We start from the raw sequence: 230686 nt of genomic DNA, 5'->3' as shown, positions 1-230686 counted from the left end.
GCTGCACTGTCCGTGCCCGCCGAGGTCGTCGCCGAGGTCCGCACGGGACTCGTCCCCGAGGTCGACACCGTCCTCATCCAGTCCGATCTCACCGCCGTGGCGACCGGCCCGATCGACCCCCGCGTCCACCACATCCTCCGCCGCTTCGCCGTCGTCGAAGCCCGCGGCCAGGGCACCGTCTACCGCATCGACGGGGACACGATCGAGGCGAGCATGCAGTCCGGCGTCGACGCCGCCGAAGCGCTGCGCGAACTCGCCGCCATCAGCGCCGAACCGCTGCCCTCGACGCTCGATTTCCTCATCTCGAACACTGCGGCGAAGCTGCGCCGGGTCCGGGTCGCCGGGGCTCGCGCCGTCCTCGTCGTCGACGACCCGGTCGACCTCGACGTCATCCTCTCCGACCCGCTCATGGCCCCCGCCGGCCTCGACCGTCTCGCCCCGACGGTGGCGATCAGCCAGCTCGGCCCCGAGCGCACGATGCACCTTCTCGAGGCCGGGGATCATCACGCGCTCCTCCACTCCCCCGCCGGTCCCGTGCGCCGCCGGTCGGTGATCACGCAGACCGAACCCGAGGTGACGACGCGGACACGGGCCCGGGTCACCGACGACCGCCTCGGCGATTACATCCGCATCCTGCGCTCTCCCGCGGGCGCGACCGCGGAGCAGAAACCGACGGACGAACCGCTCGGTCACCTCGATCGGCTGCGGGAGGCCGCACAGGCCCGGACGCTCGTGACGATCCGGCTCGCCGACTCCCACGGTCAGGAGCGCATCGTGCAGATGCAGCCGACGACGGTCAACGGCGGACGCGTCCGCGGCACGGTGACGACGACCGGCGCCGAGGCCTCCCTGTCGATCGCGCGCATCGTCAGCGTCGAACCGGCGCCGGAGCCGACATGAGCACTCACCGGCGGGCGGGGGCACCGGTGGGAACAATCGCGCCGCCCGGCGCGTTGACCTCGTCGTTGTCACCTCGGCGAAGGAATTCATGAACGGACCTCTCATCGTCCAGTCCGATCGGACTGTGCTCCTCGAATCGGGGCACCCCCTGGCCACCGAGGCGGCGGTGGCGATCGCCCCGTTCGCGCAGCTGGCCCGGACCCCGGAGTACATCCACACGTACACGATCACCCCGCTGGGCCTGTGGAACGCGCGCGCGAGCGGCCACGACGCCGAATCGGTCGTCGACGTCCTCCTCGAGTTCGCGAAGTACCCGGTCCCGCACGAACTGCTCGTCGACATCGTCGACATCATGGACCGGTTCGGGGTGCTCACCCTCATCGACCATCCCATCCACGGTCTGACACTGACGTCGACGGAGACCGCACTCCTCGACCGGCTCACCGGTCAACCCGACCTCGTCGGCAAGTTCGGCAGGCGGCTCGATGAGGAGTCCGTCCTCGTCCACCCCTCGGAACGGGGCGAGCTCAAGCACGCCCTCCTCCAGCTCGGGCATCCGGTCTCCGACCACGCCGGCTACGTCGACGGCGAAGCCCACGACATCGAGCTCAGCGATGACGCCCACGGCGGGGCCTGGCATCTGCGCGACTACCAGCGGGAGGCCATCGACCAGTCGCTGTCCGGGGAGTCCGGGGTCGTCGTCCTCCCCTGCGGGGCCGGGAAGACGGTCGTCGGGGTCGCGACGATGTCGCGGGTGCAGACGACGACGCTCATCCTCGTGACGAACTCCGTGTCGGCGAAGCAGTGGAAGGACGAGATCCTCGCGCGCACGACGCTGACTGAGGACGAGATCGGCGAGTATTCGGGATCGGTCAAGGAGATCCGCCCGATCACGATCGCGACCTACCAGGTGCTCACGACGAGGCGGAAGGGCTCCTACCTCCACCTCGAACTCCTCGACGCCAAGGACTGGGGGCTCGTCATCTACGACGAGGTGCACCTGCTGCCGGCACCGATCTTCCGGCTCACCGCGAGCCTCCAGGCCCGGCGCCGACTCGGGCTGACCGCCACGCTCGTGCGCGAGGACGGCCGGGAGGACGAGGTGTTCTCCCTCATCGGACCCAAGCAGTACGAGGTGCCGTGGAAGGAGCTCGAACGCCTCGGCTTCATCGCCACCGCCGCGTGCCATGAGGTCCGCGTCCGGCTCGACGGGGGCACCCGCACCGCGTATGCCCGCGCCGACGGCGAGGACCGCTACCGTCTGGCCGCGACCTCGGATGCCAAGCTGCCGATCGTCAAGACCCTCGTCGCCGACCATCCGGAGGCGCAGATCCTCGTCATCGGCCAGTACCTCGACCAGCTCGAGGAGATCGGCGAGGCCCTCGGTGCCCCCGTGCTCACCGGGCAGACCCCGGAGTCACAGCGGCAGGAGCTCTTCCGCGACTTCCGGTCGGGGGCGATTCGGGTCCTCGTCGTGTCCAAGGTCGCGAACTTCTCCGTCGACCTGCCCGCCGCCTCGGTGGCCATCCAGGTCTCCGGCGCCTTCGGGTCGCGGCAGGAGGAGGCGCAGCGCCTCGGCCGGATCCTGCGCCCCAAGAAGGATTCGGGTTCGGCGACGTTCTACACCGTCGTCGCCGCCGACACCGTCGACGAGCACTTCGCCGCCCAGCGCCGCCGCTTCCTCACCGAGCAGGGCTACAGCTACGACATCGAGGTGCGGTAGGCGCGGGCCGCGAGGCTCACCCTCGGGCGCGAGACACGCGTCCCTCGTCCCAGACGGGCTCGTTCGACTCGTAGATCTCCCCGTCGGCGCCGAAGACGAGGAACCGATCGAAATCACGGGCGAACCAGCGATCGTGGGTGACCGCGAGCACCGTGCCGTCGAAGGCGGTGAGCGCATCCTGGAGCGCCTCGGCGGAGACGAGGTCGAGGTTGTCCGTCGGCTCGTCGAGGAGGAGCAGTGTCGCGCCGGCGAGTTCGAGCAGGAGGATCTGGAACCGCGCCTGCTGCCCGCCCGAGAGCGAGTCGAAGGTCTGCTCCGCGGCCCCGGCGAGTTCGTAGCGGGCCAGCGCCCGTGACGCGGGTTCGCGCGGCAGCCCGCTGCGGTGCTCGTCGCCCCGATGGAGGATGCCGAGCAGGGTCCGTCCGACGAGGTCGGGCCGCCCGTGGGTCTGCGCGAACCAGCCGGGCCGCACCCGGGCCCCCAGCCGCACCCGACCCTCATGGGCGACAGCGGGGATGTCGATGTCGCTGACCGGCCGATGCTCGGGTTCGGGATCGGTGCCGCCGGCGGCGAGCAGGCGCAGGAAGTGCGACTTCCCCGACCCGTTCGACCCGAGCACCGCCACCCGATCGCCGTAGTGGACCTCGAGGTCGAAGGGCAGCATGAGGTCGGTGAGCTCGAGTGCGTCGGCGACGATCGCGATCTTCCCCGTCCGACCCCCGCCGAGGCGGATCCCGAGGTTCTGCTCCCTGGGCATCGCCTCGGGCGGGCCGGCGGTTTCGAACCGCTCGAGTCGGGTCTGCGCCGCCCGGTACCGTGAGGTCATATCCGAGTTGTACGCGGCCTTCTGCTTGTACATCTGGACAAGAGCCTTGAGCTTCGCATGCTCCTCATCCCACCGTTTGCGCAGCTCCTCGAGCCGGTCGAACCGGGCGACCCGCGCCGCGTGATACGAGGTGAACCCGCCCGGATGCACCCAGGCGGTGTTGCCGGCGGCGGAGAGCTCGAGCGTGATGATCTCCGTCGCGGCCTGCGCGAGCAGCTCCCGATCGTGGGAGACGAAGAGGACGCTCTTGTCCGTCTCCCGCAGCTGCGCCTCCAGCCACCGCTTGCCCGGCACGTCGAGGAAGTTGTCCGGTTCGTCGAGGATGAGCACGTCGTCATGTCCGCGCAGCAGCGCCTCGAGGACGAGCTTCTTCTGCTCCCCGCCCGAGAGCGTCGCGATCGCCCGGTCCCGACACCGGTCGAAGGGGATCCCCAGCGCCGAGGTGATGCAGGTGTCCCAGAGGACCTCCGCGTCGTAGCCTCCCGCATCCGCCCATTCGCTCAGGGCGTTCGCGTAGGCCATCTGGACCTCGGTCGCCTCTCCGTCGGGGCCGAGCAGCCGCTCCTCGGCCCGCCGGACGACGGCGGCGGCCCGCTGGATCCGCTGGGGTGCGAGCTCTTCGAGCGCCTCGGCGACGGTGTCGGCGGTGATGAACTGGCGCATCAGACCGACGCTGCCGGTGTGGGACACCGACCCGGACTCCGGGGACAGCTCACCGGTGAGGATGCGCAGCAGCGTCGTCTTCCCCGCCCCGTTGGCGCCGATGAGCGCCGCCTTCGCCCCGTCGCCGACCCGGAACGACACCCCCGACAGCAGCGGTCTGCCGTCGGCGAGGGTGTACGCAACGTCGTTGATGTCGATATGGCCCATGGCCTCACGCTATCAGCGCCGCACCCAGGCGCCCTCCGCCCCCAGCAACCCTGCGGGCAACCGGGACGCACGCGCCTCGCCCGCTCACACCTCGGCGAGGGCTCCGGAGCGGGCGACGACCTCACGGGTGGCGATGCGCCGGGCCAGCCGGGCCTCGCCCCATTTGATGAAGACGACGCCGCCGAGGATGAAGACGCCGCCGAAGAGCTGGATCGGCGCGGGCAGCTCGGCGAGCAGGAGCCACGCGACGATGACGGAGAAGGGCACTTCGATGAGGTTGACGAACGAGCCGACGGTCGCGCCGATGTAGCGCAGGCCGAGGATGCCGGTGATGTAGGCGCCGGCGGTGAAGAGGATGATGAGCGCCATCGGCAGCACCCACGAGACCTGGAGGCCCCCGAAGTCGACGTCCGTCGTCGCCGCACCCCACGGCATGACGCCGAGGAGGACGATGAGACCCATGGTCAGCGCGCCGACGCCCATGCCGAGTCCGGTCAGTGCCACCGGCGGCACATTGATCGTGTCCTTCGCCGAGACGAGGAAGTAGGAGGCGAGGCAGACGGCGGCGGCGAGCGCCATGACGACACCGAGGACGCTGATCGAGGCCCCGCGCAGGTTGAGGACGAGGAGGAGACCGACCATCGAGACGAGGACCCCGATGAACGTCACGGTCGCCGGACGGGTCCGGGTCCGACCCCAGATCCAGAACACGATGAGCATCGGCGCCGTCATCTCGAGGAGCAGGGCGACGGCGACGGTGAGGTGTTCGACGGCGACGAAGTAGAAGCCCTGCACGCCGGCCATCGACACGAGCCCGTAGGTGAGGACCGTCTTCCAGTGCGTGCGCACCTCACTCCAGCGTCCGCGGAGCGCGATGAGGCTGGGGATGAGCAGGAGGAGCGCTGAGCCGATGAGGCGGATGAGCACGACCGCGCCCGGCGTCCACCCGACGGCGTACATCGTCTTCGCGATCGGCCCGGAGACGGCGAAGAAGAAGGCGGAGGCCAGGGTGAGGAGGAACCCCAGGACGACGGTGCGGGTCATTCTCAGCCTCCTGATATCGGGTGCGGTCGACGCGGTCGGATGAGCGCGCCGAGTTGGTGGTGGACGTGTCCATCGCCAGTATTTCCCACCGCCATGAAATGAGTCAAGTGCATTTTGCTCCTTACGCGATGTGGCACAATGGCAGGCATCATGACTTTCGCGTATGACATCCGCTCGAACCTCACGATGCTCGTCGACCTCCTCAACACCGCGGGCGGCATCGCCGCGGACGGGGATCAGCTGACGACGACCGCGGGCCTCCGCGACTTCGCCGCCGGACACGACTTCTCCGGGCCGCTCACGGCGACGAAGGCCGACGTCGAGGAGACGCGCCGCCTGCGCGAGCGCTTCGCCGCCGCCTTCGAGGCGGGCCTCGACTCCGTGCCCGCGGCCGTCGGCACAAACGCGGCCGGCGACACCGATCCGGACGGAGATTCGGCGGCCGACGCCCTCGAGCGGCGCATCGTCGAGGAGGTCAATCTCACCCTGCGCGAGACCGACGCGCTGCCGCAGCTCGTGCGCCACGGCGACTGGGACTGGCACCTCCACGCCGTGGGCGCGACGGCGAGCCTCGCCGACCGCGTCGCCGCCGATGTCGCCCTCGTGCTCATCGACCTCATCCGCTCCGGCGACCTCGACCGCCTGGGCCGATGCGCGGCCGAGGACTGCCGGGCCTACCTCGCCGACTTCAGCCGCAACCGCTCGAAGCGCTTCTGCGACACCGGCAACTGCGCCAACCGCACCCACGTCGCCGCCTTCCGCGCCCGCCAGAGCGACGCCGGCGACCACGCCTCCTGAACCCGACCTGCTCGCAGGCTGAAAAATCCCGCAATTCACCACTCCGATCCTGAGAGCCGAAGCCCCTCAGGGGACTCGAATGGACTTTTCTGGGAATTTTCCGTGACGGAGGTCACAATCGCATTCAGGCAACGTTCACCTGGCTCCCAGACTCGCTCTTCACACTGAAGTCATGACTACACAGAACGACACCGACATCGAAGCCACTCTGCTCGTTGTCGACGATGAGCCCAACATCCGCGAACTCCTCTCCACGAGCCTGCGCTTCGCCGGCTTCGACGTCGTGTCGGCAGCCAACGGCGCCGAGGCCCTGCGCCTCGCCGAGCAGACCACCCCCGACCTCCTCGTCCTCGACGTGATGCTGCCGGACATGGACGGCTTCACCGTCACCCGGCGCCTCCGCCAGATCGGGATGAACGCCCCCGTCGTCTTCCTCACCGCCCGCGATGACACCTCTGACAAGATCACGGGGCTGACCGTCGGCGGCGATGACTACGTGACGAAGCCGTTCAGCCTCGAAGAGGTCGTCGCCCGCATCCGCGCCGTCCTCCGCCGCACCCGCAGCCTCGAGGACGAGGAGAACGCCGTCATCGTGGCAGGCGATCTCGAACTCGACGACGACACCCACGAGGTGCGCCGCTCGGGGATCCTCATCGACCTCTCCCCCACCGAGTTCAAGCTGCTGCGCTACCTCATGCTCAACGCCAACCGCGTGCTCTCGAAGTCGCAGATCCTCGACCATGTCTGGGAATACGACTTCGGCGGCGACACGGGAATCGTCGAGTCCTACATCTCCTACCTGCGACGCAAGATCGACGTCACCCCGGAAACGGACGCCGCCGGTCACACCGTGGAGATGGAGTGGACGCCGATGATCCAGACGAAGCGCGGCGTCGGCTACATGCTGCGCACACCGGAATCCAAGTAGTCGCCCAAGCACGGGCGCTAGATTACTCACGTGGCAACAAAACACACCCGTCCCTCCCGACCCGGTTTCTGGGAGGAGTGGTCTCTGACCACCAAGCTCCTGGGGATCATGATGCTGCTCATGCTGCTCGTTCTCTCGGGGACGAGCGCGTGGGTGCTCGAGAACCTGCGCGACAGTCTCATCGAGCGCACCGACGAGCGGCTCATCAGCGCGTCCGAAACGCTCGCGAAGCAGGCCTACCAGGATGTCTTCGCCCCGGCGCAGCTGCAGTCGACCGAATCCGGCGGCGACGGCAGTGCGACGACGATCGACTCGAACTCGTGGAACGAGCTCAAGAGCCTCCTGCCCGGCGGCTTCTACGTCCAGTTCTACTCGACCGACGGCAAGGCGATCAGCGATCCCGTGGCGCCCGAGCCGAAGAATCAGCCGGTGCTGCCGCCGATCACCGAATCCGATGTCTATGCGCAGGGCGGCCGGCCGTTCACGGTGTCCGGCACGAAGTCGCAGTGGCGGGCACGGGCGATGAAGGTGCAGAACACCGACGTGCTCGTGGCGATCGCGGTCCCCTTCGACCGCGAGATCGACAACATCAACGAGCGCGCCCGCAACACGATGATCGGCATCGGCCTCCTCGCTCTGGCGATGGTCGCCGGAGTCGGCTACTGGGCGATCAACAACACCTTCCGCCCGCTGCGCGACATCGAGAAGACGGCCTCGCGGATCGCCGGCGGCGACCTCAGCCAGCGCGTGCCGACGTTCCCCCGCAACACGGAGCTCGGGAGGCTCTCGGCGGCGCTCAACACGATGCTCGGTCGCATCGAGGACTCCTTCGACGGTCAGACGCGGTCGGAGAAGCGGATCCGACAGTTCGTCTCCGACGCCTCGCACGAGCTGCGCACCCCGCTCGTGACGATCCGCGGCTACGCCGAGCTCTACCGTCAGGGAGCGATCACCAAGCCCGATGACATCGCGCAGGCGATGGAGCGGATGGAGTCGGAGGCCAAGCGCATGGGCGTCCTCGTCGACGACCTCGTCGTCCTCGCCCGGCTCGACGAGCAGCGCCCGACGGAGATCGGCCCGATCGACCTCTTCAAGGTCGTCCGCGACGCCGCCGCCGACGCCGCCGCGCAGGCCCCTGACCGGGAGATCAGCTTCGTCGGCCTCGACGGGGACGATGCCTCCCCGGTGCCGCTCATCCGCGGCTCGGAGTCGAAGATCCGCCAGGTCATCGTCAACCTCGCCGGCAACGCCGTCCGCCACACCCCGGAGGACGCGGCGATCGAGTTCGCCGTCGGCGTCGTCGGACTCCCCGAGGACCCCACGGCCGAGGCCGGCACCACCGGCTCGGACGACAGCGGAAAGGCAGGGGCGAAGGAGAAGTCCCGGGAGCGCGGCTTCGTCACCGGCGGAGTCCGCATCTTCCGTCGCGGCGACGCGAGCGGAGCGGAGCCTGCCGACGCGCAGGAGCCGGCGGGAATCGTCCCCAACGTCACGGCGGCGGGCACGGTCGCCGTCGACGAGTCGCTGCGCGGCTTCCCGAACGGACGCGTCCGCTTCGAGGTCCGCGACCACGGCGAGGGCATCGACCCCGAGCTCGTCCCCCGCATCTTCGAACGGTTCTACCGGCTCGACGTCTCACGCACCCGCGACACCGGCGGATCCGGCCTCGGACTCTCGATCGTCAAGGCGATCGTCGAGAACCACCACGGAGTCATCTCCGTGCAGCAGACACCCGGGGGCGGCGCGACCTTCCGCGTCGACCTGCCCATCCCAGATAACGAAGACAGTGCTCCAGACGCGCGAAAGGACGAGCGATGAGCAGCAACGACGGCAACACTCCCCGCAACCGGGGACGCCACGGAGACGACGACTACCGGACGTTCCCCACCGACGGTTCCCGTGCGTCATCGGACGTTCCGCGCACCTTCCCGACCTCCGATCAGGGGGCCTCGCCGAGGCGGGACGGCGCAACCGCGTCCGACCCGTCCCAGCCGGGTTCAGGTCAGGGGCAGCCCGATCCCTCCACGCGCAGCTTCCCCGCCGCGCCTGGCCAGGGACAGCCCGGGACCGGTCGCGGCGAGGACACGACTCGGGTGCAGCCGACTTATGCGCAGACGCCTGGGGACAACTCGCGAGGAGTGACCGGAGCACCGCAGGGCAATGCGAGCGGCGGCCACCTCTCGGGCCCCGGCCAGCAGTCGGGCTCGGGCCAGCAGCCTGGCTCGGGCCAGCAGTCAGGCCAGCAGTCAGGCTCGGGCCAGTCCGGCTACGGATCCTCGGGATACGGGTCGTCGAACCAGCCGAGCGCCTCGAGTCCCTTCAGCCCCGCAGGCCAGCAGGGCGCGGGCGGCGCCTCGGCGTCCGGACAGTCCGGTGCCGACCGGTACGGGCAGAATCCGACGCCCGGCTCGGGCCAGCACGGGGCGGGCTCGGGTCAGCACGGTGCGGGATCCGGACAGTCGGGTCAGCACGGTGCGGGGTCCGGACAGCCAGGCCAGTACGGTGCGGGGTCCGGACAACCGGGCCAGTACGGTGCAGGGACCGGGCAGCAGGGAACGACCGGTTCGACCGCGACCTTCGGCGCGGCGGCGGGTGCCGGCGCGGCAGCCGGTGCCGCTGCCGGTTCGAGTTCGGCGACGACCGGTCCCGCAGGGTCCCAGCAGGCCTCACCGTATGGCGGTTACGGCTCGAACGCCTACGGTTCCGGGAGCTACGGATCCGCCGCCTACGGGTCGAACCCGTCAGGCCCCGGTGGACCCGGCGATCAGGGTCCGTACGGCGGTGGAGCACCGCCTCGGCGCCAGAAGCGCGGACCGGGCTGGGGGGCGACGATCGCGATCGCCCTCATCGCCGCGCTCATCGGCGGAGGCGCAGCGTTCGGCGGCAGCTACGCGGTCAACGCCCTCCAGGACGACGCCCCGCGCAAGGTCGCCGAGCAGACCATCGAGACCCCCGACTGGACTCAGGTCGCGAAGCAGGCCTCCGAGGCCGTCGTCTCGATCCAGGCCGGTGTCGGCGGACGTCCCGTCGCGCTCGGCTCGGGATCGCTCTATGACGACCAGGGCCATGTCATCACGAACAACCACGTGGTGGCGCCGTCGGACACCGCAGGCGGAGAGCTCACGGTGACGATGAAGAGCGGCGCGGCGATGAAAGCGAGCATCGTCGGGCGCGACCCCTCGACCGACATCGCGATCATCAAGCTCGATCAGGTTCCGCAGAACGTCACGCCGCTGCCGGTGGGCGATTCGAAGGCACTCCAGGTCGGCGATCCCGTGATGGCGCTGGGCAACCCGCTCGGACTCGCCGACTCGGTGACCACCGGCATCGTCTCCGCCCTCGACCGGCCGGTGACCACGGAGAACATCGGTGACGACGCCTCGGCCCAGCAGCGGGAGCTGACCATCACGAACGCCATCCAGACGGATGCGGCCATCAACCCGGGCAACTCGGGCGGCCCGCTCGTCGACGGCAACGGCAACTTCATCGGCGTCAACTCCGCCGCCGCCTCACTCGGCTCCGGCGAGGAGGGACAGCAGTCGGGGTCGATCGGCATCGGCTTCGCGATCCCCGCCTCGCAGGCGGTGTCGATCGCCGATCAGCTCATCGCGACCGGCCAGGCTCTGCACCCGTTCCTCGGCGTCACCCTCACCGACGGGCAGATCAACAGCGGCGGAGTGACCCGCGCCAGCGCGAAGGTGCAGACCGTCGAGGCAGGATCGCCGGCCGCAGCGGCCGGGTTCCAGGACGGTGACGACGTCATCGCCGTGGGCGGCACGAAGGTCAACAGCGCAGTGTCGCTGCAGGCCCTCGTCCGCGCTCAGCCGGTCAACACTCCCGTCGACTTCACGATCGTCCGCGGCGGCCAGGAGCAGAACCTCCAGGTGTCCCTCGAACTGAAGTGAGGCTCGAGCGCCGAGGCCGCCTCGGCGCTGCGCGTCTGCGACACGGCGTCTCCCCACTCGGGGAGGCGCCGTTCGCGTGGCGACACTTCCGCGCACCAGCTCGCCAGGTGCGACATCCCCTCGCTGGCTTCTCCCCCGGGCCCGTGTGGCTCTGCTTGGTCGCCTGCGGGTGTGACTCGCGTTCGTGCGGCGGTGGAGGACGCACACACTCGTGTGCGAGACGACTGTGGACGCTCAGCACGTATCCACAGGGATGTTCCACGCCCTTGCGACCGTGACCGCCCGATGAGGATCGTGGTCACCGCACTGACCCGGTGCGCTCGCGCAGCACGGCGGAATCCACGATTCGCCGACCATCAGAGGAGAGATCATGAGTTTCGAAGTCGACGCCGAACGCGTCTCGTCCGCGGCCACGGCGACCGCCGCATCGTCCCAGGCACTCATCGCCGAGTCGAACACGATGCTGCGGAACCTGCTCACCCTGCAGGAGTGCTGGAAGGGCAGCGCCGCCCAGAACTTCCAGGCGGTGATCAACCAGTGGGAGGGGGCTCAGAAGCAGCTGTTCGAATCGCTCACCTCGATCCACGGTGCGCTCGGCACCGCAGCCACCCAGTACTCCGAGGTCGAGGCGGCGAACTCGCGTCTCTTCGCGCCGTGACCGATCCACGAGCGAGCACTCCGGCTGCACCTCCTCGCGCCGTGAGCGATCCAAGAGCGAGCACTGCGGCCGCGTCTCCTCGCACCGTGACCGGTTCAGAACCGAGCGCCGTGATCGGGTCCTCAAGGACACCCGGAGCGCAGGCCGGACTGAGGGGCGGGCCGACAGAGTCCGACCACAAGTCCGCCGTCACGCATCAGGGGGTGAATCCGCGCTGTCCGCACGTGCGCGACACGCTGAGTCATCTGTAGTTCTCCCTCGCCGACATCTGGGAAACTATCAGCCTTTTTGAGTAGGCTGAAGGGGATAGTTCACGGCGATCGAGGCCGGGACACTCCGCACCCGGAGGTTTCCGACCGCACTCGTCGGACCAGGACCAGAGCAGGAGTCGACAACGGTGAGCATCTTCCAACGAATCGCGACGATCTTCGGAGCGAAGGCGAACAAGGCCCTCGACAAGGCCGAGAACCCCAATGAAACCCTCGACTACTCGTACCAGAAGCAGCTCGAACTGCTGCAGAAGGTGCGCCGCGGCGTCGCGGACGTCGCCACCAGCCGCAAGCGCCTCGAACTGCAGATCAATCAGCTCGAGCAGCAGCAGAACAAGCTCTCCGGGCAGGCCCAGAAGGCCATGGAGATCGGCCGTGAGGACCTCGCCCGTGAGGCTCTGACCCGCAAGTCCGGTCTCTCGCAGCAGATCACCGACCTGCAGACCCAGCACGAGGGCCTCCAGGGCGAGGAGCAGAAGCTCACGCTGGCCTCGCAGCGGCTGCAGGCGAAGGTCGATGCCTTCCGCACGCGCAAGGAGACCATCAAGGCCACCTACAACGCCGCTGAAGCGCAGTCGAAGATCGGAGAGGCGTTCTCGGGCATCTCCGAAGAGCTCGGCGACGTCGGACTCGCCGTCCAGCGCGCCGAGGACAAGACCGCGGCCCTGCAGGCACGGGCCGGCGCTGTCGACGAACTCATCGCCTCCGGCGCCCTCGAGGACGTCACCGGCTCGTCGAAGGACGACATCAGCGCCCAGCTCGATGCCCTCTCCAGCGAGAACGACGTCGAGATGGAGCTCGCCCGGATGCGCGAATCGCTGCCCGCCGGCCAGGAGAAGAACAACCAGAAATCGCTCGAAGGCGAGGGTCAGTGATGATCATCCGCATCATGGGCGAGGGCCAGTACGACGTCGCGAACGTCGACCAGGAGCTTCTGCAGAAGTACGACAACCAGGTCGAACACGCCGTCGAATCCGGTGACGAGGAGGAGGCGAAGTCCGCGCTCAACGCGCTCCACGACTACGTCATCAGCCACGGCACGCCCGTCTCCGATGACTACCTCGGATCGAGCGATGTCGTCGTGCCCTTCGTCGACGCGACCCTGACGGAGATCGCCGAGCTGCTCACCGGCGAAGGGTTCATCCCCGACCCCGCGTGAGCCGGACCGGCCTCCGGCCCCGCAGCACGATCCCGATGAACGCCGGTGCACCGGTTCGACGATGACACCTCCGGCCCATTGCCTGCTCACCAGGCAGTGGGCCGGACCTGCAACACCAGAGAGGAATGAGGATGTCCAACCGTTTCGTCAAGGACAGCGGGCTCACGATGCGCATGGGGTGGACGATCTTCCTCAACGGCCTCATCTACGTCGTCCTCATCCTCGCCATCTGGTGGATGCTCGGCGGCAGCACGACCGGAGTCATCATCGCGGTGGTCGTCAGCATCGGGGCGTTCTTCTTCCAGTGGTACTTCTCCGACTCCATCGCGATGAAGGCGATGGGGGCACGGGAGGTCACCCCCGAGGAGGCCCCCGAACTCCACACGATGGTCGACCGCCTCACACAGCTCTCCGATTCGACGAAGCCGCGGGTGGCCGTGTCGAACTCGGCGACGCCGAACGCCTTCGCCACCGGGCGCTCCCCGAAGCGGTCCGTGGTCTGCGTGACCCGCGGTCTGCTCGAGAACCTCGATCGCGAAGAGGTCGAGGTCGTCCTCGCCCATGAGCTCTCCCACGTCGCCCACCGTGACGTCACCGTCATGACGGTGGCGGGAGTGACCGGCGTCGTCGCCGCCCTGATGATGCGCGCCGGCTACTACATGACCCTCGGCGGGCGCCGCGACAACAACGGCGGCATCCCGATCCAGCTCCTCTTCATCCTCGTCGGAGCCGTGGTCTACGGACTCTCGTTCCTCCTCATCCGCAGCCTCTCCCGCTACCGCGAGCTCGCCGCCGATCGCGCGGCCGCGCTCCTCACCGGCCGCCCGTCGGTGCTCGCCTCGGCGCTGACGAAGCTGAGCGGAGACATGAACAAGATCCCGGAGAAGGACCTCCGCGCCACCGCCTCGGCGAACCATCTCGCGCTCATCCCCGCCGCCCACGGCGGCTCGGGCTTCGGGGAGCTCTTCTCCACCCATCCCTCGCTCGACAAGCGGCTCGCTCAGCTCGCGAAGATCTCCGCGCAGCTGTCGAAGCCGGAGTGAGCCGACGCCCCGGCTGACGGGCACCACGGCAGCACTGCGACCGACCGCCTGACCGGCGACGAATCCACCACTGACCGACCACCACCGATGAGGAGTTTCATGGGCTTCTTCGACGCCATCCTGGGACGCTCCAAACCCAAACGCGCCAACCTCGACGACCTCTTCGCGCTTCCACCGGCCGCGCTCACCCTGCAGGCGGCGACAGGATTCGTCCCGACCGGTGTCGGTGCCGTCGTCTTCCGCCAGGTCGAGGGCGCGGCGTTCGACTCCGCCGAGCAGGAGAGCGTCGCCCTCATCGGCTCGGACCCGGCCGCGAGTGTGCGGCAGACGAACGACGGCTTCGGCTACACGTGGCAGGTCGTCTCCGACGCGGATGGCGACGCCGTCAACCTCGTGACGAACCTCCACGCCGTCAACTCCGCCCTCGTCAATCAGGGCTTCGACACGATGCTTCTGTGCTCGACCGTCTATTTCGCGCACCCGGACGGGCGCCGCCTTGCCCTCGTCTACCAGTACAAGCGCGGAACGTTCTACCCCTTCGCCCCGACCGGCCCCCGGCAGCGGGACAATGCGCTCGAGATCCAGGTCCGCGGCATCCTCTCCGGCGAGCTGCCGTTCGAGGACGACATGTCCCGCTGGTCCCCGCTCTGGGATGCGCCGGGCATGGACGAGACCCCCCGCGCCCTCGACAGCTGACACCTCGTCCGGCGCGGTGCGACAGCCGACCGCGTCGCTGCGCTCACGCCTCGATGATCTCGCCGTTGCGGGGCAGGCGGCCGCGGAAGTGCAGCGGCACCGCGTCGGCGCGTTCGGGGTCGAGGCGATCCATCGCCTGGATGTGGAGGTGGGGTTCGGTGCTGTTGCCCGAGTTGCCCGTCTCCGCCACCGCCTCACCGAGGCGGACGGACTGCCCGAGGGCCACCTCGGTGCTGTGCTTTCGCAGGTGGCAGAGGACGACGACGATCCCGCCGACGTCGATGGCGATGTGATTGCCGGCGAGCGCAGACCACCCGCGGCGCAGGCGGCGAGGTTGGGCGGCCAGATAGCTCAGCGACGGCAGTCCACGGTGTGCAGGATGGTCGGGGTGACCGTCGGCGACGACCGTGCCGTTCGCGGGCGAGAGCAGCGTGCGGCCGAAGCCGGGAAAGCGCTGCGGCGGTTCCGGGGCCAGCAGTGAGGTGAGGGTGAACCGCGCGGTCCTCCCCGTGTCATCGACGGGTACGAAATCGATCGCCTGCCCAGTCGCGAACACTGTGGTTCCGTGACTGGGCAGACGATCGGCTGGACTGTTCTGGACAAGCCAGCGGCCGCGGAACGGGAAGTCGAGATCGAGTCCCTCTCCCGTGGCCCGGTTCATCATCGGCGACCGCTGCCTGGCGGCTCTGCCTACGCTTCGCCGGCGCTTTCGGATTCGACCTCGAAGGCCTCACCGAGGGCTTCGACGCGGTCGCCGGGACGGATCGTCGCCCCGCGGCGGGTCTCGACCTCGCCGTTGACCCGGACGTCACCGGCAGCGATGAGGTCCTTGGCCATGGCGCCGTGTTCAGCGACGCCGTGGAGCTTGAGGAGCTGACCGAGCCTGATCGTCTCGTCGCGGATGGTCACGACGTCCATCAGAAGTCGAAGCCTCCGAAGTCGAAGCCGCCGCCGTCGCCACCGCCGTCGAAGAAGCCTCCGCCGTCTCCGCCGCCCATGTCGCCTCCGGCGTCACCGCCGCCGTCGGCGCCCATGCCGTCCTGGTAGCCGTCGGCGTACGAGCCGTCCCAGCCGCCGCCCATGCCGCCGAAGAGCATGGCGCCCATGAGGACGCCGGGGAGAAGACCGGATCCGGCGTAGGAGTTGAAGTAGCCGCGGTTGTATTCGGCGTAGGCCGGTCCCGCTTCCCAGTAGGCCCGGCGGGTCTGACCGTCACCGGTGACGACCTTGCGCACGGCGGGTTCGGCGCCCACGGCGACGCGCTCGGCGTCGGCGGCGCACACGGGAACAGGCCGGAGCTGACCGCCGGCGGGAGCCCAGTCGATGTCCTCGACCGAGGGACCGTGCTGCGGATTGAAGAAGCACGGCGGGCGGCGCACCGGAAGCGGCTTGCCCTCGACACGGGCGCGCACGCACTTCGCGGCGTAGCGGCCGTCCTCGAGCGCCTCGGTGACGTGGCGGATGTCGGTGGGCTCGTCGACCTTCTCGAGCGTCTCCTTCGCGACGTCGTAGGAGTCGAGGGCCTGCTTGTAGTCCTGCTGGCCACCGGTGTCGAGCTCGACTCCGGACGTGATGATGTCGAGTTCGGCGACTTCCTCACCGAACTCGGTGACGTCCTCTTCCGCTGCCTTCTTCACGAGTTCGAGTTCCGCTGCGTGAAGCTCTTGCTTGCGCTTCTTCTCCTTGCGGTAGCCGACGAAGAAGATGGTGCCGAGAACGATGAGTATGAGCAGGAATACTGTTCCCACGATCAATGCCTCCCAGATGGACGGATCACTGTCCAGTATGCCCGACGAAACTGGCAAGCGACTGAGCCAACCCCGCATGCCGCCTCCGCTTGTCCGGCCTGCACCCCTGGGTGCTCGCAGGGTGTTAGCGGGCCTGCGCAGACAGGGTCAGCGCGATGCCCCCGCAGCGTCGTCAGCCGAAGAGGCCGAGGCCCTTGGCGAGCGTCGCCGCTCCCCCGCCGAAGGCGAGAACGATCATCGCGATCCGCGCCGCCGTCGGTGCGACCTTCTGTGCGAGCAGATCCCCGCCGAGGAGGCCGGCGACGAGGACGATGCCGATCCCGATCCAGATGGCCGGGTCGAGCTGCGGCCACACCCCGCCGTCGACGATGACCTTCGCGATGATCGCCGAGGCGGTGCCGACGACGAGGAACGGCTGCAGGGTCGCCGCGAACGGCCGGTGCTCCCACCGGGTGAGCACCGCATACGCGCTCACCGCGGGTCCGCCGGCCCCGGCCGCTGCCGACATCGTGCCGGAGACGAAGCCGGCCGAGAACTGCGTGCCGAAGTTCGCCGGCATCGTCGTCCCGACCCGACCGATGAGCAGGGAGACGGCGAGCGAGGCGATGATGAGGGCGCCGATGAGCACCTGGAGCGACGCCGTCGGCAGCGCCGTCGTCAGCAGCGCCCCGGGGACCGTGCCGACGACCGTGCCGACCGCGAGCTTCCAGAACACCGGCCATTCGACCTCGCGCCATGTCCGCGCGAAGACGGTGGCGGCCGCGACGATGCCGCAGAGGTTGACGAGGAGGACCCCGGAGACGGGATCGAGGAGGAGGACGAGGAACGGCCCGGAGACCAGGCCGAAGCCCATTCCGGTGATGCGCTGTGCGAGTGCCCCGATGAAGACCGCTGCGAGGATGAGCACGACCACAGGTTCCACCTGAGCAAGTGTAGTGGTTTCGCCCCCGCTCAGCGGGGGCGCCCGCACCGTGAGTCGCCCCGTCGGGAGACGAGTCTCCGCGACCGGACAGCCGCTGTCGCGGACGAGATTCTCTCGCCGCATTCGCCGCGACGTCCCAGGTTTGCGGCCGTGGGAGCGGGGTTACAGTAGACAGATGGAAAGTCGTCCACTCTGGTCCCGCTTCAGCGCCGACCCGCGCGATTACGGGCAGGTCAGAGCCTCCGATGCCGATCGAGCCGTGGTCACCGACGTGCTCTCCGAGGCGTATGCGCTCGGTCAGATCGATGCCGGGGAGTTCGATGAGCGCACCGAGGCGGCGGCGCGGGTGAAGACCCTCGGAGAGATCCCGTCGCTCATCGACGATCTCGTCATCGCCGAGGCCGAACCCGTCGATCCCGACCACCTCGACGAGGCGAGCCGGGCTCGCGCGCTGGCTCAGCTCAGCGATGATCGGATTCCGATCACGCCCGAGCAGATCCAGGAAGCCGCGGAGAAGTTCTACCGCGACCGCGTCAAACGCGCCCTCATCGGTCTCATGGCCGGTCCTGCCGGTTTCATGCTGCTCATCTGGGGAGCGACGAGTCTGTTCGCCGGCAGCCTCATCTTCTTCTGGCCGATCTTCATCCTCGGCCCGATGTTCTTCGGCGCGGTCGCGCAGATGACCGGCAAAGAGGAGATCATCCGCAAACGCAAACAGGAGCTGACGAAGCGCGCCCGGGCCCACCTCGGCGATGAGGAGGCGAAGCGCCAGCTCGAGGAGCAGCCGCGACAGGACGACGACTACGAGGAGAACTTCGGCCACGGCCTCCAGCCTCCCCACCCGCTCGCCCCGCCCTACGCCCCCGGGCAGGAGCCGTCGACCGACGAACTGCGACGGCGGAGGGAAGAGCGGCGACGCCGGCGCGGCAACCCCTGGGACTGAGCGCGCGAGGCCGAGTGCAGGTCAGCCAAGTGCAGGAATGAGAAGAGCCGTGCCACCACCCCTGCGGGTGATGGCACGGCTCTCTCAGTGCCTGGCGGGCGTGGGTCAGAAGCCCATGCCGCCCATGCCCTCCATGCCGGCAGCGGCTGCGTCAGCACCCGGTGCGGCCTTTTCGGGCTTGTCGGCGACGACCGACTCGGTGGTGAGGAACAGACCGGCGATCGACGCTGCGTTCTGCAGAGCCGAGCGGGTCACCTTGACCGGGTCGTTGATGCCGGCCGCGAGCAGGTCCTCGTACTCACCGGTGGCGGCGTTGAGGCCCCAGCCCGGTTCGAGGTTCGCGACCTTGTCGGCGACGACTCCGGCTTCGAGTCCGGCGTTCGTGGCGATCTGCTTGAGCGGCGCCTCGATGCCGACCTTGACTATGTTCGCACCCGTCGCCTCGTCGCCGGTGAGCGAGAGGTCGTCGAACGCCTGCTTGCCGGCCTGGATGAGAGCGACGCCGCCACCGGCGACGATTCCCTCTTCCACGGCGGCCTTCGCATTGCGCACGGCGTCTTCGATGCGGTGCTTGGTCTCCTTGAGCTCGACCTCGGTCGCGGCTCCGGCCTTGATGACGGCAACACCGCCGGCCAGCTTGGCCAGGCGCTCCTGCAGCTTCTCACGGTCGTAGTCGGAGTCCGAGTTCTCGATCTCCGCACGGATCTGGGCCACGCGGCCGGCGATCTCGTCGGCGTCACCGGCGCCTTCGATGATGGTCGTCTCGTCCTTGGTGACGACGACCTTGCGTGCGGTGCCGAGCAGGTCGAGGGTGACGTTGTCGAGCTTGAGCCCGACTTCCTCAGAGACGACCTGGCCACCGGTGAGGATGGCGATGTCGGCGAGCTGCGCCTTGCGACGGTCACCGAAGCCCGGAGCCTTGACGGCGACGGACTTGAAGGTGCCGCGGATCTTGTTGAGCACGAGCACGGCCAGGGCTTCGCCCTCGACGTCCTCGGCGATGATCAGCAGCGGCTTGTTGGTCTGCTGCACCTTCTCGAGGACGGGCAGCAGGTCCTTGACGTTGGAGATCTTCGAGTTGACGATGAGGATGTAGGGATCCTCGAGGACAGCTTCCTGACGGTCGGTGTCGGTGACGAAGTAACCGGAGATGTAGCCCTTGTCGAAGCGCATGCCCTCGGTCAGTTCGAGTTCGAGTCCGAAGGTGTTGGACTCCTCGACGGTGACGACGCCTTCCTTGCCGACCTTGTCGATCGCCTCGGCGATGAGCTCACCGATCGCGGGATCACCGGCGGAGATGCCGGCGGTCGCAGCGATCTGCTGCTTCGTCTCGATCTCGATGGCGTTGTCGAGCAGGACATCGGTGACGGCCGCGACGGCCTTCTCGATGCCGCGCTTGAGGCTGAGCGGGTCAGCACCGGCTGCCACGTTGCGCAGACCCTCGCGGACGAGTGCCTGAGCGAGAACGGTGGCGGTGGTGGTGCCGTCGCCGGCGACGTCGTCGGTCTTCTTGGCGACTTCCTTGACGAGCTCAGCGCCGATCTTCTCGTAGGGATCCTCGAGTTCGATCTCCTTGGCAATGGACACGCCATCGTTGGTGATGGTGGGTGCGCCCCACTGCTTTTCGAGCACGACGTTGCGACCGCGGGGTCCAAGAGTCACCTTGACCGCGTCCGCAAGCTGGTTGAGACCAGCTTCGAGTCCCCGACGAGCTTCTTCGTCGAATGCAATCATCTTTGCCATAGTGGCCTAGATCCTCCCTGATGGAGTGGACTGGAATCGCAGAGCAGTCGTCAGCGCCCGCGACGGCAGAGAGTGTGTCCGCATGTTCCATTCCACACAGGGACCACGCTCTCGAGACGACTGATGAAATCCCGTGGTTTTCACCAGTACTAGATTTAGCACTCTCAGGGGGAGAGTGCAAACGAAATCCTGCCGACGCCCGTGATTCCGGGCGTTTCGTCAGGCGCGTTTCCGGGCATCGCCGAGGTGTTCGGCTCAGCGCGAACGCCCGACACCGGGCCCTTGAGAGCGGGCGCGGCCGACCGGACATCAACGGCCGACAACGCCGTCCCCGGCGCCCCGCCCGCGACGCAGAAGACGCCGAGTCGCGTGCGACTCGGCGTCTTCTCGTTGCCGACCGTTCGGCGGTCGACGGCGTTCAAACCACGTCGGAGCGAATGATCCGCAGCAGCTCGGGGGTCGACGATCAGCGCAGACCGCCGACCCGATGCTGCGACAGCCTCAGGCTCCCGACTCGGATGTGATCAGAGACGATCAGAGGAGGGTGACGGATTCCGCCTGGGGACCCTTCTGTCCTTCTCCGACCTCGAACTCAACCTGCTGGCCCTCTTCGAGCGAGCGGTAGCCGTCCATCTGGATCGCGCTCCAGTGAACGAACACGTCCTGGCCATCGCCTTCGAGCGTGATGAATCCGTAGCCCTTTTCGGCGTTGAACCACTTGACGGTGCCTTGTGCCATTGCTTCTCCATAAAATGCAGTGTCATTTGAAATTCGCCCGACCCCACAGCTCAGTGGCGAAGAGCGAACGCTAGTAAACCTCAACAGACCCCGCGATTTCTCTCATTGACCTCTGGAGATTGATCTCGGTGAAGCACGATCAGAACACAAGGTGCAGTGCTTGCCTAGCTGGTAAAACTCTACCCCAGCGTGGTGCGCGTCTCAGGTTCGCTCAACACTGTTATCAATTCGTTACATTTGAATTCCAGCGGCGTTCACCCTGGTCAGTCGCGCAGTGCTCAGCCCTCGCCGAGGCTGCCGTCCGTCGAATCGCCACCGGTCGTTCCAGCGCCGTCGGCGGCCGTCGATCCGCCGCCCTGGGCTCCCGACTCCTCGGTGCCGGCGGATTCGCCGCCGCTCGAAGCGGGTCCGCGCTGGGCGATGTCCGAGCAGATGAGCACCGTGAGGTCGGCGGTGAAGTCGTTCGACTGCTCGGTGGCCTCGATGCCGAGGGCATCGGCGACGAGCTGGGCCTGCGCCTCATCGGCGTCGTCGCGGTAATAGACGACCGAGTCGCTGCGGGCCGTCGAGTAGTTGCCGACCTGACCGACGGTCCAGCCCTCCTCCTCGACGACCGAGGAGAAGTCCCGCGCGACGCCGGAGACCCCGGAGCCGTTGAGGACGTCGACGGTGAGCGAGGAGTCGGCGACGCTGACTTCGCTCTCCGAGGGCGTCGGGGTCGCCGGCGCCGAGGTCTCCGGCGCGGGCTCGGCGACGTTCGACTCGGGATTGCGCATCGACGAGGTGATGATGTTGATGGCCGCGACGACGAGTAGCACGGCCACGAGGGCGAGCACGATGACGAGCACGATCGCGCCGACGTTCGACGAAGCGGCCGCCTCCTGGCGATGAGCTCCGCTGCGGCGGCCCGGTTCGATGTCGTCGTAGTCGTCAGCCATGTGTCACCTCGAGACGCGAGCCTGAGCGCGTTCGCTCTGGCGCGTGGTGCGGATGCGTCGCAGGCGCTTGACGAGCATGGGGTCGCTTGCGAGGGCCGCAGGATTGTCGAGCAGGGAGTTGAGGATCTGGAAGTAGCTCGTGGCGGACATGTCGAAGCGCTCGCGGATCGCGTGGTCCTTCGCTCCCCCGTACTTCCACCAGCGCCGCTCGAACTCCAAAACGGACACCTCGAGCTCACTCAGTTCAGAGGCGCCATCGTTCTGCGGCATAGGGGGTCTGCTCCTTCACGAGTTTTCTTTGAGCTTATGCTATCGGGAGAATGACACGGCTGTCATTCTCGGCACGCCCGCCTCCGCGCCGCAGCGGGCCGGCCGCACCGCCCGGTCACCACCGTGAGCACCGCGCGACCAGCGCTCATGCGCGATCACGGGGCAGTCTGCCCTGTCCGTCGCCCGCCCCCGACGAGCGCCGAGGCGGGCGCTCAAGGGTCATGGACATCACATCGGTCGGTCGCCTCGGCGAGGGAATCCTGCGCCCGCATTCACCGGCACACGGACTCGACCGCGCGGCCACGCCCGGACGCGACAGAGGGCAGGGGATCAATCCCCCTGCCCTCTGTGGGTCACCGGCGCAGCCGAGCCGCAGCAGCCGAGCCAGCACGCGGCTGAGCCGGGCGCTCAGCGGATCCGGATGTTGACCTGCTTGATCTGCGTGAAGCCCTCGAGCATGCCCTCAAGCGAGGCCTCACGACCGAAGCCCGAGTTCTTCATGCCGCCGTAGGACTGTCCGGCCAGCTGCCCGCCGCCCTGGTTGACCTGGATCCAGCCGGACTCGATCCGGTCGGCCATCGTCAGCGCCGAATCGAGGTCCTTCGTGAAGACGTAGGCGGCGAGGCCGTACTCGTTCGTGTTGGCCATCGAGATGACCTCGTCGACGGTCTTCCACGGGATGACGGAGAGGACGGGACCGAAGATCTCCTCCTGGCTCGTCTGCCAGTCGTTCTGCGCCTTCGAGAAGATCACCGGCGCATGGTAGAAGCCGGGCTCGCCGACGTTGAGCTCGCCGTGGCCGTCGTAGGCGACCTCGACGCCGTCCATGCCCTTGCCGATCTCGATGTAGTTCTCGACCTGGTCGTACTGCTTCTGGTTGATGATCGCGCCGATGTCCGTCTCCTCGTCGCGCGGGTCGCCGACCTTCATCTTCGCCACCGCGGCGACGAGCTTCTCGAGGAACGAATCGTAGATGTCCTCGTGGAGGAAGAGGCGCGAGCCCATCGTGCACGACTGGCCCTGCCGGGCGAAGCGCGTCGAGAGGAGGACCTGCTCGACCGTGTCCTCGTCATCGGAGTCGGGGAAGATGATGTTCGGGCTCTTGCCGCCGAGCTCCATCGACGAATGCGCGAGGCGATGACCGGCGACCTCGGCGACGTGGCGGCCGACGTTCGTCGACCCGGTGAAGGAGAGCTTGTCGACGTCGGGGTGGACGTTGAGGGCCTCGCCGATGACCGAGCCCTTGCCGGTGACGACGTTGAGGACGCCGGGCGGGAGGATGTCGGCGATGAGCTCGGCCATCTTGAGGATGGTCAGCGGGGCGTCCTCGGCGGACTTGAGGACGATCGTGTTGCCGGCGGCGAGCGCGGCCGGGGTCTTGAACGCCGCGATCATCAGCGGCGAGTTCCACGGCAGGATGCCGGCGACGACGCCGAGGGGCACGCGCTTCGTGTACTGGAACTGCTTGTCACCGGCCGGCAGGGTCGTGCCCTTGACCTCCCCGGCGACGCCGCCCATGTAGCGGAAGAGGTCGGCGAGGATGACGGTCTCGGGGCGCGCCTGGGTGCGGATCGCGTTGCCGGTGTCGAGTGCGGTGAGCTCGGCGAGCTCCTCCGACCCGGCCTCGAGCGCGTCGGCGCACTTGATGAGCAGCTTCTGCCGCTCCTTGAACGGCAGGCCCGCCCAGCCGGGGAACGCGGCGCGTGCGGCCTTGACGGCGCGGTCGGCGTCGGCCTCCTTGCCCTCGGGCACCGTGGCGATGACGACGTTGCGGTCGATGGGGGTGATGACGTCGTGCGTGCCTCCGTCGAGGGCGTCGACCCATTCTCCGCCGATGAGCATCTTCCAGGCCTTGGCCTCGGGGAATTCCGACATACTTCGCTGTCCTCTCGCCAGTCAGGGGTTCTTCGATGAACTCGCTGTCTCGAGCATAGCTCTGACGCCGCCGGAGCTGAACGGCTGGGGTCTGCGCGATCGCGCACAGCCGATCTGCGCGCGGTGCACAGCAGGTCTGCGCGGTGGGATTCCCGGCGCCGAGGCGGTCCTCGCTAGACTCGCGGACATGACCTCGACAGCGCAGCTGAGCACGATCATGTCCCCCGACTGGGCCGAGGCCCTCGCCGACTCCGAGGCCGGGATCCACGCGATGGGCGACTTCCTCCGCGCCGAGATCGCCGCCGGCCGATCGTACCTGCCCGCCGGTGACGCGGTGTTCCGGGCATTCGCCGAACCGCTGTCCGAGGTCACGGTCCTCATCGTCGGGCAGGACCCCTACCCGACTCCCGGCCATCCCATCGGGCTCTCCTTCTCCGTCGACCCCGAGGTCAGGCCCCTGCCGCGGTCCCTGACGAACATCTACAAGGAGCTCGCGGACGACCTCGGCGTGCCCCCGGCCGCCCACGGAGACCTGCGCGCCTGGTCGCGGCAGGGCGTCATGCTCCTCAACCGCGTCCTCACCGTCAGCCCCGGTCAGCCGGCCTCCCACCGCGGCAAGGGCTGGGAGGCGATCACCGAGCACGCGATCCGGGCGCTGGTCGCTCGCGACCAGCCGCTCGTGGCGATCCTCTGGGGTCGCGACGCCCGGAACCTCGCTCCCCTGCTCACCTCGGGCACCGCCGAGGTCGCGATCATCGAATCCGCGCACCCCTCACCGCTGTCGGCCTCGCGCGGGTTCTTCGGATCCCGGCCGTTCTCCCGGACGAGCGACCTGCTCGCGCAGAAGGGCCTCGACCCCATCGATTGGCGACTGCCCGCACAGGCGTGACGCGCGGCCGGCGTGACACGAAGTCCGCCGGGCATTGCCCGCGCAGGGGCAGACCCGCTCAGCCCTGCGCCGGGCCGGTGTCCGTACCGGTCGGCGTGTCCCCGGCGCGCACCGAATCGGCGACCTTCTCCGCCTTGCGGCCCTTGAGCGGCCGGGCGAGGTAGCTGCCGAGGACGGCGCCGACGGCAAGCGCGGCGTTGGCGAGGATCGCGGTGAACAGCGCTGAGAGACCGACGGCGAACGAGGTCGTCTCCGTCTCCGCGACGATGCGGTAGACCGCGGTGAAGATCGAGAGCCCCTGGAGGAGGGTGTAGATCGCGGGAATCGTCAGCACGATCGCCGGCGCCCCGAGCCGCAGTGCGAGCGGCCGGGCGAGGAACCCGGCGACGGTCGCCGACAGGAGACTCGCGAGCACGTTGTCGAGGCCGAGCAGCGTCAGCGAGGTCATCGTGATGAACGAGGCGAGGCCGACGAAGGCGGCGGGCAGGATGAACCGGCGGGAGGCCTGCATGCCCACGGCACCGGCCATCGCGACGATCGCGGCGGCGCCGAGGGAGACGATGACGGCGACGACGTGGACCCCGGAGCGGGGCACGAGGATCTCGATCGGCTGCATGCCCAGCGCCTGCCCGCACACGACCCCGAACGCCAGTCCCGACACGATGCCGGCGAAGGAGATGAACACCCCGACCAGGCGCCCGGCGGCGGTGAGCGGGAAGTTCGTCAGGGCGTCCTGGACGGCGGAGTAGAGGGCCTGGGTGGGCAGGAGGAGGACGATCGCGGCGGCGACGAGGTACTGCGGGGAGTCGATGAGTCCGAAGTTCCCCGCCGCCATCGCCACAAGGGTGCCGATCGCCGCCTGCAGCGCGGTGATGAAGAACGACGGCAGGCTCGTGCGGCCGATGAGCTTGCCGAGTTCGAAGATGAAGACGGCCATCGCGATGCCGAGGACGATCGCGATCGCACCCCCGCCGAGGAGGAGGACGAGGCTGCCGACCATCATCCCCCAGGCCCCGGTGACGAACCATTCCTTGAACGGCCGCCGCTGGGAGCGGATCGCGTCGAGGCGGCTGCGGGCCTCCATGAAGCCGATGCGGCCGTCGACGAGGTCGGAGACGAGCTTGTGGACGGAGGCGAGCTTCGCGTAGTGCGTCGACTCGCCGCGGTTGACCCGCATCACCGTCATCAGGCGCCCGTCGGAGGTCGAATAGTGGACGACGAGGGTGTTCGAGGTGAGGTCGATCTCCGCGGTCGCGAGTCCGCACGCCGTGCAGGCGGCGATGACGGAGACCTCGATGTCGTTCGTGCCGGCGCCGGCGCGCATCATGATCGCGGCGATGTCGGCGGCGAGGTCGAGGATCATCCGCGCCTCGTCCTCGCTCGGTTCGCTCGCCTGCACGGGCGCCTGGTACGGGGTGCCCTTGAGGGCGGTGATGATCGGCACCGGCTGGGTGTTGACCGAGGTGCCGGTGACGAGCCGGCCGACGGTGCGCCGGGCCACCCGCTGGGCGACCCGCTGGGAGGCGCCGAGGGTCGTGTCGGTGCGCGGCTTTCCGGGTTTCGGTCCGCGCGGCTTGGGTGCACCGGTGCTCTGGAGTTCGGCCAGACGCTGTGCGCGGGTGCGTTCGAGGAGTTCGCGCAGCGCCGTCGACCCGGTTTGGGTCTGCTCCCGGTTCCTCACCGGTCCCGTCGCCTGCTCCTGGTCGCGGACCACCTCGGCGCCCTGCCCCCGGTCGAGGGGGATGTCCGCGGTCGTCGCGTCCTCGGCCTCGGCGGCGGCCGCGGCGGATTCGACGATGACCTCGTAGGCGGTGACCTCGGTGGCCGTCGTCGTCGCCTCGACGGACACCTCGGCGGTCGTGGCCTCGTTCGCGTCGACCGGAGTCGCCTCGTCGGCTCCGTTCCCGGTGCGGTCAGGGGGCCTCTGCGTCACGGCTCGCTGATGAGAGTCGGGCCGAAGGGGTCGGCGACCTCGGCGGTGCCGGTGTCGGCGTCGAATGCGTAGACCCGGCGACCGTCGACGAAGACCTGCTCGGCCCGCGAATCGAGGTCGAGGGGATCACCGGACCACAGGACGAGGTCGGCGTCCCGGCCGGGAGCCAGCGAGCCGAGGCGGTCGTCGAGGCCGAAGATCGCGGCCGGGTTGATCGTCAGCGCCTCGAGGGCGACGACGGGGTCGAGGCCCTCCTTGACGGCGAGCGAGGCCTCGTGGATGAGGAAGTTGATGGGGATGACCGGATGGTCGGTCGTCAGCGCGATGCGCACCCCCGCCTCGGCGAGCGCCGCCGCGGTGGCAAGCGTCCGGTCGCGCAGCTCGACCTTCGACCGGCTCGTCATCAGGGGTCCGAGGATGACGTCGATGCCCTTCTCGGCGATGTAGTCGGCGATCTTGTGGCCCTCGGTGCCGTGGTTGATGACGAGCCGGTACCCGAATTCCTCGGACAGTCGGATCGCGGTGGCGATGTCGTCGGCGCGGTGGCAGTGCTGGTCCCAGGCGAGGGTGCCGTCGAGGACCGCGGCGAGGGTCTCGCTGACGAGGTCGCGTTCGAACGGGGTGCCCTCGGCTTCGGCATGGGCGCGTTTGGCCTGGTAGTTCTGCGCGTCGACGAAGGCGTCGCGGATGATCTTCGCGGTGCCCATCCGCGTCGACGGGGTGACCTTCTTGTCTCCGTAGACCCGCTTCGGGTTCTCCCCGAGCGCGGACTTCACCGAGAGGTCCTCGGTCACGAGCATCTCGTCGACGATCCGTCCCCAGGTCTTGACGAAGGCGGTGCGCCCGCCGATCGGGTTGCCCGATCCGGGTTTGATGAGCGCCGAGGTGACCCCTCCGCGCAGCGCGTCCTTGAAGCCGAGGTCGGCGGGGTCGATGCCGTCGAGCGCCCGCAGCCCGGCGCCGTTGGGGTCGGTCATCTCGTTCGTGTCGTCACCGGACCAGCCCTCGCCGTCCTCATGCACGCCGAGGTGGCCGTGGGCTTCGATGAAGCCCGGCAGCACCCAGCGGCCGGCGGCCTCGATGACCTCAGCACCCTCGGGGACCTCGACATCGGCGCCGACGGCGGTGATGACGCCGTCGGAGAGGACGATCGTGCCGGTCTCGATCGGTTCGGCCCGGGTGCCGTCGGCGTTCGCGATCGGCAGGATGCGGGCACCGGTGATGGCGACATCGTGGCGAGGGGGAACGGGGACCGAACGATACATCGTGCTCCTTCGACGGCGGTGGTTCGCGACGGGACGAGTCTACGCCACGAGGGGGTCCGCACACCGCCTGGACCATGCCGTCGATCGGAGTGCGCGGCGACCTCTGCGCGGGCGTGGGCCGCCGGCACAGACGACGTGCCGAGGCGGCACAGTCACCGTGTCGTCACCGCTCAGACTCCGCGGCTACTCACGGGTACACCTGGCCTGATCATGGGTATAGGTTGGACGCAGCGGATCAATGAGTCAAGGAGAGGGCGATGCTCGAGACCATCACTTCCTACGTCGCGATCGGCGACTCCTTCAGCGAGGGCCTCATGGACCCCGACCCCGACGGCACCCCCGATCGCTTCCGCGGCTGGACGGACCGCCTCGCCGAGCTCCTCGTCGACTCGCCGGCTGCCGGGCCCGAGCTCCTCTACGCGAACTTCGCGATCCGCGGCCGCCTGCTCCAGGGCGTCATCGACGAGCAGGTGCCGAAGGTCCTCGACCTCAAACCGGACCTCGTGAGCTTCTGCGCCGGCGGCAACGACTGCCTGCGCCCGCGCACCGACATCGACGGTCTCGCCAACCAGTTCGAGCGCGCCGTCATCGCGATGCGCGAGGAGGGCATCGAGGTCGTCATGGCCAACGGCTTCGACACCGAGACGATGTCGCCCCTGCTGCGGGCGGTCCGCCCCCGCGTCGGCGTCTACAACGCGCACCTGTGGACGATCGCGCAGCGCCACGGCTGCCACATGGTCGACGTGTGGGGGCTGCGTCCCCTCTACGCCGAGGACATGTGGGCCGAGGACAAGATCCACCTCTCCCCGACCGGTCACGACCTCGTCGCCCGGCAGGCGCTCGCGACGCTCGAGTCGGGGCATTCGCTGCCGACGACGGGGTTCGGGATGCCGCCGCGGACGCCGCGGACGACCCGCGAGGTCGTCGTCGAGGAGTCGAAGTGGGCGCGCGAGCACCTCGCCCCGTGGGTGGGCAGGCGCTTGCGCGGGGAGTCCTCCGGTGACAAGCTCTCCCCCAAGGTTCCCGATCTCTCGCCCGTCAAGCGCATCGTCGTCGATGAGGAGCACGTCGAGGGCAGGGACGTCGAGGTCGAACGCATCATCAGCGATGACGCAGTGAGTGAGGGCAGGAATGACTGAATCGACGAATCCGGGGTCGCCGGCACACCGCCCCACCGAGGATGAGCGCAGCGACGCCCTCGATGCCCTCGGCCAGACCCTCGGCACCGCACCGAACGTGGTCCGCCACGCCTATGGGGACGATGCCGACCAGTTCGTCGAGGTCCACGGGGACCCGGCGACCGCCTCGGCGGTGGTGATCTTCGTCCACGGCGGGTACTTCCGGCCATCTATCGACTTCGTCCACGCGCGACCGCTCGCCCAGGACCTGGCCGGTCGCGGTCTGCTCTGCGTGCTCGTCGAGTACGGGCGCATCGGCGGGCAGCCGCGCTGCCTCACCGATGTCACCGCCGCGATTCGGTTCGCCCAGGACGCGTTCGCGGCGTGGGGCGTGCCCGCTGCGGCGCGCGAGCGGCCCGTCGTCGCCGGTCATTCGGCAGGCGGCTGCCTCGTGCTCAGCTGGGCGAGCCACCTCGGCGAGGACGGCGCGGAGTTCCGTCTGCGTCCGCTCGCGCCGATCTCGGATCTGCTCCGGGAGGTCAACGACGGGCTCGCCGACGGCGCGGTGCTCGACTACATGGGGGCGCCTCCCCAGGAGGATCTCGCGGCCTACCTGTGGCAGGATCCGCGCTCCCGGGCGGTGCTCATTCCGGCCCGCGCCAATGCGCACATCATCCACGGTGACGCCGACGGGATCGTCGCTGTGTCGTTCTCCGAGAACTATCCGGCGCCGCTGACGATCCTGCCCGGCGCCGATCACATGGACCTCGTCGACCCCGAGTCGTCGTACTTCCCGCAGGTGATCGAGCTCCTCCTCGCCGACCGCTGAGCAGCCGCCGTCCGGACGCTGAACACGGTAGGGCTGTCCTCCGCGGCGCAGGGGTACCGAGCGCCCGGACAGTGGCTCAGTGCTTCGGAGCCGTCTGCGTGCCCGGGCCGTTCTCGATGCCGGTGCGGATGTCGAAGAGCTCGGGGAAGAACGTGAGGTCGAGGGCTTTCTGGAGGAAGCCGACGCCGCTCGAGCCCCCGGTGCCGCGCTTCATGCCGATGATGCGCAGCACCGTGCGCATGTGGCGGTAGCGCCAGAACTGGAAGTTCTCCTCGAGATCGACGAGTTCCTCGCAGCTCTCGTATTCGAGCCAGTACTCCTCCGGGTTCTCGTAGATGATGCGGAAGGTCTCGAGCAGCTCCTCGTCGAAGGTGTGCGCGACCGACACGTCCCGGTCGAGGACCCGCTGCGGGACCGGGAGTCCGCGGCGGGCGAGGAAGCGGAGGAACTCGTCGTAGACGCTCGGCTCCTCGAGGTACTGCCGCAGCACGGCCTGGGCCTCGGGCTCTGCGTCGAAAACCTTGAGCATGCCCTTGTTCTTGTTGCCGAGGAGGAACTCCACGGCGCGATACTGCCAGGACTGGAAGCCCGAGGACTGGCCGAGCTCGTCGCGGAAGCCGACGTACTCGCTCGGCGTCAGGGTCGCGAGCACCGACCACTGCTCGGTGAGCGTCTTCTGGATGTGCTTGACCCGGGCGATGCGCTTGAGCGCGAGCTGCAGCTGGTCGGCGGCGATGAGCCGCCGGGCATCGAGGAGTTCGTGGATGACGAGCTTGAACCACAGCTCGGTCGTCTGGTGCTGGATGATGAAGAGCAGTTCGTCGTGGTGCTCGGGGCTGCTCACCGGATGCTGAGCGCTGAGCAGATCGTCGAGGTCGAGGTACGACCCGTACGTCATCTGCTCCCGCAGGTCGGTGTGGATCTCGTCCTCGAGCGCGCGCTCGTTCTTCTCAGCCGTCGACGTGTCGTGTGTCATCCCACCAGCATGTCATGGGCGGGCGCCGGGCCTGCATCGGGTGGGTGCCCGGTCACTTCCCGCCGGGCGGGCGGCGTTCGGGTTCGGCGACGTCGCGGACGTGGTCGACGAGGTCCTTCCACTCCCCCGTCAGCTCCTTCTCCCCGAAGCGGGCAGAGCCGAAGCGGCTCTCGATGAGGTAGACGTACCGGTCGGCCGAGGAGGGCCCGGGGGCGGCCTGTGCGCCGGCGGCACTGCTCCCGGCGCCTGCACTGCTCTGGGCACCCTCACTGCCCCCGCTTCCCGAATCACAGCCGTCGTCCCGGTGCGGCCAGGGCAGGTCGGCGACCCGTTCGCCGAGCTGCTCCGGCTGCGCCGTGGCGTCGATGTTGAGATCCCAGACGAGGAGGAAGCCGCCGATCCCGCCGCTGCGTTCGACGAGGACGTGGCCGAAGCCGCGCTTGTCGGCACCACCGCCCTGTGCTGAGCCACCGCCCGGAGCCGAACCACCGTCGCCCGCTGCCCCGCCGGCAGCCGACTCGGCGTTCACCAGCTGCTCCCGCGGTTGCCCCGCTGGGAGGCTCCGGTGTCGACGCCGACGGTCGTCCAGCCCTCGATGACGGCGTCGTGGACGTCGGAGCCCTCACCGAACTGCTCGGCCGCCTCGGCGACGGTGAGCGCTGCGAACTCGGCGAAATCCGTCTTCGTCGTGATGGCGGGACCGGTGAGCACGGCGTACCAGACGGGACCGACGGTCTCCCACGCCGGCCCGCCGAGGCTCGTCGCCGCGACCGCAAACGCGCGGTTGGGGATCCCGGCGTTGAGGTGGACGCCGCCGTTGTCGGACTCGGTGGTGACGAAGTCGTCCATGTGCGCCGGCTGCGGGTCCTTGCCGAGGACGCCGTCGTCGTAGGCGGTGCCGGGTTCGAGCATCGAGCGCAGGGCCTTGCCGGTGACCGCCTCGGTGAAGATGCCCGCCCCGATGAGCCACGTCGCATCCTCCGCGGACTGACCGGCCGCGTGCTGCTCCGTCAGCGCACCGAAGACGTCGGAGATGTGCTCGTTGAGGGCGCCGGGCTGGTCGAAGTACTCGAGGTCGGCGGTGTTCGTGATGACGCCGTGGCTGAGTTCGTGGCCGATGATCGACAGGGACCCGGTGAAGCTCGTGAACACTTCGCCGTCACCGTCGCCGAAGACGAGGAGGCGGCCGTCCCAGAAGGCGTTGTCGTAGTCCTGACCGTAGTGGACGCTCGCGATGAGCGGCATCCCGTTGTCATCGAGGGAGTCCCGGCCGAAGGCCTCGGAGAAGAGGGCGTAGGAATCGCCGAGGCCGTCGTAGGCTTCGTTGACCGCCTCGTCGGCGACGGGGGCGTCCCCTTCGGCGCGGGCGAGGACACCGGGGAGGTCCTCTTTGTTCTGAGCGTCGTGGACCTGGCGGTTCGGTCCTGCTCCGGCGGCCTGCTGGTCGGCGCTGACGGTCCGCGCGGTGGCACCGTCGCCGGATGTGCGCAGCCCTTGTGCGCGGAGCTCACGGACCCGCTGGTCCTGGGCGAGGAAGGAGCGGGCGGCGACGGCGGCCTTGGGGAACTTCGTCGCGCCGTTCTCGGCGATGGCGTTGAGGAGGTAGGGCGGGACGACGGTGGACAGCGATGGCAGATCAGTGCGTGTCATGTGACCAGGCTCTCACTTCCGTCCGAGATTTCAATGGGAGTTGCCTCCACTGCGCAGCAACAGGGGTTGCCTCGGTCGGACTGGCTGGACCGCACCGCCGCGGCGGACCTGGCCACCACTCGACCTCCTCGGCGGGGGTGAGGACACCGGATCTACACTGACGACGTGCTCAAACCCATCCTCTGGCCGGTCCTCATCCCCTCGCTGCTCTTCGCGGTCGGGCTGGGGTCGATCCTCCCGGTCCTCGTGCTCGGGGCCCTGTCGCTGGGGGCGACGGCGGCGTTCGCGGCGGCGGTCGTCGGGGTCATGGGGGCCGTCTCGCTGCTCGCCACGGTGCCGGCGGGGCTGCTCATCGACCGCCTCGGCGATTTCCGTGCGATGGTCGTCGCCACGCTCACCGCGATCGTCGTCCTCGGGGCCATCGTCGCCGCGTTCGTCTGGGAGTCGCCGGCCTCGCTCATCGTCTACACCGTCGCGCTCATGCTCTTCGCCCCGGTCTCCGATGTGTGGAATCTGGCCCGGCAGGCCGTCGTCGCCGAGGTGATGCCCGCCGCCGATCTCGCGAAGGCGATGACGGCGCTCGGCGGGAGCATGCGGGTGGGCAACCTCCTCGGACCGATCATCGGCGCCGGCCTCATGCTCGTCTTCCCGCTGTGGTCGGTGTTCGTCTTCGCCGGGGTCGCGGGGCTCGCCGCGATCGGGGTGATGGCGCTGCCGAGCGCGCGCATCCCCGACTACCCGGGCACGCGGGTCGGCGGCAGCACTGGGAAGGCGCAGGCACACCCCGCCGAGGCGGTGGCTCAGGAGGCCAACTCCACCGAGGCGGTGGCCCCGACCTCCGACGACCTCGCAGTCGGCGTCCCCTCCGCCCCGCCTCGGCGGGCACGGCTCGATGTGCGCTGGGGCGCGGTAATCCTCGTCGGGATCTCGATCATGACGCTGACGATCGCCCGGTCTGCTCAGCCGGTCGTCATCCAGCTGTGGGGAGTGACGATCGGACTGCACGAGTCGGAGATCTCGCTGCTCATCGCGTTCGGCGCCGGGCTCGAACTCGTCTTCATGTTCCTCGGCGCCTACATCAAGGACCGCCTGGGCCGGGTCGCCACGCTCGTCGCCTGCCTGACGATCTTCGGTGCCGGGTTCATCGTCATGGTCTGCGCGCCGAGCCTCATCGGCATGATCGTGTCCGTGGGCATCATGGCCGTCGGCAACGGCCTCGGAGCGGGGGTGAACATGACGATCGGGGCGGACCTTTCCCCCGCCGTCGGGCGCGCACGGTTCCTCGGCATCTGGGCGATCTTCTCCAACGGCGGCAAGCTCGCCGGGCCGACGCTCATCTCGCTCGTCATCGCGATCGCGTCCCTGCGCTTCGGGGTCCTCTTCACCGGTGTCTTCGCGATCGCCGGCGCGCTCTGGGTGCTCGTGTGGGCCAGGCGGATCGGGCTGCCCGGTCGCGCCGCCGGCCGGGAGCGTCGAGCGAGCCGGGACGACCGCCGCACCGCGCGCTCGTCGACGGGCGGGTGAGGGCGCGATCGCGCGAACACTGAAGGGCGGAATGCGCTCAGGGGCGGCACCCGATTCCCCGAGTGCCGCCCCTGATGAATGAGCCCCCTGTCAGACTCGAACTGACGACCTTCGCTTTATAGGGCAGAATGTCCCTCATGGTTCTCTTTGGTTTGCATTGGCTCTCCTCTGACCTGCAAATATGCATGCTTTCAGGACTTGCGGGGAAGCCCCCCCTGGTGGCCCTGCGGTGACGAATCGAGCGCGATTCCGTGTCGTAACCGTGCCGCAACCTTGCTCAGGCCAACGTCCCTCTGCGAAGACTGGCGACCCAAGGAGTTCTACCGATCGATATACCGGCGAAGCTCCTCCGGTGAGTATCGATACATGCCTCCTACAGCTATGGCAGGGAGATCTCCCCGCCCACGAAGTCGGTAGACATGCTGTACCGAACAATTCAGTATTTCTGCCACCTGTTTCGCAGTGAGCAAACGTTCGAGATTAATCAACTTGGCGTCCCTTCATTGCCCGAAATCCGACCTTCTTCATGTCGGTCGAGCCACTCGTTGACCGCAGACTGCCTTGTACCTCGCGTTCGCGGACGCCATGAGTTTCCAGCTTGAATCCACTTGGGGACACGATCACCGCCATCTCCGCGGTCAAGGGCACGATTCGCCTGAAGCTTAGATTTCGAGCAACCAATCCGCTCGGCCACCTCGTCATCGGAAAGTAGCCTCCTCACTTGCTTGCTCACCCGTCTTTCCTTAACACTGATTACGCGGCGCCAGGCGACAATCCGAGCTTCGAGTTCTTCAACGCTCGGCCCTCCCGGGGTGTAGGCGCGTTCCGCGGCTTCGCGGGGTGTGCCTTCCTGAAGGCGGCGGAACCCCTCTGCCAGGGCACGACCGGCGTGCTGGATTGCTTCGTCGTAGGTGGTCAATTGGATCCTCCTGGTTCTTCTTCTATGCGGACCCTGCAACCTTGGACCACGGCACGGACATGAACCTTCTAGCTGTCACTAATTCAGCATGGCCTTGATACGTCTCAACAGCGTCACACATCCAAGCGTGCGTTGGTCGATGTTGCAGGCGCAATCACCTGACGGAGGCAATCTCCCCGAACGTCGTCGAACATCTCATTTTGGCCACAGTTTGGACCCCGGCCCACATTCTCCGACCAAGGAGAGATTTCTGCTGCTTAGTATCGGCTCACCCAACTCCGACGCTCGGTCGCACTGTCGCTTCCGGGGAGGACCTATAAGAACGGGAAATGCAGTGAAACCATTCAAGACAGTCCTGGCCATCAGCGCTTCTTTGCTCCTAGTCGCTGGCACGACTTCACCAGTCGCGGCAGAAGAAGATGAGGACGCGCAAATTAGTACGTCCTCCATGCAGCAATACGAAGCTTGGGCCGAAAGAGTCGAGACCAGCGCATTGAACATGCCGGAAGAAGAACTCCTAAGACAAGCGAACGATTCTCGTGACTACGTCGAGACGACTGTGACGATCGGCGGTCAAGTCGCAGCCAGAAGCGCAGAGTCAGCCGAAGAGCAAAATGCTCGTTATGTTAAGTGCACTGCAAGAGTTGACAACCCGCATTATTCTTCGGGCGCTGGCGGAGCCATTTACAAGACTCGTTACAAGTGCGAGTCAAAGGGAGTGAACACCAAAGTCAGTTTGCGTGTCAAGGGGCTTTTAAGCTTGTATCCCGCCGCCAGCTCGAGCTCGAGGCCAGGAAAAGCTCAGAGCAGAGCATACAGTGATGCACGGATTACCGTCACGGCTAACACTGGACAGTTTTCCACACCATACTACACTCCAGTTGTTGGCTCAAATGGCGGACGGGGCACGGGATTTTGGAATGCCACTAGCACCTGGATCATCACAAGTCATGCCTCTTTGTCGGGAAAGCGAACAGCTTCCCAATCGAAGAGCATCTGGAGGAAGATCTGATTCCTGGAAAATTGGTTCGGCAGTCAATATGACTCCGCTTAGCTGAGGCGAGTATTGATGAAAAATCACGGCTTTCAATTGATCGACGAGCGCGATGTACGGCGCGAGGGAGAGGTTGATGCTTTTCGAGTGGCGTTCTGGCACGGCCAACATGATGACTCGCAAGACCTCACCTCCGTCGCTGTTTTTGAATCCTCCGAGGCCACGCTTGATGAAACGTTGAGCTGGGCCAAGCGAGATCAGATTCCACCTCCGCGCCTCATCGAAATCTTTGCAATGGTCTGTTCGGGCACGAAAAAGGATAGTGTGCTAATCGCGAGGTATGATTCACGGCCCCCACTTGATCCAGGTGAAACTCGTGACCTCGAGTGGGTCGAAGGTGCTGCTTATCTGCATTCATGAACCTCCTCAAGTCCCGCTACTTGATGCGACTTGACCAATTAGCGGGACTTGAGCCGGGGTGGGCGCGCAGGGCAGGGCTCGGATCGTTGAATTCTCGCCGTTGGCACCCCCATGAACCACTACGTACCACGGCGTATATGTGGGCAACTGTGGGCGAATTGTGGGCACGAGAACCTCACTCGTTGTCCCGCAGCAGTTTCGCCCGCCAGTACGGGTCGCCCTGATACCTGCTCTTGTCGAGGGTGCATCCGCGGAGGGTGACGATGTCGGCAGTCGAAGGTTACGAAAGCCCTCAAGTACGACGAAGCGGCCTCCACCGTGGTGACGGTGGGGGCCGCTTCGTGCGTCGGGGTCCGGCGTCGAGTGTTGCGCGCATAGCGGCGTCCTTGGACTCGAGAAGAGGGAATTCATACTTTTGTGCGATGTGCACGCCTGGAATCTCTGCGAGAGTCTTCTTGCATCTAGAGTCAAGTGCAGAAAGTTGACCCCATGAAATTTGGACCTCACCGTCTTAGACTAGTAGTCGCTTCGTTGATCGCAGTTGTTCTCACCGCAGCACTCACAGGTGCTCCCGCCAGTGCTGCCGAGCCTGACACTGTCGACCGTGATGCCATATCGGAGCTGAGTGCGGCATTGCAGACCTTGAAGGACGAGGGCGTCGAGGTCGACGGTGATATCTCCGAGGATGCTCTGATTGAGGACTACTATGGTTCAGACTCGCTCGGTCCGATCGTCCTGCAACCATACGCGAAGCCCAACGGGTGCTCGACGCCGAAGCAATTGAAGAAGGCAGCGGCGAAATGGAACAAAATATTCAAACCAGCGTGTGATAACCACGATCTGTGCTACGGGAAGAACTCGAAGACCAACAGGAACGTCTGCGACGCGAGATTCCGCGAGAATATGAAAAGCATATGCAACAAGAGGAAAAAGGAAGTATTCGTTTGCAAGACAGTTGCAGTGGTTTACTTCGAGGCTGTGCGAATCGGCGGTAAGAAGCACTACAAAGGAAAGGGCAACCCCTGGTGATCCCGAAGAGAAAAATCCTGAAAATTGCATATTTGTCATTGCTTAGCGTAGCGACACTGATGCTAGTGGGCAGCGTTGCCATGACGGTGTGGGCGAACACCGCTGAGGACGGGTGGATAACAGTCACTGCCTTTACGCTGCTGAGCTGGCTGGTGAGCGCGCCGTTCATCCTCGGCTCGGTGATCTGGACGGCACTTCTCCTCAGTGGTAGAGGCAAGTCGAAATCCGAGCCCCGCATCCGCAGCTGATGAGTGCGACATGACGAGCGAGCCGACCAATACCGGCTGGGATCACAATGCGCCAGTCGTGAGACGACCTAACGTGTGCACCAGCGGAGAGACGCTCCATAGTTCGCCGAGGGCGATAGTACGACGACCCCTACGGGATCAAACGTGAATGACGAATCGGCCCCCACCGCTTCACGTGGTGGAGGCCGATTCGTCTATGTGTCAGGCGAGCTCGAGAAGCTCGCTGCGGTTCCCACTGTTGACATACGGCAATCGATTCTCCTGCTTGCCCGCCTCTTCGAGGGCTTTCGCGATCTCACGGCGGGCCTTCTGCTCACCCTCTTCAGCTGTCTCGGCCTCGACCGCGACTTCGATCTCCATGTCGCCGGCGGCGAGGTCGACAGATACCGCGGGGTCCATGATGATCTTGTCGCGAGCTTCGAGGAACAGCAACTCCTCCATCACCGCGTCGAACTGTTCGCGCAGAAAGTCACGGGCGTCACCATCGACATGCAACGTCATGCCAATTCCGATGAGTTTCATCTCTGCTCCTGGGGGTGCATGCACTCCTGGCGGTTCAGCCACCTCAGTGCTTGGTTTGAGTAGTTCCGGTTGCTCGGGGTGAGGTGAATCTGCCTCATATGGTCCCCACAGGGGCACTTCACCGTGTAGTACTTAGGCGGGTCCTCAATCGTCCACCCAGCTTCATGGAACTGTTGTAGAACGCTTTCGAGTTCAGGCTTCTGGTGCCTCTTCCAGTACCCCACCTGGCCCCCTGCAACGTCTACGAGTTGTCATTATTGCACAAGTTTATGTAGGTTCAACCAGCTTCAGCTACGACGAAACGCCCCGCCGCTCGGTGTGAGCGACGGGGCTGAGTTGTGTCAGTGGCGGGGTTCGTAACCCTCAGCAGGCGGGGTAGCGTCGGGCTCGGTGAGTCCGAGGTCGTCGGATTCGTCGAGGTCTTCATTACCGTCATCCTCGAGGGGCGCAACCTCGTCCGAGTCGGCACCGGACCAGTTGCCGGGGATCTGATCGGCAGGGGCGGCTCCGGTCGATCCGACCGCCTGGACGGCCACAGCAGCGCCGGTGGGCTTCCACAGGCCGTAGTACATACCGACGGCGATGAGGAACGACGTCAGACCCGTCATGAGCCCCTGCCCGAGGTCGTAGACCTGCCCGGCAGTGTTGGCCGCCAGTGCCTCGGTTCCCAGAGAAGTGACGAGAGCGATCACCGCAAGCAGGACCGCCCGGACCCCACCAGAGGTGGAGAGCTTCGTGACGAGGCCGACGAGGAGGGGGAACACGGTGGAGACGCAGAGCTGGATGATCTGCCAGATGTCGAGGTTGAATTCCATGATGAGTCCTCTCAGTCCCGTGCGCCCTGCACCGAGACGTTGCTGATGGTGAGATCGCGCGGTGCACCCTTGATGAATGCGCGCAGGCGCGGGCTCCTGCCCTTCCAGTCCTTGAACAGCTGCCAGGGCGGTGCGGTGACCGTGGCGGTGGTGGTGCCGGGAGTTCCGATGAATGTCAAGCTCCGGGTTTCTTAGAGGCTCCTCTTCTTGGTTTCCTAAGCAGCCACGGGTTCTGCCGCGAACTGGTTGACCCATTCCGAATGGACCTCGTACGGCGGACGGTAATCGATCGCTGAATGCAACCGCTCCTGGTTGTACCAGGCCACCCACGCAGACGTCTCCGCGAGCACCTCGATCAACCCTGACCAGACCCGTCTGTCGATCAGCTCAGCCTTGTACACCGAGTTCAGAGCCTCAGCCATCGCATTGTCATTCGAATCTCCGCGCGATCCCACCGACGCAACGAACTCGGATTCCGCGAGAGCCTCGCCATAGCGAATCGACCGAAATTGAACGCCGCGGCCACTGTGGTGGACCAGCCCCGACACATCTTCACCAGCCCGGAATTTCGCCGCTAGCGCCATCGTCAAAGCGTCCCTGGCCAGCGACTCCCGCAGATGGTTCGTCACCTGCCAGCCCACGATCTCCCTGGTGAACACATCAAGGATGAACATCGCGTACACCCACCCAGCCTGCGTCGGCACGTACGTGATATCGGCGACCCAGACGCAGTTCGGGCCCGGTGCTGTGAACTCACGATCAACAAGGTCGTCCGGGCAGTCCTCAGCCCTGGCCGAGGCCGTTTTCGGACGCTTCCGTCTCCGCCGGATCCCGTCGATGCCCAACTGGCGCATCAACCGCTCCACCGTGCAACGGGCCATCGACCCGAACCGGTCGGCGTAGTCGCGGTTGACCGCGCGCCACAACTTCCGCACCCCGTAGCAGGAGTAGTTCGCTTCATAGACGTCCCTGATGACGACCCTGAGTGCAGCATCCCGCAGAGCACGAGCGGAAGGGCGGCGCTTCTTGTACGCGTAATACGAACTCACAGCAATCCGTGCAGCAGTCCCGGACAGGGCGCGCACGATTGTGGTTCGACTCCGAACTCGTATTTGTTCTCGTCGATGAAGGCGACGATCACTTGGATGGGCGGTCGAGCTCCGCCGCGAAGAAAGCCGACGCTCGGCGCAGAATCTCATTGGCCCGTTTCGCCTCAGCCAGCTCAGCCCGTAGCCGGCGGTTCTCCGTTTCCAGGTCGACTGACTCAGTCGGTGTGGCTTCGCCGGATTCCTTGTGCTTGCGAACCCAGACTCGCAGGGTCTCTTTGCTTAACCCGAGTTCTTTCGCGACACGGGTGATTGCCCCGTTCGCAGTGTCCGGATCGGCCTGGGCATGGATGACGAGCTCGACGGCACGCGCCTTGAGTTCGTCGGTGTACTTCACTGGCAAGAGAGAATCTCCTTCTTCCAATCTCCCAGCCTCTATTATCCCCGGGGCATGACACTCAGCTGGGCTGCGAAAGTCTCCCGCACCCAGCAATGGTTGCACAGCGACGTTCCTCCACCCGTTCGCGAAACTCTGCCATGGGATCCCTCCTGGCATCAGCTCGTCAGCATGGATCCGCGCGAAAACTTCCACGGCGAGCTCACCGACGCTGACACAGCTGAGACGATCATCGACTCCTGCCAACGTCCAGCCTCGCAACCTCTCACCGGCCCCGGTGCAATGATCACCGGTTCGCCCCCCCGAGACCGACGAACAGTCTCGCCTGTGGGAAACCACCATGCTTGCTCTCACCGATCAGGTCGCCGCTCGCCGTGCCGTTCTCGCAGCTGATCCGCCGGATTGGTTCGTCCACCTCACCCAACGCCTCGCGTCACACCCTCGTCGCGACGATGTCGTGGACGCCGTCATCGTCTGGCGCGGGGTCTCCGATCAGACCGATGCAGCCACCGCCTTCGGCAAGGAACCCAACTATCGCGACTACCTCAGACCCTATTGGGACCGACTGCAGAGTCTCGTCGACGAGCCTGCACCACTCGAAATCGCCGACGATGACAACACCGCGGCCGGCTTGACCCCCGACCCGATCGACTGGGAGAGCGTGGCTGCCGAACCCGCCTTCGACGCGCTCGACGACTGTCGTTCCGGCCCAGCACAGCCGGTGCCATCCTCAACCACCCCACCCTCGTCAGAAACCCACAGTCCAAACCCCAACGGTCCGTCCTGAATCCGTCACGAAATCACGCTCGCACCGTCACACAATTCGAATCCTGAGGAGTCCACCATGAAGCTCGCGATCGCAGATCCGCCCTATCTCGGAAGCGCGAACTGCTGGTAAATCGGGGTAAGGCCGAACCAGACGGCCCCCTCAAGAGCAGTGGGACGGTCAGCGTCGCCACCGTCATCGTGTGGCGCGGCGTTTCCTCTCCAACCGGTGGAGCCACTGCACAGCGCAAGGAACACCCTGCCGGTGATCACCTTAGGCCCTACCGGGATCGACAACACAAAGTCCTCGGCAACTCCGGGCTGCATGAACACTCCACAAAGAACAGAGATCCGACCGAATTGTCCAAACACGCTTCAACAAACCTTCGCGAGCACCATTCGAAGTCCCGAGAGGCTCAGTTCAGTTTCGGACATAGAAGTGGGGTCTTCGCGCACGCAAAGACCCCACTTCCTGATCGTAGCGAACTACTCAGGCTCCCTTACCACTCCAGCGGTTCGTAACACCCGAAACTACACGATAGTAGGTTGAAGCTATTGATCGACAGTTTGACTTCAGAGCTCTTCCAGAACTAGTACTTTGGTAAAATGCGTTCGAACAATTTTGATACATACGATCACGAAATACCCGATCGGCAGTTCTTCTTTTGCTTCGTTTGGTGCCTACGGTCCCCCCTTGTTTAAGAATTTTCGCGATGCCCATGTCGTGCCTCGCGCAAGGTCCACGGAAGTCGACCGTTCTTGACGTCCTTCCCGCATACACAACCGGACGGTCTGGTGACCAAGAACAGTAATCGTGCAATCGAGGCGGCTGACATCTCTTGTATCTCGGTCGATCGTAGAAACTGCACCAAACATAAGTACTCGGGATACCGACCTTTGAGGGCCGGCTAGCAGAAAGATAGGGACTCACACCGGTGCGCGCTGCCACCTCTCCGCTGTCACCCTCGTCGAAAGCATCTTTCAGCTCTTCTTCTTCAGCATTCAGCTCCGTCTCGGTCAATATTCCCGCATCCGACTTAGTCATCTCGATCACAGATTGACTGATCTCGCCAGACGTGATTCCTCCAGCTACACCCGCCTCGACAGCATAAACCGTAAAAGTGAGATCCTGACTAATATAACCACTAGGGATGAACTCCGCTTTCACCACAATCGACGTTCCGCTTATACGACCCGTCGCGACCATCTCTACGCCATCATCCGCGAATGCTGACGCGGTAAAGGAGAATTCTTTCCCATCGCAAGAGTACTTCGTTGCACCATTTTGTCCTGAGCAACCCGCCGGAAGAGTGAAGTTCACAGTTCTGTTTTTGAACCTGTCAGCATTCCCGGGGCTGGCGACGACCGCATCGAATAGAGTAAAGTCTTGCTCGATCGGATCACCGTCACCTCCTGTTTCTGGGGGTTCATCGCTCTGGCTAGTAATCAACATTGGTTGTCCGACGAGGGGCGTATTCGCTTCAACTGAAGTAGCCACTCCAGCGCTTCCGACTAAGACCAATCCTGCAACTATAGAGCATCGCTTCAAGAGCCATTGACGCATGGATCTACCCTTCTAATCTCCATTGGTTAGGCCTGCAGAGGTTGCAAAACTGTTATTAGGACGTTGCCCTCGATGACTGCCTTCGATCACCAACAAGAGTCACCACAGCAATGACGATCGTTATCACACTCGCGAGTCCTAATAGCGGCAAAAGTGCAGTTAGCGCAATGACGCTAACTAAGGGGGCACCACTCGCGTTCGCAATCACCAACAAGAAAGCCGCCGCGAGAATCGCGAGGACGAATATCGTCAGCTCGAAGATACGCAATTCAATCCTGTTTCGCCTCGCGTTGGAAGTTGAAGCGACGACCAGCGTAGCCGCCACCATCAAGCACATGGCTGCGAGTGTTTCATTCACCGCCACGTTACCCTCATCCGCATTGGCGTAGGCGTGCAGCACATGGGCCGCCCACACGCAGGCCACCGAGCTCACTGCCGCACATACTCGAAACACTTGCAACTCCTCATTCCAGCAAGATCACCAACGGTTTTTCGCACCAGTGATGCCCGCCCAACCTCAGTGTTGAGCACTCTCTGACTATAAGAACTTTATGTGAATTCAATGAGCGTTCTCGTCGGAACAATGTCACGATCCGATAACAGTTCGGAGGGACGGGGCTAGTCTTCTACCTGTTCCAGCAGGAGTGATTTCACTACGTTCGCTGAGAGTCCTGTCACTTCGCACACTTCCGTCTTCGCCATGCGGGTAGCGAGAAGTTTTCGGATTACCTGCCGGTAAAGGTGATCAACCTCTTCCTGGTCTTTCCGCACCTTCTCTTCAAGCTCTCGAGCTCGAGTGAGCACATCAGCCATATGACGTGGAAGCTGAAAATTTACTGTAGCAGTGAAATCTTGAGATGCCCTTCCAGTCCAAACTGAAGCAAGCTTCTCCGCAGCTCTCCCGACGGAGGTAGCCCTGGCGCTCTGTCCAATCGGGATCAACTTCAGCTCAGGAGATACTGGCGAAGCAATGCTCAGATCTGGCAGAGAAAAGCTCCACCACTTGCCCTCTCGGAAAGCGACTACTCGTAGTTCCTCCACCATCAGCCGCCTGCTCTCGGATCCAGCCCCGCAACCTTCGAAGCCTGAACTATCACAGCGGAACTTACTTCGCCGTAGCCGGACGGCAAAGTAAGTCTATTACCGTCCATATCTTCCCATAATTGGAACCCGTCCTCCTGACTCCGGACATTTCGCCACCCTCGGCACAAGAGTTCCTCACGAACTTTTTCAACCAACTTCGGTTTCATAGGAACATGCTATTCGTTCTGCAACGCCACTCGTGCGCTTCGGAGTGTCTTTTCAAACCATAGACTCCCCGCGGGTGAGACAGTTCATGAAAAACGACTATGTGAGACACCACCATAACCACCAGTCCAACTGATTGAATCCCCCGATTCGAATCACCTGCACAGTCTCTACAAGTTGTGCCTTTCCAAGACTCTCGCTCACCCGTGCCCCTCCGCTCGGTCATACTGGTCGCATGCGACTCATCGGCTATACCCGCGTCTCAACGAAGCAGCAGGATTCCACTCTCCAGGTCTCAGCGCTCGAAGACTGTGGCGTTGAGCGACGCGACATCTTTTCCGATGTCATCACCGGGTCTCGGCCAGCCGTGAAGCGTCCCCAGATGAGGAATCTCCTCGCCTACGCTCAACCGGGCGACATTGTCGTCGTGTGGCGACTCGATCGGCTTGGCCGTTCTCTGCCGGACCTCCTCAAGACCGTCGACGTCCTCACACACCGCGACGTCGGCCTCCGGTCTGTCGTCGACGGCATCGATTCCTCCACTCCCACCGGGCGCCTTATGATCGGGCTGCTCGGGACGCTGGCGGATTATGAGCGTGAACTCATCGCCGAACGGGTGCAAGCCGGTGTCGATGTCGCTCGCGCGCGCGGCACCCGGTTCGGTCGTCCTCCAACCGATCCGGACGTGATTCGGCGCAAGCTCGACATCGTCAATGCCGAACGGGCGAAGGGTCGCACCGCGGCGGAGGCGGCAAAACTCGTTGGCTGGTCTCGAGCAACGCTCTACCGGCATCAGAAAGGGTGACGGAACACCACGCGCTCTCGTCACCCTCTCATCGTCGTCGTTGATCAGCCGACGAGATCCTTTGGATCTCCGCAGTTCGGGCAGACCATTCGTCCACCATCATCGTCGACGTACGCGAGCTGTGCTGCGCACCGGGAACATCGCTTCAGCTCTTCGAATGGGACTGCTGAGGGTTTGGTTGACTCCGGGGTTTATGCCGCCAGGGCGACGGCCTCGTGGTGAACCAGTTCGTATTCAACTGGGGTCAGTTTACCCAAATGCCTCTGCCGACGCTTCCTGTGATAGGTCCTCTCGACCCAGTGCACGATCGCCTTCCGCAACCTCGCTCGCGTGTCCCAGCGACCACGGTCGAGGACGTTCTTCTGCAACACGGCGAAGAACGATTCCATCGCCGCATTGTCGCCAGCAGCTCCGACCCTACCCATCGACCCGACGAGCCCATAATGCCGTACAGCGTGCTGGAATTTTCGGGAACGAAATTGCGACCCGCGGTCGCTGTGAACGAGGCAACCGGCCACGGTTCCAGGCCCGCCGCGACGGGCCACAGCATCCTCGATCGCCGCGACCGCCAGGCGCGATTTCATCCGCGAAGCGATGGCGTATCCGACGATTCTGTTGCTGAACACGTCCTTGACCGCGCACATGTAGAGCTTGCCCTCATCCGTGTGGTGCTCCGTAATGTCGGTGAGCCACACTTCGTTGATCCGGCTTGAGGTGAAGTCGCGTTTGACGAGGTCATCACAGACCGGCGGGCCGGGCTTCTTGCCGTGTTTTCGGGCTCGTTTGATCGTGTGGGAGAACAGTTGCTGCTGAGAGCACAATCGCCACACACGTCGCTCAGACGCCCCGTAGCCGGCAGCATGGAGTTCATCGGCGATGAACCGGTGTCCGAACTCCGGATCGTCCGTATGGACGTCGTAGGCGGCATTGAGCAGGTGTGTCTCGTCCCAGTCCCGGTCCGAGACCGGACGTGCACACCATTGGTAGAACCCTTGCTTCGTAAAGCCGAGCACCCTGCAGGTCACTGCCACCGGGATACCGGTGGCAGCAAGGTCACGGTACCTGCGGGTACATCATTGTGGGTGGTGACCACCGAGCTTCAAGTTCGCTTGCGAGAGATACGCTGCGGCCTCGCGGAGGATCTTGTTCTCCCGCTCAAGCTCGCGGATGCGCTTGAGCGCTGCTGCCTGGGCGCGGGACTCGTCAGGGTCATGCGCGGGCTCAAGGCCGTGCTCACGCAGACGTGCATCACGCACCCAGGCCTGCAGGGCTGATTTCGAGATGCCGAGGTCGGCGCAGACCTGCTTCTGGGTCATCCCGTCGTTGATGAGGTCGAGTGCTGACTACTTGAACTCATCGGTGTAGATCTTTGGCATGACCTCTCACCTTCCTGGAATTTATCCAGTCGTGAAGTCAACCAAACCCTCAGCAGTCCCTGGCGACAAACGTGTACCGCACTTCCGACCTGCAGCACGCGAGTTCACAGCTGGGTCATTCGGAGATCGGTGTAACGAGCAAGCACTACGTTGAACGCGACAATCGCGGGCCGGCTGAAGTCGTCGCAGTCATGGATGAATTCGTGGCGAGCGCCGAAATTGACGATGAAAGCGTGTCGTAAACGTGTCTTTAAAAGCGAACCCGGCCGGATGTAATATCATCCGGCCTGGTGAGAGAGCCCCCTGTCAGACTCGAACTGACGACCTTCGCTTTACAAGAGCGGTGCTCTACCAACTGAGCTAAGGAGGCGGCTGCGCCTCCACGATAGTAGTGCATGCGGGCCATGGGCGACAAAGCCGTCGGACCGCCAGGCGCATTTGTGGTCGAAACACCGAGCAGATTCTGCCGAATCGCCGCATCACGCTCGGCTCTCTGATCACAAACGGGTGACCACACGCCGCTGAGCTTCCAAGGAGCGACCGATCACAGGTCGGCGAGACCGCAGACGAACGGCCGGCCGCACCGGGGCGAGTGCCCGGGTGCGACCGGCCGTGCGGTCTGGGTTGTTCCGGAGGCCGAGACTCCGCGGAGGTACAGCCCCCGCGGACTACCGGGTCAGTTCTGGACTTCGCCGGTGGCCTGGAGGATCTCGACGGCGAGCGCCTGGGCGTCACCGGTCTGCTGGGTCGGCTGGCCGTTGATGAGCACGGTCGGGGTCGCGTCGACGCCCGAGTCGAGGGTCTCCTGCGTGGTGTTGGCGACGTACTTCGCGAAGGTCTGATCCGTCACGCAGCTCGCGATCGTCTGCTCCGGGTCGGCCTGGAGCGGAGCGTTCGTGTCGACGCCGGCATCGGTGGCGACCTGGAGGAGCTCTTCGTCGGTGCGGCCGCTCGTGCCCTCCTGGGGCTGCTGGGCGAACATCGCGGCGAAGAAGTCCGCGGTCTTCTCCGGCTGGGCGTCGACGACGCAGGCGGCGATGTTCGCCGAGCGGGTCGAGTACTCGTTGCCGTTGGAGAAGCGGTCGAGGATCGCGATCGGCTTATACTCGAGCACGATCGAGCCCTCGTTGACGAGGTTCATGAGCATTTCCGTGTTCGTGTCCTCGAACGCCTTGCACGCCGGGCACTGGAAGTCGATGTACGCGGTCACGGTGGCCGCGTTCTCCTTGACGCCGGAGTCGGCGGCGGTCGGCAGGCTCGACTCCTCGCCCTCGGGCATGTTCATCGGCTGGACGACGGTGTTGTCCCTGGCGACGTTGACGCCGCCGGCGACGTAGTTCGAGGGGGAGACGGCCGGCTGCGCCTGCTGCACGATGAGCAGCGTGACGATGACCGCCACGGCGACGACGACCACGCCGATCCCCGAGTAGAGGATCGTCTTGGCGGTCTTCTCCTTCTTCGCCTGAGCTGCTGCGATCTGGCGGGCGTTCTCGCGTGCCTTGTTCCGCCTCTGCTCAGCGGAGTTGTCTTTCGCCATGGTTCCTCACGTTGTCGATCGTCCGACTGGGGCCGGTCCCTGTCGGCGCGCGCCGACTGCAGGACCCGTCGAGCGGTCCATTCCCTCGACGCCCCCACTGTACCGAAACCGTCTGTGGCGCGGCTCCCAGTGAAATTCAAGGTTCAACCACTTCATCCGCCGAGGCGGCAAGCCCCCATGACAGGGCACGCTGGCAGCCGGGCCGGCGGGCATCGCGCGGGAGCGTCGTCGCGTCCGCGATGCGTGCACCCCGGTCATCCCACGCTCACACAGGGCCGGGCAGGTAGGTGAAGGGGCTTTCCGGCAGCGGCCACCAGTTCATCGCCGCCCCCGAGGTGATGACCATGATCGCGAGCACGATGAGCACAGCGATGACCCCGAGAGCGATGAGCCGACCGAGACCGCTGCGGGTGGCCCCGCTGACGAGGAGGCGCGACCCGTAGCGCAGGCTCGCCGCGCCCGGCCCGATCCACAGCACGAGCGCCCCGGCCGCGGCCGCCGCCCACACCGACCACTGCTCGGACAGCTCGCCGGGGACGATGCCGGCGACGTCGAGGCGGGTGAGGACGAGCATGGCGATGCCGGCGACCGCCGGCAGCAGGAACGTCGCGACGGAGGTGAGCACGGAGGCCAGCAGGGCTCCCGGCGCCGAGGCGACCGACCGCAGCGTGCCCCCGCCGTCCTCGCCGCGTTCGTACCGGTACTTCTGGACCTTGTGGTCCAGCCGCGTCGCGGTGCGGGCGAGCACCGACCACGCGAAGGCGAAGGCCGTGATGACGAGCGGGCTGAGCGGGGTGATGGCAACAGCGAAGACGACGAGGGCGAAGACGACCCAGCCGCCGGTGCGCACCGACCGATACGTCATCGGCGCCCACGGCGGATTGTCCGGTCCGCCGGACACGTCGCCGGAAGGTCCACCCGCAGGGCCGGGGCCGCCGTGACCCGCGCCCGGTCCCTGCCGGCTGCCGATGTCAGTACCGGCCATCTGCGAGCCGGGGCCGACCTGGATCGCCCCGTTGGGATTGTGGATCGGCCCGGCGGTCGCCTGGCGCATCGCCCCACCTTGACCGGGGTGCTGTCCGAGAGGCTGTCGCATCTGCGGCTGTCCCTGCGGGGAGGACAGCGGTCCGCGCATCTGCCCCGGCATCTGACCGGGATGCCCTGGGTTGACCTGGCCCTGGTTGGGCTGGCCCTGGTTGGGCTGGCCCTGCCTGAGCAGTCCTTGACCGGGCTGCCCCTGGTTGAACTGCCCCTGACTGAACTGTCCGTGATTGAGCTGCCCTTGACCGGGGGCGCGTCCCTGTCCCGCAAACGGCTGGCCACCCTGACCGGCGCCCTGGGCGAAGGCGGCGGGGTCGGCGATCCGCGTCGGCGGATTGCCGGCACCACCGGAGCCCATCCCGCCGGCAGCCGCCCCGAGCGCAGCCCCACCGACAGCCGCCGCACCGCCAGCAGCCGCAGCCCCGCCGGGGTACCCGCCGCGCAGCGACCCGCGTCCCTCAGCGGTGTCCTCGACGGCCGGCATGACGGCGGTGCGCTGCACGGAGCCCTGACCGGATCCCGAACCGAGCTGCGGGGGCCGGCCCGACTCGATGTCGACGAGCGCGTCGAGGATCATCTGACCGCTCGGGCGCCGCTCCGGCTTCGGATCGAGGCACGCCTTGAGCAGGGGGATGAAGTTGCGGGGGGTGTCGTCGAGATCGAACTTGCCCATCGCGACGCGACCGAGCACCGCCTCGAGGGGGCCGGCACCGTACGGGTTGCGCCCGGTCGCCGCGAACGCCATCGTCGCAGCCCACCCCCACCAGTCGGTCTTCTCGCTCGAGGCCTTGCCGTCGGCGATCTCCGGGGACAGGTAGCCGGGGGTGCCCATGACGAGCCCGGTGGCCGTCACCCGCACCTCGTCCGCGACCTGGGCGATGCCGAAGTCGATGACCATCGGCTCGCCGTCCATGATCATGACGTTCGCGGGTTTGAGGTCGCGGTGGATGACACCGGAGTCGTGGACGGCGCCGAGGGCGTCGAGCAGGGCATGGCCGAAGTGGACGAGCTCGTCCTCGGCGAAGGGACCGTTCTCCCGGACATCGTCGGACAGGGTCTGACCGTCGACGAATTCGGTGATGATGAACGGCTGCGCGGAGTCGAGTTCGGCGTCGAGCACCTCGGCGATGCGGGGGTGGCGGATCCGCCGCAGCGTGCGCACCTCCCGGGCCAGCCGTTTGCGCGCGGTCTCGTCGCCGGCGATGTGCGGGTGGAGGACTTTGACGGCCACAGGATTGTTGCCGCCGTCGACACCGAGGTAGACGACACCCATGCCGCCCGAGCCGAGCTCCTCGATGAGGCGGTAGCCTCCCAGATCCTGAACCATCACGGTCACAAGGGTAGTCGAGCGAGTAGAGTTCGTTCCAAGCAACGACACATGAGGAGGCGCAGATGAGCACCGTCGACGCCACTGAAAACGCGACTGCGGACACGTACGGCGACAGCGATTTCGTCGTCGTGGCCAACAGGCTTCCCGTCGACCGCGACGCCAGCGACCCGGACCGGGAATGGCGCACTTCACCAGGAGGTTTGGTCACAGCGGTGGCCCCGGTGATGAAGGCGCAGGAGGGGGCGTGGATCGGCTGGACCGGTGTGCCCGACGTCGAGTTCGAGCCCTTCGACATCGACGGCATGCACCTCATCCCCGTGACGCTGACAAATGAGGATGTCCTCAGGTACTACGAAGGGTTTTCCAACGCCACCCTGTGGCCCCTCTACCACGACGTCATCGCCCCGCCGGAGTACCACCGGACGTGGTGGGATGCGTATGTGCGGGTCAATGAGCGCTTCGCGGCCAAGGTCGCCGAGGTGGCGGCGAAGTCCGCGACCGTGTGGGTCCACGACTACCAGCTCCAGCTCGTCCCACAGCTCGTGCGCCGGATGCGCCCGGACCTCGAGATCGGCTTCTTCAACCACATCCCGTTCCCGCCGTTCGAGCTCTTCGCGCAGCTGCCGTGGCGCGACGAGATCCTCCGCGGCCTCCTCGGCGCCGACCTCATCGGCTTCCAGCGGCCCGCGGATGCGGCGAACTTCCGGCGCGCGGTGCGCGGTCGCCTCGGCTTCCAGACGAAGGGGTCGACGGTCACCGTCCCCGCCGGTGACGAACTGCCCGCGCATCTCGTCCGCGCCGAGGCGTTCCCCATCTCGATCGACACCCCCTACCTCGAGGAGCTCGCCCGGAATCCGGCGATCATCGAGCGCGCCGCCCAGATCCGCGAGGAGGTCGGCAACCCGAAGGTCATCATGCTCGGCGTCGACCGGATGGACTACACGAAGGGCATCCGGCACCGCCTCAAGGCGTACGGAGAGCTCCTCGCCGAAGGCCGGCTCAACGTCGAGGACGTCGTCCTCATCCAGATCGCCACGCCCTCGCGGGAGCGCCTCGAGCAGTACAAGCTCATCCGCCATGACGTCGAACTCGCCGTCGGCCGGATCAACGGCGAACAGGCCGACATCGGCACGATCGCCGTCCACTACCTCCACCACTCCTATCCGCGCGATGAGATGACGGCGTTCTTCATCGCCGCCGACGTCATGCTCGTCACCGCCCTGCGCGACGGCATGAACCTCGTGGCCAAGGAGTACGTCGCGTGCCGCCTCGACGACGACGGCGCGCTCGTCCTCTCGGAGTTCGCCGGTGCCGCCGAGCAGCTCGCCGGCGCCGTCCTCGTCAACCCGCATGACATCGGCAACCTCAAGGCCGGCATCATGGAGGCCGTCACCATGGACCCGAAGGCCCGGGCCCGGCGGATGCGGCAGATGCGCAAGAAGGTCAAGACCGACACCGTGACCGCCTGGTCGAAGCGCTTCCTCGGCGAGCTCGAAGCCATCCGCGCCAACCCCGAGGCCGTCGTCCCGGACCGTCCGGCGACCGCGGGGCGTCCTGCCGCCCAGCCGCCGGCCCCCGAGGCGGTGCCCGTGACTCCCGTGGCAGCGGCTCCCGCGTCGACCCCGACGGCATCGACGTCGTCGGCCACGGCATCGACGGCCCGACCCGCCGCACCGGCGTCGAGCGCCGAGCAGCCGCCGCCCGCCCCTGAATCCCGTTCCGCGACTTAGGAGACCCCGTGACCTCGGACTCGACCTCGATGCCGCCTGCCGTTTCCGATCCACTCGTGCCCCCGCTCGTCGATCCCGGCGAGATCGATCTGCGCCCCCTCGCCGAGGCGGACGTCCTCCTCGTCGCCCTCGACTTCGACGGGGTGCTCGCTCCCCTGCAGGACGATCCGTCCCGCAGCCGGGTGGTGCCCGCCTCGGCGGAGGCGATCGCCGAGCTCGCCGGGCTGCCGCGCACCCAGCTCGCCCTCGTCTCCGGTCGTGACGTCGAGACGCTGCGCCGGCTCGCCTCTCCCCCGCCGGAGACGATGGTCGTCGGCTCCCACGGGGCGGAGATCGACCTCGGCGACGGCAGTGACGATGCAGGCGCGACTCCGACGGAGGCTCCCAGCACCGAGGTGAGCATCGACAACGCCGAGGACGGCGATGACGAGGCGGCAGCCGAGCAGCGGGCCGCGGAGGCGAGCGCCCTGACCAACGACGAGACCGCTCTGCTCGCCGCGATCGATGACCACCTCACCGAGCTCGCCCGGGTCAGCGACCGCGACGGCTTCGACCTGCGCATCGAGTACAAGCCGTACTCGCGGACCGTCCACACCCGGGGCATGGCGCCGGGACTGGCGAAGGAGCTGCGCACCCACGTCGTCGCCGTCCAGTCCGAGCACGGGGGCATCCGCGTCATCGAAGGCCACGACATCACCGAACTCGCCGTGAGTCAGGCGACGAAGGGCACCGGCATCCGCGCCCTCGTCGGCGCCGTCGACCCGACCGCCGCGCTCTACCTCGGCGATGACATCACCGACGAGGACGCCTTCGCGGAACTGGCCGACATGGACGACGAGCTCACCGGGGTGGGCATCAAGGTCGGGGAGGCGCCGACGCAGGCCGAGTTCCGCGTCGCCGATCCCGACGCCGTCGCCGCGCTGCTCACCCGGCTCGCCGAGCAGCGGCGCGGGTTCACCGCCGCTGCGGGGGAACCGCACTCGCCCGCAGGACGAGATCAGGGGTGACGGAGTAGTCGACCCGCGCCGCGTTGCCGGGATTCGCGATCATCGCGAGCACCTCGTCGAGAGCGGATGCCGCGACCGTCTCCCAGTCGTAGCTGACCTGGGACAGGGGCGGGGCGATGACATCGGCGTCGGGCATGTCGCCGACCGTGAGCAGTGAGAGGTCCCGGGGCACATCGAGTCGGGCCCGCGCAGCCGCCTCGAGGATGCCGAACGACAGGGACGGGGCACACGCGATGACGGCGGTGCAGCCGATGTCGAGGAGCTCCTCGGCGGCCGCGACTCCGGCCATCGGCCCGCCTGCGGCTTCGACGACGGGGGCCTGATCGCGGGTCGCCGGGATGTGAAGGACCGCGGCCATCGACTTCCGGAATCCCGCGATGCGCGCGGCCGCCGCCGTGTCCCGGAGCACCGCGAGCCCGATCCGCCGATGCCCGAGGTGGACGAGATGCTGGACGGCGGTGGCGATGCCGTCGGTGGCGTCGAGGATGATCCGTGAGAGACCGTCGCCGTGCCGGGCGTTCGAGACGCGGATGAGCGGCAGTCCCCGCCCGGAGAGCCGGGCCGCGAGCGCTCCGGCAGCACCCCCGCCGAGGACGATCGCCCCCGCGATCTGCGGGCCCGCCGTCCGCGTGGAACCGAGCGCGGACGCCCCGGCGGCCGCTGGCCCGGCGTCATCGCGGGGTGGTCCGAGGAGGGACTCGGTGAGCTGGTCGAGGCGGTCGGCCTCGGCTTCGACGTGGACGACGGCGATGCCCTGGGCGAACATCCGGTTGGTGAGGATCTCGAAGAGATGCGTGTACGGGTCGACGTTGCCGGCCGGGGCGGCAGGGCGCACGAGCGCGATGAGGGGCACCGCGGCGGACTCCGCCGCCGGGACCTCGACGCCGAGGACCGCGAGCGCCTGCCGGACCGCGGCCAGGGACGGCCCGGAGACGGCCTGCGGGTCGCGCAGGGCCCGGGAGACCGTGGCCTTCGAGACTCCGGCGAGGTCGGCGATGTCGGCGAGGCGGACCTGCCGGGACTGACCGGCGCTCACTGCCGGGCCGCCGCGGTCGAGCCCCTGGCCAGGAGGCGGGGACGGAAGACGGGCGGCACCGACGGCAGCGGCGCATCGGTGAGCTTGAGCGTGCTCAGGGTGGCGTCGATGAGGGCGGTGGAGAGACCGTCGACGTCGATGCCGAGCACGGTCGCCGGTGGGCCGGTGAACTTCATCGTCGGGGAGTCCCCGAAGCCGACGAGCGACATGTCGCGGGGCACCTGGAGGTGCCGGTTGCGCAGCCCGTAGAGCGCCCCGTGGAGTTGGAGGGCCGATTGGACGATGACGGCCGTGCACGTGGCGTCCTTGAGTTCGAGGACCGCCCGCGACCCGCCGGAGAACGACTTCGGCACCGGGGCGATCCAGTCCTCGAGCGGCAGACCGAAGGAGCGTGCGGGGTGTTCGGCGAGGAACCGCTTGATCAGCTGCGCGGCGAGCTCGCCGGTGTCGTTGCAGATCAGTCCGATGCGGCGGTGGCCGATCGCCCGCAGATGCTCGAACGCCGTCGTCATTCCCCCGCCGAGGTCGAGGCGGGCGGCGATGATGTCGCCGCTGGCGTTCTCCCCGCCGCCGGCCGACTGCTCGTCGACGCGGATGCAGGGGATCGTCGTCTCCAGGGAGGTCAGCGTCGGGGTGACGAGGGCGACGGCACCGGCCGCGATCGCGAGGTCGAGCGGGGCTGACTCCGTCTCCACCGGCGGGCGGGTGATGAGCAGGCCGCGGTCCTGCAGGGCGGTGGCGACCCGGGTGCACACCTGCGTCTGCCAGTACTCGGGGTTGCCGGGGGCGCCGACGGCCACGAGCCGCCGCGGCGCATCGGGCAGCAGCGTCGAGCGGGTATAGCCGAGGGCGTCCATCGCCTCGAGGACGGCGGTGCGCGTCGTCGCTGCGACGGTGCCGCGGCGCCCGATGACCCGCGAGACCGTCGCCAGCGACACTCCCGCCCGGGCGGCGACCTCCTCCAGTGTGACCCTCATACCGCGAGTGTACGGTCAGTGGCCGGCCCACCGGGAACTGCGCCGGGGCCGCCCTGCCGACCACCATGGGCGTCGTGCCCGGAACCGTGCAGAGAACCGCGCCCCGCACGCAGGGACACAGTCGTGGGTACCCGGGCACCACCTCGGCGCGGGGGCCTTCCCGGAGCGCACGCCGGTCCGCCTGATTCCCGACAAGGCACCTGGCCGCGTTCAGCCCGCCCTCAGGCGGACGGGCGGGGCCTGTCACAGTGCTGAGAATCACTCTACGCCGTGTCGAATTTCCTATCTCCCCCCTGCGCGCACCGCATAGGATGGTGGGTGTTGGGCAACTCCGCCGGGGAACCGGCGATCATCTGCTCACGATCGATGGAGAAGGAGTTGGCATGTCAACAGTGTCGTTGAACGGTCTCAGCCACGTGTATGAGAACACCGTGTCGCCCTCGGTCCATCCGTTCAATCTCTTCATCGACGACGGCGAGTTCCTCGTCCTCTACGGCCCGTCCGGGTCGGGCAAGTCGACGATCCTGCGGATGCTCCACGGACTCGAGGCACCGAAGTCGGGCACGATCCTCATCGACGGCGTCGACGTCACGCATGCGGCGGTCAACGACCGCGATGTCACGCTGGCGCTCGAGTCCTACGCTCTCTACCCGCACATGAGCGTGCGCGACAACCTCGGGTTCGCCCTCCGCGTCGACGGCCTGCCCGCCGAGGAGATCGCCGCCCGCGTCGAATCCGTGGCCGCGACGATCGGGCTGCACGACCTCCTCGACGCCGTTCCCGGTGATCTCTCCCCGCTCCAGCGGCAGACGATCGCCCTGGCCCGCGCGGTCGTGCGCCAGCCGAAGGTCCTCATCATGGACGAACCCGTCGTCAACCTCGTGCCCGAGCACCAGGCCGACACGATCCGCCTCATCAAGGACCTCCAGCAGGACTTCGGGCTGACGACGCTCTATGCGACGTCGAACCTCGAGGACGCGAAGGTCCTCGGCGACCGCATCGCCTTCCTCGACCGCGGTCGGCTCATCGGCGTGGAGAAGCCCGAAGTCGCCGAGGCGCTCGTCGCCTCGGCCGCCGACCCGGAGGTCTGAGCCGTGCCCGGTTCCCCGGGCGCATCGGCCACTCCCCCGACCGAGACCGGCCCGCTCATCCACACCATCGACCCCGCCGACCAGGCGGCGCTCGCAGACCTGCCCTGGGAGCTCCCGCTCGAGGACTGGCCGGCCGACATCATCGGCGGGATCCCCCGTGGCATCTCCCGGCACATCGTCCGGTTCATCGAGAACGGCGCCGAGGTGCTCGCGATCAAGGAGACCGAGGACCGGCAGGCGCTGCGGGAGTTCGACATCCTCGGCGTGCTCGAGAACCTCGACGTGCCCAGCGTCGAACCGCGGGCCTACATCACCGGCCGCCGCACCCCCGACGGCGAACCGCTGCCCGGGGCGCTCGTCACCTCGCACCTCGACTTCTCCCTGCCGTACCGGGCGCTGTTCTCCCGGTCACTGGCTGAGGACACGGCCGGTCGCCTCGTCGACGCCCTCGCCGTGCTGCTCGCCCGGCTCCACCTCGTCGGGTTCTACTGGGGCGATGTCTCCCTGTCGAACACGCTCTTCCGGCGGGACGCCGACGCCTACGCCGCGTACGTCGTCGATGCCGAGACCGGGGAGCTCCACGACCGCCTCTCCGACGGGCAGCGGGAGATGGATCTGCGGATCGCGCGGACGAATATCGCCGGGGACTTCCTCGACCTCCAGGCCGCCGGGCTCATCGAGGCCTCGGTCGATCCGCTCGCCGCCGGCGACCGCCTCTATGAGGCGTACAACGGCCTGTGGGCCGAGCTCACCCGGGTCGAGGAGTTCTCCGTCAACGAACGGTGGCGCATCGACGAGCGGATCCGCCGGCTCAACGACCTCGGCTTCGACCTCGGCGAGCTCACGGTGACGACGGACCTCGACGGGGTCAGCCTCCTCGTCGAACCGAAGGTCGTCGAACCCAACCACCATTCCCGGCGCCTGCTGCGGTTGACGGGGATCGGGGCGAACGAGAACCAGGCGCGGGCGATGCTCAACGACCTCGACTCGTACCGGACGGCTCCCGGGTTCACCGGGGGTGCGCACGGCTCGGGTGAGCACCATGCGGAGTTGAGCGAGGAGGAGGCCGCGCGGATCTGGCTCGACGAGGTCTACAAGCCGCTCTTCGGGGCGATCCCGGAGAGCCTGATGAACAAGCTCGAAGCAGGCCAGATCTTCTACGAGTTCGCCGAGCGCCGGCGGGTCATGGCCCACGCCCGACAGCGCGACATCCCGCTGCGGGAGGCGATCGCGTACTTCATCATGGACGATCTCGCGAAGCTGCCCGACGAATCCCGGTACGTCCAGCCCCCACCGCGGTGAGGTGCCCCGCGGACGCGGCGGCGGTGACGCGGACGGCAGGGCGAACCTCGGTGAGGTGAACTAGGGTGAGCGCAACGGCACCCGCGGGCAGGCACCTCGCGGGCGCGCACCACCGCACCCTGACCGGCGACGATGCCGGACGGAAAGGACCTCCGATGACCCCGGATCCCACCATGCCGACGAACGCGGCCAATCCGTCGATCCCCTCGCTGTTCGACCTCAGCGGGCGCACCGCCGTCGTCGTCGGTGCCGGGTCCGGGCTCGGGCAGGCGAGCGCGCTCGGCCTCGCCGATGCCGGCGCCCACGTCATCGCCGCCGACCTCAATGCCGACGGCGCCGCCGAGACCGTCCGCCTCATCACCGAGCGCACCGGCACGGGCCGGCACGACGGTGCGGGCCGACACGACGACACGGCCGGCGGGGCCGGTTCGGGCGGCGGGCGACACGGGCTCGGCGCGCACGCGGCTGACACACAGGGCGGGGCCGGCGATGCCCGTTCGGACGGCGCCCGCGGGGAGGACCGGGGCAGCGCCGAGGCCGCCGTCGTCGACATCACCGACCCGGCATCCGTCGACGCGCTCGTCGCCGCCCACCCTGATGCCGAGGTCCTCGTCATCACCCCCGGGGCGAACGTCCGCAAACGCCTGACGGCGACGACCGACGACGAGTTCGATCGGGTCATCGACATCAACCTCAAGGGCACCTACCGGCTGATGCGCGGGTTCGGCGCGCAGATGGCGCAGCGCGGGCGCGGGTCGATCGTCACCTACGCGTCGTTCAGAGCGCTCACCGTCGAACCGGGCCAGGGCCTCTACGCGGCGGCGAAGGCCGGGGTCGTCCAGCTGACGAAGACGCTCGCGAGCGAACTCGGCCCCGATGGCGTGCGGGTCAACGCGATCCTCCCCGGCCCGTTCGACACTCCCCTGACGCAGCAGATCAAAGCCGACGAGACGTGGTGGGAGGCCTACGCGGACAAGACGGCGCTGGGCCGGTGGGGCCGCCTCCACGAGATCGCCGGACCGGTTCTCTTCCTCGCCTCCGACGCGTCCTCGTACGTGACCGGCACCTCCCAGCTCGTCGACGGCGGCTGGATGGCCCACGACGGACGGTTCACCCCCGACGTGTGAGCCCATCCCTCCGGAACCGCCCGTCCACCACCACTGCCCCGCCAGTCCCTCGCCGGACGGCCGTCCGGTACGACGCTCCCTGCACGATCACCCCAGGACGACCCCCTGCGTCACTCTCCACGGACCACACCCTGCCTGACCGGATCGGTCCGACCGCCTCGGCGAATGTGATCTGAACCTCATCGAACCCGTCCACTGCGGGCGTCGTCCCAGGTGTGAGGCGGTTCACCCCGATCACGATCAAACCTCGGTGTCAGCGGCCTGTGAACGACATGTGACAATGGCTCAATGAGTTCTCCGCAGCACACGCCTGCCCCACCGTCGGGGCAGGGCACAGGAATCGTCCGCCAATTGGGACGACGCAAGTCGATCACGAGCATGATCAAGGACACCGAGGATGCGAACTCGAAGGAGCTGCGGCGCACCTTCGGTGTCTTCCAGCTGACGATGATCAGCGTCGGCGCGACGCTCGGCACCGGCATCCTCGTCATCCTCGGCGAGGCCGTGCCGATCGCCGGGCCCGGGGTGTGGATCGCGTTCATCCTCGCCGGTGTCACGGCACTGCTCTCGGCCGTCAGCTACGCGGAGATGGCGGGCATGGTGCCCGTCTCGGGGTCGAGCTACTCGTACACGTACGCGACTCTCGGCGAGGGCGTGGCCTGGGTCTGCGGGTGGTGCCTCGTCCTCGAGTACGCCGTGTCCGTCGCCGCGGTCGCCGTCGGTGCGGCCGACTACGTCAACGAGACGCTGCGGATCTTCGGACTCGAGCTGCCCCCGGCACTCGCCTCGGGGCCCGAGCAGCCCGGTGGGGTCATCAATCTCTCCGCCCTCATCGTCGTGGCACTCGCCACGATCCTGCTCATGCGCGGGGCGAAGGAGTCCGGCATCGTCAACACGATCATCGTGTTCGTCAAGATCGGCATCCTCGTCTTCTTCTCGATCGTCGCGTTCACCGCGTTCCAGGCCGGGAACTTCGAACCGCTGCTGCCGATGGGCGCGGCCGGAGTCACGGCGGCGGCCTCGGTCGTCTTCTTCTCCTACATCGGCTTCGACGCCGCCTCGACCGCCGGTGAGGAGGCGAAGAACCCGAAGCGGGATCTGCCGCGGGCGATCATCCTCTCGATGGTCATCGTCACGACGATGTACGTCCTCGTCGCCGTCACCGCGATCGGCGCCAGGGAGTGGGAGTGGTTCGAGACCTCGACGGCTCCGCTCGTCCAGATCGTCCATGAGATCACGCAGTCGAACTTCGCGGTCTTCCTCTTCGCCGCCTCCTCGGTGCTCGCGATCTTCTCCGTCGTCATCACCGTCCTCTACGGACAGTCGCGCATCCTGCTGACGATGTCGCGCGACGGCATGGTCCCGCGCCTCTTCGGCGTCGTCTCCCCGCGCACCGGCACTCCGCTCGTCGGCACGCTCGTCACCGGCACCCTCGTCGCGATCACCGCGGCGCTCATCCCGCTCGGCGAGCTCGCGAACGCGACGAGCATCGGCACGCTCTTCGCGTTCTGCCTCGTCAACGTCGCCGTCATCTACCTGCGCGTGACGAAGCCGCAGCTCGAGCGGACCTTCAAGGCACCGCTGGGGTACACGATCCCCGTGCTCGGCGCACTCGCCTGTGCGTTCCTCATGCTCAACCTCGGCGGCGTGACCTGGGCGGTCTTCGGCATCTGGATGCTCGTCGGGGCGCTCATCTACTTCGGCTACAGCCGCCGCCACTCCCGGGTCGGCGCGATGAGCGAGCAGGACTACCGCACGAGCCTCGACGCCTGAGGGACGCTCTCACCCTTGCGGCGGTCACCCGAAGGGCGCATCTGCTCGGCGCCCAGAGGGCCGGCAGCGCCCGGGCGGTGGCTGAAAACGCTCACGCCCGACGGGCGCGGGCGACCTCGTAGAGACTCACGGCTGCGGCGATGCCGGCGTTGAGCGATTCGGTCGTCGCGGCGATCGGGATCGAGACGATCTGGTCGCACTTGTCGGCGATGAGGCGTGAGAGGCCCTTGCCCTCGGAGCCGACGACGATGCACAGCGGGTCGTTGCTGAAGGTGAGCTCGGGCAGGTCGACGTCGCCGTCCATGTCGAGGCCGACGACGAAGACGCCCTGCTTCTTCAGCTCGTCGATCGCGCGGGCGAGGTTGACGACCTGCGCGACCTTGATCCGCGAGGCGGCCCCGGCGGAAGTCTTCCAGGCCGCCGCCGTCATCGATGCCGCGCGGCGTTCGGGGATGATGACCCCGTGCCCGCCGAAGGCCGCGACGGAGCGGACGATCGCGCCGAGGTTGCGCGGATCCGTGATGCCGTCGAGGGCGACGATGAGCGGAGCCTCGCCCCGGTCGGCGGCGAACTCGAGGAGGTCGCGGGGATCGGCGTAGTCATACGGCGGGATCTGCAGGGCGATGCCCTGGTGGATCGCGTCGTCGGTGAGCCGGTCGAGGTCGGAGCGGCTGGCCTCGAGCATCGAGATGCCGCGGGCCGAGGCGAGCTTGATCGCCTCTTTGACCCGGTCGTCGGAGTCGATGCGGCTGGCCACGTAGAGCGCGGTCGCCGGCACCTCCTCACGGAGTGCTTCGACGACGGAGTTGCGCCCGGCGACCATGTTCGGCCCGAGCTCCTTCTTCTTCCGCTTCGCCTGCGCCGAGGCGTTGGCGGCCCGCTTCGCCTGCGCGGCCTTGTGCGCCTTGTGGTAGACGCGGTCCTCGGCCTTGGGCGTGGGCCCCTTGCCCTGCAGGCTGCGGCGGTGCTTGCCGCCGGATCCCTTGGGCGGGCCCTTCTTCTTCGACCCGCCGGAGCGTGGGTTGGAAGCCATGTCAGTCCTCTTGGTTCGTCGGTGCTGGGTGCGGTGCCCGGGCCTGCCCGGGCGCGTCCGCGGTCTCAGCTGTTCTTGAGATGGTAACGGTAACCGTCGGTCGTGTCCTCGATCGCGACACCGGCGGCGGCGAGCTGATCGCGGATCGCATCGGCCTGCGCATAGTCCTTCTCCGCCTTCGCCGCGATCCGCTTGCTCGCGAGGTCGCCGACGAGCGCATCGAGGGCGGCGGCGGCCGGGGCGCTGCCGTCGGCACTGCCCCACACCTCGGCGCTGGGGTTGACGCCGAGGATGTCGAGCATGAGCTCCACCTCGGCGACGATCCGGGCCAGCTCCGGCTTGTCGGAACCGGCGTCGAGGAGCTTCGCCCCCTCGGTGACGCGGGCGAAGACGACGGACAGCGCGCGGGGCACGCCGAGGTCGTCGTCGAGGGCGGCGGCGAACTCGACGGGGACGTCGATGATGCGGTCGCGGTAGGCGGCTGCGACGTTCGGCAGCGGCGGTGTCTTATCCCCGAGCGCCTGCCGGGCCCGGTCGAGGAAGTTCGAGAGTCGCTCGAGTGAGGCGGTCTGGCGCTCCATCGCCTCGGGCGAGTACTCGAGCACGGAGCGGTAGCTCGCGCTCGTGAGGAAGTAGCGCACCGCGAGCGGGCTGAAGCGGGCGAAGAGGTCGGAGGCGAAGACGGAGTTGCCGAGCGACTTCGACATCTTGTCCCCGCCGACGTTGAGCAGGCCCGAGTGCATCCAGATGTTGGCGAACTCGTCACCGGCGGCGCGGGACTGGGCGAGTTCGTTCTCATGGTGCGGGAAGCGCAGGTCGAGGCCGCCGCCGTGGATGTCGAAGTGCGACCCGAGGTACTTCGTCGACATCGCCGAGCATTCGATGTGCCAGCCCGGGCGGCCGCGTCCCCACGGGGACGGCCATGAGGCGGTCTCCGGTTCGCCGGGCTTGTGCGCCTTCCACAGCGCGAAGTCCCGGGGATCCTTCTTCCCGCGCATGTCCGAGTCCTCGGCCGGCTCCATGTCCGCCAGCTGCTGGTTCGTCAGCTCCCCGTAGTCGGGCCACGAGGTCGTCGAGAAGTAGACGTCCCCGCTGTCGTCGAGCGCGGGGTAGGCGTGCCCGGCCTCGATGAGGCGGCTGATGAGCTCGTGCATCTCCGTGATGTGGCCGGTGGCCCGGGGCTCGTAGCTCGGCGGGAGGACGTCGAGGGCGTCGTAGGCAGCGGTGAAGGCGCGCTCGTAGAGGTAGGCGTGGGCGAACCAGGGCCGTCCTTCTTCGACGGACTTCGAGAGGATCTTGTCGTCGATGTCCGTGACATTGCGGATGAGGGTGACGTCGTAGCCGCGGTAGAGCAGCCAGCGTCGGAGCACGTCGAAGACCGAGGCAGACCGCAGATGCCCGATGTGGGGTTCGCCCTGCACCGTGGCACCACACGCGTAGATCCCGACGTGGCCGTCGATGACGGGCCGGAGATCTTCGGTCGTGCGGGTGGCGGTGTTGTACAAGGCGATAGTCACCCGCCCAAGTCTACCGGGGATGGATCACTCCCGAACCGAGACCATTCGGTGCTGAATTGTGACCCGCGACACGTGATGCGCACCACCACTCACAAGCAATTCCCAGTAAAATGGAAGTCGATCATCCGCAAGCAGGAGGCATCGTCGCCTCCCGGCGGTGAACTACGAAAGGTCATCATGTCTACCACCACACCCCAGAGGGAGGTCTTCGCCACCCGCGGCGCGTTCATCTTCGCGGCCATCGGCTCGGCAGTCGGCCTCGGCAACATCTGGCGCTTCCCGTATGTCACGTATGAGAACGGCGGCGGCGCCTTCATCATCCCCTACCTCGTCGCACTGCTGACAGCGGGCATCCCGCTGCTCTTCTTCGACTACGCGATGGGCCACCGCTCCCGCGGCTCGGCGCCGCTGGCGTTCCGCATGGCGACGAAGGTCGCCGAGCCGATCGGCTGGTTCCAGACCGGCGTGGCCGTCGTCATCGGCATCTACTATGCCGCGATCATCGGCTGGGCCGGGGCGTACATGTTCTTCTCGCTCAACCAGGCGTGGGGCGATGACGCGGAGACCTACTTCTTCGGCAGCTTCCTCCAGATGGGCGATCCGGGCGTCTCCTTCGAGTTCGTGCCGATGATCCTCATCCTCGTCATCGTCGTCTGGGTGATCACCCTCGGTGTGCTCCTCGGCGGCGTGCAGGCAGGCATCGCCCGCTTCTCGAAGATCTTCATCCCGCTGCTCATCATCCTCTTCCTCGCGCTCGTCATCCGCGCGCTGTTCCTGCCCGGCGCGGCCGAGGGCCTCAACGCGCTGTTCACCCCGGACTTCTCCGCACTGTCGGATCCCACGGTGTGGATCGCGGCCTACGGGCAGATCTTCTTCTCGCTGTCGATCGCGTTCGGCATCATGATCACGTACGCGTCGTACCTCAAGCGGAAGACGAACCTCACCGGCTCCGGCCTCGTCGTCGCGTTCTCGAACTCGGGCTTCGAGATCCTCGCCGGCATCGGCGTCTTCGCCGCCCTCGGCTTCATGGCCGCAGCGTCGGGTTCGCAGGTCTCGGACGTCGCGACCAGCGGCATCGGGCTGGCGTTCGTCGCCTTCCCGACCCTGATCTCCGAGATGCCCGGCGGCGGACTCTTCGGCTTCGCGTTCTTCGCATGCCTCGTCTTCGCCGGCCTCACCTCGCTCATCTCGATCGTCCAGGTGCCGATCCAGGCGCTGCGCGAGAAGTTCGGGATCGGCAACAAGGCCTCGATCCTCCTCGTCGGCGGCGCCATGGCGATCATCTCGATCCTGCTCATGTCGACCGTCACCGCCCTCTACGTGCTCGACACGATGGATGCCTTCGCCAACAACATCGGCATCGTCGGCGCAGCCGTCGTCGGACTCATCGTCGTCGGCTGGTTCGCCCGCAAGCTGCCCGTGCTGCGCGATCACCTCAATGCGATCTCGAGCTTCAAGGTGGGCTGGTTCTGGATGATCATCCTCGGCGGTGTCACCGCTCTGGTGCTCGCGTACATGCTCATCTCCCAGATCATCACCTACGCCACCGAGGGCTACGAGGAATACCCGGCGCTCGTCATCGGCGTCTTCGGCTGGGGCATGATCGCGCTGCTCATCGTCATCGCGGTCGTCCTCTCGCTCATCAAGTGGCCGAGGAAGACGATCGAGGAGGCGGACGCGGCGATCGCCGATTCCGTCGCCGAGGAGCAGAAGGGCCACCACACCGGTCGGCATGCCGCCGATGAGACCACACGAGGAGGGAACTGATGGAACCGTCAGCCGTCATCATGATGATCATCGCGATGGTCACGGTCTGGGGCGGGCTCGCCGCAGCGATCGTGCACCTGCGCAGGCATCCGGACACCGACGTCGACTGATCACCCACTCACGCATGTGATCCGCGCCAGCGGGGCGTCTCCCATCCTCGGGAGGCGCCCCGCTTCGCATGCGCGCACACGTCACCCCACCTCGGCGACAGGCACCTGCGCACGCCGATCCCACGGAGGTCGCGCTGTCGTCACACGATGCGGACGCGGTGGTCGGAGGCTGCGTCGCGTGGTTAGGGTGGGCAGCGTACGAACCCCCATCGGCGCGCAGCCGTCGCGGTCGCGCACCGATCACCCCTAGGAGGCGCAATGCCACAGACTGTCAAGGGCGTCATCGCACGCAGCAAGGGCGCACCGGTCGAGCTCACCGACATCGTCATTCCCGATCCCGGCCCCGGTGAGGTCGTCGTCGACGTCCAGTCGTGCGGGGTCTGCCACACGGACCTCCACTACCGCGAGGGCGGGATCAGCGATGACTTCCCGTTCCTCCTCGGACACGAGTCGGCCGGGGTCGTCTCGGAGATCGGCGAGGGGGTGACGAACGTCGAGGTCGGCGATTTCGTCATCCTCAACTGGCGCGCCGTGTGCGGCGAGTGCCGCGCGTGCAAGCGCGGGGAGCCGTGGTACTGCTTCAACACGCACAACGCCGAGCAGAAGATGACGCTCACCGACGGCACCGAACTCACCCCGGCCCTGGGGATCGGGTCGTTCGCGGAGAAGACGCTCGTCGCCGCCGGCCAGTGCACGAAGGTCGATGAGTCGGATCCGGCGGTCGTCGGTCTGCTCGGGTGCGGAGTCATGGCCGGCATCGGTGCGGCGATCAACACCGGCGGCGTCACGCGCGGCAAGTCGGTCGCGGTCATCGGCTGCGGCGGAGTCGGCTGCGCGGCGATCGCCGGGTCCTTCCTCGCCGGGGCGGGCACGATCATCGCCCTCGACATCGATGACCGGAAGCTCGAGTGGGCGAAGGAGCTCGGCGCCACGGAGACCGTGAACACGAAGGGGATGAGCGAGGACGAGGTCGTCGCCGCGATCCAGGAGCGGACGAACGGCTTCGGCGCCGACGTCGTCATCGACGCGGTCGGTCGGCCGCAGACGTGGCGGCAGGCGTTCTACGGACGCGATCTCGCCGGCACCGTCGTCCTCGTCGGTGTGCCGACCCCGGAGATGGAGCTCACCGTGCCGCTGCTCGACGTGTTCGGTCGCGGCGGCAGTCTCAAGTCGTCGTGGTACGGCGACTGCCTGCCCGAGCGCGACTTCCCGATGCTCGTCGACCTCTATGAGCAGAAGCGACTGCCGCTCGAGAAGTTCGTCACCGAGCGGATCGGCATCGGCGACGTCGAGGCGGCGTTCGCGAAGATGGAAGAGGGAACCGTGCTGCGATCGGTGGTGGAGGTCTGATGGCTGGGATCGATCATGTCGTAACGTCCGGGACGTTCTCGCTCGACGGCGGGACCTGGGATGTCGACAACAACGTCTGGATCGTCGGGGATCAGTCGGAGGTCATCGTCATCGACCCCGCCCATGATGTCGATGCCATCGCCGAGGCGGTCGGACCGAGAGAGGTCAAGGCCATCCTCCTCACGCACGGTCATGACGACCATGTCGGCGTTGTCCGTGACTTCGCGAGCCGGGTGGGGAATCCGACGATCTACCTCAACCCGGATGACTACGTGCTCTGGGACATGACCTATGAGGGCTACCGTCCCGAGGGGCAGATCTCCGACGGCGACACGTGGCGGGTCGGCGGGGTGACGATCAGGGCGCTGCACACGCCGGGTCACTCCCCCGGGTCGACGAGCTTCTTCATCGAGACCGGGCTGCCGGTTCCCGCATCGGCGGGGGCGGGGTCCGCGGTCGGGCCGGTGCTCTTCTCCGGGGACACGCTCTTCAACGGTGGTCCCGGAGCGACGGGGCGGTCGCATTCGAGCTTCGAGACGATCATCGAGTCGATCAGGGACCGGCTCTTCGCTCTGCCCGATCCGACGATCGTCCTCACCGGCCACGGCGAGTCGACGTCGATCGAGGCGGAGAAGCCGAGCCTCGAGGAGTGGATCAAGCGAGGGAGCTGAGTTTCCTCCAGCGGAGTGCCCGACGACGCAGTGCCCGAAGACTCCGCCCGGCTGCCGAAGCGCCGCGACGCCGCTGAAACGGTGTCGCGGCGCTTCGGCATTCAGCCCGCGTCAGACCTGCGCGATGCACGGCAGTCCCGTCGCACACGCGGCAGTCCCGCCGCGCACACCCCTATACACCGCGCGGTGCGTCGACCACACTGGTCTCATGGCCAAGACGAGCAGAATCATCAGCGTCTCCGTCCCCGTCAGCGACCTCGACGAGGCAACCCGCTTCTACACCGACGTCCTCGGATGCTCGGTGACCTACGACGGTGAGCCGATGCCCGGCAATCGGATCGTCGAGGTGGCTCCGCCCGGGTCGGACATCGCGATCGTCCTCATCCCGCAGGGCAGTCAGATCCCCGTCGCCATCCGCCTCGAGACACCCGACGCCGAGGAGGCGCACGAGCGCATCTCGGCAGCCGGCGTGACGATCCACAACGACGAGGTGTTGCGGTGGCCGGGCGTCCCGCCGATGTTCTCGTTCACCGACCCCGACGGCAACGGCCTCGTCTACCTCCAGGACGACTGACCTCCACCAGACGTCCGGGACGACTGAGTCCCGCCTGACGTCCGGGACGACTGAGCCCCGCACACAGTCCACGACGACCGAGCCCAACACCCCTTACACCACAACGACGGATCACCGTGGCACACCCCACCCCGTGAGACGGGCATCACCCTGCGCCCGTTAGACTGCTCTGGTGCCTGATTCACATTCGCAGTCGCCGGTGACCGCCGACTCCGCCTACACCAGCCCTCAGCCCACCCCCGACGGCTCCGGCCTCAAGGCCGGAATGCGGCCCCGCCACCTCGTCATGATGAGCCTCGGCTCGGCGATCGGCGCCGGCCTCTTCGTCGGCTCCGGGGCGGGAGTCCAGGCCGCCGGGCCCGCGGTCCTCGTGTCCTACGTCGTCGCCGGCCTCATCGTCATCTTCGTCATGCGGGCGCTCGGCGAGCTCGTCGCCGCCGACCCGAACCCCGGCGCCTTCTCCCACTACGCCGGCAAGGCCATGGGCCCGGCCGCCGCGTTCGCCGTCGGTGCCCTGTGGTGGGTTCAGCTGTGCCTCGTCGTCGCCGCCGAGGCGACCGCCGCCGCACAGATCGTCGCCGGCTACCTCCCGTCGGTTCCGCAGTGGGTGCTCGCGCTCATCATCATGGTCGTCTTCACCGCGATCAACCTCACGACCTCCGGCAGCTTCGGCGAGTTCGAGTTCTGGTTCTCCCTCATCAAGGTCGCCTTCGTCGCGCTCTTCGTCGTCCTCGGTATCGCCCACCTCCTCGGCTGGACCCCGGCGGCTCCCCCGACCGAGATCTTCGCCGACGGCTTCATGCCCACCGGCATCCCCGGTGTCGCCGCCGGACTCCTCGTCGTCGCGTTCGCCTTCGGCGGCATCGAGATCGTCGCCGTCGCCGCCGCCGAGACCTCCGACCCCAGCCGCTCGGTGTCGAAGGCGATCAAGACGATCGTCTGGCGCATCCTCTTCCTCTACATCGGCTCGGTGGCGATCATCGTCCTCGTCCTCGACTGGACCGATCCCCGCCTCGCCGACTCGCCGTTCGTCGCCGTCCTCGACACCGCGGGCCTGCCGTTCATCGCCTCCCTCCTCGCCGCCGTCATCGTCATCGCGCTGCTGTCGTCGATGAACGCGAACATCTACGGTGCCTCCCGGATGTCGTTCTCGATGGCCCGCCGCTCGATGCTGCCGTCCGGCCTCGGCCGCACGAACCGGCGCGGCGTTCCCGTCGCCGCGGTCCTCGCGACGTCCGTCTTCGGCTTCATCGCCGTCGCCCTCAACTACTTCTGGGCCGCCGAGGTGCTCGGCATCCTCCTCCAGATCGTCGGCTCGACGCTCATCGTCACGTGGGTCGCCACCCTCGTCTCGCAGCTCATCCTCCGCCGCCGCGCCGAGGCCGCCGGCACCCCGCTGCCGCTGAAGATGTGGCTGTTCCCCTGGCTGACGTACGCGGCACTGGCCGGCATCGCCGTCATCATCATCCTCGGCCTCACCGTCGAATCTGTCCGCACCCAGATCATCGGCACGCTCATCTTCACCGCCGCCCTCTACCTCATCGGCATCGCCGTGACCCGCCGCAAGCGGGCGAAGGGCATCGTCGCCGAGGTATGACCGTCAGAGGGGCATCAGTCGGTCCTCGTCGCCGAGGTGGTCCTCGAGTCGGCCCCGCACCGCGCAGTCAGCGCGGTGCGGGGCCGTTCTTTGTGTTTCCATCATGGAAACATTGATGTAGAGTTTCCTCTATGGAAACACAACAGACCTCAGACCACGACCGAGAAGAGGCGCGCCGAGCACTCCTCGCTGCGCGCCGGGAGGAAAGGAAGACCTCCTCCGGACACATCCCCAAGTGGCTGCTCGTGTACGGCGCAGCCTTGAACTTCGGCTTCGCCTGGACCAACCTCGCGGTACCACCCGGTTCAGCGATCGCTCTCGGCGCGGTCATCGCGCTCACCGCTGCCATGGTCGTCCAGGTCGTTCTTCTCGTGAGGTATGTGTGGTGTCCGAAGGGGTATCGATTCGTCAGAATCCAGTGGAAGGTCCTCCTCACACTTGCCTGCATTGCGATGCTGCTTGTCGGCGGGACGTCCGTGGTGGCGTCACTGTTCGGCAATGACAGAGACACCGTGTCCGGTGTCTGGTCGATCATCGCTGGCCTTCTCTGCCTCCTCCCGGTCCTCCTCGACGCGGCCGAGAAGCACTGGCCGAAGCGCAAAGGACACCGCAGTGCCTGACGCCGAATTCAATCCGCTCATCCACGCCCCGATCCGCTTGCGCATCTGCGCAATGCTGTCGCAGGCGAAGGGCATCGAATTCGGGGAGATCCAGTCTCGCCTCGACATCTCCAAATCGGCGCTGAGCAAGCACCTGTCACAGCTCATCGACGCAGGCTACGTCGACGAGACGAGCATCGTCCGGCTCGGCCGCTCGCGGCAGTGGCTGTCGCTGACACCGGCGGGTCTCTCCGCCTACAGATCCCACCTCGCCGCGCTGCGCAGCATCATCGACGCCGACGACTGATGACGTCCCCCGACTCGCCCGGACTGACGCTTCAGTCCCTACCCGGCGGGCGCTGAGTTCTCAGCGCCCGCCAATGCGCTCCCGCAGTTCATCGGCCAGCGCGCTCAATGCCTCGTGTTCGCGGGCCGCGCTGATCCACCCGTCGAGCATCGCGAGCGTCTGGCCCTCGTGTCTGGCGAAATGGCGACCGGCATACTCACGCATCGGGATCGGCGAGATCCGGTCGGCAGCCTCGAGCACCATGCGGGCGACCGCCGGCACGACCGGCACCGGCATTCCGGTGACGGCACGGACCGCCTCGGCGGCGGCAGCGCTCGGCAACCGCAGATGATCGAGCAGCCGATCCCACTTCCCTCCCCCGGCACTCAGCTGCGCCACGTACGGAATGAAGAGCGCCGGTGAGGCGATGAGGACGTCGAGCGGCACGGTGATGACGACCGGACCGAGCTCACGCGCCAGTGCGCGGAGCGGTTGCTTCGGACCGGCGGCGAGGAAGACCGGTGCCCCGAACGGCGACCAGAACCGCACCTCATGACCGTGCTCGATTCCGGACCCGGCATCGAGCCGTTCGGAGAGGAACGCCGGGGAGAAGACGACGACCTCGGCGCCGGGAAAGAGCCCCTTCGCGATGTCGACGTCCCCGTCGACTTGGCTCGTGATGGCCAGCCACCGCGGGGCGACGGCCCTGATCGCCGAGGCGACCGCCGCGTCGAGATCGCCCGGTCGAGTGGTGAGGACGACGAGATCCCACGTCGTCGGCACGCGACGGCGCGTGCGCTTCCCGTGCTGGGCAGCGGCGCGGGCCCGCGCCACCGAGACGCCGGTCCCGAGGGAACCCGACGCGCCCGTGTCATCGTCGGCCGCAGCGATCCGGAATCCGCTGGCGTCGTCGATGCCGGCCCAATCGGTGACCGTCACCCGCCTCGTCGCGGCGACCTCGGTGACACTCCAGCCGGGTTCCCCGGTGTCCGATTCGCTCAATGCCTCCAGCCACCGCACCCGCCGCGGATAGGCAGCCCGCGGTCGCTCGAGCGGGGTTCGGGTGACGACGACCGTCTCGTGCCGGTGACCGAGCAGCGCAGCGCCCGCGAGGCCGACCGCGCCCGCACCTTGGAAGAGGATTCTCATGGCCGGTACACCAGCGCATTCGCGATCGCGGCCACGCCCTCACCGCGACCCGTGAGACCGAGCGCATCCGTCGTCGTCCCCGACACGGACACCTCGGCGCCGACCGCCTGGCTCAGCGCCTGCTGCGCTTCGCTGCGCCGTTTGCCGATCTTCGGGCGGTTCCCGATGACCTGGACGGCGATGTTGCCGATCTCGAACCCGGCTGCGCGGACGAGTCGGGCCGCCTCGGCGAGGAGGCTCACCCCGGACGCTCCGGCGAACTCCGGGCGATCGACGCCGAAGTGCGCACCGAGGTCGCCGATGCCGGCAGCGGAGAAGAGCGCATCACAGCACGCGTGCGCGGCGACGTCGGAGTCCGAATGGCCGTCGAGGCCACGCTCCCCCGGCCACAGGAGGCCGGCGACCCAGAGTTCGCGGTCAGGGTCGTCGGCGAACGCATGGACATCGACACCGATTCCGGTCCGGGGAATGGTCATCGCATGGCTCCTAAACGGTGAGGCAGTCATCTGCGCGGTGAGGCAGTCGTCGACTTCCAGGATAGGTGCCGGCCAGCGCGCACGCCTGAGCTCTCACACCGAGGCGGGATGCGCCCGGCCGCGCTCGCGGGCGATGTGCTCGGCGAGGACGAGGTCGAGCGGGTACGTGATCTTCAGCGATTCCTCGTCCCCGGGCACCGCGACGACATCGACGCCGAGGCGCTCGACGAGTCCCGCGTCGTCCGTCGCCTCGCGGGCGCCGGCACCGAGTGTCCGGACTTCCTCACGGTAGCTCGCATGAGCGCGGCGCAGAGTCTCGGCGGTGAAGCCCTGCGGGGTCTGGACCCGCCGCAGACTGCCCCGGTCGAGGTCGCCGCGGAGGACTTCGACATCGGCGGCGTGCTCCCGAGGTGGATCCGGCTGCTCCCGAGGTGGATCCGGCTCGAGATCGGCGTCATCGTCGAGCGGGATCCGCCTCGGGGACTCCTCGGCCCGGCGGACGGTGTCGATCATGGGCAGGACGGGCACGACCGCCTCGGCGCCGGACGACACAGCATCGGTCACCCGGTCGAACACCGCCGGCGGGGTGAGCGCGCGGGCGGCGTCGTGGACGAGGACGATGTCCGGGTCACCGGCTGCCGTGAGGGCCGCCTCGACGGACTCGACACGGTCGGCACCACCGGGGACGACGATGATCTCGACTTGCCCCGGGCGGACGCGGCTCTCGTGGGCACCCGCACCGCTGCCGCCACTCACGTCAGCCTCGGCACCACCACCGACCCGACCAGACCCGCCACCCCCCGCGAACCGTCGGCGCACTTCGGCGACCTCCGCCTCGGCGAGGGACACAAACACCTCGGGAGCCGCGACCACGATCGTGGTGGCGACTCCCGAGGTGATGATGGCGTCGAGACTATGCGCGAGCAGAGTGCGACCGTCCACCTGGACGAAGGCCTTCGGCTCGGTGTGCCCCAAGCGCGTGCCCGACCCTGCGGCCGGGACGATGACGCAGGTGCTCAGGACGCGAGCACTTCGTCGAGGAGCGCTTCGGCTTCGGACTCCTCTTTCTTCTCCGCGAGTGCGAGCTCGGAGACGAGGATCTGGCGAGCCTTCGACAGCATGCGCTTCTCACCGGTCGACAGTCCGCGGTCCTGTTCACGGCGCCAGAGGTCACGGACGACCTCGGCGACCTTGATCACGTCACCGGACTGCAGCTTCTCAAGATTCGCCTTGTACCGGCGAGACCAGTTGGTGGGTTCCTCGACGAATTCCGCCCGCAGGACGTTGAAGACCTTCTCCACACCCTCTTCGCCGACGACGTCACGGACGCCGACGAGATCGCAGTTCTCCGCGGGGACCTCGATGACGAGGTCACCATGGGCGACCTGGAGCTTGAGATACAGTTTCTCCTCACCTTTGATGGTTCGTTGCCTGATTTCTTGGATTGTCGCTGCACCGTGATGTGGATAGACAACAGTGTCGCCGACCTGGAAACTCATATTCTCTTCAAACCCCTTTCGCGGAATCCCAGTTTACCATGAGGCGCGCCACAGAAATCGTCCAGGATGGGGTTTCCTCATGCTAGGCTCGGCCTTTTTGGCCGCAGTCGTCAGGATCTCGCCGAGGCGGCCCAGGCCTCCCAGCGGACGCGCAGAGAACAACGGTCAGGTTGTCGTCTTCGTCACCGTCGGCCACGTCGTCAGCCGGGCAACTCGTGTTGGCGTCAGCGCCTCGGGAAGTTCACAGACAAGGTTCTACAGCTGGTCAAAAACCGGGTAGTATACAGACGGATCTTGTATTGCCACTTCAAGGAGCACAATGAAACGGCACAACCGCGCAGCTCTCGCACTTGCCGCCCTCGCGCTCGTCATCCCCGTCAGCGGATGCGCGAGCCTGATCTCCCCCCAGCAGACGGCTGAGTACCGCTACAACGGCGGCGACGGCGCGTGGGGAACGGTCGGCGACGTCGAGGTGCGCGGCCTCCTGCTCATCATGGACGAGAGCGGCGAGGGCCCGGCCCAGCTGTTCTTCACGCTCATCAACAAGGGCACCGAGGCGGCCAACGTCACGGTCGCGGTCTCCGGAGACTCCTTCTCCGAGTCGGTTCCCGCCGGCGAGACCTTCATCCAGGATCCCGAGAGCCCCCAGTCGACCGACAGCGAGCAGCTCATCGTCGACCCCATCGACGCAAAGCCCGGTGACCTCGTCGACGTCACCGTCTCCACGGGCGGCCAGGAGCAGACCATCGAGACCCAGGTCCTCTCCAACGTCCTCCCCTACTACGAGGAGTACCTCCCGTCGGAGTCGCCGTCGGCGGTGCCGACCGACGACGCCACCGAGGAGACCTCGACCGAGGGCACCGGCACCGAGACCTCGACCCCGACCGAAGGTGCTGCGAGCACCGAGGGCACGACGTCGACCGAGGGCACGACCGCGACCGAAGGCACCGCAGCCGCCAACGGCTGACGCCACGTGCCGGGCCGCACCGGCCTCCCGGCACGCCCGAATCTCCCGGCGCGCACCATCTGCGCCACAGCACGAAGGAGCCGCTCACTTCGAGTGAGCGGCTCCTTCTGTACCTGTATGGGTCTGTATCTGTATGGGTCTGGTCTGTGCTCTTCTGGGCCCGTTATGCCTCGAACTTGTACCCGAGGCCGCGGACGGTGGTGAGGAGCTGCGGCTCGGACGGGTTCTGCTCGACCTTCGCGCGCAGGCGCTTGACGTGGACGTCGAGGGTCTTCGTGTCCCCGACGTAGTCCTCGCCCCAGATCCGGTCGATGAGCTGACCGCGGGTCATCACGCGCCCGGAGTTGCGGACGAGGATCTCGAGGAGCTCGAACTCCTTGAGCGGCATCGACAGCTCCTCCCCGCGGACGGAGACGACGTGGCGCTCGACATCGATCCGGACCCCGCCGGCCTCGAGGATCGAATCGTCGAAGCTCTCTGCTTCGACGTTGCGTCGCAGCACCGCGCGGACGCGGGCGAGGAGCTCACGCGAGGAGTACGGCTTCGTCACGTAGTCATCGGCGCCGAGTTCGAGCCCCACGACCTTGTCGATCTCCGAGTCCTTGGCCGTGAGCATGATGATCGGCACGTTCGACTTCGCCCGCAGCTCGCGGCACACTTCGGTGCCCGAGGCACCGGGCAGCATGAGGTCGAGGAGGACGAGATCAGCGCCGTTCCGGTCGAACTCCGCGAGGGCCTTGAGGCCGTCATCGGCAACGGTCACCTCGTACCCCTCCTTGCCGAGCAGGTACGACAGCGGATCCGAGAACGAATCCTCGTCCTCAACAAGCAGAATTCGAGTCACGTCGTGAGCTTCCTTTGTTCGCTTCCAGTGGGCAAAACCTGGGCGGTCCCATTCTCCTCCGGGCCCTCACCGTTGTCACCGTCGCCCGCCGAGGCGGTCCCCGGGTCCCCATCGACCCTATCGTCGCCGGGCTGTCCGTCGGCGGCCCGTTCTTCAGCGGACTGTTCGTCACCGGTCCGTTCGTCAGCAGGCTGTTCGTCGGCGTTCTGCTCGCTTCCGGCTCGCGCCGAGTCGCCCTCGGCCCGCACCGCGTCGCCCCCGGCCTGCGCCGAATGCTCGAGCAGCACCCCTTCAGGCGCCGTCGAGGTCGCCTCGGCAACGGTCTGCGTACCGGCCAACGGCAGGACGATCGTGAACGTCGACCCCTTGCCGAGCTGGCTCCACACCCTGACCTCACCGCCGTGGGTGGCGACGATGTGCTTGACGATGCTCAGCCCGAGGCCCGTGCCGCCGGTGATCCGCGAACGGGCGGGATCGACGCGGTAGAAGCGCTCGAAGACCCTCTCCGTGTCCTGCCGGGACAGTCCGATGCCCTGGTCGGTGACGGAGATCTCGACGCGTTCGTCGACGAGTTCGACGCCGACGCCCACGCGGGTGCCGTCAGGTGAGTAGTTGATCGCGTTGTCGATGAGGTTCCGGACCGCGTTGACGAGGAGCTCGTAGTTGCCCTCGACGAGGAGGCTCGAGGGCGGGGCGATCTCGATGTGGATCCGCTTCGCCTCGGCGCGGGTGTGCGCGCGGTCGGCGGCGTCGTCGATGACCTCGGCGGCCGAGATCTTCTCCGTCGTCGACGGGGCGGCATGGTCCTGGACGCGGGAGAGGTCGATGATCTCCTGGACGAGCTGGGTGAGGCGCTTCGATTCGCGCTGCATGCGCCCGCCGAAGCGCTCGACCGCCGCCGGATCGTCGGAGAAGTCGGTGACCGCCTCGGCGAGGAGGGCCATCGCCCCGATCGGGGTCTTGAGCTCGTGGGAGACGTTGGCGACGAAGTCCCGGCGGACGGCATCGACGCGCTTCGACTCGGTCTGGTCGTCGCAGAGGACGAGGATGAACGCGGTGCCCAGGGGCGCGATCCGCGCGTGGAGGTAGCGCAGGACGGCGTCGGAGGCCTCCCGCTTCTGTTCGAGGTCGATCTCTTCGATGAGCCCCCGCGCACGCACCCGCTCGACGACCTCGAGCATCTCCGGCGACGTCAGGGAATGCCCTCTGACCAGGCCGAACGTATAGGCGGCCGGGGAGGCTTTGACGACGTCGTCGCCGGCGTCGAGGACGATCGCCGCCGACTGGAGGACGGCGAGCACCTCGGCGATGCCCTCGGGCAGATCGTCTTCGGAATGCAGGTCGGCAGCATCGCGGGAGCGTTCGCTGAAACGGAACGCCAAAATGCCCGCTATGCCGAGTCCCAGGCCGACGATGCCGGTCAGGACCGCTACAATCAAGAGATCCACGTGAACAAGCTTAGGCGCAGTCTGCTTGCCGGTCGCACCGGATTCACCCGCTGACAGGGCTTTTGGCGAGGAATTCACCGAACCGCCAGTTGCCGTTCACGCGGCGATGGAAAGCTGAAGTCAGTGTGCCTGCAGGGACAAGCCGCACTGTCGAGCAGTCCGAGCACGGCCGATCCCGAGATCTGCGCCACGCACTCTCACCTCGCACGAGACAAAGGAAGCATCCTCAATGCGCGAAGTCTTCAGGAATGAGCTCGATGAGCTGGCCACCCAGCTCGTCGACATGTCCACCAAGGTCCTCGACTCGATCCGCCTGGCGAATCAGGCCCTGCGGAGCAACGACCTCGAGCTCGCCGAACGCGTCATCGAAGCCGACGCGAAGATCGATGCCATGCAGCACACCCTCGACCAGCAGGCCGCCGAGATCCTCGCCCTCCAGGGACCCGTCGCCTCCGATCTGCGTGCCGTCATCGGCGCGCTGCGGATGAGCGCCTCGCTCGAGCGCATGGGCGACCTCGCGCGTCACATCGCCCAGCAGGTGCGCATCCGCTACCCCGAATCCGCGATCCCCAAGCACTTCGAGCCGACGTTCCTGCGGATGGGCGATTCGGCGGAGAAGATCGCCGAGGCGACCGAGAACCTCCTCAACAACCCCGGCCTGTCGATGGTCCCGACGATCAACGCGATCGACGAGGAGCTCGACGAGCTCCACCTCTCCGTGTTCGCGCAGCTCGCCGACGCCCCCGCCGAGGATCTCGCCCCGCGCCACATCGCCGACGTCACGCTGCTCTCGCGCTACTACGAGCGCTTCGGCGACCACGCCGTGTCGGTCTCGCAGAAGGTCGAGTACCTGCTCACCGGCAACTGGGAGCCCTACCTGTCCCGGAAGTGAGCGCTCTGCCGGACAGATGACGACGACGATCGCCGAGGTGGTTGACCCACCTCGGCGATCGTCGTTTCCGTGTCTGCTCGATACATCCCTGCTCGGCACATCAGGGTCCCCCGCTCACCCCCGCGACGGCGTCCGCGGGCGTCTCACGGGCGACGACGTCACGTCGACGCCGGCGGGGCACGCCCCTGATCCCCCGGGCGATCGTCCGGTGCACCCCCGTCGTCACCGCGACACCGAGGATGAGGAGGGCCCCGCCGATGAGTTCGGGCACGGTCGGCCGGTCGCCGAGGACGAGCCACGCCGCCCCGACCCCGACGGGCGGGACGAGGAGCGTGAACGGGGCGACCTGCGAGGCGGGGAAGCGGGCGAGCAGAGAGTTCCAGATGACGTACCCGATGAGCGAGGCGACGCCGGCGGTGTAGACGACCGAGGCGAGGACACCCCACGTCGGGTGCGCGAGTGAGCGGACCACCTCGGCGGGGCCGTCGATGAGCAGGGAGAGCCCGAGCATCGGCAGCGGCACGACGAGACCCGACCACACGGTCATCTGCAGACCGCTGATGCCCGGCTTCACCCCACGGGCGATGACGTTGCCGATCGCCCAGGACAGTGCCGCACCGAGGCAGACGACGAAGGCCACGACGGGGATCGACGCCTGGAGGCTCAGGCCGATGACGGCGAGGCCGGCGACCCCGATGAGGATGCCGATGATCTGGCGGCGGTTGGGGATCTCCCGCAGCGCGAGCGCGGCGACGAGGACGGTGAAGGCGGCCTGGATCTGGAGGATGATCGAGGACAGTCCGACCGGGAGGCCGAGGAAGAGCGAGGTGTAGAGGAGCCCGAACTGCCCGGCGGACATGAAGACGCCGATGAGGAGGATGCGCCCGAAGCTGCCGCGCGGGAAGCGCACGAAGAGGATCGCGGGGATGACGACGACGGTGAACCGCGCCGCGACGAGGAGCAGGGGCGGCCAGTCCCGGAGTCCGAAGTCGATGAAGATGAAGTTGACGCCCCAGAGGACGACGACGAGGAGGGCGAGGAGGTAATGGACGGGGCGCATGACTTCAGGATCTCAGCGCTCAGCTATAAAATCCATTGAAAGTCACTCCGGTCATTCATTACGATATTTTGATGATCGATATCGTCGCCCTGCGCACCCTCGTCGCCCTCGACGGGCTCGGGTCCGTCACCGCCACGGCCGACTCCCTCGGCTACACACCGGCCGCGGTCAGCCACCAGCTGCAGAAGCTCTCCCGCTACCTCGGCGCCCCGGTCACCGAGCGCACGGGACGCGGCATCTCGCTCACGCCCATGGGGCGCGAGCTCAGCAGCCGCGGGGCGCAGATCCTCCACGACCTCGAGGGCATCGAGTCCGAGGCCCGGGCCCGCTCGGGTGACCCGCGCGGCCGGATCACCGTCGGCGGGTTCTCCACCGGCATCCGCGGCCTGCTCGTCCCCGCTCTGCCCCGGCTCGCCGAGGCCGCGCCCGAACTCACGGTGACGAATGTCGAATCCGACCCCGACGAGCTCATCGAGATGGTCTCGGCGGGGCGGATCGACGCGGCCCTGATCTTCGACTGGAACAGCTCCGCCCTCCGCCTGCCCTCGACCCTGACCTCAGAGATCATCGCCGTCGACCGCGCCGACATCGTCATGCCGCGTGACCATCATCTGGCCTCGCGCGCCGAGGTGACGCGTGCCGATCTCGTCGGTGAGGTCTTCGTCTCCGCCCCGCGCGGGGCGGTGTGCCATCGCTGGCTCGTCGCGCTCTTCGAGGATCTCGGCAGCGAGCCGCGGGTCGAGTACTGGGCCGTCGAGTACGACACCCAGGTCGAGTTCAGCCGGTCGGTCGGCGCGCTCGCGCTCGTTCCCCGGCTCGGTCGCCCGCACCTGCCCTCCGATGTCACAGCGGTGCCGCTCGACGACCCTTCGATCGCCCGGTCGATCCACACCGTGTGGCGGCGGTCGATGACGAACTCCCCGGCGATCGCCGTCCTGCGCAGGCAGATGCAGGCGATCGCCGGGGAGTTCGCGGAACGCTGAGGCTCCGGCTCAGCCGGGCTCGGGGTCAGGTCGGCCGGGCTCCCAGCTCAGGCTCGGATCGGCTTCCGGCTCAGCGGCCCTGGTTCGCGACCTTGCCGATCGCTTCCTCGGCCGCGGCGGGATCGAGGTAGGTGCCGCCCGGGGTGACCGGCGTGAAGTCGTCGGTGAGCTCGTAGTGGAGCGGGATGCCGGTGGGGATGTTGAGTCCCGTGATGTCCGCGTCGGAGATGCCGTCGAGGTGCTTGACGAGGGCCCGCAGCGAGTTGCCGTGGGCGACGACGAGGACGGTGCGGTTCTCGGAGAGCTCGGGGACGAGGACGTCGTACCAGTACGGCAGGAGACGGTCGATGACGTCGGCGAGGCATTCGGTGCGCGGCACCGAGTCGCCGAGGTTGGCGTAGCGCGGGTCGCCGACCTGCGAGAACTCAGAGGCGTCGGAGAGCGCCGGCGGCGGGGTGTCGAAGGAGCGACGCCAGGTCATGAACTGCTCGTCGCCGAACTCCTCGCGGATCTCCTTCTTGTCCTTGCCCTGCAGCGCACCGTAGTGGCGTTCGTTGAGCCGCCAGCTGCGATGGGTGTCGAGCCACGAGAGGTCGGCGGACTCGAGGGCGAGGTTCGCGGTGAGGATGGCCCGCTTGAGGCGGGAGGTGTGGACGACGTCGGGGATGAGATCGGCTTCGCGCAGGAGCTCTCCGGCGCGCTTGCCCTCGGCCCGGCCCTTGTCCGTGAGGGTGACATCGACCCAACCGGTGAACAGGTTCTTCTGGTTCCATTCGCTCTCGCCGTGGCGCAGCAGGATGAGGTTATGCGTCATGGCCCCTATTTTCGCACGGGCGGCGACCCCCACTCGACGGTTCCATGATGTGGTAGTTCGTCTTGCCTGACGGGACGACGGGGCTAGTATTCGGCTATGTCCGATTCAGCACAGCACCCGAGTCCCGCCGCGGCGCAGACGGCCCGAACCGACCGCAGTTCGATCATCGCCGTCACCGCCCTGCCTGTCCTCGTCATCCTCGCCGGCGTCCTCGGCTTCCTCAGTCCGGACACGTTCACCCCGCTCGCGCCGACGATCACGTGGAGCCTCGGCGTCGTCATGTTCTTCATGGGGCTGACGCTGACGCTGCCCGACTTCGCGCGGATCGCGAAGCGTCCGTGGATCGCCCTCCTCGGGGTCGTCACGCAGTACGTCGCGATGCCGCTGCTCGGACTCCTCGTCGTCACCGTCTACGATCTGCCGCCGGAGATCGCCGTCGGCGTCATCCTCGTCGGCTGCGCGCCGGGCGGCACGGCTTCGAACGTCGTGACGTATCTGGCGAAGGGCGATGTCGCGCTGTCGGTGTCGGTGACGACGCTGTCGACGCTCATCGCTCCCGTCCTCACCCCGCTGCTCACCCTCTGGCTCGCAGGATCGTACATGGACGTGCCGTTCTGGTCGATGTTCGTCTCGATCTGCCAGACGGTGCTCGTGCCGGTCATCGTCGGTGTGCTCGTCCGCCTCGTCGCCTCCCGGTTCGTCGACCGGATCGCCCCGGCGCTGCCATGGCTCGCCTCGGTGGCGATCGCCTACATCGTCGCCATCGTCGTCGCCGGTTCGGCCGGGTCGATCGCCACGGCGGGCATCCTCGTGCTGCTCGCGGTCATCACGCACAATGTGCTCGGGCTCGCTGTGGGCTACGGCGTGGCCGCCGCGTGCCGTCTCGACACGCCGACCCGCCGGGCGCTCTCGTTCGAGGTCGGTCTGCAGAACTCCGGGCTCGCCTCGACGCTCGCGACGACGTACTTCTCTCCGCTCGCGGCGCTGCCGGGTGCCGTCTTCAGCGTGTGGCACAACGTCTCCGGTGCCGTTCTCGCCTCGATCTTCGCACGTCTGCCCTACGGCAAGCCCCCGTCGGATGCGTCACACACCGCGCCCACGCGGCAGGACGCGTGAGGGCTCACATCCACTTGACGCCGTCGACCTCGAATTCGCGGATGCGATGGGCGATCATCTCGGCGAGGAGGTCAGCGGGGATCTCCTCGTCATAGGGCAGCTTGATCGAGCCCTTGCCCGTGTCGAAGCCGGAAAGCCGATCCGCGAAGGCCTCCTTCGTGCTCGGAGTGAAGACGAAATTCGCATGGTGCGTGTACCCGGCGAAGACGAAGAGGATCGAGTCGAGGAAGTACGCGGGGTTGCCCCATTTGATGCCCTCGCCGGCGGTCGGGGCGTGCTCCCGGCTGAGATCGCGCAGCTGCGTGAGAAAGTCGCGCTGGGACTCCGAGTCGAAGGTCGCGATGTATTCGTCGACGGTGCCCGGCTTGCTGAGATCGACGCGTTTGATCATCGCCGCTCCCCGTCGTCAGTTTCGCCGTCGTCTGGCGCGGTCGCGTCCGAGGGCTCAGCCGCCTCGGTGCGCTCAGCGGCCTCAGACTGCCCGGAACCGAGGGTCCCCGCCTGCTCGGATCCGAGCGTCCCCGCCTGCTCCGATCCGGGCGACTCCGGGCGCTCCGGCCCGATCGTGCCGAGGAACTCATTGTCGGGACCGGCGAGCACATGCTCGAACGCGGCGAGGTTCCGGGTCGACTCCCCGCGGCTGACCCGCCACGCCCACTCCTTCTTCATCCCCGTGAGGAACCCGATGAGGAGAAGTTCGTTGAACGATTCGTCGGCGACGGTGAGGAACTCCCCCAGCAGTCCGTCGAGGTCATCGAGCAGCCGAAGAGCGGGAACCGTGGCTCTGAGGTAGACGTCGCCGAGGTGGTCGACCCCGAACGCGGTCGCCGCGAGTTTCATGTTCTTCCGCAGCAGCCAGCGGTTGAACTCCGCGGCGTTCTCATCCGGGTGGCGGATGACGAACGCGGCGAGCTCGGCGGTCCTGGCCGAGATGACGATCGAGACCGTCGTCTTGAGCTTCCGCTCGCCGGGCAGCACGACCGCGATCGACGAGTCGTCGACGCTGTCGACCTCAACCTCGTTCGCTGACGCCCACTCGGTGATGCCGGACATGATCGCACTCGTCGGCGTCTCGCTCGTCGCCGCCGGGGTCCCCGGGTGTGCGGACTCGGGCCCTGTCATCAGCGCGATCCCCCGCACAGGCCGGGAGCGGCGAGGTCCCGCGAGGCCGGTTCGGCCGCCTCGGCGAGGGCGTCGAGCACCGTCGCCACCGTCGTGTGCCAGTCGAACCGCTGCGAACGGGCCACCGCGTGCTCGCCGAGTTCGGCGCGCAGCTGCGCGTCGCCGAGCAGCCGCTCGAGGGTGAGCGCCCAATGGCGCGGATTGTGGTCGGCGATGAGGAGACCGGAGAAGCCGTTCTCGACGACCTCCGGCAGACCGCCCACCGCCGAGGCGATCGCGGGCAGTCCCGAGGCCGCGGCCTCGGCTGCAACGAGCCCGAAGGATTCGCTGCGGGACGGGACGAGGAGGACATCGGCGGCACGGTAGTAGGTGACGAGATCGGCCGCCGGCACCGGCTGCCTGACCTCGATGCGCGGGTCGACGGCGACCGCCGCCGAGAGCGCGGCGTGGAAGTCCGCGGTGTGGAGATCAGAGGTTCGGGGATCCGCGGTCCGAAGGCCCGTCGTCCGGCGTTCGGGTGCCGCGGCCTCAGCGCCGAGGTGGTCGGAGGAATCGGCCGGTTCGGTCCACCCCGAGGCGGCGCCGAGGAGGATCCCGCGGGTGGACGCCGCCAGCGCGGGGTTGTTCTCCTGCAGGCAGGCGAGGGCATCGACGACGACGTCGGTGCCCTTGATGAACTGCATCCGCCCGACGTAGAGGACGAGATGCTCGTCGGCGGCGATGCCGAGCTCCCGCCGCGCCGCAGCCCGGGACCCGGGTGAGAAGAGATCATGGTCGACGCCCGGGCGGGCGACGATGACGGAGTCCGGAGCCGCGCCGAGCTCCCCGATGAGGTCGCGGCGTTCGGCCGGGGTGTTGGCGACGAGGAGGTCGACGCGGTGGGCGATGCGCTCCTCGGCCCGCAGGCGTCGGGGCGATTCGTCCTCGGTCTCCGAGTCCCGGTTCTTCACGGCGCCGATCGTGTGCATGCTCGCGATGAGCTGCGGGCGGGTCCGGGTGGCATCGTTGCCCGTGACGAGCGCCTGTGCCCGCAGGGCCGCCTCGGCGGAGATCCAGTAGTGCGCCCACACGAGGTCAGCGGCGGCGTACGCGGGATGCGCGGCGAGCATGCGGGCGAGGTCGTCGATCCGACCGGCGAGCGCTTCCTTCGTCGTGGCGTCCGTGCGCAGGAAGTGGAGGCGGATGTTCTCGGACAGCGTCACGGTCTCGGCGTCGGCCTGTTCGGTTCCGTTCCCGTTCGGGTCGGCGGTGAAGACGTCGACCACGTGCCCCATGGCGGCAAGTGCCCTGACCGTATGGTCGACGTAGACGTTCATCCCGCCCGCGTCGCCCTGCCCAGGCTGCGCCGCGGGTGAGGTGTGGAGGGAGAGGACGGAGATGTGCACGGTCGCCAGTCTAGCCAAAGAACTCGCTGAGGATTCGGCGGACCTCATGGCGGCCGCGCCACAGGATCGATCCGGCGGGCAGGACCTCGAGGCGTGAACCGGGGACGGCGGCGGCGATCTCCTCGGCGATGAAGACGGGGTGAGCGGGGTCGTCCTCATGGGTGAGGACGAGCACCTCGCCCGCGAACTCGCGCAGCCGGGTGAGTCCGGCATCGAACTCGGCGGGGTCGCCGACGCCGGCGGCGGCGATCTCGAGGGCGAGACCGAGCCCGTCGGACATGTCGGTGTGGACGAGGTTCTCCGCCTTCGCCCGCGTCCACGCGCGGGCCGGGACGAGGTCGGCCACCTCGGCGGGTTCGCGGGTGAGCATGAGCTCGGTGATGCCGTCGACGTCACCGGCGGCGACGAGATCGCGCAGGGACTCGAGGTACGCGGTGTGGGCGTGAGCCACCTCGGCGGGGAAGCCGGCGAACGATGCGGGCAGGACGAGCGCGACCTTCTCCAGCCCGGCGACGGCCGGGTGCCCGGTGCTCAGCAGCCGGAGGAGACCTCCGGCGGACATCGAGACGCCGAGGGCGCGCGTCGCGGAGGTCGCGGTGAGAGCGTCGGCGAGCGCCTCGGCGATGAGGGCGTAGTCCCACCCGGGCCCGGGCGAGGGTCGGCCGCCGTGGCCGAAGAGGTGGAGGAAGTGCTTCGTTCCCGTGATGCCGGTGCCGAACGGGCGGGTGTCGCGGATCGCGCCGGCGAATCCGTGGCTGAAGAGGGTGTGAGGCTCGCCGGTGCCGAACGTCGAGATGTACCCGGTCTCGGGACCGGGGAGGTTGGCGTCGCTCATGCGCGGGTCAGGCGTTCCGGTTCCGCGGGTCGACGGCCTTGATCTTCGGGCGCACGTCGGTGAGGTAGACGATCGCGCCGACGAGGGCGAGGAGGTTGAGGAAGATGATGCTCTGGCCCAGCGGCGGCAGGGCGATGAGGGCGAGCGCGAGGCCGACCCCGAGGAGGATCACCCAGAACTTCTTGCTCTGCTTGTCCACGGCCCGGTAATTCTCATCCTTGTACCGGAGCGCATCGACGAACGCCCACAGCTGGACGCCGAACGCAGCGACCGTGAGGGCGAGAAAGACGAGGCGCTGAAAGTCAGCAATGAGTTCCATGCCCACCAGGGTAGCAACCGCCGGTGGCGACGGCATCGGGGCAACTCACAGGATGCCCGAGACCCGCAGACCCGCGCACACGCCCATGGCGAGGACGACGCAGACGAGCATCGGCACCCGCAGGATCGCGGCGAGCACACCGACGCCGACGCCGATGAGACGCGCCGGATCGGCGAGCTCGCGACCGTCGAAGATCGCCGTCGTCGCGAAGACGGCGCCGATGAGGACGACGGTGGCCCGGTCCATCCACTTCGTCACCCGGGAGGTCGGTGCGTCGGGGACGACGTCCGCGCCGGTGGCGTCCGGGGCGTTCGCCGAGGCGGGTGTGCCCGGGGTGGTCGTGCTTGTGTTCGCCGAGGCAGTTGTGCCCTGGGTGGATGTGTTCGGGGTGGTTGTGTTGTTCGCCGAGGTGGTCGTGCCCGTCGTGGCTGCGCTCGCCGAGGCGGGGGCGTGGTCGGTGCCGACGGCGACGAGGGCGCGGCGCTTGCCGCGGGTGGCCAGGGCCGCCCCGACCTTGACCCCGGCGAAGCGCATGACGTACGTGCCGATGGCAAGCGCGGCGAGCGCGATGAGGAAGGACGTCGCGGTCATCGGGTGGCCTCGCTTTCGGGTGCGGTCGTGGTCGGGGTGCCGGCCATCTTCCGCGAGCGGGCTGCGCGGCGCACCAGCCAGCCGAGGGCGACGACGGCGAACACCGACAGGGAGGTCACCGCGCCGAGGCCGAGCGGCAGGATCGGCGTGAGCAGCACAGCGACGAGGATGCCCGCCAAGGTGAGGCAGAGTGTCTTCCGGTTCTTCAGGTCGCCGCGGATGAGGCAGAAGAGGATGATCGGGAACGCGGCGTCGAGTCCGAGCATGTCCGCGTCGATGACGCTGCCGAGCCATTGGCCGACGACGGCACCGGAGGGCCACATCAGCGCGATCGCCGCCCCCATGAGGAGGAAGGCGTGCCAGCGCTGGCGGTCGCCGACACCGGTCCGGGCGACCGCGGTCGATTCGTCGTTGATCCAGTGGGCGGCGATGAGCGCCCGCCAGTCCTGCGGGAAGAAGGGACCGACGGCCATGCCGAACGCGAAGTTCCGCGAGTTGACGAGGAGACCGGCGAGCACGGCGAGCACCGGGGCACCGCCCGCGGCGATGACGCCGACGAAGGTGAATTCGGCCGCCCCGCCGAGGGCGAAGGCCGCGAGCAGCAGCGTCTGCCACCACGCGAATCCTGCGGTCGCCGAGATCGCGCCGTAGGACAGGGCGACGGCGACGATCGTCACCGTGATGATCGCGACGGCGCGGTAGGTCGACGCCGGAAGCACGCGATCGATCGTACGGAATGGTGAACTCATGTTCACCATAGTGCACACTGGTCAGTTCGTTCGTCAACCCGAACGAAGTATCAGCCTGACGAACACCACTATATGATGGTGGCATGAGTGCAGCTTCGAATGATTCGTCTCTCACCGACCACGCCGACGACGTCGACCGTACCGTCGAGGGCGCCGACTCCGCCGCCGATGGTTCCGCCCCTGACGACTCATCCCCCGACGACTCCTCCCCCGGTGAGGTCGTCCCGGAGGACTCGCGGACGCCGCGGGCCCAGGTCGCTGCGGCGGTGCGGCGCGAACGCCAGCGCGCCGGCCTCTCCCTCTCGGAGGTCGCGCGCCGCGCCGGCATCGGCAAGTCGACGATGTCCGGCCTCGAGGCGGGCACCGCCAACCCGAGCCTCGAGACGATGTGGGCCCTGGCCGCCGCCCTCGACATCCCGCTCTCCCGGCTGCTCGATCCCCCGCAGCACGAGGTCGCCCTCCACCATGTCCGCGACATGCCGAGCCTGCCCTCGACGACGGCGAACTACGTCGCGACGCTGCTCTCGACATCCCCGCCGACCGCGCGGCGCGACATCTACTTCATCGCTGCCGAACCGGGCGAGTCACGCAACTCCCACCCGCATCCGGCGGGCACGATCGAGCACGTCATCGTCGGTCGCGGGGCTGCTCGGATCGAGGCGCTCGGTCAGTCGTACGAACTCGTCGCCGGCGACTACCTCGTCCATCCCGGCGATCAGCCGCACACGTTCACCGCGCTCGAACCCGGCACGAACTGCATCTTCGTCATCGAGAACTGACGGGCACTGTCATCGAGAGCCGGCGACTGCCTCGGCGAACTCTGACGGGCGCCCCCATCGAGAACTGACGAGACTCGTCACTCCACGGGCGGGCCGTCGGCGTTGTCCTCAGCGAGGGAGGGCAGGCGGTCATGGGCGGCGTCGTTCGTCAGACCGGCCGCCTGAAGGAGATCGGCGGCCACGGGCCGCAGGAGCAGGACGAGGGATTCGTCGTGGATGTCCCAGCTCTTCTCCGCCCGCGGATCGAGTTCGCCTGCGGCCTCGGACAGGGCCACCTCGGCGAGGGAGCGGTCGGTGCCCCGCCGCAGCGCGATCTCGAGTTTCTTCGCTCCGTCGGCCAGGGATTCGACGTAGTCGGCGATGATCGGCTTCTTCACTCCGAGCTCGGTGATGCCGACGACCCTGCGCGCGATGACGCGGATCGTGCGCATCGCCCGGTCGGAGTAGGTGTGGGCACGGGAGAGACGGGTCACCTCGGCGGCATGGCGGCGGCCGCGCGCATTGATCTTCGCGGCCTCCTTCGACACCTGGAGCGACGACCCCCACGAATCGATGATGTCCTGGGTCTCGCGGGCACGGGTGAGCGCCCGCATCGCGAGTTCGGTGTCGGCGTCCCGCAGCGCCCGCGACATCATCGTCAGCACACTGCTCACCTCGTCGAGGAGGTTCGCCGCGAGTGCCCGCGGGACCTTGCGGGCGTCGCGGGGCATGATGAGGGCGAGGATGATCGCGAAGAGCGAGCCGACGAGGGCGTCGAGGGTGCGCGGGAACGGCAGGGTCGTCGCGGTCGCGGGAACGACGACGACGTAGACGGACTGGACGGCGATCTGCGTGATGAAGATGCCCCCGGAATTGAGGACCGTGCCGATGACGAGGCCGATGATGAGGGTGAGGGCGAGCTGCCAGATGCCGGAGCCGTAGATGTTGACGAGCACCTCGCCGACGAGCACCCCGAAGGTCGCGCCGAAGCCGATCTCCAGCGACCGGCGCAGGCGACGGTCGGCGACGGGGCCGATGCCCACGGCCGCGGCGACGGCGGCGAGGAACGGGTAGGGATGGCCGAGGACGTAGACGCAGAACGCGTACGCGGCGGTCGCGGCGATGGGGATCTGGATGAGCTGTCCGAAGTTCGCGCCGACGCGTTTGAATCCCATGCGCAGACGGTGGGCGATGATGTTGAACCCTCGCTTGGCCAGCCCGCTGACCTCGACTTTCGCCATGCTTTCCGACCCCCTCCCGCGCTCGCTGTACTCAGATTACCGGAATTGTGACATGCTAATGTCGGTGCGCCGAGGAGGCTGAAGAATGACGACGAACCTGACCCGAGACGAAGCGCAGAGCCGATCTCATCTGCTCAAGGTCAAGACTTACACCGTCCATCTCGATGTGAGCAATGCCGAGTCCGATGCTGATACGTTCCTCTCCCGCACCGTCGTCGAGTTCAAGGCTCGCGCCGACGCCCAGACCTTCATCGACCTCATCGCCGACTCCGTCTCCCTCGTCCAGATCAATGGGGAGGACCTCTCCCCCGCCGAGGTGTTCGACGGTGCCCGCATCACGTTTCCCGTCCGTGAGGGGAAGAACATGCTGACCGTTGAGGCCAGGGCGCGGTATTCGACCTCGGGTGAGGGTCTGCACCGGTTCACCGACGCCGCCGACGGCAAGGTCTACCTCTACTCACAGTTCGAACCGACCGATGCCCGGCGGGTGTTCGCGAACTTCGACCAGCCCGATCTCAAGGCGAAGTTCGTCTTCAGCGTCACCGCCCCCGAGGCGTTCCAGGTGCTGTCGAATCAGGCGGAGACGAGCCGTGAGGCCACCGGCGACGATGCCGTGACCCATTACTTCGCGCCGACGCTCAAGCAGTCGAGCTACATCACGTGCATCACCGCAGGCCCCTATGAGGGGGCGACGGACACATGGACGGACCCGGTGACGAAGGAGACGGTCGACCTCGGCGTCTGGACGCGGGCCTCCCTCGTCGATCATCTCGATGCCTCCGACATCCTCGGGATCACGAAGGCCGGTCTCGACTTCTTCAGCGCCGAGTTCGACTACCCCTACCCGTGGGGCAAGTACGATCAGATCTTCGTTCCCGAGTACAACCTCGGCGCGATGGAGAATCCCGGCCTCGTCACCTTCACGGACGCGATGATCTTCCGCGACAAGGTCACCGACGCGATGTACGAGTCGCGCGCGAACGTCATCCTCCACGAGATGGCGCACATGTGGTTCGGCGATCTCGTGACGATGAAGTGGTGGGACGACCTGTGGCTCAAGGAGTCGTTCGCCGATTACATGGGCGGGCTGGCGCTCGCCGAGGCGACGCGGTTCACCGACGGCTGGGTGACGTTTGCGCTGCGCCGCAAAGCGTGGGCGTACATGCAGGACCTCTACCCGACGACGCATCCGATCGTCGCCGACATCCCCGACGTCGAGGCGGCGAAGCTCAACTTCGACGGCATCACGTACGCCAAGGGCGCCTCGGTGCTCAAGCAGCTCGTCGCGTACGTCGGGCGGGAGGCGTTCTTCACCGGGTCCCGACTCTACTTCAAGCGCTTCGCGTTCGGGAACACGGAGCTGGCGGACTTCCTCGAATGCCTCGCCGAGGCGGCTCCCGAGCGGGACATCGCCGGCTGGGCGGACGCGTGGCTGGGAACCTCGGGGGTCTCGGAGCTCTCGCTCGCCCTGACGACGGGGGACGATGCTGGGTCGACCGGCGATGCCGGGTCGGCTGGCGGTGCCGGGTCACCGGGCGGTGCTGGGTCGGCTGGCGGTGCCGGGTCGTCGCAGGATGGTGCCTCCGGACGGAGCGCCGCGTCATCGCGGGGCGCCGGGGCCGCGCGCGATGCTGCGCGGGCGAGCATCACGGGAGCGCGGATCTCGCAGTCGGATTCGGCAGAGGGCGCGAAGCTGCTGCGGCCGCACACTCTCGAGATCGCGACTCTCGGCCGAGCCGGGCGCGACATCGTCCCGCTCGATTCGGTGGTCTTCGACTTCGATGAGGAGTCCGCCGAGGTGGAGCAGCTCATCGGTCGCACGCGCGGTGACATCGCCCTCCTCAACTACGGCGACCACGACTATGCGCGGGTGCGCCTCGACGAAGCGTCGACGGAGACGGCGGTGACCGCGGTGTCGCGGATCAAGGATCCGCTGTCGCGGGCGCTCGTGTGGTCGGCTCTCGACAATGCGGTGCGCGACGGGCTGCTGCCCGTGCAGAGGTATCTCACGGCGTATGCGCGCAGCCTCGGCAAGGAGAGCAATCCGGGCATCATGGCCGGTCTGAGTCAGACGGCTCTGCTCTGTCTCGATCAGTGGGTGGCCGAACGCAATTTCGAGACGGCGATCTCCGGGCTCCTCGGAGCGGCCCTCGATGCGCTCGCGACGGCGAAGTCGGGGTCGGATGCGCAGCTGCATCTCGCGAACCTCGTCCTCTCGCTGACTGCCCGCACAGCGCGCTGCATCGAGGCCAACCCGTCGATCGCCATGGGTCGCGCGTTCGCCACGCAGGTGCTCTCGGTGCCGGTGGGCGAGGAGATCGACAGCATGAGCCCCGAGGTCGCCGAGGAGGCTTCCCCGGAGACGCCGCCCGCGGCTGAGGCCGATACTGCATCCGGTGCGAATGCTGAGTCCGGCACCGATGCCGCGTCCGACGCCAGTGCTGAAGGCTCTCGCGTCGACCGCGCAGCGGCAGCCGGCAAGGGTGCGGACTCCGGGTCGGCCCCTGCCTCGCGACGTACTTCTGCACGGGCTGGGGCGAGCGGTCCCGCGGAGCATGCGGCCGCCTCGCTGCCGTTCCGGGGGCTCATCAACGATCATGCCCTGCGGTGGAACGCGCTCACCGCTCTTGTCAGCCTCGGGTGGGCGGACCAGACGGACATCGCCCGCGAGACCCACCTCGACCAGAGTTCCTCGGGTCGACTGCGCGCCGAGACCGCGAGTGCGGCTCTGCCTCTGCCGATCGTCAAGATGCGCGCATGGGAGGCGATCCTCGATGCGGCCCAGCTGAGCAACGATGTGCTCTCGGCGATCATCTCCGGATTCGTCGCCCCCTCGGCGCTGCCGATCACCGAGGTCTACGTCGACGAGTACTTCGAGCGGCTGCGCGGATTCTGGGCGGACAATTCGATCGAGATCGCGCGGCGGCTCGTGCTCGGGCTCTACCCGCGGTGGTCGGATGACGAAGAGGGCGTCGTCGAGCGGACCGACGCGTGGCTCGAGGAGAACGCCGATGCGCCGGCAGCCCTGCGGCGTCTCCTCATCGAGCGGCGCGACGACCTCGCCCGGGCGATCTTCCTCAAGTCCCGCCAGACCTCGCGGCACTGAGCTCACAGTCGAGCGGCCAGACCGACCTGGACTGCGAACTGGCCCCCACCTCGGAGAACTGCCCACCACCTCGGCGGACTCGCGACCAAACCGGCCGCCTGGACCCTCCGCAGCGGACTCGCCACCACCTCGGCGGCGGACTAGCACTCCCATCGAATGCCGGAAGCCGGCCGCAGGATGACTGCGACCGGCTTCAGCGCGGGAACGAACGGATGCGCATCAGATGATGCGGCGGGCTCCGGAGAACTCGTTGCCCTTGTCCCAGTCCTTCCAGTCGACGACGTAGACCGTCTTCGAGGCGTTGGGCGAGTGGATCATCTTGCCGTCGCCGATGTACATGCCGACGTGGTGGACGGTGCCCGAGCTCGTCGAGAAGAAGAGCAGGTCGCCGGCCTTGAGGTCCTTCGACGACACCTCCTTGCCGACCTTCGCCTGGTCGCCGGAGTCGCGCGGGATGGCGATGCCGTGGGCGCGGTAGATGCTGTAGGTGAAGCCTGAGCAGTCGAAGCCGTAGGCGGAGACACCGGCCCACAGGTAGCGGAGGCCGTCGAACTGCTTCGCGGTCTCGACGAGGTCGTCGCCGGAGGGCTTGGCGGGCTTGTCGCCTGCCTCGTAGACGGCGACGTCGTTGACGTCGATCCACGCTGCGCCGCCGCCGGGCAGCGCCACGCGCACGTCCTCGACGTCCTGGGCGATGAGGGGAAGCTCGACGTTGAAGCTCGGGTCGGCTCCCGTGTCCTTCGTGAACTCGATGCCTTCGAGCTCGGCCGTCTTCGCGGTGACGACAGCACGCGGCTGGTCCTTCTTCAGGGAACCGAAGCGGTCGTTCTCGACGAGCTGCGTCGTCGGCAGCCAGCCGGGGTAGCCCTTGTCGTCCTTCGGGGTGGACTGGTCGTTGACGGCGACCTTCGCCCAGTCGCCCTTGATGTCGAGGACGGTGACTGGCGAGCCGTAGACGGCCTGGGTCTCGGTCTTGCCGGTCAGACCGCGGCGCACCTCGGTGTCCTTGAGGTTGTCGTTCCATTTGTCGAGGTCGACGGGCTTGCCGAGCGCCGGTTCGTCGACCTTGCGCGGGGACGACGTGTCCTTCCACAGCGTGGCGACGGTGACGTCGACGTAGGCGGTCTCGCCCTTCTCGATCTTGCCGTCGGTGATGGGTTCGAGTTCCTGTCCGGGCACGACGGAGGCCGCCATGGTGGACGAGGAGTTCGTCGAAGTCAGATTGCTCGAGATGGCAGGAGCGCCGGCACTGAGCACGAGCCCGAGTCCGAGCGCCGCCGAAACAGCGATTCTGGTACGCATTGATTCTCTTTCGGTCTGCGGGAACGACCCGAGGTCGCACCCGCGCGGGGGAAGCCGCCGAATGTTCATTTCTCTGCGTTCCGTCACCCCGCGCACCGACCTGTCTCGGTCGATTCTCAGGGCATCGAAACGATGCACGCAGACGATTCTACTGTCTGACCCGGATATTGTCTCGGGTCAGACGGTGAACAGTCCGTTTCTCGGACTGCCTCTCACCGTTGGAGTTCACCGCTGGGGCTCGCAGCTCGGGCTCGCAGCTCAGGCTCACAGCTCGGGCTCACCGCAGGATCTCACCGGCGAGCAGCTCGAGGGTCTGGATCCGTGCGGCATCCTCGCGCAGGCCCTCGCCGTCCATGGCGCCGGCCACGGGCTGGAGCATGACCTCATCGACTTCGAAGCGGGCGGCGAGCTCCTCGATCTGGGTCGTCGCCGACTGCGGGTCGCCGATGATCCAGTTCTTCGACAGCTCTTCGGCGACCATGCGCTCCTGATCGGTCATCACCGACCGCACGTCATCGCCGGCCAGTCGCAGCGGTCCCATCGCCCCTCCGGTGCGCAGCCGAGCCATCTGCAGCATGAAGGGTTCGGACCGCAGCCGGGCCTCCTCCTCGGTGGGTGAGACGACGGCGTTGACGGTGACGAAGGTGCGCGGCTCATCACCGTAGGCGCCAGGCGTGAAGTTGTCACGGTAGATCTTCATGCCCGTCGTCGCGCCGGCGGCGAAGTGGTTGGCGAAGACGTAGGGCATGCCGAGTTCCGCGGCGAGGCGCGCCGAGTATCCCGAGGATCCGAGCAACCATGGCAGCACCTGGGTGCCCGGGACGGGTGCGGGAGTCGCGCGCAGCGTGTGTTCGCGTCCGCCGTGCAGCGGGATGCGCACGCCCTCGGCGGTCATCAGGGCCAGGGTGTCGATGACGTGCTGGGGGAACTGCTCGACGGGGTCGATGGTCTGACCGTTCCGGTCGACCATCCGTCCTTCGCCGAGGTGGCCCCGCATCGCCGCCGAGGTGATCGGATCCGTGCCCGGTGCCCGTCCGATGCCCAGGTCGATGCGGTCTCCGTAGATCGCTGCGAGGAGGGAGAAGAGTTCGGCGACGGCGAGTGGGGCGTGGTTGGGCAGCATCACTCCTCCGGAGCCCAGCCGGATGCGTTCGGTGCCCTGGCCGAGGTACATGAGTTCGGCTCCGGGCATCGTCGAGGCGATCGACGGCATGTTGTGGTGTTCGGCGACCCAGTAGCGGGTGTATCCGAGTGCATCGGCGGCGCGGACGAGTTCGTGGGACGCGGCGAAGGCGTCCGAGGTGGTCTGCCCGACGCGGACGGGCACGAGATCGAGAAGGGAAAGCTCCATGTTCAGGCCAACAGTCGCCTTGACGCGATCATTCCATGACCTGGCTCACACACGGCGCTGACCAGGATCGTTCGACTGTCCAGGACCGATCGCCTGACCAAGATCGATCATTTAGCCAAGGGGCGCCCGTCCGACGGTCGCCTGTCCGAGGGTCGTCTGTTGGAGGGGCGACTATTAGAGCGTCGTCCGATAGAGGCGAGGGCACACCCGTCCCCTCATGCCGTGGTGGCGCTGCTATCCGAAGAGGGTGTCGGCGATGTCGTCGGCGATGAAACGGGTGTGGAGGATCGGCCGTCGCGCAGGGTCGATGGTCGCCGGAGGCACCCACGCGGCCCTGCCGTCGAAGAGCATGATCGTCTCCCAGTCGGTTCGGTCGATGAGGTGGTGGTGATAGCTGCACGCGAGGGTGAGGTTGTTGATGTTGGTCTTGCCGCCCTCGGAGAACGGCACGATATGGTGTGCTTCGCACCAGCCCGGCGGAGTCTCGCAGCCGGGGAACGTGCAGCCTTTGTCTCGTGCGGCGAGAATCGCCAGTTGGTTCTTGTTGGCGTACCGGTTCTCGGTCTCGACGCTCACTGTGCGGCCCTTCTCGCTCATGAGGTGGAAGAAGACGGTCCCGTTGAGTCCTTCGCGGACAGCGGTGTCGATGGGGAAGCTCTCGGCGGCTCCGGTTGTCGCACGACCGCTTCCTGTGGCGATGTCCTCGGCCTTTGCGGTGACGACGAGCGCGAACGGGGCACCTGCTCCGACGTGATCCATTTCGATGCTGCCGATGATCGTGGCGAACCGCTCGTAGATGCGGTTGCGCACGGACGGTTGCGCTCCGGCCATGGGCACAGCGATGCCGTCGTCGCGCATTCCGTACCCCGCAGGGACATCCGCGGCCCGCGAACTCTGGGCCGCCGCGACAGGAAGCTGCTGCGGAGTCGGATCGACGGCGTCGTAACGGTCGCCGCAGAGCACTTCGGAGAACAGTTGGACGACGTCGTCCGCCGCATCGTCGGCGCTCGGATCGCCACTGCGCCTCGGGTCTCCAATTCCGGTCGGATCACCGCTGCCGTGTGCCTCATTGTTACCGATGGCCTCACTGCTGCTGACCCCACCGCCGTGACGTGCATCGTCATCGCTGCTCGAGCCCACATCGTCACCGGCTGACTGCACGCCCGTGCCCGGCTCCTCGCCATCGGCTGGCTGAGTGCCGTCGGCGCACGAGTCGACGCCGCTCTCGGACTCGGACTGCATGCGTGACGTGAGCAGCCCGTGCATGATTCCACCGACCACGGCGTCCAAGCGACCCCTGAGATCCCAGGTTCCGTCCTTGCGGGCGCGCAGATGAACGGCGAAGTCCTCTCGGGGAGTGTCGTCCTTGGGCAGCTCGCCATCGGGATCAAGCCATTTGAGGATCTCGTCGAAGAGGATCCTTAAGTCTTTGACGTGCACGGCCGGCGCTTTGTCGACGAGGATGCTCTCCGCTTCGAGTCGCTGCGCCTCTGTGACCGAGCGTGGAAGCTCTTCGATGAAGCGGGTGATCAGACCGGCCTGCACCGTTGACAGCCGTCCGGAGCGCAGTCCCTCAGCGATCGCCGGGTTGACGGGTTCGAGCGATTCCCCTGAGGTGGTCACCCGCTTGCCCAGATTGTCGGCCAGATCGACGCGTCGTGACGCTTCTCGCGAGGACACCCCGCAGCGATCCCGCACGAGGTCCCTCGTCGACTTCGCGCCGTAGTCCCGTGGAGCACCGACCCGCTGGAACACGGAGAGGGTGACGACTGAGAGCGCTTCGGCGAGGCGGTTGATCGTCTCGATGCCGTCGAGCATCGCGATCGCCTCATCGGGACCCATCGGTCGCGCGAAGCACTCCAATTCGTCGACGAGCGTGCGCAGACTCTCGATGCTCCCGGTCATCTCCGGTGCAAGCGACGAGAGATCGGCCCATGCTTCGTCGTTGAGCAGAGGGTGGACCGCCGAGACGGTCGACTGCGCATCGTCGGCAACATCAGTGTCGACGTTCTCAGGGTCGGACGACGCCGTCTCGTCGGGAAAAGGATCGCCGGGTTCGGCAGGTGGTCCGGACACCCTGTCGTGCATGGTCCGGTCGGAGATCGAGCTGGCGAAGCCCAACCCCACCTCGCCGTCGGCCGGTGCCGGCCCGAGCGAGCCGAGCACACCCCGCTGCCGCTCGATGAGATCGTTCTGCCGGTGGGCGGCCGATTCGTCCCAGTCTGAGCACTCCGCAGGGATCCACCACGCGTCGGGGCCGGCCGCGGAATCGGGAGCATCGCCGCTCGACCGCCGCCTGTCGAGCTTGCGCTGACGACTGCCGTTCGGAACCCGACTTCCGGCCGCACGCGAGCGGCACGACATCCGCTTGCGGCGTGCGCTCCGTTGATCGCGACTGCGATCCGGGGTGAGGGTCATGTCCTCGAGGTCCGTCCGTCGTCCTGTGGTTCCTGTGTGATCCATATTACATCCGCGGATGGGATATGTGAAGAGTGATGTACGAATTATTTAGATAATTTTCTCGAGTTTGAATTCATTACCTCAGCGATTTTCTCGCACCTCTCACCTCGGTGCACCGCCGAGAACAGGGCAGTTATTGCAGTTATCGCAAACACGATTGCAGACACGACCGCCTCCGAGCACACTGGTCCCTGTCCACCGATCTCTGCACTGTCCGCATCCAGAAGCGAGGGAACTGTCATGACCGCTGCCACTCAGTCCATCACCGCCGACGTCGCCATCGTCGGAGGGGGTGCCGCCGGCCTCGCCACGGCGATCGCGCTGGCGCGCTCCCTGCGCCGGGTCGTCGTCATCGACGCCGGTTCACCGCGCAACCGCACGAGCGCCCATGCCCACAATGTGCTCGGGCACGAGGGCATCAGCCCGCTCGATCTCGTCGCGAAGGGCCGGACGGAGGCTGAGGGTTACGGAGTCACGTTCATCGACGCCGCCGTGACCGGCGCACAGAGCACCCCCGCCGAGGCGGCTCGCCCCCACCAGGAGAATGCCCCGACCGATGTGCAGGCTCCCGCCGAGGCGGCACCCACCGTGACCGGCGCGCACAGCGCCCCCACCGAAGCAGCTCGCCCCCATCGATTCACCCTCGACACCTCAGCCGGCGTGCAAGTCTCTGCGCAGCACGTCGTCATCGCCACCGGCATCACCGATGAGCTACCGGACATCCCCGGTCTCGCCGAGGGATGGGGCGACACCGTCCTCCACTGCCCCTACTGCCACGGCTATGAGGTGCGCGGACAGAGCATCGGCGTCATCGGCACCACCGCCCTGTCGTACCACCAGGCGATGATGTTCTCCCAGCTCAGCGACCGGGTGACTTTCATCAGGCACGCTGCGCCGGAGCCGACGGCCGAGCAGGCGGCGATGCTCGACAACCTCGGCATCGCCTTCGTCGATGCGCAGGTCGACGCGGTGCACAGGACCGAGGCGGGCACCGAGGTGACGCTGAGGTCTGCCGCCACCGCCTCGGCGCTCACTGCCTCCGCGATCACCCTCGAAGCGCTGGCCGTCGGCCCGTTCTTCCGCGCCAACGGCGAGGTCTTCACCCAGCTCGGCGGCACGGTCGTCGAGGATCCGAGCGGCATGGGGTCAGCGATCACCGCGGATCCGACGGGCCGCACCGACGTCCCGGGTGTGTGGGCCGTCGGGAACGTCGCGGACATGTCTGCGATGCTCGGTGCGAGCGCGGCCAGCGGCGTGCGGGCCGGCGCGATGATCAACTACGAGCTCATCCAGAGCGCCCTCGCCGGCTGAGCCACGTCACCGGGCGGAACCTCATCCGACGGGCACACAGCCCAGCGCGCAACCCGGCACCCAACACAGTGCTCGGCGCACAGCTCAGCCCGCAATCAAGCACCCAGCCCAGCACTCAGCCCTCAGCTCAGTACTCCGCCTTGACGCAGAGCACGGGGCACACGGCGTCGATGATGACCTTCTGGACCGTCGATCCCAGGAGGAATTTGCCCACCGGGGTGCGCTTGCGGGTGCCGAGCACGACGAGCTGAGCCCCCACCTCGGCGGCGGTGGCGATGATCTGCTCCGCCGGGTCGAGTTCGCTGCCCGGGGAGCGGATCTCGCCGCTCACCCCCGCCTCGGCGAGGATGGACTCCACCTCCGCGACCTCCTTCTCACCGAGGCGGTGGGAGTCCCGCCGCACGACCGGCCTGGAGGCGTTGACGACGATGACGCTGCTGTCGTGCTTCTTCGCCTCCGCGATCGCGGTGTCGAGGGCCGCGCGCCCGTCCGGGGTGTTGACGTAGCCGACGATGATGGTCATGGTTCACCTTCGCATTCGGTTCGCTGCCGCCCGATCCGGGCGGACGTGAGCAGGGTAGGTGGGGCAGGGTTCGGTCGTGCCTCGCCGAGGCGGTCGGAGCGCTTCGCACGACCTCGCCGAGGCGGTCGGAACTCTTCCGCACGACCCTGACCGGGGAGGGCGACGCTCCCCCGCCGGCAGATCCGGGACGACACGGTCATCACGTGAGGTCGTCCGGGTGGCGGAAGCGGGTGCTGCGGCCCTTGACCGAGCGGTTCCACAGCCAGGTGATCGCCCAGAGGACCACGCCGATGCCAACGAGCGCCAGCGCGATCTGATACTGGATGAGATCGTCGAGGCGCGCCCACGGTCCGACGAGGAACGCGCACGTGAAGACGCCGAGCCACGGCAGGTAGGTCGGCGATCGGAAGTGCTCGTGATCGACCGGTTGGCGGCGCAGCACGAGCACTGCGACGTTGACGACCGCGAAGACGGTGAGGAGCAGCAGCGAGGTCGTGCCGCCGAGGGAGGCGGTGACGGTCTCGGGCAGGATGTTCGTCACCGCGACGATGAGGGCGAACGCGATGAGGGTCGTGAAGATGATCGACACCCACGGCGATCGGCGGTTCTTCAGCACCTTCGCGAACACCGGCGGCAGCACGTTCTGCTTCGCCATGCCGTAGAGGAGGCGGCTGGCCATGAGCATGTTGATGAGCGCCGAGTTCGCGACGGCGAACATCGTCATGAACGGGAAGATCGCGTCGATCGGGATCCCCGGCGCACCGGCGCGCACGACGTCGAGGAGCGGGGTCTCGCTCGTCGCGAGCTGACCGATCGGGACGGCCGCCACGGCGACGATCGAGACGAGGACGTAGATGACGCCGGTGATCGACAGGCCCGTGAGCATGATCTTCGGGAAGATCCGCGGATCCTTCGTCTCCTCGACCATGTTGACCGAGTCCTCGAAGCCGACCATCGAGAAGAAGGCGAGCGCTGTGGCTCCGGTGATCGCGAGGAACACGCTCTTGTCCTCGGCGGTCTCGAAGACGACGACGCGGGAGAAGTCGGCGGTGCCGGAGCCGAGGGCGAAGAAGCCGACGACGATGACGAGCAGGAGGCCGGTGAGTTCGATGAGGGTGAGGACGACGTTGAACCACACGCTCTCGGAGACCCCGCGCAGGTTGATCGCCGCGACGAGGGCGAGGAAGCCGAGCGCGATCCACATCACCCCGGTGCCCGAGATGTCCCAGCCGAAGCCGGCGACCATGTTCGCCGCGAAGACGTTCGACGCCGTCGACGCCGAGGTGATGCCCGAGCTGAGCACGGCGAAGGCGACGAGGAACGTGATGAAGTGGATCCCGAACGCCTTGTGCGCATAGAGCGCGGCACCGGCGGCGCGCGGGTACTTCGTGACGAGCTCCATGTACGAGCATGCCGTGATGAGTGCCACGGCGAAGGCGAGGAGGACCGGCGCCCACCCGGCTCCGCCGACCTGACCGGCGACGGTGCCGGTCAGGGCGTAGACGCCCGTGCCGAGGATGTCTCCGACGATGAAGAGGAGAAGCAGCTTGGGCCCCATCACCCGTTTCAGGGTCTCCGGCTGCTCACCGCCCTTCGAGGTGTCCGCTGACGCTGTCTCGCTGTGACTCACGATTCCTCCGTAGTCGTCTCGAGGCGCTCAGTCCGCAGTCGGTCACCCGCGCTGGTCACGGACCACGGTGAGGAACGCGGTGAAGAGCCTCTTCGCTTCGACGAGGCTGTCGCCCTCACGCTCCTCGGCCTCTCTTTCGAGTGTGTCCTTATTAAACCCCAGTTTGGCCAGCTTCTCCTCGTCCCACCGCGAGATATTCTGCGCGGTCGCCTCGGGATGGAACTGCGTGCCCCACGCCCGCCCGATTCGGAAGGCCTGGATGCGGCACGCTGGGCTCGTCGCGAGGAGCACCGCCTCGGCGTGGAGGTCGACGATCCGATCGACGTGGCTCTCGAGGAACGCGGGCCGCGCGGACACCGCGGAGAACACGGGATCCTCGGCGGCCGCCTCGGTGAGGTCGATCCATGTGTACCCCTTCTCCGGGGTTCCCGACTGCGCCTGCACGGTGCCGCCGGCGACGTGGGCGATGAGCTGCCCGCCGAGGCAGACGCCCAGCTGCGGGAGGTCGTTGTCGAGTGCGCGACGGACGAGGTCGGCTTCGCCGCGCAGCCAGGGAGCGCGGTCGGTCTCGTCGGGCATGAGTCCGCCGCCGAGGAGGATGAGGCCGTCGACGCGGTCGAGCTCGGTCGGTTCGGGCACCCCGGTCTCGGGAGCGATGCGGACGTCGGCGTCGATGCCGGCCTCGGCGAGCCAGTCGGCGAACTTCCCCGGCGGGGAGTCGACGTCGTTGACGATGACGAGGACGCGGGGTGCGGGTGAACTCGGCTGGGTCGGAGTGGAGGCGGTGCCCGGCGCAGCCTCGGTGGTCGCAGCGACGTCGGCCGCCGCGGTGGTCGCGGTGACGCCGGCGGCCGCCTCGGTGGTCGCGGTGACGGCGGTGGTCGCCCCGGCGCCCGCCCCAGCCCCCACTCCGGCCCCAGCCGCAGTCCTTGTCACGACTCCCCCAGGAACGACACGTACGCGTCCTCGTGCGCCTCGAGAACGCGCATGACGTTGTCGAAGCCGAGCTTGCGCAGGTCCGGCTCCGACCAGCCTCGGCGGGAGAGTTCGGCGAAGAGGTTCGGGTACTGGCCGGCGTCGCCGAGTCCGATCGGCAGCTCATCGACGCCGCAGATGTCCCCGCCGAGCCCGACGTGGTCGATGCCGATCCGCTCGCGCACGTAGTCGCAGTGGTCGGCGACATCGGCCACGGTCACCTTAGGCGCGGTGCCGGCCTCCCCGGCCTCCGCCCAGTCCCAGCGTTCGCGCGAGACGAACGACGGGACGAAGGTCATCATCGCCACTCCCCCGTTGCCGGGCAGGCGGTCGAGGACGTCGTCGGGGATGTTGCGCGGGTGCGGGTTGAGGCCGCGGGCGCACGAATGGCTGAAGATCACCGGCAGCGTGCTGAGGTCGAGGGACTGGTGCATGACGCTTGGCGCGACGTGGGAGAGGTCGACGATCATGCCGATCCGGTTCATCTCCGCCACGACCTCGCGGCCGAAGGCGGTGAGGCCGTCGTGCCGGGGTTCATCGGTCGCCGAGTCCGCCCACGAATGCGTCGTCGACCATGTCAGCGTCATGTACCGCGCGCCCGCGCGGGCATAGCTGCGCAGCATCGCCAGCGATTCGTCGATCTGCTGGCCGCCCTCGACGCCCATGAGCGAGGCGACGCGGCCGGCATCCCGGGCGGCGGCCACCTCGGCGGCGGTGCGGGTGAACTTCAGACGCTCGGGGTACGCGGCGACGAAGCGGCGGACCGCGTCGATCTGCTCCCACGTCGCGACGACGGCGTCGGCCCCGGTGATCGACGAATGGACGTACACCGACCAGAACTGCGCGGCGACATGACCGTCCCGCAGCTGATCCATCGTCGTGAACGGCGAGATCTGCGGGTCGTTGAGCCCGTCGACGCTGTAGTCGCGCTCCTCCCGCAACCACCATGCGAGGTCGTTGTGTCCGTCGAAGACGTCGATGCTCATCTGTGTCCTTTCGCGGCGGGGAGGGCGATCCTCGCCGAGGTGGTCGCGGGGTGGGGGCTTGTCGTCGGGTGGGGCTTGTCGCAGGGTCAGGCTTGTCGTCGGGTGGGGCTTGTCGCGGGGTCGGGCTAGTCGTTGCGTGGTCGCGGGCAGTGGGCGCGTGCGTACGCCCAGGTTACGCCTCCGGTGCCCCGATCAAGCGGCAGCGCGGATCTGTGTCCGTGCACGCGCCCACATCCGCACTGCCGCTTGATCGAGCGGGCCTGGGGTCGGCAGGGCCTGCGGTCGGGAGAGTCCGCACCGCACCGCGCGCCGGCCGGACGTGATGCCCCGGCGCAGGGTGGCGGGGCGAGTCCTGTGGCGGCGCGGCAGGGCCGGCGCTCCGCGTCACCCGAGGCCGGACATGATCTGCGCCGAGGCGAGGCCGAGGAAGGTCCCGAGGAACGTTCCCATGAGCGCGAAGAGCACGCCGACGGGCACGAGCTGGCGATTGAATGCCCCGGCCACCACCGGCGCCGAGGCGATGCCGCCGATGTTCGCGGTGCTCGCCACGGCGATGCTGAAGAGCTCGGTCTTCGTCAGCTTCGCGTAGACGAGCATGATGGCGGCGTGGACGACGATGACGATGAGACCGGCGACGAGGTAGAGCGGGGCCTGCGTGAGCGAGGTGAAGTCGGAGCCCGAGGCGATGATGCCGATGATGATGTAGAGCATGATCGTTGCGAGTTCGCTCGAGCCGCGCACCCGGCCGAACCGCGTCGAGCCGATGATGAGCCCGAGGACGCTGACGATGAGGATCGTCCACGTCGAGGCGTTGATGACGGTGCCGATCTCCGGCAGCAGCTCGCCCGCTCGGATCGCGAGGGCGGAGACGAGAAGGGCGAATCCGAGGAGCCCGAAGAGCGCGGGCATCGTCAGCGGCTTCTCCTCGTCCTCGGCCGTCGAGGCGACCTCGAGCTTCGAGGTGTCCGCCTTCGTCTGGCGGTTGAAGCGGTCGGAGACCGTCACGGACGAGAAGATCAGCAGCAGCCAGAACGAGTAGATGACGGTGTCGACGATGAGCACGTACCCGAAGACGTCCTCGGGCGCCTGGAGGATCTCCTGCACCGCGACCATGTTCGCCGACCCGCCCGTCCACGACGCGTTCAGGGCACCGAGCGCCTTCCACGCCTCGGGGTCGAGGACCGAGCGGAGGATGAGATAGCTGACGAGGAAGCCGGCGACGATGCTCGCGGCGGTCACGGCGAACGTGAGGAGCAGCTTGGGACCGAGCCGGATGATCTGCCGGATGTCGCACTTGAAGAGGAGAAGGAGGATCATCGCCGGCAGCAGGGCCGTGCGCAGGCCGTCGCCCACCTCGGTGACGGAGTCGGAGTGGTCGAAGACGCCGACCGTGTTGAGCAGGGCCGCGATGATGTAGAGGAAGACGAAGCCGGGCACGTAGGCGAAGATCCGGAAGCGGCCGCTGTGGCCGGCGATGACGAGGGCGGCGGCGATCGCGATGAGCACGCTGATGAAGAGGAAGCCGTCGGAGATCATGGGGTGGTCCTTCAGTCGGGGAAGCAGTGGGGCTGGGTTGTCAGTGGTGCTGGGCGGGTGGCTGGGCTTGGTAGCCGGTGGCGCTGGGTGGTCGGTGGCGCTGTCAGAGGAAGCGGTGGATGGCGTCACCGGCGGCGCGCATGACCGGCATGACCTCGACGACGCGGTCCGTCCCCTTCTCCCAGTTCGCGAAGACCGCGTAGGCGACCCGGCGCCGAGGCGTCATGACGATGCCCGCGTCCGCGCGGATCGAACTGTCCGTCCCGGTCTTGTTCCACACCCAGACATCACGCTGATAGTGGTAGTGGGCGAGCGGATCGAGGTCGAACGCCGAGGCGACCATCGAGGTGTCCGCGCCGGCACCCAGCCAGCGACGGAAGATCTCATTCGTCGACTCGTCCCAGAACTCGTCCGCGGCGTGGCGGGCCATGAAGTCGCTGAGCTCGGCGGCGGTGCCGGTCGACAGGGTGCGCGGGGCCTGCGCGGGCCGCGGCCAGCGGAGGAAGTCATGGAGCCCGGAGTTCCGGTAGCCGAGTGCGGCGACCTGCCGGGCGACGTTCTCGAGTCCGACGCGGCGGATGAGGACGTTGGTCGCGAAGTTGTCGCTGAACGCCCCGATGAGGACCGCGACGTCGTAGATGCTCAGGTCGTTCTGCTCCATGAGGTACCAGATGCCCGACTCGTCGACGCGCTCCGATGGTCTGCGGCTCAGCCGCTCCGCGAGGTCGAGCGTCCCGTCGACGGACATCTGCAGAGCTGTGTGGAGGAGGAAGACCTTGCCCATGCTCGCGGTGTCGAGCTCGTCCTCGGCATGGTGCGCGAAGACCCGCTCCCCGCTGTCGACGTCGAAGGCGAGCGCGCTGAAGCGCACCCCGGGCAAACTGTCGAAGCCGATGTCGCTCGTCGTCTCATTCATCTCGTCGCCCTCCGACTTCTCTGCTCGTTGATCCGTCTCTGTTCGTTCATCCGTCTGTTATCGCTCATCGTTCGACCCACATCCGCGGCCGCTGCCCCATCCGCGCCTCGAGTCTCACGTCGACGCCGAGCGGGGTGCTCGGCGCATCGGGGTCGTGGCCGAACCCCATCTCCGAGACGATCGGGATCCCCGCCTCGCCGAGGAAGTCGAGGACGAGAGCCTCGATCTCGTCGATCGGCGCGCAGTCGATCCACGACCCGAGGACGAGGGCATCCGCCGAGGCGAACCACCCGCCGCGGACGAGCTGGACGAGGAGGTTGTCGAGACGGTAGAGCTCTTCATCGACGTCCTCGAGCATCGCGATCGCCGGTCCTCGAGTCGCACGCCGGGTGCGGACGTCGGCAAGTTCCGGGCTGCCCAGGCCCGCCGCGACGAGACTGAGGTTGCCGCCGACGAACCGCCCGACCGCCGTGCCCGGCACGAGTGTCCGCGCGCGAGTGACTGGAGTGGTGTCCGCAGACGTGGTGTCCGCGGACGTGCCGTCCGACTGGGCCTGCGAGCGCGAGTCCCGCAATCCCCAGGACGAAATGGTCCGAGAATCGGCCGAATTCTCCGACCATTTCGTCCTCGAGTCGTCGCCGGCAGCGCCGGTTCGCGAGGCGGTGGCGTCCGCTGGCGATCTCCCGGACGCAGAGTGTCGATTCTCGCGCCCCGCATCGACACTTTGCGTCCTCGATTCGGGCCGAGCGGCGCCGCCGGGGGCGCTGGGGTGCGCGTGTGCGGCTTCCTCCGGAGTGCCGGGGTTCGAGGTCTGTGCGTCCGGGGCCCCGGTCGCGTCGGGCGGGAAGCCGAGTTCGCGCCCGCCCCAGGGGGCGAAGAGCCACGAGGCCACCTCGGCGGGGACGACGGTCGACTCCTTGAACGGGTCGTTGCCGGGCATCGGACAGAAGAGCGTCGCGACGCCGAGGTGGTGGTCCCAGGCCTGGTGAAGCGCGGTGATGTCCGAGGACCCGGTGAGCAGCTTGGGTCGTCCGTCGGGGCGCAGTCCGTGGCGGGCCAGGTGGGCGAAGTCGAGGCCGTCGAGCAGTCGCATCGCCCCGTAGCCCCCGCGCAGTGCGATGACCGCCGCGGCCGTGGGGTCGCACCACGCGTCGACGAGGTCGGCGCGGCGCTGCTCATCGGTGCCGGCGAGGTAGTTGACGCGCGGATGCCGGGCGCGCAGATGAGCGCCCGGTACGACGTTGAGACCCCACGCCTCGAGCTGGGAGATCGCCCGCTGCAGCGAGTCCTCGTCCGCGGGGCCCGAGGGGGCGATGAGACGCACGGTGTCCCCGGGGACCAGAGGCGCGGAATCGAGGTAGGGGCTGGTCATGCGTCGTCGGTTCCCGCAGGATCCGCGGTCCGCTGCGCCGAGACGCCCTGCGCGGTGGCGTCTGGTGCGGTCACACCCGGTGCCGCGCCATCCGACGACGCAGCACCTCCCGGCACCGTCGCACCCGACCGGACGAGGCTCTGGCTGCCCAGGCGGGGCACGGCGGCGAGGAGTTCGCGCGTGTAGGCGTGCTGGGGGTCGGCGAGGACCGTGTCGACGGGTCCGTATTCGACGATCTCTCCCTGCTTCATCACCGCCACCGTATCAGCGATGTTCCAGGCCAGGCCCAGGTCGTGGGTGATGATGAGCGCACTCATCCCGAGGTTCTTCTTCAGCGCGAGGAAGAGGGAGAGGATCTCTCCGCGCACCGAGGCGTCGAGGGAGGCGACCGGCTCGTCGGCGAGGAGGACCTGTGGGTCGAGCGCGAGGGCACCGGCGATGACGACGCGCTGCCGCTGACCGCCGGAGAGCTCCTGCGGAATCGACTCGAGGTAGTCCGCAGCCGGGGTCAGTTCCGCGGCCTCGAGCGCTCCGATGACCTTCGCGTACTCGTCCTCGGTCAGCCCCTGGACCTGGAGTCCCTCGGCGACGGCTTCGTAGACGCTGCGCTTCGGATTGAGCGACCCCGACGGGTCCTGGAGGACCATCTGCACCTGGCGTCGGAATGCCCGCAGGTCCTTGGCCTTCGTCGGCAGCGGCCGGCCGGCGAAGGCGATCCGCGATCCCGGGTCGGTCTCCTGCAGACCGAGGAGTGAGCGCGCCAGCGTCGTCTTCCCCGACCCCGACTGACCGACGACGGCGAGGATCTCGGCCCTGCGCAGGGCGAGGTCGACGCCGTGGACGGCTCTCTCCCGACCCTGCCGGGTGTCGAAGGTGACGCTGAGGTTCTGCGCCTCGAGCACCACCTCGTCGGTCATCGTGAACGGGTCGGTCAGCCGCACCTCGGCGGGTTTGGCGGTCCGCGGACGCAGCCGCGACTCCTCGTCCCCGATCTGCGGGAACGCCCCGGCCAGCTGCTTGGTGTACTCCTCCCGGGGGCGCAGGCACACGTCGTCGCTGGGACCGTATTCGACGATCCGGCCGTCCTTCATGATCGCGAGGTTCTCGCACACCGCGGAGAGCACGGCGAGATCGTGGCTGATCATCAGCAGCGAGATGCCGCGGTCGGCGACGAGGTCGGCGAGCCCGGTGAGGATCTGCTTCTGCACGATGACGTCGAGGGCGGTGGTCGGCTCGTCGGCGATGATGATGTCGGGTTCGCACGCAAGCGCCATCGCGATCATGATCCGCTGCTTCTGCCCGCCCGAGAGCTCGTGCGGGTAGGCCTCGGCCTTCGCCGGGTCGAGGTCGACCTCGCGGAGGAGCTCGAGCATCCGCGCCCGACGCTTCTCGGGCGTCGTCCACGTGCCCTTGGCGTGGTGTTCGAGGGCTTCGATGATCTGCCGGCCGACCCGGCGGACGGGGTTGAGGGAGTGGAGTGCGCCCTGGAAGACGATCGACGCCTGCGCCCAGCGCACTGCACGGATCTGCCCGAAGCTGAGATCGGAGATGTCCTGGCCGCCGAGGCGGACGTGCCCGGTCACCTTCGCCGACTTCGGCAGCAGCCGCAGCGCGGACATCACGAGCGTCGACTTCCCCGAGCCCGACTCACCGGCGATGCCGAGGGTCGACCCGCTCGGCAGGTCGAGGCTGACGTCGATGACGGCGGGCACGTCGCCGCGCGAGGACGAGGAGCGGTAGGTGATCGAGACGTCGTCGAAGCTGAGATCGGTCATCGGCTGCTCCTCAGGGTCGGATTGATGATCGCTTCGAGCGCCCGGCCGACCATCGTGAACGCGAGGACGACGAGGAGGATCGCGATGCCCGGCGGCAGCACGTACCACCAGTATCCCGAGGTCGCCGCCGAGGCGTCCATCGAGTTCTTGAGGATCGTCCCCCACGATTCCGAACCCGGGTCCCCGAGGCCGAGGAACGCGAGCGTCGACTCCGCGATGATCGCGCTGCCGACCATGAGCGTCGTGTTCGCGAGCACGAGCGGCATGACCGCGGGCAGCAGGTGCTTGACGAGGATGTGCCGATGTCCGGCACCGAGGATGCGCGCCCGTTCGATGTAGAGCCGGGATTCGACGCTGAGGGTCTGCGAGCGCACGATCCGGGCCGTCGACGCCCACGAGGCGATGCCGATCGCGACGACGATCGTGAAGACCCCGCGGTCGAGGACGGTGGAGAGGACGATGGCGAGCAGCAGGGAGGGCAGGACGAGGAAGAAGTCGATGAGGCGCATGACGACGGCCCCGACGATGCCGGTGAAGTGTCCGCCGGCCAAGCCCATGAGCGTGCCGATGACCATCGACATCAGGGTCGCGGCGACGCCGACGAGGAGGGAGACGCGCGAGCCCCAGACGATGCGCGCCCAGATCTCGCGGCCGAGGTCGTCGGTGCCGAGCGGGTGGGCGAGGCTCGGCGGGGCGTAGCGCGGAACGTCGAGCTGCTTCGTCACGTCGAGCATCGAGGCCGGAGCGATGACGGGAGCGAAGATCGCCATGAGGACGAAGAGGAGGAGGACGATCGCCCCGATCATCGCCGGGGTGTCGGTGCGGAAGGCGCGCCAGTTGCGGCGGAGACTGCGCAGACGGCGTTCGCGGACGAGCTTCGCACTGTCGAAGCCGGCGGCACCGCCGCGGGTGGCAGCAGACCGTCCGGGCTCGGTGCCCGGGGACTGTGCGGACCCGGTCGTCGGGGACGATGCGGGCTGGGTGCCCGGGGTCGATGCGGTTCCGGGGGCCGCCTCGGCGCGGTGATCGTTGTCCATCACGCTCTCCTCACTCTCGGATCGAGCCAGCGGTAGACGAGGTCGGCGGCGAGGTTCATGACGATGATGATCGCGGAGAACACGACGAACGTGCCCTGGAGGAGGGGCAGGTCGGGGCCGCTGATCGCGTCGAAGGTGAGTTTGCCGAGGCCCGGCCAGGAGAAGATCGCTTCGACGGTGACGGCACCGGCGATGAGTCCGCCGAGGTGGAGGAAGACGACCGTGACCGTGGGCAGGAGCGCGTTGGGCACGGCATGTCGGCGGCGGACTTCGTCCTCGGTGAGGCCCTTCGCGCGGGCGGTCGTGAGGTAGTCCTCGGACATCTCCTCGATGAGGGAGGCGCGCATGACCATGAGGAACTGCGCGTAGACGACGGCGACGAGGGTGATGACCGGGAGGATGAGGTGGCGGATGACGTCGATGATCGCCTCCGGTGACCACGGGTCGAGTCCGGGCGTGATCATCCCGCCGGTCGGCAGCCATTGGAGGGTGCCGCCGAAGACCATGAGGAGGATGAGGCCGAGCCAGAACGTCGGGACCGACCAGAAGACGATGGCGGTGGAGGAGGCGAGCTTGTCGAAGAGCGAGTTGCGCCGCCACGCCGAGAGCTGTCCGAGCCAGAGGCCAAGCACGATCGCGATGACCGCGGCGGTGGCGGTGAGGAGCAGGGTCGGGCCGAGGTATTCGCCGATGAGCGCGGACACGGGTTTGCGGTAGACGTAGCTCTCGCCGAGGTTGCCCGTGACGATGCCGACGAGGTAGTCCCAGAACTGGACGATGAGCGGTTTGTCGAGGCCGTATTGGCTGCGCAGCTCGGCGATCTGGGCCGGGCTCATCGGCCGTTCCTTGGCGATCTTGAGGACCGGGTCGCCGGGCAGCAGCCGGAAGGCGAAGAAGCCGAGGACGATGACGAGGACCATCGAGATCGCCGAGCCGCCGAGTTTGCGGAGGAAGTACGCGGCGAACGAGGCGCTCTTCGGCGGTTCGTCGGTGTCGATGGGGGTGCCGAGACCGTCGACGGCGGGGCCCGTGCTGGCGGGGCCGGTGGTGCCGGGTCCGCTGGTGCCGGGGTGCGAGGTCCCGGGATCGCCGGGACCGGAGGGATTGTTCGTCGATGCTGTCACGGGTGCGCTCCTGATGGAGAGGGGGCCGCTCCGGCCACCGCCGCGGTGGTGCTCGTGCAGTGTGGTCCGGTGCGTGGTCTGCCGGCGGTGACCGGAGCGGCCGAGGTGGGACGGGTCGACTACTCGCGGTCGTCGGCGTTCCTGCGCCCGCGGGTGGCGAACCAGAGGACTCCGCCACCGCCGACGATGACGGCGATCGCGATGCCGATCCAGGCGCCCGCGCTCAGTCCGCCTCCCTCAGAGGCACCGGCGGCTTCGCTCGCGGGTTCGACCGAGGTGTAACCCCAGTAGCCGACCTGGTTGGCGATTGCACCGCCGTCGCTCGGCTGCTTCGTGAAGCCGGTGAACTTGTCCGCGCGGTAGGCCTCGAGCTGGTTGGGGTACCAGAGCACGATCGAGGGAGTGTCCTCGTAGTTGATCTCGAGGGCCTGACGGACGAGGTCGGCGCGCTTGCCCTCGTCGAGTTCGATGTGCTGGGCCTGGTAGAGCTTGTCGAACTCGGGGTTGCAGTAGCCGTCCTGCGTGGTGCCGCCGTTGCCTTCGGCGTCGGGGCGGTTGCCGCACGTGTTGATGCTCAGCTGGTAGTCCGGATCGGGGTTGATCGACCAGCCGGAGAAGTAGAGGTCGTAGTCGCCCTTCGTGGTGAGCTCGGAGACGGTGTCGGAGTCGCTCGATTCGTTCTTCAGCTGGATGCCGATGTCCTTCATCCACGGCTCGAGGAACTTCGCGGTGTTCTGCTCGATCGGCTCGGCAGCGTCGGTGAGGAAGCGGAGTTCGAGCTTCTTGCCGTCCTTCTCCCGGATTCCGTCGGCACCGGGGGTCCACCCGGCTTCGTCGAGGAGGGATTTCGCCTTCTCGACGTCGAACCCGGTGATCACAGGGTCATCGGCGGGCAGAGCCCAGGTCGAGTACACCGAGGGGATGAAGCTCGTCGCGGGCTGGGCGTAGTCCTGCATGACCTGCTTGCGCAGAGTCTCGGTGTCGATGCCGGCGCGGATCGCCTGCCGGACCTTCACGTCCTTGAGCGCCTCGTTGCCGGTGCCGAACTCCTTGCCCTCGGCGTCGGCGAGGCCGGAGTTGATGGAGATGCTGTTGAAGCGGCGGCCGCGGCCGTCGTTGAGTTCGACGCCGTCGGCGCCTTCGAGGGCGGTGAACTGCTCCGGGGAGAGCAGGGTGATCATGTCGACCTCACCCGAGCGGACGGCCTGCACCTGAGCGTCGGAGTTCGTGTAGTACCGGTACTGGATGCCGTCGAGCTTGGGCTTGCCGCGCCAGAAGTTCGGGTTGGCCTTGAGCGTGACCGATTTGTTCGCCTCGTAGCTCTCGAGCTGGAAGGGTCCCGAGCCGACGGTGTTCGCATCGTTCTTGAACTCGCCCGGGTTGTCGATTGTCGACCAGATGTGCTCGGGGACGATGGGGATCTCCTGGCCGGGATTGTTCGCCTGCGGGTTCTTCAGCGTGATGACGACGGTCCCGTCGTCGGGCGCTTCGACCTTCTCGAAGTTCTCGACGAGGCTGCCGTTGGCGACCGCGAGATCCTCGTTCTCCATCATCTGCGTGTAGGTCCACGCGACGTCGTTCGCCGTCAGGGGTTGACCGTCGGACCACTTCATGTCCGGGCGGATGCTGTACGTCCACACCTTGCCGTCGTCGTCGGTCGACCATTCGGTCGCCAGGCCCTCGGTGATCGAACCGTCCTTCGCGTCGTTGGCGACGAGGTTCTCGTACATGTAGCGGAAGGTGTTCGTCGGGAGGAGGTAGAAGGAGGTGAACGGGTTGAATGAGTCGATGAAGCCGTCGGTGGCGATGCGCAGCGTCGTCGCATCCGCGGTGCCGCCGTCGGTCGGTTGGGGTTCTGTCGTCTGAGCGCTTGCCGGTGCCGTCGCCAGCCCGGCGGCGAGCGCGATCGCGGCAAGTCCCGCGACCGTTCTGCCGAGCCCCCTGCGCAGCGTGCTGTGGGTGAACATCATCGTCCTTCCGGTCGTCATCGAACCATCGGCGCAGGTGAGACCCTGCTCACATCTCATCCTAGGACGCAATGCGGGCTGAGGGACGGAAATGCGCGCCGTGGCTCGCTCCCTTTCCTACTGCACCGTAGGGCCGGACCACCGGATCAGGGCGGCGAGATCGCCGGTTCCCCCGCCTCGGCGAGGACATGACCCTAGAGCCTGATCCCCGATTCGGCATCGAAGAGGTGAAGCCTCTCCGGGTCCGGGTGCGCGCGGATCGTCTCACCCTTGCGCGGAGCGCGCTCCGTGGGCACTCGGACGACGACCAACTCCGCCTCCCCGGCATCGGCAGGTCGACCGTGGACGAAGGTGTCCGCACCGAGCACCTCCACCATTTCCACTCGCAGGCGAATTCCGCGCTCGCCCAGTCGAAGGTCCTCCGGTCTGATCCCCACCGTGATGGTGTCCCCGGAGGATGCCTGCAGCGCCTCCCTGGGCACCGGGATGACCGCGTCACCGAAGACGGCACCGGCTTCCATCTTCTCCGCCTGCACGAGGTTCATCGCAGGCGAACCGATGAACCCCGCCACGAAGACATTCGCCGGTCGCGAGTACATCACCGACGGAGAGTCGACCTGCTGCAGCTGACCGTCGTTGAGGACCGCGATCCTGTCCCCCATCGTCAGTGCTTCCGTCTGATCGTGGGTGACGTACACAGTGGTGACCCCGAGACGCGACTGCAGCGAAGCGATCTGCGAGCGCATCTGCACGCGCAGTTTGGCATCGAGATTCGACAGCGGCTCGTCCATGAGGAACACCCTGGGCTCTCGCACGATGGCCCTTCCCATCGCCACCCTCTGTCGCTGTCCGCCCGACAGCGCTTTGGGCTTTCGGTCGAGGTATTCGCCGAGGTCGAGCAGCTCTGCGGCATCGCGGACACGGGCTCTGCGCTGCGCAGCGGGAACCCCGGCGATCTTGAGGGCGAAGCCCATGTTGTCTCCCACACTCATGTGCGGATAGAGAGCGTAGTTCTGGAACACCATGGCGATGTCCCGTTCGTTGGGAGGGACATCGGTGATGTCTCGGTCGCCGATGAGGATCCGTCCGTCGCTCACCTCTTCGAGGCCCGCCAGCATCCGCAGGCTCGTGGACTTGCCACAGCCGGACGGTCCGACGAGAACGATGAACTCGCCGTCCTCGACGTGGAGGTCGAGACCGTCGACTGCGGGCTTCCGGCCGGGCTGATAGACCCGACTCGCGCTGTCATATGTCACTGTCGCCATGGCGTGCGCCCTTCATCCTTTCGTGTTCTCACTGGTGTCGGGATCTCGCAGCCATACGGTCGCAGCGCCGGGGAGAGTACCGTCGCCAGGCAGCTCCTCGCTCGAGAGCAGGATGTCACCGTCCGGCAGCGGCACCGATTGCGGGCCGAAATTCGTCACACTGACCCAGCCGCCCGGCCGCCGGAATCCGACGACCTCGTCTCCGAGTTCGAGCCACTCCAGCTGCTCGCCCGATCTCAGCTCGCTGCGCAGTCGCAGCGCACGGCGATACAGCCGCAGAGTCGACGACGGGTCGCCCTCCTCGCGCTCGGCAGAGTACTCGGCGAACCAGTCAGGTTGCGGCAGATGCGGCGCTGCGTCTCCGAAGCCGAATGCCGGTCCTTCTGATGTCCACGGCAAAGGCACTCGACAGCCGTCGCGACCGAGCTCCACGCCGCGGCTGCGGAAGAACGTCGGATCCTGCCGTGCGGCCTCGGGGATGTCCGGCACCTCGTGCAGCCCGAGTTCCTCGCCTTGGTACAGATAGGCCGAACCTGGCAGGGCGAGCTGCAGCAGCGTGGCCGCGCGAGCCCGGCGCAGACCCAGAGCAGCGTCGAGTTCGGGCGCGGTTCCCCCGGAGAGCAGCCATTCCCGCCCCATGCGCTCACTGTCTCCGGAGACCGGCAGTCCGTAGCGCGTGGCGTGACGGACGACATCGTGGTTGGAGAACACCCACGTGGTCGATGATCCCGAGGCGGCCGCCAGTTCGAGGTTCGACGTGATGACGCTTCGGAAGACCCGGGGGTCGAAGTCGGCGCGCAGCAGATCGAAGCTGAAGGCCTGCCCCAATCCGTCCTCGCCGGCGTAGCGAGCCCGGCGATCGGGATCCACCCACGCCTCCGCGACTCCGATCAGGGGCGGATCATAGCTGCGGAAGAGCCGCCTCCATTCCGCATAGATGTCGTGAACGTCGTCTCGGTCCCAGAGCGGATGCTGTCCGTCGTGAGGCAGGGCGTCGAGTTCGGCCTGAGTCGGCAGAGGCTCTCCCTCCGGGGGAAGGTCCTTCGCCAGACCGTGGGCGACATCCACGCGGAAGCCGTCGACTCCGCGGTCGGCCCAGAAGCGCAGAGTGGCGAGGAAGTCTGCACGCACGTCCGGGTTGTTCCAGTCGAGGTCGGGCTGTTCGGGGGCGAAGTTGTGGAGATACCACTGGCCGTCCCCCACCGGTTCCCAGGCGGAGCCGCCGAAGATCGATGTCCAGTCCGACGGGGGCAGTTCCCCTCGCTCCCCGCGTCCGTCTCTGAAGAGGTAGCGTCCTCGTTCCGGGGAGCCCTTGCCTGCGGCGAGCGCTGCCCGGAACCATTCGTGCCTGTCCGACGTATGGTTGGGCACGATGTCGACGATGATGCGGATTCCGACGTCGTGCAGTGCTGCGGTCAGGGCGTCGAATTCGGCGAGTGTGCCGAGTCGCGGGTCCACATCGCGGTAGTCGTCGACATCATAGCCGCCGTCTGCGAGCGCGGACGGGTAGAACGGGCTGAGCCAGACGGCGTCGATGCCCAGAGCGCTGAGATAGGGCACCTTCTCGATGATTCCGGCGAGATCGCCGATGCCGTTCGCGTCGGAGTCGGCGAAGCTGCGCGGGTAGATCTGGTAGACGGCGGCCTGACGCCACCAATCGTGGTCGTGGAGGAGCGCGGTCGAGCGCGAACGCGATTCTGAGGTCTGGAGCATTGTGGTATTCCTGTCCTGTTCGTACCGGTGACGGGATCTGAGGCGGGCTGTGACCGGGAACGGCTCCGCGGTGGAGCATCGGGGCCGAGAGCTCCTGGACGGGGGCGCACGGTTGGGAGGTCCGTGTCTGATCACTTCACCGCTCCCTGGGTCACTCCGGACATCACCCAACGCTGCGTGAAGAGGTAGACGATGACCGCCGGCGCCATCGCCATGAGATACGACGAGAAGGCGATGTGGTAGTTGTTGCTGAACTGAGTCTGGAAGATCGACTGCACGACGGGGAGGGTCTGCAGACTCGGATCGGCGATGATGAGCGAGGGCATCATGAAGTCGTTCCAGGAGGCGAGGAAGGAGAAGATGCCGACCGTCGCGCTCATCGGCGCGAGAAGCGGGAAGACGATCCGCCAGAAGACCTGAGTGGTCGACGCACCGTCGATCCGCGCACTCTCCTCGAGCTCTTCCGGAAGGCTGCGCAGGAACGCGGTGTAGAGCATGACGGAGAACGACAGCTGGAACAGGATGTGGAGGACGGCCACTCCGAGTGGATTCGCCAGGCCGACCATGCCGGTCAGCTTCACCTGCGACAGCGCGAGGACCGGGAACGGCAGGAACATCGCGGCCAGGAGGTAGAAGAAGGACCAGCGGAACAGTCTGCGATGCCAGTTCCGTGAGATCGCGTAGGCGGCCATGGAGCTGAGAAGGATGGTTCCGACGACGGAGACGGTCGTCACGAACACGGAGATTGCGAAGGCTCGAGGGAAGTTCGTCAGCGACCACGCCTCGACGATGCCCTCGAGACTCGGAGGAGCAGGCAGTGCGAACGCCTGACCATCGACAGCTTGGGAACCCGACTTCAACGCCATCGAGACGGTGACGTAGAGCGGAACCAGGACTGTCAGCGAGCATGCTGCGAGCAGCACGGTGAGACCGACTCCCCGACGCCGCCGGCGTCGTGTTCCCGCCTTGGTGCGGTCGGCGTCGAGACTGCGCGGTGAGGTTCGGACAGTGGAGTCGGGGAGCACAGTGGGTGTTGCGGACATCAGGAGCCGGCCTTTCCGCGGGAGAGCCGCAGTTGGATGAGGGCGATGCCGAGTGCGATGAGGAAGAAGATCACTGAGTTCGCCATCTGGTAGGCGTAATCGCCGTTGTCGAAGCCGCGGAAGATCATCATCGCCACCGACCGGGTTGACGTGCCCGGTCCGCCGTCGGTGAGGCCGACGATGACGTCGTAAGAATTGAGGAAGTTCTTGAACCCGATCACCACGTTGATGGCGATGTACCCGGCCATCAGGGGCAGGGTGATGGAGCGCAGCCGGGACCACGACGTCGCTCCGTCGAGCGCCGCTGCTTCGTACACCTCCGCGGGGATGGAGACGAGTCCGGCGATGTAGATGAGCATGGCGGAGGGGACGGCCTGCCACGCCGTGACGATGACGATCGAGATCCATGCGAGATCGGGATCGGAGAGGATGCTCTCTTCGAGGAATCCGAGTCCCCCGGCCGCTGCCGCGGCGGGCACCGTGCGTGAGAAGAGGAAGTTGAAGACGAACGCGATGATGATCCCTGACAGCACCATCGGCAGGACGAACACTGCTCGAAGCGCGTTCTTGGCGCGGATTCGCGACGTCAGACCGATGGCGAGAAGCAGAGCGATGACGTTGACGAGAATCACGGTGACCACCGCGACGCCGATCGTGAAGCCATATGCGCCGAGGATGGCAGGATCGCTGAAGAGAACCGCGTAATTGGTGAGACCGACGAAGTTCCACTCCCCGAACCCGATCGAGTCGGTGAAGCTGAAGAAGACGCCCATCACCGCTGGAACAGTGAGTGCCAGGGTGAAGGCGAGCACCGCAGGCAGCAGAAAGAGGACATGGACGGCCTCGGCGCCCCGTCTGCGGCGCCGAACATGGTGGCGGTTGCCGGCCCGGCTCTCTGTGGTCATCGTTCTCCTCATCGTTGAGTTCGGTTCATGACCGGCGGGCCAATCTGGCCCAGTCGTCGTCGAGGGTGGAGAGAACTCCTTCGAGATCGGCCCCGAGCACGAGGCCCTGCATGTAGTTCTCGAACGGAATCGTGCGGGGAATGGCCGTGGACGCCCCCTGGTAGAAGGCCCCGCGGTCGACGTATGACTGCATCTCAACGAGTCGCTCGTCGGTGACAGGCGGCGCCCCGGCGCGCACTCCGAAACCGAGGTTCTCGGCGTTGTACGTGTCCTGTATCGCGGGGTCGAGCAGAAAGGCTGCCAGCTCGCGGGCTCCATCGGGATTGCGCGCGGCCTCGGGAATCCAGAGTGCGAGGTCGATGTTGACGCGCACCCTGAGATCGTCCGCGTCCTCGGTCATCGGCAGCGGGAAGGTCCCGATGTCGAGGTCGGCATTCGTCTTGGCGATCTCGCCGAGTGCCCACGGGCCGTGCAGATACATCGCGCCCTCGCCTCGGGCGAAGGCGAGGTTGCCGTCTCCGTAGCCCAGACTCGCCGCGTTCCGGTTCGAGTAGGCGGCGAGCTCGAGCATCTTCGACAGCGGACCGTGGAAGTCCTTGCTGAAGGACACCGGGGCCGTCGGACCGAGGTCGTCTCCCTGTGCCCGCAGCTGCGCAACGAAATCGGCGATGTTCAGTCCGCCGCCCAAGCTGTAATCGGCGAGTCCCTGCGACACGGTCCACGCGTCGGCGTAAGTGCTGATGAGAGGCGTCACCCCTGCATCCTGGAATGTCCCGCACGCTTCCAGCAGCTCGGTCCAGGTCCGGGGCACTTCGACCCCGCACCGGTCGAACAGCTCGCGATTGTAGAGAACGGAGGCCGCCATCAGGGAGTAGGGGATGACACTGGTTCGCCCGGGATAGCCGGGATACTGATCGACCAGCCCCTGGATCTCGGGCGCGACGGCCGCTGCCTCTGGCAGATCCGAGAGGTCGGAGAGCGCGCCGCGCTCCTGGAAGCGCGCCATCTCGAAGTTGTAATTGAGGCAGCCGAGATCGGGCGGGGCACTGCGGGCGAAGCCTCCCGACAGATTGGATGCGGTGTCATGAACTGCGCGGAGCCCGGTGCCCTCGGCGTTGAAGGCAGCGACGAGTTCGCGGAAATAGGGGATGGCCTCGGGCTTCGACTGGTACAGCGTGACGGTGGGCCGACCGCTCACACCTTCGGAGCAGCCGCCGAGGGACAGCATGGTTCCGGCCGCAGCGGCGGCGAGGAACCCCCGTCGCGTTGCGACGAACGGTTGAGAGTCTGCCGGTGATCGGGACACGTCGTTGTCTCCTGATGGTCAAGCGCGAATGCTTCAAGCTGTTTCTATAGCGCTTAAATATACCTCCTAAATTAATTAAATCAAGCGACCTGTGCCCGGGGCTGTGCATTCGTCAGTCCGAGAGGCGAGCCCGCAGCAGGTCGCGGACAGCTTCGAGTGCGGCGGCGATGGCTCCGTCGACCACGGCATCGCCGCCCAGCTTCGAGGGAACGATCCTCACCGGCATCGGCGCGTAGTCGGCCACCATCTCCTCTGCGCGGCGCAGAAGGATCTCGTCCTCAAGCGCCGTGGCCCCGCTGACGACCACGACCTGCGGGTTGAGCAGGCTCGACAGGGTCGCCACGACCCGCGCCAAACGATCCGACAGGTCATCGACCAACCGCAGCGCCGCCGGTCTCCCCGCTGCGGCCTGCGCGATGAGTTCGTGGGGGTCCAAGGGCAGCGGTGCCTCATCCACTCCCCTGGCGTTCTCCTGCTCTGCCCACTTCCGGGCGAGTCGGCCCAGCCCCTCGGTCGAACGCACACCTTCGACGTGCTCGAGGTAGACCATCTCTCCGGCTCCGCCGCGTGCACCGGTGAGAAGGTGTCCGCCGTCGACGATTCCCGCTCCGAACCGCTCTCCGGCCAAGAGCATGACGAAGTCCCCCGCGGGGTCGACGGCGCCCGCATGGCGTTCGGCGATGGCCGCGAGGTTGGCATCGTTGTGGACCGAGACTGCCCAGTCGAGGTCGTGCAGCACCTCCTGCAGGTCCACTTCCACTTCCCGCCAGAACGGGTCCTCCATCGCCATCGACCCCTCGGCGGCGATGGGCGCGGCGAATCCGAAGCAGATGGTCCGCACCTGCTCATGGTCTGCCTCCGCCCCTGTGATCGCCCGATCGATGGCGGTGCGCACCTGCGCAGCGCGACTCCGGCTCGCATCATCGGCAAAGCGGATGCGGGCTCCGCCCAGGCGACGACCGGTGACATCGGCGACTGCCGCGGATACGGAATTCAGTCCCGCGTCGACACCGACACAGAGGGCATCGCGCGCTCGGGGAAAGAAGCGCTTGCCGGGGCGACCGCTGCCGCTCTGCCGGTCGGGCGGCCCCTGGACGATGAGTCCGCGGCGCTGCAGATCCTCGCACTGCGCGAGGACTGTGGCTCGCGTGAGTCCGGTCTGAGAGATGAGATCGTTCGTCGACATCCCCTCGAGCGGATCACCGGCCCAGAGCCGGTCGAGCACGAGCCGCTCATTCCACTCGCGCACGGTGTGGCGCGGGCCGTCCGCCGCTGATATGGGCCGATGCCCCAGCGGCTGTCCTCTCTCCGTCGTCACCATCACCTCAGAGTATCCGGTGACGGGGCGACGCGGAGCCGAGTGATGGCCGCTTCTGCCGACTGCTGTTCCTGCGCTGCGCGGGTGCAGAGTTCGCAAGCGACCGGATCAGAGCGGCGAGATCTCCGGCTCCCCCGCCTCGGCGAGGATCTCCGCGATCGTCTGCCCGCGCCGGATGAGCGAGAACTCGACCCCAGCACCGAGGCGGTTCTCCGACTCCGCGGAACCGGGGACTCCGCGCGTAGTCGCCACCATGCGATAGCCGTACACGGGCACGCGCGGCAGGAGGTTGTAGGAGAACGGATTCGCGAAGTAGTACGCGCCGGTGTCCGGCACGGCGACGAGATCGCCGACGTCGAGGCGGGGCAGCTCGCGGTTCTCGGCGAGGAGGTCACCGGCGAAGCACGCCGGTCCTGCGACGTCGGTGGGGACCGCCTCGGCGCGCTTGGGGGCGCCGTCGGCGGCGAACGGAAGGATCCGCAGCGGCCAGTCCGCAGGAGCGTAGGCGGTGCGGGTGGCGACCTGCACGCCCGCGTGGGTCATCGCGATGTGCCGCCCACCGGTCGTCTTCGCGGTTTCGACGCGGGTGAGGATCGTGCCGGCCTTCGCGAGCAGTGAGCGGCCGAACTCGGTGACGATGTCGAACTCGACAAGGGCGGGGACGACGGCGTCGAGGACCTCGCGGTAGGCCGCGAAGGTCGGGGTCACCTCGTCGCTGGTGAAGTTGACCGGCAGGCCGCCGCCGATGTCGATGCGGGTGACCTGGCGAGCACCCGCCCTCGTGTTGACCTCGCGGGCGAGGTCGACGGCCGCGGCGATCCCCGCTGCCGCCTGGTCGAGGGTGATGCCCTGCGACCCCGAATGGACGTGGACCTGGGTCAGCCACGGGCGGGCGAGGTAGGCCTCGATGAGGGCGTCGCGGGCGCCCGGGTCGGCGATCCCGATGCCGAACTTCGACGTCTGCGTCGCCGTGCTCATCGCGCCGATCGCACCGACCCCGGACTGCGGGTTGATCCTCACCCCGATCACCGAGGCGGTGCGACCGTCGACGAGTTCGTCGAGTCGGGCGAGCTCCTCCCAGCTGTCGGCGTTGACGGAGATGCCGAGGGCGAGCGCGCGGCGCAGCTCGCTCATCGTCTTCGCGGGCGAGTCGAAGACGATCGTCTCGGGCCGGAACCCGGCGGACAGGGCGAGTTCGAGTTCGCCGGGGCTCGCGACCTCGCAGCCGGCTCCCGCCTCGGCGAAGAACCGGAGCAGCGGCAGCAGGGGCACGGCCTTGCAGGCGACGGCGTGGAGGACAGTGGTGTCCGAGGTCGCGGTGGGGGCCGTCGTGCCCGACTCCGTGTCTGATGTCGCGGTGGGGTCGGTGGTTGCCGTCGCAGGATGCTCGAACGCCGCGGTCAGCTGCGCGAACGCGGCGGCCACCTCGTCGAGGTCGATGAGGCCGAGCACGGGACTGTCGTCGGTGAGCGCCGGGACGTCGCCGCGAGCAGGCGGCTCGGTCGACGAGTTCGCTGCGATCGTCGCGATGGCACGGCTGCGGCGCTCGGTCAGGGTGGCGGTGTCGCGGTGCGGGCTGTCCATGGGGTCCTTCACGGTCACGTCGTCGTCCGGATCCGGCACAGAGTTCGGTGCCGGGCCTCCGAGACCATCATGGCATCCGCTCCGGACGCGCCGGCACGCGCCCCCGGCTCCTCGTCTCAGTCGTCGCCTCAGACGTTGCGCAGCTGGACGGGCACGGACTCCCACCACCAGCCTGACTCGCGGTCCCAGCGCCCGGCCTCATCGAGGAAATCCTCGATGCGCTCGCGTGTCGTCGCGCCGCCGTACTGGACTTCGATGATCGCGCCGCCGCACCGATCGACCACGTGGACGTCGGCATCGTCGATAGCGGGGAACTCCGCTGCCGCCCGTTCGGCGGCCCGGCGGCTCGGCACCTCGTCGCAGTGGACCTTCGAGGGCACATTGTCGAAGACGACGTCCTGGACCGTGAACGAGGAGATCACCCTCCCGCAGACGAAGGCACCGACGATGAGGGCGGCGAGACCGCTGCCGACCGCGATGGCGATGCCGCGGACGAGTCGTCTACGCGCGATGGCCGCCACCGGTGAGAAGGCGATCATCAGGCGCCGCCACAGTGCCGCTCGCCGGCGCTGCGTCATGCGGCAGCTGCCGGCCGAGGCGGCGATCGACTTTGACGAGCACGCGCAGGCCGACGATCATGAGCGCGATGATGAGAACCGCGGACACCACCGCGACGAGGATCATGAGGATTCCCAGCAGGTCCGCCGGCAACGACAATTCCACAGATTGCTCCTTCCACCGCACGATCGGCGGATGCGATGACCGCACGTCTGCGCGGCCTCCCCCACTGTGCCCGGCTCGGGCGAGCCTGTCATCGCCTAAAAGGATGAAATCGCCGGGTGAGCTTCAAGTGAGCTTCCGTGCCCTCGCCTCACTCCGGCGAGTAGAACTTGAACTGGATCGCGCGGACGACGACCTGCGCGAGGTTCTTCGCACCGAGCTTGATCCGCAGATTCCGCGCATGCGACTTCACGGTGTGGAGCGACACGAACTGCGCCTCGGCGATCTCGCCGTAGTCCATGCCCGCACACAGCTGCCGCAGGAGGATGAGCTCCTTGTCGGTGAGGACGGGTGCCGCCTCGGGGGCTTCGGGCAGCGGATCGCCGCTGAGCACGATGTCCGCGGCGAGTGAGCGCAGCAGCGCCGGCGAATCCCCGCCGAGCGCGGCCTTGACGACGCCGACGAGCTCCGCGTCCGAGGCCGTCTTGTTCACCGCGGCCAGGGCACCGGCCTCGAGGGCGCGCGCGATCCCCGGCCCCGGGGAGACCGTCGTGAGGAGGACGATCCGCGCGCTCGGCTCGACCTCGATGATCTGCGCGGTCGCGTCGACCCCGCTCATCCCCGGCGGCATGTTGACGTCCATGAGCACGAGGTCGGGACGGAACCGGATGAAAGCCTCGACCGCGTCCTCCCCCGAATGCCGGGGGTCGAGCACCGTGAGCGTCCCGTCGTCGCTGAGCGCCGCGGCGATCGCCCGCGTCGTCCACCGGTCATCATCGACGATGAGCACCGAGGCGGGGCCGGGATGTGCGGGAACGCGCGGTGCCGGCTCCCCCGCCTCCGGGCCGGTTCCGCTCATGCGCGACGTGCCGGTCCCGCTCATGCGCGACGTGCCGGTCCCGCTCACGCGCGACGTCATCCGCGACGGCTTCCGCTGTGCTGCCGTTCCCCGTGCGCGGGCTCCGAGCGCAGGCGCAGCTCGTCGCTGCCGGAGGCACCCGACATCGAGAGCGCCCCGGTCGCCGAATGCTCAGGCGAACGGACACCGGACTCACCGCGGCTGGAAAGCGCACGGTCGTCGGCAGCGATGCGAACGTCCGCCAGCCCACCAGAACCGCCGCGCTGCCCGGAACCACCACGCTGCCCGGCACCGTCGACACGTGCCACCTCAGCGAAATCCTCACTCACGCATTCGGCGGCTCCGCGCTCACCGGCACCACGGTCACCGGCACCGCGGTCACCGGCAGCCGCCTCGGCGCCGCATTCGCTCAGCCGCACCGGATGGACCACCTCGACGACGACCCGACCATCGGGGGCCGTCGCCACCGTGCAGTCCCCGCCGAGGGCCCGCGCGCGCACCTGCAGCGAACGCGGCACGACGGTGAGATCCGCCTCGGCACTGTTGATGCTGCGGTAGTGGAGGTCGACGCGGTCGGTCGCACTGCGCAGCGCGGCGACATCGAGGCGGGACTCCGTGCCGGGCGTCGAGTAGCGGATGACGTTCGTCGCGAGTTCGAGGATGAAGGCCGTGAAATGCTCGCCGACCTCGCGGGAGGCGTGGGCGGGGAGGTCACCGACCGTCGTCGCCAACCGCACCCCGCCGGCTGCGCTGCCGTCCCTGATCGCCGAGGTGAGGAGGTAGGCCTCGGCCTGCAGCTCGATCCGCGAGGTGTCGGGAGCATCCGTCTGCAGGCGACCGATGAGCTGGCGCAGGCGCTTCGAGGCCTCCGCGTTGACCATCGCGAGCTCGGCGATCATCCGATCCGTGCCCGGGGCCTGCGGGGCCCGGCCGAGGGACTTGATGATCGCCGCCTCGGTGGACAGGGAGTGGGAGATCGTGTCGTGGGTGTCGGAGGTGAAGCGGGTGCGCAGCGCCTCCACGGTGCGCGCGTGCTCGCGCGCCGCCGTCTCGCGCCGCGTGATCTCGCGCCGGAAGCGCAGTTCGATGACCCCGGCCGCGAGGCCGAGCACCGAGGTCATCAGCCACTCGTAGCCGAGGTCGATGAGTCCCGGCAGTCCCTCGTCGTAGGCGCCGAGCTGAGTCGCGACCCCGATGTAGGCGAGCAGGCCGACCGTCGCGGCCGCGAACGACCACCAGCGGAAATAGCTGAGCAGGACGCCAGCGGAGAGGATGAGCGCCTCGGGGAACATGTTCTCGAGGTCGGGGTAGAGCCACAGGTAGCCGATGCCGGCCGCCGTGGCGATGAGCGCCACCGTCCGCGGCGCGAACGGCGTGACGATGAGCAGCGCATACGCGGCGATGAGCAGGCCGACGTAGAGCGGTTCGTCGGTCTCGAAGGACCCGGGCACGAGGACCGTGAGGCCCATGATGAGGGCGAGGGCGCGAATCGGCAGATCGACGAAGCGGGGGCCGCGCAGGAATCCCCACACGCGCGCCCAGCGGCCCTCCGGCCGCTCGTCTGTCGTCGCACCCATGACTATAAGTGTCCTACATTTGCGGCGAATTCGCAGGAAGAGCGCACACGACCCTGCTCACACCGGCCTGATCTCCCCACTGCGGGCCGATGAGGCCTCCGCGGGGAGTCCGGGTGAGCAGGGTCGTGACAGGAGCGGCGACGCGGCGTTCACCACCGCCGCCGAACAGGTGTCAGCCGAGGAGTTCGGCGAGTCCCGCCTCGAGGACGTCGAACGCATCGTTCAGCAGCTCGTCGGAGATCGTCAGCGGCGGCAGGAACCGCAGGACGTTGCCGAAGGTGCCCGTCGTGAGGACGAGGACGCCGTTCTTCGCCGCGTAGGCCGCGAGGTCCTTGACGAGTTCGGGGTTCGGGTCGATCGAATCGCGCTTGACGAACTCGGCGGCGACCATCGCACCGCGGCCGCGGATGTCGCCGATCTCCGGGTACTTGTCCTGGAGCTTGACGAGGCGGTCGGTGATGATCTCGCCGATCTCCGTCGCCCGCTCGAGGAGACCGTCGTTCTCGTACGCCTCGATCGCGCCGAGGGCAGCCGCACACGCGGTGGGGTTGCCGCCGTACGTGCCGCCGAGGCGGCCGGGACCGACCGAGTCCATGATCTCTGCCCGACCGGTGACCGCCGAGAGCGGCAGACCGCCGGCGATGCCCTTCGCGGTGGTGATGAGATCGGGGACGATCTCCTCCCACTCGCTGGCGAACATCTTGCCGGTGCGGGCGAAGCCGGCCTGGACCTCGTCGGCGACGAAGACGATGCCGTTCTCCCGCGCGTATTCGACGAGCGTCGGGAGGAAGCCCTCGGCCGGGACGATGAAGCCGCCCTCGCCCTGGATGGGCTCGATGACGATCGCGGCGACGTTCTCCGCGCCGATCTGCTTGTCGATCATCGTCATCACGCGCTTGGCCGCCTCTTCGCCGCTGACCTTCGTGCCGGCGGCATCGTTGTCGCGGAAGGGGTATGACATGGGCGCGCGGTAGACTTCACCGGCGAACGGGCCGAACCCGGCCTTGTAGGGATGAGCCTTCGCGGTCATCGCCATCGTGAGGTTGGTGCGACCGTGGTACGCGTGGTCGAAGACGACGACCGCGTCACGGTTCGTGTGCGCGCGGGCGATCTTCACGGCGTTCTCGACCGCCTCGGCGCCGGAGTTGAGGAGCACGGTGCGCTTCTCGTGGTCACCGGGGGTGAGACGGTTGAGCGCCTCGGCGACCTCGACGTAGCTCTCGTAGGGGTTGACCATGAAGCACGTGTGCGTGAACGCCTCGAGCTGTTCGGTCGCGGCCTTGACGACGCGGGGGTTCGCGTTGCCCGCGGTGGTCACGGCGATGCCGGATCCCAGGTCGATGAGCTGATTGCCGTCGACGTCCTTGAGGATTCCTCCGCCTGCGGCGACCACGTAGGCCGGAAGGCTCGATCCGACGCCGGTCGCGACGGCGGTCGATCGCCGGGCCTCGATCTCACGGGACTTCGGTCCCGGGATCTCGGTGACGATCTTGCGTTCCTGCGGCAGAGCTTCGCCGCCAATTTCCAAAGCTGTCATAACGGGAACAATAGAGTGTGGCGACGGTTCTTGTCATTCCGAGTCCGGCAGGTGAGCAGAACCCGCAATCAGGGGCCCGGAGAGGTGCGGAATCCGTCGTCACGCCTCTGCCGCGACCGACGTCATTCCGGGGTCACCGGCACGTCCTCTGAGCACGGTTGATCCCCGCGCCGAGGCGGTCGGCGGGCGCGCTCGCGCGTGCCCTCACGTGACCTGCCGGCTCAGCGGTGCTGATTCCGCATGTCGACATCCTTGTTGCGCCCCGGCAGGCTGCGTTCGTGTCCGCGTTCGGGGGCGACGATGATCTCCTGTGCCCCGGTGACGATCCCGCCCTCGCCGAGGTCGACGGTGAGCGGGGCGTCGGCGGCGACGGTGCGCTTGACGACGGCGAGGCCGATCGGCCCGAGCTCGTAGTGCTGCGCCACCGAGGTCAGCTCCCCGACGGGACGCTGCGTGCCGCGCACGGTGCTCATCACCTCGGCGCCGGGGTCGGGATGGATGTGGCCCGATCCGTCGAGGTGGACGAAGACGAGGCGCCGAGGCGGCTGTCCGAGGTTGTGGACCCGGGCCACCGCCTCCTGACCGCGGTAGCAGCCCTTCGCGAGGTGGACGGAGGTGCGGAGCAGGTCGAGCTCGCCGACGAGCGACTTGTGGTCGATCTCGCTGCGTCCCGGCCGCCACGCGGCCACGCGCAGGGCCTCCCAGGAGTCGAATCCGGCCATCCGGAACTCGCTCGCCGAGGTGGTCGCCAGCTCCGCGCGGGCGACGATGCCGATGACGAAGGGGGTCTCGAGACCGGGATGCTCACTGCCGGCGACATCGAGTCCGAGGTCGACCTCGGCGTAGGAGGCGGATCCGGTGCCGATGTGCGGCCACGGATCGGCCCAGACCTGCGTCAAGGGCAGGGCCTCGGGCAGAGCGCGGATCGCGCCGATGGCCTGGTAGTCGGCGCTGACGTCCTCGATCGTCACGCGCATCATGAAGACCATGCGGCGGAGGAAGTCGAGGGTCTCGTCGGTGCGCAGGTCGCTGAGCGCCCACAGCGCCTCGCCGTCGTCGATGAGCTTGAGCCAGCCCTCGATGCGCCCGTTGGGGTCGAGGACGAGAGTCTCGGTCGCGATCCCCGGGGCCAGCGTGTCGAGCTTCTGCGTCGTGATCGAGTTGAGCCAGGTGAGCCGGTCGGCACCGGTGAGGCAAAGGACGCGGACGTGGGCGAGGTCGACGATCGCGCCGCGTTCGGCGAGCGCCCGCTGCTCGCGCAGCGGCTCACCGTAGTGCATCGGGGTCTGCGCCAGATCACCGGTGCCGAGGACCGCGGCCGAGTTCAGTCCGCGCGGCAGCGAGGAAGGACGCGGGGGTGTCGCGGTGTCTGGGTCCGGAGTCGGGTTCCCGGTCATCTCAGCTGAGCTTCTTCAGCCTCGCCGAGGAGTGGGTGGCGAGTTCGTGGCCGAGGGCGGCCATGTCCCACGCCCACATGAGTTCGCCGCCGACGAGTCCGTACATCCGCGTCGAGGCGGTGTACTCCTTCGCAGTCTTCGTCCGCGCGACGACGTCGGTGGAGAGGTCGATGCGCGGGCCCTTGACGTAGCCGGCGTAGAGCTCCATGACACCGTGCGGGTGGACGATCTCGGCTTCGATCTCGAAGGCGTCGTCGTTCGTCCGCAGGGTCTCGACGGCCGCCGCCGAGGTGAAGCTCGGCTCCTCGGTGGGCACGAGCATGCCCGGTCCGACGTCGCCGTTGTCGCGGGGGCGCACGAGCTGCCAGATGCCGGTCTCCAGGGTGAGCGTCGCGTCGAGCTCGCCCTCCTCGGTGAGCAACCACGCATGCGCGGTGTACTGGAGGTACGGGGTTCCCGGGTGCGCGACGAACTCGATGCGCTGGCCGAACTGCTTCTCAGGGGTGTCGGCGTATCCGACGACGCCGACGCCTTCCCACGAGCCGATGAGCCACGAGAGGGGAACGAGTTCCGGGTTGACGGAGGCGTCGATCTCGATCATGTGTCTCAGCGATTCACGACGATGAGGGACTTGACGACCTTGTAGGCGACGCCGAGGGCGCCGAGCGCGGCAACGCCGACGAGTCCGGAGAAGACGATTTCGAGAAGCACGAGGTTTTCTTCCATGTCGTCGAGTCTACAGTCCCGTCCCTGAGCTCAGCCAACCGCTCTTTCCTGGCAGGTGACCCAGCAAGGATGGTGGTTAGAGCGCGATGCGCTCGAGGGCGTAGACGACGACACCGCCGAGGGCGATGGGGGTGGCGCCGAGGGCGAGCTGGACGGCGAAGCTGCGGGCCTTCTCGACGTTGCGCTTGGCCGCGAGGTTCTGCGCGAGCTCGAGGTTCGTCGCCTGATACCTCGCGTACGCGATGAGTCCGAGCATCCGGTCGACACCGGCGACGAGGAGTCCCATGACGGCACCGAGGACGAGGGCGATCGGCAGCCCGATCGTCGAATCGAGGACGAGCACGGACACGATCCCCGCACTCGCCGTCGCCATCGCCACCGCGAGCGGCGAGGTGTAGATCGCCGGCCACGGCAGCGCGGTCATGCATTCGGCGATGATGAGGGCGGCGAGGCCGACGACGATGACCTGCTTGTCACCGGGCACCGTCGCCGCCGCCACCCACGTGCTCGCCGAGAGGACGATGACGACGCCGGCGACCTGCGCCGACACGTTCGCCACGGCGTCCGAGGCGCCCATGCCGCGGGTGAGGTTCTGGACGAAGGTCCACAGCAGTCCGAGGCCGGCGAGCACCGGCAGCCAGTCGAGGTAGGGGGCGGAGTCGTCACGCCATGCGGCGAAGAGACCCGCGAAGCCGAAGAGGGCGAGCATGATCGAGGTCGCGCGCGGCTGCGGGGAGTCCGTGAGCCGCGGCCAGCCGTAGGAGACGCCGAGGACGATGAGTCCCGTCGCGAGCAGGAAGAGCGTGTAGCCCCAGTACACCGACCCGCTCAGGGCGACGGCGAGGGCAAGCGCGACTGCTACTCGTATCCATCTGATCACTCATCTATCGTGCCCTATCGGTCCGGCGTGCGACGATTCCCGCACCGCTCGGCCGCCATCTGTCCGCCGTCGTCGCCGGCCGCGCGCAGCGCCGCCGACCGCCGAATGACGGGACGCCTCGCACCCGGCTGAGCACGCTCGATATACTCTCCCTCAAGCCGAACACGGAAGACCACAGGGGGCAGGCAGAGCATGAGGATCCTGCACATCTGCCCCGCCCTGGAACCCGCGACGCCACTCGTTCCGCAGTCCCTCGAATACCTCGGCCATCACGTCGAGCGCATCGGCCTCGACATGCTGGCCGCGACGACGACCGACGCCGAGGTGGCCCTCGTCGACGCGTGCCTCGACCTCTCGCTGGCCCCGCGGATCGCCACGGCGCTCGAGGCCGCGGGCCTGCGCCTGCCGATCATCGTCGTCCTCAGCGAAGGCGGGCTGGCCACGGCATCGGCGCGGTGGGCCGTCACCGACATCCTCCTCTCCACGGCCGGCCCCGCCGAGGTGGAGGCCCGGCTGCGGCTGGCCCGTGACCGCGCCGGCACCGTGGGCGTCCCGGGCGCGATCCGCTCCGGGGCCGAGCTCGGCACCGGCGGGTCCGGGGCGAACGGGGCGGGCGCGGCGAGCGGCTGGAACGAGAACGGCGAGCCGATGGTCGTCGTCAGCGGCGCGCTGCGCATCGACGAGACCTCGTTCACCGCCGACCTCGGCGGTCGTCCGCTCGACCTCACCTACCGCGAGTTCTCCCTGCTCAAGTTCTTCGCGATGCACCCCGAGCGCGTGTTCACCCGCGACGAGATCCTCCTCGGCGTCTGGGGCGACGACTACTACGGGGGCACCCGCACCGTCGACGTCCACGTCCGCCGGCTGCGGGCGAAGCTCGGCAAGGACCTCGAGAACGCGATCCACACCGTCCGCAACGTCGGCTACCGCTTCAGCCCCGACGCCGGCGCCGAGGAGGACGAGACCGCGGACCCCGAGCCGGCAGCAGAGACCCCATCGAGAGACACGGAGATGAGTGCATGAGAATCGTCGCGAGCGGAGCCGTCACCGGCACCCCGATCGACACCGTCACCGAGGCGGAGCTGTCCTTCCTCGATCGCGTGACCGCCCACGACGGGGCCGCGGAGATCTCCGGCGGGCTGCTCGCGATCGCCACCGGTGAGGACACCGCCCATGACGCGCAGACCGCTTCGAGCGTGTGGCGCGTCTACGACGACGCGGCGACCACCGACGCAGCGTCCACCGGCGCAGCGACCACCGGCGCAACCGACAACGCAGCCACCGACGCCTCAGCCGCCCCGCTCATCGGCTTCGGCATCCGGGCCCGGCAGGGAGAGAGGCACGCCGCGGAGTTCCTCATCGACCCCGACCACCGCGGTCGCGGCCACGGCGAGGCCCTGCTCACCGCGATCCTCGCCGAGGAGCCGAGCGCCTGGTGCTGGTCGCACGGCGACGACCCGGCCGCCCGGCACCTCGCCGCCCGGCAAGGCCTCAGCCGCGACCGGGTGCTCTATCAGATGCGCACCGACCCCGACCTCACGCTCGACGCTCTTCCCGCGGCCGCGCCGCCGGCGGGCGTGACGATCCGCTCGTTCGCCCCGAGCGACGAAGCCGGATGGCTGCGGGTCAACAACGCCGCCTTCGACTGGCACCCCGAGCAGGGCCACCAGACGCTTGAGGACATCGCGTCGATCGTCGGCGCTGACGGCTTCGATCCCGCAACCGTGGTCATCGCCACCGGCACCGTCGACGGCACCGACACCGTCATCGGCTTCCATGAGACGAAGCTCACGGACACGGAAGCGGGCGACCGCCTCGGCGAGGTCTACGTCGTCGGAGTCGACCCGGGCGTCCATGCCAAGGGCGTGGGCCGGGCGCTCACGGTCGAGGGCATGCGGCGGATGGTCGCGGCGGGGGCGACCGCGATCGAGCTCTACGTCGAATCGGACAACGCCCCGGCGCTAGGCTTGTACGAGCGGCTGGGATTCCACGTCGCGGTGGCGCATGTGTCGTATGCGCCGGCCACACCGGCTCAGAGCACCCAGGAGCAGTTGGATGTATGACGTCATCGCCGCCGGGCAGGAACTCGACCTGCCCTCCCCCGAGGACCGCTTCCTCGACCGGGAGCTGAGCTGGCTCGCCTTCAACGAACGCGTCCTCGACCTCGCCTCCGACCCCGAGGTGCCCCTGCTCGAACGCGTGCGCTTCCTCTCGATCTTCGCGACGAACCTCGACGAGTTCTTCATGGTCCGCGTCGCCGGGCTCAAGCGCCGCATCAACACCGGCCTCGCCGTGCCCACGGTCACCGGACGCATGCCCCAGCAGGTCATGCACGCGATCAACATCCGGGCGCATGAGCTCATGTCCCGGCACGCGGAGCTGCTGAAGAACGAGATCGGCCCGCTCCTCGACGCCGAGGCGATCACGAAGGTCTCGATGGACGAGCTCACCGAATCCGAGCGCGCCCGCGTCGACGAGTTCTTCGCCGGACACGTCTACCCCGTCCTCACCCCGCTCGCCGTCGACCCCGCGCACCCGTTCCCCTACATCTCGGGACTCTCGCTCAACCTCGGCGTGCTGCTGCGCTACCCGGACTCCGGCAAGGAGCTCTTCGCCCGGGTCAAGGTGCCCCCGCGTCTGCCCCGGTTCTTCAATGTCGCCGAGGTGACCGACCGACCCGCCGGACGCGACGTCCCCGCCCGCTTCGTCGCGCTCGAGGACATCATCGCCGCCCACCTCGACGCCCTGTTCGAGGGCATGGAGGTCATCCACCACTCGACGTTCCGCGTCACCCGCAACGAGGACCTCGAGGTCGAGGAGGACGACGCGGAGAACCTCCTCAAGGCCCTCGAGAAGGAGCTGCTGCGCCGTCGCTTCGGTCCGGCGGTGCGCGTCGAGATCACCGAGGACATCCACCCCCGGGTGCGGGAGATGCTCAAGGACGAACTCGGCATCGACGAGTCCGAGATCTACCAGCTGCCCACCCCGCTCGACCTCTCCGGCATGGCCGACATCGCCGATGTCCCGCGCGACGACCTCCACTTCCCGAAGATGGTCCCGCAGATGAACAAGGACCTCTCGCTGCGCGAATCGAGCGACCAGGTCGACGTGTTCGCCGCCGTGTCGAGCCGGGACATCCTCCTCCACCACCCGTACGACTCGTTCTCCACGAGCGTCCAGGCGTTCCTCGAGCAGGCGGCCGCGGACAAGAACGTCCTCGCGATCAAGCAGACGCTCTACCGCACCTCCGGCGACTCGCCGATCATCGACGCCCTCGTCGACGCCGCCCAGTCGGGCATCCAGGTCCTCGCCGTCGTCGAGATCAAGGCCAGGTTCGACGAGGAGGCCAACATCACGTGGGCCCGCAAGCTCGAACGCGCCGGCGTCCACGTCGTCTACGGCATCGTCGGGCTGAAAACCCACGCGAAGCTCTCCCTCGTCGTCCGGCAGGAGGCCGAGGGGCTGGCCCGCTACTGCCACGTCGGAACCGGCAACTACCACCCGAAGACCGCGCGCCTCTACGAGGACTTCGGGCTGCTGACGAAGGACAAGGCCGTCGCCGACGATCTCACGAAGCTGTTCAACCAGCTCTCCGGCTACGCCCCGCGGGCCGAGTACTCCCGTCTCCTCGTCGCCCCCACCCGGGTGCGCGCCGGTCTCATCGAGCTCATCGAGTCAGAGATCAGGATCGCCGAGGCGGGTGGTGCCGGCAGCGTGCGGATCAAGGTGAATTCGATCGTCGACGAGGCGATCATCGACGCCCTCTACCGCGCCTCGGCGGCCGGGGTGGAGGTCGAGGTCTTCGTTCGCGGGATCTGCGCCCTGCGCCCGGGCATCCCGGGGCTGAGTGAGAACATCACCGTCCGCTCCGTGCTCGGCCGCTTCCTCGAGCACTCCCGCGCGTTCGTCTTCGGCAACGGCGGCGACCCGATCGTCTACATCGGCTCGGCGGACATGATGCACCGCAACCTCGACCGCCGCGTCGAGACCCTCATCGAGCTCGTCGCCCCGAACCACAAGGCGGAGATCATCGAGCTCTTCGACCTCGCGTTCGCCCCGACCACCTCGGCGTTCGAACTCGCCGGGGACGGCGTGTGGACGCGGACGACGCACGCACCCGACGGCGCGGAGCTCACCGACTACCAGACGGAGCTCATCCGCCGGCACCGCAAGCGCCGTCTGATCGGAGAGGACGCGTGAGCCCTTCGACGGTCGATTCCGCGCAGGCATCATCGCGGGTCACCGCCGACATCCTCGCCGCCGGCGCGGTGTGCTGGCGCAACGGCGCCGCGGGCATCGAGGTCGCCCTCATCCACCGGCCCCGGTACAACGACTGGTCGTGGCCCAAGGGCAAGGTCGAACCCGGGGAGACGCTGCCGGAGGCCGCGATCCGCGAGGTCAGGGAGGAGACGGGCTTCGAGATCCAGCTCGGGGTCCCGCTCCCGACGGCCGAGTACATGGTCGGCGGGCGCAACCTCAAGAAGGTCTTCTACTGGTCGGCCCAGGTCAAGGGCGAGGCGACGTTCGCGCCGCTCAACCGCCGAGAGGTCGATGAGGCCGTATGGCTGCCGATCGCGCTGGCCCGCACGAAGCTGACGTCGTATGCCGACCGCGACCAGCTCGACGCCCTCGAGAAGTACGACGAGACGGACGCGCTGCGGGCGTGGCCGCTCATCCTCGTCCGCCACGGCAAGGCGTTCCCGCGGGCGAAGTGGTACGAGACCGAGCACGTCCGCCCCCTGCTCGCCCTCGGCACCCGGCAGGCGATGGCCCTGACCGGTCTGCTCGCGGCGTGGGAGGTGAAGAAGCTCGTCTCGAGTCCGTGGAAGCGGTGCGTGGCGACCCTCGCCCCGTTCTCCGCGGCGACCGGCAAGTCGATCAAGAAGGTCGCGACGCTGAGCGAGAAGGCGACCGCCGCGAACCCGGAGAAGACGGCGCGCTACATCGAGAAGCTGCTCGAGAAGGGCCGGCCGACGGCGTTCTGCACGCATCGACCCGTGCTGCCGACGATCCTCGAGGTCTTCGCCCGGCACTCCCCCAAGCGCATCGCCCAGACCCTGCCGACCGACGATCCCTACCTCAAACCCGGTGAGATCCTCGTCGCCTATGTCCGGCCCGGCACGGTCCCGCGCATCGTCGACGTCGAGCGCTTCCGCCCCATCGACGCGTGAGCGCGACGCCGGGTGCGACCGCGGGTCCTGCTGCCGCGGTCTCACGGGACGAAGCAGCACCGGATACGGCACGGTCGAGGCCTGGGCACAGCAGCCTCGGCGTCGAGTCTTTCACGAATCCCCGCCCGCATGTGACCGAGCACTCAGCACGGCTCCAATGCTTCAGCTCCCATTCACCTTCCATTCACTGAGCCACTCCCCTCGCTTTACACATCATCCTTAGCGTTGTCGGTGAACGTTCGGGATCGCTCGAAAACGTGTGCTCAATCAGAAAGGCAACTTCGTGAAGCTGAAGCATCTTGCCCCCTCCGCTGCATTCCTCGCAGTCGGCGCTCTCACCCTCTCGGCGTGTGGCGGAACCTCCGCCACCGGCGAATCCGCCAGCGGCGGCGGCGAAAGCGACCTGCAGGGCACTCTCACCGGCATCGGCGCCTCCTCGCAGAAGGCGGCGATGGATGCGTGGACAGCCGACTTCACCTCCCAGAACTCCGGCGTCACGGTCAACTACTCGCCCGACGGCTCGGGTGCCGGCCGCGAGCAGTTCCTCGCCGGCAACGCGCAGTTCGCCGGTTCCGACGCCTACCTCGACGACGAAGAGATCGCCCAGACGCAGGAAGTCTGCGGCCCCGACGGAGCCTTCGAGTTCCCCGTCTACATCTCCCCGATCGCCGTGGCGTTCAACGTCGAGGGCGTCGACTCGCTCAACCTCTCGCCCGCCACGATCGCCGGCATCTTCAAGGGCGACATCACGAACTGGAACGACGAGGCCATCGCCGCCGACAACCCGGATGCGACCCTGCCCGACCTCAACATCACCGCCGTGCACCGCGCCGACGACTCGGGCACCACGGAGAACTTCACCGAGTACCTCAAGGCGACCGCCGGTGACGTCTGGGACGAGGATCCCGACGGCAACTGGCCCGGCGCCTACGGCGGCGAAGCCGCCCAGGGCACCGACGGCGTCGTCCAGACCGTGACCGACACCAACGGTGCGATCGGCTACGCCGACGCCTCGGCCGTCGGTTCGCTCACCTCGGCGAAGGTCAAGGTCGGCGAGGAATTCGTCGAGCTCTCCCCGGAGGCCGCCTCGAAGGTCCTCGACGCCTCGGAGACGGTCTCGGGCCGTGGTGAGGGCGACCTCGCCTTCGACCTCGCTCGCGACACCACCGAGTCGGGCGCCTACCCGATCGTCCTCGTCTCCTACCACATCGTGTGCTCGTCCTACTCGGACCAGAACACCGTCGACATGGTCAAGGCGTGGGAGCAGTACGTCGTCTCGGAAGAGGGACAGGCCTCGGCTGCTGAGTCGGCCGGTTCCGCTCCGATCTCGAGCGACCTCCGCGACCAGATCAACTCCGTCCTCGACACCATCCAGGTCTCCGGCTGAAACTGACGCTTTGACCTGCCATTCTGTACAGTCGAAGAGCGGCGTAGCTCCCGCTACGCCGCTCTTCGGTGCCCACGATCCGCTGCGGATCCCCACCTGCGACATGAGGAGCAGCTGTGCCGACCAGCACACAGACCACTGAGGCAGACCCGGCCGGCGCGCCTCAGCCGAGCGCCCAGGCGGCCCCGGCCAGGGCGCCCAAGGCCGTTGTCCGGCCCGGCGACCGCATCTTCTCCGGCGCGACGCTCGCCGCCGGCATCCTGATCCTTCTCACCCTGGCCGGCGTCGCCCTCTTCCTCCTCGCGCAGTCGAGCGAAACGATCGAGGCCCAGCTCACCGATCCGAGCGCGATCACCGGCGGCAACGGCTTCTTCGCCTATGTGTGGCCGCTCGTCATCGGCACGCTCGTGTCCTCGGCGATCGCCCTCGTCGTCGCGACCCCGTTCGCGCTCGGCATCGCGCTCTTCACGACGCACATGGCTCCGCGCCGGCTCGCCCCGGCCCTCGGCTACGTCATCGACCTGCTCGCCGCCATCCCCTCGGTCGTCTACGGCCTCTGGGGCCTCACGCTCGCCGGCAACCTCACCGGCTTCTACGGGTGGCTCGCAACGTGGTTCGGGTGGATCCCGATCTTCGCCCCCGGCGCCGACGGCGCGATCTCGAGCACCGGTCGCACGCTGCTCACCGCCTCCCTCGTTCTCTCGATCATGATCCTGCCGATCATCACCTCGCTGACCCGCGAGATCTTCCTCCAGACCCCGCGCCTGCAGGAGGAGGCGGCGCTCGCGCTCGGCGCCACCCGCTGGGAGATGATCCGCATGGCAGTGCTGCCGTTCGGCAAGTCGGGCATCGCCTCGGCGACGATGCTCGGACTCGGCCGCGCCCTCGGTGAGACGATGGCCGTCGCGATGATCCTATCCCCCGGCCTGCTCACCGCGTCGCTGCTCGTCAGCGGCAACCAGACCATCGCCTCGGAGATCGCGCAGAACTTCCCTGAGGCCGCAGGACTGCGCCTGTCCGAGCTCATCTCGATCGGCCTCGTCCTCTTCGTCATCACCCTGCTGGTGAACATGGCGGCCCGCGCAATCGTTGCCAAGACTTCCGTGAAGGGCAGTTGATGATGTTGACGACCTCGGACAATGCGACAACCAAGACCCGTTCGCTGACGTCGAAGCAGCTGCCCAAGGCGACCCCCTGGATCATCGCGGCGGCCTCGATCATCGTCGGCATCGGCATCACCGTCGTGGCGACCGGCGGCTTCTCCGTCGCCATCGCCGCGATCATCGCCGGCGTCATCAACCTCGCCGCGGTGCTCATCATCTCCGGCGCCTACGAGGGTCGGCGCAAAGCCGTCGACCGCGTCGCCACGACGATCGTCACCTCGACCTTCGTCCTCGCGTGCGTGCCCCTCGTGTCGCTGCTGTGGCTGACCGTTTCGAAGGGCGGAGCGGCGATCAACGTCGATCTGCTCACCCGCACGATGCTCGGCATGAAGGGCGTGCTCGACCAGCAGTACGTCGCCGGTGAGGCCTCCCTGGCCGGCGGCTTCTACCACGCGATCGTCGGCACCGTGCTCATCACGTTCGCCGCCTGCGTGATCTCCATCCCGATCGGTGTGCTCACCGCGATCTACCTCGTCGAGTACGCGGGCAAGAACCGCCTCGGCAAGGCCATCACCTTCCTCGTCGACGTGATGACGGGCATCCCGTCGATCGTCGCCGGTCTCTTCGCCTTCGCGCTCTTCTCGACGATCCTCGGGCTCGTCATGCCGGATGCGACAGGCAGCGCGAAGACGGGCTTCACCGCCTCGGTGGCGCTGTCGGTGCTGATGATCCCGATCGTCGTGCGCAACACCGAGGAGATCCTCCGCCTGGTGCCGATGGACCTCCGTGAGGCCTCGTACGCTCTCGGCGTGCCGAAGTGGAAGACGATCGTCAAGGTCGTCCTCCCGACCTCGGTCTCCGGCATCCTCTCCGGTGTGACGATCGCGATCGCCCGCGTCATCGGCGAGACCGCCCCGATCATGGTCACCGCCGGATTCGCGAAGACGCTCAACTGGAACCTCTTCTCCGGCTGGATGTCGACGCTGCCGACCTACATCTATGATTCGCAGCTGCGACCCGTGTCCCCGGGTGACGCGGCGCTGGCGAGCTCCGAGCGCGCGTGGGCCGCGGCCCTCGTCCTCGTCATCCTCGTCATGCTCCTCAACCTGCTGGCCCGCTTCATCGCCAAGGTCCTCGCCCCCAAGGCCGGCCGATGAACTGACCGACACGCAGCCCCGGCGGGCGATGTCAGGCGCCGGCCGCCTCGGCGCGGATCCCCGCACCACACGCTTCACGCTTCACACGTCTCCAGAGAGGTGACACCACATGTCCAAGCAGATCGACATCAAGGATCTCGACATCTACTACGGCGACTTCCAGGCCGTCGACGATGTCTCCATGCACATCAAACCGCGGTCGGTGACCGCGTTCATCGGCCCCTCCGGCTGCGGCAAGTCGACCGTGCTGCGCACGCTCAACCGCATGCACGAGGTCATCCCCGGCGCCAGCGTCAAGGGTGAGGTCCTCATGGACGGCAACAACATCTACGGCGCCGGCGTCGACCCGGTCAACGTCCGCCGCGAGGTCGGCATGGTCTTCCAGCGGGCCAACCCGTTCCCGACGATGAGCATCAAGGAGAACGTGCTCGCCGGGGTGCGCCTCAACAACAAGCGCATGTCGAAGACCGACGCCGACGATCTCACCGAACGCGCGCTCAAGGGCGCGAACCTGTGGAACGAGGTCAAGGACCGTCTCAACCTGCCCGGCTCGGGACTCTCCGGCGGCCAGCAGCAGCGTCTGTGCATCGCCCGCGCGATCGCCGTCGAGCCCGAGGTCCTCCTCATGGACGAGCCCTGCTCGGCCCTCGACCCGATCTCGACGCTGGCGATCGAGGACCTCATCAACGACCTCAAGGACAAGTACACAGTCGTCATCGTCACCCACAACATGCAGCAGGCCGCGCGCGTGTCGGACAAGACGGCGTTCTTCAACATCGCCGGCACCGGCAAGCCCGGCAAGCTCATCGAGTTCAACGACACCTCGACGATCTTCTCCAACCCGGACAAGGAAGAGACCGAGAACTACATCTCCGGTCGCTTCGGATGATCCTGCACCGCCGAGTGAGAGAGCCGGATCGGGCATCGTGCCCGGTCCGGCTCTTCGCATCTGCCATGCCGCCGTGGGAACCGGAGGCTTCCTCGACAGTGGACTGAGCCGCTCCCCTCCGCCGAGACCGCCACTTGTCATTGAGACCGCCGGCCAGAACCGTCGGTCTCGGCGACAAGTGGCGGTCTCGGCGCCGGCGTCACCGGGGCCGAGGCGGGGGCCGGGTCCGCGGGCGGCGCAGCGACGTTCCTGAGGTGGATCCCGCTCGATATCGCGCGCAGAATCGAGCGGGATCCACCTCGGGGAGGCCCGGACGTCGGACCAGAAGTCGGACCAGACGTCGGCCTCGGACGTCGGACCTGACGTCGCCCCAAGGCGTCCGGCACGGCTTCCGTCGAGGGTGTCCGGCACGGCATCCCCAGTGCGTCCATCGGCTTCCCTCGAGCCGCCCCACACAGCAGCCCCCCGCACCCGACAGGGTTTCCTCCCAAATCGGCCCATCCGGATCGGGGACGGCTCCGAACCCCTGACACCATCGCCCGCCACCGGAGGGAACACCATGACCGCGGCTCCTGCACTCAACCGCCCGACGCGTATCCTCATCGAGCTCGTCGGCGGCGTCCTCGGAGCCGCTGCCGTCCTCGCTGCGACGGTGGCCGTCTCCGCGCTCGTGCTCGGGCGGCGGACCGCGACGCCCCACTGATTCCGGCAGGGTCGCCGTCGACGGGTGGATCGGCTGCGGCTCTGTCGGCCACACCTTCCCCTCGCCGGCCCACCGGCCTCAGCGGCTGTCATCGCAGCCGCTGAGATCGGCGGGATACCCGGCAGTCCATCCCCAACAGTGCGGCTGGCGGTACTCCGTCAGCCGCGTGTTGCGGACCCCAAACCCTCACGTCCCTGCCGAAACCCTAACGTTCAGATGAAAACCGCCACGCCCCGGCGGAGACCCTGACGTTCAGGTGAAAACCGTAACGTCTCGGCCGAAACCCTGACATTCAGACGAAAACCGTCACGCCCCGACGGATGCCGTCACGTCCCGATGGAGACCTTGACGATGAGTCCGATGACGATCGCGAGCAGCGCCGCGGCGGGAATCGTCAGCAGCCATACCCCGAACATCGGGACGAAGTAGCGGGCGCGCGGATGCCCCTTCCGGCCCGCGTACTGCGTGCCGAGGATCGCCGAGCCGAGCACGAAGGTCAGCGACACCGGCACCCGCATGATGAGGGCCGCGATGTACATGAGCACGGCGGCGGCACCGTCGGCGGCGACGGACTTGACCGGGTCGAGCTTCGCCATCCGCACCGAGAGCGTGCGCACGACCCGCCACCCGCTCAGGCCGGTGCCGAGCGCCAGCGCGAGCGCAATGATGATGCGCACCGGCCAGGTGATGTCGATGACGTCGACCCTCTCCCCCGGCGCGGTCTGGACGGCGACGATGGCGACCATGACGAGGGCCGCCGTCTTCTGCGCGTCCTGCACGCCGTGGACGAGCGAGAGCGAGCAGGTGAGCACCGAGTCGACCATCCGGGCGCTGCGGAAGAGCGGCTTCGACGGGGTCGAGGCGAAGATCTTCGACAGCAGCAGGGTGAGCGCCCAGGCGAGGAGGAAGCCGAGGAGCGGTGAGAGGAGCAGCGGGAGCACGACGGAGTCGAAGGCCTCGCGCATGTCGAGGGCGAACCCGAGGACGATGCCGGCGCCGATGAGTCCGCCGATGAGGCAGTGCGTCGACGACACCGGCAGGGCGAGCCAATAGGTGAAGAGACTCCAGGCCGTCGCGGAGACGAAGGCGATGAGGATGCACAGGAGGATGGCGTCGGCGGCACCGGCGAACTGGACGATCTGGTTGGCGACGACGATGGCGATGCCCTCACCGAGGAGGGCGCCGATGAAGTTGAAGACGACCGCGAGTCCGAGTGCCCATTTCGGGCTGAGCGCGCGTCCGACGACGGCGTTGCCGATCGTCAGCGCCGCATCATGGAACCCGTTGGACCCGGCGAAGATCACCGCGGCGACGATGACTCCCGCCAAGAGCAGCTCCACGGATCAGGATTCCTTGATCGCGATCGAGGCGACGACCTTGCCGAGTTCGGTGAAGCCGTGGGCGGCGCGGACGAATGCCTGCCCGAGCTGGGACACGGCGGCCATGTAGGTGAGGCCGCGCTTCGAGTTCGGCACGGCGTCGGACATCCGCCACTGGAGGGTCTCGACCTGGTGGGTGAGCCGGTTGATCGCGTCGACGTAGTCCCACTGGTCGAGTTTGCCCGGCAGCTTCGACACCATCCGCGAGGTGTGGTCGGTCTGGTTCGACAGGACGGCCAGGGTCTCGAGCACGCCCGAGGGCAGAGTGTCGAAGGCCTCCGAGGCGAGGACGAATCCGGCCCCGTGGAGGAGATGGCAGATCTCGCGCATGTGATGGCACAGGAGGTAGAGATCGTAGCGGTCGAACGGGGTGATGTAGTTCTCGCGCAGCGCCCGCAGCACCGCACCCATGTCCTCATCGGCACGATCGCCGATCTCCCTGAGCTGGTCGGCGACTTCACGACGCTGTCCGACATCGGAGCCGGAGAGTTCGGCGAGGACGAGATTGCACTGCCGCATCTGTCCGACGAGATCGGCCATCCGCTCGTAGAACACGGTGTCCTGCGGTACCCGTCGCAGCCGCATGCGATTCCTCCTGCCCCGCCGCCGGACGGTGTGCATGTCGCGCCAATGCTCTGTGGTGAAGTTATGACCCGGACGCTGAACCGAGAGCGCCTCTCGGCGATAGGCCGCTCGAAGCGGCTGAGGTTGGAGCCCGGGGCTTCAACGATCCAACGTCCGGTTGGCCCGAGGGCCGCTTCCCACGATACCGCTTCCTCGCCGTGCGTCTACCCCGCGAATGCCCGGACGACGTTGAAAAATCTCACAGTCCCGGACCGCTGATCTCGGGATTTCGCGCGCGCATCAATGCGGGAACCGGAACTCCCCCGCCGAGGCGACGCCTCAGTCCCGTATGCCCCTGACCTCGGGCGTCATTCGAGTCCGCCGTGGCGGCGGGCCATGCCCGCGTCGCCGAGGTCCTTCGACAGCTGCTGCAGGCGGGTGCGGGTGTCCGGGTCGTTCGCGCCGGCGGCGCAGATGCCGACGAAGGCGCCCGCCCGCAGGAGGGCGATGACGACGTCGCCGCGGAAGGCGCCGGCGAGGATCTCGTCGATCGCGCGGGCCACCTCGTCGGGTCCGGCGGGCACCTCGACTCCGGCGAGGATCTCCGTGAGGCCGATGCCCTCGGTGGTGCGGCGCAGGCCGAGGTCGAAGAGGTCGGCGACCTCGCGGGGTGCGGTGACGATCCACTCCCGCAGGGCGTAGAGGCGCCACAGCGCGCCGGGGGCTGAGACCGCGGGGGCCGCGGACCACATCTCGGCGATGACTTCGAGGCCGATGTCGTCGGCGAGGTCGATGAACCGCCTCGTCGCGGCTTCGTCGCGGTTGCCGCGGCAGTCGCCGAGGAGGAGCGCGGCGGTGGCATGCGAGGTCTCCGAGCGGGTGACCGGGTCGCTCGGGTCGCTCACGGCGTCGAGATCGGCGAGGGGCACGGGGCGGTGATACGGGCGTTCATTCATCGTGCGTGCAGTCTAGTCGCCGCGGCTGGGCACGGGTAGGGGCGTCACTGCGGTCGGGTGAGGCCGAGTTGGTCGGCGAGCGCGGTGAGCGCCGCGGCGGTGGAATCGTCGAGGTCGACGCTCTCGGCCTGAGCTGCTTCGGTCTCGTGTTCGATCTCGCCGGGCAGGCGCACGTCGGTGCCGGAGTCCCGGATGGCGGCGCCGAGGGCGCTCACCTTCGCCTCGGCGGTCTCACGCCCGTTGAACGCCGCGGCGTCGAGCGCGATGAGGAGATGGCCGTTGTTCATCGCCGAGGCGGGGTTGTCCCAGATGTCCTGCGTCTCGTGGGCGAACGTCGCTCCGGTCAGCGCTCCGCTCAGCGCCTCGAGCAGCACCGCGAGTCCTGACCCCTTGTGGCCGCCGAAGGGCACGAGCGCGCCTTCGGCGGCGGCGGACGGGTCCGTCGTCGGACGTCCCTCGGCGTCGACGGCCCAGCCGGCGGGGATGTCGCGTCCGGCATTGCGGGCGGCGATGACCTTGCCGAAGGCTCCCGCCGAGGTGGCCATGTCGACGGTGAGCGGCTCGCCGTCGGCGGTCGGGGCGGCCAGGGTGAGCGGGTTCGTCCCGATGACCTTCGCGCTCCCGCCGTGGACGGCCGCGGTCGGGCCGGTCGTCGAGGTGAGCAGGCTGAAGATGCCCCGTGCCGCGAGCTGGTCGGTCCAGAACGCGCCGGCCCCGTAGTGGCTCGAGTTCTCCACGGCCACGCAGCTCACCCCGTGATCCGGGGCCCGTTCGAGGGTCCAGTCGACGGCGGTCTGCATGACGACCTGGCCGAGGCCGCTGCCTCCGTTCAGGACGGCGGAGGCGCCGTTGTCCCGGACGAAGGAGACCTGGGGCTGCGCCGCGATCCCTCCGGCGGTGAGCGCGCTGACGTAGAGCGGGAGGCGCAGCAGTCCGTGGGAGTGGATGCCGCGCTGATCGGCCTGGACGAGCGAGCGGGCGGTCAGCGCGGCGTCGGCGCCGGGCACCTCGCAGGCGCTCAGGGCGGAGGCGGCGAAGGCGGTGAGGGAGTCGACACGGAATCTCATGAGCCGCCGTCCGGTTGACAGGCCCCGGCCCCGAGGACGTGGGAGCGCGCGTCCGCGGACTCCCGTCCGGGCGCTGCGTCCGCAGACTCCCGTCCGGGGGACGCGTCTGCGGTGCTCGCGGAGAAGCGTTCGAGCGCGCGGAGGATGTGGGTGCGCATCGCCTCCTCCGCCGCCTGCGGGTCGCAGTCGGCGATGGCCTGGGCGATCTCGGCATGTTCGGTGACCGTGTCCGTGCCGTGCGGATCGCCGGGGAAGAGCCGGAAGAGGTGGAGGTGCGGGTGCATCTGCCGATACGCGTCGAGGAGGAAGCTGTTGCCGGTCGCCTCGAGGATGCGGGTGTGGAAGCGCGTGTCATGCTGCGAGAGCTCCTGCTTCCAGTCGGCGGCACCGAAGCCCTCGCGGAAATCGCTGATCTCCTCGCACAGGGCGCGCCCCGGGTTCGATCCTCGGTCCGCGGCGACGACCTTCGCGGCCCACGGTTCGAGGAGCAGCCGCATCTCGATCATCATCTCGAGGTCGCGGCGGCTGAGCAGCGGGGTCGTCGCGTACCCGCGCGGGTGCCGGGTGCGCACGAGCCGGTCGCCCTCGAGGCGCTGCATCGCCTCGCGCACCGGCGTCTGGGACACTCCGAGCTCACGGGCCATGCGGTCGATCGTGATCCGCTCACCGGGCGGCACGGTGCCGTCGAGGATCATCGATCTGATCCTCGCGTAGACGGTGGATTCCGCGGCCGTGTCCCGTCCGGTCATCTCGACATCCTTCCCCGACGCGCTGGCGACATCCGTCCCCGCTCCTGTCATCACCGACACTATCGCTGTCCCGAGGCGAGGTCACGAAGGAGGGAGCGAATGCCGTAATCCCAGGTGGGAAGCTCCTCGCACCGTCCGACGACGTTCGTCAGGCAGCCCAGGCGATCGCTGGTGATCGTCACGACATCGCCGAGGCGGTGGGTGAATCCCAGCCCGTCCTCCCCGCGGTCCGCGGTCGGGGCGAAGAGGGTGCCGGTGAAGAGGACGAACCCGTCGGGGTACTGGTGGTGGGGTCCGTGGGCGGCGGCGAGGAGCTCCTCGAAGGAGCGGCTGAGCGCACTCACGGAGTTGATGCCCGACAGCGTGTATCCGTCGTCGCCGGTGACGGTGAGGGTGAGGTCGAGGCGGCGCGCGTCATCGAGGTCGAAGGTCGCGTCGAAGAGGCGGATGAGCGGGCCGAGCGCGGTCGAGCGGTTGTTGTCCTTGGCCATGCCGAGCAGCAGCGCGCTGCGGCCCTCGACGTCGCGTAGGTTGACGTCGTTGCCCATCGTCACCCCGTGGACCCGGCCGTGGGAGTCGGCGACGAGGACGAGTTCGGGTTCGGGATTCGACCACGCGGAGAAGGCGGGGATCCCGACGGTGTCACCGGAGCCGACGGCCGAGAGCACGGGACCCTTCGTGAACACCTCGGGGTCGGGGCCGAGACCGACCTCGAGGTACTGCGACCACCAGCCCTTCGCGACGAGCGCGGCCTTCAGCCGGGCGGCCTCGGGCGAGCCCGGGCGGATCGCGGCGAGGTCGGCGGTGACGGCCGCGGCGAGTTCGTCCCGCACCGCCTCGGCGCGGGTCGGGTCGCCGTCGCAGCGCTCCTCGATGAGGCGTTCGATCATCGAACCGGCGAAGGTCACCCCGCAGGCCTTGATGACCTGGAGATCGATCGGGGCGAGGAGGACGGGGCGGTCAGCGTCCCCGGCGACCGCCTCGGCGGGAGTGATGATGTCGGTCGTCGACCAGTCGGCCGGATGGGAGGTCAGTGCGGCGAGCCGGTCGGCCGCCTCCGGGTGGTCGAGGATCCCGGCGACCGTGACGTCGATGCGTGAGGCGTCACGGACCTCGTCGCCGGTGACGAGGACGGGAACGGGAGCCGGGCGTCCGGGAGCGGACACGCGACCGAGGAAGGTGCCGGTCGCCTCGGCGGGAAGGAGGTCACGGAGACTCACGACGGACGACCTCCTCGGCGAGCGGAGACGACGATGGGAAGTGACACGGGACGGGAACCTCTCTGGCGGGGTGGACGGTCAGACGGCGTAGCCGAGGAGGCTCGGCAGCCACAGGCTGAGGAACGGGACGACGGAGATGAGGATGAGGGTGATGAGCATCGGGATGAAGAACGGCATCGTTCCCCTGATCACCGTCGTCACCGGGTACTTCGTCACCGAGGACAGGACGAAGAGGACGAGGCCGACCGGTGGGGTGAGCAGTCCGATGAGGAGGTTGAAGATGATCATGATGCCGAAGTGGACGGGGCTGAGGCCGAACACCTCGGCGACGGGGAGGAGGACCGGGACGAGGATGAGGATCGCCGAGGTGGGTTCGAGGACGCAGCCGATGATGAGGAGCAGGAGGTTGACGAGGATGAGGAAGACGATGGGGCGGTCGGTGATCGACAGGAGCACCTCGGCGGCGAGCTGCGGTGCCTGTTCGCGGGCGAGGACCCAGCCGAAGAGGGCTGCGCCGGCGACGATGATGAGGATGCCGCCGGTCGTCTCGACGGCGGTGACGAGGGCGTGGCGGACCTTCTCCCATGTGAAGTTGCCGTAGACGATCGCGAGGACGGCGATGTAGGCCACGCCCACGGCACTCGCCTCGGTGGGGGTGAAGATGCCGGAGAGGATGCCGCCGAGGATGACGACGGCGGCTCCGACCGGCGGCAGGGCGCGCAGGCCGGACTTCACGCGGTCGGCGCGGGATGCCTTGGGCAGGCGGAGGTCGTTGCGCTTGCGGGTGAGGACCCAGACCATGGCGCTCAGCGTGAGGACGAGGAGGACGGCGGGGACGATGCCGGCCATGAAGAGCGCGCCGACGGACACGCCGGCGGTGACGGCGTAGATGATCGCCGGGATCGACGGCGGCATCATCGGGGCGATGAGGGAGGAGGCGCCGGTGACGCCGAGGGAGAAGCCGACGGGGTAGCCGCGGCGGATCATCGCCGGCACCTGGATGCGGCCCATTGCGGCGGCGTCGGAGATCGCGGCTCCGGAGACCCAGGAGAAGCCGAAGCTCGTGAGGATGTTGACGTAGCCGAGCGACCCGCGGACGTGGCCGATCGCGGCGACGGCGGCGTCGTAGAGGCGGTCGGTGGCCCCGGAGATGTTCGCGAGGTTGCCGAGCAGGATGAACATCGGCACCGCGAGGATGGCGAAGTCGAAGACCCCGGAGGTCGCCTGTTGGACGGCGAGGGCGGGACTCGAGGAGGGGTCGGTGATGATGTAGACGAGCGAGGGCACGAGGAGGGCGATGCCGACGGGCACGCGCAGGGCGAGGAGCAGGAGGAGGGCGGCGAGCATGGGGATGAGGGTCATGTCACAGGCCTTCCAGCTGGGCGGTGGTGTCAACGGTGTCGGGGTTCTCCTCCGGGTGCTTGGCGACCATGATGATCTCGATGACCGTGTGGACGAAGATGAGGATGAAGCCGATCGTGGCGGCGAGGTAGAGCAGCGCGGTGGGCAGTCCCGAGGCGGGCATCGCGATCGCTGAGACGATGTCGACCATCATGATCCCGGAGACCGCCATGAATGCGGAGACGGCGAGGACGACGAGGCGGGCGAAGGTGCCGATGACCCGGCCGACGGAGGCGGGGACGACGGTGGCGATGAGATCGACGGTGATGTGGGAGCGCCGGGAGGAGACGAAGGCGGCGGCGATGAAGGTCAGCCACACGAGGGTGAGGCGGGCGACCTCCTCGGTCCACGACAGCGGCGAATCGAAGACGTAGCGGGTGATGACCTGGAGCATGACGAGGGCGAAGACGCCGACCATGAGGAGGATGCCGATCGTGCGCTCGAGCGTGATCGCCGCCCGGTAGAGGCCGCTGCGGCGTTCGAAGGAGTCCTGCTCGAAGGCCAGGGTCGCCTCGGCGTCGGCGATGTTGTCGGTGCCGGGAGACTGCGGGTCGGTCGGGTCGGGGCTGGTCGGGTCGGGAGTCTCGGAATTGGGCTCGGGATTCGGGGTCGTCGGGTTCATCAGTTCTCCTCCCCTTCTTGCGAGCGCGCGTCTTCGAGGGATTTCTTCACCGCGAGGTAGGTGTCGCCCCAGCTCACCCGGGTCGGCAGCTCCGCGGCGACGAGGTCGCGGAAGGCCTGGATGTCGACGTCCTCGACGACCTCGATCTCCCCGCTCTCCTTCCAGTCGGCGAGGATCTCCCGCTCCTGGGTGACCGTGCACTCCTCGACGCGGACGCGGGCGGCGTCGATCGCCTCGGTGAGGATCCGCCGCTTCTCCGGCTCCATGCTGTCGAGGAGGCGCTGGTTGCCGACGAGGTAGACGCCTTGGACGATGTGCTCGGTGATGCTGATGTAGTCCTGGACCTCGTAGAACTTCGCCGAGGCGATCGTCGGGATCGGGTTCTCCTGCGCGTCGATCGTGTTCTGCTGGAGGCCGAGGTAGACCTCGCTGAGCGCCATCGGGGTCGCAGTCGCCCCCATGATGTCGAGCGTCGTGAGGTAGAGCGGGGCGTCGGGGGTGCGGATCTTCAGACCGTTGAGGTCCTCAGGCGTGCGCACCGGGGTGTTCGCCGTGACCTGGCGGGCCCCGTAGTAGAAGTTGCTGACGACCCGCAGGTCGGTCTCGGCGGCCATGTCGTCGAAGACGCCGGTCATGATCGGCCCCGTCGTCGCCGCTTGGAGCTCGGCGGCATCCTCGGCGAGATAGGCGCCGTCGAGGACGGCGGCCTCCGGGTGCCACGCGCCGAGGAACGAGGGCCCGCTGTTGACGAAGTCGAGGGCACCAGTGGCGACCTGCTCGACCATCTCGGCTTCGCTGCCGATCTGGGCGGCGGGGTAGATGAGGACGTTGAAGCCCTGGTCGGCGAGTTCCTCCTTCATCGGCTCGAGGCCGCAGGAGTTGACCGGGTGGGTGGCTTCGTAGACGTTGCCGAAGCGCAGGGTCGTCGCGTTCGGGTCGACGGCGTCGGTCGCGGCGCGGTCGAATTCGACGGGTTGGAACATGGCGCAGCCGGAGAGGGCGAACACGGCGGCTGCGGCCGTTATCGCGGTGGCGAGGCGCTTCTTCATGTGTTCTCCTCAGACGAATCCCGCCGTTGGGATCCTCACGACACTGTGATGGCTGATGGTTGAGACACTGCTCGGGGGCACTGCTGAGTGTGATGCTGTGAGCTGCCGGTGGTGCTGGTGCCGGCGCGCGTTGGAATGTATAGCTTTTCTACGAATCCTATACATAGGATGTGTCGTGGGCAACAGTGACGGGAAGAATCGCCCATGAATCTCCGGGCGAATCTCCTACGAAAATCACAGTGTCCCCTACTAAAATGAATCAGGGTCTGACACCGCAGCAGGCGGTCTGATCAGACATCTTGTGAAGACGACTTGTATCGACAGTGAACGAGGAGGAACTCCCGTGGCGAAGTCATCGATGGTTCAGAAGGGCCTCGACAAAGCGGCCAAGCTCGCGGTCAACGAGGACGGAACCATCAATCCGCGCACGCAGTCGGTGCTCTCGAAGCTGCTCTCCGTGCAGCGCCCGGTGGCCCTGGCCTACGTGCGGTCGCTGCGTCGGCGGCACCCGGATGCCACTCCCGAGGAGCTCGTCGAGATCATCCGCAAGCACTACCTCGCGCTGACGACGACCGGCGGCGCTGCCGTCGGCGCGACGGCAGCGGTGCCTGGCATCGGCACGATGGCCGCGGTGGGCTTCGCGACCGCGGAGACCGCCGGGTTCCTCGAGCTGACGGCGCTCTTCGCGCAGTCGATCGCGGAGATCCACGGTCTGCCGGTCAATGATCCGGCGCGGGCGAACGCCCTCGTCCTCGGCCTCATGCTCGGCAAGGACGGGAAGAACCTCGTCCAGCGGTTCGGGAAGAAGTCCGTGGGACCTGAGGCCCTCCTCGGCGACTGGGGTGCAACGGTGACGAAGCAGCTGCCGGCGCCCGTCGTCGACATGCTGCTGCGGAAGCTGCGCAAGACCTTCATCCAGAAGTTCGCAGCACGGGCGGGCGGTTCGTTCTTCGGACGCCTGCTGCCCTTCGGCATCGGCGCGGTCATCGGCGGCGTCGTCAACGCGCAGATGGCGCGGAAGGTCGCGAACGAGTCGAAGACGGCCTTCGGTGCCGCCCCGACGGTGTTCCCGCTGGAGACCGATCCGCAGTTCGTCGACCAGAAGAAGGACAACAGGCTGCTCGGGACGATCAAGGCCCTGACGTCGCTGGGCCGGAAGAAGGACAAGGATGTCGACGGCGAGGTCGTCGACGACGGCAGCGGTGTCGGCGTCGACGCGTCGAAGTACGACGCGGATTCGGTCAACTCCGCGGGGTCGTCGAGTGGAGACGGATCCTCGAAGCAGATCGGACGCTGACCTGCGTCTCCAACGCTAGGGCCCGGCCACCGACTCAGGGATGGCCGGATGAGCGCAACGGGTGTCTCGCGAACGTCGCGAGGCACCCGTTCGCGTTTGAGGAATCGCGTGCGCTGGCCCTAGTATTGGGGAGTCTCCGATCGTCGCTCTGGGCGTACACCCATGCCGATCCGACGGAGGCCGGGCCTCTAGCTCAGTTGGTAGAGCAGCGGACTTTTAATCCGCGGGTCGTGGGTTCGATCCCCACGGGGCCCACCAGAAGTTCGTCGTTCAAACGAGCGACATTTCCCGTTTGAGCCGCCTGGACTCCGCCAGCGGCCTGCGCCGCCAGTGCGGTGGCCTGCACGTCCTGGTCGAACAGGATGTTGAACGGCGTGCCCGGTTCCCCGTCGATGCCGTTGTCGTCGGCGACGGTGAGGCGTTCGAAGAACGCTTGGTTCGCGATCCGGCGCAGTGAGTCGTCCACGCTCATGTAGATCGCGTGGGCGTCACCGGCGAGGGCGAGGCAGTCGTCGAGGTGGGCGCGGGCCTGTTCGTACTCGACGCTGGATGCTTCGATCCGCGAGTCGAGGAACGCGACCTGCCTGGCGATCCGGTCCTGCTCGCTCTTGAGCAGGTCCAGGGGCACGGCGCCGGCGTAGTGGGCTTGCAGCAGCTTCGTCCGCTCGTCCTGGAGGCGGTCGCGTTCGGCGATCTGTGCCTTGCGCTCCGTCTTGGCGGTGGCGTAGAGCCGGTCGAACTCGGCATGGATCAGCGTGCGCAGCGGGCCGAGGACGTGTTCGGGGATCTCGACCATCCGGTAGTAGTCCTCCACGGCGGCCTCGATGTCGGGCACGTACATGGCCTTGCGATCGCAGGCGGTGCGCTTGGAGTGTCGACCCGAGCACAGGAAGTACGGGTAGATCACCCCGGTGCTGCTCTTCGCATTCGACAAGATCAACCTGGACCCGCAGGTACCGCAGAACACGGTGCCCTTCAGATAGTGGTCGTGGGCCTGAGTCTTCTCCCCCGACACCCGGTGCGCGTCGAGCACGGTCTGCACCCGGTACCAGACCTCCGGGGCGACGAGAGGTTCGTGGAGGCCGTCGTAGGTGGCGCCTTTAAACACGACGTTGCCCTTGTAGTACGGGTTCGCCAGCATCTGCTGGATGCTCGACAGGCCCGGTGCCTTCTCGGGCCGCTTCGGCGTCGGCACCGTGGTCAGGCCCCGGTCGATCAGCTCTTCCCGCAGGGTCGCGGTCGAGTAGGTGCCGGTGGCGTAGGCCTCGAACGCCCACTTGATGAGCGGGCCGCGCTTGGGGTCGACCTCGATGGTGCGCACCTCGCGTCCGAGCTCGTCACGGCGGGTGGTGTTGAGGTAGCCGATGGGGGCTTTGCCGTTCGTGCCGCCGGTGGTCGCCTTCTGCGTCATGCCCTTGGAGACCTCGTGGGCGAGGTTGCGGGAGTAGAACTCGGCGATCGTGGACATGATGCCGTGCAGCAGCATCCCGGACGGGGTCTCGTCGATGTTCTCCGTCGCGGACACCAGCAGCACGCCCGCTTCCTTCAACGCGAGGTGGATGGCGACGTCATCGGCGCGGTTGCGGGCGAGGCGGTCGACCTTGTGGACGATGCAGTACGCCACCGGGTGGGTCTTGACGTACTCGATCAGCGCCATCAGCGCGGGCCGGTCGGCCTTGCGGGCGGACTCTCCAGCATCGACGAACTCTTCGATCACGACCGCGTTCAGCGTCTCGGCCTTGCGCAGGTTCGCCTCCCGCTGCGCCGGGATGGAGAACCCCTCATCCCGGCCGCCTTTGGAGGCCTGCTCCTTGGTCGACACCCGCAGGTAGGACACGGCGAGGGTCGTGGTCTCGCCGATCTGGTCGAGATCGAACGGGATGGACGCGGGCGGCGCCGTGCATTCCTCAGCCGGGCGCGTGGTGGGTGTTGGTGTGGTGTTCACGGGTCTCGTGTTTCCTTCCCCGGTTCGGGGCCAACACGAGCGGGTCGTATCCGCTCATGCGGTGCAACACGTAGGAAACAAACGAGACCCGGAGACCGGGTGGGGCCGAGAACACGGCTACAACGAGACGGTGCACCACGGCGAACCGTTCCCGATCCGCCGCTGGCGACGTACAAGCATTCTACCTCGCGGCCTCATTCCCGTCACGGGAGGCGGCGCCCAGTCGCGGGGCCGGAGGCTGCTCGGCCGCGGCCGCGGTGTCGGTGGTGTGGGCGTCGCGGGCGCGGGCTTGGGCCATGCCGATGAACAGGCGGGCGAGCTGGTGCAGGTCGGGCTCGGGCCGCGGCTCGGCCTCGATCCGGTAGCTGCGGATGCGCTCCGGGCCCACGTCGCGGCGGCGGGTCATGACGGGTCTCCTTCCAGGTCGTCGAGGCGGGCGAAGAACGCGTCTTCAGCGGCCTGCCGTTTCGCCACGTCGGCCAGCACGAAGGCCACGAAGTCCTCGCGCCGGTTCGTGATCGGGATGTCCTCGATCGGCGGGGCCGCCGGTTCGCCCGGCCAGACCGTCTGCCGGGAGGGCCGGTCGCGATCCAGGCGAGTGCCGGAGGCGGCGACCCAGTCACGTAGCCGCTGCCGGGCGGCGGCGAAGTCGCGATGCCACCCGATCGCGGCCGAGGCGTCCTGTTCCGGGTCGTACGCGGCGAGCCAGTGCAGATGCAACGCGGACAGCTCCCACCGCAGCTCCGGGTGCCGGTGCCACAACGGCGGGATCACCGACGCCGGCAGCGCGTAGGTGTGCCGTAGCCAGTCGACCCACCTGTTCAGCGCCAGCCATTCCTGCTCCAGCTCGTGCGCGGTCAGCAGGTTCCAGTTCACCGGCCGCACCGGCCCTGGCTCATCGCCTCCCGGCCCCGCCGGGTCGTCGTAGGCGTCGTCTTCCCACCCGTCCGGCACCTCCGGCGTGGACGGGGCCTCAGTCGTCTCGTCGTCCATGATGGCCACCCCCGTTCACATCGTCCGGGCGTGCGCGTCGCGGTCGACCGGCTCGGGCTCGGGCGCCTCGAACCCGGTGGTGCGCTCGGCCTCACGCTCCGGTCCGCGGCGCTCGGCCGTCGGCTGGGGCGTGCGGTCGACCTCATAGGTGGTGCGGGCCAGGTCGTGGCCGAGCCGGTTCGCGATGAACTGCTCCTCGGTGACGCCGGTGTTCGGGTTCGTGTTCTCCCGGATACGGCCCTGCGCGATCACCCAGTCGTTCTTCGCGAGCTGCTCGTAGCCGTGCGTGGCCGCACCGTCGAAGGCGATCACGTCGTGGTAGGTCGACGCGAGCCGCGTGTACGAGTCGCCGCCGTTGTACCGGTAGTGGTCCTGCCGCACCTTGAAGTACAGGCGCGGGGTGCCGTTCTCCGAATGCGTCAGCGACGGGTTCGACTCGACCCTGCCGTAGATGCTGGCCCGGGCATCCAGACCAGGCCGCTGCTCCTCAGACATCACAGTCCTCCTTGCTCGAAGCCGACGACCCACGAGCGGGCCGCCGCATCAGGCAGGTGCACCCGACCACCCGGCCGGGTTACTGCTGGTGGGCGTCGTGCAGGAGCTGTTCGACCTCGGCCCGATCCGCCTGGAGCTGCGTGCCGTCGGGGCGGTCGGGCCAGGCGCGCAGGTCGGTGATGATCGGCGGTGCCGAGCGCAGCAGGGTCACGGCGGTGCCGAACGGGAGGCGTCGGATGTGATCGGGCGGCAGGATCGCGACCCGCCGCACGGATCGTTGGTTGGAGCGGGAGCCGTAGTCGCCGACGGTGGTGGTGTCGGTGAGCTCGTCGCGTTCCCCGATCAGCGTGGAGAGGTCCTGGAGGTCGCGGCTGTTGGAGGCTCCGCCGAGGATGATCTTCACGATGGACGCATCCCAGATCGCGCCGGCCTGGTGCTCGTTCCACTTGTCCCGCGCCTGCGCGAGGGACTGGAGCACGGCGAGGGTGGTGATGCCGGTGCCGCCGCCCTCGGCCATCAGGGTCGGCAGGCTGGGCAGAGGCGCGAGGTTCCCGATCTCATCCAGGCACAACAACAGCGGCGGATCGAGTCTCGCGCCGCTGGAGCGGGCGGCCATGCGGCGCGCGGTCTCCACGAGGTCTTCGACCAGTGCCGCGACGAGGGCGGCACTGTTGCCGGCCCCGGCGCCGGTGGCGAGCAGGAACAGGGTGCCGCGATCGCGGATGAACGCCTCGGGGTCGAACTCCTCACCCTCGGCGGGTGAGACCGCATCGAGCACCCGCGGATCGGCCAGCGCCGCAAGCGAGAGGCTGACGCCTTGCCAGATGGAATCCCTGGTGCGCGGGTCGGCGTCGATCATCGAGGCGAGCGAGTCCGCCCACCCGGTTGCCGCGTCGGGGTGGTTGGTGAGGATCGCGACCGCGTCCGCCGCGCTGGTGGGGTCGAGGGTCCACCGGAACAGCTCGGACGGGCTGCGCCGGTCGAGGGCGGCGGCGTGCAGCAGGGCCTGCAGCGCGGCTTTGGTTTTGCCTTCCCAGAAGTCTCCGCCTTCGACCCCGCCCGCGGACAGGCCCGTGGCGGAGGCGAGGCCGGCGGCGCGGATCATCGCGGTCTGCGGGGACTCGCAGCCCCGGATCGGTGACCATCGCATCCCCGCCGGCAGACCCTCGGCGAGGTGCTGGGGGTCGAACACTGCGACGGGGCCGATGCGTTTGCGGGCGCGCAGGCACGCGGTGACGTTATCGGGACGGGTGCTGGTGGTGACGACGGCGCCGGGGGCGTCGAGGATCGCCGGGATGATCAGGTGCAGGCCTTTGCCGGAGCGGGGCGGGCCGACGTGCAGGCGGGGCGGGCGTCGATCCTCGTCGCCGAAACCCGCGACACCGTCACCCAGCTGAACGAGCGTGCCCGCGCCGACCTCATCCTCGACGGCACCATCACCCCCAGCCGAGAAGTCACCCTGCACGACGGCACCCAGGCATCCAAGGGTGACCGGGTCATCACACGGGAGAACGACCGGCGCCTGCGGTCGAAGAACGGCAAGAACTGGGTGCGCAACGGCGACCGGTGGACCATCACCGCCGTATCTAGCGATGGGTCGATCACCGTCCGCCCCGCCGGGCGACGCTTCGGCGGGTCACTGGTACTGCCCGCCGCGTATGTGGCTGAACAGGTCGAGCTGGGGTACGCGATCACCGGGCACCGCGCCCAAGGGATCACGGTCGATACCGCGCACACGGTCGTGACGGCGACGACGACGCGGGAGAACTTCTACGTCGCGATGACCCGCGGCCGGCACGGGAACCACGCCTACGTCGCCACCGACACCACCGACGACGCGCACGTCGCCCCGCACCCCTCCGACAACCCCGACGCCACCGCCCGCAGCGTCCTGTACGAGGTACTCCAGCACGTCGGCGCCGAACTGTCCGCGCACGAGACCATCACCGCCGAACACGAGCGCTGGGGGTCCATCGCGCAGTTGGCGGCGGAGTACGAGACCATCGCCCAAGCCGGCCAGCACGACCGCTGGGCCACCCTCCTCACCGCGTCCGGCCTCACCGAGGGGCAGGTCGATCTCGTGCTGGGCTCTGACGCCTACAGTGCCCTGTCTGCCGAGCTGCGCCGGGCCGAGGCCAACCATCACGACCTCGATGAGTTGTTCCCGCGGCTCGTGGCGGCGCGGGGCTTCGCCGATGCCGATGACATCGCCTCGGTCCTGCACCACCGCCTCGCCCGCGCTACTGCCCGCCCTGCCGGGTCCGGGCGCACCCGCCGGTCGCCGCGGCTGATCGCGGGGCTCATCCCGTATGCCTCCGGCGTCACCGACCCCGAGATGCACCACGCCCTCACCGAACGCGAAGAGCTGATCGAACATCGCGCATCCGCGGTCCTCGACCGCGACCTGAACGAGCGAGAACCGTGGACGGCCGCGCTCGGGAGCAAGCCCGCGGATGCACGGGCGGCGCAGCGGTGGCGGCAGGCCGGCCGGGTGGTGGCCGCCTATCGCGACCGGTACCAGATCACCGACGACACCCCGCTCGGCCCCGATGCGGCATCGGATGCGCAGAAGCTCGACGCCGCCCGCGCCGACGCTGCCCTTCGCCGGGCGCAGCAGCTCGCCAACCGGACGGACGCGGCTCGCCGGAACGAACCCGAGCACATCGTCGAGACGCGGCAGGGCCGCACGTTGTAACCGCAGACGGTCACAGGCTGCGGCCGGTACCCGTAGGCCAGCAAAAGTAGCGCGGTCTTGGTCGGCTTATCTCAGGGGTTCTCAGTCTCCTTCACGTACCCGCAGGGTTTTTCTTGGGAGGATGTCGAGTGTGGCCGGTCTCGAACGTATAGAGAGTGAGCATGGCATCAGGGCCATGCCGCTATCGAGGAGAAGATCATGACCCAGTACATGCTGAGCAACATCACCCCCGCCGGCCGGACGCTTGAGCCCGAGCAGTTCCAGCAGGTCATCAAGAACGTCACCGCGGTCACCCAGGAGATGCAGGCCGCCGGTGTCTGGGTGTTCTCGATGCCCCTGGCCGACCCATCGACGGCGACGGTCGTGTCCAGCCAGGACGGTACGGTCACCCTGGCCGACGGGCCGTTCGCCGAGCTCAAGGAGTACATCGGCGGCTTCACGATCATCGACGTCACCGACCTCGACGCCGCGACCGCGTGGGCTGGCAAGGTGTCCGAGGCAACGGGCCTGAAGATCGAGGTTCGCCCCGCTCCGAGCTTCGGCGGCTGAGGATCGCCGATGAATGACGCGCTGGCGGCCGTACACCGGGCATTTCGCTCGGAGTACGGCCGCACCGTCGCGATCCTGATGCGCAGTATCGGCGACCTCGACGCCGCCGAAGACGCGGTGCAGGACGCGTTCACCGCAGCCGCCGACACCTGGCCTGCCCAGGGCGTGCCGCCGAACCCGCAGGCATGGATCGTCACGACGGCACGCCGTCGCGCGATCGACCGCATCCGACGCACGCAGACGGAACAGCGATTCGCGCCGCAACTCGCCCCCCGCCCCGTTGTCGAGCCAGAGGACACCGGTGACGACGAGCTGCGTATGATCCTGCTGTGCGCGCATCCGAGCCTGTCGCCGGAGACACAGGTCGCACTGACGCTGCGCTACGTCGGCGGACTCACGGCGGCAGAGATCGCGCGGGCGTTCGGCTCCACAGAGGCGACGATCGCGCAGCGGCTCACACGGGCGAAGCGGAAGATCAAAGACGCCCAGATCGGCTTGCCAGAGCCTGGACACATCCATGACCGGCTCGGCGTCGTGCTTGCCGTGATCTATGCGATCTACAACGAGGGCTACGTCACCACGTCAGGGCCGCTCAGCCGCTTCGACCTCAGCCAGGAGGGAGTCCGTCTCGCGAGACTAGTGCTCGCCCACTCGAAAGGCGCGCACGAAGCCAAGGGTCTGCTGGCGCTGCTCGTGCTCCTCCAGGCCCGCCGCCCGGCCCGCATCGCGGACAATGGCAGCCTGATCCCGCTACCTGAACAGAACCGACAGTTGTGGGACCGCGACATGATCGCCGAGGGACAGGCCCTCGTGCGCGAGTGCCTCGCCGCAAACAAGCCCGGCCAATACCAGTTGCAGGCCGCGATCCAAGCCGTGCACTGCGACGCCGTGCAAGACGAGGACACCGACTGGCGGCAGATTCTCGCTCTGTACGACATGCTCCTGCCCATGGTGCCGACCACTGCGGTGCACACAGCGCGCCTTGTCGCGCTTTCCCATGCCGAGAACGCCGAAGCAGCCCTCGACCAGATCGACCCTGAATCAGATGACCACTACGTACTCGCGGTGCGCGCCGATCTTCTCGCCAGACTCGGCGACACGGCCAACGCCCAGGTAGCATTCCAACGCGCCGCGAACATCGCAGAGAACGACGCAGAACGGGCTCACCTCCTCCGACGCGCAGACGAACTCGCATAAGGCTCATCTGTACCGTCATCGATGGGCTGACGCCGTGTCGGATAACGCGAGCATCGGAAGTGCCCAAAGCTGAGAACCCCGTAGGGACGCAAAAGTAGTACCGGTCTTGATCGGCTAGGTTCTGCGGTTCTCAGTCTGCCGCGTTGGCCTCTCTGCGGGCATGGTGTGCGGCGGCTCTGACAGCCGGACGTCATCGGGTAGGCTAGGAGTCATGTCAGGTGCTTCTGCTGCGGCCGCTGCCGCTGTGACGAAGACGCTCCGCTAGCGGCGGAACGTCCTCTTCACCTTCTTAGATCTCACGTTCCGCCGCTTGATGGTCGGTTCGGTGCGACACATCTCGTCGCCCGATTCTTCATTCGAGCAACGGAGTTCTCTGTGTCTTTTCGCACCTCATCATCACGCCCTGAACAAATCTCGACCGCGCGATCCTGGGCAGCACTCGTGTGCCTATCGGTCCTGCAATTTTTCATCGCCGTTGATGTCACTGTCGTCAACGTGGCGCTGCCATCAATCGGCGACGATCTTGGCGTTGATCCGCGCGGCCTGACGTGGGTTGTCGTCGGATACACCATCACCGGCGGTGGCCTACTCATGCTCGGTGGCCGCTTGGGGGACGTCTTCGGTCGCCGCCGCCTTCTCCTGATCGGCACCGCGATCTTCGGAGCAGCCTCGATGATGGCAGGCTTCGCGGAAACCTTCACGGTGCTTGTTGCAGCCAGGCTGTTCCAAGGAGTAGGCGAAGCCCTCGCCCTACCAGCTGCAATGGCAACCATCGTCCTGTTATTTCCCGAGGGAAAGGCTCGTACCCGAGCGTTGAGCGTCTGGGCGGCAGTTGCAAGCTGCGGTCTCGTCTTGGGATTCGTGCTCTCGGGAATCATCACCGAGCATCTCGGTTGGCGATGGGTCTTCCTCATCGCTGTCCCGTTCATCCTGTTCGTGCTGATCGCCACGGTGATCCTGTTGCCACGCGACCGAGAACAGGAGTGCGCACCGTTGGATATCCTCGGGTCGATTCTGTTGACAAGCGCACCGTTACTGTTCGCCTTCGGGATTGTGGAGGCCGGAGAAGGAATGTCTTGGCTGCCACTCGCCGCCCTAGCGGGGGCACTCGTGGCGGCCATTCTGTTCGTCAACGTAGAGCGGCGAGCACCGAACCCGCTGATTCCTCCGGTCTTCTTCCGCAATCGGACTCGGGTGCGAGCGAATCTCGCGACCGCGTTGCTGAGTGCCGCGCTCTCAACCTCATTCCTACTGTTCACGTTCTATCTTCAGGATGAACTCGGCCTTTCCCCGCTGGAAGCCGGACTACTGCTTCTCCCGCTTGCTGTGGCGCTGATCGTCGCGGTGACCGTCGTGCCCCGGCTGATGGGGCGCTGGGGAGCACGCTCCTGCATCATCGCGGGTCTCGGCTTCGCGGGGGCAGGCATGATCGTGATCGCTGTCGCCGCGCAACTCGATGCCCCCGCTTGGGTATTGATCCCGGCGATGCTCTTCATCGCCGCAGGCATGGGATTCGGACTCGTCGGATTGCAGTACGCGGCAGTCACCGGAGTAACCGACGACGATGCCGGAGTCGCTTCTGGCGTGCAGCGGGCCGCAGACCAGCTTGGCGGGTCTGCTGGCGTCACGGTCTACGTCGGTCTGGGGTTTGCCTCGATCGTCCACGGAGTATCGCCCTATCTACTGAGTAGTGGGCTTGCGATCATCGGCCTGTGTGTCGCAGCCTTCGTTGCCCGACGAGTTGCCGTCTCCGAATGACGCACGAGTTCGGCCGGACGTTCGATGTCGTCGCTTCGGTTGCCACGCTGCATCATGCACCAGGCGGCTCGCCGCGTGCGGCGCATCCGCGGCGACGACCGACAGCACCGCGCGGGCAGTGCGCTCATCCGACACGTACTCGGCCAACGACACCATGCTCGATCCTTCCGCCAGGTCACCATCGAGCAGGTGCGCCCCGCACGCCGCCCAGGCGGTTCCGTTTCCGGCAGGTCCGGCGTAAAATCAGGGGTGAAGCGGAATCTCCCAAACAGTTCGGGTTCCTCGGAACCGCCCGCACCGGGCCTCACCACACGCCGCTTCTCGACCCGTTCGAACCGTGTGAAGGAGACCCCGATGTTCACCACCCGCGACCGCATCCGTCGCCGCTGGCGCCGCAGCGAGAACACCGCCCAGAACCTGGAACCGGCCCGCCGGCTCTTCCCGACGAACCGCATCCGCGACGCCGTCATGACCCGCCGCGGACTCAAATGGGGCGTGCCCGCGATGCTGCTCGCCGCGCCCTACTTCGCGATCATCCTGATCCTCACCGACCGCATCGAGCACGGCGGGCCCGGCTGGCTCCACCTCATCGTGCTCCTGTGCGCGTGGAACGCTTTGAAGATGCTCTGGCTCGGCCCCATCAGCCTCGTCCGCCTCGCTCGCGCCCGCCTCCGCGAGCACGGGCAGCGCCGTAGAATCGCTCACGACTCACAGGCCCCGGACGAGGCTCGCAAGCCGCGTCTCGTGCCGGCGGGAGGTGCATCATGAACGCCCTGGTCTACCGCCGCAGCGCGACAGGCAACCCGCGCGGGCTGAGGCGGCAAGCGGCCGCCTGCCGCCGCTACGCAGACGAGCACGGCCTGACGATCACGCACACGTTCACCGACATCGGCCACCCCGACGCCGGGCTCCGCGCCGTGCTCGACGCTGCCGAACGAGGCGAGACCTCCGCGATCGTCATCACCGACCTCGCCCGCCTCGGCCGCATCCCGACCGACCACCTCAACATCACGCAGCGCCTCCAGCAGGCCGACACCGAGATTCATGTCGCCGAAGGGAACGGCAGCTACCCGCAGGGCGAGTCCATCCTGGGCGTCATGCTCGCCTACGCCGAGATCGACGAAGAGGTGGAATACGCCCTCGACGAGGAGCCGGACTACAACATCGACGAGGACTGACCCCCGCCTTGTTCGTAGGTCGTGCCTGTCTCACCCGAGGCAGGCACGACCTACTTCTTTGTCAGCGAACCGGGGCATGCCGTCCGCGCGGACGGATCGTGCCGCCAGCAGCGACCACGGCATCACGCACCGCGTCGTCGCTGATCCCGAGCCGCCGACCCACCTTCAACAGCGACAGACCGTTCGCGTACAACTCCACCGCCTCCTCACGCACCTGCCGCGGATGCTCCGACGCCTTCCGAGGCGGCAGCCCAGCACGCGCAGCCAGCGCCCGCACCGTTCCGCGATGCACCCCGAACCGCTCCGCCAAGTCCTTCACCCGCTCACCCCTCGCGTACCGATCCAGCAGGTCAGCGCGATCACAGGCACTCAAACGAGTTTGAGTCACTGGCGATTTTCTCGTCACCGGCCCCCGCGCATCCTCGATAGGCTTGGATGACGGACGCGATGCAGGACGCCCCGAACCCCTGAGAACACGCCGAATCAACGAACGAACCGGCCTGCGGGGGTTTGAGAAGCACCTGGACAGCTCCACCGTGTCACAAGGCTCGAACCCTTGCCAACAGTATCGTTGGCAAGGGTTCGGGCCTTGTCGCTGTTCTGGTTCCAGTTGAGGACGTGGGTCAATGGTGGGTTAATGGTCAAAATGTGTGTACAGGATAGGCCCCTTGCCCGGTAACCAGTAGACCAAGACAGGGTCGAACATGCTCTGGAAGCATGTTCAGTGTCCAATCCCAGGAATCACCTTTTTGGGATCGTTGGGCGAGGTGGTGCTGGCGGTGATAACGGGGCCGTGGAGCGCTTCGGTGCACTGCAGCAGCAGAGCATATCAGGGCCTCTCCGAGGAGGCGGCTCCCGCCACCGCTTGGCTACAGCATTTTTCAGGCACACCCTAGTCCAGGTTGTACGTAGGATTTGGCTCTTTGGATAGTCGGTGGACTCTTGTCTTGGAGGAATATGCCTCGACGAGCCCAAAGCACACTACAGCGAGGACGAGCCCGACGAGGAGCAGAATCGACGTCAGCGTGGTGGTCGCAGGATTGATAATGGATTCTGTAATGAAGCTGAATCCTGGGGCTGCTGCCATGATGACGGATGTGAGCACGGGAGACGTTTTCATCATCCCTGCTTGAATGAGGACCAGCGGAAGCGCAATTGCGGCAAATCCGAGCGGACCGAACCACAGCAGTAACGATCCGACCTCTGCGGGGGAAGGGTAGTGCTGCCAATTGACAGCCGCGCAGATGAACGCCAGGACGTAAGTGGCGTGATAACGCACTGCGAGGATGGATGAAGCGCTCACGCCGGTTTCGGCAAGGCGTCGAGAGAGGGTTGCAAGCACGGCTAGACCCAATCCGGCAAGAATGCCCAACGCCATTCCAACGACTGTGCCGATGCCCGATGATGTCGCACCTGCAACGTTCTGGGACCAACCGAACGCGATCGAGACGACGAAGACCACAATAGCCATTATCCAGAGTCGGTATCGGACCCTACCCGTCCTGAAAGCGTTGATGCTCAGAGCAGCAAGTGGCGCTGCCGCAGCCTCGGCTCCTGCGGCCAGTGAGGCAGGGATCCAGATCAGAGCGAGATAGAACGCCCCGAAAGTGACAGCGGTAGCGACATTCAGCCATAGACAATCGACCAATCGAATGGGACTCGCAGGAGCTCTATCGCTGGCTCTGAGCAGCGCCCCGACAACCGAGGCGATGAGAAAGGCACAGCCCAGGAACAAGAAGATTGCGCTGGGCCGAACGGTTAGTCCAACGAGCGCGTTCGCAGTGCCTTGAAAAATGGCGCCGAGAATGATCAAGCGCAAGCGCATCACCCGACTTTGCAGTCGGCCACGTCGAAGAACAGTCCTCGGTCTTCGAGATCGTGTATTGCCTCAACCGATTGTATAACCTCGGCACGGCTCTCTCCGACGAAGAAAGCGATGCCCATGTAGCCGGTGGTCAGCGTCATGTCCCGGAGTTTCTGACCCACCGGCGGCATCCATGCCACGCTGTGGAAATGCGGTAGGCGACGCATCAGACGGAGGCCCGGAATCGCCCTCAAGTGCCCCGGTTTGAGTGATCTCAGAAAGACCTTGACAAGAGTCTTGGAAGGGGAGTACGTGGATCCCAATCGTTTCGCGAACTCGTCCGGACGCAGGATTTTTTCTGTGGTTTCGTTAATCCACTGGGGAACCAACGGAGGATCAAACCCTTGCGCTGCAAGAACGCTGGAGTAGGTGGTCGACGACTCATCGAGTTCAGCGAGCGATTTCACAGTGAGTCGACCTTCCGCTGAAGCGTGTTGCAGCTTTCTGGCGTTTTCCAAAGGCATGGCTGATATAAACCGAGAATTGAATGTATCGACCTTCAAACTGACGGGAAGCATTTCGAGCTGTCTCCTTGATGTATCCGGCAACAAGCCATCGCGGAACGAAATCGTGGAGGTCGCACGGCCAGCCTTGTGAAGCGAGGAAATCTCGAAATTCTCGAGGTTCTCGGTGGGTCAAGCTGTTGGCGTGAACAGGGGTATTGGTCAACGCGGAAAGCGGGGCCGTGAACGCTGGAGAGTATCCCAATTGGTTCAACGATACCGTGCACACTGCGCCCCGGAACTCTGGACGAGCTCCTAGTTCTTTCAGCAAGGAGACGGCAGCCGCGCCTCCACCAACGATAGCTATGTCTGCGTTGATTAATTGAAACTCTGCCCCTTCTCCTGGAACGCCCGAGAACGTCAGGCGGTGAAGCGCGATCTGGTCGGGCTTCGGACGCCTGGTCGATGGTCACCGCCGAGTCTGTGCGCACGTCACTCGCAAAGCGATCTACGTCATCGGCATTGCGGCCGTCACTCGCAAAGCCAAATACTTCATCGGTTTCGGTGGGCCTCAGACGAGGACCTCCGGGATTGCTCAGCTTCGAGCCAGCGGACTGGCTACGACGGCACCTTAAATCCAGCGTTCGTTGTTGTCGCCTGGACGAATCACGTCGCGAGCCCGCCCGGCCGAGCGGGCATTGGGCTCGTCAACATCCACCATGACCCTCGTAAAAATTCCATAATACGGAAACTTGCTTCCGTGTTGATGAAATCGAGTCTGCCCTTGCGCCCTGGTGGAGTCAAATCGCGTTACCGCCATGGTCAAGCCGAATTCAGGTTCTCTCGTTATGGATTGTTCCGGTTCTCGGCATCGCGAACAGGGCGTTCAGGCGGCATTGAGTCGGATGGCTGTATCGCTTGGCATCGGGCTCACGGGCCCTGACCCTTTGTATCTTCAGCCGCGTCAGTATCTGGACTGCTCTCCATTTTCAGGTTTTGGTGCCGCGATGCAGGAAGGCGAGAACCATGCAAGGTGGCGATCTGGACTTCAGCGACTGACTCTTCACTTCGTTCACTACGGGTGGCGTATATTGCACAAACCGCGGGTCGTGGGTTCGATCCCCACGGGGCCCACCGCGTCACAAGGCCCCGCAGCTCTCCCGAACCCGGGTGTGCGCGGGGCTTCGTCGACCGACTACTCGCAGCCGACGCCGTCGCCGTCGCGGTCGAGATGGCGGCCATAGCCGGGATCGCCGACGCGCACGGGCGCTGCTCCGGCGGCTCGCGCAGCCGTGCAGTTCTTGTAGTACACCGACCCACCCGATGATTCGCGCTTCGGTTCCGGCTCGGATTCACGTCGTTTCGGCTCAGGATCGGGAGCCGACGTCTCGACAGGCTGTTTCGTCTTCGTCGGCTCCGGCTCAACCGTGACGTTGTCGCCGTCGCCTGCCGCGGGCCACGACACGTCCTCGGCGAAAGCCGGCTCATCCTCACACGACTCGAGCACCCGGGTCATCGCATCCCGTTCGGCCTTGACCACCCACAGCCCGTACTTGTGCTTGACGGCGATCTGCCGCGAGACGTATTCGCAGCGGGAGCTCTTCTGCGGCGGCAGCCACGTCGCCGCGTCGCCGTCTCCCTTCTGGCGATTGAGCCTCGAGCTGACTGCGAGAAGGTTGAGCGGGTCATTGCCGAACTCCTCGAGCTCAGCCTCGTCGAAGTCCTGCGCTCCCGTCTGCCACGCATTGGACCGTGCGACGACGTGGTCGATGTCGATGTTGTTCGGGTCGCGATCGAACTCATAGGACTCACCGAGGTACGGGTCGTCGAGCATTCCCCCGACCACCACACAGCCATTCGAGCCGCGCTTTAGGGTGATGTAGCTGAGATCGCGGCGAAGCACATCGTTCCTCGTGTCGCACCCGTTGTGATCGACATCCGAGCGCCAATGGAAGAGGTCGGCATCGTAGCCGGTCTTCGGCGCCCTGCCCTTGGTGTCGAGGTCGGCCAGCATCGCGAGCGCGGTGCCCGGATCCGCCATGTCCGTCGGCACCGGGGTCTCAGTCGTCGGGGCCGGCTCGGCCGTCGCAGATGCGGACGGAGTCTCACCCGCGGCTTCGCCTGCCGTCTCTGCCGGTCCACCGCCGACGACGACCGAGATGATCGCCGCGATGACGATGACGACTACCGTGAGGCATCCGCCTCCGCCGCATCCGAGACCGACCTTCGCTCCGGTCGACAGCTTTTCGGGCATGTGTGTTGTCCAATCGAGGTCGGTTGTGCTCTGCCGCCTCACGCTGGTGGACGACTCACTGAGTGGCGGGCGCGGATCCACTTCACATGTAGAGCGAGCGCCGCCTCAGGAATGCTAGCCGACCGTCGATGCAGCCCCGACTACCGGGGTCGCCCTCACTCCAGCTCGCCGGCGAAGAAGTCGGCGACGGCCGGCTCCTCAGCCGCTCTGAGCTGCTCATCGAGATCCGTGAACAGCCGCCACTGGACGAATCCCGGCCAGTCACCGGGCAGCAGCTCCGCCGGCAGCTGCGGGTCGCTGCGGGTCAGCGTCAGCCAGTCGAAATGCAGCTCCACGCGACGTACGAGCGCCTCGGCGGCCGTCAGCTCAGAGACTGCGCACTGCCCCCACTTGTCTCCGAACGCCTCGTACTGCCCCGCCACCTCGGCGAGGTCGAAGGCATCGACGAGCATCGCGTCGGTCGTCGGCGGCTGAGTCTCCCCGTACACGACGACGGGGCTGACCTCGCTGGCCTCCTCACCGAAGATCTGCTCGACGTCGACGGCCGCCGGTGCCGCCCACGTTCCGCCGTCGAGGCGGCCGAATCCCGCCCACGACAGTCGCGACGACACCTTGTGCCGCAGCGCCCGCTTCGACTCGGGAACCTGGATGCGCACGATCGTCCACTTCCCATCCCAGGGCCGCGCCCGATCACCGATGAACATCTTCCGGCCTCCCTCGAGGAGGATCTCCCGGGCCCGGTCACTCACGGTGTAGAACGTCTTCCGCCCGTCCTTGGCCCGGATGACGAACCCCTTCGCGGCATTGCGCTGCAGCACCGAGCGCGCGGCGGCCTCGCCGACACCGAGCCTCCCCATGACGCCGACGATCGACGCACCGCTCAGCGGTGTCGGCTCGCCCGTCATGTGCAGCCCGGCGAGCGCGAGGAACAGCGACTGGGGATGAACGGGCATGGCATCACATTAGCGCGTCACTTCCCCTGTCAAATTTATTCTGCAAACCCTTGTCGTATCGTCATCTATTTGCATAGTATTCAAATGGGTTCGGTCACGTCATCTCGACGCCGCCCTTTCAAGCCACAGAGTCAGCGAGGATCCCATGGCTTCCACGAAATCTCCGACCATGCTCAAACGGGCCGCCGCGTCCGCCTACCTCGGCAGCGTCATCGAGTACTACGATTTCTTCCTCTACTCCGTCTGCGCCGCCCTCGTCTTCCAACAGGTGTTCTTCTCCGATCTTCCGCCGCTCGTCGGCACCCTCGCGAGTCTCGCGACCTTCGCCGCCGGCTACCTGGCCCGTCCGCTGGGCGGCATCATCTTCGGTCACTTCGGCGACAAGCTCGGACGCAAGCGCATGCTCGTCATCAGCATGTTCACCATCGGCATCGCCTCGACTCTCATCGGCGTCCTCCCCACCTACGACCAGGCCGGCGCCATTGCTCCGCTCCTCCTCGTCCTCATCCGCGTCATCCAGGGCATCGCGATCGGCGGCGAATGGGGAGGCGCGACCCTCATGTCGGCCGAGCACTCGACGACGAACCGCGGCTTCTGGGCGAGCTTCACGAGCGCCGGCGCCCCCAGCGGCCAGGTCGTCTCCGCCGCCGTCGTCGCCGGCACCCTGGCGGTCATGGGCGTCGAGGAGTTCGTTGCGTGGGGCTGGCGGCTGCCGTTCCTCGCCTCGATCATCCTCCTCGTCGTCGGCGTCGTCGTTCGCGCCGCCGTCGACGAGTCGCCCGAATTCCTCCGCGCGAAGGACCGCCCGCGGGCGAAGTCGATCCCCATCATGGCGACCCTGCGCAAGCAGCCGGTCACCCTCCTGCTCTCGATCGGCGTCGGACTCTCCGCCTTCATGTTCCAGGGCCTGCTCACCACGTACTCCGTGGCCTTCGGCGTCCAGATCGGGGTCGACCAGCAGACGATCCTCAACGCCCTGACCTTCTCCTCGTTCTTCGCGATCTTCGGCATCATCCTCTGGTCGCGCCTCTCCGATGCGATCGGGCGCCGACCCCTCGTCATCACCGGCGCCATCCTCATCGCTGCGTGGAGCTTCGCCCTCTTCCCCCTCATCGAGACGAAGAACGGCGTCCTCATCACCATCGGCATGATCATCTGCCAAGGCATCATCCATCCGATGATCTACGGCCCGCTCGCCGGGTTCTACACGGAACTCTTCGACACCGAGCACCGCTACACCGGCGCCTCGCTCGGCTATCAGTTCGCGGGCCTCGGCGCCGGCATCTCCCCCGTCCTCTTCGCTGCGATCATGACGGCCAACGGCGGCTCCTCGACCATCCCGCTCTCCCTCGTCATCGTCGCCGTCTCGATCGTCAGCATCCTCTGCATCCTCCGCCTCGGCGAGACGAAGACGCGCAGCCTCTCCGATCGAGTCGCCCCCGACGCCGTTATCCCAGCCGATGGCTCTGCTGCGTCCCCGGTCTCCGGACCCATGACCGCCGACGACCCCGCACCGGAAGGACAGAGCCGTTGACCTTCGTCCACCCCAGCCTCGCGACACTCTCCGAGCGGCAGGCCACCGACCACGGCGAGTCGACCGCGATCCGCTTCGCCGGCCTCGATCACTCGTACGCCGATCTCCATGAGCGCACCCTCATCGCGGCCACCGCCCTGCACTCGGCGGGCATCCGCCGCGGTGACCGGGTCGCCTATCTCGGACCCAACCATCCGGCCGCGGTCGTCACCGTGCTCGCGTGCCTGCGCCTCGGCGCGATCTTCCTCCCCCTCAACTGGCGCCTCGCCCCCGCGGAACTCGATTTCCAGCTCGACAACGCCGGAGTCTCCCGCCTCCTCGTCGCTCCCGAGTTCATGGGCACCGCCGATCGCCTCAGCTCGACGGTGCCGGTCGAGCCGGTCCGCTGGGACCCCGCCCCCGCCTCGGCGCAGGGACCGATGATCCCCGCCGCGGACCTCGACGGCGACGAACCCGCGCTCCTCCTCTTCACCTCCGGCACCACCGGACGGCCGAAGGGCGCCGTGCTCTCCCACGCCAACGTCCTGTGGAACGCCTTCAACTTCCTCCTCAGCACCGACCTCACTGCCGCGGACACGACCCTCGTCGCCGCACCGCTCTTCCACGTCATCGGTCTCAACCAGCAGGTGCTCACGAGCTACCTGCGCGGCGGCAGCATCCTCATGGAGGCGACCTGGGACGTCGACCGCGCCTTCGACGCCATCGAACACGAGGGCCTGACGTGGATGGCCGGGGTGACGACGATGTTCGCCGATATGCTCCAGTCGCCGAGGTGGTCCACCGCCGATCTCACCTCGCTGCGGTTCATCAATTCCGGAGGCGCCCCGATCCCCGTCTCCCTCATCAACGCCTTCCAGGCCCGGGACATCGCCTTCTGCCAGGGGTACGGGCTCACGGAGACCTCGCCCGGGGCGACGATCCTGCCGGCGTCGCATGCCCTGGACAAGCCCGGATCGGCCGGTCGGGCGCTGCCCTTTTCCGAGATCGACATCCGCGACCCCTCGGGGAACCCCTGCGCGGCCGGCCAGCCTGGCGAGGTCGTCGTGCGCGGTCCCAACGTCACGAACGGGTACTGGAGGAACGACGCGGCCACGGAGTCCGCATTCTCCCCCGGCGGGTGGTTCCACACCGGGGACATCGGCTACCTCGACGAGGACGGCTTCCTCTTCATCGTCGACCGCCTCAAGGACATGTTCATCTCCGGAGGTGAGAACGTCTACCCCGCCGAGGTGGAATCCGTCCTCTTCGAGCATCCCGCCGTCGCCGAGGCCGCGATCGTCGCCGCCGCCGACGACCGCTGGGGCGAAGTCGGCCACGCCTTCGTCGTCGCCGCCGAATCCCATACCCCAACCCCCGAGGAGCTGCGCGAGTTCCTCCTCACCCGCCTCGCGAAGTACAAGGTCCCGAAGCACTTCGACATCGTCGACGCCCTCCCGCGCACCGGCTCGGGCAAGGTCCACAAGGGGACCCTGCGCCGCACCGGGCCCCTCGGCGCCCACGGGGCCCGCCCCCAACCGACCACCGTTGGCCCGACCACATCAACATCGACCACCACCGACTCGACCAACCCCGAATCGACGATCACAGCACCGACCAGCACCGCACCGACCAAGGAAGCACCATGACCTCCCACACCCCCCTTCCCACCGAGGCGACCACTCCCACCGAGGCAACCCGACCCACCGAGGCAGCGCGATCCGCCGAGGCCAGCGCTGAGCCCTCGCGACCGTCATCCCCGGCCGAATCCGGATCGGTCGATCCCAGCTCGACCGACCTCGGCCAAACCGACCTCGGCCCGACACTGAGCTTCGTCCGCGATGGGTCCATCGGCGTCCTCACCCTCGACCGCCGCGCCAAGCGCAACGCCCTCGACGACGCGACGATCGGCCGCCTCGGCGCGTTCTTCGCCGAGCCTCCCGCAGGCATCCGCGCGATCGTGCTCACCGCCGCCGGCGACCACTTCTGCGCGGGACTCGACCTGTCCGAGATGACCGAGCGCGACGCCGTCTCCGGTCTCCTCCATTCCCGCCGGTGGCATGCGACGATGAACGCGATCACCGAGTCGGCGATCCCCGTCGTCGCCGTCCTCCAGGGCGGCGTCATCGGCGGCGGACTCGAACTCGCCAGCGCCGCCCACCTCCGCGTCGCCGAGGACTCCGCCTACTTCGCCCTCCCCGAGGGCAAGCGCGGGCTCTTCGTCGGCGGCGGCGCCTCGGTGCGGGTGCCCCGGCTCATCGGGCTCAACCGCGTCCAGGACATGATGCTCACAGGCCGCTCGTTCGACGCCGTCGAGGCGGAGACCATCGGCCTCGTCAACTACCGCGTCCCCGCCGGGCAGGGCAGTGAGAAGGCCCTCGACCTGGCGCACGCGATCGCGTCGAACTCCGAGGTGACGAACTACGCGATCACCCAGGCGCTGCCGCGGATCGTCGAATCCGGCCGCGACGAGGGCTACATGATGGAGGCCCTCATGGCCGCCGTCGCCCAGTCGAGCACCGAGGCGAAGGCCCTCATGCGCGACTTCCTCGACGGCACCGGACCCAAGGTGAGGAAGCCATGACGACGATCATCCGCGAGGTCCCCGCCGACGCCGGGGACACCAGCCGCCTCGGTGACTTCCTCCGATGGGCAGGCGAGCGTCGCGGCACCGCCTTCACCGGCTGGGACGATCTCCACCGCTGGTCGACCACCGAGATCGAGGAGTTCTGGGAGGCGATCTGGGACTACTTCGGCGTCATCAGCCACGCCCCGTACGAAACGGTGCTCGAAGAGCGGATCATGCCGCACGCCAAGTGGTTCCCCGGTGCGCGGCTCAACTACGCCGAGCACTCCCTCGGCTCCCCCGACCAGGCCGATGACATCGCCGTGACCGCGGTGTCCCAGACCCGGGAGGAGCGCACCCTCACCTTCGCCCAGCTGCGCGCCGAGGTCGCCCGGGTCCGCTCAGGTCTGCTCGACATGGGGTTGGGTCCGGGTGACCGGGTCGCCGGGTACCTGCCGAATCAGCCCGAGGCGCTCGTCGTCTTCCTCGCCGCAGCGAGCATCGGGGCGATCTGGGCCAGCTGCGCCCCGGAGTTCGGCACCCAGTCGGTCATCGATCGCTTCTCCCAGATCGCACCGACCGTGCTCGTCGCGATCCCGGGCTACCGGTTCGGTGAGAAGCCGATCGACCGGAGAGCCGAGGTGGCCGAGATCGTCGCCGCCCTGCCGAGCCTCACCCTTCTCATCACCGTCGACTACGGCGACTTCGCCGTCGATGACGCCGCCCGTGCACTCATCGCCGGCGCCCGTGAGGCGGACTCGCCTGTCGAGGTCACGGACTACGAGAGCCTCGGCGCCGCCTCGGCGGACCTCGAGTTCACTCCGGTCCCCTTCGACCACCCGCTCGTCATCCTCTTCTCCTCCGGGACGACGGGGAAGCCGAAGGCGATCGTCCACTCCCACGGCGGGATCCTCCTCGAGACGCTGAAGAACCACGGGCTCCACTTCGACCTCGGTCCCGGCAGCACGTTCTGCTGGTTCTCGACGACGGCGTGGATGATGTGGAATGCCCTCGTCGGCGGGCTCGTCGTCGGGTCCGCGATCGTCATGATCGACGGCAACCCCAACCATCCGGATGCCAAGGAGCTGTGGAGACTCGCGGCGCGCACCCGGGCCACGCTCATGGGCATGGCCCCGGGCGCGATCATGGCCGCCCGCCGTGAGGGCCTGGACCCGACGACGGAGTTCGACCTCTCCGCTGTCGAGCAGTTCGGCGTCGCCGGGGCCCCGCTGCCCGCCGAGGGCTACACGTGGATCCAGGAGCAGTTCGGCGACGGGGTCCTCCTCAACGTCGGGTCCGGCGGCACCGACGTCTGCTCGGGAATCCTCCAGGCCTCACCCCTCACCCCGGTGTATGCCGGGCGGATGTCGGACACCTCGCTCGGCTTCGCGGCCACCGCCTTCGACGCGGACGGCAACGAGGTCCGCGACGAGCTCGGCGAACTCGTCATCACCGCGCCCGTCCCCTCGATGCCCGTGACGTTCTGGGGCGAGGACGGCGACGCCCGCTACCGCGCCGCGTACTTCGACACCTACCCGGGCGTGTGGAGGCACGGTGACTGGGTGGAGTTCTTCAGCGACGGCGGCGTCGTCGTCACCGGACGCTCCGATGCCACCCTCAACCGGGGCGGGGTGCGACTCGGGACCGCCGACTTCTACTCCGTCCTCGACACCGTGCCCGGGGTCCGCGACTCCCTCGTCATCCACCTCGAGGATCCCGCCGGCGGGATGGGTGAACTCGTCCTCTTCGTCCAGTTCGACGACGGGGGTCCCGTGTCGCCGGAGACGGCGGCGAGCCTCCGCGCGGCGCTCAAGACCCGTCTCTCTCCACGCCACATCCCCGACGACATCGTCGGGGTGTCCCGGATCCCCCTCGGTCGCACCGGCAAGAAGCTCGAAGTCCCGGTCAAGCGCATCATCCAGGGTGCCGCGGCGGACTCCGTCGTCAGCCCCGGATCCCTGCAGGATCCGCGCTCCCTCGAGGAGTACATCGCCTACGCGGCCCGGTTCTCACGCGAGCAGGCACCGGCATGAGGACGGCGATCATCGGCACGGGCGTCATCGGCGCGGCGTGGGCGGCGGGGTTCCTCGCCGCCGGTCACGAGGTCACCGCGTTCGACCCGGCCCCTGGGGCTGCGGACCGACTGCACGACGACGTCCGCTCCGCACTCGAGACCACCCATCCCGAGGCGCTCGAGCGCCTCGACCAGCTGCGCTTCTCCGGCTCCCTCGCCGAGGCGGTCGGTGAGGCCGACTTCGTCCAGGAGAACGGTCCCGAACGGCTCGAGGTCAAACAGGCCATCCTCGCCGAGATCGATGCGGCCGCGCCCACCTCGGCGATCATCGCCTCGTCGACCTCGGGCTTCGGTCCCTCGGCGATCGCGGCGAGCGCCGAGGTCGCCCCGGAGCGGATCGTCGTCGGGCATCCGTTCAATCCGGCCCATCTCATCCCGCTCGTCGAGGTCGTCACCGCCCCGGGAGCACCGGAGGAGATCGGCGAGCGGGCCATCGAGGTCTATCGCGCGATCGGGAAGAAGCCGATCCGCGTGCGGGCCGAACTCCCCGGCCACGTCGTCAACCGACTCCAGGCCGCCCTCTGGCAGGAGGCCTACTCGCTCATCGACCGCGGAGTCGTCTCCGTCGAGGACATCGACACCGCGATCTCCTACGGCCCGGGACTGCGGTGGGCGGTGCTCGGTCCCCTCGCCGTCCAGCACCTCTCCGGCGGGCCTGGCGGGATGCGCCATCTCCTTGAGCACCTCGGGCCGCCGCAGGAGGTGTGGATGCACGATCTGCGGCAGGTCCACCTCGGCGAGGAGCTCACCGATAAGCTCGTCGCCGGCGTCGAGGAGGAACTCGACGGACGCAGCACCGCAGCGCTGATCCGCGACCGCGATGCCATGCTCGCCGAGCTCATCGCCCTCAAAGAGCGCTACCCGACGCTGCCGTGAACCCGCCAGGCCGCGGCGACCGCCGCGCCCCCGCCGACCCGCAGGAGGACTGCCCCCGATGAGATACGAACCCGCGATCGACACCGCGACGATCACCGCGCTCGACGTGCACACCCACGTCGAATTCGACGGCCACCACCACACCTCGCTCGACGACGAACTCCTCGCCGCCTCGGCGGACTACTTCCGGGCCGCGGTGCCGCGGACACCCACGGTCGCCGACCTCGCCGCCTACTACCGTGAGCGCAGCATGGCCGCGGTGATCTTCACCGTCGATGCGACGACGGCCCTCGGCGGCCATCCCCCGGTGTCGAGCGAGATGATCGCCGAGCAGGCCGCCGAGCACAACGACACCCTCATCCCGTTCGGCTCCGTCGATCCCCGCCGGCCCGCCGAGGCGGTTGCCCGGATCCGGGAGCTCGCGACGGACTACGGGGTGCGCGGGATGAAGTTCCATCCCAGCTTGCAGGGCTTCGACCCCAGTGAGCGGGAGTACTACGGGCTCTACGAGGCGTGCGCCGAACTCGGGCTGGTCGCGCTCTTCCACACCGGCCAGACGGGAATCGGCGCGGGACTGCCCGGCGGTCGCGGCATCAAGCTGCGCTACTCGGATCCGATGCTCCTCGACGATGTCGCCGCCGACTTCCCCGACCTCACGATGATCCTCGCCCACCCCTCCGTCCCGTGGGCCGATTCGTCGATCTCGATCGCCACCCACAAGGCGAACGTCTACCTCGACCTCTCGGGCTGGTCCCCGAAGTACTTCCCACCGCAGCTGGTTCGGGCCATCGGTTCGATCCTCAAGGACAAGGCGCTCTTCGGCTCCGACTTTCCGCTCATCACCCCCGAGCGCTGGATGAGGGACTTCGAGGACCTCGGCATCCGACCCGAGGCCGTGCCGCTCATCATGAAGGACAATGCCGTGCGCGTGCTCGGACTCTGAGCGTCCCGCGGGCTCACTCGGGGTCGGCGTCCTCGACCCCGTCGGCGATGCCGAGCTGGCGGATGAGCGCCAGTCCTTCCCGGGCCCACCGGATCTCGCCGCGAGCACGCGCAGCCAGACCCTCGTACGAGTAGCGCTTGAAGGCGATGGTCGCCTCCCGGTCCTCGTCCTCGGTGACCTCGAGACGACGGTTGAGCATCGGCGAGGTGAGGGTGTCGATCTTGCAGATCTCCTCCTCGACGGTCTCGAGCTCGACCTGCCAATGGCGGATATGACCGTTGAGGAACTCCTCGATCGCCTCGGGGTCGGCGGCCTCGAGGTACGCCGCCCGCAGATGCGCGGCGTCGCGGGTGCGCTGGTACTTCAGCGGGGCATTCATCCACTCGAGGAACTCCCGCTCCCCCGCCTCGGTGACGTGGTAGACCTTCCGCATCCCCGACGCTCCCCGGGCCTGCTCTTCGGCGGTGAGGAGACCCTGGTCGGCCATTTTGCGCAGCTCCGGGTAGATCTGGGAATCCGGAGCATGCCAGACGTGCCCGACGGACTGGGAGAACTGCTTCTGCAGGTCGTAGCCCGACATCGGTCCGATGCGGAGGAGCGCGAGGATCGCGTTCCGCAGACTCATGGCTTGCTCCTTGGTTTCGACTCTGACCACTCGACAACGACGAAAGGGCCCGGGCTGTGTGCCCGAGCCCTTCCAGACTATAGCCGTCAGGAGTTCTGACCCGTGCGCCATCCCCCGCGGTAGGTCTGGCGGGCCACGGTCGAGTACGGCACCGGGCTGACGACGGCTTTGACCTGGGTCTGCTCGTGCGGTTCGACCGAGGCCTTGTTCGTGCCGCCGTCCGGCTCGCCCCAGACGACCGAGAGCTCCGCGCCCTCAGGGACATCGGGGTTGACGGTGGCCAGGGAGAGACCGCGACGCTCGTTCGCCGAGTAGCCGGTGAACATCGAGAACCCGACGACCTTGCCGTCGGCATCGACGACCGAGTCGTAGTTCGCCGACCCGTAGTTCGCCAGCGGCAGGTCGAAGAACTTGTAGTTCGGTCCGTCGACGTCGAGCAGCGAGGTCCACACCTTGCCGAGGTCCTCGGCGTCCCACGCGAGCGTGACCTTCCGGCGCTGAGCGGCGGGGTCCATCTGCTCCAGCGCGTCGCGACCGATGAAGTCGTGGTCGAACTTCACGAACGAGCCGTAGCCGAGTTCCCACGGGGTGAGGTAGTAGTCCTCGATGTTGTCGGAGACGAACGACCCGGCCAGGGTGCCGGTGGCCTCGTAGCTGTCGGCGCCGAGCCATTCGCGGAACGGCCGCTCGGCCTCCCCGGTGTAGATCGCCGGCAGCGGCGAGGGTATCCACCCGGATTCCAGGGTGTTCGACGGGTAGGCGCGCGAACCGACGGGCAGCAGACCGAACTCAGCCCCCGCCTCGACGATGGCGTCGCGGATGACGTCGTGGTCCTCGTACGGTCCCCAGATCTCGAGACCGGGGGCACCGGCCATGCCGTGGCGCAGCGTGCGCACCTCCTTGCCCGCGATCGTCATCGTCGACATGTTGAAGAAGCCGAGCTTCTCCAGCGGGCCGCCGTTGAGCTTCTCGATGACCGACCAGGCGTTGGGTCCCTGAATCTGGAAGCGGTAGTACTGCCGCGAGACCGCGTGACCGTAGGGACGCGACGGCGAGCGGCGGTCGACCTCGATGTCGAGGTTGGGGTAGTCACCGGTCTCGGCGTGGAAGAGCAGCCAGTTCGAGGCCGGTGCCCGGCCGACGTAGACGTACTCCTCGTCGGCTTCGCGGAAGAGGATGCCGTCGCCGATGACGTGACCGGAGGCCGTCGTCGGCACGTACTGCTTGGCCTTGTTCACCGCGAAGTTCGCCACCGAGTTGATCGCGGTGTCGGAGATGAGCTTGATCGCGTCGGAGCCCTTGAGGAACACATTGTCCATGTGGTGGGACTGGTCGTAGAGCACAGCGGTGTCACGCCATGCCTTCTGCTCCTTGATCCAGTTCGTGAAGTCCGCGGGGACCACGGGGTAGATGTAGGAGCCGATCTGGGAGTTGCGCAGAAGGTCGACGGGATTGGTCGAATCGAGGATCTGCTGCAGGTTGTCGGACATGGTGGTCAAACCTCTCTGTTCTTGTCTCTCTTGCGTGGGAGTCTCTGGGGTGGGGTGGGTCAGTGGGGAGGGGGTGCCGGGAGGACGGGTCAGGTGAAGACGATCGTCTGGTTGCCGTGGCGGATGACGCGGTCCTCGGCATGGAGGCGCACGGCCCGGGAGAGCACGGCGCGTTCGACGTTGGCGCCGCGCGTCTGCATGTCGGCGGCCGTCATCGTGTGGTTGACGCGGGTGACGTCCTGTTCGATGATCGGCCCCTCGTCGAGGTCCTTCGTCACGTAGTGGGCGGTCGCGCCGATGAGTTTGACTCCTCTCTCCTTGGCCTTGCGGTAGGGCGCGGCGCCGATGAACGCGGGGAGGAACGAGTGGTGGATGTTGATGATCGGCACCTCGGCCTCGTCGATGAACGACTCCGAGAGGATCTGCATGTACCGGGCGAGGACGACGAAGTCGACGTTGCCGTCGAGGAGCTCGAGGATCCGCGCTTCGGCCTCCGACTTGTCCTCCCCCTGGGAGGGGACGTGGAAGAACGGAATCCCGAAACGGCGCACCTCCTCGGCGAGGTCGGAATGGTTGGAGATGACGAGGGGGATCGTCACCGGCAGCTCTCCGCGCTGGTGCCGCCAGAGGAGGTCGAGGAGGCAGTGGTCGCTCTTCGACGCGAGCACCGCCATGCGCTTGAGCGCACTGCCCTCGACGAGGCGGTAGTCGATCTCGTGGGGCCCGAGGGTCGCGGCGAGGTCGGCTTCGATCTCCGGCAGCGCCGCACTCAGACCCTCGCGGTGGAAGACGACGCGCTGGAAGAAGTCGCCGCCGCGCGGATCGGTCGTGTACTGGTCGAGGGAGATGATGTTGCCCTTGTTGCGCGCGATGAGGGCGGTGATGAGGGAGACGAGTCCCGGCTGGTCGGGGCAGGTGACGATGAGCGTCGCGAAATCGCGTCGGCTCGCAGCGAGCTGGTTCACGGTCTACGCCTCCCTGACGAAGTCGCGAACCCATTCGGCCGTCGCCGCGAGGCCGCCGAAGGTGTAGAAGTGCGCCTTCACCGTCCCAGCGTCCCCCGCGCCGGCGAGGTCGGTGGCGAGCTCGCTGACGAAGCGATCGGGTCCGGCCGTGCCGACGAGGTTGGTCAGGGAGAATCCGTACTTCCGCACGATTCCCGCGCTCGCTCCGACCCCGAAGCGCCGAGCGTAGCCCATGAGCCGCTTGACCCCGGCCGGTCCGGGCACGCCGACGCGGATCTCGGCGTCGATGCCGGCGCCCCGCACCCCCTCGATCCACGCCGTCACCCGGTCGGCGTCGAAGGCGAACTGGCTGAGCACGACCTGCCCGAGTCCCTGGTCGGCCAGCGATGCGGATTTCGCCGCCAGGTGCTCGGCGAGAGTGGCCGAGTCGATGTCGGGGTGCCCTTCGGGGTAGCCGGCGATGCTCACCTCGCGCACCCCGTAGTCCTGGAGGATGCCCGAGCGGATGATCGTCAGCGAATCGGGGTAGGGGCCTTCGGGGACGGCCGGGTCTCCGCCGACGACGAAGACGTGCTCGCTGGCTCCGACGTCCTGAAGTGCGGTGAGGAACTCCCGCAGGCTCGGCTCGGAGGCGATGCGGCGGGCCGAGATGTGGGGAACGGGGACGAACCCGAGCTCGCGCACCGCCTCGGCGGCGGCCACGCGCATCGGAAGATCCTCATTGCCGAGGTAGGTGACGTTGATCCTCGTCCCGGTGGGGATGACCGCAGCGGCCTCCCGCAGTGCGTCGACATCCTTGCCGGTCATCTCGAGTGAGAAGTCCTCCAGAAGTCGAACCGCCGTTGACTCAACCATGGGGTCAGTTCCTTTCGTGAACACTGCCGTGGGTTCCCTCGCACTATAGGCACAATCATTTACCTATGTCCATAGGTATTCAGAAGATTTGCATTTCGCCTCTGTTTTGCTGAATAAGTTCTGAGACGGTAATGCGGATCACGTCGTTTTTCCCTATGCTTATAGCCATCTCGCACCGTCGCGGGATGAACTGCTTGCAGAATCGGAGACCAACGTGGATCTACGCGAACGCATCGACACCTCACGGATGTCGCCCTACCAATGGCTCATCGTCGGCATCTGCACCTTCCTCAATGCCCTCGACGGCTACGACGTCCTGGCGATCTCCTTCTCGTCGAATCAGGTGACCGAGGAATTCTCCCTCTCGGGCACCGCCCTTGGCCTGGTGATGAGCGCGGCCCTGCTCGGCATGGCTGTCGGCGCACTTATCCTCGGCCCGGTGGCCGACCGCATCGGCCGCCGGCGGATGACGATCATCGCCCTCATCGTCAACTGCGCCGGGCTGTTCCTCTCGGCCACAGCCACCTCGGCGACGGAGCTCGGCATCTGGCGGGTCGTCACCGGGCTCGGCATCGGAGGCATCCTCACCGGTACCAACGTCATCTGCGCCGAGTACGCCTCGCGAAAGCGACGCGGACTCGCCATCAGCATCTACACCGCCGGCTACGGTGTCGGCGCAGCCGTGGGCGGGACCATCATGGTCTCGCTCATCAGCAGCTTCGGCTGGCGCTCGGTGTTCGTCTTCGGCGGCGCGCTGACGATCGTCGCGCTCATTCTCGTCATCGTCCTCATTCCCGAGTCCCCGTCGTTCCTCTACAACCGACAGCCGGCGAACGCACAGCGGCGGCTCGACACGATCGCCCGCCGCCTCGGGCAGACGGGCCCGGTCGAGCTCATGCCGGTGCCCGCCCTGGCACGCACCGATCGCGGCATTCCCGCACTGTTCAACGCCCGCAACCGCCGGGTCACCATCGTCGTGTGGGCGTCGTTCTTCATCATCATGTTCGGCTTCTACTTCGTGAACTCGTGGACGCCGCGGCTGATGAACGAGACCGGCCTCAGTCCCACCCTGTCGCTCATCGTCACCGTGGCCCTCACTCTGGGCGGGGCGATCGGGTCGGTGGCCTTCGGTCTCTTCACGTCCCGGTGGTCGACGCGCGAGGTGCTCATGACGTTCATCGTCATCGCCGCCGTGCTTATGGCGGTCTTCATCTTCACCGCCCAGTGGGTCGCCCTCGTCATCGTCGTCGGTCTGCTCGTCGGCATGGCGATCAACGGCTGCATCGCCGGTCTCTACGTCCTCACCCCGCAGTCGTACGCCTCGAGCCTGCGCTCAACCGGCGCCGGGTGGGGCACCGGAATGGGACGGTTCGGGGCGATTCTCGCACCGACCGTGACCGGAGCGCTGCTCGACGGCGGGTGGAGTCCGCAGGCGATCTACATCCTCGTCGGCGTCATCCTGCTCCTCGCCGTGGTCGCCCAGCTGGGCCTGCGCGGCGCCGACATCGAAGCCAACCGCAGGCCGACACAGCGCGCCGAGGCGGTCGTGGCCGACTAGGCGGTCGCGGCCGGCCGGGCGCGGTCACCGCCGGCCGGGCCGACGCAACGCGCCGAGGCAGTCACGGCCGACCAGGCGACAGCCCCCACGCCGCGGGCCCCGAGACCAGCAGTGGTCTCGGGGCCCGCGGTGTCGTGCGGTCTCAGTCGGTGCGCGGCGTGCCGAGCCCGAAGTTCATGAGGTCCTCGCCGACGACGAGGTTGCCGGAGAACCCCTCCTGCGCCCGCTGGAACTTCTCGACCGGGCCGTCGGCGGGGACGATGTGGGTGAGCACCACGGTGTCGACCCCTGCGGCTTCGGCCTGCGGCCCGACCTGCTCGATCGACGTGTGCGCGGCGAGCATGTGCTGCATGAGGTTGTGGTCGGGATGCGGCGAGGCCTCGCCGATGAGCCCGTCGATCCACTCCATGTCGATGACCTCGTGGATGAGGATGTCGGCGCCCTCGGCGATCGTCACGAGGTTGTCGCAGACTCCGGTGTCGCCGGAGATGACGATCGAGCCGTCCGGGGTGTCGAACCGGAAGGCGAAGGCGGGGAAGATCGGCCGGTGGTCGACGAGGATCGCGGTGACCCGCACGTTCTCGTCCGCGTAGACCTCGAACGGCTCCATCGCCGGCGTCGGGTCCCCGTTGGGATCGGAGCCGGTCGTGCCCGGCAGCTCGATGTCGTGGAACTCGAAGATCTCCCGCAGATCCTGTTTCGCGTTGTCGCGCATCCGGTCGTTGATGTCGAGCGCATACCCCTGCAGCAGCCGCTGGGAGGACTCGACGAGACCCGGCGTCGGCGATTCCGGATTGAACACCTCGGGGATGGGGTCCCTGTTGTCCTCGTCGAAGATCGGCGGCAGGGTCCCGCGGTCGCCGGGCCCGAAGATCTGCACCGGCTGCCGGAGCCCGTCGGATCCGTTGTGCCACGCGAGGATGAGGAGATTCGGGTAGTCGACCATGTGGTCGGAGTGGTGGTGGGTGATGAAGACGCTGCGGAGATTGTCGATGCCCTTCTGGAATCCCGTCGGCCCCAGTCCCGCCTTCCGGAACTGCGGCCCCCATCCCTCACCGCAGTCGATGAGGTAGACGGCGTCACCGACCGTGATCGCCGTCGAGATCCCGTGGCGGTCCGAGTCATCCCACCAGGGCGGGCCGCCCGCGGTCCCGAGGAGTGTGACCTTGGTGCGGTAGGCGGAGGCTTCGGCGGCGGTGAGCGGACGATGAGTGGGCATGGTTCCTGCTTTCTGTGCGGGCCCGCCGAGGCGGACGCTGGGGATTCGTGGGCTCCTGGCTCACCCGATGCTCGCGTGTGACTGTGCGGCTTGGATGAGTTCGAAGACTTCGGTGCGGTACTCCGCGTAGGCGGGCAGACTCTTCGTCTCGACCTGGTTCCGCGGCTGCGGCAGATCGACGTCGATGGTGCGGGTCACGGTGGTCGGGGCCCCGGAGAGGACGGTGACGGTGTCGCCGAGGTAGACCGCCTCGTCGATGTCGTGGGTGACGAAGACGATCGTCGTGTCGAAATCGGTGCGCACCTGGAGGACGAGGTCCTCGAGCTCGATCCGCGTCTGCGCATCGACGGCGGCGAACGGCTCGTCCATGAGGAGGACATCGGGCTGGAAGGCGAGACCGCGGGCGATCGCGGCGCGCTGCTGCATGCCGCCCGACATCTGCCAGGGGTAGAGGTCGCCTTTGCCGGTGAGTCCGACGGCATCGAGCACCGAGGTGACCCGGTCCCGCCGTTCAGCGGCGGGCACCGACTTGAGCAGGGGAAGGGCGACATTGTCGGCGGTGCTCAACCACGGCAGCAGCGACCGCGAGTAGTCCTGGAAGACGACGGCGAGTTTGGCCGGGGGCCCGGTCACCGGCTCCCCTTCGAAGACGGTCTGCCCGCCGGAGGGTGCCAGCAGCCCGGCCATGCAGCGCAGCAGGGTCGTCTTCCCCGACCCCGAGGGGCCGACGATGCAGACGAACTCGCCGCGGCGGATGGCGACGTCGATGCCGGCGAGGATCTCGACGTCCCCGTAGGACTTGCGCAGTCCCCGCAGTTCGAGGAGGACATCGGTGGTCGTGTCGGAGGTCATGATCATCCTTTGCTGGTCAGCGCACGCATGCCGTACTGCCAGCGCAGCACGAAGCGTTCGAGTCGGAGGAAGGCGAGATTGGCGAGGTAGCCGAGGATGCCGAGCAGGAGGGTGCCGGCCCACGTCTCGGCCACGGCGAAGGTCTGCTGCGAGTTGAGGAGATAGAAGCCGATGCCGCTCGTCGACGCCACCATCTCGGAGACGACGATGAGGATGATGGAGATCTGCAGGGTCGTGCGCAGGCCCGCGAAGATCTGCGGTCCGGCATTCGGGAGCAGGACGAACCGGATGTACTGCGGCATCGTCAGCCGGTAGGACCGCGACATGTCCTTGACGAGCGGATCGAGCGACCGCACACCGTCGACGGTGTTGAGCAGGGTCGGCCAGATCGCGCCGATGACGATGATCGCCACGCTCATCGACGGCCCGATCCCGAAGAGGAGCAGTCCGATCGGCAGGAGGACCGGGGGCGGCAGGGACCGGAGGAACTGGACGATCGGCTCCGTGGCCGCCCGCAGCGCCGAGGACATGCCGATGCAGATGCCGAGGACGATGCCGAGGACGGCGGCGATGGCGAAGCCGAGGAGGAACTTCGCCACACTCGGCAGGACATCGGTGACCAGTCCGTCGACGAGGAGGCCCGACCACAGTGTGGACAGGATCGTCTGCAGCGGAGGGAAATAGAGCGAGGTGCTGTTCGCCGAGGCGACCCACCAGACGGCCACGATGCCGACGGGCAGCCAGGCTCGGGTGAAGAACAGGGTGAGGTGGTTCGGGGCGCTCATGCCGCCTCCTCTCGGTGGGAGGGATGCCAGAAGAGCAGCGGCACCTCGGCGATCCTAAAGAGGCCGTTGATGGCCAGTCCGAGCAGCCCGGTGGCGAAGATGAGCGCATACATCTGAGGCAGCGCTCCCGCGGTCTGGGCGACGACGATCTCCTGGCCGAGGCCGGCCGCCCCGCCGATCATCTCCGTGACCACGGCGACGATCACCGCGATCGCCGCCGAGATGCGCAGACCGGTCATCGCGAACGGCAGCATCGAGGGCACGACGAGGCGGCTCGTCGTCAGCCACCAGCCGAGCCGGTAGCTGCGGGCCATGTCCGCGCTCGTGCCGCCCACCTCGCGGACGCCGTAGACGAGCTGGGTGAGCAGGGGCCAGATCGCGCCGAGGATGATGAGGAAGAGCTTCATCCCCGGGCTCGGCCCCCAGAGGAGGAGACCGAGCGGGATGAGGGCGACGGGTGGGATCGGTTTGAGGAATTCGATGACGAACCAGGCCGATTCCTCGGCGAAGCGGACGAGGCCCAGGAGGATCGCCAGCGGGGTGGCGATGACGATGATGAGGACGAGGCCGACGAGGACCACGGAGATCGTCGACCACAGGGCCGACCAGAAGACCGCCGAGCCGAGCAGGGTGAAGAACGCTGCGAGCATCTCCAGCGCCGAGGGGAGGGACGCCGCGGGCAGAACGCCGGTGACGGAGAGGAGCTGCCAGACGACGAAGACGGCGAGGACTGCGCCGAGGCCGAAGAGGAAGCGGCCCGCCGGGGTCTCGGCGGCGAGATTGATCCTGCGCGTCAGCCGATCGGTGGCCCGCCGACCGGTCGGCGTGGTGCGGGAGATGGTCGCGCTCATGGCCGCATCAGTCCCTTCGTGTCGACCGGCGCGGGGAGGAAGCCGAGGTCGGTCATGAGGTTCGCGGTCGTCTGCACCGCTTCGGGGTCGACCTGGGTCGAATACTGCGGCAGGAGCATCGTCTCGGCGACGGACGGGGCGAGCTTGCCGTACTTTGTGAGGACCTTCCGCACCGCTTCAGGGTCCGCGGCCGCCTTCTCGTTGGCCTGGTCGACGGCGCGGACGAAGGCGTCGACGACGTCGGGGTTGGCCTCGGCGAAGGGCTTCGCGGTGAAGGCGACGGCGAACGTGGCGTCGGGCGGGAAGGTCTCGAAGAGCGGATGGGAGATGATCCGGCCGCCGGCGGCCACCACCGGTCCCTGGAACGGTTCGGCGGTCGAGGCGGCATCGACCCGACCGCTCTCGACCGCGGCGATGCCGTCGGGCAGCGACATGACGACGTATTCGACTGTGCTCGGATCACCGCCGTCGGCGCGCACCGCGGCGGCGGTGCCGATCTGCGTGATCGCGCCGAGCGCGTTGATCGCCACCGTCTTCCCCTCGAGATCACGGGGGCGCTGGATGGGGCTGCCGGATCCGACGACGATCGCCGTCGGATCGGTGTCGGCCGTCGGAGCATTCGACGCGGCGTTCGCGACGATCTGCAGCGGCAGGCCCTTCTCGTAGGCGATGACGAGAGGCGGAGTCGCGGTGGTGCCGAACTGGAGTTGGCCGTTGATGACCGAGGGTGCGATGGCCGAGGCCGACTGCATCACCTTGGTCTCGACGTTGAGTCCCTCCTCGGCGAAGTAGCCTTCTTCGACGGCGAGGTAGATCGACGCGTAGTCGGCGACGGGAATGACTCCGACGGTGATCGTATCGCCGTCGCCGATGCTCTTGGCGCTGCCCATTCCGACTCCGCAGCCGGAGACGGCGAGGGTGAGCAGCACGGCGAGGACGGCGGCGCCGAGGCGGCGGGTGGTGGTGCGCTGGACAGAGGTCAGCAGGGTGGGAGTGGGCCGGGTGGTGATCGTCATCGATCCTCCTGGACGGGGGTGAGCCGTGATCGACGTCGATCGGCTCCCCACCAGCTTCAGGCCTGCACTGGTAGATGACAAATATCTTTATTCTGCTAACCCCATACAATGAACGACTATGAACCTCACGCGTCTCAAGTACTTCCTCGCCGTCGTCGACGAGGGATCGATCTCGGCTGCGGCGCAGAAGCTGCACATGACGCAGCCGCCGCTGAGCCAGGCGATCCTCGCGTTCGAGGCGGAGCTCGGGGTCAGGCTGCTCGACCGGCTGCCCCGCGGGGTGGCGCCGACTCCGGCGGGCCGTCAGCTCGCCAGGGACGGGGCACGGCTCGTGCAGTGGGGCGATGAGATCGCCGAGCGCACCCGTGCGCTCGGGTCCGGGACGGCCGGAGTGCTGCGGGTGGCGTCGGTGCCGACGTTCTCGTGGTCGCGGCTGCCGCCGCTGCTGCGGACGTTCCGGGAGACCGCGCCCGGGGTCGCCGTCGATCTCTCGGATCCGTTCCCCGCCCGGGTGCTCGACCTCGTCTCGGAGGGGCGGGTCGACATCGGCTTCGTCGCCACCTCCGATGTCGACGCGCTGGCCGCGAACTTCCCGGCGCTGACGATGCGCGGAGTGGCGACGATGCCGCTGGCGATCGCGGTACCGCCGGGCCGAGCGAACATGGGCAGGGCGGAGTTGGAGGCGGCGCACTGGGTCATCCCGTCGCAGATCCCCGGGTTTCCCGGGCTCGTGGAGATCTCCCAGCAGCTGTGGGATCTGCTCGGCATCGCCCCGGGCAGCGTGCAGCAGGTCTCGACGCTGCAGACGGCCCTGCCGCTCGTCGCCGCCGACCTGGCCGTGGCGCTCATGCCCCTCGACGGCGTCGGGGTCGTCTGGGGAGCGGTCAACACGGTCCCTGTGCCGCGCGAGCTGCCCCCGCTCTACGGCGTCATGGTGCGCTCGGCCCTCTTCGATCCGGGACCCACCCTCGAGGTGTTCCTCGACGTCGTCGATGCCGCCTTCGCCGAGGCGGGGGCCGGCGACGAGGCCGAATGACGGCGGGCCGCCTCGGTGGTGAGCGGGGGGATGCTGCGCCCGCCCCTGCCGCTCAGAGCAGTTCGATGAGGTCCGGAGCGAGGGAGGCGCGCACCGCTTCCCGGGCCGAGGCCGGCGTCTCCGCTGCGAGCGCCGCTGCGGCGAGAGCCCGACAATCCTCCTGCGAATGTCGTCGCAGTGCCAGTCGAACTGCGCCGATCCTGCTCGGGGCCATCGACAGACTCGTGATGCCGAGGCCTGCGAGGACCAGCGCCAGGAGCGGATCGCCAGCCGACTCACCACAGACCCCGAGCGGCTTGCCGGCTTCCTCGGCCCCGTCGGCCGCCGTCGCGATCATGGCGAGCACAGCGGGCTGCCACGGGTCGAGCAGCTCGGAGAGCTCACCCTCCATGTGATCGGCCGCCATCGTGTACTGCGCGAGGTCGTTGGTGCCCAGACTTCCGAAGTCGACGGCCTCGAGCACGCTTCTGGCGCGCACGGCGGCTCCGGGCACTTCGATCATCACCCCGGGTGAGGACAGGCCGTGGGCTCGCACCTGCTGGGCGAACCAGCGAGCCTCGGAAGCCGTCGAGACCATGGGCGCCATGACTTTGACGTCGGCGCCTGTGGCCGCTGCGGCTGCCGCGAGCGCCTGCAGCTGCGCGTCGAGGATCTTCGGGCGAGCCTGTGACAGCCTCAGACCCCTGCGGCCGAGAGCCGGGTTCTCCTCCGGACCGAGGTCGGCGAAGGCCAGCGGCTTGTCCGCGCCGGCGTCAAGGGTGCGCACGACGACCCGACGGCCGGAGAAGGGGGCGAACACCCGGCGGTAGATGTCCGTCTGCTCCTCGACCGTCGGGGCCACAGCGGCGGAGAGGAAGACGAACTCGGTGCGGAAGAGACCGACTCCTTCGAGATCCTCGGCGCCGGCGAGCTCAGCGTCCTCTACGCCTCCGATGTTGGCGAGCAGGGCGACCCGGTGGCCGTCGGAGGTCTCTCCGGGACCGGATACGCCGGCGAGCGCGGCGGAGAGCTGCTGACGACGTCGGCGCTGAGCGTCGACCGCCGCCGGGTCCGGTCGCAGGACGACGTCACCGCTGCCGCCGTCGATCGAGACGAGAGTGCCGTCGGGGATCGTCGTTGCGTCGGGCAGCTGCACCACTGCGGGAATGCCCATCTGCGCCGCGAGAATCGCCGTGTGACTCGTCAGTCCCCCTGCCCGGGTGATGATTCCCAGCACGAGAGACCGGTCGAGCGTGGCCGTCTCCGCGGGAGCGAGGTCGTCGGCCGCGACGATGCTCGGCTCGGCGAGGTCGGGCAGTCCGGGTGCCGGTTCGCCGAGCACCGCGGCGATGGTGCGCGCCCCCACATCACGGAGGTCGGTGACACGTTCGGCGAAGTATCCTCCGAGCGCTTCGAACCGTGCGGCGAACTCATCGATCGCCTCGGCGATGGCTCGGGTCGGGCCGCTGCCCGCGTGCAGGCGCTTGGTGACCTCACGGTGCAGCGAGCGATCACGGGCGATCATCGCCGTGGCCTTGAGGATGTCGCGGGCCGTCGGATCGGCCCTCAGCGCCTTCGCATCGAGGTCGTCCGCGACGTCCATGAAACTGGCGATGGCCGTCTCGGCCGCTGCTGCGGGATCCTCTGCGGCGGGCTCGTCGGCGGCGGGCATCACCGGTGCGGCCGCCTGCGCGATGGGACCGTACGCGGTTCCGGGGCTCACACCGATTCCGTGGAGGACGGCGGTGCCGCCTTCGGTCACCGCTGCCGTGCCGCGGGTGCTCATTGCGCGTCCATGTCCGTGGCGAGCAGAGCGACGAGGCGGTCGAGAACGGCGTCGGCTCCCTCGGCATCGGCTGAGAGTTCGACCTCCTCCCCGTGCTTGGCGCCGAGCGCCATCACGCCGAGGATGCTGCCGGCGTCGACGGCGTCTTCGCCGGGACGGCTGATCTCGACGTCGATCCCAGATTCGGTGACGGCTTCGACGAAGAGGGACGCGGGCCGAGCGTGGAGTCCGACGGCCGATGCGATGGTGACGGTGCGAGTTGCCATGATCTCTCCTTGGGTTGTGTTCATCGTGAGGTGTGCTCGGTCGCGAGCACGGGCCCGTCTGGCGGGCGGTTGAATCGTCGGGTCATGCGGCGACCATCGTGGTGTCGAGGTCCCGGTTCGCGGCCTTCGCAGTGCGCCGCCGAGCGGCCATCGCCTTGAAGAGCACGACGAGTGCGGCGGTGATGACCACGCCGACGGCCAGGGCGAGGACGAAGAGCAGCGGCTGCCCGATGAGGGGCAGCACCCAGATGCCGCCGTGCGGCGCGAGGAGTGTCGAGCCGAAGAGCATGACGAGGCCGCCGGTCGCCGCCGAGCCGATCGTCGAGGCGATGATGATCCGGATCGGATCGGCCGCGGCGAACGGAATCGCGCCTTCGGAGATGAAGGACGCGCCGAGCAGCCACGCCGCCTTTCCGTTCTCGCGCTCCGGTGCCGAGAAGAGCTTCGGGGCGATCGCCGTCGCCAGCGCCAGGGCGAGCGGGGCGACCATTCCTGCCGCCATGACTGCGGCCATGATCTTCAGCTGCGGTGCGTCCATCGCCGTGCCGGCCGCGGAGAGGCCGGCGGTGGCGAATCCGTAGGCGACCTTGTTGACCGGGCCGCCGAGGTCGAAGCCCATCATCGCGCCGAGGATCAGTCCGAGGACCAGCACTCCCCCGCCGGTCAGTCCGCTGAGCCCCTCGTTGAGACCGTTCATCAGGGCGACGATGGGTCGCCCGAGCACTGTGATGAACAGCCCTGCGGTGATGAGTGCTGAGAGCAGCGGAATGACGACGACCGGCATGACGCCGCGGACGCCCTTGTGCACCTTCCAGCCGGCGATCCATTTGGCGACGGCACCGGCGAGCAGGCCGGTGACGATGCCGCCGAGGAATCCCGCGTCCATGGTCACCGCCACGGATCCCCCGACGATGCCGGGAACGAGGCCCGGCCGGTCGGCGATCGCGAAGGCGATGTATCCGGAGAGGATCGGCACGAGGAATCCGAACGACGCGGCACCGATTACATAGGCGAGAGCGGCCCACGAGGTGAGGCTCGTGAGATCGAAGTTCTGTGCGATGTTGTACTGGTCGTCGCCGATGAGACTGTACTTGACGATCTCGATGGCCCCGTTCTCGCCGAGAGCGATCTGCGCGAGCATGAACGAGACGGCGATGAGGATGCCGCCGGCAGCGACGAACGGGATCATGTAGGAGACACCTGTCATCAGCCACTGTCGCAGCTTGGTGCCGAACCCGATCTGCTCGTCTCCGTCGTCGGCTCCGGTGCCGGCGGTGGTCGCGGCCGAACTGTCGGCGTCGCCGGGGCCACCCGATGCCGCGAGTTCTGCGGCCCTGCCGATGAGCTGCGGCGCATCGGAGATCGCCTTCTTCACCCCCACATCGACCGTCGGCTTGCCCGCGAAGCGAGCGCGCTCCTTCACTTCGACGTCGTGGGCGAAGATAACGGCATCCGCCGCGGCGATCTGCGCCGGCGTCAGCGGCGTCGAACCGGCCGACCCCTGAGTCTCGACGACGATCTCATGGCCCGCGGCGGCAGCGGCATTCTCCAGCGACTCCGCAGCCATGTACGTGTGCGCGATGCCGGTGGGGCACGAGGTCACGCCGACGAACCTCAGTCGGCGCGCGGACTGGTCATCCGGCTGTCCATCGGGAGTCGTTTCCGGTGCGGTGTCGGCCTGTTCGTCGCGAGCGGGCGGGGCCGCGGGTTCGGAGACGGACGGTGCCGGCGGTCCGGGTGCGGGTGGTCCCGCGGGTGCGGGACTCTCGGTCTCGGCGGCCTCGTCGAGATGGACGTGGTCGCCGACGATCTCGACGACGTCGGCGGGCGTCTGAGCGGTGAGCAGGGCGTCTCTGAAGTCCTCCCGCATGAGCGCGCGCGCCAGCTGCGGCAGAACCTTCATGTGGGCGTCGCCGCCGTCTGCCGGTGCCGCGATGAGGAAGACGAGGCGGGCGGGACCGTCCTTCGCACCCCAGTCGATGCCCGCTGCGGTCCGTCCGAAGACGAGGGAGGGTTCGGTGATCGCCGCGCTGCGCGCGTGAGGGATCGCGATCCCTCCGGGCAGCCCGGTCGCGGTCTTCGCCTCGCGTTCGTCGACGTCGGCGGCGAAGAGGTCGAGATCGGTGCAGCGGCCGGTCGCCACCAGGCATTCGGCAAGCCTGCGTGTTGCTTCGCGCTTGTCGCCTCCGGTGAGGCCGAGCACAACCTGTTCGTCATTGATCAGTGGCATGTCGATTCCTTTCGTGATCCGCGCCCGTCGGTGTGGCGTCGGATCAGTCGTCCAGTGGCAGGGCGAGCTCGGGGTCCTCCGAGATCGTCACCGCAATGTCGATGAGGTGATCGGGTGTCGGAACCGCAGTGCCCTGAAGCCTGACGGCGGCGGCTCCCCAACGCACTCCCTGGCCGAGAGCGCTCGGGAGGTCGGCGCCGCTGTCGAGGCCGTGGAGGAGTCCGGCGAGCATGCAGTCGCCGGCCCCGACTGTGGAGACCGGATCGGAGATGACGGCTGTCGCGTGCACTGCGGAGTCAGCGGTGACGAGCACCGCCCCGTCGCGGCCGAGACTCACCGCGACGCAGTCGATGCCCGTGCTGACGAGTTCCCGTGCGGTGTCGACGACGGCCCCGAGCGTGTCGAGGGGCCGACCGGTGAGTTCGGAGAGTTCGACGCGATTGGGCTTGATGAGGGTGGGTCCGGCCGCGACGGCGGCGTCGAACGGGGCGCCGGAGGAGTCGATCGCCACCCGCGCGCCGCGGGCCTGTGCCTCGCGCACAAGCGTTGCGTAGAGATCGGTCGGCACACCTGGGGGCAGGCTTCCGCAACCGGCGATCCAGACCCCGGGCGCCGCAACCTCGAGCGTGGCCTCCACCAGCGATGCGACCTCGCCGGGGGCGAGTTCGGGTCCCGCCTCGTTGAGCTTCGTCGTCGTGCCGTCGGGTTCGAGCACGCTGACGTTCATCCGCATGCTCTCGGCGATGGGCACGACCTCGGCGCGGATTCCATCCGCTCTCAGCAGCGTGTCGAACAGAGTGCCTTCGGGGCCTCCCGAGGGCACCACGACGAGCGGTCGGACTCCCATGGCGGTCAGGGCGCGCCCGACGTTGACGCCCTTGCCCCCGGGGTCGACCCGGGATGAGGCGGCACGGAGAACGTGTCCGCGGCGCAGTGCACCCACCGTGACGGCACGGTCGACACTCGGGTTCGGAGTGAGCGTGACGATCATACGGTCACGAGGTCCGGGCCGGAGTCGCGGAGAGACTCCGCAGCGGACTCGTCGAGGTCGGTGTCGGTGATGACGAGGTCGACGTCGGCGAGTTCGGCGAAGCGATGGAGGTGGACCTGGGAGGCCTTGCTCGAGTCGGCGACGAGCACAGTGGTGCGGCACGCATCGACCATTGCCCGCTTCGTCGCAGCCTCCGATTCGTCGGGAGTCGTCAGCCCGCGAAGGGCGTCGAAGCCGTTGGTGCCGATGAAGCCGACGTCGATGGTGAGGTCGGCGAGCGCCTCGGTGGTCCAGCGTCCGACCGCCGCACCGGTCCGCGCACGGACCCGTCCGCCGAGCTGCAGGAGTGTGATGCCGGGCTTCGAGGCGAGGACGGCGCAGATCATCGGGCTGTTGGCGACGACCGTCAGCGGCAGCTCGTCGGGGATCGCATGGGCGATGGCGAGGGTGCTCGTTCCCGCGTCGAGCAGGATGCTCCCGCCGTCGGGAATCTCCTCGAGAGCCCGCAGCGCCACCCGCTGCTTCTCCGCCGCACGGTGTCCGATGCGCTCATCGAGCGCGGGCTCCGGAGTCAGCGCATCCGCGGGGATGGCACCGCCGTGCATGCGCGTGAGCAGTCCGCGGCGTTCGAGGACGGTGAGGTCGCGACGGATCGTCTCGGCCGTGACGTTCAGCTCATCGGCGAGCGAACTGACTTCGACCCGGCCCTGCGAGCGAGCGGCCGCGAGGATCGTCTTCTGGCGTTCAGCAGCGTACACAGTTTCATGATGCCACACATACAGACATAAACACAGCGAAAACAACATTTATTTGGACCCGCGAACGAAGCGGGCATGCCGATGGCCCGGAATCCGCGGGTTCGACGACGAGGAGCCGAGCGTCAGCGAGTCAGTGGACGGCGGCTCAGACGCACAGAGGCCCTGTGATCCCTCCCTGACAGGGGATCACAGGGCCTCTTCACGCGCACGGTCCTGCCCGGACCGCTCGCGCGGGCTTGACGACGTCGGCTGCCGGGTCAGCGCTCGAGTCGGCCGGCACCGCCGAAGGCGCGCTGGAGCGGGATGCTCCCGTCCTGCCACGGGGTGATCGCCCAGACGACGAGGTAGGCGCCGACGCCGAGGACCGGCAGGAGGAACGAGGCGAGCACGAGGAGACGAACGATCCAGACATTGAGTCCGGTGACCTTGGCGAGGCCTCCTGCGATGCCGCCGACGATCCGCTCGGGGCCGCGGCGATAGCCGATCTTGCGAATGGAATCGAAGAGTGAGTTCATGTCTTCGACACTACGCCGCCAGCGAGCGGCCCCACAGGGTGATGACCTGAGACTCGACTGAGGAAACCCATAATCTTCCGGCCCCCGACCCGTGGAACGGTCGCCCCGGGCGCCTCAGGCGGCGCGCCGCAGGGACGCTCCCGACACCTTCTCCGTGACGTCGAAGCGCTCGCGGTAGCGGCCGGTGAGCAGGCACCACTGCGAGTAGAGCGCGGTGCCGGCGTTGAAGATCAGCAGCGTGAGCGGATAGAGCAGCCACTGCAGCCACATCGTCACGCTCCGCGAGACCGGCACGTGCACCGGCCGCGGCGGCAGGAGGGCACGGAAGACGAGCACCGAGACGAGGAGCGCGATCATGCCGATCTGCTGGATGAGCCCCACGGTCATCGGCATCGCCTCGATGAACTCGCTCGCCTGCCCGGTGTGCGAGGCGACGACGAACGGGATCCACCCGCCCACGGCGATGATGACGGAGATCGACGCGAGGCTGACGTGCCCTTCGAGGAGGGACAGGAAGCGCAGGAACCCGGGCCAGAACGGCGACTTCGCATCACCGGCGAAGACCCGCACCCCGACATAGGGGACGTCGCTGGCCCCGTACGACCAGCGGCTGAGCTGCTTGAACTGGGCGACCATCGTCTCCGTGAAGCTCCCGGCGAGCACCGCGTCCTGATAGATCGGCACGTGGATGGGCACGACCCGGTAGTCGCCGTCGAAGTGGAACCAGCTGCGCCAGTACTGGTGACCGTCCTCGACGATCGTCCGCGTCGACCAGAACCCCATGTCGATGAGCGCCGGCAGCGGCTGGGAGTGCGACGCGAAGTTCCGCAGCGCGAAGTGCCGCACCGTGGTCGTGAGATTCCAGAAGCAGTTGGCGCTCGCCACGACCCGCGACGGCGCCGGAGCGTCCCAGATGTTCGTCATGTAGAGGCTGATCGGCTGGAACGACAGCCGCGCCCGGTCGGGTGCCGTCGCGTACTCATAGGCCACATAGTCGAAGTACGACTCGTGCGGGGTGTTGTCGCAGTCGAGACTCGTGACGATGACCCGCTCCGGGTCGATCCCGCGCTCCCGCACCCAGCTCGCCAGCTTCCGCCCGGCATGGGTGATGTTCGCCCCCTTCCCGGCGATCTCACCGGGCACACCCGCCGGGTGCGGGACCGGGACGAAGGCGAAGAAGCCGTCCCCGTACTCGGCGGCGAGGCGGCGCGCCGTCTCCGCCATCACCGGCCCGCCCCGCTCCTCGAACGCGAAGAAGACGACGATCTGCCGCGGCGAGGTCGACGTGTGCAGCAGGGTGCGGATGGTGCCGGCGATGACGTCGAACGGCTCGTTGTACGCGGCGACGACGACGGCGTGGAGCAGCTGGGAGGGGCGCATCACCGCCTGCGGGTCCTCGCGCACCCGCGTGACGGTCGCCGCATGGTCGGCGGCCCGGAAACCGCACTGCGGGGACGGCAGGGCGGGCAGTCCGGCGATGGCGCGTTCGAGGTCGACGAGTCGGGCGCTCCAATCGACGCGGGCGCTGCGCCGGTACCGGTTGAAGCCGCGGGCGACGTCGACAGCCCCGCGCAGCGCCCGCACGAACGTCAGCCCGACGATCGTGAGGACGTAGACCGCGCCGACCATCGGATCGATGAACGGCAGGATGAAGACGAGCGCGATCGCCGTATAGCTGATGACCGCCGGCAGCGCTTCGAAGACGCGGTAGACCGGGGTGCGACGGCCCGTCGGCAGCTCGAGTCCCTGCACTTCACGACGCGAAGGGCGCCGAGGCGGGACGACGTCGATGACGGGCAGGCCGGCCCCCTGGGGTGCGGGAAGGCTGCGGTGGAGGGACAGGTGCTCCGACCTCGGACGGCGGTCGAATCCGGACGACGGTTCGCGACTGGTTCTCACAGTCCCGATCCTGCGCAAGGCATCTGACCACGGGCTGATCCGCAGATGCCGGTCAGGTGAACAGTTGTCGTCGGCAAGCTGACTTGCAGACGACCGTCACACCCAGAGAACGGCCTCCTGGGCACGGATCTGCTCGGCGGCGATGAGGCTCGCGAGCACGAGCGCACCGGCGAGCGGATCGCCGCCGGGTTCGACGACGGTGATGTCGGGGTCGATCCGCGCCGCCTCCGCACCGAACTCGGCAAGGAGGGCTTCTCCCGCCCTGGTCAGACCCCCGGTCAGGGCGATGCGGGAGGCGCCCGAGGCAGACGCTGCCGCGACTGCGCTGCGCGCGGCCTCCTGTCCCGCCTCGGCGAGGAGAGCCACGGCCACCGGATCCTCGACGCGGGCGAGTGCTGCGACGTCGACGGCGAACTCCGCGAGGAGGCCCGCGCGGTCGCTGCGGGTGTAGAACGTCGCCGGCCACGTGCTCGGATCCCCGAAGCGCCCGGTCGCCGCGGCGAGGAGGGCGGCCCCGCGCCGATCGACCCTGTCGTGCGCGCGCAGGGCGGCCTCGAGGGCGTGCCGACCGATCCACGCGCCGCCCCCGCGGTCGCCGAAGAGGTGGCCCCAGCCGTCGACGCGCGACCACTGCGCACCGAGGATCCCGTCGTCGTCGGCTCCCGGGTGCGCGATCGCGATCGCCCCGGTGCCGAGCACGGCGATCGCCCCGCCGGCGCCGCCGAGCGCACCGAGGTGCGCGGTGACCGCGTCGATCGTCACCGCGGTCCGCGCGTCCGCCTCGGCGGCGATGACCTGCGCGAGCACGGTGGGATCGGCGGCCAGGGACGCGATCCCGGTAGCCCCGATCCCGATGCCGGTCACCCGGGAGAAAGGCTCCGGCCAGGCCTGCCGGGCCGCGGCGACGAGCCGTCGGATGACGACGGGAGCGCTGGTGCCCTCGGCCCCGATCTCGACGCGGGGGCCGGTGAGTGTGCCGAGGATGACCTGGTCGCCGAGGCGGTCGGCAGCGGGCGCGGCGAGCGCGACGCGGCTGCCGGTGCCGCCGACGTCGATGCCGAGGACGAGGTCACCGGTGGCAGAGCCGGGCATCATGCGCCGGCCCCGGCACCGGGGCTGCTCTCCGCGGGGCCGTCGGCGGTGGTTGCCGCGGCGGCGATCGCCGCTCTCACCGAGCCGTCGTGCCCGGCGAGCAGCTCGGCGGCAGCGGCGGGGGCCACCTCGGCGAAGGAGACGACGAGCGCCGTCTTGAGGTCACCGTCGCACCGGGCGAGGAGCTCACGGGCAGCGTTGTCGTCGAGGTCCGCGGCCTCCCGGAGGATGCGGACGGTGCGCTCGCGCAGCTTCGCGTTCGTCGCGACGACGGAGACCATGAGGTTCTGCCACGTCCGCCCGAGGGCGACCATGAGCGCGGTGGAGAACCCGTTGAGGGCGAGCTTCTGCGCGGTGCCGGCCTTGAGCCGGGTCGACCCGGTGACGACCTCGGGTCCGGTGTCGAGGACGATGTGGGCCGCGGCCGCCTCGGCGACGGGCGCCTGCGGGTTGTTCGAGATGAGCACGGTGTGGGCACCGGCCTCCCCGGCGGCCTCGAGGGCCCCGCGGACGTAGGGGGTCGACCCGCTCGCGGCGATCCCGATCGCGACGTCCCGCTCCCCCAGCCCGGCGCCGTCGCGGCGCCCGTCGGCCAGCGAGTCCTCGGCGTTCTCGATGGCGTTGACGAGTGCCGGCTCCCCGCCGGCGATGTGTCCGACGACGCGGCCGGGCTCGAGGTTGAACGTCGGCATGAGCTCACTGGCGTCGAGGACGCCGAGGCGACCGGAGGTGCCGGCCCCGAAATAGTGGACGGTACCGCCGGCGCGCATCCGCTCCGCCGCGAGGTCGACGAGCGCGGCGAGATCCGGCAGGGCCGCGGCGACCGCGTCGAGCACAGCTTGGTCCTCGGCGTTGAGCAGGGTGAGCACGCCGAGGCTGTCGAGGTCGTCGAGGCCCGCGCTGCGCGGATTGCGCCGCTCAGTCGGCGAGAGCCCCGGCTGGGACTGCGGGTGAGCACCCGAGGGGCGCGCGCCGGGATCCGACTCCGGGGGCTGGGACTGTGCCGTGGTCATCGCAGGCTGCCCTCCGCCTCGGCGACGGCGGCCACGGGTGGGGCCGGATGCCGCAGGGACAGCAGCCCGCCGACGGAGACCATGACGAGGACGCCGAGGAGGGGATACCACTGCCACGCCACCCAGACCTCACCGGTGACGTACTTCTCCATGACGAAGAAGAACGCGTTGACGGCGATCGCGAGGGTGAAGGCGATGTTCGCATCGACAGCGGTCGCCCGCTTGTTGACCATGCCGAAGACGAAGGCGCCGAGCAGCCCGCCGTAGGTGATACCGGCGATGCCGAGGGCGAGGATGACGATGTTGCCGGAGTCGGATTCGAAGACCGTGGCCGGGAGGATGAACGCCACGCCCCACGCGATCGTCGCCCAGCGTCCGACCCTGAGCCCCTCGGCGTCGGTGAGCGGGGTCCTGCGGAAGCGGGCCCAGACGTCGTTGACCGTCGAGGACGACAGTGCCGAGAGCGACGAGGACAGCGTCGACATCGCCGCGGCGAGGATGCCGGCGAGCAGCAGCCCGGAGATGCCCGGCGGCAGGCCCTCGATGATGAAGAGCGGGAAGATCTCGTCGTCGCGGGTGAGCCCGAGATCGGCCGGCAGCGCCTGGTCGTAGTAGGCCCACAGGGCGAGGCCGACGGCGAGGAAGATCGCGAACTGGACGAAGACGACGATGCCCGACCAGATGAGCGCCTTCTGCGCATCGACCTTCGTGCGGCAAGCGAGCAGCCGCTGGACGATGATCTGATCGGCCCCGTGGGAGGCCATCGCGAAGACCGCGCCGCCGACGAACGAGGGGATGAACGATCCCGCGGCATTGATCGGGTTGCCCTCGAAGACGAACATCTGCAGCTTCCCGGCGGCGGCCGCCTCGGCGAACCATCCCCCGCCGACACCGGCGGTGATGACGATGATCGCGAGGATCCCGCCGAAGACGTAGAGGAACATCTGGGCGACGTCGACCCAGACGACGGCCTTGATGCCGCCGATGAACGTGTAGACGATCGTGACGAGGGAGAGGACGACGATGATGACGAAGTAGTTCGTGTGGATGCCGAGCCCGTCGAGGATGACCTTGAGCGGGATCGCGGCAGCGAGCACGCGGATGCCGTCGGCGAGCAGGCGGGTGAAGAGGAACGTGATGCCCGCGGTCGTCTGCGTCGACTGGCCGAAGCGCTTGCCGAGGTACGCGTACGCCGTGATCATCTCCCCGTCGTAGTAGCGCGGCAGCATGAAGAACGCGACGAGGACGCGGCCGACGATGTAGCCGAGCGCCAGCTGCAGGTAGGAGATGTCGCCGAGGTAGCTCATCACAGGAATGCCGATGACGGTGAGCGCACTCGTCTCGGTCGCGACGACCGACAGGCACACCGCCCACCAGGGCAGCTCCCGCCCGCCGAGGAAGTAGTCCTTGAGCCCGGTCTGTCGGCCGCTCAGCTTCAGGCCCAGCCACGCGGTGGCGACGAGGTAGACGACGATCACCAGGAGGTCGATGATCTGCATGGTCGTGACTCCTTCTCAGTGCGGCGGTCTCGGCTGCCGGCGTCCTTGCCGGTGAGGGCCGCGTCGGGGGTTGCGGTGGGGTGGTTGGCGGGTGGTTGGCGGTCGAAGTGGTTGCGGTCGGGGCGGCTGGTGCTTTCGGACCTGCCGGGGCCGGCGTCAGGTCCGGTTGTCGATGCGCATCCGTCGGGGTCTTCGGTGCAGCGGTGCGGGCAGCGCGAGCGGTCTCCATCCCGGGGTGAGCCGGCCGGCGATGCTCGGTCGGCTTGCCCCGGTCAGGCTCGGTTCGGTGGACGGCAGGCCGTGCCAGCTCAGCCAGCCGATGAGCGCCATGAGCAGTCCCTCCTTCGCGCCCTCGGGCAGGCCGAGTGCCGCATCGGTCGTCTCGAGCGCGACGCCGGGGCCGAGCGCGGTGTCGAGGGCGGCCATGAGCGTCGGATTCCGGGTCCCTCCCCCGGACGCGATGACCGCGGTGACCCCGTGACTGCCGGCCGCCTCGGCGATGGTGCGGGCGGTGAGCTCCGTGACCGTGGCGATGGCGTCGACCGCGCCGAGGTGGGGGTGGGCTGCGAGATGTCCGTCGAGGTAGGCGGCATGGAAGAGCTCCTTGCCCGTCGACTTCGGGGCGGGCCGCCGGTAATAGGGGTCGCCGAGGAGGTCGGCGAGCAGGGCCTCATCGACCCGGCCGCTCGCGGCGAGGGCGCCGCCGACGTCGCAGGACTGCGCACCGTCGGTGATGCGGCGAGCGAGGACGTCGATGAGCGCATTCGCCGGGCCCGTGTCGAAGGCGAGCGGCGCACGGTCGGGGGCGATGACGGTGAGGTTCGCGATTCCGCCGAGGTTGAGCAGCGCGGTCGGGCTCGTCACCGCGCCGAGGAGCATCGTGTCGAGGATCCCGACGAGCGGGGCGCCCTGCCCGCCGGCGGCGATGTCGGCGGAGCGGACGTCGGAGAGCACGGGGACGCCGAGGCGCTCGGCGATCCAGGCGGGCTGACCGAGCTGCAGGGTCGATGAGACCTCACCGTCGACGACGTCGTGGCGCACTGTCTGACCGTGGGAGACGACGAGGTCGGGGACGACGCCGGTTCTCGCGCAGACCTCGGCGAGCGCCTCGGCGGCCATCCTGCCGAGTCGGCCGTCGACGTCGCTGACGAGGGCGAGCGGAATGTCGCCGGGCTCGAGGAGGCGGAGGATGTCGGCGTGGAGGTCCGCGTCGAAGGGGACCTCGACAGCGGCGAGGAGGCGCACCGACAGGTCGTCGGGAACCGCGGGGTCGTAGGTGAAGTCGGCGAGGACGACGTCGAGTCCGTCGGCCGAGGTGCCCGTCATCAGGCCGGCGATGATCATGGTCGCGGCCCCTCGGCGGCGCTGCCCTCGGGGCGGACGGGCACGGTGAGTTCGGTGCGGACCTTGTAGCGGTCGCCGCGATAGACCGAGCGGACGAATTCGAAGGGCACCTCGTCGGCGCTGCGCGAGGTGCGCTCGAAGAGCAGGGCCGGGGCCTGGAGCGGGGCGCCGAGGTGGTCCGCTTCCTCCTCGTCGAGGAGCGTCGGTTCGATCGTCTGCACGCTGTGGGCGAGGTCGATGCCGAAGCGGGTGTGGAGGAGTTCGTAGAACGAGGCGTCGACGAGGTCGGCGGCGACGAGTCCGGGCACGCGCGCGGCGGGGATGTGGAGCTCCTCGAGGGCGATCGGTTCATCGTCGGCGAGGCGCAGGCGGAGGATCGTCAGCACCTCGTCCCCCTCGCCGAGGTGGAGCTTGCGTCCGATGTGCGCCCCGGCCTCCCCGCGGTCGAAGGAGAGCACCCGGGAGCCGGGATGCAGTCCGCGGGCGAGCATGTCCTCGGTGAACGAGCTCGCGGCCAGCGGCTGGTCGAACTTCGGGCCGAGGGCGAAGACCCCGGCCCCATGCCGCCGGCGGACGACACCCTTCGCGACGAGGTCGTCGAGGGCCCGGCGCAGGGTCATCCGGGAGATGCCGAGCTGCTGCGCGAGCTGGCGCTCGGGCGGGAACTGCTCTCCGGCGGCCATGCCGTCGAGGCGATCGAGGAGCTGATCCCGAATCGAGTGGAATTTCGTCACTCCCCCATTGAGTCACAGCTCACACGCGAAATCAAGACCACTGGTCTACTTTGGGGGCGCGGCGGGGCGCGACGGGGTGTGACGCCGCTGACGCACTGCCGGCGAAAAGCACGAATGCTTGCGAAAAGTTCGACACGCAGACCGGATGGCGGCGAAAAGTGTTTCTGCACGGTGACTAGTCGTGGCCGAATCGACTTTCGGCGAGCAGCCCGGCGCGTGTCACCCCAGCAGGCGCGCCTCACCTCGGCGCGACGACCCGGCTCAGCCCGCTCGGCACCAGCGCACCGGCCCCGAGGCGGTCGACGCGACGCGCCCCGCAGCGCGCGCAGCGGACGTAGACGATCAGCCCGGTCGAGACGCGGTGCTGCGACTCGGTCTGCCAGCCGTGCTCGCAGTCGCCGGCGGAGGCATAACCCCCGACGGCGGCGCCGTTGTCACGAGTCGCGCGGGTCTCACGTCCTGCTCTGGTGTCCATGCTGTCCACCCTGGTGTAATGGTCTTATGCAACTCAACCCTTACGGCGAATACGCGGTGCTGCTGGCGGCGTCACTCGCCGACGACTGGCCGAGTGATCGCGATGGGATCGAGACGCGCACCCGGGAGTTCGGGATGACGATGGGCTTCGACCCGACGCCGACCGACCTCGGCGACACGCGCGCCGTCATCGATGAGTGGCTGACGGTCGTCGACGCCGCCGACCCTCAGCGCCGGGCGGAGATCCTCAACGCGATCATGGCGAATGCCGCGGCCTACCCGCGTCTCGTCGACCACGACGATGAGGGCTGGCACCTCCACTACCGGGATTCGAACCAGTCGCTGGCCCATGTCCTGCGCGCCGTCATCTGCGTCGGCACGGCGCTGCACCTGACGACCCGCGGCATGCACCGGCTGGGTCGCTGCGCGGCCGGCCTGAGCCCTGGCGACCCGTGCGACAACGTCGTCGTCGACATCACCCGCAACGGCCGCCAGCGCTACTGCTCGGTCCGCTGCGCCAACCGCGACGCCGTCCGCCGCCACCGCGCGAAGGGCGCAGGGAATTCCGCCTGAGGGGTTTCCGTCCCGGCGATGTCTTTCTAGCATGGTGCCATGGCTGAATACAGAGGACAGGAACTGCAGGACAAGCTCGCCGAGGCGGGGCTGAGCGATTGGAAGGGCGGCTCGGACAGCATCACCGCGAAGTACCTCACCGGGGACTTCGCGACCGGACTCGATCTCGTCAACCGCCTCGGCGCCGCTGCCGAGGAGGCCAACCACCATCCCGACATCACTCTCACCTACCCCGTCGTCGAGGTGGTGCTCACCAGCCACGACACCGGCGCGGTGACGGAGCGGGATCTTCAGCTGGCGGCGACGTTCAGCGACATCGCCGCAGGTGCGGACATCTCCGCCGATCGCAACGGACAATCCTCGTGACCTAAGCTGAACGCGACCGCCTGTCACCAACTCCCGGGAGACGATCCGTGTACACCGCTGCCGATGACCGCTACGAGTCGATGACCTATCGCCGAGTCGGGAGCTCCGGACTCGTGCTGCCGGCCCTGTCGCTGGGGATGTGGCACAACTTCGGCGACGACGTCGCGTTCAACGAGCAGCGCGCACTGGTCCGCCGGGCCTTCGACCTCGGCATCACGCACTTCGACCTCGCGAACAACTACGGACCGCCGCCCGGGTCGGCCGAGATCAACTTCGGTCGTCAGCTGCGTGAGGACCTCGGTCGCTACCGCGATGAGCTCATCATCTCGACGAAGGCCGGCTGGGTCATGCACCCGGGCCCCTACGGCGGGCCGGGCGGCAGCCGCAAGTACCTGCTCTCGAGCCTCGACGCGTCGCTGGGTCGCCTCGGCCTCGACTACGTCGACATCTTCTACTCGCACCGCCCCGATGCCACGACCCCGCTCGAGGAGACGATCGGCGCGCTCGACACCGCGGTGCGCTCGGGTCGCGCCCTCTACGCGGGCATCTCCTCCTACTCGGCCGCCGACACGGCGCGGGCGGCGCAGATCGCCCGCGATCTCGGCACGCCGCTGCTCATCCATCAGCCCTCGTACTCGATGCTCAACCGCTGGATCGAGGACGACCACCTCCTCGACACCACCGCCGAGGAGGGCCTCGGCGTCATCGCCTTCTCCCCGCTCGCCCAGGGCCTGCTCACCGGCAAGTACCTCGACGGGGTGCCCGTGGATTCGCGCGCCGGGAAGGAGACCCCGTCATTCAAGGACGGATTCCTCTCCGCGGACAACCTCGACCGGATCCGCGGACTGGCCGACATCGCCGAGGCGCGCGGTCAGTCTCTCGCGCAGATGGCCCTGTCGTGGGCGCTGCGTGATCCGCGCGTCTCCTCGCTCGTCATCGGCGCCAGCCGCGTCGATCAGCTCGAGAACAATGTCGCCGCCCTGAGCGCGGGCCCCTTCACCGATGACGAGCTCGCCGCGATCGACTCCTTCGCCATCGACTCGGGCGTCGACATCTGGGGCGATGCCCGCCGCAGCACGCAGGACTGACGTTCCCGTGCCCGGCCGCTGCGCCGGGTCGGCGGCCTCACTCCGCGGCCGCGTCGAGCAGCGCTCCGGTCCGTGCGGCCCATCGCGGGCGGAACGCGTAGACGCAGACCAGCCTGAGGAGGCTCGCGCGTTCGTAGAGCCGAAGTCGTGACCGGTCGTACCCTCCTGCCGAGGTGACCCCGGCTATCGCACGGGTGACGGCCGCCGCCTCGGCGGGCGACCAGATCCCCTGCGCGCGCCGCCATGTCGCATGGGCGGACAGGTTGCCGAGATCGAGTTCGCGCTCACCACGGCAGGCCGTATCGACGTCGAGGAGACCAGGACCGGCAGCCTCATCCCACATCAGCTGCTTGTCGTGAAGATCGCGGTGCACCGGCCCCCACCGCAGCGGGCGAGCGGAAGCGCGCAGCTGCATGGTCACCTCGGCGAGGAGCGCATCGAAGCGCTCGGCGAGTCCGCCGAGCAGACCGTCGGACCGGTCCCGCCAGTCCTCGAGGACACCGGCCTCATCGTCGGCCGTGTGAGTGGGCATCGAGTCCGGAAGCGCCTGTGCGTCCGCGCGGTCCCATGCGCCGAGGCAGTCCGTCCAGGCCCGCTCCCAGTGCGCGCCGAGTGCCCTCGGGTCGTGGAGTTCGACCCCGGGGACCCGAGAGAGGAGGACGGTCGCATCGTCGGCATCGAGCACCCGCGGCAGGGTGAACCCGGCGGCGAAGGCGAGGGCCCTGTCCTGCCCGGCGAGGATCGCCCCGGCCTTCCCGCGGCGCACGCATTTCGCGAAGGTGCCGTTGGCGAGAGCGACGACGGCTCGACGTCCCGGCCGGTGGGAGACGAGCCGGTTGCCGCGGGCGGTCGGGCCGTCCAGGAGCCGCGCGAGGCCGGGGAGATCCGGGTCAGTGCCGGCCGGCAGCAGTGTCACTGCCGCGGTGGGCGGTGCTGTCGGTCGGGTGCCGACGGGTGAGGGTTCGCGGGAACCGGAGTGCGATGGTTCACGGTTGTCGCCGAGCGGTGTCTCTCCGGTGCCGGCATGCGGTGTCGCTCGAGTGCCGACGTGCGGGGTGCCCCGGGGCGTCGGGTCGAGGAACCCAGCGCGGATGCCGTCGGCTGTCGTCGCTTCGAACGCGATGCGGCCCTTCTTCGCCGGCCACGACCGGCGGATGTCGACCTCGGTCCCGTCGATGCGGATGGTCGCGGGGATCGGTGCGGAGCCGGGCCGAGTGCTGACAGTGGGCTGAGGCTGCTTCTCCAGCGCCTCCTCGGCGAGGTCGAGGTGCCGTTCGGTGTGCTCGCGCCAGGCGGGACGGCAGGTGCGCCAGGGCTCGACCGCAGTGAGGAGCAGCGCCCAGGCTGCCCAGATGTCGGTTCCGGCGATCCGTGGCGGACGCGCTGTGGTTGCGACCACCTCCTCCTCCGACGCCGCCTCCCCGGTGCCGGTGTCAGGGGCGGCGTGCGACACGGTGCCAGGGACGGGGCCCAGCGCAGCAGCACCGTATCCGCGGAGGAATCCGGTCTCCAGCCTCCGCCCGGCGGCGTCACCGCGCAGGCGGCACGCCGCGATCCACCGACCCAGGTCCATGCCGATCGGTCCGACGCCGGCTCGATCGAGGTCGATGATCCGGAAGTCCCCGCCGCCGACGAGGATCTGGTCCGGACTGAGGTCACCGTGGATGTCGGAGAGTTCCGTGAGAGCCCCATTCCGGTCGGTCGAGCTCAGCTCTGCGGCGATGGTGCGTGCGAGTCGTCCCGCGCGTGCGACCTCGGCATCGGGAAGCAGCCGGCTCAGCGTGCCCACGGTGTCATCGAGCATCGCAGAGGCATCGCCGACGGTGAGAGCACCCGCATTCGGCGCCCCCGCACGGTCGACATCGGCAACAGTGCGCCGGTCGACCATGGCGACAGTGCGGTCGTGAGAGCCGGCGACGCTGCGGCGGTGGAGGGCGGCGATGGTGCGGCCGACCGCCTCGGCGATCTGCGCATCCGGGTGCCCGGCGAGGTCGCCATCGCCCCACCACGGCGAGCGCACTGCCGTGGCATCCGCGCCGAGGCGGGTGACGGGCAGGGTGGGCAGCCCACGCCGCTGCCAGTCCTCGGCGGCGGTGAGCAGCCGCTGGTAGGGGTCCGTGCCGATCCGCACGAATTCGCCGGCGTGTTCGAGGAGGAGGCGCCTGGCCGGGTTGTAGCCGACGACGGTGCACGCGTCGAGGTCGAGGTCACCGCGCACCCGCGCGAGCGATGCTCCGAGCTTCGGATCCCCGAGCACTCCCCCGCTGAGGAGGGTGAACTCGCGTGCCTCCGCGGGCCGGTCCCGTCCCGGCGCGGCATCGTCAACCGCCGACGCGGCGTCGTGAGCTGCCGACGCAGCGTCGTGACCTGCGAACCCGCCAAGGTCCGTGACGATGGCGTGGACGTGCAGGGGCTGACTGCGCCGATCCGCCCGCCGCCGCAGGTTGGCCAGCTTGTCGGGGTCGCTCATCACCGTCGCCCAGCCCCATCCGGCCAGGCCGGGCACGTCGTCCCGCCGCCAGGCGACGATGGCGCTGCGACCGGGCTTGACGCGCAGCCGCACGGGCCGGGCGGCGAACCCGAGCAGTCGACTGAGCGCCGCCGCCTCACGCAGGTGATCGAGGAAGGGGATCCCCATGCCTGAGGATGCGTCGACGGACGCGGCCGCCGAACCGGCCCGTGCCGTCGGCGTCGCGGCAGCAGCGAGGGCTGCGTCGACCGCGGTCATCGGCGGACTCCGGTTCCCACGACCGGACGGTGCTCCGGCGGTGCGGGGTGAGCGGTCGGCAAGTGCCCGGTCACGGTGCCCGACGCGACGGGGGCGTCCGCCTCGGCGCTCTGTTGCGGGTTCGCTTCCTCCGCCTGATCGCGCAGCCATGCCGCCACCCGCGTCGTGGGATCGGCCGCGAGCTCAGCCGGTGAGCCGTCCTCGACGATGCGGCCGTCCTCGAGCCAGACCACGCGGTCGAGGCCGCGGACCATCGCCGCGTCGTGGGTGATGACGATGCCGGTGCGCCCCTCGGTGAGATCCCACAGCGCCTCCGTCACCTGCGCCCGGGTCGCCGGGTCGAGGCCCGTGCTCGCCTCGTCGAAGACGACGACCGGGGCCGACCGGACGAGGGCGCGCGCGATCGCCAGGCGCTGCCGCTGCCCACCGGAGAGCGTGTCCCCGCGGTTGCCGAGCACCGTGTCATAGCCTTCGGGCAGCTCCCGGATGAACTCGTCGGCGCGGGCGGCACGGGCCGCCGCCTCCACCTCGGCGTCGGTGGCGTCGAGGCGACCGTAGCGGATGTTCTCCCGCACGCTGACGGCGAAGAGCACCGACTCCTGGAGGAGGACGGAGACGTTGCCGCGCAGGGACGCACGCGTGACGTTGCGCGTGTCGTATCCGTCGAGGTAGATGTGCCCGGCATCGGGCTGGCTGAGGCGGAGCAGGTAGCTCGTCAGCGTCGACTTGCCGGCTCCCGAGGCACCGAGGATGCCGATCCTCTCCCCGGCGGGGATGAGCAGGCTGAGGTCGTCGAAGAGGCGACGGCCGTGTCCGTCGCGGGAGGTCACGCCGTCGAAGACGACATCGCCGGCGACGGGTCCCATCGTCACCGCATCGGGGCGGTCGTCGATCTCGATGGGTTCGTCGAGGAGGTCGGCGATGCGCTCCCCCGAGGCGGTGGCCCGGGCGATGCGGCCCGTGTACTTCGCCATGTCGCGCAGCGGCTTCATCGCGATCTTGAGGTAGAGGAGGAAGAGGACGAGGTCGCCCGGGGTCATCGCCCCGCGCAGCACCTGGTAGCTGCCGAACGCGAGGACGAGGGCCTGCGAGACGCCGACGAGGACGTCCGTGGAGCGTTCGAGACCCGCGGCCAGCCGGCGGGCGCGCACCCCGGCTTTGAGCGCGCGTTCGTTGCCGTTGGCGAATTCGGTGGCCACCGTCCCCTCGAGTCCGTAGGCCTGGACGACGCGGATGGCGCCGAGCGCCTCGGCGGCGGATCCGACGAGGTGGCCCTCGCCTTTGCGCGTCGACCGGGAGGCGGTGGTGATCTTCGGGGTCGCGACCCGGGAGAGCAGCCCGTAGACGACGGCGGTGGCGAGGACGATGGCCGAGAGCACCGGGTCGAGGACGACCATGACGACGAGGAGGACGGCGAGGGTGATGACGTTGCCGACGAGCGGCAGCCCCGCGGTCACGGCGACCTCCTGGAGGCGGCCGATGTCGCCGACGAGGCGCTGCGAGGTGTCCCCGATCGACGCCTTCGAGTGGTATTTCAGCGACAGCGCCTGGACATGGTCGAAGACCCGGGAGCGCAGCTGGGTCGCGACCCGCGCGCCGACGAGGGCGAAGCAGATCGTCGAGGCGTAGTTCGTCACCGCGCGGCCGGCGACGATGACGGCGAGACCGATCGCCGCGGCCACGAGCGTCGTCGCCACCCCGGAGCCGATGCCGAGGCTCGGGGCGATGTCAGCGCCGAGGGCGGCGGTGACGGCGTCGACGGCGATCTTGATCGGCCACGGCTCGAGGATGCGGAAGACGACGTCGGCGAGCAGCGCGGCGAGGCCGGCGAGGATGAGCCACCTGTGCCGGCCGAGGTGGGGGCGGATGATCGTCAGCGTCCGCTTGAGGGCGCTGGCGCTCGGAATGGTTCGGGACGTCATGCGGTCTCCACGAGGACGGGGGCGAGGATGTCACGGCACCGGCTCTCCCAGGAATGGCGGGCGATCGCCTCGGCGCGGGCGGCCCGACCCATCCGCGTCCGCCGGGCGGGATCGTTCAGGAGGGTCTGCAGCGCCGCGGTGAGTGCGGCGATGTCGTCGGGGGCGACGAGGATTCCGGCGTCCGTGCCGGCGAGCAGCTCGGGGATCGATCCGACCCTCGATGCGACGGTGGGCACCCCGGCGGCGAGGTATTCGTAGATCTTCAGCGGCGAGAAGTAGTTCGGGCCGGCCGGGTACGGGGCGACGGCGATGTCGAAGCGCCGCAGGTGGGCGGGCACGTCGGCCGGGGCGACGACACCGTGGAAGGTGATGCGGGTTCCCAAGCGGAGGCGCTCGGCCTGGGCGGCGAGCGCCTCGGCCTCAGGTCCGTGTCCGACGATGTCGAGGTGGAACGGCCCGTCGAGGTCCGCGCACGCCGCGAGGAGGCGGTCGGTGCCGTGCCACGGTTTGAGGGTGCCGACGAAGCCGATGCGCACGGGTGCCTGAGCCGACGGGACAGTGCCGCGGACGGCTGGGTCGGCGTCATGGACGGCGGTGTCGGGGGTCCCGGGCGCGATGCGGTCGGTGTTGACCCCGTTGGGGACGACGACCACCTCGGCGAGTCCGGGATAGTCGCGCCGCACCCAGTCGGCCACGGCGTCGCTCACGCACACGATCCGCGCGGCCCGCCCGAAGCTCGCGGCGGTCGAGCGCTGCGCATGCTCGGTGTGGACGAGTCCGCGGTGGGTGCGCTGCTCCTCGATGAGCGGCGCGTTGACCTCGAGGATGAGGGGAACGCCGAGGCGGTCGCTGAGCGCCGCGCCCGCGGTCGAGAAGAGCGAGTACCGCTCGTAGACGAGGTCGAAGCCCCCGCGGGTCGCGACGAGATCGGCGAGCAGGTCGGAGACCCGCAGCAGCGCGATCTCCCGGCAGCCCCGGTCGAGGCCCGGAGGCAGGTCGAGGCGGACGACCTCGAGGTCGGCGAGGTCGCCGGGCATCGCGTCGTCGGTGCGGGTGCAGAACACCGTGACCTCGTGGCCGAGCCGGCGGAAAGCGCGGATGACCTCTTGGGCGTGGACGCTCGCGCCCTTCGTGCCGAAGATCCCGATGCCGGGGTCGAGGAGGATGTAGGCGATTCTCATGAGGCACGCTCCCAGGCGTCGAGGGTGTCGCCGTCGAGGGCTGCACCGTCGCAGACGTCGCCTCCGGGGGCGTCGTCGCTGCGGTCTGGTGCCGTCACGGCGGAGACGGGAGCCTCGCCCCTGCCGATGAGGGCGGCCAGCTCGGCGGCCTGGACTCGGGAGTCGTGGAGGGCGCACACCCGCGCCCGCGCGGCATCGGTGACGGAGGTCAGCGAGGCGGGGTCGGCGACGGCCCGCCGGACCACCTCGGCGACGGCGGCGGCGATCGCGGTCGGATCGGTCCCGTCGACGAGCCACCCGGTCTGACCGTCGCTGACGATCTCGGGCACAGCGGTGACGTTGCCGGCCACGCAGGGGATGCCGGCGGCCATGCCCTCGAGGAGGACGGTCGGCAGTCCGTCGACGTTGCCGTCGGAGCCGTCGACGAAGGGGGCGACGAGGACGTCGTGGGTGTCGAACATCTCCCGCACCTCCTGCTGGGTCAGGGCGCCGTGCAGCGTCACGGCGTTGTCGAGTCCGAGTCCGCGCACCTGAGCGGCGAGGTCGGCCTCGAGCGGGCCGGTGCCGACGAGGTCGAGCCGGACCGGCAGCCCCGTGTCGCGGAGGACGGCGAGTGCGGAGAGGAGATGGCCGAAGCCCTTCTTCTCGACGAGGCGGCCGACGGCGAGCAGCGCGGGGACCTCCGCCCGGTCCCGGTGCGGCCGGTACGGGAAGCGGTCGAGTTCGAGGCCGTTGCGCACGACGGTGATCCGCTCGGCGAGCTCGGGCCCGAGGGTCCGGGCGAGGTAGTCCCGGTTGAAGTCGCTGATCGCGATGACATGGTCGGCGGACGCGGTCTTGCGGGCGAGGTCGGAGGCCTCGACGCTGTTGTGGAAGATGTCCTTCGCGTGCGTCGTGAACGAGTACGGGATGCCGGTGAGCTGGGAGGCGGCGCGGGCCACCGTCGTCGACACCGAGGCGAAGTGCGCGTGCAGGTGGGTGACCCCGTGCTCGCGAGCGAGCCGGGCGACGGTGAGCGCCTGACCTGCGTCATCGTGGTCGAGGGCGAGGAGTTCGCCGAGGTGGTCGGCGGCACCGGCGGCGATACCGGGATCGGCCGTCGCCTCCTGCCAGACCTCCCAGAAGCCGCGGGCGCTCGAGGAACGTCCGACGTGGACGACGGGGGCCTTGACGCGGGCGAGCTCCGGGTGGAAGCGCGCGTCGGTGCAGGGGCGCAACGAGAAGATGACGATGTCCTCTCCGGCGGCTTCCCGGGCGAGGATCTCGGAGACGATGAACGTCTCGGAGAACCGGGGGTACATCTTGAGGACGTAGCCCACGCGCGTGTGGGGGTTCGCCACGGTCAGGGCGGTCTCAGACGGCACAGCGGACCTCCTCGGTCAGCGTCGGACGGGAGTGGGCGAGCGCGGAGACGGCGGGCACGGCGGCGGCATCGATGAGGTCGGCGGCGAGAGCGGCCACGGTGCGCAGACCGTCGCGGTCGATGTGGTCCCGGGACGACTGCGTCCCGGCGCGGCGGGCGAACCACGCGGTGAGGAACTCCGGTATCGCCTCGTTCAGGTCGCAGGTGTCGAGGGCTCCGGCGGCGGCGAGCGCCGCGGCCCGCCGGGGCTGCTCCTCGCGGTGGCCGACCCGGGGGACGACGAGCGCGGGGGTGCGGGTGGCCATGACCTCCGAGAGCGTGTTGTAGCCGCCCATGCACACGAGTGCCGCAGCGCGGGCGATGAGTCCGGGCATGTCGGCGGTATGCCGGAGGATCTGTGTGTCCGGGCGGGCGAGGTCGCGCAGGCGCTCGACCTCGGGCAGGTCCATCTGGGGACCGACGACGACGAGGTGGGTGTGCCCGGGCGGCGGGGTCGCGGCGATCGCGCGTTCGGCGAGGCCCGCCCCGTCGGAGCCCCCGCCGAGGCAGGTGAGAACGAAGGGCTCATCGGCGTCCGGCAGCCCGGTGAGGGTCGCGGCCTCCTGCCGGGCGAGCGCGAGGTAGCCGGTCAGCGTCGCGATCTCGGCGAGTTCAGCAGGAACCTCCCCGGTCGCGCGGGGATCGTAGACGGCGGCATCGCCGTAGACCCAGACCTCGTCGAAGGCCGCGGCGACGCTGCCGGGGCCGCCGACTCGCTCCCACTCGGCGGCGATGACGGAGGGGGCGTCGAGGACCTCGCGGAGGCCGAGCACGGTGCGGGTGCCGCGGGCGCGGACGTGGTCGATCACCTCGGCGAGCTCCCCGGCGACGCCGAAGGGGTGCCGGTCGACGATGAAGAGGTCGGGCTGCTGCTGGTCGAGGACGGCGGTGATCGCCGCCGACCGCAGACTGCGCAGTCCGTCCATCGTCGCCGCGAGCGCCCGCGGCGCATAGCCGCCGGGGGCAGGGGTGACGCCGGGGAGGATGACCCAGTCCCACCCAGTGGGCAGGTCGAAGCGGGCGGCCTCGGGACTGCCGGCGATGAGGAGTCCGCTGACGGGACGTCCGGTGCGCTCGGGCAGCTGCGCGGCGAGCGCGAAGGCGAGCGCCCGATTGCGGCGGAGGTGCCCGAGTCCCAGTGAGTCATGGGAGAAGAGCGCGATTCTCAGGTTCTCTGTCATGGTTCCCAGCTTCGTCGCTGAGATTAAGGCCGAGATGAGACGCAGATGAGAACCGTCTTAGGAACGTTCTCCGAGGTGGGAGGGCCGAGAAGGCCAATCGATGGGATCAGGAGACTTGTTTCCAGTGGGTGCCCACAGGTTTCGCGGTGCCGCTCAGTCGACGCGGTAGCCGAAGCCTCGGACGGTGGTGACGAAGTCAGAGCCGAGCTTCTTGCGCAGGTAGCCGACGTAGACGTCGACGACGTTGGAGCCGGGGTCGAAGTCGAAGCCCCACACATGGGACAGCAGCTGTTCGCGGGAGAGGACGTTGCCGCGGTTCTTCAGCAGGATCTCGGCCAGTGAGAGTTCGCGGGCGGAGAGGTCGACGACGCGCTCGCGCACCCAGACCTGCCGGCTGAGCAGGTCGATGCGCACGTCCCCGCGCACGAGCTCGGTCGTCGGCGCCTCCTGCACGGTCTCCTTGAGGCGCAGCCGGATCCGGGCGAGCAGCTCACCGAAGCGGAAGGGTTTGATCATGTAGTCCACGGCCCCGGATTCGAGGGCGTAGATCGTGTCCTCGGCGTTGTCGCGGGCGGTGAGGACGAGGACGGGCAGTGTGGGGCGCTGGTCGCGCAGCTGCTCGAGGACGCTGAAGCCGTCGAGTCGGGGCAGGCCGATGTCGAGGACGAGGAGATCGAAGTCCCCGGTGATCGCAAGGTCGCGTCCGGTGAGGCCGTCGGCGGCGATCTCCGTGCTGAAGCCCGCGGCACCGAGCCCCTTGGCGATGAACGAGGAGATGCGCGCTTCGTCCTCGACGACGAGGATTCTCTTCACTGGCGTCCTTTCGGCAGGGTGAGACGGAACTGGGCTCCCACCTCGGTGGGGTCGAGGGTGACGGTCCCGCCGTGGGCGCGGGCGATCGCGTCGACGATGGAGAGGCCGAGCCCGAACCCGTCGCCGTCGGCGGTTCCGCGGTTGAAGCGGTCGAAGATCTCGTCGGCGATCTCGGCGGGCACGCCCTCTCCGTCGTCGCGGACCCAGAGGTGGACGTCGGCGGCGTCCTCGGAGGCGCCGAACGTGATCGTCTGGCCGGCCTCGGTGTGATCGACGGCGTTCGCAGCGAGTTGGAGGAGCGCCTGGGTCAGGCGCTGGCGGTCGGCGGTGAGGACCGGGAGGTCGGTGATCTCGACCTGCCAGTTCCGCGGCCCGAGCCCGGTCGCCTTCGCGAGCACCCCGTGGAGGAGCGCGGAGACGTCGACGGATTCGGGGCGGACGAAGTCGGGACGGCGGGACCGGGCGAGGACGAGGAGCTCCTCGACGAGCCGTGTCATCCTGTCGGTCTCGTCGAGCAGGAGTGCACGGGTCTCGTCGACATCGGCGACGTCCTCGGAGTTCATCGTCTCGAGGTGTCCGCTGAGGATCGTCAGCGGGGTGCGCAGCTCGTGGCCGACGTCGTCGAGGAAGCGGCGCTGGGTCTCGAAGGCCGCTTCGAGCCGATCGAGCATCGCGTTGAAGGTGCGTCCGAGTTCGGCGATGTCGTCGCTGCCGCGCGTCTCGAGCCGGTTGCTCAGGTCGCCGCCGGAGATCGACTGCGCGGTCTGACGCAGCTGGGTGACCGGTGAGAGGAGGCGGCGGGCGAGCACGGAGGAGATCCCGGAGATGATGAGGGCGGCCAGCAGCGCGACGATGACGTAGATCTGCATGAACTGGATGAGGTCGGCGCGGCTCGCGGTGACGTTGTGGACGACGACGAAGGAGCCGTGTTCGCTCGCCGGCGGAGGTGCTCCCCCTGCTGCGTCGTTCGCCGAGGCGACCGCTGAGACGGGGAGGACGTAGCCTTCGTAGTCGTTGCCCTCGATCTGCAGTTCGATCTCCCCGCCGTCGGTCGCGACCCGCGACACCGCGTCTTCGAGGGCGCGGGAGCCGCCGAGGAGGGTGTCCGGTTCGCCCTGGTAGAGGACGCGGCCGTCGCTGAGGTAGGCGAAGAGGGATTCGTAGGAATCCGGCTGGTTCTGGGCGAGGAACTGGCTGAGCATCTGGTCGACCGAGGTGAACGGCTGACCGGTCTCGGGGTCGACTCCGGTCTTCGCGAACGACCGCATCTCAGCGACTTCCTGATTCATCGACCCGGAGATCCGGTTCGAGACGTTGTTCGACTCGACGGAGTAGAGCACCACGCCGACGATCGTCAGGGCGAGGACGGAGAGGACGGAGACGGCGATCGTCAGTCGGTTCTCGACGGTGAGTCGGATGCGACGATCAGTCGTCGTCATCGTCACCGCCGTCATCGTCGTCATCATCATCGTCGCCGTCGTCGTCATCATCGTCGTCGTCGTCGGCATCGTCATCGCCGTCGTCGCCGTCGGCGGGGACTTCGCGCGGCGGGTTGGGAGCGGGTTCGTACGAGTGCTCGATCTGGCCGGAGCCGCTGCCGCCTCCGCCGTCGGCGCGGCCGGCATTGTCGCCTCCGGCCCCGGCACCGGATCCCCCGCCTCCGGATTCGGTGCCGTCATCGACGGAGGTGTCCGGGTCGCCTTCGGCCGCTGCCGCACCGTCGGGAGCCGCGGACTCCGCAGAGTTCGGCGAGACCTGGATCGGGGTGAGGTCGGGGGTCTCGGACTGCGAGGTGCTGCGCACGATGATGAACGCGAGACCGGCCAGGACGACGACGAGTCCGGCGACGACCGCGCTGAGCACACTCGATTGCTTCCCCACACCATCAACCCTGCCCAAGGCGCACGCGCTTTGTCGAGCGATCGGCAATGAGAGTCTTCTTAGTCAGCCGGAGTTCATCGTCACAGGCGGGCAGGTCTTAGGCGCGCAGATGGAGGGCGTGCGATACTGAGAGCGCCCCGAATCGAGCCTCACCGAGGAGCCCCCATCAGCGAAGACCGCCGTCCCGACGACGAACTCGCCCGACCGGCTGCCGACCCTGCCGCGGGGTCCGAGGCAGCGGCGACTCCCGAATCCGAGACGCAGGAGTCAGAGGCGCGGGATTCGGAGACGCGGGCACCTGAGGCGCAGGCCCCGTCCGCTGAGGGCACCCGCAAGGAGAACCCGTGGGCGGCGATCACGCCCTGGCAGGGCAGAGCCAAGCCGCTCGACAAGTTCCTCCTCTTCATCATCATCGGCGTGCCCGTCATCTACCTCGCCCTGCTGCCGCTGCGGCCGTGGATGCTCGTCAACGCACCGGTCCTCCAGGAGTTCATCAACGGCGCGAAGACCGCGATCGTCGCCGCCGGGGCCTATGCCGCCGTCGGGGAGATCCCGCTGTGGCTCGTCATCGTCGCCGGGTTCGTCGGGATGGTGAAGTTCAACTGGGCGTTCTGGCTCGCCGGTCGCCGGTGGGCCGACGGCGTGCTCCGTCTCTTCGCCCAGAACGATCGCCAGCTGGCCCGCATCGAGCGCCTGCGCTCGATTCCCAGTTGGGCGCTCTTCCTCATGACGATGATCGCCCGCTGCCCCGGTGTGCCGGGCACCCTCGTCTACATCGTCGCCGGGTGGACGAGGATGCGGTTGTCGCTGTTCCTCATCGCCGACTTCCTCGGGTGCCTGATCTTCACGCTCATCTGGACGATCCTCGGCTATCAGCTCGGCGAAGCGGCCGTCTCCGTGCTCTCCGTCATCGACAAGTACTCGCTGTGGGTGACCTTGGCGCTCATCGCCGGCATCTTCGTCTTCGCCGTCATCAAGGAGAACCGCAAGGCGAAGTCGCAGGACTGAGCCTGTTCACGGCCCGAGGCTGAGGAACGTCTCCCGCATCCGCTGCGGGTCTGCGGTCATCCCGCTGAACAGTGCGAAGGCGTCGACAGCCTGATTCACCGCCATGCCCGACCCGTCGAGGGTGCGGCAGCCGATCGCGCGGGCGTCCCGCAGGAGCTGAGTATCCAATGGGAGGTAGACGACATCGGCGACCCACAGCTGCGGCCGGAGCAGCGCCGCATCGACGGGACTGCCCGGGTGGGCGCGCATTCCCACCGGGGTGGCGTTGACCAGCCCGTCGGCGACCGACAGAGCGGGCCCGATCTCGCCGAGGGCGACGACCCGCACAGCGTCGCCGACGTCCGCGGCCAGTGCCCGCGCCCGCTCCTCGCTGACATCGGCGATGACGAGTTCGCCGACTCCCGCCGCTGCCAGCGCGAAGGCGACCGCCCTCCCGGCACCACCGGCCCCGATCTGCACGACGCGCTTCCGGTCGGCTCCCGCGAGGCCCGCATCGAATCCGCGGGCGAAACCGGTCACGTCGGTGTTGTGGCCGCGAGTGCGACGGTCGCGGTCGATGACGACGGTGTTGACCGACCCGATCCTCCGCGCCTCTTCGGACACCTCGTCAAGAAGGCTGATCACCTCCTGTTTGAACGGGTGGGTGATGTTGAGCCCGTCGAACCCGAGGCGGATCGCCGCGGTGAGGAGATCCTCGAGAGACGCCGAGGCGACGGCGGGCTGGGCTGTGTCGACAGCACGGTAGATCGTCGGAACACCTAGACGAGCCCCTTCGAGCTCGTGCATCCGCGGTGTCCGCGACGCTGTGATGCCGTCGCCGATGAGGCCGAGCAGCAGGGAGCGGACCGGGGTTGTCGCAGGCAGGGGCATGGTCACCTCGGGAGTCGGGCGGCGATGGCAGCCGCAGTGGTCGTGAGTTCTGGTGTGAGAGCGACAAGATCCTCGAGTGAGCGCCGGAAGACCGGGGCGGCCAAGGCCAGTGCCGCGAGCAGCCGTCCGTCGAGATCGAGGACGGGGACGGCGACCGCGTTCATGCCGATGTCATTCTCCTCCGATTGTCCGGCCCAACCGTGTGAGCGCACTTCGTCGAGCCGCTGACGCAGCTGACCGGGGTCGGTGATCGATCGCGGGGTCCGCGCACTGAGGTCGAGTCGCTCGATGGACGCATCACGGTCGGAATCGTAGGCGAGCATGATCTGGCCCAGGGACGAGGTGTGCAACGGCGAATAATCGCCGGGATCGGTTGTCGTGCGGAACTGGGGGCCGTCGACAGCCACCACCGTGAGTGCCGCATCACCCCGGCGCACGGACAGGATGCTCGATTCGCCCGTCGAGACGGTGAGCTCGCGGAGGAGGTCCTTCGTGGCACCGTCGAGTCCACGACGGTGCGCGACCTTCTGACTGAGCCTGAAGACCTCGATGCCGAGCGTGTAGAGCTTCGAGTGCGCATCGAATGATGCGTACCCGGATTCGACGAGGCCCCCGAGAAGTCGATAGGCGGTGCTGAACGGGTAGCCCGTGATCTCAGCGGCCCGCGCGGCACTGATCCCGTCGGAGAATTCGCCGAGGAGTTCGAGCATCTCGAACGTCTTCGTCACGGAGTTCGATCCTTTGGCCGGCATCTGCGTGCCCCTCCTCGTCTGCTGAGCTGACGACTGCGCCATTGACAGTCGGTGTCGCCTCGGTCACACTGTAATCCATAATGTAACAGCAACTGCCATATTGTGGCAATACAACAATGCGAGGAAGCATGGCACACGCGATCGGCGAAGCTCGCCCGACTAAGACTCCATTGCGAGCGGCGCTGTCCAGTTGGACGGGTTCAGCGCTCGAGTACTACGACTTCGCGGTCTACGGGACCGCGGCGGCCCTCGTCCTCAATGTCCTCTTCTTCCCCGAGTCGACCGAGCCGGGAATCAGAATCCTCCTGGCCATGGCCACCGTCGGCGTCGCCTACGTCGTCCGTCCGCTCGGCGCCCTCATCATGGGTCCGCTCGGCGACCGGTACGGGCGCAAGTTCGTTCTCATGCTCACGCTGTTCATGATGGGCATCTCGACGTTCATCGTCGGCTGTCTGCCGACCTACGACCAGGTCGGCATTCTCGCTCCCATCCTGCTCGTCCTCTGCCGCATCGTGCAGGGACTCTCCGCGTCGGGCGAGCAGGCGAGCGCCATCTCCGTCTCCCTCGAACACGCGGCGGAGACCAGACGGTCGTGGACCACGGCATGGACCCTGCATGGGACGCAGTTCGGCACTCTCCTCGCAACCGCGGTCTTCATCCCCTTCACCGCTCTCCTTCCCGACGACCAGCTCTTCAGCTGGGGATGGAGGGTGCCGTTCTGGTTGTCAGCCGTCGTCGTCCTCACCGCCTGGCTGATCCGCCGGGGCCTCGAGGAACCGCCGGCGTTCAAGGCGGCACGGCCCAGCAGCCCACCGCTGCGGGCGGTGTTCACGTGGCACAAAACCGCAGTCCTGCGCGTTGCGGCGTGTGCGATGGTCAACACCGTGAATATGGTCTTCACCGTCTGGTCGCTGTCGTTCGCCACCTCGATCGTGGGACTTGAGCGCTCGACGATGCTCCTCGTGTCGGTGACGGCCAACGCGGTCGCGCTCCTGGCGATTCCCGTCGCGTCAGCCCTCGCCGATCGCGTCGGCCGCAAGCCGGTCTTCATCATCGGTGCGCTGTGCTCCGGGCTGATGATGTTCCCCTATCTCGGGGCCGTCTCGGCTGGCAACTGGACGCTCATCTTCGTCACCGGCGCGCTCATGGCCGGAGGCTTCTACTCGATGGCCAACGGCATCTGGCCGTCGTTCTACGCAGAGATGTTCCCGACATCCGTCCGCGTCACCGGCCTCGCCCTCGGCACTCAGATCGGATTCGCCGTCTCGGGCGGCCTGGCTCCGGCGCTGGCCTCGGCTGTCGCCGGTGCGTCGGGAGAGAACTGGGTGTCCGTCGCCGCAGTCACAGCCGGAGTGTGCCTCCTCGTCGCCCTGGTCGCGTTGACTGCCGGCGAGACCAAGAACCTCTCGCTCACCGACATCGATGAACTGCACGAAGCGCGGGCCGGGGTCTCAGCAGAACCGCCGGCCCGGACGAAGGAGGAGAAGTGAGGACATCGATCGCCACCGTCTGTCTGTCCGGAACTCTCGAGGAGAAGCTCCGGGCTGCGAGTCGCGCAGGATTCGACGGCGTCGAGATCTTCGAACAGGATCTCATCGTCAGTCCCCTGTCACCGGAAGCGGTCCGGGAACTCGCCGGCGATCTCGGCATCACCCTCGATCTCTACCAGCCCTTCCGAGACTTCGAAGGCGTCGACGAGGAGCAGTTCGCAGCCAATCTCGACCGGGCACACGCGAAGTTCACGCTCATGCGACGCCTGGGGATCGGCACCATGCTGCTGTGTTCGAACGTCGGCACGGCGACGATCTCCGACGACGCCGTCGCAGCGGGGCAACTGCACCGCCTCGGGGACCTCGCCGCGCAGTTCGACATCGACGTCGCGTACGAAGCGCTTGCGTGGGGGCGATTCGTCTCCGAGTACGACCACGCCTGGCGGATCGTGGAGCGAACGGACCATCCCCGCATCGGCACCTGCCTCGACAGCTTCCACATCCTCTCCCGCGACACGGACCTCGACCTCATCGCAGAGATTCCCGGCGAGAAGATCTTCTTCCTGCAGCTTGCCGACGCTCCCGCGCTCACCATGGACGTCCTCAGCTGGTCACGGCATCACCGGGTGTTCCCCGGCGAAGGGGCCTGGGACCTGCCGGACTTCCTCGCTCGGGTGGTGGACAGCGGCTACCGCGGCCCGGTGTCGCTCGAGGTGTTCAATGATTCGTTCCGGCAATCCGATACCGACCGCACGGCCGTCGACGGCCTGCGCTCGCTGCGATGGCTCGAAGCGACGACCGCGGACCTCCGCGCCGCCGCCGTCGCTCCGGCGCACGGAGTCGTGACCGACGGGGAGCAATCCCGTCCCAGTGGTGCCGACGGCTCCCGTGACCGGGGACGGATCGACCTGCGTCAGCTGCCCGAGGTCGCCGAGCCGCACGGCGTGGACTTCGCCGAGATCTCCACGACCGATCTCGGGGCGGTCACCCGTCAGCTTCATCAGCTCGACTTCCGCTTCACCGGGTATCACCGAAGCAAACCACACGTCCAGCTGTGGCAGCGCGGGAGTGCACGCATCATCGTCTCCGAGATCGACAGCGCCTCGACCGTCCACGCGCTGACGTTCCTTCGCGGCATCGGCTTCTCCGTCAGTGATGCGGAAGCCGCCATGGACCGCGCTTCTCTCCTGCTCGCCGCCGAAGTGCCGAGGAGGCAGACGCACGATGACGCAGTCCTGCGCGGGGTGTTCGCACCCGACGGGTCTGAGGTCTTCTTCCACACCGACCGCGGAGACACCCCTGGGTGGACGGCAGAGTTCGGCACCGTGAGCGACGACCGCCGGTCCGCGATCGACCACATCAACCTCTCGCAGCCCGCACAGCACTTCGACGAGGCGGTCCTCTTCTACACCTCGCTCCTCGACCTCCGAGCCCAGACCGCTCAGGAGTTGCCGAGCCCCACCGGCCTGGTTCGCTCCCAGGTGATGTCGAACGCGGACGACTCCGTGCGCATGCCGCTCAACGTGGCACCCCAGGCAGCCACCGGATCGAAGCTCGGCGGTCTCTCGCCGACCGTGGCCGCCCAACACCCCGAACACATCGCGATCTCCTGCGACGACATCTTCGACGCCGCCTCGACCGCGAGAGCACGCGGCCTGGACTTCCTGGTCATCCCCGACAACTACTACGACGACCTGGACGCACGATTCGCTCTGCCCGCGGACCTGCTCGCGCGCCTGCGCGACCATCACGTCCTCTACGATCAAGACGCGCACGGTGAATTTCTCCACTTCTACACGTCGACGACCGGTGCCGTCTTCTTCGAGATGGTGCAGCGAACGGGCGCGTACTCAGGGTTCGGAGCTCCGAACGCGCCGGTGCGCCTGGCGGCCCAGCATCGCCTCAGCTCTCCCCTCTGACCCTCACACCTTCGCCTCGGCGAGCACCGCGTGCGGCTCAGTCACCGCCAGGATCCTCCGATGCGCCGCCTGCCAGACGAGCCGTCCGACTTCGCCGGTGCCGAGTCCGAGGAGCCCGGCCGCCTCGGCGATGAGCTCTCGCGCCTCATCGGGCTGCAAGGTCTCGCGGTTCGGAGATTCCATCTCCATCGCGGAAGCGCCGCCATCGGGTGCCACCGGAACGCCGATGTCGGGGGCAGCACCACTCTCAGCACCGGAGGACTCCGCATTGCCGGCATCGCGTTCAGCACCGTCGGCGACAACCTCGGTGAGATGCCGGAGGACGGCACGATCCGATTGGAGATGATCGGATCCGGCCAGGGCGAGCAGATGGAAGTACGTCACGGCCGAGCTCTGGCTCGGCAGGGTCCGCCACGCGCTGATGACGGCGTTGTCGGCCGGATCCGCAGCGACCGCGGAGAGCAGATCGGGGACCGTCTCGATGTCGTGGTCGGCCATGAGCCGGGTCGCCTGGTTGACGACCTCCGCCTTGAGCGGTGCCCCGGGGTGCGTGTTCGCGGGTTTGAGGTTGTGGGCAACGGTCTCCGCCCATGCTCGCGATCCGCCTGCGGCAGCGATCGAGTAGCGCAGGGACTTCGCGCCGTCGACGAACCCGTGCCGGGCGACGTACCGGGCGATGATGTGCGCGACCGCCGTGGGATGGGACCCGGTCGCATAGATCGCGTCGATGAGGCAGAGTGCGAGGCTGGCGGGATAGCCGATCGGCGGCCTCTCCCCCGGCACGCCATCGAGCAGCCCCCGGCAGTGCTCGACCAGTCGGCGGACGCTGTCTGTCGTGATCTCCATTGGTCTGACCTTCCGTCAGGCACCGCGGGTGCGGTGCGTCGGTCCTGACCCCTGCGGCCAGGAAGGTGACGTCGACGGTAAGCGACGGCACTGACACGACATGATCCAGCGTGATTCGAACGTCAATGAATGACGGATTCACTGACACATGAATATTCTGCGGCTTCGCGGCCTCGCGGACGGTCTCACCAGGGGTGACAGCCGCCTTGGCAGTCTCCTCGTCCGTCTGGCAGGGTTAGGGCATGAGCAGCGAAGAGATCATCATCGACGGCCCCCTCGCCCGAGCCGCCCGCATCCTGTGCCAGGTCTCGGCGAAGGATGTGGCCGATCAGGCCGAGATCGAGAAGGCCGACCTCAAGGACTACGAGAAGTGCCGCGACGATCTCACCGCGGAACAGGAGCGGCGACTCATCCTCGCCCTCGAGCACTACGGTGCGCGCTTCATCCCCGATGACAGCGACGGCGGCTACGGTGTGCGCCTGAAGTTCAACCGCCTCAAGGTCCGCGCCGTCGAACGCTGGGAGAACGAAGGCGGAACTCCGGGCGCCGACGACGTCTGAGCCCGGAGACGAGTCCGGTCGCCGCTGGCTCGCAGGCAAAGACCGGCAGTGACAGACAGAGTGGGGCGCTCCTCGATTCCGAGGAGCGCCCCACTCTGCTCTGGTGACCTCAGTCAGCTGCGGCCGATGAACTCGAGGTTGTCGACGACGCGGTTGGAGAAGCCCCACTCGTTGTCGTACCACGCGACGACCTTGACGTGGCGGCCGTTGTCGACGCGGGTGAGCTCGGCGTCGAAGATCGACGACGCCGGCTGACCGACGATGTCGCTCGAGACGACGGGCTCCTCTTCGTAGTCGAGGATGCCGTTGAGCGGACCGTCGGCGGCGGCACGGTAGGCGGCGAGCACCTCGTCGCGCGTGACGTCCTTCGAGACCGTGGCGTTGAGCTCGACGATCGAGCCGACGGGCACCGGCACGCGCATCGCGTCACCGCTGAGCTTGCCGTCGAGCTGCGGGAGGACGAGGCCGATCGCCTTCGCCGCACCCGTCGAGGTCGGGATGATGTTCGCCGCAGCTGCCCGCGCCCGGCGCGGATCCTTGTGCGGGCCGTCCTGGAGCACCTGATCACCGGTGTAGGCGTGGACCGTCGTCATGAAGCCGTGCTCGATGCCGGCGAGGTCGTCGAGGACCTTCGCGAGCGGCGCCAGGGCGTTCGTCGTGCACGAGGCGTTCGAGATGATCGTGTGCTCGGGCGAGTAGGCCTCCGAGTTCACACCGTAGGCCAGCGTCACATCGGCACCCTTCGACGGGGCGCTGACGAGGACCTTCTTCGCTCCGGCATCGAGGTGCGCACGGGCCTTGTCCGCCTTCGTGAACCGGCCGGTGGCTTCGAGGACGATGTCGATGTCGAGGTCGCCCCACGGCAGCTTGGCCGGATCCTTCTCCGCGAAGACGCGGATCGAATGCCCGTTGACGACGATGCTGTCGCCGGAGACCTCGACGGTGCCGGGGAAGCGGCCGAGCGTCGTGTCGAACTTGAGCAGGCGAGCCAGCTCTTCGAGGTCACCGAGATCGTTGATCGCGACGACGTCGATCTCGCTGTTGCGCTCGCTGAGGGCGCGCAGCGTGGCGCGACCGATGCGACCGAATCCGTTGATGGCGATGCGAGTCAATGTCACTCCTTGGGAGGGTCTGATAACCGTTACATCACCATGATGGCGACTTCTCGCGCGCGCCAACAGTGGCCAGAGCGACAGTCTGCGAAAGGTTCTTGCCAGACTTATTGCCAGATACTGAAAGAATCCAGCCAGTGGTCGCGGCGCGACGGCCAACTGTCCCGGCGCGACGGACGGCGGGAGCTGCTCGACTGTCGGCGCGAGCGACTCCAGGACGAAATGGACAGATTTTTCTGCCGATTCTCTGTCCAGATCGTCCTGAAGTCGGGGGCGCGGGAGGCGGCGTGGGGCGATGCACGGGCGCGGTCGGCGCGGGGGCACTCACCTCACCCGGCGCCTCACCCGGAGAAGGTGTGCCGGTATTCGTTCGGGGAGATCGAGAGGATCCGCTGGAAGTGCATCCGGAGGTTCGCCCCGGTGCCCAGCCCCACCTGGTCGGCGATCTGCTCGATGCCGAGGTCGCTGTTCTCCAGCAGCTCGCGGGCGAGGTCGACCCGGGCTCGGAGCACCCACTGCATCGGCGTGTACCCGGTGTCCTCGACGAACCGCCTGGAGAACGTGCGCACCGACACTCCGGCGTTCGCCGCGAGCTGGGCGAGCGTGAGCTCCTCTCCGATGTGCTGGAGCGCCCACTGCCGGGTGTCGGCGAAGACGTCGCCGAGCGGTTCCGGAACGCTGCGCGGCACGTACTGCGCCTGGCCGGCGCTCCGATACGCGGCCGCGACGAGCCGCCTCGCCACCTGGTTGGACAGCCCGACTCCGTGATCGCGGCGGATGAGGTGGAGGCAGAGGTCGATCGCCGAGGCGGCCCCCGCCGAGGTGAGCAGCTGCCCTTCGTCGATGAAGAGGACGTTCTCGTCGACGTCGATCGTCGGGTACCGGCGGGCGAGCGCCAGCGCCGTCGACCAGTGCGTCGTCGCGCGCCGTCCGGAGAGCAGTCCGGTGCGGGCGAGGACGAAGGTGCCCGTCGAGAGCGCCGCGATGCGTGCCCCGCGTTCGAATGCCGACAGGAGTGCACCGACGACGGCTGCGGACGGTTCCCCGTCGACCACCGAGGCGGCGCCCGGGATGAGGATCGTGTCCGCCTCGGTGAGTGCGTCGAGTCCCCGATCGATCGCGTAGGCCAGCCCATCGGCGCCGGTGACCGTGCCGTCGTCGACACCGCACACGGTCACCGAGTACGGCCACTCCCCTGTCGTCGTCGACGCCGATCCGGTCGCCGTGGACGGGGTATTCGACTCGGCGCCGAAGACCTGCACGGGCACGCCGAGGTCCATCGCGGAGACCCCGTCGAGGGCGAGGATCGCGATCCGGTGAGGCGCGGCCGCACTGGGGCGGCGCTGAGGAGAAGAGAGGGCGTCGGCAGTCATCGTGTCACCCAGTCTAGGCACGCAGGAGGCTTCGTTCGGTCTCGCTCGGGACCGGACGGCGCTGTGCCGTGAGGGCTGTCAGTATGCGTACCCGCCGGGAATGATGCCCGGCACGGCGGCGACGCCGACGCCTCCGCCGACGGCATTGCCGTTGCCGACGAGCAGTCCCGCAGCCGTTCCCGCGGCGCCGTTGCCGGCAGGCGATCCCGCACCCGAGGCCGCCGGACCTGCCGGCCCGCTGGTTCCGGGATTCGGAGTCTGCTCAGCAGTCCCGGGCACAGCCGGGCGCGGAACCTCGGCGGCGTGGACCTCGGCGGCCGGTGCCGCCCCACCACCCGGCGCATCGGGATCGGCACCCGGAACCGAGGTCGCCGGTGTGCCGGTCGGCGCGCTGCCCGGCGCACCGGCGGGACCAGCCGGAGTCGTTGCGGGAACCGCCTCCGCGGCCGGTGCGCCGACCGCGGCCCCACCGACCGCCGCACCGAATCCATCGGTCAGCGGTCGGGTGTGGACGGGTTGGCCGGTCACCGTGGTCGGCGTCGGCGGGACGACGTCGAGGGGCACCGCCTCGGTGATCGCCTCGAACATCGCCAAGGTCCCGTGCTGGGCGGCGAGGCTGACCGGTTCGGGGTCATGGGCGAGCTTGACGCCCACGGTCTGCGTGGCCCGGTCAATATAGAGCATCTGGCCGTGGATGCCGATGCCGATGACGACGTCGCGGCTGGCCGAGGGCACCCAGAACTGGCTGCGATACATCCCGCCGGGGTAGGACTGGGCGGAGGCGGAGTCCGCGAAGACCTGAGTCGAGTCAGGGCCGCCTGAGAAGATGTCGTCGATCCAGGCCTGCGAGACCACGCGCGTGCCGTCGACGGTGACCCCGCCGCGGGCGATCATCTCGCCGAAGCGTGCGAGGTCGCGCAGGGTCGTGCTGATCGCGCCGTCGGCGATCGACCCGCCCCAGCGGTCCTGGCAGACCTGGGCGGCGTGGGCCGCACCGACCCGGGACCATACGAATTCGCTGGCCACGACGGCGAAGGGGCGGCCGACGACGTTCTCGCAGACCCAGGCGAGCACGTCGGTCTCACAGCTGCGGTAGACGAAGGACGAGCCGTGTTCGCGCTCCTTCGTCAGTCCGGTGAGGAAGGCCTTGATGCCGTTCGCCGAGGAGGGCGTCCGCGGCGCGAAATCGACGGCCTCGAACAGCGCACGGATCTCCGAGCCCTTCGTCAGGTACTCCTCGGAGAACTTCACGCCCGAGCGCATGTCGAGGAGATCGCGGACCGTGGCACCGGCGTAGCCGCTCTCGGACAGGGCGGGGATGTGGGTGGTGACGAGGTCGTCGACGCTGAGCAGGCCCGCGTCGGCGAGCGCGCCGACGACGATCGAGACGATCGACTTGGAGACGGAGAAGAGCATGTGGCGGCGGGCCGGCTTCATCGGCCACGCGTACTCCTCGGCGATGGCGACACCGCCGCGGGTGACGAGCCAGGCGTCCGTGTACGTGCCCTCGAGGACGTCGCCGACGGTCGACCAGCCCTCGTCGTCGGCCGCCGTCCACTTCTTCGCGTCGATGCCCAGCGACCGGAAGTCGTGCTCCTGGGTGACGTATTCGCGCACCGGTCCGATGCCGCGGGGGATCCCTGCGCTGGGGAAGATCTCCTCCATCCGGGTGAGCGCGAACGCAAAGTACTCCGGCCACTTCCAGGAGTCGAGGTCGATGCTCTCGAGGATCGCCTCGGAGGGGTCGACGATCGCGTCCTCGCTCGCCGAGGTGAGCTCCCCGACGTGCGGCAGCGCCGGCCGATTCGGGCCCGCATCCCCGTGGTCCGCGCCGGAGTCGTCCGGTGTGCGGCCGTCCCCGGAGCTGCCATCCCCGGTGTCGTCCGGTGCGCGGTCTTCCCCGGAGCTGCCGGTGCCGTGACCCGAAGATGCGGTACCGGTGCCGTCGCTGGGTGCCGCCGGACCCTCGCCTGGTGCCGCCGGACCCTCGCCGAGGCGGTCGTCGCCCGTGCGCGGGGACCGCTGCGAGTCTGTCGGGGAGTCGGTTCCGTCGGCGCGCTCGGCAGCGCTGTCCCTGTCCGTGTCGATCCCCTTGGTGTTGCCGGACAGAGCCCCGATGCGTCGGGTTGCGGGATTATGAGTCAGGCTGTGGAGCACCTTCTTCATATCCGCCATCTCTGCCTCCGTCAGTCGTCTTGTGCACGGTTGAGCCTACCTGTCGCACATGGACGACAACAGTCTTTCCGGTGTCCAGACGCGCTCATCCGCACCCCGCCTCAGCCCCGGCACCCCTGTCACCAGGCGGGACTCAGCCTGTGGTTACTCTGCAGTTATTCAACTTACAACCATCGGCCATCCGGTGTTCAAGTCATGGTCGTTCAGGTCACGGTCGTCCGCATTCACGTCCCGACCGGCTGGGCCGATCACACCGGCGAGTCGAACCGCAGCGGGAGCGCAGTCGGCGAATGGAACCGCAGCGGGAGCGCGGGCGCTGAGGCTCCGCACCGGGCGCACGCATCGGCTAGTCTCATGGGCAGAAGGAAGTCGACGACGATGTGAGGAGCTCACCGCACATGCCTCTCAGAGAACTCAGCGCCGACAGCTCAGCCGACACCCTCACCATCGCCTGGGAGCTGCCCGCGTCACCGGAGACGGTGTGGGCGCACCTGCAGAACGTCGAGACGTTGAGCGAATGGCTCGGCCGTCCCCTGACCTTCGACAGCCGCGTCGGCGGTGAGATCATCATCGACCACGACGACAGCTACCTCTGCCGCTCCGAGGTCCTCACCGTCGACGGTCACAGCGCCGAGCTGACGTGGTCGTTTCCCGACGAACCGACGAGCCGCGTCGCGGTCACCGTGACGGCCGCAGCGCCGCCGACCGACCGCGGCCCCGCTCCGCAGGCTGCCGAGGCCCGCGCTGCCGAGCCCCGGACAGACGCTCCTCCCGCCGCGGACGCACCGTCGGTGCTCGTGCTGCGCCATGCCGGACTCGGGGATCTCATCGACTCCTACCGTACCGGGTGGATCGCGCACCTTTCCTTCTTCGAGGCGTCCCTGGCCGGCACTCCCCTGCCGTCGTCGCAGTTCTGGCCGCTGTGCTCGACCGTCGATCGCCTCCTCGAACGCGGGGACGGCTGAGCGCCGACGGTTCAACCACCTCGGCGGCATTCCTACCTGTCGACGACGGCCCACATCGTCGTCGACCGCTCACCGCTGACCAGGGCGAATCGCGAACCGGATGTCAGGGTCGCGAATTCGGGTGCCGGATGCTCGGACACCGTCGTGCCCGTCGCCGCATCGTAGAAGCTCGTCGTCTGCGCATCCGTGACGACGGCGAGACCGAGCTCGGGAAGCACGCCCTGACCGCCCCACGTGGGGCCGGAGTCGTCGGTCTCCGCAGCCGAGGACGCGGGGGAACGGGTCACCGGGGCACCCGCTGTCCACGCAGTCTCTCCGGTCGCCGCGTCGAGGGCCATGACGCTCGTATCGAGTCCCGGCACGACGACGAGCGCCCGCTCACCGGCGTCGACGGGCACCGACTGCGGTGCGCCGGGCAGTCCGATGACGTCGAGTGCGGTCTCCGGCGCATCGGCGAACCACCCCTGCGGTCCCCCATCCGAACCCTGGTACTTGATCGCCGAGGCGAAGAGCTCGGTCTCCACGCACGTCGGCTGACCAACGGCGGTGAACTTCACGTCGGCCGCGCAGACGGGATCGACCGTGTCGGCCATCGCCGCCTCAGCGACACCGTCGCCGACCTGCAGCACGGTGCCGTCGGTGGGCTCGAGCCCCGTGGATACCGTGAGATCGGCGGCGCGCGTGATCATGGAGCTGAAGGGATCGTCGGGGTCCTCGGCGCCGTAGACGTAGATGAGCGCCTCCGGGTCGGCCGTCGGATAGACGTCGTAGTGGTCCGCGCCGGAGTCGTCGGCTTTCCGCACCTCGGTCAGGGACACCGTGGCATTGGCTCCGGTGCTCAGGTCGATCCGTGAGAGCACCGAGTCCTCCCCGTCGGCGCTGGCCGATGCCCGCCCGTCGGCGAACGAGAGGTACCCGACGGAGCGATCGGGTGAGATGTTGACCTCGGTGCCGCCGAACATCCTGGCCTGCGGTCCCGTCGACAGCGCCGGCCACGCCTCCTTTCCCGTGGCCGGGTCGAGTGCGATGACCGCGACGCTGCCGTCCTCGCTCGTCGGTGTGCACCCGGGTTCGTCAGCGACGCCGAGGTAGGTGAGGAGCAGGAGATCACCCTCGCCGAGTTGGGAGCTGACTCCCGTGGTCTGGGAGCCGAACGACTCCGGCCGGTGGCAGGACCGGGCGTCCCCGGGGATCGCATACGACCACTGCTCGCTGCCGTCGGCCCACGCGTAGGCCGTCGTCCCCGTGTAGTCGTGGACGATGACGGAGTCACCGGCCGAGTACGCTTCGGCGCCGCCGCGTTCGTCGTCGATGACCGCGTCCATGCTCCACAGCTCGGTGCCCTGCGCATCGATGGCCCGCAGCTTCTGCGCGCTCCAGTCGGTGACGAGTGCCCGACCGACTCCGTCATCGACGACGAGCGCGGCCGGGTAGTCGAGCACGATCGGCTCGGCGAGTTCGGGGGTGGTCGTCGGCGTCGGCGAGGGATCGGCGCTCGGCTGACCCGGAGTGCAGCCGGCGAGCAGCAGCGCCGCGGCGGCGAGGGCGAGGACAGGGCGGCGCATCGGTGAGGTCATGGACAGATCATAGGTCACCTGTAGTCTCGTCGTTCGTGTCACCCCTCGCCGCTACGATGGGCCCATGAGCACCGAGGCACCGACATCGCGCAGCGTGGGCATCCTCCTCTTCGACGGCTTCGAACTCCTCGACGTCTTCGGTCCCGTCGAACTGCTCAGCGTGCTGCCCAAGGAGTACCGGATCACGTACATCGCCCCCGAGGTCGGACCGATCCGCAGCAGTCAGGGCGCCGAGGTGGTCGCCACTCAGTCGCTGTCCGCGGCCCCCTCACCCGACATCGTCCTCGTCCCCGGCGGGAACGGCACCCGGCGGCTCGTCACCGACCCCGAGTTCCTCGCCCGCCTGTCCACGTGGGCTCGCGCCTCACCGCTGGTCACCTCGGTGTGCACCGGGTCCGCCGTGCTCGCCGCCTCCGGTCTCCTCGACGGGTATCGCGCCACGTCGAACAAGCTGGCCTTCGCGTGGGCGTCATCGCAGGGCGACGACGTCACCTGGGTGCCGCACGCCCGCTGGGTCGAGGACCGTGACCGCTGGACGTCGTCGGGAGTGGCGGCGGGGATGGACATGACCGCCGCCCTCATCGCGCAGCTCTCCGGCGCCGAGGCGGCGGCCGATGCCGCCCGGTACGTCGAGCTCGAGGTCCATTCCGACCCGGACTGGGATCCCTTCGCCGAGCACTACGGTCTCGGGAAGTAGCTCACGGCAGGACAGGGCGCTGGCTCACGGCAGCGGAGGGCGCTGGATCGGCAGCGCAGGGCGCTAGACGAGCCCCGTGTCCTCGGCGACGCGGATCGCCCGCGCCCGCGAGTCGACGCCCAGCTTCGCGAAGACGTTGACGAGGTGGCTCTTCACGGTCGCCTCGGTGACGAAGAGCTCCTGCGCGATCTGCGCGTTCGACGCCCCCGTCGCGAGGAGCTTGACGACCTCGCGTTCGCGCCGGGTCAGCTGCGGTCCGGGATTGCGCATCTGTGCGATCGCCTTCGCACTGATCTCCGGCGGCAGGTACGTCTGCCCTCGGGCCGCCTGCTCGATCGCGACGGTGATCTGCGCCGGTTCGATGTCCTTGAGGAGGTACCCGGCGGCACCGGCGCTCAGCGCAGCGACGATCTCCGCGTCATGGTCGAACGTCGTGAGGATGAGCACGGCCGGCGGGTGCGGCAGGGCCCGCAGCTGCGTCGTCACGGCGATCCCGTCCATGCCGTCTCCCAACCGCAGGTCGCAGACGACGACGTCCGGGGCGGTGCTCGCGGCGAGGGCGAGCGCCTCGGCGCCGTCACCGGCCTCCCCGACGACCTCGATGTGCTCGGGTGCGTCGATGACCGCGCGCAGGCCGGCGCGCACGACCGGATGGTCGTCGACGAGGATCACGCGGATCGTCATCGGCCCACCCCTCTAAGCGGCACGGTCGCCGAGATCGCGAATCCGGCACCGGGACTCGTCTCGATGACGAGGTCCCCGCCGAGTTCGCGCATCCGCGCGGCGATGAAGTCGAGCCCGAACCCCGACTCCGAGCCTCGGGTGCGCGAATCACCGGCGTCGACCCCGACCCCGTCGTCGACGATGTCCATGCGGATCGTGCCCTCGGAGTCGGCGAGGCTGACATTGACCCGCGACGCCTGCGCGTGCTGGCGGACGTTGGCGAGAGCAGACTGGGCGGTGCGCAGCAGCGCCACCTCCACCTCGGCGGGCAGCGCGGTGATCGTCTCGTCGACGTCGAGTCCGGTGGTCATCTCGGTCTCCTCCTCGAGCCGGGTGAGCAGGCGACGCAGCGCCGCCGGCAGGGCGCCGTCCTCGAGTTCGGCCGGTGTGAGCTCGGCGATGATCCGCCGGATGTCCCGCGATCCCTCCGCCGCAAGATCCTCGACCTGCCGCAGCACCTGCTGCGCGTGCGGGTCGGTCGTCCGCTCCGCCTCGGCGTGGGCGATGAGCCGGATCGAGGAGATCTCCTGCGCCACGGTGTCGTGGACGTCGCGCGAGATCCGGGTGCGCTCCCGCAGCTCACCGGCGTGACGCTGGGTGAGGGCAAGCTCGTCCTGGAGGTCGACGAGGCTGCGGTGGGCGGCCTCGAGTGAGCGGATGAGCTCCTCCCGGCGCCGCCCCTCCCGCAGCAGCTCGATGTACCCGCGGGACAGGCCGAGGGCGAACACGGCGCCGATGAGGGAGCCGATGACGCTCGCGGTGCCCACCGTGCCGTGGTGGAGCAGTGGCGCGGCGATCGTCGCGAGGTAGGTCAGTGCGGTGAAGACCACCGCGAGGCGCAGCGAGAGGAGGTGCCCGGCGAGCAGCCAGAGGAGGAAGGCGACCCAGATGAACTCGGCGGAGACGATGAGCGCGACGAGCCAGATCGCGGCGAGGACGAGCAGCCACCAGCGCGCGAGCACGACCGTCTCGGCCCGCGCCGCCCGGACCGCCCCGAGGACGTACCACGCGAGGAAGACGAGGCTGACGGCGATGACCGCGGCCACCGGAGCGCCGACGACGGCCGCGCGGACGGCCGAGATCACGGTGAGGACGAGGGCGATCGCGTGCTGACCGATCTCCATCGTCCGCACGGTCCATCCGTGTGAGCTCACACCGCCCCCTTCCCTCTCCCCGTCAGGATAGCCGTCACCGGCCATGGGCGACCTCGACCCGCGGCTCCTCGACCGCGACCGAGCCCGCGCCTGACCGCGCGGGGGCCGCGGAGTCCGCGACCGCCTCGGCGCGGGCGATCTTCCGATTCGGCCACCAGATCCGGCTGCCGGCCAGCCCGAGGATCGCGGGCACGATGATCGTGCGCACGAGCACGGTGTCGACGAGGACCCCGACGCCGACGATGAGCCCGAGCTGCCCGAGCACCATGAGCGGCAGCATGCCGAGGGCCGCGAAGACCCCGGCCAGGACGATGCCCGCACTCGTGATGACCCCGCCGGTGTGGGCGACGGCCTCGATGATGCCCCGGCGCGCACCGTGGACCTCGGATTCCTTCTTCGCCCGGTGGGAGAGGAAGATCGAGTAGTCGATCCCGAGTGCGACGAGGAAGAGGAACGCGAGGATCGGCACCTGTGCGTCGACCGCCGCCTGCCCGAAGATCACCCGGCTCAAGGCCGCGCCGAGACCGATCGCCGCGGCGGCCGAGGCGATGTTGACGACCAGCAGGGTGAGGGCGACGAGCGGTGCCCGGAGCACCCCGAGGAGGATGACGGCGCTGATGAGAAGGATGAGCGGGACGATCGTGCGGAAGTCCTCGGCGTTGCCGGCGCGGGCGTCGATTTCCATGGCCGCGGCACCGCCCACCTCGGCGTCGGCTCCGGCGATCGCGTGGACGTCGGTGCGGATCGTCTCGACGAGGTCGAGCCCGTCGGTGCTGTCGGGGGCGTATTCGCCGGTGACCATGATCTTCGCCGTCGGCTCACCGTCGATCGTCGTCTCCGCGACGGGCACGGCGCGCACGACTCCGTCGATCGCGCTGACGGAGTCGACGACGTCGGCGGCGCGGTCGGCGTCGGCGACGACCCAGATCGGCTGGGACTCCCCGGGCGGGAAGTGCTCCCCCAGCACCGTGAGGCCCTGCGCCGACTCCGACTGGACCCGGAACTTCTCCTCCTGGTCGAGACCCACTGTTGTGCCGAGCAGTCCGGTCGCCATGATCGCGAGCACCGCGATGCCGACGCCGAGGTGGAGGCCTGGCCGGCGCACGACCCACGTGGCGATGCGGCGCCAGAGCGACGGGCGCGCCGAGGCGGTCGACCGGGCCGTGGCGGGTGCGGAATCCGCAGCGGTCGCCTCGGTGGGGGTGGTCACGGTGGTGGCGGTCGCCTCGGTGGGGGTGGAGGTGGGGCTCCCCTCGACG

The 230686-nt window shown here is 68.1% G+C and carries 207 protein-coding genes, 2 tRNA genes and 4 pseudogenes (2 of these 213 cut by a window edge); 77 read left to right on the top strand and 136 right to left on the bottom strand.

Translation table 11 applies throughout. The features are described 5' to 3' along the window. Together J9315_RS03515 and J9315_RS03510 are read left to right on the top strand one after the other, a co-directional pair. Positions 1-900, top strand: partial view of a helicase-associated domain-containing protein gene (locus J9315_RS03515; RefSeq protein WP_232623683.1) — the 3' portion only. Its footprint begins 1191 nt before the window's first position; 900 of the gene's 2091 nt are visible here — the last part of the coding sequence; its start codon lies beyond the left edge, outside the window; its stop codon occupies positions 898-900. Between the two features lie 88 nt (positions 901-988). Further along, entirely contained in the window at positions 989-2623 is a 1635-nt protein-coding gene (locus J9315_RS03510) for a DNA repair helicase XPB (protein ID WP_198499565.1), read from the top strand. A 16-nt stretch (positions 2624-2639) separates the two neighbouring features. Here the strand turns inward: J9315_RS03510 and J9315_RS03505 are convergent, their stop codons facing one another. Both J9315_RS03505 and J9315_RS03500 read right to left on the bottom strand, forming a co-directional pair. Next, positions 2640-4319: an ATP-binding cassette domain-containing protein gene (locus tag J9315_RS03505; protein ID WP_198499566.1), complete on the bottom strand. Its 1680-nt coding sequence runs from the start codon at positions 4317-4319 to the stop codon at positions 2640-2642. An 84-nt stretch (positions 4320-4403) separates the two neighbouring features. Then, positions 4404-5363 (bottom strand): DMT family transporter, encoded by a 960-nt coding sequence (locus tag J9315_RS03500; protein ID WP_198499567.1) that lies wholly within the window; start codon positions 5361-5363, stop codon positions 4404-4406. 138 nt (positions 5364-5501) lie between these two features. Here J9315_RS03500 and J9315_RS03495 point away from each other — a divergent pair, with 138 nt between their 5' ends. The 9 genes from J9315_RS03495 to J9315_RS03455 all read left to right on the top strand — a co-directional run bounded on the left by J9315_RS03495 (position 5502) and on the right by J9315_RS03455 (position 14819). Next, positions 5502-6161, top strand: coding sequence for a CGNR zinc finger domain-containing protein (locus J9315_RS03495; RefSeq protein WP_232623684.1), 660 nt, complete (start codon positions 5502-5504; stop codon positions 6159-6161). A gap of 172 nt (positions 6162-6333) precedes the next feature. Beyond that, positions 6334-7089 (top strand): response regulator transcription factor, encoded by a 756-nt coding sequence (locus J9315_RS03490; RefSeq protein WP_137824402.1) that lies wholly within the window; start codon positions 6334-6336, stop codon positions 7087-7089. Between the two features lie 111 nt (positions 7090-7200). After that, the gene (locus J9315_RS03485) at positions 7201-8907 is read left to right on the top strand and encodes an ATP-binding protein (protein ID WP_232623924.1); all 1707 of its coding nucleotides are present in this window, start codon (positions 7201-7203) and stop codon (positions 8905-8907) included. After that, on the top strand, positions 8904-10994 hold the full coding sequence (locus tag J9315_RS03480) for a trypsin-like peptidase domain-containing protein (RefSeq protein ID WP_198499569.1): 2091 nt from the start codon (positions 8904-8906) through the stop codon (positions 10992-10994). The genes J9315_RS03485 and J9315_RS03480 overlap by 4 nt, the downstream gene beginning before the upstream one ends. Before the next feature lie 370 nt (positions 10995-11364). Then, a complete protein-coding gene (locus J9315_RS03475) occupies positions 11365-11652 on the top strand; it encodes a WXG100 family type VII secretion target (protein WP_198499570.1) in 288 nt (95 codons plus the stop codon). A 397-nt stretch (positions 11653-12049) separates the two neighbouring features. Further along, positions 12050-12796, top strand: a complete 747-nt coding sequence (locus J9315_RS03470) for a PspA/IM30 family protein (RefSeq protein ID WP_171007134.1) — start codon at positions 12050-12052, stop codon at positions 12794-12796. Further along, complete coding sequence (locus J9315_RS03465; protein WP_198499571.1) at positions 12796-13080, top strand: hypothetical protein; 285 nt, start codon at positions 12796-12798, stop codon at positions 13078-13080. The genes J9315_RS03470 and J9315_RS03465 overlap by 1 nt, the downstream gene beginning before the upstream one ends. 131 nt (positions 13081-13211) lie before the next feature. Continuing rightward, positions 13212-14123 carry a zinc metalloprotease HtpX gene (gene htpX / locus J9315_RS03460; RefSeq protein ID WP_198499572.1) on the top strand — a complete coding sequence of 304 codons (912 nt, stop codon included), beginning with the start codon at positions 13212-13214 and terminating at the stop codon, positions 14121-14123. A 99-nt stretch (positions 14124-14222) separates the two neighbouring features. After that, on the top strand, positions 14223-14819 hold the full coding sequence (locus J9315_RS03455) for a hypothetical protein (protein ID WP_198499573.1): 597 nt from the start codon (positions 14223-14225) through the stop codon (positions 14817-14819). A 43-nt stretch (positions 14820-14862) separates the two neighbouring features. On the opposite strand, the gene J9315_RS03450 is transcribed toward J9315_RS03455, so the two are convergent. From J9315_RS03450 to J9315_RS03435, 4 genes are all read right to left on the bottom strand, one after another. Then, the gene (locus J9315_RS03450) at positions 14863-15375 is read right to left on the bottom strand and encodes a M23 family metallopeptidase (RefSeq protein ID WP_232623685.1); all 513 of its coding nucleotides are present in this window, start codon (positions 15373-15375) and stop codon (positions 14863-14865) included. A 134-nt stretch (positions 15376-15509) separates the two neighbouring features. Beyond that, on the bottom strand, positions 15510-15737 hold the full coding sequence (locus tag J9315_RS03445; protein WP_198499574.1) for an RNA-binding S4 domain-containing protein: 228 nt from the start codon (positions 15735-15737) through the stop codon (positions 15510-15512). After that, a complete protein-coding gene (locus tag J9315_RS03440) occupies positions 15737-16567 on the bottom strand; it encodes an OadG family protein (RefSeq protein WP_198499575.1) in 831 nt (276 codons plus the stop codon). Before J9315_RS03440 ends, J9315_RS03445 begins: the two co-directional genes overlap by 1 nt. A 172-nt stretch (positions 16568-16739) precedes the next feature. Continuing rightward, positions 16740-17489: a sulfite exporter TauE/SafE family protein gene (locus tag J9315_RS03435; protein ID WP_198499576.1), complete on the bottom strand. Its 750-nt coding sequence runs from the start codon at positions 17487-17489 to the stop codon at positions 16740-16742. A 175-nt stretch (positions 17490-17664) separates the two neighbouring features. Between J9315_RS03435 and J9315_RS03430 the strand changes: the two genes are divergently transcribed. Continuing rightward, positions 17665-18432 carry a DUF1707 domain-containing protein gene (locus tag J9315_RS03430; protein WP_198499577.1) on the top strand — a complete coding sequence of 256 codons (768 nt, stop codon included), beginning with the start codon at positions 17665-17667 and terminating at the stop codon, positions 18430-18432. 105 nt (positions 18433-18537) lie between these two features. Here J9315_RS03430 and groL read toward each other — a convergent pair whose 3' ends face one another. The 5 genes from groL to J9315_RS03405 all read right to left on the bottom strand — a co-directional run bounded on the left by groL (position 18538) and on the right by J9315_RS03405 (position 23996). Then, complete coding sequence (gene groL / locus J9315_RS03425) at positions 18538-20175, bottom strand: chaperonin GroEL (RefSeq protein WP_198499578.1); 1638 nt, start codon at positions 20173-20175, stop codon at positions 18538-18540. Positions 20176-20709: 534 nt separating this feature from the next. Beyond that, on the bottom strand, positions 20710-20913 hold the full coding sequence (locus tag J9315_RS03420; protein WP_009376446.1) for a cold-shock protein: 204 nt from the start codon (positions 20911-20913) through the stop codon (positions 20710-20712). 278 nt (positions 20914-21191) lie between these two features. Further along, positions 21192-21851 carry a LytR C-terminal domain-containing protein gene (locus J9315_RS03415; RefSeq protein WP_198499579.1) on the bottom strand — a complete coding sequence of 220 codons (660 nt, stop codon included), beginning with the start codon at positions 21849-21851 and terminating at the stop codon, positions 21192-21194. Positions 21852-21854: 3 nt separating this feature from the next. Continuing rightward, a complete protein-coding gene (locus tag J9315_RS03410) occupies positions 21855-22121 on the bottom strand; it encodes a DUF3263 domain-containing protein (protein ID WP_137826675.1) in 267 nt (88 codons plus the stop codon). Positions 22122-22529: 408 nt separating this feature from the next. Beyond that, on the bottom strand, positions 22530-23996 hold the full coding sequence (locus tag J9315_RS03405; RefSeq protein ID WP_198499580.1) for an aldehyde dehydrogenase family protein: 1467 nt from the start codon (positions 23994-23996) through the stop codon (positions 22530-22532). A gap of 187 nt (positions 23997-24183) precedes the next feature. On the opposite strand from J9315_RS03405, the gene J9315_RS03400 reads away from it, so the two are divergent. Continuing rightward, positions 24184-24885, top strand: a complete 702-nt coding sequence (locus J9315_RS03400; protein WP_198499581.1) for a uracil-DNA glycosylase — start codon at positions 24184-24186, stop codon at positions 24883-24885. 58 nt (positions 24886-24943) lie between these two features. Here the strand turns inward: J9315_RS03400 and J9315_RS03395 are convergent, their stop codons facing one another. After that, positions 24944-26818: a threonine/serine exporter family protein gene (locus tag J9315_RS03395; protein WP_232623686.1), complete on the bottom strand. Its 1875-nt coding sequence runs from the start codon at positions 26816-26818 to the stop codon at positions 24944-24946. Continuing rightward, complete coding sequence (locus tag J9315_RS03390; protein ID WP_198499582.1) at positions 26815-28083, bottom strand: amidohydrolase; 1269 nt, start codon at positions 28081-28083, stop codon at positions 26815-26817. The genes J9315_RS03395 and J9315_RS03390 overlap by 4 nt, the downstream gene beginning before the upstream one ends. 257 nt (positions 28084-28340) lie before the next feature. Between J9315_RS03390 and J9315_RS03385 the strand changes: the two genes are divergently transcribed. Beyond that, positions 28341-29222: an SGNH/GDSL hydrolase family protein gene (locus J9315_RS03385; RefSeq protein ID WP_232623687.1), complete on the top strand. Its 882-nt coding sequence runs from the start codon at positions 28341-28343 to the stop codon at positions 29220-29222. Continuing rightward, on the top strand, positions 29215-30030 hold the full coding sequence (locus J9315_RS03380; protein WP_211978816.1) for an alpha/beta hydrolase: 816 nt from the start codon (positions 29215-29217) through the stop codon (positions 30028-30030). Before J9315_RS03385 ends, J9315_RS03380 begins: the two co-directional genes overlap by 8 nt. A gap of 76 nt (positions 30031-30106) precedes the next feature. Here the strand turns inward: J9315_RS03380 and J9315_RS03375 are convergent, their stop codons facing one another. Genes J9315_RS03375 through J9315_RS03365 form a run of 3 tightly spaced genes read right to left on the bottom strand, consistent with a single transcriptional unit; the run spans position 30107 to position 32656 of the window. After that, the gene (locus tag J9315_RS03375) at positions 30107-31006 is read right to left on the bottom strand and encodes a tryptophan 2,3-dioxygenase family protein (protein WP_211978815.1); all 900 of its coding nucleotides are present in this window, start codon (positions 31004-31006) and stop codon (positions 30107-30109) included. A 52-nt stretch (positions 31007-31058) separates the two neighbouring features. Beyond that, positions 31059-31535: a hypothetical protein gene (locus tag J9315_RS03370; RefSeq protein WP_211978814.1), complete on the bottom strand. Its 477-nt coding sequence runs from the start codon at positions 31533-31535 to the stop codon at positions 31059-31061. Further along, positions 31532-32656, bottom strand: a complete 1125-nt coding sequence (locus J9315_RS03365) for a M4 family metallopeptidase (protein WP_211978813.1) — start codon at positions 32654-32656, stop codon at positions 31532-31534. The genes J9315_RS03370 and J9315_RS03365 overlap by 4 nt, the downstream gene beginning before the upstream one ends. Before the next feature lie 165 nt (positions 32657-32821). Here J9315_RS03365 and J9315_RS03360 point away from each other — a divergent pair, with 165 nt between their 5' ends. Continuing rightward, positions 32822-34180 (top strand): MFS transporter, encoded by a 1359-nt coding sequence (locus J9315_RS03360; protein WP_211978812.1) that lies wholly within the window; start codon positions 32822-32824, stop codon positions 34178-34180. Between the two features lie 320 nt (positions 34181-34500). Here the strand turns inward: J9315_RS03360 and J9315_RS03355 are convergent, their stop codons facing one another. Further along, entirely contained in the window at positions 34501-34650 is a 150-nt protein-coding gene (locus J9315_RS03355) for a helix-turn-helix domain-containing protein (RefSeq protein ID WP_198500775.1), read from the bottom strand. A gap of 1518 nt (positions 34651-36168) precedes the next feature. On the opposite strand from J9315_RS03355, the gene J9315_RS03350 reads away from it, so the two are divergent. The 3 genes from J9315_RS03350 (at position 36169) to J9315_RS03340 (ending at position 37790) form a co-directional block, all read left to right on the top strand. Further along, positions 36169-36513 carry a hypothetical protein gene (locus J9315_RS03350; RefSeq protein ID WP_211978811.1) on the top strand — a complete coding sequence of 115 codons (345 nt, stop codon included), beginning with the start codon at positions 36169-36171 and terminating at the stop codon, positions 36511-36513. 489 nt (positions 36514-37002) lie between these two features. Beyond that, positions 37003-37542 carry a phospholipase A2 gene (locus J9315_RS03345; RefSeq protein ID WP_211978810.1) on the top strand — a complete coding sequence of 180 codons (540 nt, stop codon included), beginning with the start codon at positions 37003-37005 and terminating at the stop codon, positions 37540-37542. Continuing rightward, complete coding sequence (locus tag J9315_RS03340) at positions 37539-37790, top strand: hypothetical protein (protein ID WP_198499591.1); 252 nt, start codon at positions 37539-37541, stop codon at positions 37788-37790. The genes J9315_RS03345 and J9315_RS03340 overlap by 4 nt, the downstream gene beginning before the upstream one ends. 201 nt (positions 37791-37991) lie before the next feature. Here J9315_RS03340 and J9315_RS03335 read toward each other — a convergent pair whose 3' ends face one another. The 5 genes from J9315_RS03335 to J9315_RS03315 form a co-directional block, all read right to left on the bottom strand. After that, positions 37992-38312 carry a hypothetical protein gene (locus J9315_RS03335; RefSeq protein ID WP_211978809.1) on the bottom strand — a complete coding sequence of 107 codons (321 nt, stop codon included), beginning with the start codon at positions 38310-38312 and terminating at the stop codon, positions 37992-37994. Between the two features lie 341 nt (positions 38313-38653). Further along, a complete protein-coding gene (locus J9315_RS03330; RefSeq protein WP_211978808.1) occupies positions 38654-39127 on the bottom strand; it encodes a hypothetical protein in 474 nt (157 codons plus the stop codon). Positions 39128-39138: 11 nt separating this feature from the next. Next, positions 39139-39306 carry a hypothetical protein gene (locus J9315_RS03325; RefSeq protein WP_211978807.1) on the bottom strand — a complete coding sequence of 56 codons (168 nt, stop codon included), beginning with the start codon at positions 39304-39306 and terminating at the stop codon, positions 39139-39141. A gap of 36 nt (positions 39307-39342) precedes the next feature. After that, the gene (locus tag J9315_RS03320) at positions 39343-40326 is read right to left on the bottom strand and encodes an IS3 family transposase (protein ID WP_282959871.1); all 984 of its coding nucleotides are present in this window, start codon (positions 40324-40326) and stop codon (positions 39343-39345) included. Then, entirely contained in the window at positions 40265-40570 is a 306-nt protein-coding gene (locus J9315_RS03315; RefSeq protein WP_211978805.1) for a transposase, read from the bottom strand. The genes J9315_RS03320 and J9315_RS03315 overlap by 62 nt, the downstream gene beginning before the upstream one ends. Positions 40571-40910: 340 nt before the next feature. Here J9315_RS03315 and J9315_RS03310 point away from each other — a divergent pair, with 340 nt between their 5' ends. Beyond that, complete coding sequence (locus J9315_RS03310; RefSeq protein ID WP_211978804.1) at positions 40911-41357, top strand: hypothetical protein; 447 nt, start codon at positions 40911-40913, stop codon at positions 41355-41357. A gap of 468 nt (positions 41358-41825) precedes the next feature. On the opposite strand, the gene J9315_RS03305 is transcribed toward J9315_RS03310, so the two are convergent. Beyond that, the gene (locus tag J9315_RS03305) at positions 41826-42833 is read right to left on the bottom strand and encodes a phospholipase A2 (protein ID WP_211978803.1); all 1008 of its coding nucleotides are present in this window, start codon (positions 42831-42833) and stop codon (positions 41826-41828) included. 121 nt (positions 42834-42954) lie between these two features. Continuing rightward, on the bottom strand, positions 42955-43332 hold the full coding sequence (locus tag J9315_RS03300; protein WP_211978802.1) for a hypothetical protein: 378 nt from the start codon (positions 43330-43332) through the stop codon (positions 42955-42957). A 1050-nt stretch (positions 43333-44382) separates the two neighbouring features. Between J9315_RS03300 and J9315_RS03295 the strand changes: the two genes are divergently transcribed. After that, complete coding sequence (locus J9315_RS03295) at positions 44383-44952, top strand: recombinase family protein (RefSeq protein ID WP_211978801.1); 570 nt, start codon at positions 44383-44385, stop codon at positions 44950-44952. A gap of 191 nt (positions 44953-45143) precedes the next feature. Here the strand turns inward: J9315_RS03295 and J9315_RS03290 are convergent. From J9315_RS03290 to J9315_RS03275, 4 genes and pseudogenes are all read right to left on the bottom strand, one after another. Beyond that, positions 45144-46280 (bottom strand): annotated as a pseudogene (locus tag J9315_RS03290) (IS3 family transposase). Between the two features lie 345 nt (positions 46281-46625). Continuing rightward, positions 46626-46698: transfer RNA gene (locus J9315_RS03285), tRNA-Thr, on the bottom strand. A gap of 306 nt (positions 46699-47004) precedes the next feature. Beyond that, positions 47005-47865, bottom strand: a complete 861-nt coding sequence (locus J9315_RS03280; RefSeq protein WP_211978800.1) for a thioredoxin domain-containing protein — start codon at positions 47863-47865, stop codon at positions 47005-47007. A 265-nt stretch (positions 47866-48130) separates the two neighbouring features. Next, positions 48131-50233 (bottom strand): serine/threonine-protein kinase, encoded by a 2103-nt coding sequence (locus J9315_RS03275; protein WP_211979247.1) that lies wholly within the window; start codon positions 50231-50233, stop codon positions 48131-48133. 65 nt (positions 50234-50298) lie between these two features. Here J9315_RS03275 and J9315_RS03270 point away from each other — a divergent pair, with 65 nt between their 5' ends. Next, positions 50299-51966, top strand: coding sequence for a trehalose-6-phosphate synthase (locus tag J9315_RS03270; protein WP_211978799.1), 1668 nt, complete (start codon positions 50299-50301; stop codon positions 51964-51966). Positions 51967-51974: 8 nt separating this feature from the next. After that, complete coding sequence (locus J9315_RS03265; protein ID WP_211978798.1) at positions 51975-52973, top strand: trehalose-phosphatase; 999 nt, start codon at positions 51975-51977, stop codon at positions 52971-52973. On the opposite strand, the gene J9315_RS03260 is transcribed toward J9315_RS03265, so the two are convergent. Together J9315_RS03260 and J9315_RS03255 are read right to left on the bottom strand one after the other, a co-directional pair. Further along, on the bottom strand, positions 52921-54009 hold the full coding sequence (locus J9315_RS03260; RefSeq protein WP_211978797.1) for a LacI family DNA-binding transcriptional regulator: 1089 nt from the start codon (positions 54007-54009) through the stop codon (positions 52921-52923). The genes J9315_RS03265 and J9315_RS03260 overlap by 53 nt on opposite strands. Further along, positions 54006-54986 (bottom strand): LacI family DNA-binding transcriptional regulator, encoded by a 981-nt coding sequence (locus J9315_RS03255; protein WP_211978796.1) that lies wholly within the window; start codon positions 54984-54986, stop codon positions 54006-54008. The genes J9315_RS03260 and J9315_RS03255 overlap by 4 nt, the downstream gene beginning before the upstream one ends. A 383-nt stretch (positions 54987-55369) precedes the next feature. Here J9315_RS03255 and J9315_RS03250 point away from each other — a divergent pair, with 383 nt between their 5' ends. From J9315_RS03250 to J9315_RS03235, 4 genes are all read left to right on the top strand, one after another. Then, entirely contained in the window at positions 55370-56077 is a 708-nt protein-coding gene (locus tag J9315_RS03250) for an ABC transporter ATP-binding protein (protein WP_249121013.1), read from the top strand. 3 nt (positions 56078-56080) lie between these two features. Continuing rightward, positions 56081-57379 (top strand): DUF4032 domain-containing protein, encoded by a 1299-nt coding sequence (locus tag J9315_RS03245; protein ID WP_211978795.1) that lies wholly within the window; start codon positions 56081-56083, stop codon positions 57377-57379. Between the two features lie 155 nt (positions 57380-57534). Next, positions 57535-58506 (top strand): SDR family NAD(P)-dependent oxidoreductase, encoded by a 972-nt coding sequence (locus tag J9315_RS03240; RefSeq protein WP_249121012.1) that lies wholly within the window; start codon positions 57535-57537, stop codon positions 58504-58506. A gap of 288 nt (positions 58507-58794) precedes the next feature. Continuing rightward, positions 58795-60279, top strand: a complete 1485-nt coding sequence (locus tag J9315_RS03235) for an amino acid permease (protein ID WP_211978794.1) — start codon at positions 58795-58797, stop codon at positions 60277-60279. A 91-nt stretch (positions 60280-60370) separates the two neighbouring features. Here J9315_RS03235 and rlmB read toward each other — a convergent pair whose 3' ends face one another. Both rlmB and cysS read right to left on the bottom strand, forming a co-directional pair. After that, positions 60371-61312 (bottom strand): 23S rRNA (guanosine(2251)-2'-O)-methyltransferase RlmB, encoded by a 942-nt coding sequence (gene rlmB, locus J9315_RS03230; protein WP_211978793.1) that lies wholly within the window; start codon positions 61310-61312, stop codon positions 60371-60373. A gap of 65 nt (positions 61313-61377) precedes the next feature. Continuing rightward, on the bottom strand, positions 61378-62829 hold the full coding sequence (gene cysS, locus J9315_RS03225) for a cysteine--tRNA ligase (RefSeq protein ID WP_211978792.1): 1452 nt from the start codon (positions 62827-62829) through the stop codon (positions 61378-61380). A gap of 177 nt (positions 62830-63006) precedes the next feature. Between cysS and J9315_RS03220 the strand changes: the two genes are divergently transcribed. The 8 genes from J9315_RS03220 to J9315_RS03190 all read left to right on the top strand — a co-directional run bounded on the left by J9315_RS03220 (position 63007) and on the right by J9315_RS03190 (position 69804). Next, positions 63007-64596, top strand: a complete 1590-nt coding sequence (locus J9315_RS03220) for a sodium-dependent transporter (RefSeq protein WP_211978791.1) — start codon at positions 63007-63009, stop codon at positions 64594-64596. Beyond that, positions 64596-64706: a methionine/alanine import family NSS transporter small subunit gene (locus J9315_RS03215; protein ID WP_211978790.1), complete on the top strand. Its 111-nt coding sequence runs from the start codon at positions 64596-64598 to the stop codon at positions 64704-64706. Before J9315_RS03220 ends, J9315_RS03215 begins: the two co-directional genes overlap by 1 nt. Before the next feature lie 258 nt (positions 64707-64964). Then, positions 64965-66056: an S-(hydroxymethyl)mycothiol dehydrogenase gene (locus J9315_RS03210; protein ID WP_211978789.1), complete on the top strand. Its 1092-nt coding sequence runs from the start codon at positions 64965-64967 to the stop codon at positions 66054-66056. After that, positions 66056-66727 carry an MBL fold metallo-hydrolase gene (locus J9315_RS03205; RefSeq protein WP_211978788.1) on the top strand — a complete coding sequence of 224 codons (672 nt, stop codon included), beginning with the start codon at positions 66056-66058 and terminating at the stop codon, positions 66725-66727. The genes J9315_RS03210 and J9315_RS03205 overlap by 1 nt, the downstream gene beginning before the upstream one ends. Positions 66728-66935: 208 nt before the next feature. Beyond that, complete coding sequence (locus J9315_RS03200) at positions 66936-67301, top strand: VOC family protein (protein WP_137825675.1); 366 nt, start codon at positions 66936-66938, stop codon at positions 67299-67301. Positions 67302-67473: 172 nt separating this feature from the next. Continuing rightward, positions 67474-68898: an amino acid permease gene (locus tag J9315_RS03195; RefSeq protein WP_349251975.1), complete on the top strand. Its 1425-nt coding sequence runs from the start codon at positions 67474-67476 to the stop codon at positions 68896-68898. Between the two features lie 131 nt (positions 68899-69029). Next, a complete protein-coding gene (locus J9315_RS17415) occupies positions 69030-69518 on the top strand; it encodes a hypothetical protein (RefSeq protein ID WP_249121011.1) in 489 nt (162 codons plus the stop codon). Beyond that, the gene (locus tag J9315_RS03190; RefSeq protein WP_249121010.1) at positions 69511-69804 is read left to right on the top strand and encodes a transcriptional regulator; all 294 of its coding nucleotides are present in this window, start codon (positions 69511-69513) and stop codon (positions 69802-69804) included. Before J9315_RS17415 ends, J9315_RS03190 begins: the two co-directional genes overlap by 8 nt. A gap of 60 nt (positions 69805-69864) precedes the next feature. Here J9315_RS03190 and J9315_RS03185 read toward each other — a convergent pair whose 3' ends face one another. From J9315_RS03185 to J9315_RS03170, 4 genes are all read right to left on the bottom strand, one after another. Beyond that, positions 69865-70932 carry a hypothetical protein gene (locus tag J9315_RS03185; RefSeq protein WP_211978786.1) on the bottom strand — a complete coding sequence of 356 codons (1068 nt, stop codon included), beginning with the start codon at positions 70930-70932 and terminating at the stop codon, positions 69865-69867. After that, positions 70929-71408 carry a 2-C-methyl-D-erythritol 2,4-cyclodiphosphate synthase gene (gene ispF / locus J9315_RS03180; protein WP_211978785.1) on the bottom strand — a complete coding sequence of 160 codons (480 nt, stop codon included), beginning with the start codon at positions 71406-71408 and terminating at the stop codon, positions 70929-70931. Before ispF ends, J9315_RS03185 begins: the two co-directional genes overlap by 4 nt. Before the next feature lie 93 nt (positions 71409-71501). Then, positions 71502-72413, bottom strand: coding sequence for a 2-C-methyl-D-erythritol 4-phosphate cytidylyltransferase (locus tag J9315_RS03175; RefSeq protein WP_349251978.1), 912 nt, complete (start codon positions 72411-72413; stop codon positions 71502-71504). Positions 72414-72424: 11 nt separating this feature from the next. Then, positions 72425-72907 (bottom strand): CarD family transcriptional regulator, encoded by a 483-nt coding sequence (locus J9315_RS03170; RefSeq protein ID WP_137825680.1) that lies wholly within the window; start codon positions 72905-72907, stop codon positions 72425-72427. Between the two features lie 319 nt (positions 72908-73226). Between J9315_RS03170 and J9315_RS03165 the strand changes: the two genes are divergently transcribed. After that, positions 73227-73874 carry a hypothetical protein gene (locus J9315_RS03165; RefSeq protein ID WP_198499611.1) on the top strand — a complete coding sequence of 216 codons (648 nt, stop codon included), beginning with the start codon at positions 73227-73229 and terminating at the stop codon, positions 73872-73874. A 163-nt stretch (positions 73875-74037) separates the two neighbouring features. Here J9315_RS03165 and J9315_RS03160 read toward each other — a convergent pair whose 3' ends face one another. Next, positions 74038-74718 carry a response regulator transcription factor gene (locus J9315_RS03160; RefSeq protein WP_198499612.1) on the bottom strand — a complete coding sequence of 227 codons (681 nt, stop codon included), beginning with the start codon at positions 74716-74718 and terminating at the stop codon, positions 74038-74040. Further along, positions 74715-76166, bottom strand: coding sequence for an ATP-binding protein (locus J9315_RS03155; protein ID WP_232623696.1), 1452 nt, complete (start codon positions 76164-76166; stop codon positions 74715-74717). The genes J9315_RS03160 and J9315_RS03155 overlap by 4 nt, the downstream gene beginning before the upstream one ends. A 229-nt stretch (positions 76167-76395) precedes the next feature. Here J9315_RS03155 and phoU point away from each other — a divergent pair, with 229 nt between their 5' ends. Further along, complete coding sequence (phoU, locus tag J9315_RS03150) at positions 76396-77058, top strand: phosphate signaling complex protein PhoU (protein WP_211978784.1); 663 nt, start codon at positions 76396-76398, stop codon at positions 77056-77058. Positions 77059-77158: 100 nt separating this feature from the next. On the opposite strand, the gene J9315_RS03145 is transcribed toward phoU, so the two are convergent. Continuing rightward, positions 77159-78118, bottom strand: coding sequence for an EamA family transporter (locus J9315_RS03145; RefSeq protein ID WP_198499614.1), 960 nt, complete (start codon positions 78116-78118; stop codon positions 77159-77161). Positions 78119-78189: 71 nt separating this feature from the next. Between J9315_RS03145 and J9315_RS03140 the strand changes: the two genes are divergently transcribed. Then, positions 78190-79101 carry a LysR family transcriptional regulator gene (locus J9315_RS03140; RefSeq protein WP_198499615.1) on the top strand — a complete coding sequence of 304 codons (912 nt, stop codon included), beginning with the start codon at positions 78190-78192 and terminating at the stop codon, positions 79099-79101. A 70-nt stretch (positions 79102-79171) separates the two neighbouring features. On the opposite strand, the gene J9315_RS03135 is transcribed toward J9315_RS03140, so the two are convergent. Beyond that, positions 79172-79915 (bottom strand): phosphoglyceromutase, encoded by a 744-nt coding sequence (locus J9315_RS03135; RefSeq protein WP_198499616.1) that lies wholly within the window; start codon positions 79913-79915, stop codon positions 79172-79174. A gap of 96 nt (positions 79916-80011) precedes the next feature. Here J9315_RS03135 and J9315_RS03130 point away from each other — a divergent pair, with 96 nt between their 5' ends. Beyond that, positions 80012-81031 carry a bile acid:sodium symporter family protein gene (locus tag J9315_RS03130; RefSeq protein ID WP_198499617.1) on the top strand — a complete coding sequence of 340 codons (1020 nt, stop codon included), beginning with the start codon at positions 80012-80014 and terminating at the stop codon, positions 81029-81031. A 4-nt stretch (positions 81032-81035) separates the two neighbouring features. On the opposite strand, the gene J9315_RS03125 is transcribed toward J9315_RS03130, so the two are convergent. Genes J9315_RS03125 through J9315_RS03095 form a run of 7 tightly spaced genes read right to left on the bottom strand, consistent with a single transcriptional unit; the run spans position 81036 to position 86032 of the window. Beyond that, positions 81036-81422, bottom strand: coding sequence for a DUF1801 domain-containing protein (locus tag J9315_RS03125; RefSeq protein ID WP_198499618.1), 387 nt, complete (start codon positions 81420-81422; stop codon positions 81036-81038). Then, positions 81419-82153, bottom strand: coding sequence for a YbjN domain-containing protein (locus J9315_RS03120; RefSeq protein ID WP_198499619.1), 735 nt, complete (start codon positions 82151-82153; stop codon positions 81419-81421). Before J9315_RS03120 ends, J9315_RS03125 begins: the two co-directional genes overlap by 4 nt. Next, complete coding sequence (locus J9315_RS03115; protein WP_232623697.1) at positions 82153-83538, bottom strand: glycosyltransferase; 1386 nt, start codon at positions 83536-83538, stop codon at positions 82153-82155. Before J9315_RS03115 ends, J9315_RS03120 begins: the two co-directional genes overlap by 1 nt. Positions 83539-83548: 10 nt before the next feature. Then, entirely contained in the window at positions 83549-84373 is an 825-nt protein-coding gene (locus J9315_RS03110) for an alpha/beta hydrolase (protein ID WP_198499620.1), read from the bottom strand. Positions 84374-84380: 7 nt separating this feature from the next. After that, on the bottom strand, positions 84381-84692 hold the full coding sequence (locus J9315_RS03105) for a DUF2516 family protein (RefSeq protein ID WP_137825690.1): 312 nt from the start codon (positions 84690-84692) through the stop codon (positions 84381-84383). 45 nt (positions 84693-84737) lie between these two features. Then, entirely contained in the window at positions 84738-85283 is a 546-nt protein-coding gene (locus J9315_RS03100; protein WP_211978783.1) for an AzlD domain-containing protein, read from the bottom strand. Beyond that, the gene (locus J9315_RS03095) at positions 85280-86032 is read right to left on the bottom strand and encodes an AzlC family ABC transporter permease (protein WP_211978782.1); all 753 of its coding nucleotides are present in this window, start codon (positions 86030-86032) and stop codon (positions 85280-85282) included. The genes J9315_RS03100 and J9315_RS03095 overlap by 4 nt, the downstream gene beginning before the upstream one ends. Before the next feature lie 83 nt (positions 86033-86115). On the opposite strand from J9315_RS03095, the gene J9315_RS03090 reads away from it, so the two are divergent. Then, positions 86116-86811, top strand: a complete 696-nt coding sequence (locus tag J9315_RS03090) for a helix-turn-helix transcriptional regulator (protein ID WP_249121008.1) — start codon at positions 86116-86118, stop codon at positions 86809-86811. Between the two features lie 77 nt (positions 86812-86888). Here the strand turns inward: J9315_RS03090 and J9315_RS03085 are convergent, their stop codons facing one another. After that, positions 86889-88031: an FUSC family protein gene (locus tag J9315_RS03085; RefSeq protein WP_198499623.1), complete on the bottom strand. Its 1143-nt coding sequence runs from the start codon at positions 88029-88031 to the stop codon at positions 86889-86891. Between the two features lie 85 nt (positions 88032-88116). Between J9315_RS03085 and pepN the strand changes: the two genes are divergently transcribed. Further along, positions 88117-91137 carry an aminopeptidase N gene (gene pepN / locus J9315_RS03080; protein ID WP_211978781.1) on the top strand — a complete coding sequence of 1007 codons (3021 nt, stop codon included), beginning with the start codon at positions 88117-88119 and terminating at the stop codon, positions 91135-91137. Between the two features lie 219 nt (positions 91138-91356). Here pepN and J9315_RS03075 read toward each other — a convergent pair whose 3' ends face one another. The 3 genes from J9315_RS03075 to J9315_RS03065 form a co-directional block, all read right to left on the bottom strand. Continuing rightward, positions 91357-92439, bottom strand: a complete 1083-nt coding sequence (locus J9315_RS03075; protein WP_198499625.1) for a C40 family peptidase — start codon at positions 92437-92439, stop codon at positions 91357-91359. Between the two features lie 277 nt (positions 92440-92716). After that, positions 92717-93790: an LLM class flavin-dependent oxidoreductase gene (locus J9315_RS03070; RefSeq protein WP_211978780.1), complete on the bottom strand. Its 1074-nt coding sequence runs from the start codon at positions 93788-93790 to the stop codon at positions 92717-92719. A gap of 234 nt (positions 93791-94024) precedes the next feature. Next, positions 94025-96253 (bottom strand): HNH endonuclease signature motif containing protein, encoded by a 2229-nt coding sequence (locus J9315_RS03065; RefSeq protein ID WP_211978779.1) that lies wholly within the window; start codon positions 96251-96253, stop codon positions 94025-94027. Positions 96254-96490: 237 nt separating this feature from the next. On the opposite strand from J9315_RS03065, the gene J9315_RS03060 reads away from it, so the two are divergent. Continuing rightward, positions 96491-97561, top strand: coding sequence for an NAD(P)/FAD-dependent oxidoreductase (locus J9315_RS03060; RefSeq protein WP_198499628.1), 1071 nt, complete (start codon positions 96491-96493; stop codon positions 97559-97561). Between the two features lie 127 nt (positions 97562-97688). On the opposite strand, the gene J9315_RS03055 is transcribed toward J9315_RS03060, so the two are convergent. The 26 genes from J9315_RS03055 to J9315_RS02925 all read right to left on the bottom strand — a co-directional run bounded on the left by J9315_RS03055 (position 97689) and on the right by J9315_RS02925 (position 128232). Beyond that, positions 97689-98084: a universal stress protein gene (locus J9315_RS03055; RefSeq protein ID WP_198499629.1), complete on the bottom strand. Its 396-nt coding sequence runs from the start codon at positions 98082-98084 to the stop codon at positions 97689-97691. A gap of 199 nt (positions 98085-98283) precedes the next feature. Further along, positions 98284-99714: an APC family permease gene (locus J9315_RS03050; protein WP_198499630.1), complete on the bottom strand. Its 1431-nt coding sequence runs from the start codon at positions 99712-99714 to the stop codon at positions 98284-98286. 42 nt (positions 99715-99756) lie between these two features. After that, on the bottom strand, positions 99757-100650 hold the full coding sequence (locus tag J9315_RS03045) for a type 1 glutamine amidotransferase (protein WP_232623699.1): 894 nt from the start codon (positions 100648-100650) through the stop codon (positions 99757-99759). After that, entirely contained in the window at positions 100647-101675 is a 1029-nt protein-coding gene (locus J9315_RS03040) for a dipeptidase (protein WP_211978778.1), read from the bottom strand. Before J9315_RS03040 ends, J9315_RS03045 begins: the two co-directional genes overlap by 4 nt. Before the next feature lie 384 nt (positions 101676-102059). Next, a complete protein-coding gene (locus J9315_RS03035; RefSeq protein ID WP_211978777.1) occupies positions 102060-103211 on the bottom strand; it encodes a DUF819 family protein in 1152 nt (383 codons plus the stop codon). A gap of 103 nt (positions 103212-103314) precedes the next feature. Further along, complete coding sequence (locus J9315_RS03030) at positions 103315-104127, bottom strand: serine hydrolase (protein ID WP_198499633.1); 813 nt, start codon at positions 104125-104127, stop codon at positions 103315-103317. Positions 104128-104191: 64 nt separating this feature from the next. Beyond that, entirely contained in the window at positions 104192-105499 is a 1308-nt protein-coding gene (locus tag J9315_RS17410) for an LD-carboxypeptidase (protein ID WP_232623700.1), read from the bottom strand. After that, positions 105496-107274 (bottom strand): ABC transporter ATP-binding protein, encoded by a 1779-nt coding sequence (locus tag J9315_RS03015; RefSeq protein WP_198499634.1) that lies wholly within the window; start codon positions 107272-107274, stop codon positions 105496-105498. Before J9315_RS03015 ends, J9315_RS17410 begins: the two co-directional genes overlap by 4 nt. Continuing rightward, the gene (locus tag J9315_RS03010; RefSeq protein ID WP_198499635.1) at positions 107271-108311 is read right to left on the bottom strand and encodes an ABC transporter permease; all 1041 of its coding nucleotides are present in this window, start codon (positions 108309-108311) and stop codon (positions 107271-107273) included. The genes J9315_RS03015 and J9315_RS03010 overlap by 4 nt, the downstream gene beginning before the upstream one ends. After that, the gene (locus J9315_RS03005) at positions 108311-109435 is read right to left on the bottom strand and encodes an ABC transporter permease (protein ID WP_249121007.1); all 1125 of its coding nucleotides are present in this window, start codon (positions 109433-109435) and stop codon (positions 108311-108313) included. The genes J9315_RS03010 and J9315_RS03005 overlap by 1 nt, the downstream gene beginning before the upstream one ends. Positions 109436-109554: 119 nt before the next feature. Then, the gene (locus J9315_RS03000) at positions 109555-111423 is read right to left on the bottom strand and encodes an ABC transporter substrate-binding protein (RefSeq protein WP_249121006.1); all 1869 of its coding nucleotides are present in this window, start codon (positions 111421-111423) and stop codon (positions 109555-109557) included. A gap of 173 nt (positions 111424-111596) precedes the next feature. Then, positions 111597-112667 carry a sn-glycerol-3-phosphate ABC transporter ATP-binding protein UgpC gene (ugpC, locus tag J9315_RS02995; RefSeq protein ID WP_211978776.1) on the bottom strand — a complete coding sequence of 357 codons (1071 nt, stop codon included), beginning with the start codon at positions 112665-112667 and terminating at the stop codon, positions 111597-111599. Positions 112668-112679: 12 nt separating this feature from the next. After that, positions 112680-114380, bottom strand: coding sequence for a glycoside hydrolase family 13 protein (locus tag J9315_RS02990; RefSeq protein ID WP_211978775.1), 1701 nt, complete (start codon positions 114378-114380; stop codon positions 112680-112682). Between the two features lie 131 nt (positions 114381-114511). Then, positions 114512-115423 (bottom strand): carbohydrate ABC transporter permease, encoded by a 912-nt coding sequence (locus J9315_RS02985; RefSeq protein WP_211978774.1) that lies wholly within the window; start codon positions 115421-115423, stop codon positions 114512-114514. Next, a complete protein-coding gene (locus J9315_RS02980) occupies positions 115423-116328 on the bottom strand; it encodes a sugar ABC transporter permease (protein WP_211978773.1) in 906 nt (301 codons plus the stop codon). Before J9315_RS02980 ends, J9315_RS02985 begins: the two co-directional genes overlap by 1 nt. 25 nt (positions 116329-116353) lie before the next feature. After that, positions 116354-117556, bottom strand: coding sequence for an extracellular solute-binding protein (locus J9315_RS02975; RefSeq protein WP_249121005.1), 1203 nt, complete (start codon positions 117554-117556; stop codon positions 116354-116356). Positions 117557-117746: 190 nt separating this feature from the next. After that, positions 117747-118955, bottom strand: a complete 1209-nt coding sequence (locus J9315_RS02970; protein ID WP_211978771.1) for an ROK family protein — start codon at positions 118953-118955, stop codon at positions 117747-117749. A 105-nt stretch (positions 118956-119060) separates the two neighbouring features. After that, positions 119061-120536 carry a diaminopimelate decarboxylase gene (locus J9315_RS02965; RefSeq protein ID WP_211978770.1) on the bottom strand — a complete coding sequence of 492 codons (1476 nt, stop codon included), beginning with the start codon at positions 120534-120536 and terminating at the stop codon, positions 119061-119063. Positions 120537-120664: 128 nt separating this feature from the next. Beyond that, positions 120665-121075 (bottom strand): hypothetical protein, encoded by a 411-nt coding sequence (locus J9315_RS02960; protein ID WP_211978769.1) that lies wholly within the window; start codon positions 121073-121075, stop codon positions 120665-120667. Next, positions 121038-121259 carry a hypothetical protein gene (locus tag J9315_RS02955; protein WP_211978768.1) on the bottom strand — a complete coding sequence of 74 codons (222 nt, stop codon included), beginning with the start codon at positions 121257-121259 and terminating at the stop codon, positions 121038-121040. The genes J9315_RS02960 and J9315_RS02955 overlap by 38 nt, the downstream gene beginning before the upstream one ends. 148 nt (positions 121260-121407) lie before the next feature. Continuing rightward, on the bottom strand, positions 121408-122115 hold the full coding sequence (locus tag J9315_RS02950; RefSeq protein WP_211978767.1) for a response regulator transcription factor: 708 nt from the start codon (positions 122113-122115) through the stop codon (positions 121408-121410). A 56-nt stretch (positions 122116-122171) separates the two neighbouring features. Then, on the bottom strand, positions 122172-123692 hold the full coding sequence (locus tag J9315_RS02945; protein WP_211978766.1) for a hypothetical protein: 1521 nt from the start codon (positions 123690-123692) through the stop codon (positions 122172-122174). A gap of 172 nt (positions 123693-123864) precedes the next feature. Beyond that, entirely contained in the window at positions 123865-125229 is a 1365-nt protein-coding gene (gene gabT, locus J9315_RS02940; RefSeq protein ID WP_211978765.1) for a 4-aminobutyrate--2-oxoglutarate transaminase, read from the bottom strand. 221 nt (positions 125230-125450) lie between these two features. Then, entirely contained in the window at positions 125451-126626 is a 1176-nt protein-coding gene (locus tag J9315_RS02935) for a folate-binding protein YgfZ (RefSeq protein WP_211978764.1), read from the bottom strand. Position 126627: 1 nt separating this feature from the next. Then, positions 126628-127227, bottom strand: coding sequence for an FABP family protein (locus J9315_RS02930; protein WP_198499649.1), 600 nt, complete (start codon positions 127225-127227; stop codon positions 126628-126630). Positions 127228-127428: 201 nt separating this feature from the next. Next, positions 127429-128232: an ammonia permease gene (locus tag J9315_RS02925; protein WP_232623703.1), complete on the bottom strand. Its 804-nt coding sequence runs from the start codon at positions 128230-128232 to the stop codon at positions 127429-127431. 192 nt (positions 128233-128424) lie between these two features. On the opposite strand from J9315_RS02925, the gene J9315_RS02920 reads away from it, so the two are divergent. The 9 genes from J9315_RS02920 (at position 128425) to J9315_RS02880 (ending at position 138642) form a co-directional block, all read left to right on the top strand. Continuing rightward, on the top strand, positions 128425-129255 hold the full coding sequence (locus J9315_RS02920) for a winged-helix domain-containing protein (RefSeq protein ID WP_211978763.1): 831 nt from the start codon (positions 128425-128427) through the stop codon (positions 129253-129255). After that, positions 129252-130295, top strand: coding sequence for a mycothiol synthase (mshD, locus tag J9315_RS02915; RefSeq protein WP_211978762.1), 1044 nt, complete (start codon positions 129252-129254; stop codon positions 130293-130295). Before J9315_RS02920 ends, mshD begins: the two co-directional genes overlap by 4 nt. Beyond that, a complete protein-coding gene (locus tag J9315_RS02910) occupies positions 130288-132432 on the top strand; it encodes an RNA degradosome polyphosphate kinase (protein ID WP_211978761.1) in 2145 nt (714 codons plus the stop codon). The genes mshD and J9315_RS02910 overlap by 8 nt, the downstream gene beginning before the upstream one ends. Beyond that, the gene (locus tag J9315_RS02905; protein ID WP_211978760.1) at positions 132429-133403 is read left to right on the top strand and encodes an NUDIX hydrolase; all 975 of its coding nucleotides are present in this window, start codon (positions 132429-132431) and stop codon (positions 133401-133403) included. The genes J9315_RS02910 and J9315_RS02905 overlap by 4 nt, the downstream gene beginning before the upstream one ends. A gap of 283 nt (positions 133404-133686) precedes the next feature. After that, positions 133687-134790, top strand: a complete 1104-nt coding sequence (gene pstS, locus J9315_RS02900; RefSeq protein WP_198499653.1) for a phosphate ABC transporter substrate-binding protein PstS — start codon at positions 133687-133689, stop codon at positions 134788-134790. A gap of 227 nt (positions 134791-135017) precedes the next feature. Continuing rightward, positions 135018-135908: a phosphate ABC transporter permease subunit PstC gene (gene pstC / locus J9315_RS02895; protein ID WP_198500788.1), complete on the top strand. Its 891-nt coding sequence runs from the start codon at positions 135018-135020 to the stop codon at positions 135906-135908. After that, entirely contained in the window at positions 135908-137050 is a 1143-nt protein-coding gene (gene pstA, locus J9315_RS02890; protein WP_211978759.1) for a phosphate ABC transporter permease PstA, read from the top strand. The genes pstC and pstA overlap by 1 nt, the downstream gene beginning before the upstream one ends. A 109-nt stretch (positions 137051-137159) precedes the next feature. Continuing rightward, on the top strand, positions 137160-137939 hold the full coding sequence (gene pstB / locus J9315_RS02885; protein WP_198499655.1) for a phosphate ABC transporter ATP-binding protein PstB: 780 nt from the start codon (positions 137160-137162) through the stop codon (positions 137937-137939). Positions 137940-138498: 559 nt separating this feature from the next. After that, complete coding sequence (locus J9315_RS02880) at positions 138499-138642, top strand: hypothetical protein (RefSeq protein WP_198499656.1); 144 nt, start codon at positions 138499-138501, stop codon at positions 138640-138642. 326 nt (positions 138643-138968) lie between these two features. Here the strand turns inward: J9315_RS02880 and J9315_RS02875 are convergent, their stop codons facing one another. The 9 genes from J9315_RS02875 to J9315_RS02835 all read right to left on the bottom strand — a co-directional run bounded on the left by J9315_RS02875 (position 138969) and on the right by J9315_RS02835 (position 147649). After that, a complete protein-coding gene (locus tag J9315_RS02875; protein ID WP_211978758.1) occupies positions 138969-139982 on the bottom strand; it encodes an inorganic phosphate transporter in 1014 nt (337 codons plus the stop codon). Between the two features lie 3 nt (positions 139983-139985). After that, positions 139986-140606, bottom strand: a complete 621-nt coding sequence (locus tag J9315_RS02870; RefSeq protein ID WP_137825730.1) for a DUF47 family protein — start codon at positions 140604-140606, stop codon at positions 139986-139988. A 347-nt stretch (positions 140607-140953) separates the two neighbouring features. Further along, a complete protein-coding gene (locus J9315_RS02865; protein WP_232623704.1) occupies positions 140954-141541 on the bottom strand; it encodes a hypothetical protein in 588 nt (195 codons plus the stop codon). A gap of 44 nt (positions 141542-141585) precedes the next feature. Continuing rightward, entirely contained in the window at positions 141586-142608 is a 1023-nt protein-coding gene (locus J9315_RS02860) for an Ldh family oxidoreductase (RefSeq protein WP_211978757.1), read from the bottom strand. After that, the gene (locus J9315_RS02855) at positions 142605-143357 is read right to left on the bottom strand and encodes a GntR family transcriptional regulator (protein ID WP_211978756.1); all 753 of its coding nucleotides are present in this window, start codon (positions 143355-143357) and stop codon (positions 142605-142607) included. The genes J9315_RS02860 and J9315_RS02855 overlap by 4 nt, the downstream gene beginning before the upstream one ends. A 59-nt stretch (positions 143358-143416) precedes the next feature. Continuing rightward, on the bottom strand, positions 143417-144577 hold the full coding sequence (locus tag J9315_RS02850; protein WP_211978755.1) for a fumarylacetoacetate hydrolase family protein: 1161 nt from the start codon (positions 144575-144577) through the stop codon (positions 143417-143419). A 78-nt stretch (positions 144578-144655) separates the two neighbouring features. Continuing rightward, entirely contained in the window at positions 144656-145939 is a 1284-nt protein-coding gene (locus tag J9315_RS02845; RefSeq protein ID WP_211978754.1) for a TRAP transporter large permease, read from the bottom strand. A gap of 1 nt (position 145940) precedes the next feature. Further along, on the bottom strand, positions 145941-146600 hold the full coding sequence (locus J9315_RS02840; RefSeq protein WP_211978753.1) for a TRAP transporter small permease: 660 nt from the start codon (positions 146598-146600) through the stop codon (positions 145941-145943). Beyond that, positions 146600-147649 carry a DctP family TRAP transporter solute-binding subunit gene (locus J9315_RS02835; protein WP_211978752.1) on the bottom strand — a complete coding sequence of 350 codons (1050 nt, stop codon included), beginning with the start codon at positions 147647-147649 and terminating at the stop codon, positions 146600-146602. The genes J9315_RS02840 and J9315_RS02835 overlap by 1 nt, the downstream gene beginning before the upstream one ends. A 343-nt stretch (positions 147650-147992) precedes the next feature. Between J9315_RS02835 and J9315_RS02830 the strand changes: the two genes are divergently transcribed. The 3 genes from J9315_RS02830 to J9315_RS17405 all read left to right on the top strand — a co-directional run bounded on the left by J9315_RS02830 (position 147993) and on the right by J9315_RS17405 (position 149403). Then, positions 147993-148946, top strand: coding sequence for a hypothetical protein (locus J9315_RS02830; RefSeq protein ID WP_249121004.1), 954 nt, complete (start codon positions 147993-147995; stop codon positions 148944-148946). 182 nt (positions 148947-149128) lie between these two features. Continuing rightward, positions 149129-149204 (top strand) — tRNA-Lys (locus tag J9315_RS02825). A 34-nt stretch (positions 149205-149238) separates the two neighbouring features. Beyond that, complete coding sequence (locus J9315_RS17405) at positions 149239-149403, top strand: hypothetical protein (RefSeq protein WP_249121003.1); 165 nt, start codon at positions 149239-149241, stop codon at positions 149401-149403. 351 nt (positions 149404-149754) lie between these two features. On the opposite strand, the pseudogene J9315_RS17400 reads toward J9315_RS17405, so the two are convergent. The 5 genes and pseudogenes from J9315_RS17400 to J9315_RS02800 all read right to left on the bottom strand — a co-directional run. Next, positions 149755-150783 (bottom strand): annotated as a pseudogene (locus J9315_RS17400) (recombinase family protein); the annotation flags it as partial. 289 nt (positions 150784-151072) lie between these two features. Beyond that, entirely contained in the window at positions 151073-151297 is a 225-nt protein-coding gene (locus tag J9315_RS02815; RefSeq protein ID WP_211978751.1) for a hypothetical protein, read from the bottom strand. Beyond that, positions 151294-151884 (bottom strand): hypothetical protein, encoded by a 591-nt coding sequence (locus tag J9315_RS02810; RefSeq protein WP_211978750.1) that lies wholly within the window; start codon positions 151882-151884, stop codon positions 151294-151296. The genes J9315_RS02815 and J9315_RS02810 overlap by 4 nt, the downstream gene beginning before the upstream one ends. Before the next feature lie 15 nt (positions 151885-151899). Then, on the bottom strand, positions 151900-152379 hold the full coding sequence (locus J9315_RS02805; RefSeq protein ID WP_211978749.1) for a single-stranded DNA-binding protein: 480 nt from the start codon (positions 152377-152379) through the stop codon (positions 151900-151902). 79 nt (positions 152380-152458) lie between these two features. Beyond that, positions 152459-153715 (bottom strand): annotated as a pseudogene (locus tag J9315_RS02800) (TraM recognition domain-containing protein); the annotation flags it as partial. Here J9315_RS02800 and J9315_RS02795 point away from each other — a divergent pair. The 6 genes and pseudogenes from J9315_RS02795 to J9315_RS02770 form a co-directional block, all read left to right on the top strand. Then, a pseudogene (locus J9315_RS02795) lies at positions 153713-155074 on the top strand (conjugal transfer protein); the annotation flags it as partial. The pseudogenes J9315_RS02800 and J9315_RS02795 sit on opposite strands and share 3 nt — an antisense overlap. A 198-nt stretch (positions 155075-155272) precedes the next feature. Beyond that, positions 155273-155623, top strand: a complete 351-nt coding sequence (locus tag J9315_RS02790; RefSeq protein ID WP_211978748.1) for a YciI family protein — start codon at positions 155273-155275, stop codon at positions 155621-155623. A gap of 9 nt (positions 155624-155632) precedes the next feature. Then, positions 155633-156820: a sigma-70 family RNA polymerase sigma factor gene (locus tag J9315_RS02785; protein ID WP_211978747.1), complete on the top strand. Its 1188-nt coding sequence runs from the start codon at positions 155633-155635 to the stop codon at positions 156818-156820. Between the two features lie 375 nt (positions 156821-157195). Beyond that, a complete protein-coding gene (locus J9315_RS02780) occupies positions 157196-158578 on the top strand; it encodes an MFS transporter (protein ID WP_249121002.1) in 1383 nt (460 codons plus the stop codon). Positions 158579-158932: 354 nt separating this feature from the next. Further along, positions 158933-159346, top strand: coding sequence for a hypothetical protein (locus tag J9315_RS02775; protein WP_211978746.1), 414 nt, complete (start codon positions 158933-158935; stop codon positions 159344-159346). Beyond that, positions 159343-159756, top strand: coding sequence for a recombinase family protein (locus J9315_RS02770; protein WP_211978745.1), 414 nt, complete (start codon positions 159343-159345; stop codon positions 159754-159756). Before J9315_RS02775 ends, J9315_RS02770 begins: the two co-directional genes overlap by 4 nt. A 61-nt stretch (positions 159757-159817) precedes the next feature. Here J9315_RS02770 and J9315_RS02765 read toward each other — a convergent pair whose 3' ends face one another. The 5 genes from J9315_RS02765 to J9315_RS02740 all read right to left on the bottom strand — a co-directional run bounded on the left by J9315_RS02765 (position 159818) and on the right by J9315_RS02740 (position 165270). Next, on the bottom strand, positions 159818-160075 hold the full coding sequence (locus J9315_RS02765; protein ID WP_211978744.1) for a helix-turn-helix domain-containing protein: 258 nt from the start codon (positions 160073-160075) through the stop codon (positions 159818-159820). A 573-nt stretch (positions 160076-160648) separates the two neighbouring features. Next, positions 160649-161581 carry a hypothetical protein gene (locus J9315_RS02760; RefSeq protein WP_211978743.1) on the bottom strand — a complete coding sequence of 311 codons (933 nt, stop codon included), beginning with the start codon at positions 161579-161581 and terminating at the stop codon, positions 160649-160651. Further along, entirely contained in the window at positions 161581-162138 is a 558-nt protein-coding gene (locus J9315_RS02755) for a hypothetical protein (RefSeq protein WP_249121001.1), read from the bottom strand. The genes J9315_RS02760 and J9315_RS02755 overlap by 1 nt, the downstream gene beginning before the upstream one ends. Positions 162139-163258: 1120 nt before the next feature. Then, complete coding sequence (locus tag J9315_RS02745; protein ID WP_211979237.1) at positions 163259-164317, bottom strand: DUF1524 domain-containing protein; 1059 nt, start codon at positions 164315-164317, stop codon at positions 163259-163261. Positions 164318-164472: 155 nt separating this feature from the next. Further along, positions 164473-165270, bottom strand: a complete 798-nt coding sequence (locus J9315_RS02740; RefSeq protein WP_211978740.1) for a PaaX family transcriptional regulator C-terminal domain-containing protein — start codon at positions 165268-165270, stop codon at positions 164473-164475. Positions 165271-165415: 145 nt separating this feature from the next. Here J9315_RS02740 and J9315_RS02735 point away from each other — a divergent pair, with 145 nt between their 5' ends. The 6 genes from J9315_RS02735 to J9315_RS02710 are packed head-to-tail and all read left to right on the top strand — an operon-like array spanning position 165416 to position 173239. Then, positions 165416-166804 carry an MFS transporter gene (locus J9315_RS02735; RefSeq protein ID WP_211978739.1) on the top strand — a complete coding sequence of 463 codons (1389 nt, stop codon included), beginning with the start codon at positions 165416-165418 and terminating at the stop codon, positions 166802-166804. After that, positions 166801-168429 (top strand): o-succinylbenzoate--CoA ligase, encoded by a 1629-nt coding sequence (gene menE, locus J9315_RS02730; RefSeq protein WP_211978738.1) that lies wholly within the window; start codon positions 166801-166803, stop codon positions 168427-168429. The genes J9315_RS02735 and menE overlap by 4 nt, the downstream gene beginning before the upstream one ends. Next, the gene (locus tag J9315_RS02725) at positions 168426-169364 is read left to right on the top strand and encodes a crotonase/enoyl-CoA hydratase family protein (RefSeq protein WP_249121000.1); all 939 of its coding nucleotides are present in this window, start codon (positions 168426-168428) and stop codon (positions 169362-169364) included. The genes menE and J9315_RS02725 overlap by 4 nt, the downstream gene beginning before the upstream one ends. Next, a complete protein-coding gene (locus tag J9315_RS02720) occupies positions 169361-171379 on the top strand; it encodes an acetoacetate--CoA ligase (protein ID WP_211978737.1) in 2019 nt (672 codons plus the stop codon). Before J9315_RS02725 ends, J9315_RS02720 begins: the two co-directional genes overlap by 4 nt. After that, the gene (locus J9315_RS02715; RefSeq protein ID WP_211978736.1) at positions 171376-172296 is read left to right on the top strand and encodes a 3-hydroxyacyl-CoA dehydrogenase NAD-binding domain-containing protein; all 921 of its coding nucleotides are present in this window, start codon (positions 171376-171378) and stop codon (positions 172294-172296) included. Before J9315_RS02720 ends, J9315_RS02715 begins: the two co-directional genes overlap by 4 nt. A 58-nt stretch (positions 172297-172354) precedes the next feature. Continuing rightward, a complete protein-coding gene (locus tag J9315_RS02710; protein ID WP_211978735.1) occupies positions 172355-173239 on the top strand; it encodes an amidohydrolase family protein in 885 nt (294 codons plus the stop codon). A 13-nt stretch (positions 173240-173252) separates the two neighbouring features. Here J9315_RS02710 and J9315_RS02705 read toward each other — a convergent pair whose 3' ends face one another. The 4 genes from J9315_RS02705 to J9315_RS02690 all read right to left on the bottom strand — a co-directional run bounded on the left by J9315_RS02705 (position 173253) and on the right by J9315_RS02690 (position 177174). Continuing rightward, positions 173253-173864 (bottom strand): PadR family transcriptional regulator, encoded by a 612-nt coding sequence (locus tag J9315_RS02705; protein WP_211978734.1) that lies wholly within the window; start codon positions 173862-173864, stop codon positions 173253-173255. An 86-nt stretch (positions 173865-173950) separates the two neighbouring features. Beyond that, positions 173951-175354 carry an aminomethyltransferase family protein gene (locus J9315_RS02700; RefSeq protein ID WP_211978733.1) on the bottom strand — a complete coding sequence of 468 codons (1404 nt, stop codon included), beginning with the start codon at positions 175352-175354 and terminating at the stop codon, positions 173951-173953. Between the two features lie 89 nt (positions 175355-175443). Next, a complete protein-coding gene (purU, locus tag J9315_RS02695; RefSeq protein ID WP_198499673.1) occupies positions 175444-176319 on the bottom strand; it encodes a formyltetrahydrofolate deformylase in 876 nt (291 codons plus the stop codon). A gap of 3 nt (positions 176320-176322) precedes the next feature. Continuing rightward, a complete protein-coding gene (locus J9315_RS02690) occupies positions 176323-177174 on the bottom strand; it encodes a methylenetetrahydrofolate reductase (RefSeq protein ID WP_211978732.1) in 852 nt (283 codons plus the stop codon). Positions 177175-177388: 214 nt separating this feature from the next. Between J9315_RS02690 and J9315_RS02685 the strand changes: the two genes are divergently transcribed. Next, entirely contained in the window at positions 177389-178732 is a 1344-nt protein-coding gene (locus J9315_RS02685) for an MFS transporter (RefSeq protein ID WP_211978731.1), read from the top strand. Positions 178733-178874: 142 nt separating this feature from the next. On the opposite strand, the gene J9315_RS02680 is transcribed toward J9315_RS02685, so the two are convergent. From J9315_RS02680 to J9315_RS02660, 5 genes are read right to left on the bottom strand one after another with little or no spacing between them, the layout of a single operon-like run. Then, entirely contained in the window at positions 178875-179951 is a 1077-nt protein-coding gene (locus J9315_RS02680; protein WP_211978730.1) for an MBL fold metallo-hydrolase, read from the bottom strand. Between the two features lie 60 nt (positions 179952-180011). Further along, a complete protein-coding gene (locus J9315_RS02675; RefSeq protein WP_211978729.1) occupies positions 180012-180803 on the bottom strand; it encodes an ABC transporter ATP-binding protein in 792 nt (263 codons plus the stop codon). A 2-nt stretch (positions 180804-180805) separates the two neighbouring features. Continuing rightward, positions 180806-181588 (bottom strand): ABC transporter permease, encoded by a 783-nt coding sequence (locus tag J9315_RS02670; RefSeq protein ID WP_198499678.1) that lies wholly within the window; start codon positions 181586-181588, stop codon positions 180806-180808. Beyond that, positions 181585-182439 carry an ABC transporter permease gene (locus J9315_RS02665; protein ID WP_198499679.1) on the bottom strand — a complete coding sequence of 285 codons (855 nt, stop codon included), beginning with the start codon at positions 182437-182439 and terminating at the stop codon, positions 181585-181587. Before J9315_RS02665 ends, J9315_RS02670 begins: the two co-directional genes overlap by 4 nt. Then, complete coding sequence (locus J9315_RS02660; protein ID WP_198499680.1) at positions 182436-183455, bottom strand: ABC transporter substrate-binding protein; 1020 nt, start codon at positions 183453-183455, stop codon at positions 182436-182438. The genes J9315_RS02665 and J9315_RS02660 overlap by 4 nt, the downstream gene beginning before the upstream one ends. Positions 183456-183573: 118 nt before the next feature. On the opposite strand from J9315_RS02660, the gene J9315_RS02655 reads away from it, so the two are divergent. Continuing rightward, entirely contained in the window at positions 183574-184491 is a 918-nt protein-coding gene (locus J9315_RS02655) for a LysR family transcriptional regulator (RefSeq protein ID WP_198499681.1), read from the top strand. Positions 184492-184543: 52 nt separating this feature from the next. Here the strand turns inward: J9315_RS02655 and ptsP are convergent, their stop codons facing one another. From ptsP to J9315_RS02590, 13 genes are all read right to left on the bottom strand, one after another. After that, positions 184544-186256 carry a phosphoenolpyruvate--protein phosphotransferase gene (ptsP, locus tag J9315_RS02650; RefSeq protein WP_211978728.1) on the bottom strand — a complete coding sequence of 571 codons (1713 nt, stop codon included), beginning with the start codon at positions 186254-186256 and terminating at the stop codon, positions 184544-184546. Next, complete coding sequence (locus J9315_RS02645) at positions 186253-186522, bottom strand: HPr family phosphocarrier protein (RefSeq protein ID WP_198499683.1); 270 nt, start codon at positions 186520-186522, stop codon at positions 186253-186255. The genes ptsP and J9315_RS02645 overlap by 4 nt, the downstream gene beginning before the upstream one ends. Before the next feature lie 82 nt (positions 186523-186604). Then, entirely contained in the window at positions 186605-188752 is a 2148-nt protein-coding gene (locus J9315_RS02640) for a fructose-specific PTS transporter subunit EIIC (protein WP_198499684.1), read from the bottom strand. Between the two features lie 43 nt (positions 188753-188795). Further along, positions 188796-189743 carry a 1-phosphofructokinase gene (gene pfkB / locus J9315_RS02635; RefSeq protein WP_198499685.1) on the bottom strand — a complete coding sequence of 316 codons (948 nt, stop codon included), beginning with the start codon at positions 189741-189743 and terminating at the stop codon, positions 188796-188798. After that, positions 189740-190501 carry a DeoR/GlpR family DNA-binding transcription regulator gene (locus J9315_RS02630; RefSeq protein WP_198499686.1) on the bottom strand — a complete coding sequence of 254 codons (762 nt, stop codon included), beginning with the start codon at positions 190499-190501 and terminating at the stop codon, positions 189740-189742. The genes pfkB and J9315_RS02630 overlap by 4 nt, the downstream gene beginning before the upstream one ends. A 257-nt stretch (positions 190502-190758) precedes the next feature. Further along, the gene (locus J9315_RS02625) at positions 190759-191016 is read right to left on the bottom strand and encodes a PspC domain-containing protein (protein WP_198499687.1); all 258 of its coding nucleotides are present in this window, start codon (positions 191014-191016) and stop codon (positions 190759-190761) included. Positions 191017-191130: 114 nt separating this feature from the next. Continuing rightward, the gene (locus tag J9315_RS02620) at positions 191131-192915 is read right to left on the bottom strand and encodes a glycosyltransferase family 2 protein (RefSeq protein WP_198499688.1); all 1785 of its coding nucleotides are present in this window, start codon (positions 192913-192915) and stop codon (positions 191131-191133) included. A gap of 96 nt (positions 192916-193011) precedes the next feature. Next, positions 193012-194010, bottom strand: coding sequence for a BadF/BadG/BcrA/BcrD ATPase family protein (locus J9315_RS02615; RefSeq protein WP_232623707.1), 999 nt, complete (start codon positions 194008-194010; stop codon positions 193012-193014). Then, positions 194007-195020 carry an N-acetylmuramic acid 6-phosphate etherase gene (gene murQ, locus J9315_RS02610; RefSeq protein ID WP_198499689.1) on the bottom strand — a complete coding sequence of 338 codons (1014 nt, stop codon included), beginning with the start codon at positions 195018-195020 and terminating at the stop codon, positions 194007-194009. Before murQ ends, J9315_RS02615 begins: the two co-directional genes overlap by 4 nt. Further along, positions 195017-196519 carry a sodium:solute symporter gene (locus J9315_RS02605; RefSeq protein ID WP_198499690.1) on the bottom strand — a complete coding sequence of 501 codons (1503 nt, stop codon included), beginning with the start codon at positions 196517-196519 and terminating at the stop codon, positions 195017-195019. Before J9315_RS02605 ends, murQ begins: the two co-directional genes overlap by 4 nt. 156 nt (positions 196520-196675) lie before the next feature. Further along, positions 196676-197863 carry an anhydro-N-acetylmuramic acid kinase gene (locus J9315_RS02600; protein WP_198499691.1) on the bottom strand — a complete coding sequence of 396 codons (1188 nt, stop codon included), beginning with the start codon at positions 197861-197863 and terminating at the stop codon, positions 196676-196678. After that, positions 197860-198597, bottom strand: a complete 738-nt coding sequence (locus J9315_RS02595; RefSeq protein WP_198499692.1) for a GntR family transcriptional regulator — start codon at positions 198595-198597, stop codon at positions 197860-197862. Before J9315_RS02595 ends, J9315_RS02600 begins: the two co-directional genes overlap by 4 nt. Positions 198598-198835: 238 nt before the next feature. Further along, entirely contained in the window at positions 198836-199072 is a 237-nt protein-coding gene (locus tag J9315_RS02590; RefSeq protein ID WP_211978727.1) for a hypothetical protein, read from the bottom strand. A 26-nt stretch (positions 199073-199098) separates the two neighbouring features. On the opposite strand from J9315_RS02590, the gene J9315_RS02585 reads away from it, so the two are divergent. From J9315_RS02585 to mgrA, 3 genes are read left to right on the top strand one after another with little or no spacing between them, the layout of a single operon-like run. Next, complete coding sequence (locus J9315_RS02585) at positions 199099-199644, top strand: CGNR zinc finger domain-containing protein (RefSeq protein ID WP_211978726.1); 546 nt, start codon at positions 199099-199101, stop codon at positions 199642-199644. 39 nt (positions 199645-199683) lie between these two features. Then, on the top strand, positions 199684-200010 hold the full coding sequence (locus J9315_RS02580) for a 4a-hydroxytetrahydrobiopterin dehydratase (RefSeq protein WP_137825802.1): 327 nt from the start codon (positions 199684-199686) through the stop codon (positions 200008-200010). A 47-nt stretch (positions 200011-200057) separates the two neighbouring features. Then, a complete protein-coding gene (gene mgrA / locus J9315_RS02575; RefSeq protein ID WP_211978725.1) occupies positions 200058-201098 on the top strand; it encodes an L-glyceraldehyde 3-phosphate reductase in 1041 nt (346 codons plus the stop codon). Positions 201099-201135: 37 nt separating this feature from the next. Here mgrA and J9315_RS02570 read toward each other — a convergent pair whose 3' ends face one another. The 8 genes from J9315_RS02570 to J9315_RS02535 form a co-directional block, all read right to left on the bottom strand. Beyond that, positions 201136-203826, bottom strand: coding sequence for a hypothetical protein (locus J9315_RS02570; protein WP_211978724.1), 2691 nt, complete (start codon positions 203824-203826; stop codon positions 201136-201138). Further along, a complete protein-coding gene (locus tag J9315_RS02565) occupies positions 203823-205748 on the bottom strand; it encodes an ABC transporter ATP-binding protein (protein WP_211978723.1) in 1926 nt (641 codons plus the stop codon). Before J9315_RS02565 ends, J9315_RS02570 begins: the two co-directional genes overlap by 4 nt. After that, a complete protein-coding gene (locus J9315_RS02560) occupies positions 205745-206929 on the bottom strand; it encodes a glycosyltransferase family 4 protein (protein ID WP_211978722.1) in 1185 nt (394 codons plus the stop codon). Before J9315_RS02560 ends, J9315_RS02565 begins: the two co-directional genes overlap by 4 nt. Continuing rightward, complete coding sequence (locus J9315_RS02555; RefSeq protein WP_232623708.1) at positions 206926-208293, bottom strand: glycosyltransferase family 4 protein; 1368 nt, start codon at positions 208291-208293, stop codon at positions 206926-206928. Before J9315_RS02555 ends, J9315_RS02560 begins: the two co-directional genes overlap by 4 nt. Further along, positions 208283-209512, bottom strand: a complete 1230-nt coding sequence (locus J9315_RS02550) for a glycosyltransferase (RefSeq protein WP_198499699.1) — start codon at positions 209510-209512, stop codon at positions 208283-208285. Before J9315_RS02550 ends, J9315_RS02555 begins: the two co-directional genes overlap by 11 nt. Before the next feature lie 153 nt (positions 209513-209665). After that, entirely contained in the window at positions 209666-210325 is a 660-nt protein-coding gene (locus J9315_RS02545) for a response regulator transcription factor (protein ID WP_137825808.1), read from the bottom strand. Beyond that, complete coding sequence (locus J9315_RS02540; RefSeq protein WP_232623709.1) at positions 210322-211839, bottom strand: HAMP domain-containing sensor histidine kinase; 1518 nt, start codon at positions 211837-211839, stop codon at positions 210322-210324. The genes J9315_RS02545 and J9315_RS02540 overlap by 4 nt, the downstream gene beginning before the upstream one ends. Further along, positions 211751-212206: a hypothetical protein gene (locus J9315_RS02535; RefSeq protein WP_198499700.1), complete on the bottom strand. Its 456-nt coding sequence runs from the start codon at positions 212204-212206 to the stop codon at positions 211751-211753. Before J9315_RS02535 ends, J9315_RS02540 begins: the two co-directional genes overlap by 89 nt. A 417-nt stretch (positions 212207-212623) precedes the next feature. On the opposite strand from J9315_RS02535, the gene J9315_RS02530 reads away from it, so the two are divergent. Next, complete coding sequence (locus tag J9315_RS02530) at positions 212624-213214, top strand: VTT domain-containing protein (RefSeq protein ID WP_232623710.1); 591 nt, start codon at positions 212624-212626, stop codon at positions 213212-213214. 6 nt (positions 213215-213220) lie between these two features. Here J9315_RS02530 and J9315_RS02525 read toward each other — a convergent pair whose 3' ends face one another. Continuing rightward, positions 213221-214084 (bottom strand): shikimate dehydrogenase, encoded by an 864-nt coding sequence (locus tag J9315_RS02525; RefSeq protein ID WP_198499701.1) that lies wholly within the window; start codon positions 214082-214084, stop codon positions 213221-213223. 2 nt (positions 214085-214086) lie between these two features. Continuing rightward, positions 214087-214812 (bottom strand): IclR family transcriptional regulator, encoded by a 726-nt coding sequence (locus J9315_RS02520; protein WP_232623711.1) that lies wholly within the window; start codon positions 214810-214812, stop codon positions 214087-214089. Between the two features lie 152 nt (positions 214813-214964). Here J9315_RS02520 and J9315_RS02515 point away from each other — a divergent pair, with 152 nt between their 5' ends. Both J9315_RS02515 and J9315_RS02510 read left to right on the top strand, forming a co-directional pair. Further along, the gene (locus J9315_RS02515) at positions 214965-216326 is read left to right on the top strand and encodes an MFS transporter (RefSeq protein WP_198499703.1); all 1362 of its coding nucleotides are present in this window, start codon (positions 214965-214967) and stop codon (positions 216324-216326) included. Further along, positions 216323-218245 (top strand): sugar phosphate isomerase/epimerase and 4-hydroxyphenylpyruvate domain-containing protein, encoded by a 1923-nt coding sequence (locus J9315_RS02510; RefSeq protein WP_198499704.1) that lies wholly within the window; start codon positions 216323-216325, stop codon positions 218243-218245. The genes J9315_RS02515 and J9315_RS02510 overlap by 4 nt, the downstream gene beginning before the upstream one ends. Positions 218246-218248: 3 nt before the next feature. On the opposite strand, the gene J9315_RS02505 is transcribed toward J9315_RS02510, so the two are convergent. Beyond that, a complete protein-coding gene (locus J9315_RS02505) occupies positions 218249-219091 on the bottom strand; it encodes a hypothetical protein (protein WP_198499705.1) in 843 nt (280 codons plus the stop codon). Between the two features lie 242 nt (positions 219092-219333). Between J9315_RS02505 and J9315_RS02500 the strand changes: the two genes are divergently transcribed. Continuing rightward, positions 219334-219651 carry an XRE family transcriptional regulator gene (locus J9315_RS02500; RefSeq protein WP_198499706.1) on the top strand — a complete coding sequence of 106 codons (318 nt, stop codon included), beginning with the start codon at positions 219334-219336 and terminating at the stop codon, positions 219649-219651. A gap of 113 nt (positions 219652-219764) precedes the next feature. Here the strand turns inward: J9315_RS02500 and gap are convergent, their stop codons facing one another. The 3 genes from gap to J9315_RS02485 all read right to left on the bottom strand — a co-directional run bounded on the left by gap (position 219765) and on the right by J9315_RS02485 (position 224311). Continuing rightward, positions 219765-220763, bottom strand: a complete 999-nt coding sequence (gene gap, locus J9315_RS02495) for a type I glyceraldehyde-3-phosphate dehydrogenase (RefSeq protein WP_198499707.1) — start codon at positions 220761-220763, stop codon at positions 219765-219767. A gap of 341 nt (positions 220764-221104) precedes the next feature. Then, the gene (locus J9315_RS02490) at positions 221105-222136 is read right to left on the bottom strand and encodes a DJ-1/PfpI family protein (RefSeq protein ID WP_198499708.1); all 1032 of its coding nucleotides are present in this window, start codon (positions 222134-222136) and stop codon (positions 221105-221107) included. Between the two features lie 78 nt (positions 222137-222214). Continuing rightward, positions 222215-224311 (bottom strand): serine hydrolase, encoded by a 2097-nt coding sequence (locus J9315_RS02485; RefSeq protein ID WP_198499709.1) that lies wholly within the window; start codon positions 224309-224311, stop codon positions 222215-222217. 398 nt (positions 224312-224709) lie between these two features. On the opposite strand from J9315_RS02485, the gene J9315_RS02480 reads away from it, so the two are divergent. Next, a complete protein-coding gene (locus tag J9315_RS02480; RefSeq protein ID WP_198499710.1) occupies positions 224710-225276 on the top strand; it encodes an SRPBCC domain-containing protein in 567 nt (188 codons plus the stop codon). 32 nt (positions 225277-225308) lie between these two features. On the opposite strand, the gene J9315_RS02475 is transcribed toward J9315_RS02480, so the two are convergent. Beyond that, positions 225309-226853 (bottom strand): PQQ-binding-like beta-propeller repeat protein, encoded by a 1545-nt coding sequence (locus J9315_RS02475; RefSeq protein ID WP_232623712.1) that lies wholly within the window; start codon positions 226851-226853, stop codon positions 225309-225311. A gap of 64 nt (positions 226854-226917) precedes the next feature. Here J9315_RS02475 and J9315_RS02470 point away from each other — a divergent pair, with 64 nt between their 5' ends. Then, complete coding sequence (locus J9315_RS02470) at positions 226918-227550, top strand: DJ-1/PfpI family protein (protein WP_198499711.1); 633 nt, start codon at positions 226918-226920, stop codon at positions 227548-227550. A gap of 63 nt (positions 227551-227613) precedes the next feature. Here J9315_RS02470 and J9315_RS02465 read toward each other — a convergent pair whose 3' ends face one another. The 3 genes in view from J9315_RS02465 to J9315_RS02455 are tightly spaced (at most 34 nt apart) and all read right to left on the bottom strand, a layout consistent with a single transcriptional unit that may run on beyond the window. Further along, positions 227614-228234 carry a response regulator transcription factor gene (locus J9315_RS02465; RefSeq protein ID WP_198499712.1) on the bottom strand — a complete coding sequence of 207 codons (621 nt, stop codon included), beginning with the start codon at positions 228232-228234 and terminating at the stop codon, positions 227614-227616. Continuing rightward, positions 228231-229427: a sensor histidine kinase gene (locus J9315_RS02460; protein ID WP_232623713.1), complete on the bottom strand. Its 1197-nt coding sequence runs from the start codon at positions 229425-229427 to the stop codon at positions 228231-228233. The genes J9315_RS02465 and J9315_RS02460 overlap by 4 nt, the downstream gene beginning before the upstream one ends. 34 nt (positions 229428-229461) lie before the next feature. Then, on the bottom strand, positions 229462-230686 hold the 3' portion of the coding sequence (locus tag J9315_RS02455; RefSeq protein ID WP_198499713.1) for an MMPL family transporter. Its footprint extends 1049 nt past the window's final position; 1225 of the gene's 2274 nt are visible here — the last part of the coding sequence; the start codon falls outside the window, past its right edge; it ends in the stop codon at positions 229462-229464.

The sequence above is a fragment of the Brevibacterium sp. W7.2 genome (genome assembly GCF_018137945.1).
Lineage (GTDB): Bacteria > Actinomycetota > Actinomycetes > Actinomycetales > Brevibacteriaceae > Brevibacterium > Brevibacterium sanguinis.
Note: the sequence above shows the minus strand (reverse complement) of the source record. Positions and strands in the feature narration are given on the sequence as shown.

Bases quoted from the DNA above. Each gene is read 5' to 3' on its own strand.
- J9315_RS03075 (WP_198499625.1), bottom strand. From the start codon at position 92,439: ATGCGTACCAGAATCGCTGTTTCGGCGGCGCTCGGACTCGGGCTCGTG.
- J9315_RS03000 (WP_249121006.1), bottom strand. From the start codon at position 111,423: ATGACGACCGGAAGGACGATGATGTTCACCCACAGCACGCTGCGCAGG.
- J9315_RS02845 (WP_211978754.1), bottom strand. From the start codon at position 145,939: ATGACCCTCATCCCCATGCTCGCCGCCCTCCTCCTGCTCCTCGCCCTG.
- J9315_RS03145 (WP_198499614.1), bottom strand. From the start codon at position 78,118: ATGCGCCCCGTCCATTACCTCCTCGCCCTCCTCGTCGTCGTCCTCTGG.
- J9315_RS02990 (WP_211978775.1), bottom strand. From the start codon at position 114,380: ATGCTCCAGACCTCAGAATCGCGTTCGCGCTCGACCGCGCTCCTCCAC.
- J9315_RS03505 (WP_198499566.1), bottom strand. From the start codon at position 4,319: ATGGGCCATATCGACATCAACGACGTTGCGTACACCCTCGCCGACGGC.
- J9315_RS02985 (WP_211978774.1), bottom strand. From the start codon at position 115,423: ATGTCCGCAACACCCACTGTGCTCCCCGACTCCACTGTCCGAACCTCA.
- J9315_RS02515 (WP_198499703.1), top strand. From the start codon at position 214,965: ATGGCACACGCGATCGGCGAAGCTCGCCCGACTAAGACTCCATTGCGA.
- J9315_RS03485 (WP_232623924.1), top strand. From the start codon at position 7,201: ATGCTGCTCATGCTGCTCGTTCTCTCGGGGACGAGCGCGTGGGTGCTC.
- J9315_RS03200 (WP_137825675.1), top strand. From the start codon at position 66,936: ATGGCCAAGACGAGCAGAATCATCAGCGTCTCCGTCCCCGTCAGCGAC.
- J9315_RS03310 (WP_211978804.1), top strand. From the start codon at position 40,911: ATGCTTGCTCTCACCGATCAGGTCGCCGCTCGCCGTGCCGTTCTCGCA.
- J9315_RS03430 (WP_198499577.1), top strand. From the start codon at position 17,665: ATGGAAAGTCGTCCACTCTGGTCCCGCTTCAGCGCCGACCCGCGCGAT.
- J9315_RS03415 (WP_198499579.1), bottom strand. From the start codon at position 21,851: ATGGCTGACGACTACGACGACATCGAACCGGGCCGCCGCAGCGGAGCT.
- J9315_RS02815 (WP_211978751.1), bottom strand. From the start codon at position 151,297: ATGACCCGCCGCCGCGACGTGGGCCCGGAGCGCATCCGCAGCTACCGG.
- J9315_RS02860 (WP_211978757.1), bottom strand. From the start codon at position 142,608: ATGAGATTCCGTGTCGACTCCCTCACCGCCTTCGCCGCCTCCGCCCTG.
- J9315_RS03380 (WP_211978816.1), top strand. From the start codon at position 29,215: ATGACTGAATCGACGAATCCGGGGTCGCCGGCACACCGCCCCACCGAG.
- groL (WP_198499578.1), bottom strand. From the start codon at position 20,175: ATGGCAAAGATGATTGCATTCGACGAAGAAGCTCGTCGGGGACTCGAA.
- J9315_RS02865 (WP_232623704.1), bottom strand. From the start codon at position 141,541: ATGAATGAACGCCCGTATCACCGCCCCGTGCCCCTCGCCGATCTCGAC.
- J9315_RS02580 (WP_137825802.1), top strand. From the start codon at position 199,684: ATGGCTGAATACAGAGGACAGGAACTGCAGGACAAGCTCGCCGAGGCG.
- J9315_RS02935 (WP_211978764.1), bottom strand. From the start codon at position 126,626: ATGACCGGGAACCCGACTCCGGACCCAGACACCGCGACACCCCCGCGT.
- J9315_RS02760 (WP_211978743.1), bottom strand. From the start codon at position 161,581: ATGCGCTTGCGCTTGATCATTCTCGGCGCCATTTTTCAAGGCACTGCG.
- J9315_RS03280 (WP_211978800.1), bottom strand. From the start codon at position 47,865: ATGGCGAAAGACAACTCCGCTGAGCAGAGGCGGAACAAGGCACGCGAG.
- J9315_RS02570 (WP_211978724.1), bottom strand. From the start codon at position 203,826: ATGACCGCGGTCGACGCAGCCCTCGCTGCTGCCGCGACGCCGACGGCA.
- J9315_RS03140 (WP_198499615.1), top strand. From the start codon at position 78,190: ATGATCGATATCGTCGCCCTGCGCACCCTCGTCGCCCTCGACGGGCTC.
- J9315_RS03490 (WP_137824402.1), top strand. From the start codon at position 6,334: ATGACTACACAGAACGACACCGACATCGAAGCCACTCTGCTCGTTGTC.
- J9315_RS03035 (WP_211978777.1), bottom strand. From the start codon at position 103,211: ATGATCTCCGACGGCTTCCTCTTCATCAGCGTGCTCATCGCGATCGCC.
- J9315_RS02785 (WP_211978747.1), top strand. From the start codon at position 155,633: ATGAATGACGCGCTGGCGGCCGTACACCGGGCATTTCGCTCGGAGTAC.
- J9315_RS03205 (WP_211978788.1), top strand. From the start codon at position 66,056: ATGGCTGGGATCGATCATGTCGTAACGTCCGGGACGTTCTCGCTCGAC.
- J9315_RS02690 (WP_211978732.1), bottom strand. From the start codon at position 177,174: ATGGTTGAGTCAACGGCGGTTCGACTTCTGGAGGACTTCTCACTCGAG.
- J9315_RS02790 (WP_211978748.1), top strand. From the start codon at position 155,273: ATGACCCAGTACATGCTGAGCAACATCACCCCCGCCGGCCGGACGCTT.
- J9315_RS03010 (WP_198499635.1), bottom strand. From the start codon at position 108,311: ATGGACAACGATCACCGCGCCGAGGCGGCCCCCGGAACCGCATCGACC.
- J9315_RS03125 (WP_198499618.1), bottom strand. From the start codon at position 81,422: ATGATCAAACGCGTCGATCTCAGCAAGCCGGGCACCGTCGACGAATAC.
- J9315_RS03235 (WP_211978794.1), top strand. From the start codon at position 58,795: ATGAGTTCTCCGCAGCACACGCCTGCCCCACCGTCGGGGCAGGGCACA.
- J9315_RS02975 (WP_249121005.1), bottom strand. From the start codon at position 117,556: ATGCTGTCCCTCGGCGGCTGCTCCGAAGGTGTGAGCGGTCGGCCCACC.
- J9315_RS02710 (WP_211978735.1), top strand. From the start codon at position 172,355: ATGAGATACGAACCCGCGATCGACACCGCGACGATCACCGCGCTCGAC.
- J9315_RS03095 (WP_211978782.1), bottom strand. From the start codon at position 86,032: ATGAGTTCACCATTCCGTACGATCGATCGCGTGCTTCCGGCGTCGACC.
- J9315_RS02930 (WP_198499649.1), bottom strand. From the start codon at position 127,227: ATGATCGAGATCGACGCCTCCGTCAACCCGGAACTCGTTCCCCTCTCG.
- J9315_RS03400 (WP_198499581.1), top strand. From the start codon at position 24,184: ATGACCTCGACAGCGCAGCTGAGCACGATCATGTCCCCCGACTGGGCC.
- J9315_RS02675 (WP_211978729.1), bottom strand. From the start codon at position 180,803: ATGACCTCCGACACGACCACCGATGTCCTCCTCGAACTGCGGGGACTG.
- J9315_RS03135 (WP_198499616.1), bottom strand. From the start codon at position 79,915: ATGACGCATAACCTCATCCTGCTGCGCCACGGCGAGAGCGAATGGAAC.
- J9315_RS03365 (WP_211978813.1), bottom strand. From the start codon at position 32,656: ATGACACGCACTGATCTGCCATCGCTGTCCACCGTCGTCCCGCCCTAC.
- J9315_RS02945 (WP_211978766.1), bottom strand. From the start codon at position 123,692: ATGGGTGCGACGACAGACGAGCGGCCGGAGGGCCGCTGGGCGCGCGTG.
- J9315_RS02855 (WP_211978756.1), bottom strand. From the start codon at position 143,357: ATGACCGGACGGGACACGGCCGCGGAATCCACCGTCTACGCGAGGATC.
- J9315_RS02525 (WP_198499701.1), bottom strand. From the start codon at position 214,084: ATGCCCCTGCCTGCGACAACCCCGGTCCGCTCCCTGCTGCTCGGCCTC.
- J9315_RS02840 (WP_211978753.1), bottom strand. From the start codon at position 146,600: ATGAACCCGACGACCCCGAATCCCGAGCCCAATTCCGAGACTCCCGAC.
- J9315_RS02660 (WP_198499680.1), bottom strand. From the start codon at position 183,455: ATGACGATCACCACCCGGCCCACTCCCACCCTGCTGACCTCTGTCCAG.
- J9315_RS02605 (WP_198499690.1), bottom strand. From the start codon at position 196,519: ATGCAGATCATCGACCTCCTGGTGATCGTCGTCTACCTCGTCGCCACC.
- J9315_RS03250 (WP_249121013.1), top strand. From the start codon at position 55,370: ATGTCAACAGTGTCGTTGAACGGTCTCAGCCACGTGTATGAGAACACC.
- J9315_RS02910 (WP_211978761.1), top strand. From the start codon at position 130,288: ATGTATGACGTCATCGCCGCCGGGCAGGAACTCGACCTGCCCTCCCCC.
- pstB (WP_198499655.1), top strand. From the start codon at position 137,160: ATGTCCAAGCAGATCGACATCAAGGATCTCGACATCTACTACGGCGAC.
- J9315_RS02490 (WP_198499708.1), bottom strand. From the start codon at position 222,136: ATGACTGCCGACGCCCTCTCTTCTCCTCAGCGCCGCCCCAGTGCGGCC.
- J9315_RS02670 (WP_198499678.1), bottom strand. From the start codon at position 181,588: ATGAGCGCCCCGAACCACCTCACCCTGTTCTTCACCCGAGCCTGGCTG.
- J9315_RS02880 (WP_198499656.1), top strand. From the start codon at position 138,499: ATGACCGCGGCTCCTGCACTCAACCGCCCGACGCGTATCCTCATCGAG.
- J9315_RS02665 (WP_198499679.1), bottom strand. From the start codon at position 182,439: ATGAGCGCGACCATCTCCCGCACCACGCCGACCGGTCGGCGGGCCACC.
- J9315_RS02805 (WP_211978749.1), bottom strand. From the start codon at position 152,379: ATGTCTGAGGAGCAGCGGCCTGGTCTGGATGCCCGGGCCAGCATCTAC.
- J9315_RS02615 (WP_232623707.1), bottom strand. From the start codon at position 194,010: ATGATGCCCGGCTCTGCCACCGGTGACCTCGTCCTCGGCATCGACGTC.
- J9315_RS02965 (WP_211978770.1), bottom strand. From the start codon at position 120,536: ATGGACAGCCCGCACCGCGACACCGCCACCCTGACCGAGCGCCGCAGC.
- J9315_RS02560 (WP_211978722.1), bottom strand. From the start codon at position 206,929: ATGAGAATCGCCTACATCCTCCTCGACCCCGGCATCGGGATCTTCGGC.
- J9315_RS03090 (WP_249121008.1), top strand. From the start codon at position 86,116: ATGAGTGCAGCTTCGAATGATTCGTCTCTCACCGACCACGCCGACGAC.
- J9315_RS02565 (WP_211978723.1), bottom strand. From the start codon at position 205,748: ATGACGTCCCGAACCATTCCGAGCGCCAGCGCCCTCAAGCGGACGCTG.
- rlmB (WP_211978793.1), bottom strand. From the start codon at position 61,312: ATGGCTTCCAACCCACGCTCCGGCGGGTCGAAGAAGAAGGGCCCGCCC.
- J9315_RS03210 (WP_211978789.1), top strand. From the start codon at position 64,965: ATGCCACAGACTGTCAAGGGCGTCATCGCACGCAGCAAGGGCGCACCG.
- J9315_RS03110 (WP_198499620.1), bottom strand. From the start codon at position 84,373: ATGAGCGACGCCAACCTCCCCGGTCCCGAGACCGGGTACATCTCGACG.
- J9315_RS02960 (WP_211978769.1), bottom strand. From the start codon at position 121,075: ATGATCGCCTTCTCACCGGTGGCGGCCATCGCGCGTAGACGACTCGTC.
- pfkB (WP_198499685.1), bottom strand. From the start codon at position 189,743: ATGATCGTCACGCTCACTCCGAACCCGAGTGTCGACCGTGCCGTCACG.
- gabT (WP_211978765.1), bottom strand. From the start codon at position 125,229: ATGACAGCTTTGGAAATTGGCGGCGAAGCTCTGCCGCAGGAACGCAAG.
- J9315_RS02640 (WP_198499684.1), bottom strand. From the start codon at position 188,752: ATGCCACTGATCAATGACGAACAGGTTGTGCTCGGCCTCACCGGAGGC.
- J9315_RS03170 (WP_137825680.1), bottom strand. From the start codon at position 72,907: ATGAGTTTCCAGGTCGGCGACACTGTTGTCTATCCACATCACGGTGCA.
- J9315_RS02950 (WP_211978767.1), bottom strand. From the start codon at position 122,115: ATGAGCGGAACCGGCCCGGAGGCGGGGGAGCCGGCACCGCGCGTTCCC.
- J9315_RS02475 (WP_232623712.1), bottom strand. From the start codon at position 226,853: ATGACCTCACCGATGCGCCGCCCTGTCCTCGCCCTCGCCGCCGCGGCG.
- J9315_RS02775 (WP_211978746.1), top strand. From the start codon at position 158,933: ATGTTCACCACCCGCGACCGCATCCGTCGCCGCTGGCGCCGCAGCGAG.
- J9315_RS03335 (WP_211978809.1), bottom strand. From the start codon at position 38,312: ATGAAACTCATCGGAATTGGCATGACGTTGCATGTCGATGGTGACGCC.
- J9315_RS02485 (WP_198499709.1), bottom strand. From the start codon at position 224,311: ATGGCGGATATGAAGAAGGTGCTCCACAGCCTGACTCATAATCCCGCA.
- J9315_RS03275 (WP_211979247.1), bottom strand. From the start codon at position 50,233: ATGGTTCAGGATCTGGGAGGCTACCGCCTCATCGAGGAGCTCGGCTCG.
- J9315_RS02715 (WP_211978736.1), top strand. From the start codon at position 171,376: ATGAGGACGGCGATCATCGGCACGGGCGTCATCGGCGCGGCGTGGGCG.
- J9315_RS02705 (WP_211978734.1), bottom strand. From the start codon at position 173,864: ATGAGTCTGCGGAACGCGATCCTCGCGCTCCTCCGCATCGGACCGATG.
- J9315_RS03220 (WP_211978791.1), top strand. From the start codon at position 63,007: ATGTCTACCACCACACCCCAGAGGGAGGTCTTCGCCACCCGCGGCGCG.
- J9315_RS02835 (WP_211978752.1), bottom strand. From the start codon at position 147,649: ATGAAGAAGCGCCTCGCCACCGCGATAACGGCCGCAGCCGCCGTGTTC.
- J9315_RS03065 (WP_211978779.1), bottom strand. From the start codon at position 96,253: ATGGATCACACAGGAACCACAGGACGACGGACGGACCTCGAGGACATG.
- J9315_RS03385 (WP_232623687.1), top strand. From the start codon at position 28,341: ATGCTCGAGACCATCACTTCCTACGTCGCGATCGGCGACTCCTTCAGC.
- J9315_RS02645 (WP_198499683.1), bottom strand. From the start codon at position 186,522: ATGGCAACTCGCACCGTCACCATCGCATCGGCCGTCGGACTCCACGCT.
- J9315_RS03330 (WP_211978808.1), bottom strand. From the start codon at position 39,127: ATGGAATTCAACCTCGACATCTGGCAGATCATCCAGCTCTGCGTCTCC.
- J9315_RS02470 (WP_198499711.1), top strand. From the start codon at position 226,918: ATGAGCACCGAGGCACCGACATCGCGCAGCGTGGGCATCCTCCTCTTC.
- J9315_RS03215 (WP_211978790.1), top strand. From the start codon at position 64,596: ATGGAACCGTCAGCCGTCATCATGATGATCATCGCGATGGTCACGGTC.
- mshD (WP_211978762.1), top strand. From the start codon at position 129,252: ATGAGAATCGTCGCGAGCGGAGCCGTCACCGGCACCCCGATCGACACC.
- pepN (WP_211978781.1), top strand. From the start codon at position 88,117: ATGACGACGAACCTGACCCGAGACGAAGCGCAGAGCCGATCTCATCTG.
- J9315_RS02970 (WP_211978771.1), bottom strand. From the start codon at position 118,955: ATGGTGACGACGGAGAGAGGACAGCCGCTGGGGCATCGGCCCATATCA.
- J9315_RS03405 (WP_198499580.1), bottom strand. From the start codon at position 23,996: ATGTCGGAATTCCCCGAGGCCAAGGCCTGGAAGATGCTCATCGGCGGA.
- J9315_RS02810 (WP_211978750.1), bottom strand. From the start codon at position 151,884: ATGGACGACGAGACGACTGAGGCCCCGTCCACGCCGGAGGTGCCGGAC.
- J9315_RS03420 (WP_009376446.1), bottom strand. From the start codon at position 20,913: ATGGCACAAGGCACCGTCAAGTGGTTCAACGCCGAAAAGGGCTACGGA.
- J9315_RS03345 (WP_211978810.1), top strand. From the start codon at position 37,003: ATGAAATTTGGACCTCACCGTCTTAGACTAGTAGTCGCTTCGTTGATC.
- J9315_RS03475 (WP_198499570.1), top strand. From the start codon at position 11,365: ATGAGTTTCGAAGTCGACGCCGAACGCGTCTCGTCCGCGGCCACGGCG.
- J9315_RS03130 (WP_198499617.1), top strand. From the start codon at position 80,012: ATGTCCGATTCAGCACAGCACCCGAGTCCCGCCGCGGCGCAGACGGCC.
- J9315_RS03320 (WP_282959871.1), bottom strand. From the start codon at position 40,326: ATGAGATTCTGCGCCGAGCGTCGGCTTTCTTCGCGGCGGAGCTCGACC.
- ispF (WP_211978785.1), bottom strand. From the start codon at position 71,408: ATGACCATTCCCCGGACCGGAATCGGTGTCGATGTCCATGCGTTCGCC.
- J9315_RS03255 (WP_211978796.1), bottom strand. From the start codon at position 54,986: ATGAGGGTCACACTGGAGGAGGTCGCCGCCCGGGCGGGAGTGTCGCTG.
- J9315_RS03350 (WP_211978811.1), top strand. From the start codon at position 36,169: ATGAAAAATCACGGCTTTCAATTGATCGACGAGCGCGATGTACGGCGC.
- J9315_RS03390 (WP_198499582.1), bottom strand. From the start codon at position 28,083: ATGTATCGTTCGGTCCCCGTTCCCCCTCGCCACGATGTCGCCATCACC.
- J9315_RS03015 (WP_198499634.1), bottom strand. From the start codon at position 107,274: ATGACCGATCTCAGCTTCGACGACGTCTCGATCACCTACCGCTCCTCG.
- J9315_RS02500 (WP_198499706.1), top strand. From the start codon at position 219,334: ATGAGCAGCGAAGAGATCATCATCGACGGCCCCCTCGCCCGAGCCGCC.
- ptsP (WP_211978728.1), bottom strand. From the start codon at position 186,256: ATGAGCACCCGCGGCACGGCAGCGGTGACCGAAGGCGGCACCGCCGTC.
- J9315_RS03105 (WP_137825690.1), bottom strand. From the start codon at position 84,692: ATGGAACTCATTGCTGACTTTCAGCGCCTCGTCTTTCTCGCCCTCACG.
- J9315_RS03085 (WP_198499623.1), bottom strand. From the start codon at position 88,031: ATGGCGAAAGTCGAGGTCAGCGGGCTGGCCAAGCGAGGGTTCAACATC.
- J9315_RS17410 (WP_232623700.1), bottom strand. From the start codon at position 105,499: ATGACCAGCCCCTACCTCGATTCCGCGCCTCTGGTCCCCGGGGACACC.
- J9315_RS02540 (WP_232623709.1), bottom strand. From the start codon at position 211,839: ATGACGATGCCGACGACGACGACGATGATGACGACGACGGCGACGATG.
- J9315_RS02980 (WP_211978773.1), bottom strand. From the start codon at position 116,328: ATGACCACAGAGAGCCGGGCCGGCAACCGCCACCATGTTCGGCGCCGC.
- J9315_RS03455 (WP_198499573.1), top strand. From the start codon at position 14,223: ATGGGCTTCTTCGACGCCATCCTGGGACGCTCCAAACCCAAACGCGCC.
- J9315_RS03465 (WP_198499571.1), top strand. From the start codon at position 12,796: ATGATCATCCGCATCATGGGCGAGGGCCAGTACGACGTCGCGAACGTC.
- J9315_RS03030 (WP_198499633.1), bottom strand. From the start codon at position 104,127: ATGAATGAGACGACGAGCGACATCGGCTTCGACAGTTTGCCCGGGGTG.
- J9315_RS02505 (WP_198499705.1), bottom strand. From the start codon at position 219,091: ATGGAGATCACGACAGACAGCGTCCGCCGACTGGTCGAGCACTGCCGG.
- J9315_RS03445 (WP_198499574.1), bottom strand. From the start codon at position 15,737: ATGGACGTCGTGACCATCCGCGACGAGACGATCAGGCTCGGTCAGCTC.
- J9315_RS02755 (WP_249121001.1), bottom strand. From the start codon at position 162,138: ATGCTTCCCGTCAGTTTGAAGGTCGATACATTCAATTCTCGGTTTATA.
- J9315_RS02770 (WP_211978745.1), top strand. From the start codon at position 159,343: ATGAACGCCCTGGTCTACCGCCGCAGCGCGACAGGCAACCCGCGCGGG.
- J9315_RS02480 (WP_198499710.1), top strand. From the start codon at position 224,710: ATGCCTCTCAGAGAACTCAGCGCCGACAGCTCAGCCGACACCCTCACC.
- J9315_RS03410 (WP_137826675.1), bottom strand. From the start codon at position 22,121: ATGCCGCAGAACGATGGCGCCTCTGAACTGAGTGAGCTCGAGGTGTCC.
- J9315_RS03165 (WP_198499611.1), top strand. From the start codon at position 73,227: ATGAAACGGCACAACCGCGCAGCTCTCGCACTTGCCGCCCTCGCGCTC.
- J9315_RS02625 (WP_198499687.1), bottom strand. From the start codon at position 191,016: ATGAACTCACTCTTCGATTCCATTCGCAAGATCGGCTATCGCCGCGGC.
- J9315_RS03055 (WP_198499629.1), bottom strand. From the start codon at position 98,084: ATGACCATCATCGTCGGCTACGTCAACACCCCGGACGGGCGCGCGGCC.
- J9315_RS17415 (WP_249121011.1), top strand. From the start codon at position 69,030: ATGGAAACACAACAGACCTCAGACCACGACCGAGAAGAGGCGCGCCGA.
- J9315_RS02600 (WP_198499691.1), bottom strand. From the start codon at position 197,863: ATGATCATCGCCGGCCTGATGACGGGCACCTCGGCCGACGGACTCGAC.
- J9315_RS03100 (WP_211978783.1), bottom strand. From the start codon at position 85,283: ATGACCGCGACGTCCTTCCTCATCGCGCTCGCCGCGCTTGCCATCGGC.
- J9315_RS03240 (WP_249121012.1), top strand. From the start codon at position 57,535: ATGACCCCGGATCCCACCATGCCGACGAACGCGGCCAATCCGTCGATC.
- murQ (WP_198499689.1), bottom strand. From the start codon at position 195,020: ATGACCACGGCACAGTCCCAGCCCCCGGAGTCGGATCCCGGCGCGCGC.
- J9315_RS02870 (WP_137825730.1), bottom strand. From the start codon at position 140,606: ATGCGGCTGCGACGGGTACCGCAGGACACCGTGTTCTACGAGCGGATG.
- J9315_RS02745 (WP_211979237.1), bottom strand. From the start codon at position 164,317: ATGCCCGAAAAGCTGTCGACCGGAGCGAAGGTCGGTCTCGGATGCGGC.
- J9315_RS02655 (WP_198499681.1), top strand. From the start codon at position 183,574: ATGAACCTCACGCGTCTCAAGTACTTCCTCGCCGTCGTCGACGAGGGA.
- J9315_RS02680 (WP_211978730.1), bottom strand. From the start codon at position 179,951: ATGCCCACTCATCGTCCGCTCACCGCCGCCGAAGCCTCCGCCTACCGC.
- J9315_RS02550 (WP_198499699.1), bottom strand. From the start codon at position 209,512: ATGACAGAGAACCTGAGAATCGCGCTCTTCTCCCATGACTCACTGGGA.
- pstA (WP_211978759.1), top strand. From the start codon at position 135,908: ATGATGTTGACGACCTCGGACAATGCGACAACCAAGACCCGTTCGCTG.
- J9315_RS03060 (WP_198499628.1), top strand. From the start codon at position 96,491: ATGACCGCTGCCACTCAGTCCATCACCGCCGACGTCGCCATCGTCGGA.
- J9315_RS02585 (WP_211978726.1), top strand. From the start codon at position 199,099: ATGCAACTCAACCCTTACGGCGAATACGCGGTGCTGCTGGCGGCGTCA.
- J9315_RS03185 (WP_211978786.1), bottom strand. From the start codon at position 70,932: ATGAGAATCCTCTTCCAAGGTGCGGGCGCGGTCGGCCTCGCGGGCGCT.
- J9315_RS02920 (WP_211978763.1), top strand. From the start codon at position 128,425: ATGAGGATCCTGCACATCTGCCCCGCCCTGGAACCCGCGACGCCACTC.
- J9315_RS02700 (WP_211978733.1), bottom strand. From the start codon at position 175,354: ATGTCCGACAACCTGCAGCAGATCCTCGATTCGACCAATCCCGTCGAC.
- J9315_RS02590 (WP_211978727.1), bottom strand. From the start codon at position 199,072: ATGGACACCAGAGCAGGACGTGAGACCCGCGCGACTCGTGACAACGGC.
- J9315_RS03495 (WP_232623684.1), top strand. From the start codon at position 5,502: ATGGCAGGCATCATGACTTTCGCGTATGACATCCGCTCGAACCTCACG.
- J9315_RS03480 (WP_198499569.1), top strand. From the start codon at position 8,904: ATGAGCAGCAACGACGGCAACACTCCCCGCAACCGGGGACGCCACGGA.
- J9315_RS03070 (WP_211978780.1), bottom strand. From the start codon at position 93,790: ATGGAGCTTTCCCTTCTCGATCTCGTGCCCGTCCGCGTCGGGCAGACC.
- J9315_RS03295 (WP_211978801.1), top strand. From the start codon at position 44,383: ATGCGACTCATCGGCTATACCCGCGTCTCAACGAAGCAGCAGGATTCC.
- J9315_RS02720 (WP_211978737.1), top strand. From the start codon at position 169,361: ATGACGACGATCATCCGCGAGGTCCCCGCCGACGCCGGGGACACCAGC.
- ugpC (WP_211978776.1), bottom strand. From the start codon at position 112,667: ATGGCGACAGTGACATATGACAGCGCGAGTCGGGTCTATCAGCCCGGC.
- J9315_RS02465 (WP_198499712.1), bottom strand. From the start codon at position 228,234: ATGACGATCCGCGTGATCCTCGTCGACGACCATCCGGTCGTGCGCGCC.
- J9315_RS02735 (WP_211978739.1), top strand. From the start codon at position 165,416: ATGGCTTCCACGAAATCTCCGACCATGCTCAAACGGGCCGCCGCGTCC.
- J9315_RS03270 (WP_211978799.1), top strand. From the start codon at position 50,299: ATGAGCACCGTCGACGCCACTGAAAACGCGACTGCGGACACGTACGGC.
- J9315_RS03040 (WP_211978778.1), bottom strand. From the start codon at position 101,675: ATGAGCATCGACGTCTTCGACGGACACAACGACCTCGCATGGTGGTTG.
- J9315_RS03375 (WP_211978815.1), bottom strand. From the start codon at position 31,006: ATGACACACGACACGTCGACGGCTGAGAAGAACGAGCGCGCGCTCGAG.
- J9315_RS02740 (WP_211978740.1), bottom strand. From the start codon at position 165,270: ATGCCCGTTCATCCCCAGTCGCTGTTCCTCGCGCTCGCCGGGCTGCAC.
- J9315_RS03120 (WP_198499619.1), bottom strand. From the start codon at position 82,153: ATGACAGGGCCCGAGTCCGCACACCCGGGGACCCCGGCGGCGACGAGC.
- J9315_RS02725 (WP_249121000.1), top strand. From the start codon at position 168,426: ATGACCTCCCACACCCCCCTTCCCACCGAGGCGACCACTCCCACCGAG.
- J9315_RS03500 (WP_198499567.1), bottom strand. From the start codon at position 5,363: ATGACCCGCACCGTCGTCCTGGGGTTCCTCCTCACCCTGGCCTCCGCC.
- J9315_RS03510 (WP_198499565.1), top strand. From the start codon at position 989: ATGAACGGACCTCTCATCGTCCAGTCCGATCGGACTGTGCTCCTCGAA.
- phoU (WP_211978784.1), top strand. From the start codon at position 76,396: ATGCGCGAAGTCTTCAGGAATGAGCTCGATGAGCTGGCCACCCAGCTC.
- htpX (WP_198499572.1), top strand. From the start codon at position 13,212: ATGTCCAACCGTTTCGTCAAGGACAGCGGGCTCACGATGCGCATGGGG.